203 protein-coding genes, 7 pseudogenes, 1 riboswitch and 2 other annotated features (2 of these 213 running past the window's edge) are annotated in these 230,686 nt (G+C 34.1%); of the genes and pseudogenes, 161 read left to right on the forward strand and 49 right to left on the reverse strand.

Going from position 1 to position 230,686, the window contains the following annotated elements:
- The 5 genes from ACUL40_RS03230 to ACUL40_RS03250 form a co-directional block, all read left to right on the forward strand.
- Window positions 1-834 carry the 3' portion of a basic amino acid/polyamine antiporter gene (locus ACUL40_RS03230; RefSeq protein WP_000129444.1) on the forward strand. 594 nt of this gene lie to the left of the window's left edge, so 834 of the gene's 1,428 nt are visible here — the last part of the coding sequence; the start codon falls outside the window, past its left edge; it ends in the stop codon at window positions 832-834.
- Window positions 835-911: 77 nt separating this feature from the next.
- Window positions 912-1,172 (forward strand): hypothetical protein, encoded by a 261-nt coding sequence (locus ACUL40_RS03235; RefSeq protein ID WP_000391445.1) that lies wholly within the window; start codon window positions 912-914, stop codon window positions 1,170-1,172.
- 105 nt (window positions 1,173-1,277) lie between these two features.
- Complete coding sequence (locus ACUL40_RS03240) at window positions 1,278-3,095, forward strand: AAA family ATPase (protein WP_000766187.1); 1,818 nt, start codon at window positions 1,278-1,280, stop codon at window positions 3,093-3,095.
- On the forward strand, window positions 3,085-4,935 hold the full coding sequence (locus ACUL40_RS03245) for a hypothetical protein (RefSeq protein ID WP_001178729.1): 1,851 nt from the start codon (window positions 3,085-3,087) through the stop codon (window positions 4,933-4,935). Before ACUL40_RS03240 ends, ACUL40_RS03245 begins: the two co-directional genes overlap by 11 nt.
- 277 nt (window positions 4,936-5,212) lie before the next feature.
- The gene (locus ACUL40_RS03250) at window positions 5,213-5,809 is read left to right on the forward strand and encodes a hypothetical protein (protein WP_000487796.1); all 597 of its coding nucleotides are present in this window, start codon (window positions 5,213-5,215) and stop codon (window positions 5,807-5,809) included.
- 96 nt (window positions 5,810-5,905) lie between these two features.
- On the opposite strand, the gene racA is transcribed toward ACUL40_RS03250, so the two are convergent.
- Window positions 5,906-6,448 (reverse strand): chromosome-anchoring protein RacA, encoded by a 543-nt coding sequence (racA, locus tag ACUL40_RS03255; protein ID WP_000456023.1) that lies wholly within the window; start codon window positions 6,446-6,448, stop codon window positions 5,906-5,908.
- A 354-nt stretch (window positions 6,449-6,802) separates the two neighbouring features.
- Between racA and ACUL40_RS03260 the strand changes: the two genes are divergently transcribed.
- Together ACUL40_RS03260 and ACUL40_RS03265 are read left to right on the forward strand one after the other, a co-directional pair.
- Entirely contained in the window at window positions 6,803-8,158 is a 1,356-nt protein-coding gene (locus ACUL40_RS03260; RefSeq protein ID WP_000356254.1) for a hemolysin family protein, read from the forward strand.
- Between the two features lie 132 nt (window positions 8,159-8,290).
- Window positions 8,291-9,715 (forward strand): aldehyde dehydrogenase family protein, encoded by a 1,425-nt coding sequence (locus ACUL40_RS03265; protein WP_048656783.1) that lies wholly within the window; start codon window positions 8,291-8,293, stop codon window positions 9,713-9,715.
- Window positions 9,716-9,817: 102 nt separating this feature from the next.
- Here the strand turns inward: ACUL40_RS03265 and ACUL40_RS03270 are convergent, their stop codons facing one another.
- Window positions 9,818-10,210, reverse strand: coding sequence for a YueI family protein (locus ACUL40_RS03270; RefSeq protein ID WP_000247558.1), 393 nt, complete (start codon window positions 10,208-10,210; stop codon window positions 9,818-9,820).
- A gap of 236 nt (window positions 10,211-10,446) precedes the next feature.
- Between ACUL40_RS03270 and ACUL40_RS03275 the strand changes: the two genes are divergently transcribed.
- A complete protein-coding gene (locus ACUL40_RS03275; RefSeq protein WP_000425086.1) occupies window positions 10,447-11,580 on the forward strand; it encodes a BA2291 family sporulation histidine kinase in 1,134 nt (377 codons plus the stop codon).
- A 33-nt stretch (window positions 11,581-11,613) separates the two neighbouring features.
- Here ACUL40_RS03275 and ACUL40_RS03280 read toward each other — a convergent pair whose 3' ends face one another.
- Window positions 11,614-12,363: a DUF4397 domain-containing protein gene (locus ACUL40_RS03280; protein WP_212105356.1), complete on the reverse strand. Its 750-nt coding sequence runs from the start codon at window positions 12,361-12,363 to the stop codon at window positions 11,614-11,616.
- Between the two features lie 949 nt (window positions 12,364-13,312).
- Between ACUL40_RS03280 and ACUL40_RS03285 the strand changes: the two genes are divergently transcribed.
- From ACUL40_RS03285 to ACUL40_RS03330, 10 genes are all read left to right on the forward strand, one after another.
- Window positions 13,313-14,623 carry an aspartate aminotransferase family protein gene (locus ACUL40_RS03285; protein ID WP_001205882.1) on the forward strand — a complete coding sequence of 437 codons (1,311 nt, stop codon included), beginning with the start codon at window positions 13,313-13,315 and terminating at the stop codon, window positions 14,621-14,623.
- Window positions 14,620-15,318, forward strand: coding sequence for an acetate CoA-transferase subunit alpha (gene atoD, locus ACUL40_RS03290; RefSeq protein ID WP_000208102.1), 699 nt, complete (start codon window positions 14,620-14,622; stop codon window positions 15,316-15,318). The genes ACUL40_RS03285 and atoD overlap by 4 nt, the downstream gene beginning before the upstream one ends.
- Complete coding sequence (locus ACUL40_RS03295) at window positions 15,303-15,965, forward strand: CoA transferase subunit B (RefSeq protein WP_000525293.1); 663 nt, start codon at window positions 15,303-15,305, stop codon at window positions 15,963-15,965. Before atoD ends, ACUL40_RS03295 begins: the two co-directional genes overlap by 16 nt.
- 15 nt (window positions 15,966-15,980) lie before the next feature.
- A complete protein-coding gene (locus ACUL40_RS03300; RefSeq protein WP_000436698.1) occupies window positions 15,981-17,249 on the forward strand; it encodes a peptidase in 1,269 nt (422 codons plus the stop codon).
- Entirely contained in the window at window positions 17,246-18,145 is a 900-nt protein-coding gene (gene ablB, locus ACUL40_RS03305) for a putative beta-lysine N-acetyltransferase (RefSeq protein WP_000878594.1), read from the forward strand. The genes ACUL40_RS03300 and ablB overlap by 4 nt, the downstream gene beginning before the upstream one ends.
- Window positions 18,146-18,309: 164 nt before the next feature.
- Window positions 18,310-19,695: an arginine utilization transcriptional regulator RocR gene (gene rocR / locus ACUL40_RS03310; protein ID WP_011110073.1), complete on the forward strand. Its 1,386-nt coding sequence runs from the start codon at window positions 18,310-18,312 to the stop codon at window positions 19,693-19,695.
- Between the two features lie 210 nt (window positions 19,696-19,905).
- Window positions 19,906-21,327 (forward strand): lysine 2,3-aminomutase, encoded by a 1,422-nt coding sequence (gene ablA, locus ACUL40_RS03315; protein ID WP_000902142.1) that lies wholly within the window; start codon window positions 19,906-19,908, stop codon window positions 21,325-21,327.
- Window positions 21,324-21,596, forward strand: coding sequence for a YokU family protein (locus ACUL40_RS03320; protein WP_000995763.1), 273 nt, complete (start codon window positions 21,324-21,326; stop codon window positions 21,594-21,596). The genes ablA and ACUL40_RS03320 overlap by 4 nt, the downstream gene beginning before the upstream one ends.
- Window positions 21,597-21,668: 72 nt before the next feature.
- On the forward strand, window positions 21,669-21,884 hold the full coding sequence (locus ACUL40_RS03325; RefSeq protein WP_000750717.1) for a YozE family protein: 216 nt from the start codon (window positions 21,669-21,671) through the stop codon (window positions 21,882-21,884).
- Between the two features lie 250 nt (window positions 21,885-22,134).
- The gene (locus ACUL40_RS03330) at window positions 22,135-22,797 is read left to right on the forward strand and encodes a hypothetical protein (RefSeq protein WP_000101499.1); all 663 of its coding nucleotides are present in this window, start codon (window positions 22,135-22,137) and stop codon (window positions 22,795-22,797) included.
- Window positions 22,798-22,801: 4 nt separating this feature from the next.
- Here the strand turns inward: ACUL40_RS03330 and ACUL40_RS03335 are convergent, their stop codons facing one another.
- Window positions 22,802-22,957 (reverse strand): DUF3930 family protein, encoded by a 156-nt coding sequence (locus tag ACUL40_RS03335; protein WP_000431486.1) that lies wholly within the window; start codon window positions 22,955-22,957, stop codon window positions 22,802-22,804.
- A gap of 149 nt (window positions 22,958-23,106) precedes the next feature.
- Here ACUL40_RS03335 and ACUL40_RS03340 point away from each other — a divergent pair, with 149 nt between their 5' ends.
- The 5 genes from ACUL40_RS03340 (at window position 23,107) to ACUL40_RS03360 (ending at window position 25,850) form a co-directional block, all read left to right on the forward strand.
- Window positions 23,107-23,286 carry a YozD family protein gene (locus ACUL40_RS03340; RefSeq protein WP_000658451.1) on the forward strand — a complete coding sequence of 60 codons (180 nt, stop codon included), beginning with the start codon at window positions 23,107-23,109 and terminating at the stop codon, window positions 23,284-23,286.
- Between the two features lie 110 nt (window positions 23,287-23,396).
- Window positions 23,397-23,579 (forward strand): hypothetical protein, encoded by a 183-nt coding sequence (locus ACUL40_RS03345; RefSeq protein ID WP_000473371.1) that lies wholly within the window; start codon window positions 23,397-23,399, stop codon window positions 23,577-23,579.
- Complete coding sequence (locus ACUL40_RS03350; RefSeq protein ID WP_000872063.1) at window positions 23,579-24,400, forward strand: serine/threonine protein kinase; 822 nt, start codon at window positions 23,579-23,581, stop codon at window positions 24,398-24,400. Before ACUL40_RS03345 ends, ACUL40_RS03350 begins: the two co-directional genes overlap by 1 nt.
- Window positions 24,382-25,137 carry a sporulation protein gene (locus ACUL40_RS03355; RefSeq protein ID WP_000486625.1) on the forward strand — a complete coding sequence of 252 codons (756 nt, stop codon included), beginning with the start codon at window positions 24,382-24,384 and terminating at the stop codon, window positions 25,135-25,137. The genes ACUL40_RS03350 and ACUL40_RS03355 overlap by 19 nt, the downstream gene beginning before the upstream one ends.
- A gap of 77 nt (window positions 25,138-25,214) precedes the next feature.
- Entirely contained in the window at window positions 25,215-25,850 is a 636-nt protein-coding gene (locus ACUL40_RS03360; RefSeq protein ID WP_000833370.1) for a phosphatase PAP2 family protein, read from the forward strand.
- On the opposite strand, the gene ACUL40_RS03365 is transcribed toward ACUL40_RS03360, so the two are convergent.
- Together ACUL40_RS03365 and ACUL40_RS03370 are read right to left on the reverse strand one after the other, a co-directional pair.
- Complete coding sequence (locus ACUL40_RS03365; protein ID WP_000380385.1) at window positions 25,840-26,721, reverse strand: cation diffusion facilitator family transporter; 882 nt, start codon at window positions 26,719-26,721, stop codon at window positions 25,840-25,842. The two genes, ACUL40_RS03360 and ACUL40_RS03365, sit on opposite strands and share 11 nt — an antisense overlap.
- Before the next feature lie 353 nt (window positions 26,722-27,074).
- Window positions 27,075-27,389, reverse strand: a complete 315-nt coding sequence (locus ACUL40_RS03370; protein ID WP_000658787.1) for a thioredoxin family protein — start codon at window positions 27,387-27,389, stop codon at window positions 27,075-27,077.
- A gap of 475 nt (window positions 27,390-27,864) precedes the next feature.
- Between ACUL40_RS03370 and ACUL40_RS03375 the strand changes: the two are divergent.
- From ACUL40_RS03375 to ACUL40_RS03400, 6 genes and pseudogenes are all read left to right on the forward strand, one after another.
- Window positions 27,865-27,969 (forward strand): annotated as a pseudogene (locus ACUL40_RS03375) (2TM domain-containing protein); the annotation flags it as partial.
- Window positions 27,970-28,200: 231 nt separating this feature from the next.
- Window positions 28,201-28,440 carry a hypothetical protein gene (locus tag ACUL40_RS03380; RefSeq protein WP_000960639.1) on the forward strand — a complete coding sequence of 80 codons (240 nt, stop codon included), beginning with the start codon at window positions 28,201-28,203 and terminating at the stop codon, window positions 28,438-28,440.
- A gap of 338 nt (window positions 28,441-28,778) precedes the next feature.
- Window positions 28,779-29,054: a hypothetical protein gene (locus ACUL40_RS03385; RefSeq protein ID WP_000355695.1), complete on the forward strand. Its 276-nt coding sequence runs from the start codon at window positions 28,779-28,781 to the stop codon at window positions 29,052-29,054.
- Window positions 29,055-29,198: 144 nt separating this feature from the next.
- Window positions 29,199-29,450 (forward strand): DUF3947 family protein, encoded by a 252-nt coding sequence (locus ACUL40_RS03390; RefSeq protein ID WP_000500099.1) that lies wholly within the window; start codon window positions 29,199-29,201, stop codon window positions 29,448-29,450.
- A gap of 137 nt (window positions 29,451-29,587) precedes the next feature.
- Window positions 29,588-30,124 carry a C1q-like domain-containing protein gene (locus tag ACUL40_RS03395; RefSeq protein WP_002183539.1) on the forward strand — a complete coding sequence of 179 codons (537 nt, stop codon included), beginning with the start codon at window positions 29,588-29,590 and terminating at the stop codon, window positions 30,122-30,124.
- A gap of 153 nt (window positions 30,125-30,277) precedes the next feature.
- Window positions 30,278-30,853, forward strand: a complete 576-nt coding sequence (locus tag ACUL40_RS03400; protein WP_000122943.1) for a hypothetical protein — start codon at window positions 30,278-30,280, stop codon at window positions 30,851-30,853.
- 687 nt (window positions 30,854-31,540) lie between these two features.
- On the opposite strand, the gene ACUL40_RS03405 is transcribed toward ACUL40_RS03400, so the two are convergent.
- Window positions 31,541-31,735 (reverse strand): hypothetical protein, encoded by a 195-nt coding sequence (locus tag ACUL40_RS03405; protein ID WP_000412555.1) that lies wholly within the window; start codon window positions 31,733-31,735, stop codon window positions 31,541-31,543.
- A 265-nt stretch (window positions 31,736-32,000) separates the two neighbouring features.
- Here ACUL40_RS03405 and ACUL40_RS03410 point away from each other — a divergent pair, with 265 nt between their 5' ends.
- The 6 genes from ACUL40_RS03410 to ACUL40_RS03435 all read left to right on the forward strand — a co-directional run bounded on the left by ACUL40_RS03410 (window position 32,001) and on the right by ACUL40_RS03435 (window position 37,056).
- Entirely contained in the window at window positions 32,001-32,591 is a 591-nt protein-coding gene (locus ACUL40_RS03410) for a hypothetical protein (RefSeq protein ID WP_000392281.1), read from the forward strand.
- Between the two features lie 478 nt (window positions 32,592-33,069).
- A complete protein-coding gene (locus tag ACUL40_RS03415; RefSeq protein ID WP_000540653.1) occupies window positions 33,070-34,068 on the forward strand; it encodes a glycoside hydrolase family 25 protein in 999 nt (332 codons plus the stop codon).
- Between the two features lie 202 nt (window positions 34,069-34,270).
- Window positions 34,271-35,122 (forward strand): peptidylprolyl isomerase PrsA, encoded by an 852-nt coding sequence (locus tag ACUL40_RS03420; RefSeq protein ID WP_000727348.1) that lies wholly within the window; start codon window positions 34,271-34,273, stop codon window positions 35,120-35,122.
- Window positions 35,123-35,524: 402 nt separating this feature from the next.
- Window positions 35,525-35,743, forward strand: coding sequence for a hypothetical protein (locus tag ACUL40_RS03425; protein ID WP_000864275.1), 219 nt, complete (start codon window positions 35,525-35,527; stop codon window positions 35,741-35,743).
- Between the two features lie 249 nt (window positions 35,744-35,992).
- A complete protein-coding gene (locus ACUL40_RS03430) occupies window positions 35,993-36,400 on the forward strand; it encodes a hypothetical protein (protein ID WP_086411576.1) in 408 nt (135 codons plus the stop codon).
- A gap of 320 nt (window positions 36,401-36,720) precedes the next feature.
- The gene (locus ACUL40_RS03435; protein ID WP_002025743.1) at window positions 36,721-37,056 is read left to right on the forward strand and encodes a YolD-like family protein; all 336 of its coding nucleotides are present in this window, start codon (window positions 36,721-36,723) and stop codon (window positions 37,054-37,056) included.
- Window positions 37,057-37,264: 208 nt separating this feature from the next.
- Here ACUL40_RS03435 and gerPF read toward each other — a convergent pair whose 3' ends face one another.
- The gene (gerPF, locus tag ACUL40_RS03440; protein ID WP_001141569.1) at window positions 37,265-37,480 is read right to left on the reverse strand and encodes a spore germination protein GerPF; all 216 of its coding nucleotides are present in this window, start codon (window positions 37,478-37,480) and stop codon (window positions 37,265-37,267) included.
- A 206-nt stretch (window positions 37,481-37,686) separates the two neighbouring features.
- Between gerPF and ACUL40_RS03445 the strand changes: the two genes are divergently transcribed.
- The 5 genes from ACUL40_RS03445 to ACUL40_RS03465 all read left to right on the forward strand — a co-directional run bounded on the left by ACUL40_RS03445 (window position 37,687) and on the right by ACUL40_RS03465 (window position 40,257).
- Window positions 37,687-38,022, forward strand: coding sequence for a hypothetical protein (locus ACUL40_RS03445; RefSeq protein WP_000651907.1), 336 nt, complete (start codon window positions 37,687-37,689; stop codon window positions 38,020-38,022).
- A gap of 44 nt (window positions 38,023-38,066) precedes the next feature.
- Window positions 38,067-38,267: a hypothetical protein gene (locus tag ACUL40_RS03450; RefSeq protein WP_000915143.1), complete on the forward strand. Its 201-nt coding sequence runs from the start codon at window positions 38,067-38,069 to the stop codon at window positions 38,265-38,267.
- Window positions 38,268-38,409: 142 nt separating this feature from the next.
- A complete protein-coding gene (locus ACUL40_RS03455) occupies window positions 38,410-39,117 on the forward strand; it encodes an SDR family oxidoreductase (protein ID WP_088054307.1) in 708 nt (235 codons plus the stop codon).
- A gap of 138 nt (window positions 39,118-39,255) precedes the next feature.
- Window positions 39,256-39,930, forward strand: coding sequence for a DUF6944 family repetitive protein (locus ACUL40_RS03460; RefSeq protein ID WP_001070036.1), 675 nt, complete (start codon window positions 39,256-39,258; stop codon window positions 39,928-39,930).
- 114 nt (window positions 39,931-40,044) lie between these two features.
- Entirely contained in the window at window positions 40,045-40,257 is a 213-nt protein-coding gene (locus ACUL40_RS03465; RefSeq protein ID WP_000990233.1) for a YqaE/Pmp3 family membrane protein, read from the forward strand.
- Between the two features lie 67 nt (window positions 40,258-40,324).
- On the opposite strand, the gene ACUL40_RS03470 is transcribed toward ACUL40_RS03465, so the two are convergent.
- On the reverse strand, window positions 40,325-40,534 hold the full coding sequence (locus tag ACUL40_RS03470) for a KTSC domain-containing protein (protein WP_000977081.1): 210 nt from the start codon (window positions 40,532-40,534) through the stop codon (window positions 40,325-40,327).
- A 466-nt stretch (window positions 40,535-41,000) separates the two neighbouring features.
- On the opposite strand from ACUL40_RS03470, the gene ACUL40_RS03475 reads away from it, so the two are divergent.
- On the forward strand, window positions 41,001-43,493 hold the full coding sequence (locus ACUL40_RS03475; RefSeq protein ID WP_001293963.1) for a PBP1A family penicillin-binding protein: 2,493 nt from the start codon (window positions 41,001-41,003) through the stop codon (window positions 43,491-43,493).
- Between the two features lie 101 nt (window positions 43,494-43,594).
- On the opposite strand, the gene ACUL40_RS03480 is transcribed toward ACUL40_RS03475, so the two are convergent.
- Complete coding sequence (locus ACUL40_RS03480; protein ID WP_000270101.1) at window positions 43,595-43,879, reverse strand: hypothetical protein; 285 nt, start codon at window positions 43,877-43,879, stop codon at window positions 43,595-43,597.
- 235 nt (window positions 43,880-44,114) lie between these two features.
- On the opposite strand from ACUL40_RS03480, the gene ACUL40_RS03485 reads away from it, so the two are divergent.
- The 8 genes from ACUL40_RS03485 (at window position 44,115) to ACUL40_RS03520 (ending at window position 53,798) form a co-directional block, all read left to right on the forward strand.
- On the forward strand, window positions 44,115-45,260 hold the full coding sequence (locus tag ACUL40_RS03485) for an MFS transporter (RefSeq protein WP_445422961.1): 1,146 nt from the start codon (window positions 44,115-44,117) through the stop codon (window positions 45,258-45,260).
- A gap of 15 nt (window positions 45,261-45,275) precedes the next feature.
- Complete coding sequence (locus tag ACUL40_RS03490; RefSeq protein WP_001222842.1) at window positions 45,276-45,566, forward strand: HesB/YadR/YfhF family protein; 291 nt, start codon at window positions 45,276-45,278, stop codon at window positions 45,564-45,566.
- 395 nt (window positions 45,567-45,961) lie between these two features.
- Window positions 45,962-47,083 carry a citrate synthase gene (gene mmgD / locus ACUL40_RS03495; protein ID WP_445422960.1) on the forward strand — a complete coding sequence of 374 codons (1,122 nt, stop codon included), beginning with the start codon at window positions 45,962-45,964 and terminating at the stop codon, window positions 47,081-47,083.
- Between the two features lie 98 nt (window positions 47,084-47,181).
- The gene (gene prpD, locus ACUL40_RS03500) at window positions 47,182-48,618 is read left to right on the forward strand and encodes a 2-methylcitrate dehydratase (protein WP_072770356.1); all 1,437 of its coding nucleotides are present in this window, start codon (window positions 47,182-47,184) and stop codon (window positions 48,616-48,618) included.
- A gap of 19 nt (window positions 48,619-48,637) precedes the next feature.
- Window positions 48,638-49,546: a methylisocitrate lyase gene (gene prpB / locus ACUL40_RS03505; protein ID WP_000312639.1), complete on the forward strand. Its 909-nt coding sequence runs from the start codon at window positions 48,638-48,640 to the stop codon at window positions 49,544-49,546.
- A gap of 152 nt (window positions 49,547-49,698) precedes the next feature.
- Window positions 49,699-51,408 carry an acyl-CoA dehydrogenase family protein gene (locus ACUL40_RS03510; protein WP_000415995.1) on the forward strand — a complete coding sequence of 570 codons (1,710 nt, stop codon included), beginning with the start codon at window positions 49,699-49,701 and terminating at the stop codon, window positions 51,406-51,408.
- Window positions 51,409-51,424: 16 nt separating this feature from the next.
- Window positions 51,425-52,315 (forward strand): NAD(P)-dependent oxidoreductase, encoded by an 891-nt coding sequence (locus ACUL40_RS03515; protein WP_000719409.1) that lies wholly within the window; start codon window positions 51,425-51,427, stop codon window positions 52,313-52,315.
- 22 nt (window positions 52,316-52,337) lie between these two features.
- Complete coding sequence (locus ACUL40_RS03520) at window positions 52,338-53,798, forward strand: CoA-acylating methylmalonate-semialdehyde dehydrogenase (protein WP_000633344.1); 1,461 nt, start codon at window positions 52,338-52,340, stop codon at window positions 53,796-53,798.
- 70 nt (window positions 53,799-53,868) lie between these two features.
- Here ACUL40_RS03520 and ACUL40_RS03525 read toward each other — a convergent pair whose 3' ends face one another.
- Both ACUL40_RS03525 and ACUL40_RS03530 read right to left on the reverse strand, forming a co-directional pair.
- The gene (locus ACUL40_RS03525; protein WP_000572360.1) at window positions 53,869-54,501 is read right to left on the reverse strand and encodes a LysE family translocator; all 633 of its coding nucleotides are present in this window, start codon (window positions 54,499-54,501) and stop codon (window positions 53,869-53,871) included.
- A gap of 252 nt (window positions 54,502-54,753) precedes the next feature.
- Window positions 54,754-55,809 (reverse strand): enoyl-CoA hydratase/isomerase family protein, encoded by a 1,056-nt coding sequence (locus ACUL40_RS03530; RefSeq protein WP_000139775.1) that lies wholly within the window; start codon window positions 55,807-55,809, stop codon window positions 54,754-54,756.
- 329 nt (window positions 55,810-56,138) lie between these two features.
- On the opposite strand from ACUL40_RS03530, the gene ACUL40_RS03535 reads away from it, so the two are divergent.
- The 4 genes from ACUL40_RS03535 (at window position 56,139) to ACUL40_RS03550 (ending at window position 61,079) form a co-directional block, all read left to right on the forward strand.
- Window positions 56,139-56,396: a hypothetical protein gene (locus tag ACUL40_RS03535; protein WP_001119404.1), complete on the forward strand. Its 258-nt coding sequence runs from the start codon at window positions 56,139-56,141 to the stop codon at window positions 56,394-56,396.
- Window positions 56,397-56,580: 184 nt separating this feature from the next.
- Window positions 56,581-56,820, forward strand: a complete 240-nt coding sequence (locus ACUL40_RS03540) for a DUF2584 family protein (RefSeq protein WP_000667342.1) — start codon at window positions 56,581-56,583, stop codon at window positions 56,818-56,820.
- 15 nt (window positions 56,821-56,835) lie between these two features.
- A complete protein-coding gene (locus ACUL40_RS03545; RefSeq protein ID WP_000765150.1) occupies window positions 56,836-57,993 on the forward strand; it encodes an exonuclease SbcCD subunit D in 1,158 nt (385 codons plus the stop codon).
- Window positions 57,990-61,079, forward strand: coding sequence for an AAA family ATPase (locus ACUL40_RS03550; RefSeq protein ID WP_001247465.1), 3,090 nt, complete (start codon window positions 57,990-57,992; stop codon window positions 61,077-61,079). Before ACUL40_RS03545 ends, ACUL40_RS03550 begins: the two co-directional genes overlap by 4 nt.
- 107 nt (window positions 61,080-61,186) lie before the next feature.
- Here the strand turns inward: ACUL40_RS03550 and ACUL40_RS03555 are convergent, their stop codons facing one another.
- A complete protein-coding gene (locus tag ACUL40_RS03555) occupies window positions 61,187-61,360 on the reverse strand; it encodes a hypothetical protein (RefSeq protein WP_001141668.1) in 174 nt (57 codons plus the stop codon).
- Between the two features lie 489 nt (window positions 61,361-61,849).
- Between ACUL40_RS03555 and ACUL40_RS03560 the strand changes: the two genes are divergently transcribed.
- Window positions 61,850-62,149 carry an ArsR/SmtB family transcription factor gene (locus ACUL40_RS03560; protein WP_000214801.1) on the forward strand — a complete coding sequence of 100 codons (300 nt, stop codon included), beginning with the start codon at window positions 61,850-61,852 and terminating at the stop codon, window positions 62,147-62,149.
- Window positions 62,150-62,207: 58 nt separating this feature from the next.
- Here the strand turns inward: ACUL40_RS03560 and ACUL40_RS03565 are convergent, their stop codons facing one another.
- Window positions 62,208-62,393: a YkvS family protein gene (locus ACUL40_RS03565; protein WP_000646793.1), complete on the reverse strand. Its 186-nt coding sequence runs from the start codon at window positions 62,391-62,393 to the stop codon at window positions 62,208-62,210.
- A 687-nt stretch (window positions 62,394-63,080) separates the two neighbouring features.
- Here ACUL40_RS03565 and ACUL40_RS03570 point away from each other — a divergent pair.
- The 11 genes from ACUL40_RS03570 (at window position 63,081) to ACUL40_RS03620 (ending at window position 80,353) form a co-directional block, all read left to right on the forward strand.
- Entirely contained in the window at window positions 63,081-63,398 is a 318-nt protein-coding gene (locus ACUL40_RS03570) for a hypothetical protein (RefSeq protein ID WP_000627302.1), read from the forward strand.
- 350 nt (window positions 63,399-63,748) lie between these two features.
- The gene (locus ACUL40_RS03575; RefSeq protein WP_000750111.1) at window positions 63,749-64,951 is read left to right on the forward strand and encodes an L-lactate MFS transporter; all 1,203 of its coding nucleotides are present in this window, start codon (window positions 63,749-63,751) and stop codon (window positions 64,949-64,951) included.
- 627 nt (window positions 64,952-65,578) lie between these two features.
- The gene (dhbA, locus tag ACUL40_RS03580) at window positions 65,579-66,364 is read left to right on the forward strand and encodes a 2,3-dihydro-2,3-dihydroxybenzoate dehydrogenase (RefSeq protein WP_445422959.1); all 786 of its coding nucleotides are present in this window, start codon (window positions 65,579-65,581) and stop codon (window positions 66,362-66,364) included.
- Between the two features lie 25 nt (window positions 66,365-66,389).
- Complete coding sequence (gene dhbC / locus ACUL40_RS03585; RefSeq protein ID WP_445422958.1) at window positions 66,390-67,589, forward strand: isochorismate synthase DhbC; 1,200 nt, start codon at window positions 66,390-66,392, stop codon at window positions 67,587-67,589.
- A 12-nt stretch (window positions 67,590-67,601) separates the two neighbouring features.
- Window positions 67,602-69,218: a (2,3-dihydroxybenzoyl)adenylate synthase gene (locus ACUL40_RS03590; RefSeq protein WP_167316330.1), complete on the forward strand. Its 1,617-nt coding sequence runs from the start codon at window positions 67,602-67,604 to the stop codon at window positions 69,216-69,218.
- A 24-nt stretch (window positions 69,219-69,242) separates the two neighbouring features.
- Window positions 69,243-70,136, forward strand: a complete 894-nt coding sequence (locus tag ACUL40_RS03595) for an isochorismatase family protein (RefSeq protein WP_001007284.1) — start codon at window positions 69,243-69,245, stop codon at window positions 70,134-70,136.
- A gap of 33 nt (window positions 70,137-70,169) precedes the next feature.
- Complete coding sequence (locus ACUL40_RS03600) at window positions 70,170-77,327, forward strand: amino acid adenylation domain-containing protein (RefSeq protein ID WP_445422957.1); 7,158 nt, start codon at window positions 70,170-70,172, stop codon at window positions 77,325-77,327.
- Window positions 77,324-77,548 carry an MbtH family protein gene (locus ACUL40_RS03605; RefSeq protein ID WP_000184055.1) on the forward strand — a complete coding sequence of 75 codons (225 nt, stop codon included), beginning with the start codon at window positions 77,324-77,326 and terminating at the stop codon, window positions 77,546-77,548. Before ACUL40_RS03600 ends, ACUL40_RS03605 begins: the two co-directional genes overlap by 4 nt.
- Window positions 77,548-78,978, forward strand: coding sequence for an MDR family MFS transporter (locus tag ACUL40_RS03610; RefSeq protein WP_445422956.1), 1,431 nt, complete (start codon window positions 77,548-77,550; stop codon window positions 78,976-78,978). The genes ACUL40_RS03605 and ACUL40_RS03610 overlap by 1 nt, the downstream gene beginning before the upstream one ends.
- A 57-nt stretch (window positions 78,979-79,035) precedes the next feature.
- A complete protein-coding gene (sfp, locus tag ACUL40_RS03615) occupies window positions 79,036-79,785 on the forward strand; it encodes a 4'-phosphopantetheinyl transferase Sfp (protein ID WP_000573004.1) in 750 nt (249 codons plus the stop codon).
- Between the two features lie 25 nt (window positions 79,786-79,810).
- The gene (locus ACUL40_RS03620) at window positions 79,811-80,353 is read left to right on the forward strand and encodes a hypothetical protein (RefSeq protein ID WP_000959125.1); all 543 of its coding nucleotides are present in this window, start codon (window positions 79,811-79,813) and stop codon (window positions 80,351-80,353) included.
- Between the two features lie 38 nt (window positions 80,354-80,391).
- Here the strand turns inward: ACUL40_RS03620 and ACUL40_RS03625 are convergent, their stop codons facing one another.
- On the reverse strand, window positions 80,392-80,664 hold the full coding sequence (locus ACUL40_RS03625) for an HU family DNA-binding protein (RefSeq protein ID WP_001043905.1): 273 nt from the start codon (window positions 80,662-80,664) through the stop codon (window positions 80,392-80,394).
- Window positions 80,665-80,868: 204 nt separating this feature from the next.
- On the opposite strand from ACUL40_RS03625, the gene ACUL40_RS03630 reads away from it, so the two are divergent.
- Both ACUL40_RS03630 and ACUL40_RS03635 read left to right on the forward strand, forming a co-directional pair.
- Entirely contained in the window at window positions 80,869-81,636 is a 768-nt protein-coding gene (locus ACUL40_RS03630) for a DUF3891 family protein (protein ID WP_000577295.1), read from the forward strand.
- Window positions 81,637-81,650: 14 nt separating this feature from the next.
- Window positions 81,651-82,175, forward strand: a complete 525-nt coding sequence (locus ACUL40_RS03635) for a DinB family protein (protein WP_000656267.1) — start codon at window positions 81,651-81,653, stop codon at window positions 82,173-82,175.
- A gap of 91 nt (window positions 82,176-82,266) precedes the next feature.
- Here ACUL40_RS03635 and ACUL40_RS03640 read toward each other — a convergent pair whose 3' ends face one another.
- The 3 genes from ACUL40_RS03640 to ACUL40_RS03650 form a co-directional block, all read right to left on the reverse strand.
- Entirely contained in the window at window positions 82,267-83,460 is a 1,194-nt protein-coding gene (locus ACUL40_RS03640; protein WP_048656798.1) for a S8 family peptidase, read from the reverse strand.
- Window positions 83,461-83,692: 232 nt separating this feature from the next.
- Entirely contained in the window at window positions 83,693-85,060 is a 1,368-nt protein-coding gene (locus tag ACUL40_RS03645; protein WP_000451037.1) for an alanine/glycine:cation symporter family protein, read from the reverse strand.
- A gap of 106 nt (window positions 85,061-85,166) precedes the next feature.
- Window positions 85,167-85,287, reverse strand: a riboswitch (glycine riboswitch).
- 208 nt (window positions 85,288-85,495) lie between these two features.
- Entirely contained in the window at window positions 85,496-86,071 is a 576-nt protein-coding gene (locus tag ACUL40_RS03650; protein WP_001170889.1) for a hypothetical protein, read from the reverse strand.
- A 133-nt stretch (window positions 86,072-86,204) separates the two neighbouring features.
- On the opposite strand from ACUL40_RS03650, the gene ACUL40_RS03655 reads away from it, so the two are divergent.
- The 12 genes and pseudogenes from ACUL40_RS03655 (at window position 86,205) to ACUL40_RS03710 (ending at window position 99,423) form a co-directional block, all read left to right on the forward strand.
- The gene (locus ACUL40_RS03655) at window positions 86,205-86,567 is read left to right on the forward strand and encodes a hypothetical protein (protein ID WP_002197739.1); all 363 of its coding nucleotides are present in this window, start codon (window positions 86,205-86,207) and stop codon (window positions 86,565-86,567) included.
- 203 nt (window positions 86,568-86,770) lie between these two features.
- Window positions 86,771-87,391 (forward strand): YdbC family protein, encoded by a 621-nt coding sequence (locus tag ACUL40_RS03660; protein ID WP_025687526.1) that lies wholly within the window; start codon window positions 86,771-86,773, stop codon window positions 87,389-87,391.
- A gap of 186 nt (window positions 87,392-87,577) precedes the next feature.
- A complete protein-coding gene (gene rluF, locus ACUL40_RS03665; protein WP_001222162.1) occupies window positions 87,578-88,285 on the forward strand; it encodes a 23S rRNA pseudouridine(2604) synthase RluF in 708 nt (235 codons plus the stop codon).
- Between the two features lie 121 nt (window positions 88,286-88,406).
- Window positions 88,407-88,630: a binding site (T-box leader), on the forward strand.
- Window positions 88,631-88,666: 36 nt separating this feature from the next.
- Window positions 88,667-88,888: a binding site (T-box leader), on the forward strand.
- A 44-nt stretch (window positions 88,889-88,932) separates the two neighbouring features.
- Entirely contained in the window at window positions 88,933-90,855 is a 1,923-nt protein-coding gene (gene thrS, locus ACUL40_RS03670) for a threonine--tRNA ligase (protein ID WP_048656799.1), read from the forward strand.
- Window positions 90,856-91,104: 249 nt separating this feature from the next.
- Window positions 91,105-91,872: an ABC transporter ATP-binding protein gene (locus tag ACUL40_RS03675; protein ID WP_000106426.1), complete on the forward strand. Its 768-nt coding sequence runs from the start codon at window positions 91,105-91,107 to the stop codon at window positions 91,870-91,872.
- Window positions 91,873-91,883: 11 nt separating this feature from the next.
- Entirely contained in the window at window positions 91,884-93,764 is a 1,881-nt protein-coding gene (locus ACUL40_RS03680; protein ID WP_063245809.1) for an FtsX-like permease family protein, read from the forward strand.
- A 272-nt stretch (window positions 93,765-94,036) separates the two neighbouring features.
- Window positions 94,037-95,068 carry an alpha/beta hydrolase gene (locus ACUL40_RS03685; protein ID WP_445422955.1) on the forward strand — a complete coding sequence of 344 codons (1,032 nt, stop codon included), beginning with the start codon at window positions 94,037-94,039 and terminating at the stop codon, window positions 95,066-95,068.
- A 237-nt stretch (window positions 95,069-95,305) separates the two neighbouring features.
- A pseudogene (locus ACUL40_RS03690) lies at window positions 95,306-95,394 on the forward strand (MFS transporter); the annotation flags it as partial.
- A 43-nt stretch (window positions 95,395-95,437) separates the two neighbouring features.
- Window positions 95,438-96,793: an RNA-guided endonuclease TnpB family protein gene (locus tag ACUL40_RS03695; RefSeq protein ID WP_048656802.1), complete on the forward strand. Its 1,356-nt coding sequence runs from the start codon at window positions 95,438-95,440 to the stop codon at window positions 96,791-96,793.
- A gap of 282 nt (window positions 96,794-97,075) precedes the next feature.
- Window positions 97,076-97,499: pseudogene (locus ACUL40_RS03700) on the forward strand (hypothetical protein); the annotation flags it as partial.
- A gap of 54 nt (window positions 97,500-97,553) precedes the next feature.
- Window positions 97,554-98,420, forward strand: a complete 867-nt coding sequence (locus tag ACUL40_RS03705) for an ABC transporter permease subunit (RefSeq protein WP_000929107.1) — start codon at window positions 97,554-97,556, stop codon at window positions 98,418-98,420.
- Between the two features lies 1 nt (window position 98,421).
- Window positions 98,422-99,423: an ABC transporter permease subunit gene (locus ACUL40_RS03710; protein ID WP_063245808.1), complete on the forward strand. Its 1,002-nt coding sequence runs from the start codon at window positions 98,422-98,424 to the stop codon at window positions 99,421-99,423.
- A 44-nt stretch (window positions 99,424-99,467) separates the two neighbouring features.
- Here the strand turns inward: ACUL40_RS03710 and ACUL40_RS03715 are convergent, their stop codons facing one another.
- The gene (locus ACUL40_RS03715; protein WP_000467242.1) at window positions 99,468-101,168 is read right to left on the reverse strand and encodes a pyruvate oxidase; all 1,701 of its coding nucleotides are present in this window, start codon (window positions 101,166-101,168) and stop codon (window positions 99,468-99,470) included.
- Window positions 101,169-101,304: 136 nt separating this feature from the next.
- The gene (locus ACUL40_RS03720) at window positions 101,305-102,042 is read right to left on the reverse strand and encodes a ZIP family metal transporter (protein WP_000440626.1); all 738 of its coding nucleotides are present in this window, start codon (window positions 102,040-102,042) and stop codon (window positions 101,305-101,307) included.
- Window positions 102,043-102,196: 154 nt separating this feature from the next.
- On the opposite strand from ACUL40_RS03720, the gene ACUL40_RS03725 reads away from it, so the two are divergent.
- Window positions 102,197-103,063, forward strand: coding sequence for an MBL fold metallo-hydrolase (locus tag ACUL40_RS03725; RefSeq protein WP_048656805.1), 867 nt, complete (start codon window positions 102,197-102,199; stop codon window positions 103,061-103,063).
- A gap of 67 nt (window positions 103,064-103,130) precedes the next feature.
- Here the strand turns inward: ACUL40_RS03725 and ACUL40_RS03730 are convergent.
- The 3 genes and pseudogenes from ACUL40_RS03730 to ACUL40_RS03740 all read right to left on the reverse strand — a co-directional run bounded on the left by ACUL40_RS03730 (window position 103,131) and on the right by ACUL40_RS03740 (window position 105,427).
- A pseudogene (locus ACUL40_RS03730) lies at window positions 103,131-103,780 on the reverse strand (SMI1/KNR4 family protein).
- Between the two features lie 69 nt (window positions 103,781-103,849).
- Window positions 103,850-104,803: a nucleoside hydrolase gene (locus ACUL40_RS03735; RefSeq protein ID WP_085964407.1), complete on the reverse strand. Its 954-nt coding sequence runs from the start codon at window positions 104,801-104,803 to the stop codon at window positions 103,850-103,852.
- A 21-nt stretch (window positions 104,804-104,824) separates the two neighbouring features.
- Window positions 104,825-105,427, reverse strand: a complete 603-nt coding sequence (locus ACUL40_RS03740) for a DUF2441 domain-containing protein (protein ID WP_416516124.1) — start codon at window positions 105,425-105,427, stop codon at window positions 104,825-104,827.
- A 203-nt stretch (window positions 105,428-105,630) separates the two neighbouring features.
- On the opposite strand from ACUL40_RS03740, the gene ACUL40_RS03745 reads away from it, so the two are divergent.
- The 4 genes from ACUL40_RS03745 (at window position 105,631) to ACUL40_RS03760 (ending at window position 107,923) form a co-directional block, all read left to right on the forward strand.
- Window positions 105,631-106,116: a hypothetical protein gene (locus tag ACUL40_RS03745; protein ID WP_001143427.1), complete on the forward strand. Its 486-nt coding sequence runs from the start codon at window positions 105,631-105,633 to the stop codon at window positions 106,114-106,116.
- Window positions 106,117-106,296: 180 nt separating this feature from the next.
- Window positions 106,297-106,722, forward strand: coding sequence for a DMT family transporter (locus ACUL40_RS03750; RefSeq protein WP_063245806.1), 426 nt, complete (start codon window positions 106,297-106,299; stop codon window positions 106,720-106,722).
- Between the two features lie 18 nt (window positions 106,723-106,740).
- Window positions 106,741-107,436 carry a Crp/Fnr family transcriptional regulator gene (locus tag ACUL40_RS03755; RefSeq protein ID WP_063245805.1) on the forward strand — a complete coding sequence of 232 codons (696 nt, stop codon included), beginning with the start codon at window positions 106,741-106,743 and terminating at the stop codon, window positions 107,434-107,436.
- Between the two features lie 16 nt (window positions 107,437-107,452).
- Window positions 107,453-107,923, forward strand: coding sequence for a DMT family transporter (locus tag ACUL40_RS03760; protein WP_063245804.1), 471 nt, complete (start codon window positions 107,453-107,455; stop codon window positions 107,921-107,923).
- A 410-nt stretch (window positions 107,924-108,333) separates the two neighbouring features.
- Here the strand turns inward: ACUL40_RS03760 and ACUL40_RS03765 are convergent, their stop codons facing one another.
- Both ACUL40_RS03765 and ACUL40_RS03770 read right to left on the reverse strand, forming a co-directional pair.
- A complete protein-coding gene (locus ACUL40_RS03765) occupies window positions 108,334-109,155 on the reverse strand; it encodes a class I SAM-dependent methyltransferase (RefSeq protein ID WP_063245803.1) in 822 nt (273 codons plus the stop codon).
- Window positions 109,156-109,188: 33 nt separating this feature from the next.
- On the reverse strand, window positions 109,189-109,629 hold the full coding sequence (locus tag ACUL40_RS03770) for a MarR family winged helix-turn-helix transcriptional regulator (protein ID WP_016081689.1): 441 nt from the start codon (window positions 109,627-109,629) through the stop codon (window positions 109,189-109,191).
- Window positions 109,630-110,175: 546 nt separating this feature from the next.
- On the opposite strand from ACUL40_RS03770, the gene ACUL40_RS03775 reads away from it, so the two are divergent.
- Complete coding sequence (locus ACUL40_RS03775; RefSeq protein ID WP_416516125.1) at window positions 110,176-110,583, forward strand: GNAT family N-acetyltransferase; 408 nt, start codon at window positions 110,176-110,178, stop codon at window positions 110,581-110,583.
- Between the two features lie 117 nt (window positions 110,584-110,700).
- Window positions 110,701-111,354, forward strand: coding sequence for an MBL fold metallo-hydrolase (locus ACUL40_RS03780; protein WP_000401476.1), 654 nt, complete (start codon window positions 110,701-110,703; stop codon window positions 111,352-111,354).
- Between the two features lie 98 nt (window positions 111,355-111,452).
- Here ACUL40_RS03780 and ACUL40_RS03785 read toward each other — a convergent pair whose 3' ends face one another.
- Window positions 111,453-112,082, reverse strand: coding sequence for a TetR/AcrR family transcriptional regulator (locus ACUL40_RS03785; RefSeq protein ID WP_080465821.1), 630 nt, complete (start codon window positions 112,080-112,082; stop codon window positions 111,453-111,455).
- Between the two features lie 115 nt (window positions 112,083-112,197).
- On the opposite strand from ACUL40_RS03785, the gene ACUL40_RS03790 reads away from it, so the two are divergent.
- Complete coding sequence (locus tag ACUL40_RS03790) at window positions 112,198-114,429, forward strand: MMPL family transporter (RefSeq protein WP_063245800.1); 2,232 nt, start codon at window positions 112,198-112,200, stop codon at window positions 114,427-114,429.
- A gap of 47 nt (window positions 114,430-114,476) precedes the next feature.
- Here the strand turns inward: ACUL40_RS03790 and ACUL40_RS03795 are convergent, their stop codons facing one another.
- Window positions 114,477-114,659 carry a DUF4021 domain-containing protein gene (locus ACUL40_RS03795; protein ID WP_001060658.1) on the reverse strand — a complete coding sequence of 61 codons (183 nt, stop codon included), beginning with the start codon at window positions 114,657-114,659 and terminating at the stop codon, window positions 114,477-114,479.
- Between the two features lie 200 nt (window positions 114,660-114,859).
- Between ACUL40_RS03795 and catA the strand changes: the two genes are divergently transcribed.
- From catA to ACUL40_RS03815, 4 genes are all read left to right on the forward strand, one after another.
- Entirely contained in the window at window positions 114,860-115,510 is a 651-nt protein-coding gene (gene catA, locus ACUL40_RS03800; protein WP_017674082.1) for a type A chloramphenicol O-acetyltransferase, read from the forward strand.
- A 330-nt stretch (window positions 115,511-115,840) separates the two neighbouring features.
- Window positions 115,841-116,365 (forward strand): GNAT family N-acetyltransferase, encoded by a 525-nt coding sequence (locus ACUL40_RS03805; RefSeq protein ID WP_048656919.1) that lies wholly within the window; start codon window positions 115,841-115,843, stop codon window positions 116,363-116,365.
- 37 nt (window positions 116,366-116,402) lie between these two features.
- Entirely contained in the window at window positions 116,403-117,347 is a 945-nt protein-coding gene (locus ACUL40_RS03810) for a GNAT family N-acetyltransferase (RefSeq protein WP_002025754.1), read from the forward strand.
- A gap of 161 nt (window positions 117,348-117,508) precedes the next feature.
- Window positions 117,509-118,021, forward strand: a complete 513-nt coding sequence (locus ACUL40_RS03815; protein ID WP_000512619.1) for a GNAT family N-acetyltransferase — start codon at window positions 117,509-117,511, stop codon at window positions 118,019-118,021.
- Between the two features lie 22 nt (window positions 118,022-118,043).
- On the opposite strand, the gene ACUL40_RS03820 is transcribed toward ACUL40_RS03815, so the two are convergent.
- Window positions 118,044-118,931: a DMT family transporter gene (locus ACUL40_RS03820; protein ID WP_048656918.1), complete on the reverse strand. Its 888-nt coding sequence runs from the start codon at window positions 118,929-118,931 to the stop codon at window positions 118,044-118,046.
- A 170-nt stretch (window positions 118,932-119,101) separates the two neighbouring features.
- On the opposite strand from ACUL40_RS03820, the gene ACUL40_RS03825 reads away from it, so the two are divergent.
- The 4 genes from ACUL40_RS03825 to ACUL40_RS03840 all read left to right on the forward strand — a co-directional run bounded on the left by ACUL40_RS03825 (window position 119,102) and on the right by ACUL40_RS03840 (window position 122,529).
- Window positions 119,102-119,662, forward strand: coding sequence for a helix-turn-helix domain-containing protein (locus ACUL40_RS03825; protein WP_000581031.1), 561 nt, complete (start codon window positions 119,102-119,104; stop codon window positions 119,660-119,662).
- 33 nt (window positions 119,663-119,695) lie between these two features.
- The gene (locus tag ACUL40_RS03830) at window positions 119,696-120,640 is read left to right on the forward strand and encodes a hypothetical protein (protein ID WP_000415694.1); all 945 of its coding nucleotides are present in this window, start codon (window positions 119,696-119,698) and stop codon (window positions 120,638-120,640) included.
- 170 nt (window positions 120,641-120,810) lie between these two features.
- Window positions 120,811-120,960: an aspartyl-phosphate phosphatase Spo0E family protein gene (locus ACUL40_RS03835; protein WP_000417698.1), complete on the forward strand. Its 150-nt coding sequence runs from the start codon at window positions 120,811-120,813 to the stop codon at window positions 120,958-120,960.
- A gap of 177 nt (window positions 120,961-121,137) precedes the next feature.
- Window positions 121,138-122,529 carry a protoporphyrinogen oxidase gene (locus ACUL40_RS03840; protein ID WP_048538736.1) on the forward strand — a complete coding sequence of 464 codons (1,392 nt, stop codon included), beginning with the start codon at window positions 121,138-121,140 and terminating at the stop codon, window positions 122,527-122,529.
- A gap of 55 nt (window positions 122,530-122,584) precedes the next feature.
- Here the strand turns inward: ACUL40_RS03840 and ACUL40_RS03845 are convergent, their stop codons facing one another.
- Window positions 122,585-123,133 (reverse strand): hypothetical protein, encoded by a 549-nt coding sequence (locus ACUL40_RS03845; protein WP_445422954.1) that lies wholly within the window; start codon window positions 123,131-123,133, stop codon window positions 122,585-122,587.
- A gap of 308 nt (window positions 123,134-123,441) precedes the next feature.
- On the opposite strand from ACUL40_RS03845, the gene ACUL40_RS03850 reads away from it, so the two are divergent.
- On the forward strand, window positions 123,442-123,993 hold the full coding sequence (locus tag ACUL40_RS03850; protein WP_000885397.1) for a GNAT family N-acetyltransferase: 552 nt from the start codon (window positions 123,442-123,444) through the stop codon (window positions 123,991-123,993).
- A gap of 43 nt (window positions 123,994-124,036) precedes the next feature.
- Here the strand turns inward: ACUL40_RS03850 and ACUL40_RS03855 are convergent, their stop codons facing one another.
- The gene (locus ACUL40_RS03855) at window positions 124,037-124,222 is read right to left on the reverse strand and encodes a cold-shock protein (RefSeq protein WP_000286203.1); all 186 of its coding nucleotides are present in this window, start codon (window positions 124,220-124,222) and stop codon (window positions 124,037-124,039) included.
- Window positions 124,223-124,308: 86 nt separating this feature from the next.
- Window positions 124,309-124,512 (reverse strand): cold-shock protein CspD, encoded by a 204-nt coding sequence (cspD, locus tag ACUL40_RS03860; protein WP_000176366.1) that lies wholly within the window; start codon window positions 124,510-124,512, stop codon window positions 124,309-124,311.
- A 383-nt stretch (window positions 124,513-124,895) separates the two neighbouring features.
- Here cspD and ACUL40_RS03865 point away from each other — a divergent pair, with 383 nt between their 5' ends.
- From ACUL40_RS03865 to ACUL40_RS03875, 3 genes are all read left to right on the forward strand, one after another.
- The gene (locus tag ACUL40_RS03865) at window positions 124,896-125,792 is read left to right on the forward strand and encodes a CPBP family intramembrane glutamic endopeptidase (RefSeq protein ID WP_445422953.1); all 897 of its coding nucleotides are present in this window, start codon (window positions 124,896-124,898) and stop codon (window positions 125,790-125,792) included.
- Window positions 125,792-126,451, forward strand: coding sequence for an AAA family ATPase (locus ACUL40_RS03870; RefSeq protein ID WP_119683340.1), 660 nt, complete (start codon window positions 125,792-125,794; stop codon window positions 126,449-126,451). The genes ACUL40_RS03865 and ACUL40_RS03870 overlap by 1 nt, the downstream gene beginning before the upstream one ends.
- 257 nt (window positions 126,452-126,708) lie before the next feature.
- Window positions 126,709-127,314, forward strand: coding sequence for a PRK06770 family protein (locus ACUL40_RS03875; protein WP_000846982.1), 606 nt, complete (start codon window positions 126,709-126,711; stop codon window positions 127,312-127,314).
- 70 nt (window positions 127,315-127,384) lie between these two features.
- Here ACUL40_RS03875 and ACUL40_RS03880 read toward each other — a convergent pair whose 3' ends face one another.
- Window positions 127,385-128,251 carry a LysR family transcriptional regulator gene (locus ACUL40_RS03880; RefSeq protein WP_088054570.1) on the reverse strand — a complete coding sequence of 289 codons (867 nt, stop codon included), beginning with the start codon at window positions 128,249-128,251 and terminating at the stop codon, window positions 127,385-127,387.
- Between the two features lie 129 nt (window positions 128,252-128,380).
- Here ACUL40_RS03880 and ACUL40_RS03885 point away from each other — a divergent pair, with 129 nt between their 5' ends.
- Complete coding sequence (locus ACUL40_RS03885; protein ID WP_000591709.1) at window positions 128,381-129,424, forward strand: aspartate-semialdehyde dehydrogenase; 1,044 nt, start codon at window positions 128,381-128,383, stop codon at window positions 129,422-129,424.
- A gap of 78 nt (window positions 129,425-129,502) precedes the next feature.
- On the opposite strand, the gene ACUL40_RS03890 is transcribed toward ACUL40_RS03885, so the two are convergent.
- Window positions 129,503-129,934, reverse strand: coding sequence for a hypothetical protein (locus ACUL40_RS03890; protein ID WP_445422952.1), 432 nt, complete (start codon window positions 129,932-129,934; stop codon window positions 129,503-129,505).
- Between the two features lie 286 nt (window positions 129,935-130,220).
- Here ACUL40_RS03890 and ACUL40_RS03895 point away from each other — a divergent pair, with 286 nt between their 5' ends.
- Window positions 130,221-131,345, forward strand: coding sequence for a C45 family autoproteolytic acyltransferase/hydolase (locus ACUL40_RS03895; protein ID WP_000285230.1), 1,125 nt, complete (start codon window positions 130,221-130,223; stop codon window positions 131,343-131,345).
- 147 nt (window positions 131,346-131,492) lie between these two features.
- Window positions 131,493-131,660 (forward strand): hypothetical protein, encoded by a 168-nt coding sequence (locus ACUL40_RS03900; RefSeq protein WP_011110086.1) that lies wholly within the window; start codon window positions 131,493-131,495, stop codon window positions 131,658-131,660.
- Window positions 131,661-131,756: 96 nt separating this feature from the next.
- Here ACUL40_RS03900 and ACUL40_RS03905 read toward each other — a convergent pair whose 3' ends face one another.
- The gene (locus ACUL40_RS03905) at window positions 131,757-132,659 is read right to left on the reverse strand and encodes a LysR family transcriptional regulator (protein WP_445422951.1); all 903 of its coding nucleotides are present in this window, start codon (window positions 132,657-132,659) and stop codon (window positions 131,757-131,759) included.
- Between the two features lie 156 nt (window positions 132,660-132,815).
- On the opposite strand from ACUL40_RS03905, the gene ACUL40_RS03910 reads away from it, so the two are divergent.
- From ACUL40_RS03910 to ACUL40_RS03930, 5 genes are all read left to right on the forward strand, one after another.
- Window positions 132,816-133,505: an MOSC domain-containing protein gene (locus ACUL40_RS03910; protein ID WP_229175421.1), complete on the forward strand. Its 690-nt coding sequence runs from the start codon at window positions 132,816-132,818 to the stop codon at window positions 133,503-133,505.
- A gap of 258 nt (window positions 133,506-133,763) precedes the next feature.
- A complete protein-coding gene (locus ACUL40_RS03915) occupies window positions 133,764-134,651 on the forward strand; it encodes a GNAT family N-acetyltransferase (protein WP_000528673.1) in 888 nt (295 codons plus the stop codon).
- 33 nt (window positions 134,652-134,684) lie between these two features.
- Window positions 134,685-135,281 carry a DUF1349 domain-containing protein gene (locus ACUL40_RS03920; RefSeq protein WP_445422950.1) on the forward strand — a complete coding sequence of 199 codons (597 nt, stop codon included), beginning with the start codon at window positions 134,685-134,687 and terminating at the stop codon, window positions 135,279-135,281.
- Between the two features lie 221 nt (window positions 135,282-135,502).
- Window positions 135,503-137,257, forward strand: coding sequence for an ABC transporter ATP-binding protein (locus tag ACUL40_RS03925; protein WP_000834774.1), 1,755 nt, complete (start codon window positions 135,503-135,505; stop codon window positions 137,255-137,257).
- Entirely contained in the window at window positions 137,250-139,046 is a 1,797-nt protein-coding gene (locus tag ACUL40_RS03930; protein WP_063220080.1) for an ABC transporter ATP-binding protein, read from the forward strand. Before ACUL40_RS03925 ends, ACUL40_RS03930 begins: the two co-directional genes overlap by 8 nt.
- A gap of 667 nt (window positions 139,047-139,713) precedes the next feature.
- On the opposite strand, the gene exsF is transcribed toward ACUL40_RS03930, so the two are convergent.
- The 4 genes from exsF to ACUL40_RS03950 all read right to left on the reverse strand — a co-directional run bounded on the left by exsF (window position 139,714) and on the right by ACUL40_RS03950 (window position 142,325).
- The gene (gene exsF, locus ACUL40_RS03935) at window positions 139,714-140,217 is read right to left on the reverse strand and encodes an exosporium protein ExsF (protein WP_001257871.1); all 504 of its coding nucleotides are present in this window, start codon (window positions 140,215-140,217) and stop codon (window positions 139,714-139,716) included.
- A 385-nt stretch (window positions 140,218-140,602) separates the two neighbouring features.
- The gene (locus ACUL40_RS03940) at window positions 140,603-140,887 is read right to left on the reverse strand and encodes a DUF4183 domain-containing protein (protein ID WP_001123247.1); all 285 of its coding nucleotides are present in this window, start codon (window positions 140,885-140,887) and stop codon (window positions 140,603-140,605) included.
- Between the two features lie 242 nt (window positions 140,888-141,129).
- Window positions 141,130-141,402: a hypothetical protein gene (locus ACUL40_RS03945; RefSeq protein WP_000774114.1), complete on the reverse strand. Its 273-nt coding sequence runs from the start codon at window positions 141,400-141,402 to the stop codon at window positions 141,130-141,132.
- A 338-nt stretch (window positions 141,403-141,740) separates the two neighbouring features.
- Window positions 141,741-142,325 (reverse strand): LysE family transporter, encoded by a 585-nt coding sequence (locus ACUL40_RS03950; RefSeq protein ID WP_063220079.1) that lies wholly within the window; start codon window positions 142,323-142,325, stop codon window positions 141,741-141,743.
- A 55-nt stretch (window positions 142,326-142,380) separates the two neighbouring features.
- Here ACUL40_RS03950 and ACUL40_RS03955 point away from each other — a divergent pair, with 55 nt between their 5' ends.
- Window positions 142,381-142,995 carry a helix-turn-helix domain-containing protein gene (locus ACUL40_RS03955; protein WP_113732221.1) on the forward strand — a complete coding sequence of 205 codons (615 nt, stop codon included), beginning with the start codon at window positions 142,381-142,383 and terminating at the stop codon, window positions 142,993-142,995.
- A gap of 358 nt (window positions 142,996-143,353) precedes the next feature.
- On the opposite strand, the pseudogene ACUL40_RS03960 reads toward ACUL40_RS03955, so the two are convergent.
- Window positions 143,354-143,968 (reverse strand): annotated as a pseudogene (locus tag ACUL40_RS03960) (BclA C-terminal domain-containing protein); the annotation flags it as partial.
- A 558-nt stretch (window positions 143,969-144,526) separates the two neighbouring features.
- Here ACUL40_RS03960 and ACUL40_RS03965 point away from each other — a divergent pair.
- Complete coding sequence (locus ACUL40_RS03965) at window positions 144,527-145,456, forward strand: DUF4183 domain-containing protein (RefSeq protein ID WP_326038272.1); 930 nt, start codon at window positions 144,527-144,529, stop codon at window positions 145,454-145,456.
- A 557-nt stretch (window positions 145,457-146,013) separates the two neighbouring features.
- Complete coding sequence (locus ACUL40_RS03970; protein WP_445423143.1) at window positions 146,014-147,288, forward strand: exosporium glycoprotein BclB-related protein; 1,275 nt, start codon at window positions 146,014-146,016, stop codon at window positions 147,286-147,288.
- Window positions 147,289-147,855: 567 nt separating this feature from the next.
- Here ACUL40_RS03970 and ACUL40_RS03975 read toward each other — a convergent pair.
- Window positions 147,856-148,488 carry a cupin domain-containing protein gene (locus ACUL40_RS03975; protein WP_000217700.1) on the reverse strand — a complete coding sequence of 211 codons (633 nt, stop codon included), beginning with the start codon at window positions 148,486-148,488 and terminating at the stop codon, window positions 147,856-147,858.
- A 229-nt stretch (window positions 148,489-148,717) separates the two neighbouring features.
- Between ACUL40_RS03975 and ACUL40_RS03980 the strand changes: the two genes are divergently transcribed.
- The 3 genes from ACUL40_RS03980 (at window position 148,718) to ACUL40_RS03990 (ending at window position 151,274) form a co-directional block, all read left to right on the forward strand.
- Window positions 148,718-149,023: a luciferase domain-containing protein gene (locus ACUL40_RS03980; RefSeq protein ID WP_048656582.1), complete on the forward strand. Its 306-nt coding sequence runs from the start codon at window positions 148,718-148,720 to the stop codon at window positions 149,021-149,023.
- A 93-nt stretch (window positions 149,024-149,116) separates the two neighbouring features.
- A complete protein-coding gene (locus ACUL40_RS03985) occupies window positions 149,117-150,427 on the forward strand; it encodes a phytoene desaturase family protein (protein WP_445423029.1) in 1,311 nt (436 codons plus the stop codon).
- Window positions 150,405-151,274, forward strand: a complete 870-nt coding sequence (locus ACUL40_RS03990; protein ID WP_000447161.1) for a sigma-70 family RNA polymerase sigma factor — start codon at window positions 150,405-150,407, stop codon at window positions 151,272-151,274. The genes ACUL40_RS03985 and ACUL40_RS03990 overlap by 23 nt, the downstream gene beginning before the upstream one ends.
- Before the next feature lie 32 nt (window positions 151,275-151,306).
- On the opposite strand, the gene ACUL40_RS03995 is transcribed toward ACUL40_RS03990, so the two are convergent.
- The gene (locus tag ACUL40_RS03995) at window positions 151,307-151,465 is read right to left on the reverse strand and encodes a hypothetical protein (RefSeq protein WP_001100984.1); all 159 of its coding nucleotides are present in this window, start codon (window positions 151,463-151,465) and stop codon (window positions 151,307-151,309) included.
- Window positions 151,466-151,768: 303 nt separating this feature from the next.
- Between ACUL40_RS03995 and ACUL40_RS04000 the strand changes: the two genes are divergently transcribed.
- The 3 genes from ACUL40_RS04000 to ACUL40_RS04010 all read left to right on the forward strand — a co-directional run bounded on the left by ACUL40_RS04000 (window position 151,769) and on the right by ACUL40_RS04010 (window position 154,647).
- Window positions 151,769-152,362 (forward strand): O-methyltransferase, encoded by a 594-nt coding sequence (locus ACUL40_RS04000; RefSeq protein WP_445423028.1) that lies wholly within the window; start codon window positions 151,769-151,771, stop codon window positions 152,360-152,362.
- 314 nt (window positions 152,363-152,676) lie between these two features.
- Window positions 152,677-153,789 carry a toxic anion resistance protein gene (locus ACUL40_RS04005; RefSeq protein ID WP_000137402.1) on the forward strand — a complete coding sequence of 371 codons (1,113 nt, stop codon included), beginning with the start codon at window positions 152,677-152,679 and terminating at the stop codon, window positions 153,787-153,789.
- 24 nt (window positions 153,790-153,813) lie between these two features.
- Entirely contained in the window at window positions 153,814-154,647 is an 834-nt protein-coding gene (locus ACUL40_RS04010) for a DUF3974 domain-containing protein (RefSeq protein ID WP_000008371.1), read from the forward strand.
- A gap of 57 nt (window positions 154,648-154,704) precedes the next feature.
- Here the strand turns inward: ACUL40_RS04010 and ACUL40_RS04015 are convergent, their stop codons facing one another.
- Window positions 154,705-156,264: a glycoside hydrolase family 10 protein gene (locus tag ACUL40_RS04015; protein ID WP_445423027.1), complete on the reverse strand. Its 1,560-nt coding sequence runs from the start codon at window positions 156,262-156,264 to the stop codon at window positions 154,705-154,707.
- A gap of 227 nt (window positions 156,265-156,491) precedes the next feature.
- Here ACUL40_RS04015 and ACUL40_RS04020 point away from each other — a divergent pair, with 227 nt between their 5' ends.
- From ACUL40_RS04020 to ACUL40_RS04065, 10 genes are all read left to right on the forward strand, one after another.
- Complete coding sequence (locus ACUL40_RS04020; protein ID WP_000865907.1) at window positions 156,492-156,797, forward strand: PTS sugar transporter subunit IIB; 306 nt, start codon at window positions 156,492-156,494, stop codon at window positions 156,795-156,797.
- A gap of 11 nt (window positions 156,798-156,808) precedes the next feature.
- Window positions 156,809-158,092, forward strand: coding sequence for a PTS sugar transporter subunit IIC (locus ACUL40_RS04025; protein ID WP_001032280.1), 1,284 nt, complete (start codon window positions 156,809-156,811; stop codon window positions 158,090-158,092).
- Between the two features lie 78 nt (window positions 158,093-158,170).
- Complete coding sequence (locus ACUL40_RS04030) at window positions 158,171-158,437, forward strand: hypothetical protein (protein ID WP_445423026.1); 267 nt, start codon at window positions 158,171-158,173, stop codon at window positions 158,435-158,437.
- 22 nt (window positions 158,438-158,459) lie between these two features.
- Complete coding sequence (gene anmK / locus ACUL40_RS04035) at window positions 158,460-159,632, forward strand: anhydro-N-acetylmuramic acid kinase AnmK (RefSeq protein ID WP_229171669.1); 1,173 nt, start codon at window positions 158,460-158,462, stop codon at window positions 159,630-159,632.
- The gene (locus tag ACUL40_RS04040; protein WP_048656577.1) at window positions 159,629-160,522 is read left to right on the forward strand and encodes a BadF/BadG/BcrA/BcrD ATPase family protein; all 894 of its coding nucleotides are present in this window, start codon (window positions 159,629-159,631) and stop codon (window positions 160,520-160,522) included. Before anmK ends, ACUL40_RS04040 begins: the two co-directional genes overlap by 4 nt.
- A 138-nt stretch (window positions 160,523-160,660) precedes the next feature.
- On the forward strand, window positions 160,661-161,209 hold the full coding sequence (plsY, locus tag ACUL40_RS04045; RefSeq protein ID WP_000610875.1) for a glycerol-3-phosphate 1-O-acyltransferase PlsY: 549 nt from the start codon (window positions 160,661-160,663) through the stop codon (window positions 161,207-161,209).
- A 70-nt stretch (window positions 161,210-161,279) separates the two neighbouring features.
- A complete protein-coding gene (locus ACUL40_RS04050) occupies window positions 161,280-162,863 on the forward strand; it encodes an aminotransferase class V-fold PLP-dependent enzyme (protein WP_063245733.1) in 1,584 nt (527 codons plus the stop codon).
- Between the two features lie 74 nt (window positions 162,864-162,937).
- Window positions 162,938-163,939 (forward strand): bifunctional threonine ammonia-lyase/L-serine ammonia-lyase TdcB, encoded by a 1,002-nt coding sequence (tdcB, locus tag ACUL40_RS04055; RefSeq protein WP_000632959.1) that lies wholly within the window; start codon window positions 162,938-162,940, stop codon window positions 163,937-163,939.
- 231 nt (window positions 163,940-164,170) lie between these two features.
- Window positions 164,171-164,641: a MarR family transcriptional regulator gene (locus ACUL40_RS04060; protein WP_001030904.1), complete on the forward strand. Its 471-nt coding sequence runs from the start codon at window positions 164,171-164,173 to the stop codon at window positions 164,639-164,641.
- A 204-nt stretch (window positions 164,642-164,845) separates the two neighbouring features.
- Window positions 164,846-166,081: an MFS transporter gene (locus ACUL40_RS04065; protein WP_063245734.1), complete on the forward strand. Its 1,236-nt coding sequence runs from the start codon at window positions 164,846-164,848 to the stop codon at window positions 166,079-166,081.
- 152 nt (window positions 166,082-166,233) lie between these two features.
- Here the strand turns inward: ACUL40_RS04065 and ACUL40_RS04070 are convergent, their stop codons facing one another.
- A complete protein-coding gene (locus ACUL40_RS04070) occupies window positions 166,234-166,563 on the reverse strand; it encodes a YkvA family protein (RefSeq protein WP_016081636.1) in 330 nt (109 codons plus the stop codon).
- 598 nt (window positions 166,564-167,161) lie between these two features.
- Here ACUL40_RS04070 and ACUL40_RS04075 point away from each other — a divergent pair.
- From ACUL40_RS04075 to ACUL40_RS04090, 4 genes are all read left to right on the forward strand, one after another.
- A complete protein-coding gene (locus ACUL40_RS04075; protein ID WP_063245735.1) occupies window positions 167,162-167,713 on the forward strand; it encodes a hypothetical protein in 552 nt (183 codons plus the stop codon).
- A 384-nt stretch (window positions 167,714-168,097) separates the two neighbouring features.
- Window positions 168,098-168,784: an MBL fold metallo-hydrolase gene (locus ACUL40_RS04080; RefSeq protein ID WP_098126148.1), complete on the forward strand. Its 687-nt coding sequence runs from the start codon at window positions 168,098-168,100 to the stop codon at window positions 168,782-168,784.
- Window positions 168,785-168,943: 159 nt separating this feature from the next.
- Window positions 168,944-169,213 (forward strand): hypothetical protein, encoded by a 270-nt coding sequence (locus ACUL40_RS04085; protein ID WP_063245736.1) that lies wholly within the window; start codon window positions 168,944-168,946, stop codon window positions 169,211-169,213.
- A 73-nt stretch (window positions 169,214-169,286) separates the two neighbouring features.
- Window positions 169,287-170,651, forward strand: a complete 1,365-nt coding sequence (locus ACUL40_RS04090; RefSeq protein ID WP_002182751.1) for a DEAD/DEAH box helicase — start codon at window positions 169,287-169,289, stop codon at window positions 170,649-170,651.
- Window positions 170,652-171,960: 1,309 nt separating this feature from the next.
- Here ACUL40_RS04090 and ACUL40_RS04095 read toward each other — a convergent pair.
- The gene (locus ACUL40_RS04095) at window positions 171,961-172,173 is read right to left on the reverse strand and encodes a hypothetical protein (RefSeq protein ID WP_048656585.1); all 213 of its coding nucleotides are present in this window, start codon (window positions 172,171-172,173) and stop codon (window positions 171,961-171,963) included.
- Between the two features lie 341 nt (window positions 172,174-172,514).
- Between ACUL40_RS04095 and ACUL40_RS04100 the strand changes: the two genes are divergently transcribed.
- On the forward strand, window positions 172,515-173,150 hold the full coding sequence (locus ACUL40_RS04100) for a TetR/AcrR family transcriptional regulator (RefSeq protein ID WP_001223578.1): 636 nt from the start codon (window positions 172,515-172,517) through the stop codon (window positions 173,148-173,150).
- Between the two features lie 64 nt (window positions 173,151-173,214).
- The gene (locus ACUL40_RS04105) at window positions 173,215-174,459 is read left to right on the forward strand and encodes an MFS transporter (RefSeq protein WP_017658000.1); all 1,245 of its coding nucleotides are present in this window, start codon (window positions 173,215-173,217) and stop codon (window positions 174,457-174,459) included.
- A gap of 18 nt (window positions 174,460-174,477) precedes the next feature.
- Here the strand turns inward: ACUL40_RS04105 and ACUL40_RS04110 are convergent, their stop codons facing one another.
- Window positions 174,478-174,918 (reverse strand): CDI toxin immunity protein, encoded by a 441-nt coding sequence (locus ACUL40_RS04110; RefSeq protein ID WP_445423025.1) that lies wholly within the window; start codon window positions 174,916-174,918, stop codon window positions 174,478-174,480.
- 491 nt (window positions 174,919-175,409) lie between these two features.
- On the opposite strand from ACUL40_RS04110, the pseudogene ACUL40_RS04115 reads away from it, so the two are divergent.
- From ACUL40_RS04115 to ACUL40_RS04130, 4 genes and pseudogenes are all read left to right on the forward strand, one after another.
- Window positions 175,410-175,550, forward strand: a pseudogene (locus ACUL40_RS04115) (ABC transporter ATP-binding protein); the annotation flags it as partial.
- Window positions 175,551-175,649: 99 nt separating this feature from the next.
- Window positions 175,650-176,344: pseudogene (locus tag ACUL40_RS04120) on the forward strand (class I SAM-dependent methyltransferase).
- Window positions 176,345-176,461: 117 nt separating this feature from the next.
- Complete coding sequence (locus ACUL40_RS04125) at window positions 176,462-176,872, forward strand: VOC family protein (RefSeq protein WP_445423024.1); 411 nt, start codon at window positions 176,462-176,464, stop codon at window positions 176,870-176,872.
- Window positions 176,873-177,142: 270 nt separating this feature from the next.
- Window positions 177,143-177,925: a class I SAM-dependent methyltransferase gene (locus ACUL40_RS04130; RefSeq protein ID WP_000355673.1), complete on the forward strand. Its 783-nt coding sequence runs from the start codon at window positions 177,143-177,145 to the stop codon at window positions 177,923-177,925.
- Between the two features lie 157 nt (window positions 177,926-178,082).
- Here the strand turns inward: ACUL40_RS04130 and ACUL40_RS04135 are convergent, their stop codons facing one another.
- On the reverse strand, window positions 178,083-179,762 hold the full coding sequence (locus ACUL40_RS04135) for an alpha-keto acid decarboxylase family protein (protein ID WP_445423023.1): 1,680 nt from the start codon (window positions 179,760-179,762) through the stop codon (window positions 178,083-178,085).
- A gap of 116 nt (window positions 179,763-179,878) precedes the next feature.
- Here ACUL40_RS04135 and ACUL40_RS04140 point away from each other — a divergent pair, with 116 nt between their 5' ends.
- The 5 genes from ACUL40_RS04140 (at window position 179,879) to spoIISB (ending at window position 182,731) form a co-directional block, all read left to right on the forward strand.
- Window positions 179,879-180,361, forward strand: a complete 483-nt coding sequence (locus ACUL40_RS04140) for a MarR family winged helix-turn-helix transcriptional regulator (RefSeq protein ID WP_000191888.1) — start codon at window positions 179,879-179,881, stop codon at window positions 180,359-180,361.
- Between the two features lie 166 nt (window positions 180,362-180,527).
- The gene (gene gpmA, locus ACUL40_RS04145; protein WP_000594152.1) at window positions 180,528-181,265 is read left to right on the forward strand and encodes a 2,3-diphosphoglycerate-dependent phosphoglycerate mutase; all 738 of its coding nucleotides are present in this window, start codon (window positions 180,528-180,530) and stop codon (window positions 181,263-181,265) included.
- Between the two features lie 238 nt (window positions 181,266-181,503).
- Window positions 181,504-182,241, forward strand: a complete 738-nt coding sequence (locus tag ACUL40_RS04150; protein WP_000624977.1) for a type II toxin-antitoxin system SpoIISA family toxin — start codon at window positions 181,504-181,506, stop codon at window positions 182,239-182,241.
- A gap of 112 nt (window positions 182,242-182,353) precedes the next feature.
- Window positions 182,354-182,482, forward strand: a complete 129-nt coding sequence (locus tag ACUL40_RS04155; protein ID WP_000237819.1) for a hypothetical protein — start codon at window positions 182,354-182,356, stop codon at window positions 182,480-182,482.
- A gap of 72 nt (window positions 182,483-182,554) precedes the next feature.
- Window positions 182,555-182,731: a stage II sporulation protein SB gene (gene spoIISB / locus ACUL40_RS04160; RefSeq protein ID WP_000852629.1), complete on the forward strand. Its 177-nt coding sequence runs from the start codon at window positions 182,555-182,557 to the stop codon at window positions 182,729-182,731.
- A gap of 19 nt (window positions 182,732-182,750) precedes the next feature.
- Here spoIISB and ACUL40_RS04165 read toward each other — a convergent pair whose 3' ends face one another.
- Window positions 182,751-183,140 carry a YxeA family protein gene (locus tag ACUL40_RS04165; RefSeq protein WP_445423022.1) on the reverse strand — a complete coding sequence of 130 codons (390 nt, stop codon included), beginning with the start codon at window positions 183,138-183,140 and terminating at the stop codon, window positions 182,751-182,753.
- Window positions 183,141-183,351: 211 nt separating this feature from the next.
- On the opposite strand from ACUL40_RS04165, the gene pepD reads away from it, so the two are divergent.
- The 4 genes from pepD (at window position 183,352) to ACUL40_RS04185 (ending at window position 187,972) form a co-directional block, all read left to right on the forward strand.
- Window positions 183,352-184,821: a beta-Ala-His dipeptidase gene (pepD, locus tag ACUL40_RS04170; RefSeq protein ID WP_000287556.1), complete on the forward strand. Its 1,470-nt coding sequence runs from the start codon at window positions 183,352-183,354 to the stop codon at window positions 184,819-184,821.
- A 245-nt stretch (window positions 184,822-185,066) separates the two neighbouring features.
- On the forward strand, window positions 185,067-185,876 hold the full coding sequence (locus ACUL40_RS04175; protein ID WP_445423021.1) for a papain-like cysteine protease family protein: 810 nt from the start codon (window positions 185,067-185,069) through the stop codon (window positions 185,874-185,876).
- 25 nt (window positions 185,877-185,901) lie between these two features.
- The gene (locus ACUL40_RS04180; protein ID WP_000517271.1) at window positions 185,902-186,504 is read left to right on the forward strand and encodes a hypothetical protein; all 603 of its coding nucleotides are present in this window, start codon (window positions 185,902-185,904) and stop codon (window positions 186,502-186,504) included.
- Between the two features lie 286 nt (window positions 186,505-186,790).
- On the forward strand, window positions 186,791-187,972 hold the full coding sequence (locus ACUL40_RS04185; protein WP_048538841.1) for an agmatine deiminase family protein: 1,182 nt from the start codon (window positions 186,791-186,793) through the stop codon (window positions 187,970-187,972).
- Between the two features lie 523 nt (window positions 187,973-188,495).
- Here the strand turns inward: ACUL40_RS04185 and ACUL40_RS04190 are convergent.
- Entirely contained in the window at window positions 188,496-188,747 is a 252-nt protein-coding gene (locus ACUL40_RS04190) for a response regulator transcription factor (protein WP_445423020.1), read from the reverse strand.
- 374 nt (window positions 188,748-189,121) lie between these two features.
- Here ACUL40_RS04190 and ACUL40_RS04195 point away from each other — a divergent pair, with 374 nt between their 5' ends.
- The 15 genes from ACUL40_RS04195 (at window position 189,122) to ACUL40_RS04265 (ending at window position 229,568) form a co-directional block, all read left to right on the forward strand.
- Window positions 189,122-190,000, forward strand: coding sequence for a helix-turn-helix domain-containing protein (locus ACUL40_RS04195; RefSeq protein ID WP_000397979.1), 879 nt, complete (start codon window positions 189,122-189,124; stop codon window positions 189,998-190,000).
- 140 nt (window positions 190,001-190,140) lie between these two features.
- Window positions 190,141-190,419, forward strand: a complete 279-nt coding sequence (locus ACUL40_RS04200; protein WP_000842216.1) for an AbrB/MazE/SpoVT family DNA-binding domain-containing protein — start codon at window positions 190,141-190,143, stop codon at window positions 190,417-190,419.
- A gap of 521 nt (window positions 190,420-190,940) precedes the next feature.
- Window positions 190,941-192,191, forward strand: a complete 1,251-nt coding sequence (locus ACUL40_RS04205) for a hypothetical protein (protein WP_074047925.1) — start codon at window positions 190,941-190,943, stop codon at window positions 192,189-192,191.
- 67 nt (window positions 192,192-192,258) lie between these two features.
- Window positions 192,259-193,017, forward strand: a complete 759-nt coding sequence (locus ACUL40_RS04210; RefSeq protein ID WP_000347994.1) for a TSUP family transporter — start codon at window positions 192,259-192,261, stop codon at window positions 193,015-193,017.
- Between the two features lie 253 nt (window positions 193,018-193,270).
- On the forward strand, window positions 193,271-193,930 hold the full coding sequence (locus ACUL40_RS04215; RefSeq protein ID WP_074047926.1) for a CatB-related O-acetyltransferase: 660 nt from the start codon (window positions 193,271-193,273) through the stop codon (window positions 193,928-193,930).
- Window positions 193,931-194,404: 474 nt separating this feature from the next.
- The gene (locus tag ACUL40_RS04220; RefSeq protein WP_445423019.1) at window positions 194,405-195,718 is read left to right on the forward strand and encodes a D-alanyl-D-alanine carboxypeptidase family protein; all 1,314 of its coding nucleotides are present in this window, start codon (window positions 194,405-194,407) and stop codon (window positions 195,716-195,718) included.
- A gap of 187 nt (window positions 195,719-195,905) precedes the next feature.
- Window positions 195,906-197,054, forward strand: a complete 1,149-nt coding sequence (locus ACUL40_RS04225; RefSeq protein WP_095690904.1) for an acyltransferase family protein — start codon at window positions 195,906-195,908, stop codon at window positions 197,052-197,054.
- Between the two features lie 202 nt (window positions 197,055-197,256).
- A complete protein-coding gene (locus tag ACUL40_RS04230) occupies window positions 197,257-197,847 on the forward strand; it encodes an SGNH/GDSL hydrolase family protein (protein ID WP_139245393.1) in 591 nt (196 codons plus the stop codon).
- A 1,058-nt stretch (window positions 197,848-198,905) separates the two neighbouring features.
- Window positions 198,906-200,159 (forward strand): MFS transporter, encoded by a 1,254-nt coding sequence (locus ACUL40_RS04235; RefSeq protein WP_086404172.1) that lies wholly within the window; start codon window positions 198,906-198,908, stop codon window positions 200,157-200,159.
- Between the two features lie 13 nt (window positions 200,160-200,172).
- Window positions 200,173-204,729: an amino acid adenylation domain-containing protein gene (locus tag ACUL40_RS04240; protein WP_445423018.1), complete on the forward strand. Its 4,557-nt coding sequence runs from the start codon at window positions 200,173-200,175 to the stop codon at window positions 204,727-204,729.
- A 2-nt stretch (window positions 204,730-204,731) separates the two neighbouring features.
- Entirely contained in the window at window positions 204,732-211,202 is a 6,471-nt protein-coding gene (locus ACUL40_RS04245; RefSeq protein WP_445423017.1) for an amino acid adenylation domain-containing protein, read from the forward strand.
- The gene (locus ACUL40_RS04250) at window positions 211,199-226,081 is read left to right on the forward strand and encodes a non-ribosomal peptide synthase/polyketide synthase (protein WP_445423016.1); all 14,883 of its coding nucleotides are present in this window, start codon (window positions 211,199-211,201) and stop codon (window positions 226,079-226,081) included. Before ACUL40_RS04245 ends, ACUL40_RS04250 begins: the two co-directional genes overlap by 4 nt.
- 321 nt (window positions 226,082-226,402) lie before the next feature.
- Entirely contained in the window at window positions 226,403-227,107 is a 705-nt protein-coding gene (locus ACUL40_RS04255) for a 4'-phosphopantetheinyl transferase family protein (protein WP_042883489.1), read from the forward strand.
- Entirely contained in the window at window positions 227,094-227,816 is a 723-nt protein-coding gene (locus ACUL40_RS04260; protein ID WP_445423015.1) for a thioesterase II family protein, read from the forward strand. Before ACUL40_RS04255 ends, ACUL40_RS04260 begins: the two co-directional genes overlap by 14 nt.
- Before the next feature lie 1,479 nt (window positions 227,817-229,295).
- Window positions 229,296-229,568, forward strand: a complete 273-nt coding sequence (locus tag ACUL40_RS04265) for a hypothetical protein (RefSeq protein ID WP_002164541.1) — start codon at window positions 229,296-229,298, stop codon at window positions 229,566-229,568.
- Here the strand turns inward: ACUL40_RS04265 and ACUL40_RS04270 are convergent.
- A complete protein-coding gene (locus ACUL40_RS04270) occupies window positions 229,521-230,111 on the reverse strand; it encodes an erythromycin esterase family protein (RefSeq protein WP_002183587.1) in 591 nt (196 codons plus the stop codon). The two genes, ACUL40_RS04265 and ACUL40_RS04270, sit on opposite strands and share 48 nt — an antisense overlap.
- A 496-nt stretch (window positions 230,112-230,607) precedes the next feature.
- Between ACUL40_RS04270 and ACUL40_RS04275 the strand changes: the two genes are divergently transcribed.
- Window positions 230,608-230,686, forward strand: partial view of a lysozyme family protein gene (locus ACUL40_RS04275; protein ID WP_000655735.1) — the start only. It continues 569 nt past the right edge of the window; the window shows 79 of its 648 coding nt (coding positions 1-79); it begins with the start codon at window positions 230,608-230,610; its stop codon lies off the right edge, out of view.

Raw genomic sequence — 230,686 nt, forward strand, 5'->3', positions numbered from 1 at the left:
GCTATACTTGGTCAAGTGAAAAATACAATGCTTGTAACACTTTGGGTTTTCATTGGAGTTGAAGGAGCGGTTGTATTATCTGGAAGAGCGAAGAATAGTCGAGATGTTGGTAAGGCAACAGTATTGGGACTTATTTTAGTAATGTCCATTTATATTTTAATTTCTGTCCTGTCAATGGGAGCTATGACAAGAGGCGAACTTTCTGTGTTAGAAACTCCGTCCATGGGACATGTATTAGAGCACGTTGTTGGTCCATGGGGTGCAGTTGCGATTAACATCGGATTAGTTGCTTCACTTGTCGGTACATTAATTGGCTGGTTTTTACTTGTTTCTGAAATTTCTCATGTAGCAGGAAAAGATGGCGTATTTCCGAAAGTCTTTACGAAAACAAATAAGAAGCAAACACCGCACATGGCATTATGGATTTCAAATGGTGTTGCCCAAATTATATTTATCATCGTTTTGTTTTCGGAATCAACATATCAAATTATGTATTTCATTGCATCAACATCAATTTTATTACCATATTTATTATCAGCGTTATTCCAATTTAAATTAGTCATTACAAACGAACTAAAAGACGCTAAATTAAAAAATGGAGCGTTAGCTTTAATTGCTTCTATTTACTCTGTATGGCTTCTTTATGCAGCTGGTTTAAAGAATTTACTACTCGTTTCAATTGTGTATGGAATTGGAATTATTGTTTACACGTTTGCAAGAAAAGAACAAGGGAACCGTTGCTTTGTAGGTGCAGAGAAGTATGTGATGTGGGCAATTATTGTTGCGGCTATCACATCAATATATATGTTATTAACTGGAAATATAAAAATGTAAAAAGTCCTTTTCATTTAAAGGGCTTTTTTCTTTGTTTAGAGAATATTTACTACATAAGATATTCAGGAGGGATGAGAATGGAAGAAAAAGAACAGTTGTCTAGAATAATTGATTTAGCTAGTGAGTTAAGGAAAGTATTAGTGCAAGAATCTTTTTTTAATCATCATCCTGAACTAAGAGGAGTCATTGAAAATTTAGCAAGTTCTGTTGAAAATTTGGCGGAATTACAAATAAGTAAAGATGAAAACGCTGAAGATCGATTACGTTACGTACTTGCGAAAATGAAAATTGCTCATAATGCAATTTTACAAGAGAAAAAAGCATTTCCTTCTCATTAATATAAGTTTTTATTTTGAACCTGGCGGATAACGTCAGGTTTTTTATTTCTAGTTTTTCGTTTCTTTCATACACTAAGAATAGTATGAAAAAAGAAGGTGACTAAGGTGAAATTACATAAAGCTCTTCAGCCAAGTTTTATAAAACGAATGTACTATATGAGATTTTTAGGGAAATTTACAAAAGCTGAGAAAGAGAAGAGTGGAGAGAATTTCTTTGTACACTGCTTATCGCCAATACCATTCACTTTACAGGAACAATTTACAAATGAACCATATGTATTTGAAGGGTTATGTAGCAATAAAAAGAATGAAAAAATCTTTTCGGAATTAAAGAAGAGGAAATTAGAAAAGCAATTAGTAATGTTTCGTCTTTATTATGAAAGAGGAAATGTATACGTGGAGTTAATATGTACAGAAGAACCGAAAGAAATAGCAAGCAGCTATAAAATGATTCCGGCACCTAAAGTTACAAATCATAAAAAAAGAGAATCTTTAGAGCGAAAACTTAGCAACGGTTATTTATCATTTCTTATGCCAAAATTTCCGAAAGACTTTGAGCCTCCCGAATTATTGTGGCACGATGGAAGACTGTACGGAAACATATCCCTAAAGTCATCAATTAGCTCAATCGCCTATTTTGAACAGAAACGTGAATGTAAATATATAAACTGCAGTGACTGGACGAAGTATGTAGAAATAGCGGTAGAAGATCAATTATATTTTGTAAGTGATTATGTATATGAGCAATTAAAAAAACGAATGCATGAAGAAGGTAAGCTAGTTGAAGTAGAGGATATAAAAATACAAAAAGATGAATGGGAATGGGATGAGCGTGAATCGTCCTTTTTACAGTATGTACAAAGTATGGTGCATAATAAAGGGTTATATTTGGATGAAACGGATATTTATAATTTCCATATAAGTGTAAAAACAAATATGTTAACGATTCTTGGTGGTATACCGGGCGTTGGGAAATCACGTTTTGTGCAAACTTATGCAGAAGCATTAGGGTTACAGTATGGGGAAGAGTTGGTTTGGATTCCAATTTCGCCATCGTATCAAGAACCACATGATTTACTTGGTTACCTTCATCCAAATGGTACTTTTATTGAATCTGAAGCGAAGTTAGTTAGGACGTTAATGAAGGCGAAAGAAAATCCAAATCAACTGTATATAATCGTTTTTGATGAAATGAACATGTCTCATATTGAGCATTGGTTTACTCCGTTTCTATCTGTTCTTGAACTTGAAACAAAAAATCGTATTTTAAACTTGTATGAGGGTGTACAGGACATAGAGAATTCAATTCCATCAACAATTGAAATTGGAGAAAATATTATATTTGTAGGTACTGTAAATTTTGATGAAACAACGAAAGAGCTCTCTGATCGATTATTAGACCGAACGAACCTAATAACGTTACAGAAAATTCCGTTTTGTGAGATGGGCATGGAACAGGGGAAAGTCGTATTACATCCACCTTTGAAAGTAACGGCTGGAGAATTTCGGATAAATTGGATGAGAAATAAAGCGATGATTGAAGTGTTTTCTGAAGAAGAATTAGAGCTATTAGATAAGTTGCATGTCGTATTGTCATCACATGACGCGTCTAAGGGAATTTCTTTCCGATGTGCAAATGCAATTGCGACTTATTTGCAAAACATACCGTTTCAAAATAACCATACCTATATGATTAGTAGAGAAGAGGGGTTTGATTTACAAATAAAGCAGCGTGTATTGACGAAAATCAGAGGGACCGAAATGATGGTTGGGCCTTTACTTTCTGAAGAAGCAAAAAGGGGGGCGACCTTAGTACCTCTTTTGCAATCTACACTTGCAAACAGAGTATCTACATTTGAACACTCTTTAGCATATATACGAGAAAAACGTAGAGAACTGGAGTTGTATGGATATGCAAAATGAAGGGCGTTATGAAACAAAAATCGTTGATACGAATGAAACGCTCCCTTTTGTATTAAAGTTAATCATTGGAAATGAGGGGAAAGGAGATTATATTTTATTAAATCGTCTTTGTACATCTACTACAGCATTAGTTCAATGTATTTATAAAGTACAAGAATTAAAACCAATAAGATTGCAGTACAATTATGAAATCCCAATGAATATTACTTTTATATGGAATAAAGTATATGAGGGACAGAAAAATATAAAAGAGGCTCAATATGAAATAAATGAAAAAAAACAAAGAGTATTAATATATGAACACGGGAAAACAGAATTCTTTTATCCATGGCGCTGTGGTCTATACCATTTTGAAGTGCGTATAGAAGATACAACGTATTATGGCGCATTTCAAATCGTACCGAAAAACTTTTTTGATGATCAATTTGAAATGATTCAAGACTATGTGAAGTCAATTTTAAATGAGTTGATTTTGGATAGAGGTTACTATAAAAAAACCTTCTCTGCACTTAGCGATATTGAGGATTCTTCTTATTTAGTGTTACTTAGAAAGTTACCGCAAAAAATGAAAATGATAAAGCAAATCTTTAAGAAAATAGAATCAAGCTCAAAATTTATAAATGAATATAAATGGGAAGGAAAAGAGCGAAAGCCAACAAGAAAAGGAACTATAGTGGCAGAACGAAAACCTTATGCCAAACATTATAATCGTAAGTTTATGGAACAAAAAAATAGTAAGGAAAATGCATTTCTTAAATATAAAGCGATGCAATTTTATCATTATTTAATTGAAGCTAAAAGTTTTTTACGTCAAACAATTGAAATATTAGAAAGAGAAAAAAAGAAAAAATCAGAAGAGTTTCAAGCTGTAAAAACGATTATACAAACAATTGAGCGTAATGGATCAGTAACCGATAGAGAGAAGCAAAAATATAAAAATATACATTTACTAAAAGAAGCCGATTTACGAAAGAGCTCAATGAAAATACAAGAATATAAAATATTGGCGCATATTGTGCATGAAAATGTACAATACTTTCAAATGTTAATGCACTCTTCATTTTGGAGGGAAGTTACTGAAACAAGTAACATGAACTTACATGATTTACCGATACCACATCAACAATTACTACATCATTTAGAAGTACTCCCGCAATATACGGATCAATCTCCATCATTATTATTTGTTTATAAGCCAACGTTTTTAGTGTATGAATATTACGCTTTTTTTATCGTTATTTCACTTTTAGAGCAAATTGGTTTTGAGGCTAGAAACTCCATCCGTGAACAAATACAAGAACATTTTTATGTAGATGGATTACAAGATGGAACGACAGTAGTTTTAGAACGAGATGATATAAAGGTGCATGTCGCATTTAATGACTTAATTGAAACACATCCTCTTATTGCATTAAGTAAAGGTAGTAATTTTTACAATGGTGAGGATACGAAGAAGCCAGATATTCGCTTAGACTGTTATGTAAAAGAAGATGGGAAATACGTATATAAATCTTCTATTATTATTGAAGTGAAGTATAGTCCAATGTACAATATTTTTCAGCACGTCGGAAATACGAAAGCAACTGAGCAAATGTATAAGTACTGGTCTATAAAGTATGTAGAAGAACAGGATGGAAAGCGAGTCTATTATCGAAGGTCAATTTATGAAGTCATTTGTGTATATCCAGGAAGCCATATGCATAGTAAAAAAATTGAGTCTGGATGCGGTGTTTTCTTGCAGTTATATCCATATAAGACGAAACAAGGGGAAGAGAAATTAGCTGGAAAACATGGGATGGTACAAATTTTTGAAAAATGGCTAAAAAGCATTAAGAAGTAAAAGAAATCCTTTTTCATAAAGGATTTCTTTAGATTAAGAAGAATTATATGCTGTATGGAAAGAAACGTAGTGTAATTTAGATTTGAAAAGTGCTACAAATGTGTTATTAAAAGGAATGTGAGCGCGGGATAAAAGTCGATTAAATTGGAATCTAATTCATTTTGCAGAATATAATAAGTCATAAATATTTTTAGTTGCATACGAAGATTTGTTCTTATATGATAGATAGTGAAAGCGTTATCAAAAAACAGAGCGGCGATGGGAAAGGCGGTTAAATATGTTCCAGCGTGTTCAAACAAAGGAAGAACATTTTGGGTTCGAGCAACTATGGGGAGATTTTTGTGAAGAAAGAAACTTAATGTTCGTAGAACGTAATTTAAATCCATCACGATTTTTATTAATAGAAGATGAACATCCTATTGGTACAGTAGAATGTATTAAGTATACGGTACCTGAACAATCGAATTCTGAGTTTTTCTATCCGTTTTCTAAAAATGATTTAGTAAAAGATTTGAAGAATGTATATGAAATAGGCAAGTTAAGTATTTCGAAAACGTCTCGTGGAAGAGGACATTTCAAAAGGCTAACAGCTATTTTATTTATACATGCGTTAGAAACAAAAGCTGAATGGTACATTGCAGCAGTAACAAAAAGAATGTATATGTATTTACTTACACTTGGTTTTCCAATTGAACCAATAGATAATCCTTTTCAGTTTCATGATACTTTACAAGGTGTACCAGTAAGAATTCATGCTCGAAAAGGGGTTACGCATTTGTATTCTTTAAAAGAATTTCGTGATGTGATTCAAGGGAATGCTCATGCACAGGCATTAATTACAGAATACAGTAAAAATATTATGTTAACGAAATAAAGCGAAGTGAATATGTATAATAAAGAGAATAATATTTGTATAGGATATAACTCTTCATTAAAAAAGACCCTTATTATTTTAATAAGGGTCTAAAAATTATAATCCAAATATACTAAAAATCATTTTGCGGCGCTTCGGTTTCTTTTCTCGTTCATATGTTGGTTTTGAATCCGGAGTAATATAAATGGGTTCTTCTTTCGTTAGGGCAGCTTCTAACTTTTGAATTCGCTCTAACATTTCCTCCATTTCACGACGGTGTTGTAAAAGTTGGTACGTGACGACATCATTTGCCTTATCTTGCATTTGTTCTTCCATTCGATCAAGTCTTCTCGTAATAGTGTTTAATTGATTAGCTAATTGCTCAAAATCATTCGATGATATGTTTTGAACAATTGTATTAACTTGAGTTTTTAATTCCTCAACTTCATTTGAGGAAGCCTTTTGAGTAGATTGAGAATTTTGAGATTGCTCTATTTGAAATCGATGGTGTTCTAACATTTGATCGACATCCTCTTGTGTGAAAATAAAGTGGCCATATTTGTTTTTCTCTATCGTAAGATTTAATTGTTGCGCGATCCGGACAACAGCCTTTGGGCTAACACCTAATTTCTTTGCGATAAATGGTGTTTTATATTCCAAAATAATCCCCCCTATATATATCCTGTTGAATGATTTCGAGCTATGAAGTAAGTTCCCTTCTAGTGCGACAAAAGAAGTGTGGAATCGGCAAAGAAAGTGTTTTTTCACGAAATTGAGTTGAGGAGAATAGTTCTTTTAAATAAAAATGTCTTATCGTAACATTTAGAATAATTTGACGAGTGTAAATGAATTAGATTATCATAATGATAAATATCTTTTTTATGTATGCATATAATATATAAAAAGGTGGTTGCTAATGTAGAATTTTGTTAGAGTATTAGAATGCTTACTTCACTTGAATAAAATTAAGTAGGAGGTGGCTTCCTTGCTTACAAAGTAAGTAAGGAAAAGTATTTGGACATATATAGTATAAGTATAGTGATTGTTTTAATTGCCTTAACGGCATTTTTCGTTGCAGCAGAATTTGCAATTGTTAAAGTGAGAAGTTCACGAATTGACTATTTAATTGCAGAAGGAAATAATCGTGCAACATCGGTCAAAACAGTCATTACAAACTTAGACGAATATTTATCTGCTTGTCAGTTAGGAATTACTGTTACAGCTTTAGGAATTGGGTGGTTTGGTAAACCTGCGTTAAAGCAAATGTTTGACACGCTTTTTGCAAATTGGAATATCTCTACTCAACTAGCAGACATTTTTGCTGTAACTTTAGTATTTTTGTTAATTACTTTTTTACATGTTGTAATAGGGGAATTGGCCCCAAAAACATTTGCAATTCAAAAATCTGAACAAGTGAGTTTGCTTGTTTCTAAGCCGTTAATTTTCTTTTATCGTATTGCATTCCCATTCATTTGGCTATTAAATGGTTCAGCTCGAATCATTACGAAGCTGCTAGGGCTGAAACCGCCGAAGGGGCATGATGAGGTTCATTCAGAAGAAGAATTACGGTTGTTAGTTTCAGAAAGTTATAAAAATGGTGAGATTAATCAATCTGAATATAAATATGTAAATAAAATTTTTGAATTTGATGATCGGATTGCAAAAGAAATAATGGTACCTCGAACTGAAATGAATATTATAAGTAAAGAAATGCCTGCTGAAGAAGCTTTGCAAAAAATGTCTCGCGAAAAATATACAAGGTATCCAGTTGTTGATGGCGACAAAGACCACGTAATAGGTTTTGTAAATTTTAAAGATATTTTTACTGAGTTTGTACAACATAAAGCTGTTAATAAGAAGACAGTAGAGCAATATGTGAGACCAATTATTTTAGTTATCGATTCTATTCCAATTCATGATTTGTTTTTAAAAATGCAAAAAGAAAGAACACATATTGCTATATTGATAGATGAATATGGTGGGACATCTGGACTTGTTACTGTTGAAGATATTTTGGAAGAAATTGTTGGAGATATTCAGGATGAGTTTGATACGGATGAGCAGCCAGAAATTCAAAAGGTTAGTGAAACGAAGACGATACTAGAGGGAAAAGTACTTGTTAGTGAAGTGAATACGTTATTTGGTTTAGGGATTGATGATGATGGTGTTGATACAATCGGTGGTTGGATTTTAACGAAGAATATAGAGATTGCTGAAGAGGATTCCATTGAAATTGAAAATTATAAGTTTTGTGTGAAAGAATTAGATGGACATTATATAAAAAGATTAGAAGTTACAAAGATAGTAGAATCGATTGTTATTTTAGAAGATGAAAAACAAATTTCGTTACAAGAGCAAATTAGCTCGTAAACTCTGCTATATAGCAGAGTTTTTTTGAGCATAATGTTTTTTGAGGGATAGGGGCTATGATACAATGACATAAGTTGAACCTTTCACTAGGTGAAGTATTGTTGTATACATATATTTGGAAGGAGAAGAAGTATGAAAAAGCATTTATATATAAACGGAAGTTGGAAATCTGTAAACACGTATAAACCATTATACGCACCATATTCTGAAGAAACATTAGCGGAAATTGCACAAGGAACGGAAGAAGATGTAAAAGAGGCTGTTACTGCTGCAAAAAATGCAATGATAAAAATGAATACATTATCTGCATATGATCGTGCGACTATTTTAGAGAAAGTTGCACAAAAAATGGATGAAAGAAGAGAAGAATTTGCAGAGATTATTGCAAAAGAAGCTGCAAAACCAATACGTGCTGCAAGGGGAGAAGTAGATCGTACTGTTCAAACGTACAAATTTGCAGCTGAAGAAGCGAAGCGTATATATGGTGAGACATTGCCATTAGACGCCGCACCTGGTGCAGATGGGCGTATTGCATATACAATCCGAAAGCCGATTGGGGTTATAGGGGCTATTACACCATTTAATTTCCCATTAAATTTAGTAGCGCATAAAGTTGGACCAGCAATCGCTGCCGGAAATACAGTTGTATTAAAGCCAGCTGATCAAACGCCATTATCATCTTATGCATTAGTTGAGTTATTTGAAGAGGCAGGATTGCCAAATGGAGCTTTAAATATCATTTCTGGCCCTGGCCCCACGGTTGGTGAGGCAATCGTCAAAAATGATTACGTTGCTTCTATTACTTTTACCGGAAGTCCAAAAGTTGGAATCGGAATAAAACAAAAGGCTGGGCTAAAACGAGTTACGTTAGAACTAGGCTCAAATGCTGCTGTTATTATTGATGAAGATGTAGAGTTAACAGATGAAATAATTGAACGTGTAAAATGGGGAGCATTTGTTAATAATGGGCAAGTTTGTATTTCAGTACAACGTGTTTTTGTACATGAAACGAAAATACATGAATTTCTCTCAAAGCTAAAGAAAGCGATGGAATCAGTTGTTGTTGGTGATCCATTGCTTGAGGAAACGGATGTATCAGCTTTAATTTCAAAAAAAGATGTAGAGCGAATTGATATGTGGGTTCAAGAAGCAATTAAGGAAGGAGCAACTGTTTTATGTGGTGGTAAGAAGCAGGATGCAAGAATTTTTGAACCGACTGTATTAACAAATGTTCCAGATCATGTATCTGTGCAGTGCCAAGAAGTATTCGGTCCACTCATGACAGTAAATACATTTAAGGAATTTGATGAAGCGATTGAGCAAGTAAATAATTCGCGTTACGGCTTACAGGCAGGAGTATTTACAAATAATTTATTTAAAGCAATGCGTGCAATCGATGAGTTAGAGGTTGGTGGTGTCATGATTAATGATATTCCAACGTTCAGAGTAGATCATATGCCTTATGGTGGTGTGAAAGAAAGTGGCACGGGACGCGAAGGAATTAAATATGCAATAGAAGAAATGACAGAAATGAAATTAGTATGTATTAAAAAATAAAGTGGAAAAACTTAAAACTTGCACTAAAAAACGAGTAGGAAATGTTTACGATTCCATACTCGTTTTTTACGCTTCTAGTAACTATTTAATTAAGTGTAACTTTTACTTCATTTCTTGTTTGAAAATAGTATCTTCTACATAAATTTGTTCTTTATCTATAGCAGTAGCATGAGTTAATACTAAACCGATTGGTGTTTTTGTATCTTTATTTTGAACAATTGTAAAAGGAACATTTTTTTCGTTTGCTAATTTAATGTATTTTGATAAATGTGGGTAAGCAATGCCACCATTTAGGAGGAGTTGTAATGATTGAGAAGAGCGCATGCTACCCGCCACTTCAGAGTATACATTACTTTGCATTACTTGACCGATTGTTAAAGCGATTTCCACACGCTCACGTAATGTAGTTAAATACATATTACGTTCTTCTGGTTTGTTTTGCTTTTGGCCGTAAATGCCTTCTTGGAGATAATCTTCCACATTTTTATTTACCATATTTTTCACACCTTTCATTTTCTATTGTACGCAAGAATTAAAAATGATGCAAAAAAAAGTCGTTTTGACTACGGAAATAATGAAAATATGTGAAGGAAAAAGGGGATTTGTATACAATTAGTTAAATAAGAAAGAAAAAATAATTTTATCAACAGAAATTAACAAAATGTGACAAAAATCTATTAACGAATCGTATTTTTTGTGTTAATATTCAAAATATAAAGGGTATTCGTCGTATGGAAATGGAGGGAATGGAGGTTTTTCCAATCGATAAGGATATTAAAGAAATATTTTGTTCACACTTGAAAAACAATAGGCACCAATTCGTAGAGAACTGGAAAAACAAAATGATAATTTCCGAAAAAGATCCATTTAAACTAGAAGTAGTTCAAAATGGAGAGGATTTACTAGAGTTAATTATCGAACTTACTATGGAAGATAAAGATATAAATTATCTTCAACCGTTATGTGAGAAAATTGCTATTGAACGTGCTGGAGCAGATGCGAATATTGGAGATTTTGTTTATAACGCAAACGTGGGAAGAAATGAACTTTTCGAAGCGATGTGTGAATTAGATGTTAGCGCTCGTGAATTGAAACCAATTATGGCAAAAATACATACTTGTTTTGACAAATTAATTTATTATACCGTTTTAAAATACTCGGAAATTATATCGAAGAATTTAGAGGAAAAACAGCAATATATTAACGAAACACATAAAGAAAGGCTGACGATTTTAGGGCAAATGTCAGCTAGTTTTGTACATGAATTTCGTAATCCGCTTACTTCCATTATGGGGTTTGTTAAATTATTAAAGGCGGATCATCCGAGTTTATCGTATTTAGATATTATTTCGCATGAATTAGATCAATTAAATTTTCGTATTTCGCAATTTTTACTCGTATCGAAAAAAGAAATGTGGAATGAATCGGAACGGTTTTGGCTTAATGACTTGTTTCAAGACATTATACAATTCTTATATCCGAGTTTGGTCAATGCGAATGTTTTGATTGAAAAGAATTTACCGTATCCAATTCCGCTTGTTGGTTATCGGAGTGAAGTGAGACAAGTATTTTTAAACATATTAATGAATTCAATTGATGCTCTTGAATCAATGAAAGAAGAACGAAAAATTATCATTGATGTATTTGAAGAAGATCAAGCTATTCGAATTGTGATAAAAAATAATGGACCAATGATTCCAGCTGAAAATGTAGAAACGATTTTTGAACCATTTGTAACTACTAAAAAGTTAGGAACTGGTATTGGATTATTTGTATGTAAACAAATTGTGGAAAAACATAATGGATCCATTATGTGTCGATCAGATAACGATTGGACAGAATTTCAAATTGCATTTCAAAAATAAACAGTCTACACCAAATGAATGGTGTAGACTGTTTTAATTTGTGAGTATAACGGCTTCTAATTTAGGATCTTTAGTTGAATAACCTACTATTGAAATTGTATAAATAACATTTGGTTCAACATTGAATTTTGGCATAGTCAATAAAACGTTTTTATTATCTGCGAGTGAAATTTCAATATCTGCTGTACCAGGGCTAACTTGCAAAAAATCTGTTATTTGTTTAAAGAGTACATTTTCAAATAAATGATCCCCATCTTTTAAATCTACGTTTACAACAGGGGTATCTGGAGAGAAATGTGCAAACCGTATTTTGGCTTGACCAGCTGGTAAATGTGTATTATCAAGTATAGGCTGTAATTGTAGGTGATTATCACTATTTATTGCAGCAAGAGTATAAGTATGATTTCCCATTATTGGTACCAACGCTGAAAAGATTGGAGTTTCATTTCCGACAGGAACAATATCTATACGGTATTTACCTTGCACTAATGATAAATAAGGGCTGAATTGCTTAAATGAAATATTTTTAATAACCTTTTGTCCGTTTACTAAAATGTCAACCGCTGGTATATTTGGATCGGCATGAAAAATTCTTATATGTGACGGTAAAGCAGCTTCTTGTGAGTCTCTTGTTTCATACGCCTGTACAAGTTTTGATAGTGCATCGTAATATTTCATATATAATTCTATATATTTTTTAGGATTACGAAACTGATAGTAACGTGCGAGTTGTTCGTATTGTGTAACTTCTTGTCCATATTTTTCGATTTCAGATTGAGACATGAACATTCCTCCTTTGTCATCATTAAAACTATATGCGAAGCAAGAAAGCGGTTATGCAAAAAAAATGATTTTATAAAGGGAAAATTAAAAATTGACAACAAATATGTTTTCATAAAGAGGTGCTGGTGCTTACGAGAATTTCGCAGAGTAAAGCAGTACATATGACTGTACGAAAGTAAAATAAATGCCAAATTGAAAGTGCATTTCAATTAACATATTGAATACATGTCCAAAAATCGCTAGAAAACTAGGGATTTTTTTAATTATAGGCAAATACACATACAAAGTGATAATTGTCCTACATAAATTATAAAGGAAAGATACTTTGAATCTGAGGAAAGGAGTGCCACTTCGGGATAGGGATATCCCGATAGTAATTGTGAATGAAGTTATGAAAAGGTTTTGTGTTATAGGCTGTAGGATGAATTTGTAAACTTCATTTTTCTATTTATTTTAGCAATTGACAGTATTAACCCATAAGAGAGCGTCATGACGAACTGATTAGTGTGGTTAATCGGTTCTTTTTTTATAGTTTAAAACTGAAAAGTTTACATAATGAATAGGAATCTGAATTGATTAGTAAGGTGGGTGTCGAAATTTGTTTTAAAATATGCAATTTAAAGTAGGATAATAGGAAGGAGTTTAACGGGAGTTCCGTCGAAGTGTACAGAATGTCGGCATTTAAGGACAGTTGGCATTATGCTATAAAAACATTTGGTGATGTAGTCATTTCATATAAAAAGGAGGGTTATTTGGGCGTATAGAAAAGGGTTGGTCTTCGGTTTTTTAGTTCTGAATTTTCTGTTTTATAAAAATTTTTAAGCACTCATTTGTATATTTTATAATAGTTTTTTGATAAATTCACTGCTTTTGCAGAGGATTCTTTTTTATGAAAGAAACGTCAATTTTCTTCATATATATATACAAATTGGAGAAATGGGGGAGCGCTATGCGCGATTACTTAATTAAACCACTTGTTGGTCAGCCGTATCCAATGATTTCACATGGAAAAGGTGTTTATTTGTATGATCAAAATGGCAATAAATATTTTGATGGTTCGTCAGGAGCAATTACGGCAGGTATTGGGCATGGCGTAAAGGAGATTGCAGACGTTATTAAAAAGCAAGCTGAGGAGATTGCTTTCGTTTATAGATCACAGTTTACGAGTGAACCAGCTGAAAAATTAGCGAAGAAGTTAAGTGATTTAAGTGTAGGAGATTTGAACTGGAGTTTTTTTGTAAATAGTGGCACGGAAGCGAATGAAACAGCTATGAAAATTGCAATTCAGCACTTTCAAGAGCGAGGTATTCAAGGGAAACATAAAATTTTATCAAGATGGATGAGTTATCACGGTATTACGATGGGTGCTTTATCGATGTCTGGGCATCCACTACGTAGACAACGTTTCGTATCTATTTTGGAAGATTATCCGACTATACCAGCTCCATATTGTTTCAGATGTCCTGTTCAAAAGGTATATCCAACTTGTCAGCTGGCATGTGCGACTGAACTAGAAAGATCAATTGAAAGAATTGGTGCAGAGCATATTGCTGCTTTTATTGCTGAGCCGATTATCGGAGCAGCTGGAGGCGCGGTTGTTCCGCCGAAAGACTATTATAAAGTCATTAAAGAGATTTGCGACCATTACGATATTTTATTTATTGCGGATGAAGTAATGACTGGGCTCGGTCGTACTGGAGCATGGTTTGCGATGGAGCATTGGGGCGTAGAGCCGGATATTATGACACTTGGTAAAGGGTTAGGAGCGGGATATACACCGATGGCAGCGACAGTTGTAAGTGATCGTGTTATGGAACCAATATTACGTGGATCACGTTCAGTAATGAGCGGTCATACGTTAAGTGCAAATCCATTGTCTGCAGCAACGGCTTTAGCTGTTATTGAATATATGGAGAAACATAATCTTCCTGAAAAAACAGCAGAAAAGGGAGAGTATTTAATAAAAGGCTTACAGAAAGTTCAACAACAATCGACAATCATTGCTGATGTGCGCGGAAAAGGGTTGCTAATCGGAGTAGAATTGCAACCGTTTACAAAAGCGTCAGAGCTTATTTCAGTTGCAGCTAAAAATGGTCTGCTTTTATACCAAGCAGTTTCAGGGCAAGCAGGAAAAGAAGATAGTGCACTGCTTGTAGCACCGCCAATGACAACTACATATTCCGAGTTAGATGAATTACTTTCAATTTTCTCTAAAAGTGTGGAAGAGATGATGCAAAAAGGAGGGCATAGTATCGCATGACAACTATTACAAATACATTCGGTAAATTAAAAGAAATTGAGGAAGTAATTTCTTTGTTCCATGATGATATGACATTGATGTTTGGGGGATTTGGAGGGATTGGATCCCCTCCATCTTTAATACAGGCAATTTTAGAAAAAGGCGTTACAAATTTAAATTTAATTGGAAATGACACTGGATTTCCTGATGTAGGTATCGGTCGTCTTGTTACAAATGAAAGAGTTAAATCAATAATTACTTCTCACATTGGCTCCAATCCAAATGCAGGAAGGCAATTAAACGAGGGAAGGTTACAAATTGAGTTTTCTCCGCAGGGAACATTAGCAGAGCGTATTCGCGCTGGTGGCGTTGGTCTTGGTGGTGTTTTAGTTGATGTTGGTGTTGATACGATTGTGGAAGAGGGAAAACGAACAGTTGAAATGAATGGTAAGACCTACTTAGTTGAAACAGCATTAACTGCTGAAGTTTCAATTGTATATGCGAAAAAGGCAGATCCGTTTGGTAACCTTGTATTTGACAAAAGTGCACGAAATATGAATCCCCATGTAGCTATGGCTGGGGATATAACAATTGTAGAAGCAGAAGAAATAGTCCCGCTTGGAAGTTTAGATCCAGAGGAAATTGTCGTTCCAGGTGTTTTCGTAAATTATATTGTACCGTCGGAAGGAGTGAACTGGAAATGGGTATGGGCGTAGAAGTGAGGGATAAGATTGCTAGGCGTGCGGCGAAAGAAATACAAAATGGTATGATTGTAAATTTAGGTATTGGCATACCATCGCTTGTACCAAATCATTTGCCTGAAGATATAAATGTTATGTTTCATGCGGAAAATGGAATCGTCGGCATGGGACCAACGCCAAGTAAAGGGAATGAAGATGAAAATTTGTGTAATGCAGCAGGTTTACCAACTTCTCTTATAACAGGAGCGAGTTATTTCGATAGCTGCACAGCGTTTGGGATGATTCGAAAAGGTTTGCTAGACATAACGATTCTTGGTTCATTACAAGTAAGTGAAAATGGTGATTTAGCAAACTGGATTGTACCTGGAAAACGTGTTCCAGGTATTGGTGGAGCAATGGATTTAGCACAAAAAGCGAAGCGGGTCGTTGTTGTGATGAATCATGTTGATAAGTACGGAAATGCAAAAATTGTTTCAGAGTGTACATTGCCATTAACTTCAAAGAAATGTGTAGATTTAATTATTACTGATATGGCAGTCATGGAGGTAACTCCGAGTGGACTTATATTACAAGAATTAATGAGCCCATACACAGTAGAAGATGTAAAACGACATACAGAAGCTGATTTTCAAATTAGTTCTAACTTACTAGTAATTGAATGAAGGGAGATGTAATATATGGAGCAATTAAAAAAGCAAGTTTGTGATTATATTGAGAGCCATGAAGAGGAAAGTGTGAAATTTTTAAAACGATTAATTCAAGAAAAGAGCGTATCTGGTGATGAAAGCGGTGCGCAGGCAATTGTGATTGAAAAATTACGTGAATTAGGTTTAGAGCTCGATATATGGGAGCCTTCTTTTTCTAAAATGAAAGATCATCCTTATTTTGTATCACCCCGTACAAGTTTTTCAGATAGCCCAAATATTGTAGCAACTTTAAAAGGAAGTGGCGACGGGAAATCTATGATATTGAATGGGCATATTGATGTAGTTCCAGAAGGGGATGTGAATCAGTGGGAACATCATCCTTATAGCGGTGAGAAAATCGGAAATCGTATATATGGCCGTGGAACGACGGATATGAAGGGCGGAAATGTCGCACTTATGCTTGCGATGGAAGCGATTATTGAATCTAACATTGAATTAAAAGGAGACATCTATTTTCAAAGTGTAATAGAAGAGGAAAGTGGCGGAGCAGGGACATTAGCAACTATATTACGAGGATATAAGGCAGATGGTGTCATTATTCCGGAGCCTACTAATATGAAGTTTTTCCCGAAACAACAAGGTTCCATGTGGTTTCGTCTACGTGTAAAAGGGAAAGCTGCACACGGTGGAACGCGCTATGAAGGGGTTAGTGCAATTGAAAAAAGTATGTTTGTTATAGAACATGTAAGAAAGCTAGAGGAGAAAAGAAATAGTCGAATTACAGATCCGTTATTTAAAGAAATTCCGATTCCAATTCCAATTAACATTGGGAAAATTGAAGGAGGGAGTTGGCCAAGTTCTGTTCCCGATGAATTAATTTTAGAAGGAAGATGCGGTGTTGCGCCGAATGAGACTATAGAGGCGGCAAAAGAAGAGTTTGAGAATTGGATTGCTGAATTAAATGATGTGGACAATTGGTTTGTTGAAAATCCAGTAGAAGTAGAATGGTTTGGAGCGAGATGGGTTCCTGGTGAACTAGAAGAGAATCATGAACTCATTACGACACTTCATCACAACTTTGTTGAAATCGAAGGGAACGAACCAATTATTGAAGCATCTCCGTGGGGGACTGATGGAGGTTTATTTACACAAATTGCAAACGTACCAACAATAGTATTTGGTCCAGGAGAGACGAAAGTAGCACACTATCCAAACGAATATATAGAAGTTGATAAAATGATAGCTGCCGCAAAAATTATTGCATGTACATTACTAGATTGGTGTGAGGTGAAAAAATGAAATACTATGAATCTTTTAGAGAACAGACGAATTGTTATACAGTAGAAGGTGTTTTAGATTATTTTAATAAGCGTATTCGGGTAGATCACTATACAGGAAATGTTGAAAGTATTATACAGACAATTGACGAACTAGCAGAGAAACATTCTTTCACTAAATGTATTATTAAAGGAAAGGGAGAGCATGTTTCAACATGGCTCTCTTTCGGTTTTTTGTTGGAAGCAACGATACCTCATTATTTTCAAGGACACGATGCATACTTTTTTGTGAAATATAATAATGATGAAAGACGAAATAGTATGCATTGGATTGAGGAAGATACTATATTAAGCGGTGTAAAAGGAAAAGAAATAAAAGAAAAAGTAGTTCCAGAGAAATTTTTGCTGAGAAAAGCGACTGAAGAAGATGCAGAAGAATTAGCAACTGTATTCGGAAAAGTATTTGAAGTGTATCCGACACCTTTAAATGAAGCGAGTTATGTATTACAGACGATGAAAGAAGACGATACAATTTACTACGTGTATGAATTTGAGGGGAAAATTATTAGTACAGCATCTGCAGAAATGAACATAAAGGAAGGGAATGCAGAATTAACGAATTGTGCTACTTTACCTGAATACCGTAAACATGGATTTATGAAAAGTTTACTAATTAAATTAGAGGAAGAACTTCAAGAAAGATCTATTTTCTGCTCCTATACAATTGCTCGATCGCTTTCTTTCGGAATGAATGCTGCCTTTCATCAATTAGGCTATACGTATACAGGAAGACTGGCGAATAATTGCTACATTTTCGATAAGTTGGAAGATATGAATATATGGGTGAAAGATCTTTCTAGCTATTCGAAAGCAGTAAAACTTCCGCCTCAAAATTTGGCTGTAAAGCAAAACAGTTAGGTGGAGCTGGGTGTTTGAAAAAGCCGTACTAATTAGAGTTTCGAGTTATCTAATGAAAATATAAAATTGATTAAAATTATAGAACGGAATCGTCATGCTTACAATCGCACATAGGTGTGCCGAAAATTCGGCATGTAATTGCTGGATTTTCGGCAAAAGGGGGGATGACATTGCTAGCAGTTTCGACACAAGAAGTCATTGAAGCGATTTTGGGCAGTATTGATGAGGCTATACACGCTGTAGATGAAAATGGAATTACAATATTTTATAATTCTGTAGCTGCAAAACACGATGGATCGAAGATTGAAAAAGTGTTAGGGAAACATCTGTTAGAAGCGTTCCCGTCTTTATCAAGGGAAACGAGTACATTGATGAAAGTACTAGATACAAAAAAACCTATCGTACATCAGGTACAACATTATCAAAATTTAAATGGTGAAGATGTTTGTACAGTAAATACGACGTTACCTATTTTTATAGATGGGAATATTGCTGGGGCTGTTGAAATTGCAAAGGATTACTCTACAATTCAAAAGCTTACTGACACAATTGTTGACTTACAGTCGAAAATAAAGCGATCATCTAGAAAAAAAGTGATTAAAAAGCACGCTGCATTTGAGACGATAGTGACAAATGATACGCGGTTTAAACAGACGAAAGAGTTAGCACAAAAAGTAGCACCAACAGACGCGAATGTTTTAATATATGGTGAAACAGGAACAGGAAAAGAACTGTTCGTACAAGCAATTCATGAAGCTTCTAAAAGAAAAAACAAGCCATTTATTGCACAAAACTGTGCAGCTTTACCAGAGTCGCTATTAGAAAGTTTATTGTTTGGAACGACAAAAGGAAGCTATACGGGAGCGATTGAAAGAGCTGGGCTATTTGAACTTGTTGATGGTGGGACATTATTTTTAGATGAACTGAATTCAATGCCTCTTGATTTGCAGGCAAAAATGTTACGAGTGTTAGAAGATGGAGTCATTAGAAGAATTGGTGATAATAAGACGAGAAAAGTAGATGTTCGTGTTATTACCGCGATGAACCAGCCTCCAGAAATATGTTTACGAGAGAATAAAATTCGCACTGATTTATATTATCGCTTAAACGTATTTTCATTATATATCCCACCGCTTCGTGAAAGAACTGAGGATGTACTATTATTAGCATCTTATTTTTTGAAAGAATATAATAAAAGTTATAAAAAAGGTGTACTTCAAATTGATGAGGAAGCGAAAGATAGACTGCAAGCTTATCAGTGGCCTGGAAATGTACGGGAGTTAAAACATACGATTGAACATGCTGTTATTATTGCAGAAGGGAATACATTAACAGCCAATTGTTTACCACGTACATTTCGGAAAGAGAAGTTTTCGAAGAAGAAGGGTATAATGCCACTTAGAGAAGCACTTCATCAAACAGAAAAAGAATTAATAGATCAAGCGTTGATTGAAACGGAAGGGAATATATTACAAGCCGCAAAAATGTTGGGTATCCCTCGTCAAACGCTTCAATATAAACTGAGCAAGTACGACAAAACCGCCGAATAATCGGCGGTTTTTGTGTGTTTGCACGAATAAAAGAGCGTTTACATATATAAAAAGTAATGAATATGATGTTAAGTATTGATTTCATACAACGCTTAAAAATATTTTTTCGCTTATGTAATAGGGTTCTCCGCACATTTACTTATCAACAATGTAAAGTTGGCATAACTATTGCTTATATAAAGGATGAGCGTATAAAAAGGGGGAATAGCAATGTTACATGATGTATACAAACCAAATCGTCACTGGAAGGATATCGAATTATGGAAAGATGTTACTGAAGAGCAATGGAATGATTGGGTTTGGCAATTAACGAATACGATCAAAACGTTAGATGACTTAAGAAAAGTGATTAACTTAACACCTGAAGAAGAAGAGGGCGTTAAAATTTCAACGAAAACGATCCCGTTAAATATTACACCGTACTATGCTTGGCTAATGAATCCTGATGATCCACGCTGTCCGATTCGGATGCAATCAGTACCGATTTCGGAAGAGTTATATAAAACAAAATATGATTTAGAAGACCCACTTCACGAAGACGAAGATTCACCAGTTCCAGGGCTAACACATCGTTATCCGGACCGTGTACTATTCTTAGTAACAAATCAATGTTCTATGTATTGTCGTTACTGTACACGTCGTCGTTTTAGTGGACAAATTGGAATGGGTGTACCGAAGAAACAATTAGATGATGCAATTGCTTATATTCGTGAAACGCCACAAGTACGAGATGTATTAATCTCCGGTGGTGACGGACTTCTAATTAACGATAAAATTTTAGAATATGTATTAAAAAATTTACGAGAGATTCCGCATGTTGAGATTATTCGTATCGGAACGAGAGCACCAGTAGTATTCCCACAACGTATTACAGAAAACTTATGTAACATTATTAAAAAATACCATCCAGTATGGTTAAATACACATTTCAATACATCTATTGAAATTACTGAAGAATCGAAAAAGGCATGTGAAATGTTAGCGAATGCTGGTGTTCCAGTCGGAAACCAAGCAGTAATTTTAGCTGGTATTAACGACAGCGTTCCAATTATGAAAAAACTTATGCATGACTTAGTAAAAATCCGTGTACGTCCATACTACATTTATCAATGTGACTTATCTGAAGGTATCGGTCACTTCCGTGCACCAGTATCTAAAGGTCTTGAAATTATTGAAGGTTTACGTGGACACACATCAGGTTATGCTGTTCCGACATTCGTTGTTGATGCGCCAGGTGGAGGCGGTAAAATTGCACTTCAGCCAAACTATTTAATCTCACAAAGTGCAGATAAAGTTGTACTTCGTAACTTTGAAGGTGTTATTACGACGTATCCAGAGCCAGAGAGCTATATTCCAGGAAGAGCGGAAGGATACTTTAAAGAGATTTATCCGAACTACGAAGAAAAACGTTCAGATGTTGGTATCGCAGGTCTTATGAGCGATAAGAAATTTAACCTCGTTCCAGACGACTTACAGCGTATGAACCGTCGTAAAGACTACGAAGATAATGATACTCATGCATCTTTAAAAGATAAACGTGATAAGCGCGATCAATTAAAAGATAAAAAATATCAAGCACAAATGGCTAAGTTAGAAGAAAACGACAAAAAAACTGAGGGTGATGCAGTATGAATTGTATGTGGTGTGACAGTACAGAAGCGAAAGAAAGCTTGAATACTGTATATTGGGAATTACCAGATGGTACGAAAGCCATTGAAATCCAAGAGACACCATGTATTTCTTGTTCCTCGTGCGGGATGGACTATCAATCAGACCATACAGTAAAAGAAATTGAAGATCAATTATTCTTAATTTACACGAAAGATTTACCAAAACAACTAACATATGAAGAATTAATGGGAAGACCGCGTCTATTAAAAAGAAATTATTTCGACTTTTAACCAGCTTTTATGCTGGTTTTTTTCTTTTTTGCCTTGTATAATGTACCCAAGTTAGAAAGGTAGGGAATATTTTTGAAAAAGACATTTTACCATTATATGATGAAGCATCGTGCAGCTTTATTTAGAAATGAAATTTCAGATTTAGCAGAGGCGATGTATGATGATTTAAGTTTTCCGAAGCAATCTGAAGACTATGATGAAATTAGTTCATACTTAGAGTTGAGCGGAATGCTAGAAAGTATGTCTATATTTGATGAAGCCTGGGATTTATACATACAAGATAGATAAAAACTATTTGAAAACATACAGAATACATTACTTTATTTAAAGTGAAGTATTCTGTATGTTTTTTTATTATGAAATTTGTTGATTTAAAGCTAGTCTAGTTACTAGCTTTTGTTTGAGTGTAATGTAAATTTTATAAGATTATATTTTTTATTGAAAAAATTTATGAATATAAGCTTCTGTGATAAGCGTTTTTATGTAGGTTGCATATACTGATATCAAAATCACGACGTCAAAAAAAGGAGAGATAGAGATGGCAAGAAAAAAACAACCTAAATACAACGTAGGGGACATAGTCGTGATTACGCTATATGGAACCGTTGGGAAAATCACAAATATGAAGGTTTTAGATGGAGTTTATGTATACGAAGTCAATAATCACGATGGATTTTACGTAGAGCAAACATTGCAGCACGTTACAGAGCAAGATATGAAAAAGGGCGATACGGAGTGGATTGAATTAAATTATAATTTCACGTTTGGTGATCTTGTGCAAGTAACTGGATATGATAAAGATGTTTTCCGTATTGTTGGTTTTCGTACAGAAGTATGGAGATATAAGAATGACGCATGGGAAGATACAATTTATGAATTGTCACGGATTACGGATGGTGAATGGTTAGAAGCGGATGAATCAGATTTAACGTTACTCGCCAATGCTCAAACGGCAAATGCAATTTTGAAGAAAATGAAACAAGATAAAGCAGGTATGAATAAATTAGATTTAGGAAAGTTAAAGTCAATTAACAACTCGAAAAAAGTGAGTGTTAAGACGAATCGTCAAGAAATCATTGATGGATTACTTGATATTTATAACGATTATCAATTATTGTTCGATACATTTAAAGATGAAGAATATAAAATTGTAATGGATGTTGTTCATAATTATTTAGTTAAATTGACAGAGAAAAAATAGTTAACTAGAAAGAGAGAATAAATTGAACAACAACATATGCAGTATAAGGTATGCCTACAACTATTAAAAAAATAAAAAGCCACTTTATAAGAGAGTCTGCCCATTGATCTTCATGCATGAACTCTTCTTTTGTTTGTCCTACTTCATATTGATTTTCCATTATTATTTCCCCCTTTGAATAGCTTGTACTACAATCGTATGCATCTCGTCCAAAGCTTATGACCTATAAAAAAATAAAATCTATTTTTCTAATCTCATATACATAATTTTGAGATTTTTTCATAAAACAGAAATAAAGGAGTGATGCTCATGAAGGAAATTGAAGTCGTGATTGATACGGAAGAGATTGCGGAGTTTTTTTATGAGCAACTAATTGAAAGAGGGTACGTTCCAAAACGAGAAGAAATTGAAGATCTCGCAGATATTACATTTGAGTATTTATTAGAGAAATGCATGATTGATGAAGTTTTTGATGAAGAGGATGAATGAAAGTAACGACGGGCATAACTCGTCGTTTTTTACTCTTTACAAACCTGTCACAAATATAGTCAATAATTATTGGTATAATGAAAAGGAAATTTTACTCAAGAGGTGAAGGAATGTTCAAAAAAATTATTGATTCTTTATTAGGAAAGAAAAAATATCGTTCGTATTCAAGTAGTGATTATCGTCGTAGAGGGCGCTCGTATTCAAGTAGCGATTATAAACGACGTTCATCTGGTTATGGACATCAACATTATAAAAGAAAACGTAAAAGCCGTAGCTTCTTTTCAAGTAGCTGATGAAATGGCGTCGTGTACTAGCATTATTTGATAGACCACTGCGAAAAAATACAATTGTTGCAGAGCGTTATAAAATTGAATCAGTAATTGGAATGGGCAGTTATGGGGTTACATATGTCGTTAATGATTTACAAATAAATAGATATAAAGTCTTAAAACAATTAAGACAAAGTAAACAAAGATATGAGTCTGGTAGAAAATCATTTGAACAAGAGAAAATGATTTTACAAACATTAAATCATCATGCAATTCCTAGTCTATATGATCATTTCTTATGGGAGAAAAAGAGCTTCTTTGTGATGGAGTACATGCCTGGTAAAAATTTTGAAGATTATATTTTCATAGATGGGTATGTATATACAGAACGTGAAGTTTTTGAGATTTTATATGAAATATTAGAAATTGTATCGGTGTTTCATAGTGAAGGCATTATTCATCGAGATTTACGCATTCCAAACATACTAATGAAAGAAAATCAAATTAGTATTATCGATTTTGGATTGGCTAAATGGAAAGGTGAAGATGATGAGCGAGCTACAACTTACGAAGGTGAACAAGCTTTGATGCGAGAAGTTCACTTTCGTAGCGACTTTTATGCGCTCGGTCATTTCTCATTATTTTTATTATATGCAGGATATGAATCTAATGAAAAACAGGAAAAACCATGGTACGAAGAATTAACTTTGGAACATTATAATCGTGAAATGCTTATGCGAATGTTACAAATAAAAACGCCGTACTATGAGAATGTACAAGATTTAAAACAAGATGTAGCTTCTGCTTTAGAAAGGATGGAGACTCCATGTTTCAAAAGTTTTTAGCAAGCGTTGGTATTGGAAGTGCAAAGGTAGATACTGTTCTTGAAAAAGATGAGTATATTGTTGGGGAAGAAATAGTTGGAAAGGTTCATATAACTGGAGGTTCAGTTAGCCAACAAATTGAAAGCATTTACTTAACATTATCGACGTCGTATGTACGAGAAGTGGATGATAAAAAAGTAACAGCAACATATGATTTAGAGCGAGTACGCTTAACAGAACCTTTTTCTGTAGAACCGAATGAAAAAGTTGAAATTCCATTTTCTTTTCCAATGCCAATTGAAGCACCACTTACACTTGGTATGAAAACGGTTTGGATTCATACAGGTCTTGATATTAAACGTAGTATAGACCCAAGTGACCGCGACTACGTTCAAGTGTTACCTAATGCATTATTAAGTAGTGTTTTAGATAGTGTAAATGAATTAGGGTTTAAAGCACGTCATATAGAATGTGAAGAATTACCGCATCGATTACGTAAGCAAGTTCCATTCGCACAAGAATTTGAGTTTATTCCGGTTTCTGGAGAGCATTATGGGAAATTAGATGAATTAGAATTATTAATCTTGCCACGTGCATACGACCGACTAGAAATTATTATGGAAGTAGATAGAAAATCACGTGGATTAGCTGGTTTATTCGCTGAGGCGCTTGATCTTGATGAGAAGGTGATTCGTTTTACCGTAACAAGAGAAGATATCCCTGAGATGAAGCAAAAAATTAATAATTATATTTTTTAATAAACTATGCATAAAAAAGAAATGGAGAGGAAAACTAAAACAACCGCTCCATTTTTTTGCATAGTGAGGTTATGTATGTGAAACGATATCGACATTTATACTTGCTAAGTTTTACGTTACTCATTTGTTTTGTCGTATTATCACTTTCGTATCATACCGCTTGTATTGAGAACTTTGACAATATAGTCGCACATTTTATTCAAAGCTTTCGAAACGATTATTTGACGACCTATTTTACTTGGGTGTCTTTTATCGGTTCCAAAAGAATATATTTTCCATTACTCATTATTCTTGTAATGTATTTTCTCGTTAGAAAAAAGTTACTTAGTGCGTTACTTCTAACAATTAATTACTACGGATCTCGTTATTTAAACAGTATGCTTAAACTATGGTACGAACGAGCAAGACCTGATGTCACGCAGCTTGTTACTGCAACTGGATATAGTTTTCCGAGCGGTCATACGATGAATGCTACTGCTTTTTTAGGATTTATTGCATACGTCACAATTACTGAAGAGCGTATTTCGTTGCATAAAAAATTGTTAATTATTCTTATAGCAAGCTTTGTTGTATTATCTATTTCAGTTAGCCGAATATATCTTGGCGTGCACTATCCATCTGACATATTAGCAGGATGGGCAGCTGGCGGTAGCTGGCTCGTTTTATGTGTTATATTCCATAAAACGTTCATAAAAAAAGAACCTATGTCATAATAGGTTCTTTTTTCATTGGCTCAACATGAATGTGTGCATGGTAAATTCCAAATTTTTTGCGCAGCATAGCTTCGATGTTGTCGGTAATACAGTGACTTTCTCCAACATCCATGCGAGCATCTACTTCAATTGTAATATCAACGTACGTTTGATTCCCATACATACGTGCTCGAATATCTACAATGTTTTCCACACCGCCAATATGCTCAATAGCATCAGCGTATTCTTCCATTTTATCAGGATCAATTCCATCTGTTAGCATATGAGAAGATTCTACGAAAATCTCCCATGCAGTTTTACAAATAATAAGACCGACAATTAAAGCGGCAATAGGGTCTAAAATAGGCATTTGGAACTGAGAACCGACAATACCTACTACGGTACCAATACTTACGAGTGCATCTGATAAATTATCCTTTGCAGCGGCTTCTAATGATTTACTTTTTGTTCGTGCTGCAATTTTTTTCGTATACAAATACACGCAGTACATAACGACAGCAGAAAATAAAGCAACCCATGCAGCGAGTACATTAGGCGCTGCTTGTTTCGGATTTAAGAAAGATTGAATGGCACTAATAACAACTTCTAATCCGACTGTTGCCATAATGAAGGACGCAACAAGTGATGCGATTTGTTCGGCACGCGAATGCCCATACGGATGATCTGGGTCACGAGGTTTACGAGATATTTTTAGACCAATTAATATCGCTAAAGAAGCACCGATATCCGTTAAGTTATTTAAACCGTCAGCGCGTAATGCGCTAGAGAGGGTAATATAACTGATGATGATTTTCATAGAGGATAAAAATATGTAGGCCATAATGCTGACAATAGCACCTTTATCAGCTTCTTTATGAGAAAGAGTATCCATTTTAATCACTCACCTTTCTTTAAAGGAATTTCTTTCTATAAATAGAGTATCAAACGAAAGTCGTGTGGGTCTATACAAACATTGTTGACGTTTTATAGCTTTTTAAGAAGGGGATAACAAAGTTTCGTAAAGGAAAAATATGTTGAAAAGTACAAAGTCAAGGTGTGAACCTAATTGGAGTTTATTTACTAAAGAGATAGGAGGGTAGATGGATGAGGAAACGAATACTTTTCTTACTACGTATTATTCTTATCATGACAAGGTGTAATTCATTAAACGATGAAAAACTTCAAAAGATAATTGTGAAAATAGATGAAAACCCTCTGAAAAATATTTTCCAGAGGGCTTTCATTTTAGTATGCTTCTAAAAACTCAGTAACTTGCTCTTCTGTTTTTGCATTAGCACTATGTAAGTGGCCTAGCTTCTCACCGTTTTGGTATACAAGTAAACTTGGAATACCCATTACTTGATACTCTTCAGCGATACTTGGAAACTCATCTTTATTGATAGAGTACCATTCAAATTTATTGAACTCTTCCATTACATCTCCGATAAAGTTGTCCATACGTACGCAATCTGGGCACCATGTAGTAAAGAACTTAACAACTACAGGCTCCTCGCTTGCGATGATGTCTTTGAATTCTTGTTCTGTTTTAATTTCTTTCATAAGTAAAACTCCTTTCAATATCACACGAATTTATATGCAAAATTCGTATTTGCAAACATGTTGCAAACTTATTATTTGTTTTTTAGTTTTGTAGTTCGTTCACACTTATAAAATTATATGTAACATGACTGCGCTACTAAGTGTGAAAATAATGGAACCTCACTTTTCTTTATAAGCTTTTTCCAGGATTGTGTCAAACTTTTGAATTTTATACAGAAATTAAAGAAGCCCACACTTTGATTGAGTATGGGCAGAGTGACTAAAATTAATCGCTTATTAATTTCGAATAGATATTTAAATCGATAAGCTTTCCAGCTGATTTTTCGCTCTTTCTCAGAATCCCTTCTAGATTAATTAACTTTTATTATACAAGAAAATAACTACATTGAACAAAAGCGTTAATTGGAGGTAACGAAATGACAAACTCATCAATTGAATATTGCGTTCAGTGTGATTAAGAAAGTGGTGTATAAAGATGGGACGAGATGAGAGTTACTTCCGAGCTAAAAAAAGAGTAGATAATTTAAACTCATTTTACATGCATTTAACCATCTACATACTAGTCAATCTGATGCTTTTTTACTTTTTAAGTAGTGAATTAGCTATTTTTTATTTTATAAAGAAATAACTCCGAAGCTCATATCCTTTCATGATAATATAAGGTGAAGAGGAGGGCCTTCCCTCTAATTATTAGTACACACTAATAAGGTTTTACGGGTAGTTAATTTTTTATCTAACTTCCTCGTATGTACTGAATTTTAATGTGAAAATGTTCGTTAATAGGAGATAAAAGAAAAAAGAGGATATATGAATGCTTGTATTAGGTTTTATATTAATTGGTTTAGGTGTTTTTATTGTTTGTCTGACTGTAATTGATGGAATCAGAGAGACAAAGGAACATAGTTTCGGTGGGTTTAAAGATTTTATTATTATTGTGCTGGTGCATATTATAGAAATAATCAGTGATTTATGGGGATTCCGATTGCTATTTATATTGATAGGATTGGTTTGCATCGGATTTGGCGTTGCTATTTTAATAGTGGAATTGTAGTGGAAGATAAGTAAAGGGCATCTAATTAAGATGCCTTTTTATATTAATTCCAAAAATTGAATAAGGTTAGAAATTATATGGTTGTAATGGGAATTGAGGGATATGAATAAAAAAATTTTATCCCGCTATTTGTCGGGCAGTAAATACCCCCACCTCAAAATTCAGCGGAAGCAAAGAAGTTAGGTGGGGTCGGGCTGCCAGTAAAAGCCCGATTGGTGAGAGCTGATTAAAGTTTCACTTTATTAGGGATTTGCCTTAAACATTTATTACAGTCAAGAATATTTATAATAATATGAACTAAAAAAGGTCCAATTTTTGTAATGTTGGAGGGGATTATTGTGGACATAACTCAAAGCGTATCAAGAATAGTGGTTAATGGGAAAGACCTTTCTTTCACTTCAGTTCAAACCTCTGCATGGAATCATGGACCTGTAAATGATTTAATCGTTACGACGAATCAGAGAGTGAATGAGCTTTATCAATTCATGTGGTCGCAAGTACCGGTTACGATTTCGGTATATTTCCTTCAAGGAGCGGATTTACTTAGGTTCGTTAGGGTTGCGGGAATTAATGAGCGTGTAACAGGAGAATATGTATATCATTTCATTTGGTGATAAGAAGGAGTCAAAGTAGTCTAGCAGCTACTTTTTTATTTTGTCATTTGAATATAAGCGAGCGGACTAGCTTTATAGTACCCACTGAAATAAAGAATCATAATATAATTTGTAATAAATTATACGGGAAGGGAGCTGAAAATCATGTTTTATTCATATTTTAATTCTGAAACTGGTATGCGACCAGCGTATGGTACATCTATAACGTATAGTGGAGCACAAAGTACAGTCCAAGCTATTCAACAAGCATTGCAAATGCAACAACAATTGCAAATGCAGCAGCAAGGTGTACAAACGTATTATTCATCCGTAGAGTATTTTTACCCAGTACATCAAGTTACACCGTACGGAAGTTCTTTTCTGGCTATTCCATATGGGACTGTATACAACTTATAACTAGTAAGGAATGAAGTGGTGTATATAAATAAGGGTGCAGGTTAATAGCGCCCTTATGAATAATAAAAATAGCTAGTCCAAACCTTATAAATCAATCTTACATAATATGTAGTAATAAGTTTGAAAGGGGAATTAGTATGTCTTGTTATTACTACTGTAAGTATTGTAAAGAGTATAAAAAGAAGCATCATGATTGTTGTAAGAACACTTGTAAGTGCCATGATAACAAGGACAATCTTGTTAGAGCATCGGCATTTAGAGCTAGAAATACTGTGAATCAAAATGTTCCTGCTAATACTTTTGTGAAAGTGTTATTTCAAAATGAACAATTTGATTTAGCGAATGAGTATAATCCAGCAACATCTATTTTTATGCCGAAGACTAAAGGTGTATATTCTATTATTGGAACGATTGGTTTCTTTCCAAACGATCCAACTTTAAATTATAGAGCGCGTGTAGAAATTCGTGTGAATGGAAACGCAGCGATAGCTATAGATAATGACTTTTTTGGTCCAATAAGTTTTGGAAATGTCGTAAGTGTTTCGACGATTGTTCAATTGAATGCAGGGGATGAAGTTGAGATTTATGCACAAAGTAGTATAGATGGAGTTTTAAGTCCTTTAGAAGATGGTGCACATTTTGAAGCAGCAAGATTTCCTTCTCCAATTAAATAAAGTCATTAAACAATGAGTTTGCAGAAGCTTAAAGGTAAACCCTCACCGAAATGGTGAGGGTTTTTTAATCTATTAAAAATAGTAACAGGTCGTCCAAGCTATTCTAATCTATATAGCATACTATGTAAAAATAAGTGTAAAGGGGGACTCACTATGTCTTATTATTACTGTAAGTATTGTAAAGATTACAAAAAGGAAAGTCATGATTGTTATAGGAAAAGTAGTAAATGTGATAGGAAGTATGTAAAGGTGAAGTGTTGTGATGATAAGAAAGAGGAGCTTGTAAGGGCATCGGCATTTAGAGCTGTGAATACAGTTAATCAACCTGTTCTAGCAAATACTCCTGTTAAAGTATTATTTCAAAATGAACAATTTGATCTAGCGAATGAATATAATCCAGTAACGTCGATTTTTACTCCGAAAACTAGAGGGGTATATAGTGTATTAGGAAATATAACATTTTCTCCAAATGATTTTAATGTAAATTACAGAGCTAGAGTAGAAATTCGTGTAAATGGCAATCCGGCAATAGCGATAGATAATGATTTCTTTGGAACAGGAGTATTTTTTAATAATGATGTTTCCGTAACTACTATTCTTCAATTAGAAGCAGGAGATTTAGTTGAAGTTTTTGCAGAAAGTAGTATTGCTGGCGTAATTGTACAAAATGTTAATGGTGTAAATACGGTTCACTTTGAAGCGGCAAGATTTCCTTCTCCAACTAAATAAAACTGATTATTAAATGTTTTTTAGTAGGTTTAGTTAATCCCCTTACCAAATGGTGGGGGATTATTATTGTTTTTCTAAAATATATAAGTAAATAGGTAAAGCGTAGTTTAATTTGTAAGGGCTTCAACCTTCTTCAGATAATAAACAGAATAATAAGTAACATGCTTGTAAAAACGCATTGTTAGTAAGTTTACTAGTTTTCTTATAGAACAAGAAAGACGGAATACATAAAAGATCGTATCATTATGTTTTTTCTTTACCATATAGAAATTATATATTGAACATAGATTTGTGTAGGGAATGCTAATACACTGAAAAGAATAGCATAAAGGCGATTACACTATATAAAAACAAAATCAATCCTAAGATGAGTAGTATTGGATGCAACTTGAACATATTTGACCTCCTTGAGTATATAAAGAATTTTAATATATTGTTGGTCAATTTAGAAGGGGGACGGTTACATAAAAAAAGAGCATACATAAAAAGTACGCTCCAAAGAAAGATAGGTTTTATGAGTGGATAATCTCCATACGATAATATATGTTCTTTTCATAAAAACGTGTAAAAAATCAATGAATTATCAATGGAATATCATAACATGAGTAATTTTAGTCTAGGAATGCAGTTATTTTCTTTCTCGGTTATTTTAGGTAATAAAGTTGTGAAAATCGTGCATTATGCGGACTAACAACGGGATAGCGATCGTACTTCCGTTACATATTTCTTAAAGTCTGGGTATTGCGTGATAGTTTGACATTTAGGGGTGCATAGTTGATTAATTATAGACACATTTGTAATTACTTCGTTACAAGGACCGAAAAATGTAATTTTTAGCTTTGAATTTGGTGGGATTTTGAACACGATAGGTTTTTTTTCCATGAAATCAGCTCCTAATATTGAGTATTATAATTTAATGGATATAGAGTCGTATTAGTATAATATGAAATTTCAGTGGATTTGCTTATAATAAAGAATTTTATAGTAGTAAAAGTGCTTAAAGATGTAAAGGGGAAATTGAGAATGGAAAATAAAATGTTTAATTAATATAATCAATAAATACGCAAATGGTTAATATAACTAATGCATTTTTTTGTTTGTTACATATTATGTTAGTAAGAATGGTATAAGGGGGTAGTATAAAATAGTGGAAGAAAATGTACAAGCTCAGCTTTCGCCACCGTGGATCACATATTTTAATGAATTAAAAAATTCAATAGGTGCTGATCCAACTGTTACAGTTGGGCCGCTTATTCCTGTTGGTGGTAATTATATTATTTTAGTGCATGCGTTAAGCAACGAAAAAGCGAGAGCGTTAGCAACGCTTTTAAAATCTTTTGTACAATTTGGGAATGTAAGTGTGACAGTTATTGTAACGAATAATGAGAATGAAATTGTAAATCCATTTCCTTGTCCACTAGATGCATTTGAAATAGCTCATTTATTTCAAGTAGCACTAGAAAATAATCCTTATTTTGAACAAGTTGTGGTACAGCCTCAGTTCCCTGGCGGACCGAATGTTGTTTTTCCGGTTTTCGCTGCGGAAGTCATTCAGTTTTTCAATGACGATATTTCTAACTTATGTCAAACGTTTACAGGTGTTGCGGCCAATGTGTTTCGTGATGTAATGAATGATGAGGTTTGTGGTATCCCAATTCTATTTTCCACAAGTTGTGTTATGAGCAGTGAAAACTCACAATTACAAAATACAGATTTAGCACCAAAGTTGTTTTATTAAACTGTAAAAAGACATTTTCAGTAATAGAAAATGTCTTTTTTATGCACCAATAGTGTTCAGGTTGGAAAATTGTAATTTAATAGGAGTAAACTTCAATTAATTAAAATTTTTCTAAATCTCAAATTTCATGTAGAGGTAGTAATTTTGACTTAAGAATATATAGAAAATGAGGGATGAAATTTTTTAGTTGAAAGGAAATCGATACTGAAAGTTATAATTTAATAATACAGGAGATTTTTTTTAATATCTGTAAAAATGATTGATAGGACGAGATTACATAATAAATGAATAGTAGGGTATATTTCGAATGTTTTATGTGGCATACATGTTAAAGTTGATAGAAATATTTCTGAAAGAGAATATATTTTGAAAAACAGTAAAGATTCTTTTTATTTATATTATAGATAGCTAGTTTTAGAGAGAGGAGGCTTACAATAAAACAAGCTATGAATAAGACATTCAAAAGGAGCTGGAATGTATGGGGTATATTGTAGATATTTCAAAATGGAATGGAACTATTAATTGGGATATTGCAGCATCTCAGCTAGATTTAGTGATTGCTAGAGTTCAAGATGGCTCTAATACGGTGGATTTTATGTATCAAAATTATGTTAGTGAAATGAAAAAGCATAGTATCCCATTCGGTAATTATGCTTTTTGCCGTTTTATATCTATTGCTGATGCAAAGAAAGAGGCACAAGATTTTTGGAATCGTGGTGATCAATCAGCTAAGTTTTGGGTGGCGGACGTAGAAGTTCAAACGATGGCAGATATGCAAGGCGGGATACAGGCATTTATTGATGAATTACGCCGTTTAGGTGCGGAAAAAGTAGGATTATACGTAGGGCATCACACGTATTTATCATTTGGAGCATGTAATATTGAAGCTGATTTTGTATGGATCCCTCGTTATGGAGGGAATAAGCCAGCATATCCATGCGATATGTGGCAATATACGGATTCAGGGAATGTTCCTGGGATTGGGAAATGTGATCTGAATCGATTAGTAGGAAATAAGTCACTTTCTTGGTTTATAGATTCCAACAAAGCAAATCAATCTAACATAGTGTATACACAGCAACCGAATGGCATTGGTATTGCAGTTTCGAAATATCCTGATGGATACGGAATAAATTTATATGAAACTCCCATGACCCCTCAATTTACAGGTGCACTCACTCAGAAAATTCCATATTTAATCTTAACAGGTTATTGGGGAGGCGGTGAGCAAGATATGATTTGTTTAGAGAACGATAAGCAGTGGGCATATTTAAAACATTTTAATGTGAAATGGTTTTATGCAACTTCGAAATATCCTGTCGGTTACGGAGTAAATTATTATGAAGAGCCTGAATGTATGAATTATAAAGGGAATATAGATGGATCGACATCTTTTCGAGTGTGGGGTAGAGTGGGAAATGCGGTAGATATCGGGCAGAATAGTTGGATACCTGAAAAACATGTAATTATTAAGTAACTATAGCGGCAGTATTGTTTTTAAGGAGTACGTAAAGAGTCTTCTTACTATACATAATAGTAAGAAGACTCTTTACGTTTAAAAATGAAAATACATGATACATAGTCTACTCATATGAAATGAATTACATGTAGAAAACACACTGTTTTCACAATGACTGTGTATAGTTAATTTGCATAATGATAAAAGTGAGGTATTTGAATTGAAAAAGAAAAAAATATTTATTGGAACAATTATTTCATGCGTGATGCTAGCATTATCTGCATGTGGTTCCTCAGACAACGTAGTAACATCAAAAGTAGGGAATGTTACAGAGAAAGAATTAAGTAAAGAATTACGACAACAATATGGAGAAAGTACTTTATATCAAATGATGTTAAGTAAGGCATTGTTAGATAAATATAAAGTTTCAGATGAGGAAGCAAAAAAGAAAGTAGAAGAAGCAAAAGATAAAATGGGTGAGAACTTTAAATCGACTTTAGAACAACTTGGATTGAAAAACGAAGATGAATTAAAAGAAAAAATGAAGCCAGAAATTGCATTTGAGAAAGCGATTAAAGCAACAGTTACAGATAAAGATGTGAAAAATAACTATAAACCAGAAATGAAAGTAAGTCACATTTTAGTGAAAGATGAAAAAACGGCTAAAGAAATAAAGGAGAAAGTAAATAATGGTGAAGATTTTGCTGCCTTAGCAAAACAGTATTCAGAGGATACTGGTTCAAAGGAACAGGGCGGGGAAATATCTGGTTTTGCTCCTGGGCAAACAGTGAAAGAATTTGAGGAAGCTGCGTATAAATTAGATGCAGGCCAAGTAAGTGATCCGGTTAAAACAACTTACGGTTACCATATTATTAAAGTGACGGATAAAAAAGAATTGAAGCCATTTGATGAAGTAAAGGATAAAATTCGTAAAGATATAGAACAACAAAGACTACAAGATACGACAGGTAAATGGAAACAACAAGTAGTCAATGATTTATTGAAAGATGCTGATATTAAAGTGAATAATAAAGAATTTAAAGATACATTTAAATTTCTAGAAAAGAAATAATGACTGTAATCATAATTAGAAAAGGGAACTCATATAGAGTTCCCTTTTCTAATTAGTGTGTGAGTTATAAATAGATAGTAAGACAATACAATATTACATTTAAATATTAAGAATTACAATGGGAAATTATGGTTTATAATTATTTCAACGAAAGTGGATATTTTACGGTTTTCATTATGCAAGTTTATTACATATATTTACTCTTTAATAATGAATATCGAACATAATTTAAAAAATAATACATATAATGTTTTTGAATAAATATTTAACATGGATAATTAGTAAAAAGCTGAGCATTCGATTGGAAAGGATGTTCTTTTTGTTGTGAAAATTTTAGGATAAAGAATGAATCGTTTTAAACGCATCATTTACCACATCAATAAATTAAGGTGGGGAGAATATATGAAAGTAATCTTTCAAGGAGAGGGCGGAGCGAAAATTTTTGAGTCATATGATGAAAATATAAGTGATTTATTAGTTATATTAAAAGAAACGAAAGGGATTAAAATTGGGATGGTTGAGTATAAAGTGTTAAAGTACGAACTTAATTATTTTCGTCATCCGAAAAAAGCGGATACAGAGAGAGAGTTACATATAATAGTACAACCTAAGTATATGTAATAAAATATAATAATAAAAATCACTGATTCAGTTTTGTAAAGTTCCATAGAGTATGTAAGAAAAGAGAGTGTTGTAAATGCTCTCTTTTCTTATGCTTTGTGAGTTCGTTCATCATAGTATATGTTTTCAGTTATAGATGGTTAATAAACGATAAAAATTTAAAACTTTTTCGTTTAGGCAGGGATTTTATATTTGAGTAAATAAATATACTATGAAGTATTTTTTATACGAATATTGAAGGAGTATAAAATGAGTTTAGCAAGTTACACAGGCTGTAATGTAGAAATTCCGTTAACGGATCCAGATTCTAATGATGTAATTGTTTTTGGACCGTGTTTTTCAGATGAAAGTATGCTTGAAATTGTACAAGATTATCAATTCCAAACAAATTACACATATGAGGTTTCAACTAATTGGGGAATTGAACTGGTCGAGTGGCAAAATGTAAAGGAAAAAAAAGAAGCGAAAGAAAAACTTTTAACTTTATGCAAGATTATGGAAAGTTATTTGGAAGATGGAGACTATTTCGAATTATTTAGTTGTTGGGTTGGTGATGAAGATAAGGAACGAGTAGGGGAATTGAACTTAAAAATAAATCATTTTAATATAGATGAATTATGTATTCCAGAAAGAACATTAGTTAGGATAGAAAAATAAGCTTTGAATATTTTTTAGAAAAAGGCGATTTCACTTTGTGTGAAGTCGCCTTTTAGTTTTTATATGCATTTTATATAAGAAATGAAAAGTTTATTTGATAAAGGAAAAAATATGGAGATAAATAAAATTATGTTTTTTGTTAAGAAATAATAAGTATAGCTCTTCTCAAAGGAACGTAAGTTCGTGTATAATAAGAACGAATGTTCTTTTGAGAGGTAACCTAATTATAGTTTAGAAGTAAATTCGAGTTTAGTAAGTATTAAAAATAACTAAGGGATAGCATGAATAAATAAATGTATAAATGATCAAGGAGATAAAAAATGAACGATGTAAAGATACAAAAAGAAGAAAGAGAGTGGGTTCCGTTTACAGTAATGTCCGAAAAACTTTTAAATATGAGAAAGATTATTGGAGAGAAATTAAAAGTACAAAAACCGCTTTTAACAAATGAAGCAAAAGAGAGGATTTCTGATAAATTATTAACGTCATTACTGTCTGAGAAAGAAATATTGGTAACATATTTTGAAGATGGTTACATATTAACAAGCTACATGACTGTTGTACATATCAATCCGGTAAAACAAATTGTAATTTGTACAGACGCCTTTTATAAAACTTACGTATTTAACGCTATGGATATTATTGAAATAATGTAAAAGAAGCTGAATATTAAATGGCAGCTTTTTTTATTTCTGATTTATGAGACAAATAATATAAGAAAAAGCAGCTAGCTTTGTGCTAGCTGCTGAGCCCCAGGGAAAGGGAGAAAAAGATAGGGTACTCCAAAATCGATAAGAGCTGTCAAACAGCCTGATTATAGTATAGACAAATTAAAATTTTCTATACAAAAAGTTGAACATAAGATTAGGCTGTACCCACTTGGTTTTGATCTGCAAGGTCAGAATCAAATGTATTGGTCGCGCTAACACCGCTAAAAGTATTAACAACAAAACCAACGTTTGATGCGCCGGAACCATTATAAGCTTTCGTATTTTCTTTCGGAGAAACGTTGTAGAAATCACCTAAGTTAAATGATCCATTACTATTTTGTACAACTAAATTTCCTACAACTGATGGCATAATTTTCACCTGCTTTATAAAAAGTTGTTAACATTACTATATGGAGTTATAGTCCAGATGGTTCATATAATAAAAATTGTGGAATAGTAAAACGTTTGGAGCATGGATTTCAATAAAAGTGTGTTAAAATTAATATAATAAAGTTGAGTAATTTTTTAAAAAATTTGTATAATCGATATATATGAAAATAAAGGAGGCAAAATGTAATGAAAGATATTATGAAAAAAGTTGATTTAACAGATGCCAAATCAAGTAATCTTGTTGCACTAATTTATAGTAATGAAGTTATATTAGTTGAAGACGCATTTTGTCCAAATGAAATAAAATTAAAGTTTAATGAAATTGCAATTTTATCTGCAATTAAAACAGCTCATATTGCGAAAGTGTCTATTAGGAAAGAACTTGAAGCGCTTTTTCATGATACGGGTGTTATATTAGTGAAACAAAATGTTGATTATGGTAGTAGCCAATCTATTACCATGCATTTTGAGCAATTTAAAAAGTTGCAAGATGAGATTGAACATTTAAATAAAAGTATGTAATAAAGCAGCTAAATAAAGGTTCTATCATAAAGGTGGAATGTGTTGTGTTGAAAAAGTGGTTTAAAAATTATTTGGGTGAATCGCATTGTAAACATAAATATATTTTTATTAAGATGCAGGATAATGAGGATTTTAAAAAAGGTACATTAGGTGTAGTTTATATTTACCAGTGTGAGAAATGTGGAAAAGAGAAGTTGAAATATAAAAACAATAATGAAATAAACAATGAATTTTTAGATATATAGCAAAAAGTAACCATGATGGTTACTTTTTTTGTTTATGTATACAATATCAAAACCATTACTAAAGTATGAGTTGAGTTAATACTATAGTAAATCGCTGAATAAAAATGAAGAGAGTAAGATATAGGGAAGGAGGATGAGAGAAATGAAGCGAAAAGAAATTAGTAAATCTGTAATTATTACAGGCGTGACACAAGGGTTAGGGCGTGCGATGGTTGATCGATTTCATGAATTAGGGTGGAACATATATGGTTGTGGACGTTCAAAAGATAAAATTGAAGAACTAAAAAAACAGTACAGTAAAATACATGATTTCCAAGTAATTGATGTTTCAGATTCTCAGCAAGTTAACAATTGGGCAAATTATATACTTAATACACATACAGCTCCCAATATGATAATAAATAATGCATCGATTGTAAATCAAAATGCACAACTTTGGAAAATTACGGCTCAAGAATTCGAAAATGTAATGAATGTAAACGTGAATGGTGTAGTAAATGTAATAAGAGCATTTGTTCCAGCGATGGTAGCTAGGAAAGAAGGAATTATCATTAATATGAGTTCTAGTTGGGGGAGAGAAGGTGAGGCTGAGCTTGCGCCATATTGTGCCTCGAAATTTGCTATTGAAGGTATCACTAAATCTATGGCCCTGGAATTACCCCATGGCATGGCTGTAGTTGCTTTAGATCCTGGAGGGAGTATTAGTACTCCAATGCTGAAGTCATGTGCGCCACAATATATAAATGAATCGCCTACACCTGAAACTTGGTCACATAAAGCAATTGAATATATATTGAATATAACAATAGATAAAAATGGAGATTCATTGACATGCCCAGCATGCATATAAAAAGCACCTTTAAGGTGCTTTTATATTAGTAGCACATTATATCATTCACAAAATTACATCTAAAAAATAAAATAAAAGATTAAGGGTGAGATTTGTTTGTTTTGAAAGCTTTAGAAAATATTTAAATAGGTGATAAAAATGAATCCAAGCAGTTTAAAAGTGACAGGGGCATGGTTTCAAGTGGGAGGGAATCTTACAGCTGCTATTGGAACGACAAGAGGATTTATTGGAGAAGAGAAAGTTGAATCGGATCTTGTTATTGTAGGAAGCTCATTACAAGCTCTCGGATATATATTACAAATCATTGCGAGCAATTATGATGATGGGGAAGAAAAAAGAGAAAATCAAAATATAGGCTTAGAGAATCAAAGTAAATTACTTGATCAAATAGGAATTGAGTTATTAGCATTAGGCAATATATCAAATGTAATAGGAACATATTTTAATATAAATGAACAATTGAAAGAAAATGATTATCTTATCATTACAGGGAACAGTTTACAATCGATCGGTGCTTTTTTAGGAGTAGAAGCAGCTTTGTTGGATATAAATGTATTACAGAAAATTATTATACTGGGTAACTCCATGCAAAGTTTAGGGGCTGGATTACAAGCGTATCAAGGTGTTTCAAATGTATTGAAAGATGAGGGAGAAAATGAAGATAGTATTTTTGATAAGAAGGATGAGAGAATCATTGCACTCATTGGTATTTGGATACAAGCGATAGGAACGTTAATTTCTGCAATTGGAGTAACTGCAATAGAGGAAGAAAATAGGCTAGAAAACAATAAAAAGTCTGAAATACTTATTTAAATAGAAGGAGATACATTGATTTTAGAGGTAGGTTAAGATTAAAATGGTAGTAGGTTTTTTTGCGTATATTTTGAAAAGTGATATATAAAATACAAAATAAGGAGTTTTCAAGGGATGATGTATTTATTAGCAATTCTTCTTCCACCTGTTGCTGTATTATTTTGTGGAAAACCAATTCAGGCAATCATAAATTTCATATTAACATTAATATTTTGGGTTCCAGGAGTTATACATGCAATTCTTGTAGTGCATGATAAAAAAGCTGATCGGCGTTTAAAAAAACAAATTCAAGCATATGATGAAATTAATAAGAGGAATCGAAGATAATTCATCTGCAAAATGTTTTTAAAAGAAAGGAGGATTAACCTCCTTTCTTTTTTAGTGGTTGTTAAGTTTAGATTTTTGTGTGGCGGAAAGAATTTTTAATGTAAGTATTATGATAATAACTTTTAGATTGTGCATGTAATAGGCCAGTATAAATACTTTCTGGTACATTAAAGAAATCGTACATACCATTCTTTAATTGGATTCGCAAAATCATAGAAAAAGGATTATAACCAACAGCAACTATATTTTTTGAAATTACGGGAGATAGCTTCATCATTACGCAACTCCTCACTTTTTATTTTTAATACTTTTTTGTAAATGTTGAGGTTGTGATGTTGAAATCCTTATAATTTAAGAGGTATTATACTTATATGCAATATATTAAATGTTTGTTATACGTAATTATAAGGAAGTTCACACGAAGTACATATCGTTGTGCTATTTTTATTTCACCTTTGATTTATAAATAAGAAAATATTGACCATTTGAAAAAAAGGTATATTATTTATACGAGGTATTAAAAATTCACTTTTTACATTCTATGCTTCAAGGGGCAGCGTTATTAGGAAAAATAGAAGTGAAAATAGTTTGTATAAGAAGTATTCTAAAATTTATAATCTGTGAATTGGGAAAATATTGAATGCTCCAGGTCAATATACTTTCTTAATCAAATTTATTTTAGAAAGTGACCTCAATATTTTTAAGTAAATCAACGGGAGAATTGAAAGGCAGGAGAAAGTAACATGTCAGAAAATTATCGTTCTCGAGAGGAACGACGACAAGTTAAAAAGAAAAAACAACCAGCTTCTAAAACACAAAAGCCAAAAGGTAAAACATCATTCTTTCGCAAGTTTTTAATTACTTGTTTATTACTTGGTATTGTTGGTTTAGTGGCGGGGGTTGCTACCTTTTTCGTAATGATTAAGGATGCACCAAAACTTGAGAAAGCAAAACTTGTTAATCCGTTATCCTCAAAAATTTATGATAAAAACGGGGATTTGGTATATGAATATGGAAAAGAAAAAAGGACGAATGTTACGTATGAGCAAATACCTAAATTAGTAGAAAATGCATTTTTAGCGACAGAAGATTCACGTTTTTATGAGCATAGCGGAGTAGATTTTAAAGGTACTGCCCGTGCTGTTCTAGTAAGTCTTAAAGGGGATTATGGTTCTCAAGGAGGAAGTACGATAACACAGCAAGTTATTAAAAACTACTTCTTATCAATGGACAAAACACCAAAGCGTAAAGCGCAAGAAATATATTTAGCTTATAAGCTAGAACAACAGTATTCAAAACATGAAATATTAGAGATGTACTTAAATAAAATTAACTTAGGAAACCGTTCATACGGAATCGCAACAGCAGCACAAAACTACTATGGTAAAGAATTGAAGGACTTAACATTACCAGAAGTTGCGATGCTTGCAGGTTTACCGAAAGCACCGAATAACTATGATCCAACGAAAAAAGAAAATGTTCAAAAAGCAACAGAAAGAAGAAATGTTGTTCTAAGTTTAATGAACCGACATGGATATATAACAAAACAGGAAATGGAAGAAGCATCAAAAGTTGACGTAGAAAAGGGGCTTAAGCCTGCAGCTCAACTACAAACAATGCCATACCCTGCATTTATGGATGCAGTTGTGAAAGAAGTAGAAAAAGAATTACCAGATGCTAATATCGGTTCTGACGGTTTAGAAATTTATACAACGTTAGATCCGAAAGCACAGAAACTTGCTGATAATATTTTAAATAATAATATCATTGATTATCCGAACGATAAATTCCAAGGTGCATTCACATTTATGGATACGAAAACAGGAGAAGTTCGTGCTATAGGTAGTGGCCGTGGAGAAAATAAAGCTGTATTTAAAGGGCATAATATGGCAATTGAATTAGATCGTGCAGCTGGTTCAACGATGAAGCCGATTTTCGACTACGCTCCTGCAATTGAATATTTAAAATGGGCTACGTACCATCAAATTGATGACTCTCCATTTAAGTATTCAACGGGACAAGAAGTACGAAATGCAGATAGAAGTCATATGGGTCCAATTACAATGCGTGAAGCATTAAAAATGTCGCGTAATATTCCTGCAATTAAAACTGCAAAAGAAGTAGGGATTAGTAAATCGAAAGAATTCTCTGAGAAACTAGGTATTACATTTAATACAGCACCGACAGAATCGACAGCGATTGGTACAAATGAAGTATCGCCAACTGAAATAGCGGGTGCTTATGCGGCATTTGGTAATGAAGGTAAATATACGAAACCGCATTTTGTTAAGAAAGTCGTTTATCCAGACGGTAAGTCACAAAGTTTTGGACAAAAACCAAAACAAGTTATGACAGATTCTACCGCATACATGATTACTGATATGCTTCGTTCTGTAGTTACATCAGGTACTGGTACATCGGCAAATGTAGGCTCTTTAGATGTAGCTGGTAAAACGGGTACGACAAACTATTCATCAAAGCAATTAGCTCAATATAAAATTCCAGAAAGTGCAACTCGTGATAGTTGGTTCGCTGGATATACACCGCAATATACGATGGCAGTATGGACTGGGTATATGAAAGATGGTAAAGACGAGTATATTAGTAGTAAAAATACGAAAATTGCACAGTTGATCTTTAAAGAAATGATGAGCGAAATGGCTACAGATAAATCACGCTTTAAAATGCCAAGTAGTGTTATTCAAGAAGGTAGTGAGCTACGTATAAAAGGTGAAAAACGTGATTCATCGCCAAATACTAGCGTACCGGATACAACGGAGCAACCAAAACAAGATCAACAGCAAAAAACTGAAGAAGAGAAAAAGCAAGAAGAATTAAAGAAACAAGAAGAACTGAAAAAACAAGAAGAACAAAAGAAACAAGAGGAACTTAAGAAGCAAGAAGAACAAAAGAAACTAGAAGAGCAAAAGAAACAAGAAGAACAAAATAATGGAAATGGCCAAGGAACGACACCTCCAGCAAATAACGGAGGAGGTCAAGGAAATACGACACCTCCAGCAAATAATGGAGGAGGTCAAGGAAATACGACACCTCCAGCAAATAATGGAGGAGGTCAAGGAAATACGACACCTCCAGCAAATAATGGAGGAGGTCAAGGAAATACGACACCTCCGGCAAATAATGGAGGAGGTCAAGGAAATACAACTCCACCAGCGACCACACAACCAGAGACTGGCGGTAATGCAGGAGAGACCCCTGCTAATAATGGGCAATAAGAAAAATTTATAAAAAATATTAAAAAGCACTTAAGATTTGTGAAAATTACAATCTTAAGTGCTTTTTTCGTTTAAATGTAGTAGCTATGAAATGATGTGTTTTAAATGTTAAACGTACCATAAAAATTTTGAAAATAAATTGATGGGAAATGATAAAAGACTTGAGCCTGAGGTAGTGGAGCGTGGCTAGGATGATAAAAGGTAGTGCTACTTGGATGGGCACCATGATGCCAAAATGAAGGGGTAGCTTGACCTGGTGATTGGTATTGTTGCCAAATTGCTGGAAGTTCAATGCCGACATCGGAACTTGCTGTATGAACGGCGGGGGCATGTATTTCGGGTATCGAAGGAACCGCGACAGTTACTCTTGATGATAATACCCACATAAAATAATCACTCCTAAGTTGTGATAATAAATTAGTATATTCTTTTCACACGTATAAAGGTACATATATAGGACTTTCGTTTAAAATATGCGTACAAAGTCTTAAGACTAATGTAAGCTGATGGTGGACTATTTAATATGAAAAGATACGTCTATTTACGGAGGGAAAAGAGATAAAAAAAATATACAATGAGGGTGTTAATCGTAATATTTTACGAGTGTATGGAGGTATTTTTATGGAAAGATTATGGACGAAATCATTTATTCAAATGACTTTCGCAATGTTATTTTTATTTACAGGATTTTATTTACTTGTTCCAACGCTCCCGCTCTTTATTAAAGAGATAGGTGGCAATGAATCGCAAGTTGGACTTATGATGGGGATGTTTACAATAGCTGCTGTTGTAATACGACCGATTATTGGAGGAATGTTAGATCAATATGGTAGAAGATCCTTTATTATTTTCGGACTCATCTTTTTTGGCTTAACGATGTATTCCTATAATATAGCATCGACTATTGTCCTTTTAGCTGTTTTACGTGTTATTCACGGAGTAACATGGGCTGTTTCTACAACAGCTGTTGGAACAGCAATAACGGATATTATTCCAGATTCACGCCGCGGTGAAGGTATGGGTTGGTACGGGATGGCGATGACAATTGCAATGGTGATCGGACCTATGATTGGATTATGGGTTGTGCAAAATTATTTATTTGATGGTCTATTTTTATTAGCGACGTTGTTATCTTTTATGGCAGTCGTATTATCATTAATAACGAAGATCCCATTTACGCCACAAAAAGAAAAAGGGAAAATTCAGCTATTTGAGAAATCCGTATTAACAATCACGATTGTAGTATTCTTTTTATCGTTTGCATATGGAGGAATAACAACCTTTTTACCGTTATTTGCATCATCAATTCATGTAAACCCGGGAACTTTCTTTCTTGTATATGCAATTGCATTAACAATTGTAAGACCAATTTCAGGGAAACTATTAGATAAGTATGGAGAAGTATTCATTATACTTCCAGCATTATGTATTACTATTTTAGCTATAGTTGTTTTAACTATTTCAAATGGTTTGATAGGTGTAATTATCGCAGCAACATTATACGGTATTGGATTTGGTTCAGCGCAGCCAGCTTTGCAAGCGGCAATGCTTACAATTGTCGATCCGAGTAAAAGAGGAGTTGCAAATGCTTCATTTTTTACAGCGTTTGATTTAGGAATCGGGTTAGGTGCTATTTTACTTGGAGTTGTTTCACAAATGTTTGGTTATCGTATTTTATTTTCAGGGAGTGCAATTTCAGCATTGATAGCCTTAATTATTTTCGTCTTCTTTGTAAAACAACGATTAGGAAAAAAAGAGTTTGCGTAAACTGGAGGAATAAAGATGAGAATTTCAATTGATCGTAAAGCTCTGCAATGGTTCCAGGAAGAATTACGTATAAAGCACGGTGAATCTGTACGTTTTACTGTAAGGTACGGAGGGGATAGTTCAATTCAGCCCGGATATTCTTTAGGGGTTGTTGCTGAGAAACCCGATGGCGAAATAGTGTCAGTTGAGAAGGAAGGTATTATATTTTTTGTAGATTCTGATGATCTTTGGTATTTTCAAAACTATGATTTATTTGTAAGTTATCATGAGGAAATGGAAGAAATTCAATTTAATTATGTAAAATAATAACTTTATTAAAAATGAATAAGTTTTATATAAAAATTATATTTAAGAGATAGTGAAATAAATATCATATAGTAACGAGCTGTATTTATGTACAGCTCGTTTTTTCTATTTCTCAAATAAAATTAGAATAATTGTATATTTGGCGGTGTTATATGAAAAATCTTTATATCTTGTTTTTGAAAATACGCAAAGAAGTCTATCCTTTCTTTATAAAATATAAGAATTATTTTTAAAAAATTGTATTGTTACAGTAAGAAAAGTGTAGGAAACTTATCATTATAAAATAAATTGAAATCTTCTAAAAACTCTGATACATTGAAATAGAAATGTAGTTTCGCAATATTGTAAAGGCTTACAGTTATGTGCACGAAGATCTATTAGGATTGGAGGAAATAATGATGAAAGCTGAAGAGAAATTTTCCCCGGGATTAGATGGTATAGTGGCAGCGGAGACGAAAATCTCGTTTCTTGACACAGTAAAAGGTGAAATTGTAATTCAAGGGTATGACTTAATCGAACTCTCAAAAACAAAAGAGTATTTAGACATTGTGCACCTTTTATTGGAGGAACACCTACCGAATGAAGATGAAAAAGTAACACTTGAAAAGAAATTAAAAGAAGAATATGCAGTACCAGAAGGTGTATTCAACGTACTAAAGGCATTGCCTAAAGAGACGCATCCCATGGATGGATTACGTACAGGTGTGTCAGTGTTAGCTGGTTACGATAATGATATCGAAAACCGCTCGTTAGAAGTGAATAAAAGCCGAGGGTACAAGCTGTTAAGTAAAGTGCCAAACATTGTAGCGAATAGCTATCATATTTTAAATAATGAGGAGCCAATTGAACCTCTTAAAGAATTATCTTATAGTGCGAATTTCTTCTATATGTTAACTGGTAAAAAACCAACTGAACTTGAGGAAAAGATCTTTGATCGTTCCCTTGTTTTATATAGTGAGCATGAAATGCCAAACTCTACATTTACAGCTCGCGTTATTGCATCAACACAATCAGATTTATACGGTGCTTTAACAGGTGCAGTTGCATCTTTAAAAGGAAGTTTACATGGCGGTGCAAATGAAGCGGTTATGTACATGCTTTTAGAAGCTGGTAATGTTGAGAAATTTGAAGAGTTATTACAGAAGAAACTATATAACAAAGAAAAAATTATGGGCTTTGGACACCGTGTTTATATGAAGAAGATGGATCCAAGAGCACTTATGATGAAGGAAGCTTTAAAACAGTTATGTGATGTAAAAGGTGATTATACACTATATGAAATGTGTGAAGCTGGAGAAAAGATTATGGAAAAAGAAAAAGGAATTTATCCAAATCTTGATTATTATGCAGCTCCAGTATATTGGATGCTAGGTATTCCAATTCAACTTTACACACCAATCTTCTTTAGCTCTAGAACAGTGGGGTTATGTGCGCACGTTATTGAGCAACATGCAAATAATCGTTTGTTCCGTCCACGTGTAAATTATATTGGCGAGCGACATGTACTTAGTAAATAAGAACAACTGGGGAGTTGTTAGCGCCGCCCGCCAGATGGGTGTTTGACCGACACCCATCATTAATAATAACGAATTTTCGACAGAAAGGGAAGAATAGCATGATTAAAACAAATGAAATTAAGCAAAAAGATGCATTATTAGAAGAGATTACCGATTATGTATTAAATAAAGAGGTTACTAGTGCAGAAGCATTCAGTACAGCTCGTTACGTATTACTTGATACACTTGGATGTGGAATTTTAGCACTGCAATATCCAGAATGTACGAAATTACTAGGACCAGTTGTGCCAGGAACAATCGTGCCAAATGGTACACGTGTACCAGGTACGTCTTATGTACTAGATCCAGTAAAAGGTGCATTTAATATCGGATGTATGATCCGTTGGTTAGACTATAACGATACTTGGCTTGCAGCAGAGTGGGGACATCCATCTGATAACCTAGGCGGAATTTTAGCAGTTGCAGATTATATTAGCCGTGTTCGTATTTCAGAAGGAAAAGAAGCTTTAAAAGTACGTGAAGTATTAGAAATGATGATTAAAGCACATGAAATTCAAGGCGTGCTTGCTTTAGAAAACAGCTTAAACAGAGTTGGTCTTGACCATGTATTATATGTAAAAGTAGCAACAACTGCAGTAGTTGCGAAAATGCTTGGCGGAACACGTGAAGAAATCTTTAATGCATTATCACATGCGTGGATTGATAATTCTAGTCTTCGTACATATCGTCATGCTCCAAATACGGGCTCACGTAAATCATGGGCTGCAGGTGACGCAACGAGCCGCGGTGTTCATCTTGCAATGACTGCTCTAAAAGGTGAAATGGGTTATCCAACAGCATTATCTGCGCCAGGATGGGGATTCCAAGATGTATTATTCAATAAACAAGAATTAAAATTAGCAAGACCACTAGAGTCATATGTAATGGAAAATGTATTATTTAAAGTGTCATATCCAGCAGAATTCCATGCACAAACGGCTGCAGAATGTGCAGTGAAGTTGCATCCGGAAATTAAAGAGAGATTAGATGAAATTGACCGTATTACAATTACAACTCATGAATCAGCAATTCGTATTATTGATAAAGAAGGTCCATTAAATAACCCAGCTGATCGTGATCATTGCTTACAATACATTACGGCAATTGGTTTATTAAAAGGAGATATCGTTGCAGACGATTATGAAGATGCAGTAGCAAACGATCCACGTGTAGATGAATTACGTAATAAGATGGTTGTTGTTGAAAACAAACAGTACAGTTTAGATTACCTTGACCCGAACAAGCGCTCAATCGCCAACGCTGTTCAAGTTCACTTTAAAGATGGCACAGTAACAGAAAATGTGGAATGTGAATATCCGCTTGGTCACCGCTTCCGTAGAGACGAAGCAATTCCAAAAGTTGTTCAAAAATTCACTGCAAATATGTCAGGTCATTATTCTAGTAAGCAACAAGAACAAATTCATGAAGTTTGTTTAAATGAAGAAAAACTAGAAAATATGAATGTAAACGAATTTGTAGATCTATTCTTAATTTAATAATAGGGGGGAATTTAGAATGGCTTGGGTTGTGAAAAAACAGTCAACACAAGAGGAGCTTGCGAATCGATTCCGAGCTTTAGTAGAAGCAAATGAAATTTTGCAAATTCCAGGTGCTCATGATGCAATGGCAGCTCTTGTTGCGAAAAATACAGGTTTTTCAGCTCTTTATTTATCAGGAGCTGCTTATACTGCAAGTAAAGGTTTACCAGATTTAGGTATCGTGACGTCTACTGAAGTGGCTGAGAGAGCAAGAGATTTAGTAAGAGCTACAGACTTACCTGTTCTTGTTGACATTGATACAGGATTTGGTGGTGTACTAAATGTGGCGAGAACAGCTGTAGAAATGGTGGAAGCGAAAGTAGCAGCTGTCCAAATTGAAGATCAGCAATTACCAAAAAAATGTGGACATTTAAATGGTAAGAAACTTGTTACTACAGAAGAATTGGTTCAAAAAATTAAAGCGATTAAAGAAGTTGCACCGAGCTTATACATTGTAGCACGTACTGATGCTCGTGGCGTTGAAGGATTAGATGAAGCAATTGAAAGAGCAAATGCATATGTAAAAGCAGGTGCAGACGCAATTTTCCCTGAAGCGCTTCAATCAGAGGAAGAATTCCGTCTATTTAATAGTAAGGTAAATGCACCTTTGCTTGCGAATATGACTGAATTCGGAAAAACTCCATATTATAGTGCAGAGGAATTTGCGAATATGGGTTTCCAAATGGTTATTTATCCTGTAACTTCACTTCGCGTTGCAGCGAAAGCGTATGAAAATGTGTTTGCTTTAATTAAAGAAACAGGTTCTCAAAAAGATGCACTTTCTAATATGCAAACGAGAAGTGAATTATACGAAACAATTTCATATCATGACTTTGAAGAGTTAGATACTGGTATTGCAAAAACAGTATTATCAGAAGATCAATAGATAAAGCAGCGAAGGCGATGAAAATACATCTTTGGCAAAATAAAATGCTTGATGTGAAAAATCATCGCCTTCTATTTTCAAAAAAGATATTCCACTCATCGTAGACGAGCATAAGCAAAAAGCTATGAAAGCCGAATGATAGGGGGATACATATGGAGAAAACGAAGTTACCATGGGATGAATTCTTTTCACTTAATAAAGATATAAATCATACTTACTTTACACCAGAAGATTTTTCAGGTGATGAAGATTTAATCGCAAAAACGACAGAACAATTCGTTAAACAAGAAATTGTTCCACAAATGGAGAATATTGAACAACATAACTATAAAGTTTCTCGTCAATTATTTGAGAAAGCTGGGGAACTTGGATTATTAGGCATTGAGGTACCAGAAGATTATGGCGGGTTCGAGTTAGGAAAGGCTGTCTCAGGTCTTGTAGCAGAGAAAATGGGTTACGCTGGTGCGTTTAGCGTTTCTTTTAATATACACGCTGGTGTCGGTACATTGCCTTACATATATTATGGAACGAAAGAGCAAAAAGAAAAATATTTACCGAAAATCGCATCGGGAGAATGGATTGGGGCTTATGCTTTAACAGAGCCAAATGCTGGTTCGGATGCATTAAGTGCAAAAACAAGCGCCGTATTGAATGAAGAGGGAACAGCTTGGAAGTTAAATGGTGAGAAGCAATGGATTACAAATGCTCATATGGCAGATGTATACGTTGTTTTTGCGAAGACAAATAAAGGAATGACAGCGTTTATTGTCGAAAGAACATGTGAAGGTGTATCTATTGGATTAGAAGAAAAGAAAATGGGGATTAAAGGTTCTTCAACAGCGACTCTTATTTTAGAAGATGTTGTCATCCCTGCTGAAAATGTTTTAGGGGAAGTTGGGAAAGGGCATCACGTAGCCCTTAATATTCTTAACTTTGCTAGACTTAAACTTGCTTTTGGAAATATTGGAACAGCAAAACAAGCAATTGGTTTGTCGGTTCAATATGGAAAAGAGCGAAAACAGTTCCAAACGGAATTAGTAGACTTTACGATGATTCAAGAGAAAATTGCAAATATGATCATTGCTACATATGGAGCCGAAAGTGCAGCTTATCGTACGGCAGGTGTAATCGATGAAGCAATTCATGAGAGCGATGAAGATCTTATGAAGAAAATGTCCCAATTTGCAATTGAATGTGCACTGAATAAAGTAAATGCTTCTGAAACACTTGCTTATATCGTAGATGAAGCTGTACAAATTCATGGTGGTTACGGTTATATGCAAGAGTATGAGGTAGAACGATTATATCGTGATGCTAGAATTAGTCGTATTTTTGAAGGAACGAACGAAATTAATAGATTAACAGTTGCCAAAATGTTAATGAAGCAAATCGAACAATTAGAAGATACTGAAGTAGAAAGTGATGTAGCAAATGTAGAAAGAAACCATCGTTACATTTTATTAGCGAAAAAATTGTTGAAACAATCTTTGAAAACGCTCTCTAAAACTCCAGGCCTAAAAATTGACCAAGAACAAGAATATTCACGTGTAATTTCAAATATGTTGACGGACGTGTACGTCATGGAATCAGCGTTTTTACGTACGAGAAAAGCGGTAAGTAAAAATGGTGAGGAAAAAGAACGTACGAAGCAATTAATAACGGATGTTATTTGTGAAGAAGGATACCGTAAAGTAGAAGAAGCGGCGATTTCTGTACTTTCAGCGGCTGTCACAGAAGAACAAGATAGACATGTGATTTTAGCTGAAATCCGTCAATTATTAGTGCCTTTATACACGAACGTATTTACGAAGAAGAGAGAAATTGCGAAAGCTATTATAAATCGCGGGAAATATATTGTGTAAATAGGAGGAAAGCGATATGAAAAAGATTGGTTTTATCGGTTTAGGTAACATGGGCCTTCCAATGTCAAAAAATCTAGTTAAATCAGGTTACACAGTATATGGCGTGGACTTAAATAAAGAGGCGGAAGCGTCCTTTGAAAAAGAAGGCGGAATTATCGGTCTATCAATCTCAAAACTAGCAGAAACATGTGATGTAGTTTTTACAAGTTTACCTTCACCTCGCGCTGTTGAAGCGGTATATTTTGGAGCAGAAGGATTATTTGAAAATGGTCACTCGAATGTAGTCTTCATTGATACAAGTACGGTATCGCCGCAGTTAAACAAACAGTTAGAGGAAGCTGCAAAGGAAAAGAAAGTAGACTTTTTAGCAGCACCTGTGAGCGGTGGTGTAATAGGAGCCGAAAACCGTACATTAACGTTTATGGTTGGTGGATCAAAAGACGTATATGAGAAAACGGAATCTATCATGGGCGTACTAGGCGCGAACATTTTCCACGTTAGTGAGCAGATTGATAGTGGTACAACTGTTAAGTTAATTAATAACTTATTAATTGGTTTTTATACAGCTGGTGTGAGTGAAGCTTTAACATTAGCGAAAAAGAATAATATGGATTTAGATAAAATGTTTGATATTTTAAATGTAAGTTACGGTCAAAGTAGAATTTATGAACGTAATTATAAAAGTTTTATAGCACCTGAAAACTACGAGCCAGGATTTACTGTGAACTTATTGAAGAAAGATTTAGGATTTGCAGTTGACTTAGCTAAGGAAAGCGAACTCCATTTACCGGTAAGCGAAATGTTATTAAACGTATATGACGAAGCGAGTCAAGCTGGATATGGTGAAAACGATATGGCTGCTTTATATAAGAAAGTTAGCGAGCAATTAATTTCTAATCAAAAATAAATTATACAAAGGAGAGAATACAATGATTACAACTGAAATTAAACGAGTAAAAAATCACATTAACGGTGAGTGGGTTGAATCGACAGGTACGGAAGTAGAAGCAGTTCCAAATCCAGCGACTGGAAAAATTATCGCTTACGTTCCACTATCTCCAAAAGAAGATGTTGAAAAAGCTGTTGAAGCGGCAAAAGCAGCATTCGAAACATGGTCTAAAGTACCAGTTCCAAATCGTTCAAGAAATTTATATAAATATTTACAGCTATTACAAGAAAACAAAGATGAGCTTGCAAAAATCATTACGCTAGAAAATGGTAAGACGCTAACGGATGCAACAGGTGAAGTACAGCGTGGTATTGAAGCGGTAGAACTTGCAACATCTACGCCAAATTTAATGATGGGTCAAGCACTTCCGAATATCGCTAGCGGAATTGATGGATCGATTTGGCGCTACCCAATCGGAGTTGTTGCTGGTATTACACCGTTTAACTTCCCGATGATGATTCCGTTATGGATGTTCCCACTTGCAATTGCTTGCGGTAATACATTCGTATTAAAAACATCTGAAAGAACGCCACTTTTAGCGGAGCGACTTGTAGAATTATTCTATGAAGCAGGTTTCCCAAAAGGCGTATTAAATTTAGTGCAAGGCGGAAAAGATGTTGTAAATAGCATTTTAGAAAATAAAGATATTCAGGCTGTTTCGTTCGTTGGCTCTGAGCCGGTAGCTCGTTACGTATATGAAACAGGTACGAAACACGGAAAACGTGTACAAGCATTAGCAGGTGCGAAAAACCATGCGATTGTAATGCCAGATTGCAATCTTGAGAAAACAGTACAAGGTGTAATTGGATCTGCATTTGCAAGTAGTGGAGAGCGCTGCATGGCATGCTCAGTAGTAGCAGTAGTGGATGAAATTGCTGATGAATTTATTGATGTATTAGTAGCAGAAACGAAAAAATTAAAAGTAGGCGATGGCTTTAACGAAGATAACTATGTTGGACCATTAATCCGTGAATCTCATAAAGAGCGCGTTTTAGGCTATATTAATAGCGGTGTAGCAGATGGGGCAACTTTATTAGTAGATGGCCGTAAAATTAATGAAGAAGTTGGAGAAGGTTACTTTGTAGGTGCGACAATCTTTGATGGCGTGAATCAAGAAATGAAAATTTGGCAAGATGAAATTTTTGCTCCAGTATTAAGTATTGTACGTGTTAAAGATTTAGAAGAAGGTATTAAACTAACAAATCAATCTAAATTTGCAAATGGTGCGGTTATTTATACGTCAAATGGTAAACATGCACAAACATTCCGTGATAATATCGATGCTGGTATGATTGGTGTAAACGTAAACGTTCCAGCACCAATGGCATTCTTCGCATTTGCAGGAAATAAAGCTTCATTCTTTGGTGATTTAGGTACAAATGGTACAGATGGCGTTCAATTCTATACACGTAAAAAAGTTGTAACTGAGCGCTGGTTTTAATATAGAGTAAACAACCAAATCAGTTATTAGATGAAAACCACCACTATTAATAGTGGTGGTTTTCGTCTTGTTAATTATTTTTTTCAAAAGCTAGTTTAATACCAAATCCAATTAGGACGACTCCTGTTAGCCCTTGAATATAACGTTGCGTCTTCGGTTTTTTCATAAAAGCACTAATTTTATCAATTAAAAATATATAAAATGCAAACCAAATGACTGTTAAAACGAGGTAAGTAAGGCCCATTACAAGAAGTTGAATAAATGTATTATGATTTGGATTTAAAAATTGTGGTAAAAAAGTTAAAAAGAAGACTGCTACTTTAGGGTTTAATAAATTTGTAAGAAATCCTTGGCGAAAGCAAGAAGTATGTTCGTTTTCATTATTCAAAGATAGATCATTTGTATCTAAGTTTTCTTTGTTTCTTACTGCTAAAAGGGCTTTAATACCGATATATATTAAATAGAGAGCCCCAACGTACTTGAAAATAGAAAATAAAAGAGCTGACTTTACAATAAGTGCAGAAAGACCAATTACAGCAGCTAAAGTATGAATTAATAGTGCAATACATGTACCAAACACTGTTTTCACTCCACCGACTTTACCAGCAACCAATGTATTTTTCGTAGCCATTGCTGTATCTGGACCAGGTAAAATGATAAGGCAAATAGACATAATGATGAAAAGAAGATAATTTTCTATCATAGCCGCCCCTCCTTTTTATTTTTAGAATATTTGATTAAAATCAGTGTAGCACAAAAATGGATTTAATAAAATTAAATTTTATTAAAAATAATTAAATAAAAAAGGCTATATAGTAGCTGTAATTACACTACTATATAGCCTCGATTTTATACCGCTATTTGCGGGTAGTAAGATTTTCACCACACAAGATTTAGCTGAAGCAAAGAAGTTAGGTGGGGGATGAACAAAATATCCCCTCATGACAATTTCATTTTATGCATTAAGTAAGTTAAAGAAACGATTCACATCTTCTTCTGAAACGTCACTTAACTGTTTATATTTATAATTCGGATTTTGATCTTTATCAACGACAACGGAGCGTACTCCTTCGAAGAAATCTTCATGTCTCATGAAGTTTTTAGCAAGTATAAGGTCCGTAGCGAAACATTCTTCAACGGATTTATCTTGTCCATCAATAAACTGTTTTAATGTTACTTTTAGTGAAATAGGGGATTTTGATAACAGTATTTCTTTCGTTTTTAGAGCAAAGGAGCTTTCATCTTTCTCCAATGAATGGATGATTTCTTCAATTGTATCGAAAGCAAAATGTGAATTGATTACTTCTAATGAAGGAGCGAGCTCGCTTTCTAAGTTTGGAGCAGTTGCAAATGTACGAATAACTTCTTTTAAATTAGTATGTACATCATCTTCTTTATGCCAATTTACACTTTCAAGTTCAGTAAGAAACTCTGGTAATGAATCAGATGTCATAAAGTAATCTGCAGCATTAATAAATAATACGTCAGAAGCTTTTAAAATAGATGCTGTTAAAGCAACGAATCGTCCTGTATATCCAGGCGCTTTATTTAAGAAATATGCAGCTCCGACGTCTGGGAAGAAGCCGATATTCATCTCTGGCATTGCCCATTTCGTACGCTCAGTTACAATGCGATACTTCGCACCATTTGTAAGACCGACACCACCGCCCATTACAATTCCATCTAAACAAGCAATAATCGGTTTTGTATATTGATAAATATATGTATCAATTTCATACTCTTCTTCAAAAAAACGTTCTGCATGTTGCAATGCCACTTCATTGGAACGCGCTTCATAAAGAGTTTTAATGTCGCCACCTGCACAAAAACCTTTTGTGCCAGCTCCTTTTAACACGATAAGTGCAATACGCTCATCGTGTTCCCACTCTTTAAGTTTTTGTCCGATAGGTTGTAACATGTCATAAGATAAAGAATTAAGTGCTTTTGGACGGTTTAAAGTAATTGTCGCAACGCCGTTTTCACTAACAGAAAATAAAACTTGTTCAGTCATAATGCATCCTCCCTTACATATCTTCTTATTCTTAATTCTTGATATGTACTGAAATGTCCTTTATAAATTTTGTCAAAAGTTGACGGTAAATATTAATTTGGTCACTGCATATTTTGACGAGTTATCTTTGCAGGATTTCAGAGACTGAGGGGGAATATTACAACATTACTGTAAGTGTAATTATTTGAAGTTATAATGATAAAAGCGCTATTATATAGGTGTGAAATGTTCATTATCAATTCTAAAAGTGTGTTTGAAGAAAAAATAAATCGTACAATTGTAATAAAAAATTTTACATTGAATTAGAAATAGAGAAAGGAGAAATCGGAATGCCAGGACCTTTACTATTGTCGGTTATTATTTTGTCTTTTTTAATGATAGGAATAACGCAGTATTTTCATCATACAGATACGACAGAAGAAGTGAAGGATAAAGTACGTCTCGTATTTCCGATTTTTATAATATCTATTTCATTCTGTATTTTATTAAATAAAGATGGCTACATTGTCGCAGTGTTCTCATTTTTCGTCGCAATCGTCTTAATTACCGTTTTATATTATGTAATGAAAGACTTTATACAAAAATAAAGATGTCACAATAGGCATTTTTATTTTGGGGGAAATGTAAAATTTCACATACCGTATTTTATATAAAATACATAAAGCATATAACAATAGAAAAGTGTGTACTTTGCTGTGTATGTACTTGTCAATCTTGCATAGCCACTATACTATTAAAATGTAGAGATTATAAAAAGGGGTTGTATCTATCATGAAATTTGAGATGCACACAAAAATTATTTCAAATGAAAAAGAAGTAAGATTACATATTGAAGAAAATATATTTCAATTAATATTGGATGGTTACCACTTATTTACAATTAAAGAAATATTGCCTTTATATAAATCAAATGAAGAAAGAATTGGAAGTGCAACGATATTGAAACTAGAGTGGGAGAACGGAAAAACTACAATAAACTATCAACTCGTTTCACTAAAATCAGTAAATTAAAAGGAGTAGAAAAATATGAAGTTATTTCATACAGCGGATTGGCATTTAGGAAAGCTTGTTCATGGCGTGTATATGACTGAAGACCAAAAGATTGTATTAGATCAGTTTGTACAGGCTGTTGAAGAAGAAAAACCAGATGCTGTAATTATTGCAGGGGATTTATATGACCGAGCAATTCCACCTACAGAAGCAGTAGACTTATTAAATGATGTGCTGCAAAAAATAGTTATTGATTTACAAACACCAGTTATTGCAGTAGCTGGTAATCATGATAGTCCGGATCGTATCCATTTTGGAAGTAGTTTAATGAAAAAACAAGGATTACATATTGCAGGTCAATTTCAATTCCCGTACGAACCTGTTGTACTAAATGATGAATATGGAGAGGTTCACTTCCATCTAATACCGTATGCAGACCCAAGCATAGTTAGACACGTGTTGAAAAATGAAGACGTACGTTCTCATGATGATGCGATGCGCATTTTTATGAATGAGCTCTCTGAAACGATGGATAAAGAAGCTAGACATGTATTTGTTGGACATGCATTTGTAACTTCTTCAGGAGAAGCGGAGGAGAATACAAGTGATGCAGAACGACCACTTTCAATTGGTGGTGCTGAATATGTAAATAGTCATTATTTTGATAAGTTTCATTACACAGCGCTTGGACATTTACATCAAGCGCATTTCGTACGTAATGAGACCATTAGATATTCAGGTTCACCACTTGCCTATTCAATTTCTGAAGAGAAACATAAAAAAGGTTATTACATTGTAGAACTGAATGAAACTGGTGAAGTAGCAATTGAAAAAAGGTTACTTTCACCACGTCGTAAAATGCGAACAGTAGAAGCGAAAATAGATGAATTATTACAGCACCCAGTAAGTGAAGATTACGTATTTGTAAAATTATTAGACGAAAACCCTGTCTTACAGCCAATGGAGAAAATACGATCTGTATATCCAAATGCAATGCACGTTGAAAGAGCGATGCAAAGGCGAGAACTCACAGATACAAATGAAGTAACGGTTTCAAGACATAAAACGGATGATTTATCTCTTTTAAAGGCTTTCTATAAAGAAATGAAAGGGTTAGATTTATCAGAAGAGAAAGAACGCCTATTTATAGATGTATTACAAACAGTGCAAGAACGGGAAGGTGAACGAGGATGAGACCGATTCAGCTTATTATGACAGCATTCGGGCCATATAAACAGAAAGAAGTAATCGATTTTGAAGATCTTGGAGAACATCGTATTTTCGCTATTTCTGGGAATACGGGAGCTGGAAAAACAACGATTTTTGATGCGATTTGTTATGTGTTATATGGTGAGGCTAGTGGAGAAGAACGTAGTGATACGAGCATGCTTCGAAGTCAATTTGCTGATGATAATGTTTATACAAGTGTTGAATTAACCTTTCAGTTAAAAGGGAAACGCTATGAAATAAAACGACAACTTGGACATAAAAAACAAGGGAATAAGACCATTACAGGACATGCAGTAGAATTATATGAAGTTATTGATGGAGAAAACGTTCCAGCCGTCGATCGTTTTCATGTAACAGACGTAAACAAAAAAGTGGAAGATTTAATTGGGTTAAGTAAACATCAATTTAGCCAAATTGTTATGTTACCCCAAGGGGAATTCCGAAAACTATTAACATCTGAGACGGAAAACAAAGAAGAGATTTTACGTCGTATTTTTAAAACGGATCGTTATAAATTAATGCGTGAGTTACTTGATCAAAAGAGAAAACAATGGAAAGATGTCTTGCAAGAAAAACAAAAAGAGAGAGAGCTCTATTTCCGTAATGTTTTTAAATTACCAATCCGTGATGGAGCATTATTAGAGACATTAGTGGCACAAGAACATGTAAATACGCATCAAGTAGTAGAAGCGTTAGAACAAGAAACAACCGTGTATAAGGCAGAGGTTGAGCAATTACAAGTAGAACAAGATGTTCAAACGAAGCAATTAAAGGATGCAGAAACACGTTTTCATGCAGCAAAATCTGTAAATGAGAAATTTATAGATTTACAACAAAAGAATGAGAAATATAACACTTTACAAGAGAACCGTGCAGCAATTGAAAGGAAAGAAAAATCCTTTAAACGTGCGGAACAAGCAAAGCGCTTATTACCATTTGAACAATGGTATGAAGAAGCGATGGAAAATGAGCAGAAAGCTGAAAGTTTGTTAAAACAGATAAGCGTCAAACAAGAACAGATAATGAATAGCTTTGAACTTGCTCAGGAGAAGTATGAAGTAGTAAAGAATAAAGAAGCTGAGCGAGAAGAGGCTAAAAAACTTGTTCAAAGATTAGAAGAGTTACAAGCGATTATTGAATCATTAGCTGAGAGAAAGCTGAATTTACAAAATACCGAAATCCAAATAGGGAAATTAAAAGAAAGTATGCAAAAGTTAGATCAACAACTAGAAGAGCATACAAACAAAAAACAGAGAATGTCTGATGAATTGCAGCAATTAGAACAAGCACTTGAGCAATATGTAGCTAAAGTAGAAGAACTAACGAATATGCGAGAAGATGCAAAAGTTTTAAAGCAAGCATATGATGTTTGGCAAGAAAAACAAAAATTCGAGCAAGAAAAAGAAGCGGCAAATAATAAAATGCAAGTGGCAGTTCGTGCATATGAAAACATGGAGCGCCGCTGGTTAAGTGAACAAGCTGGTATATTAGCTCTTCATTTACATGACGGTGAATCTTGTCCGGTATGTGGTAGTACGAATCATCCGCAAAAAGCTACAGAGCAAAGTAATGCGATCGATGAAAAAGAGTTAAACGATTTAAGAGATAAGAAGAACATTGCTGAAAAATTACATGTGCAAGTAGAGGAGAAATGGAATTTCTATCGACTACAATATGAACAAGTGATAGAAGAAGTTGTGAAGCGCGGCTACAACTCGGAAAAATTAGCTGAAACATATAGTGCACTTGTTCAAAAAGGAAAACAATTAGCTGCAGACGTTAATACGTTAAAAGCAAGTGAAGAAACACGTAAGCAGATTGCTGCGAACATGAAAAGCGTAGAAGAAAAAATAGAAGAACTTCAGAAACAAAAACGAGAAGTGGAAACAATGCAGCACCGTACAGAAATGGAGTGTATGCAACTTCGTACGTCATATGAACATGATAAACGAAATATTCCAGAAAACTTACAAACAGTACAAGCTTGGAAAGCACAGTTTGACCAAGCTATGCAGGAACTTAGGTTAATGGAGGACGAATGGAAGAAAGTGCAGGAAGCGTATCAGCATTGGCAAAATGAAAATATACGTATTCAAGCAGAACAAAAAGGTGCTTCTAATCAATTTGAAAGTGCAAAATTAAAGAAAGAAGAGACTTTCGCACGTTTTATGAAAGAGCTAGAACAAAGCGGGTTTACAGACGAATTCACGTATAAAGAAGCCAAATTAAGCGATCACGAGATGGAAATGTTACAAAAAGAAATTCAAGGTTATTATTCATCGCTTGAAGTGCTTGCAAAACAAATTGAAGAGTTACAAGCTGAATTAAAAGATAAAGAGTATATGGATATTACAGCGTTAGGTGAACACATAACAGAATTACAAATTAATCTCGATATCATTAAAGAAAAACGTCAACGTGCGCAAAATGCGGTAACATATATTTCTGATTTACATGAAAACATTAGACGTATTGATGAGCAAATTCATGAGGAAGAAAAAGCTTTCCAAGAACTTGTTGACTTATATGAAGTAATGAAAGGTGATAACGAGAGCCGTATATCATTTGAACGTTACATCTTAATTGAGTATTTAGAACAAATTGTTCAAATTGCAAACGAACGATTACGTAAATTATCAAACGGACAATTTTATTTAAAACGAAGTGAACGAGTTGAAAAGAGAAATCGTCAAAGTGGATTAGGCTTAGATGTGTACGATGCATATACTGGCCAAACACGCGATGTAAAAACACTATCCGGCGGAGAGAAATTTAATGCATCACTTTGCCTAGCGCTAGGAATGGCAGATGTCATTCAAGCATATGAAGGTGGTATTTCCATCGAAACGATGTTCATCGATGAAGGGTTCGGTTCATTAGATGAAGAATCATTAACGAAAGCAGTAGACGCCTTAATTGACTTACAAAAATCAGGCCGATTTATCGGTGTCATTTCACACGTACAAGAGCTGAAAAACGCAATGCCAGCTGTATTAGAAGTAACGAAGCAGAAGGATGGATGTAGTCAGACGCGGTTTGTGGTGAAGTAAGCTTAAAAAATGGAGTAGGGAATCTACCGATACTTTTAGTGTCATATGTATGAATAATAAAACGTCGTCTCTTCATATTGGAGGCGACGTTTTATTTTATAAAATATCTATGAATTATCTGTAGAAGGCGGCGTATTCTCCAAACGATTATAAGCTTTAAAAGCTGAAATTGCTGAGATAACCCCACCTACTAAAAATAAAGTCGATCCTCCAACTAAGATGATACGACTGACATATGTTTCCCGTGCTTCTTCGACTTCTTCTTGTAACGCTGTAGGCATATGAATCCTCCTTTATAAAAGTTGTTTTATCTCGCTATTTGCCGTGCAGTAAGACCCACATCTAAAAATTCAGGGGAAGCAAAGAATTTAGGTGGGGCCCTGCTGCCCGTAAAAGCCCGATTGGTGAGGGCTGATAATCAGTGGGGGATGAACAAAAGCCCCACTGATTAAAGTTTCACTTTATAAATAGTATATACAAACGCCTAAAATGTGTTAAAATAACTGATGATTTTACGCAGTGAGTAATTAGATGAGTAGGATGCGAGTGGCTAAGTAAATCTTCATCACAAATTTATGTGAACTTCACATAGAGCACATATTAACATTGTATTATGTATATGTACCAAATAAATAAATAAAGTGAATGTAAGTTCTGTTTTCAAAAATTTAAAATCCTTTTATTTCTATATGAAAGTTTTAATCAAGGGTTTTAAAAAATTTGGAAATAGATCTTATGAATATGGAATTCATATAAAAGGGGAATGTCTTATGACAACATATACGAGTGAAATGAGAAAAACTTTAGTTTCAGAAGAAGATGTAGATATTTTAAAAATTATGGCGCATCCAATCAGACTGCAAATTGTAAATGAATTAAGTACGAGAAAAACTTGTAATGTAACACAATTAACAGAGTTACTGAATATTCCGCAATCTACTGTTTCACAACATTTATCAAAAATGAAGGGTAAAGTGTTACGAGCAGAGAGAAGAGGTTTAGAAATTTATTATCATATTAACAATTTAAAAGCGAGTAAGATTGTTAATGTTTTAGGGTATATAAACTAGTGAAATATTTTTATATAAAATAGCCCCTGCTGTTGAGCAGGGGCTATTTTGTGTTGTTTTATGTATTTGTATTTAAAACTTTATAGTTTTTATGATTTACAATTGTTCGATCAAATTCAAAAGTACCACCGCTTACATTTGTAATTTCAACTAAGACCGATTCAGTATAAAGTTTTAATACAGATCCTGTAATCTTTAAATTATTTCGTTGAAAAAGTATAGTATCCCCTACGTTTGCTTTCATAGTACCTCCTCATTAAAGACAGAAATATTTTTTTATTATATATATTAAACCACGGATAGATATATTAGTGAATATTTAGTTTTATTTATTGGGAAAAAATTTGTTCTCTAATAGAAAAGTATAAAGTACTCTTATGTTAAAAGTTATATTTTATTTAAGTTTATCCCGCTATTTGCTGGGCAGTAAGACCCCCACCTCAAAATTCAGTGGAAGCAAAGAAGTTAGGTGGGGGCCCTGCTGCCCATAAAAGCCTGATTGGTGAGGGTTGATTAAAGTTTCACTTTATTATAAGCAAAGTAAATTGTTTTCAGCATTAGCGAAACAATATTTCTATGTAAATACTGCAGAGAAACAAATTATTCAAAAAACAGACACTATGTAGCACAAAACGTAAAGTAGATAAGTAAAGTTTTTTTCAGGAGTATAAGAAAAATATACGTTTATTAATAAGATCTCTAATTGGTAAAATTCCAATTAAAAACATAGAAAAACTTTAATATAAAAAGGTAATCAATTACAAATGGAGAAGTAATATATACGAAAGGAGAGATTTATATGAATAAAGGGAAAAAACAAGTTAGTCAACTTAGTTTTCTGGTGAATTTTATGAACGACAAGGGGAGTCTTGTGAAAATTTAATAGTATTATAGTATCCCCTTGTGAAAAAATGGTTGGGGGAATATATAAATGATAACAGAAATGAATATTAAAGTAGTTTGTGAAGAATCGTTTTCAAAAAGAGAAATAAAAATTTTAGAGACGTTTCTTTCAACTTTATCGGGGCATTCTAATGCTCTCGTTACAAAAGAGGGGATGTTTTTAAACCCATTAAGTAAAGAGAAGAGTGTGATTTATTATCACAACTTTGTATTTGTAAAATCACTTACAGAAGAAATGTGTGCAGAATTAAAAGAAGTTTTAACAAGACGTATTAAAAATGCTTTCATTATGATGGAATTTGTAGAGCCAATTGTTACATTTGAAGAAACAATTATAAACGTATAAAAAAAGTCAGGCTTATGAATTGACCTAATAAAACCGTCTCTTTAATAAATAGTAAAGAGACGGTTTTATTGTTTCACTTTTAAAAAAAGAGTTCAAAAATAAATGTAAATCGATCTTATACAAAAACTACTTATTAAATAAGTGTTACGTATTTAATAAGTAGTTTTTGTATTTCATCCTTCGTTTTTTGTAACTGATTCTACGTTTTTGACGCTCTGTCTTGTAAGTGCTTACATAAACGAAAACATCTTATACAATGAAGGTGTCAAATCAAAAGAGGTGACCAAAATGAACATAAAAAAAGTAAATTTAGCGAATAGCATTGAAATAGAAAGAGGAGGCGGAAAGGTATGAAAAAATCAACTGTTAATCCATGGTTTGTTGTCCTTGGCACAGTTATAGTACAAATGGGGCTTGGGACGATATATACATGGAGTTTATTCAATCAGCCTTTAGTTAGTAAATACGGTTGGAGTCTTAACGCTGTTGCGATAACTTTCTCAATTACTAGTCTTTCTTTAGCATTTTCAACTTTATTTGCGAGTAAATTGCAAGAAAAATGGGGACTTCGTAAACTTATTATGATAGCTGGATTAGCATTAGGACTAGGATTAATACTTAGCTCACAAGCGTCCTCATTAATATTACTTTATGTACTAGCGGGAGTTGTTGTAGGTTATGCAGATGGTACAGCATATATCACTTCACTATCAAATTTAATAAAGTGGTTTCCAGAGCGTAAAGGTTTAATTGCTGGTATTTCTGTCTCTGCATATGGTTCAGGTAGCTTAATCTTTAAATACGTTAACGCACAGTTGATTGAATCAGTTGGTGTATCGCAAGCATTTATATACTGGGGTTTAATTGTTACAGCTATGATTGTAATTGGTGCTTGTTTAATCCATCAAGCTGCAGATCAAGGAGCAGTTCATGAAACAAAAACTAAGGAATACACAACGAAAGAAATGTTAGGCACAAAACAAGTATACTTATTATTTATCATGTTATTTACATCATGTATGAGTGGCTTATACTTAATTGGTATGGTAAAAGACATTGGTGTTCAACTTGTAGGACTTAGCGCAGCAACAGCAGCTAATGCGGTGGCTATGGTTGCAATCTTCAATACATTAGGTCGTATCATTTTAGGACCGTTATCGGATAAAATTGGGCGTTTAAAAATCGTTACTGGTACTTTTGTTGTTATGGCGAGTTCAGTCTTAGTTCTAAGTTTTGTAGATTTAAATTATGGTATTTACTTCGTATGTGTAGCAAGTGTAGCGTTTTGCTTTGGTGGAAATATCACTATTTTCCCAGCTATTGTTGGTGATTTCTTCGGTATGAAAAACCATAGTAAGAACTACGGAATTGTGTATCAAGGATTTGGATTTGGGGCGCTTGCAGGTTCCTTTATCGGTGCACTTCTAGGTGGATTCAAACCAACGTTCATGGTGATCGGTGTATTATGTGTCGTGTCATTCATTATCGCAATTTTAATTCAAGCACCTAAACAGAAAAAAGAACAAGAAGAAGAGTATCGCAGCGTAGCATAAGTATACAAATCTTCTATAACACTATGATTACGAAAAAGCATCCTATTCTATTAATTAGGATGCTTTTTTATGAGTTATTTTAACAAGGTTAAATTACTTTTGTGATTTTTATAGATGTAAAAGTGAGTGGAATACCCATTTGGAATATAATAAATTGATACATCATATTCGAAATATATATTAAATCTTAAATGATAAAGAAGACATTCATTAGTATTTGTAAGATATATTTTCAGAAAAATATTGAGAAAATATATACTTGAGTTTTTCATAAAGCATTGTAAATGAACGTATCTCTAGTTTATCTTCTTCAATTTTAAAAAGAGGAGTTTGAATTTTATTTATAATATAAGTACATTTAATGCGTTTAGGTATGATTTTATTAAGAAGCATTAAAATACTTTATCTGAAAAATAAAAAAAGATTGACAAGTTTATTGAGAAACATTATCATTTCGGTGTAAGATAGTAAATGAAAAACATTATCAATAAAATGGATTTTAAAGTAATGCGCACTTGACCAATTAGTTTAGTAAGTGTATTATTTTTTACAACATGATTGATAATGAAAATCAATATCATTTATGTTACTTAATGAAATTAATGTTTATGTGAAAGGATAGAGAAAATGAACTTAGGGGAATTTGATGGGCAAACAGTTTTAGTAACAGGTGCAGCACAAGGCATAGGCAGTGTTGTTGCCAAAATGTTTTTAGAAAGAGGAGCCACAGTTATTGCGGTTGATCAAAATGAAGAGGGGTTAAATGTACTCTTAAATCAAAATGAATTAAATAATACACGTATGAAAACGTTTCGTTTAGATGTGAGTGATAGCGCTGCTGTTGAAGACATGGTAAATCATATTGCAAATGAAATAGCGCCAATAGATATTTTAGTAAACGTTGCAGGGATTTTGCGTATGGGACCAATTCATTCGTTAAGTGATGAAGATTGGAATAAAACATTCTCTGTAAATACTACAGGGGTTTTCAATATGTCCCGAGCGGTAAGTAAAAATATGATGTTAAGAAAATCAGGGGCAATTGTTACAGTCGGTTCAAATGCGGCAAATACGCCGAGAATGGAGATGGCTGCGTATGCTGCGTCAAAGGCTGCAACGACGATGTTTATGAAATGTTTAGGACTAGAGCTTGCGGCATACAATATACGCTGCAACTTAGTTTCTCCAGGTTCTACTGAAACTGAGATGCAAAGATTACTATGGGCTGATGAGAATGGAGCTAAAAATATAATTGCTGGTTCTCAAAATACATATAGACTCGGAATTCCATTACAAAAAATTGCACAACCTTCAGAAGTTGCTGAAGCAGTGTTATTTTTAGCCTCAGATAGAGCAAGTCATATTACAATGCACAATTTATGTGTCGATGGCGGTGCTACGTTAGGAGTTTAATAAAAATTCAGGAGGTTATTATATTATGAATGAACATATAGCTGTAAAGGAATTGTCAGAAAAACTTTTAGAAGATTATAAGACTGAATCTTCATTCTTTTTCGCTTCACCAACTCGAACTATATTAGCAGAAGGAGAGTTTACTACAGTAAAGCATCGTGAAATTGAAAAATTCCCAGAGCTTGTGCAAGCGACATTAAGTAATGCGAAACAAGCTGGAAATCCAAATCCTATCGTTGTGGGTGCTTTGCCATTTGATCGTAGAAAAGAAGTTCAACTTATGGTACCAGAATATAGTAGAATTTCTGAGCGTTTACAATTGGATACAACAAATCAGCTTGAAACAAATGAGAACGTAACATTTGAAATGACGCCAATGCCAGACCCTGAAGTTTATATGAATGGTGTGAAGCAAGGAATTAAAAAAATACAGGATGGTGATTTAAAGAAAATCGTTCTATCTAGATCGTTAGATGTTAGATCTTCCGAAAAGATTGATAAGCAAAAACTTCTGCGAGAATTAGCAGAACATAATAAGCATGGTTATACATTTGCTGTGAATTTACCGAAAGATGAAAAAGAGAACAGTAAGACGCTAATTGGAGCAAGTCCTGAATTACTTGTTTCACGTAATGGTATGCAAGTTATTTCTAACCCGTTAGCTGGTTCAAGGCCACGTAGTGAGGACCCAGTAGAAGATAAAAGAAGAGCAGAGGAATTACTTTCTTCTCCAAAAGATTTACATGAACATGCGGTAGTAGTGGAAGCGGTTGCCGCTGCACTTCGTCCGTATTGTCATACATTACATGTTCCAGAAAAGCCATCAGTTATTCATAGTGAAGCGATGTGGCATTTGTCTACAGAAGTGAAAGGTGAACTGAAGGATCCAAATACTTCTTCTTTACAATTAGCAATTGCCCTTCATCCTACGCCAGCAGTTTGCGGAACTCCGATGGAAAAAGCAAGAGAGGCTATACAGCATATTGAGCCATTTGACCGCGAGTTCTTTACAGGAATGCTAGGATGGAGCGATTTAAATGGAGATGGAGAATGGATTGTTACAATTCGTTGTGCTGAAGTACAAGAAAATACACTGCGTTTATATGCAGGAGCTGGAGTTGTTGCTGAGTCAAAACCAGAAGATGAGTTAGCAGAAACATCAGCTAAGTTCCAAACAATGCTAAAAGCTTTAGGGTTAAGAGATAGTTCACTTAATGAAAAATAGGGGGAAGAAAGAATGCTAGTAGGTTATACAGAATGGCCAAAAGAATTTGCCAATCGTTACCGAGAAGAAGGATGTTGGCTTGGTGAAACATTTGGAGGAGTGTTAAGAGAGCGGGCTGAGAAATATGGAGATCAAATCGCGGTTGTAAGTGGTAAGAAGCATATAACATATAGTGAACTTAATAAAAAGGTAGATCGTTTAGCAGCAGGTTTACTGAATTTAGGAATAAAGAAAGAGGACAGAGTTGTAATCCAGTTACCTAACATTATCGAGTTTTTCGAAATATGTTTTGCACTATTTCGAATTGGAGCGCTTCCTGTCTTTGCACTGCCGTCACATCGAAGCAGTGAAATTAGTTATTTTTGTGATTTTGGCGAGGCGAGCGCTTACGTTATTTCAGATAAGGCTCTCGGTTTTGATTATCGAAAACTAGCAAGAGAAGTGAAAGAGAAAGTGCCAAATTTACAACATGTAATTGTAGTGGGAGAAGAAGAAGAGTTTGTGAACATAAATGATCTGTATATGGATCCCGTCTCATTACCAGAAGTTCAGCCAAGTGATGTTGCGTTTCTCCAATTATCAGGAGGCACAACAGGTCTTTCTAAATTAATTCCTAGAACACATGATGACTATATTTATAGTTTGCGTGTTAGCGCTAAAATTTGTAATTTGAATGCAGAAAGCGTCTATATGGCAGTTCTTCCAGTAGCACACAATTACCCAATGAGTTCTCCAGGGACATTTGGAACTTTCTATGCGGGTGGAAAAGTGGTATTGGCAACTGGTGGTAGTCCAGATGAGGCATTTGCTCTTATCGAAAAAGAAAAAGTTACAATTACAGCGCTCGTTCCGCCATTAGCAATGATTTGGCTTGATGCTGCATCTTCTCGTAATACCGATTTATCGAGCCTAGAGGTTATTCAAGTAGGTGGTGCTAAGTTTAGTGCTGAGGTAGCAAGACGTATACGCCCTACATTTGGATGTACGTTACAGCAAGTATTCGGTATGGCGGAAGGATTAGTGAACTATACAAGATTAGACGATCCGGAAGAAATTATTATTCATACACAAGGTAGACCAATGTCTGCACTCGATGAAGTACGAGTTGTTGATGAAAATGACAACGATGTACAACCGGGCGAAGTAGGTAGTTTATTAACACGAGGTCCATATACAATTCGTGGTTACTATAAAGCCGAAGAGCATAATGCACGATCATTTACAAAGGATGGATTTTATCGCACAGGTGATCTTGTAAAAGTAAATGAACAAGGATACATCATTGTAGAAGGAAGAGATAAAGATCAAATTAACCGTGGTGGTGAGAAAGTTGCTGCAGAAGAAGTTGAAAATCATCTATTAGCACACGATGCGGTCCATGACGTAGCAATTGTATCTATGCCTGACGATTATTTAGGTGAACGCACCTGTGCTTTTGTTATAGCTCGCGGACAAGTTCCGGCAGTAAGTGAATTAAAAATGTTTTTAAGAGAACGTGGTATAGCGGCTTATAAAATTCCAGATCGAATTGAATTTATTGAATCATTTCCGCAAACAGGAGTCGGAAAAGTCAGCAAAAAAGAACTACGTAAAGTCATTGCTGAAAAACTTATTACAGTAAAACAATAATAAAAACCGGAAGGAAGTGATTAGATGGCTATTCCATCTATTTCAGTATATAAAATGCCAATTGAATCAGAACTACCGAAAAATAAAGTGAATTGGACACCAGATCCGAAACGTGCAGTACTTTTAATTCATGACATGCAAGAATATTTTCTTGATGCATATAGCGATAAAGAATCACCAAAAGTAGAACTTGTTTCAAATATTAAAATGATAAGAGAAAAATGTAAGGAACTTGGTATACCAGTTGTTTATACAGCACAACCTGGTGGGCAAACGTTAGAACAACGAGGTTTATTACAAGACTTTTGGGGTGACGGTATACCTGCTGGACCAGATAAAAAGAAAATTGTTGATGAACTTACTCCTGATGAAGATGATATATTCCTAACAAAATGGAGATATAGTGCATTTAAAAAGACAAATCTATTAGAAATTTTAAATGAACAAGGAAGAGATCAACTCATTATTTGCGGTATTTATGCGCATATTGGCTGTCTTTTAACAGCTTGTGAAGCATTTATGGATGGTATAGAGCCGTTCTTTGTAGCAGATGCAGTTGCTGATTTTTCACTAGAGCATCATAAACAAGCATTGGAGTATGCATCTAATAGATGTGCAGTAACGACATCAACAAACCTACTGTTAAAAGATTTACAAAGTGTAAAAGGTGATGAGGGTGAAGGAATCACTATACAGGAAGTGCATGAACTAGTTGCACAACTACTTCGTGAGCCAGTAGAGAGTATTGATATTGATGAGGACTTATTAAATAGAGGGCTTGATTCGGTCAGAATTATGAGTTTAGTAGAGAAGTGGCGTCGTGAAGGGAAAGAAATCACTTTTGCAGATTTAGCAGAACGTCCAACTGTTACAGGTTGGTACAGTTTACTATCTTCACAAACAGCACAGGTGCTGTAACAAATAGACTACATAATAAAGGGGTAGTAAAGAATGCCTAACAGTCAAAAGATTCGTCATTCGTTATCATCTGCGCAGTCTGGTATGTGGTTTGCGCAACAATTAGATCCGCTTAATCCAATTTATAATACTGGGGAATATGTAGAAATAAACGGAAATATTCATCAAGACATTTTTGAATTAGCTGTACGTAAAGTTGTAATGGAAGCAGAAGCACTTCATGTTCGCTTCGAAGAGGATGAAATTGGCCCATGGCAAGTTATTGAAGAATCACAGTTTCATATGCATTTTATTGACGTTCGTAAAGAAGAAAATCCTGAAGAAGCTGCTAAAGTATGGATGAAAAATGATTTATCTATGCCAGTCGATTTGAAAAAAGATACTTTATTTACTGAAGCACTTATTCAAGTTGAAAATAATCGTTTCTTTTGGTATCAGCGCATCCATCACATTGTGATGGATGGCTATGGATTTTCACTTCTTAGCCAAAAAGTAGCGAATGAGTATACATCACTTATAGAAGAAACAAACAAGAATGAAAAACCATTTGGTTCTCTTGCAAAAGTCGTGCAAGAAGATATTGAGTATCGTGAGTCTAAACAATTTCAGGAAGATCGTACTTTTTGGTTAGAAAAGTTTGCAGATGCCCCAGAAGTTGTAAGTTTGGCAGAACGAGCACCGAGAACATCAAATGGATTTTCACGAGAAACAGCTTATTTATCTAGTTCTAGCACGAAAACTTTACTAGAAGATATCAATATTTCGTTAACAAGTTGGCCGGAATTCATTGTGGCTGTAACAAGTATTTATATGCATAAATTAACAGGTGAAAATGATATTGTTTTAGGTTTACCGATGATGGGACGTCTAGGTTCTGTATCTATTCATACACCAAGTATGGTAATGAATTTAGTTCCACTTCGTATTACAGTAACTCCAAATATAACTCTTGCGGAATTATTGCAGCAAGTTTCTAAAGAAATCCGAGATGTACGTCGCCATTATAAATACCGTCATGAGGAATTAAGAAGAGATTTAAAGTTACTAGGTGAAAATCAAAGGTTGTTTGGACCGTTAGTGAATGTTATGCCTTTTGATTACGGGCTTAATTTTGCTGGAAATCGTGGTATTACGCATAACTTATCAGCAGGACCTGTCGATGATTTATCGATAAATGTATATAAACGTTTTGATCAAAATGAGATAATGATTCATTTTGATGCAAATCCTGAAGTATATAATAACGCGGAGCTAGCATTGCATAAAGAAAGATTTATGAATCTATTTGAATTAGTAATAAATAATTATGAGAAAAACGAGTCGATTGGAAAAATAAACATTACTCTGCCTGAAGAAAATCATAAAGTTTTATTGGAATGGAATGAAACGAAGGAAGACGATGAATTAATCAGTCTGCCTATATCATTTGAAAAACAAGTGAAAAAAAATCCCAATAAACTAGCGATTACTTGTGACGGTGTAATCCTTACGTATAAAGAGCTAAATGAACGAGCGAATGAACTAGCACATTATTTAGTAGAAGAAGGAATACGACCAAATCAGTTTGTAGCTTTAGTATTCCCTAGATCAATAGAAATGGTAGTTAGTATGCTAGCAGTCTTAAAGGCTGGTGCAGCGTATTTACCAATAGATCCAGAATACCCAGCAGATAGAGTTACTTATATAGTAAATGATGCAAAACCAGTTTGTATCATAACACATTCATCTGTTTCATCTAAGTTAGTTATAGAAAAGGATATGAAAAAAATTGTATTAGATGACGAAGAAACGAAACTAGCGTTACATACATATTCTCGTATGAATATAGCATGTAAGAATGATGTATCACTGTTAAACCCAGCCTATACAATATATACTTCAGGCTCAACAGGAAACCCAAAAGGTGTAATTGTTCCTATGAGAGGTTTAAGTAACTTTTTAATGGCTATGCAACAAAAGTTTTCATTAAATGAAAATGATCATTTATTAGCAGTTACAACGTTTGCATTTGATATTTCTGCACTAGAAATTTATTTACCTCTTATTAGTGGTGCAAGTTTAACAATTGCGCAAAAAGAAGACATACAAGAGCCTTCTGCATTAACGACACTTTTACATGAAGAAAGAGTGACCATTATGCAGGCTACACCGACGCTTTGGCAGGCGTTAGTAACTGATTATCCAGAGAAGCTACAAGGGCTAAGCATACTTGTTGGTGGTGAAGCTCTTCCAGCGCATTTAGCAAATAAATTACGAGAATTAGGTTGCTCAATAACTAATTTATATGGACCAACTGAAACGACGATTTGGTCTACTTTCATGAACATTGATGAAGGTGAAAAGGGCATACCTCCTATTGGAAAACCAATTTGCAATACAGAAGTGTATGTATTGGATGCAGGGTTACAACCAGTGCCACCTGGAGTTATTGGGGAATTATATATTGCAGGGGAAGGACTTGCAAGCGGATATTTAGGAAAACCTGAGTTAACAGCTGAACGGTTTGTTGCAAATCCTTATGGAGAATCAGGGAAGCGCATGTACCGTACAGGAGATCTTGTGAAATGGCGTAGTGATGGTGCGTTAGAGTACATTAGTCGCGCAGATCATCAAATTAAAATTCGTGGATTCCGAATTGAATTAGCTGAAATTGAAACGGTATTACAACGACATGAAAATATTCAACAAGCGGTAGTAATGGTACGAGAAGATCGTGCAAATGATAAACGCATCATTGCGTATATCGTTGCAGAAGAAAAGGAACCGATTAATCTTTCAGAAATTCGTTCTTATGTTTCAGAAAGTTTAGCGAATTATATGATACCATCGACATTTGTTGTGCTAGAAGTATTACCATTAACGCCAAATGGTAAGGTTGACAGAAAGAAATTACCTGCTCCTGATTTTAATGGAATGAACAATGAGAGAGTTGCTAGAAATCCGAAAGAAGAAATATTATGTGATTTATTTGCAGAAGTACTTGGTGTTTCTCGAATTGGCATTGATGATAATTTCTTTGAAATGGGTGGACATTCACTTCTCGCATCTCGTTTAATGGCAAGAATTCGTGAAACGTTAAGTGTGGAATTAGGAATTGGGAAACTATTTGAATCACCAACTGTTGCCGAACTGGCGAAACAATTAAACCATGCAAAAAGCGCAAGACCAGCTATTCAGAAAGCAAGTAGGCCAAATGAAGTTCCACTTTCATTTGCACAGCGCAGGTTATGGTTCTTAAATTGTTTAGAAGGTCCAAGTCCTACTTATAATATTCCGCTAGTCATTCGTATGAATGGAATATTGAATCGGGAAGCATTACAAGGTGCTTTTTATGATGTAGTTGAGAAACATGAAACACTTAGAACAATTTTCCCTAACGTATTAGGTAGTTCCTATCAGAAAATTTTAGATATGGAAAACTTAAATTTAGAAATGGTTATAACTAATACATGTAAAGATGAATTAGAAAGTGTACTTTCAGAGGCGGTAAGATATAGCTTTAACCTCGATTTTGAGCCGGCAGTTCGTTTGCAACTTTTTACAATGAGTGAAAACGAACATGTATTATTAATTCTATTACATCATATTGTAGGTGATGGCTGGTCATTACAGCCGTTAACGAGAGATTTTACAGCGGCGTATAAAGCGCGAAGTCAAGGTGACAGAGTTCAGCTGGAGACACTACCAGTTCAATACGCAGATTATGCACTTTGGCAACAGCAATTGCTAGGTGATGAAACGACACAAGAGAGTCTTATTTCAACACAATTAGATTTTTGGAAAGAAGAACTTAAAGGTTTACCAGACCAAATGGAGTTACCTACAGATTTCCAGCGTCCAATTGAGACGAGTTACCGCGGGGAAACAATTCATTTTCATATAGATGAAGGTATGCATAGTAGGTTAGTAGAGCTTGCACGTAAAAATGGAGTTAGTTTGTTTATGGTATTGCAAGCAGGGCTTAGTGCACTATTTACAAGATTAGGTGCAGGCACTGATATACCAATTGGAAGTCCGATTGCTGGAAGAAATGATGATGTACTTTCAGATATTGTTGGTTTATTTGTAAATACATTAGTGTTACGTACAAATACTTCAGGAGATCCAAGTTTTAAAGAATTATTAAATAGAGTGAAGCAGGTAAATCTTGCAGCTTATGAAAATCAAGATGTTCCATTTGAAAGGCTTGTTGAAGTATTAAATCCAGTACGTACTCGAAACAGCCATCCGTTGTTTCAAGTTATGTTAGCTTTTCAAAATACACCAGAAGCAACGTTTCATGTACCAGATTTAGAAGCGAGCCTTGAAATTCAAAGCGTTGGTTCTGCAAAATTTGATTTAACATTTGAAATTAGTGAGAGTAACGGGGTTGATGGTACTCCGAACGGTTTACATGGATTACTAGAGTTTAGTACCGATTTATATAAACGTGAAACGGTTCAAAAACTAATAGAACGATTCATTTTGTTATTAGATGATGCAACTACAAATCCAGATCAATCCATTGGCAGATTAGAAATATTAACTTTAGCAGAGAAAAATACAGTGTTAGAAAAGTGGAATGGTGGTTTTCAAATTGCACCAGAAATGACATTGCCACAATTGTTTGAAAAGCAGGCTCATATAAATCCAAATTCTATTGCTGTTGTCTTTGAAGATAAGAAATTAACTTATGAAGAGTTAAATAGAAAAGCAAATAAAATAGCTCGATTCCTAATAGCAAAAGGGATTGGTCCTGATCAACTCGTTGCTTTAGCGATGCCAAGATCATTAAACATGGTTGTAAGCTTATTAGCTGTTCTTAAAGCTGGTGCTGGATACCTTCCGTTAGATCCAGATTACCCAGCAGACCGTATTTCATTTATGCTACACGATGCGAAACCATCATGTGTTTTAACGAATTCAGAAGTGGAAATTGAATGTAATGAGGCACTAAAAGTTTTAGTTGATGATGTGAAAGTAATAGCAGAGGTTGAGAAATATAGTGAAGACAATATTGATGAAGTGGAACGAATTAAGCCATTATCTCCATCACATATTGCTTACGTTATTTATACGTCAGGGTCAACGGGCAGACCGAAAGGCGTTATGATACCTCATCAAAATGTAGTGAGACTTTTAGGAGCAACTGATCATTGGTTCCAGTTTGACGGAAACGATGTTTGGACGATGTTCCATTCATATGCTTTTGATTTCTCGGTTTGGGAAATTTGGGGACCTTTATTATACGGAGGGCGTTTAGTTGTAGTCCCACATACTGTAAGTCGCTCGCCGAAAGAATTTTTACAGCTTCTTGTTAAAGAAAAGGTTACGGTTTTAAACCAAACTCCATCAGCGTTCTACCAATTGATGCAAGCAGATCGTGAAAATGAAGAGATTGGCCAAAAATTATCTTTACGATATGTTGTTTTTGGAGGAGAAGCACTTGAGCTAAGTCGCTTAGAAGGTTGGTATAGTCGACATCCTCATAACGCACCAAAGCTTATTAATATGTATGGTATTACAGAGACGACAGTACATGTTAGTTATATTGAATTAGATGAAACTATCGTCTCTTTACGGGCAAATAGTTTAATTGGGTGCAGTATACCTGACCTTAAAGTGTATGTGTTAGACAACTATTTACAACCAGTCCCACCTGGAGTAGTTGGAGAAATGTATGTTGCAGGTGCAGGACTTGCGCGTGGATATTTAGGAAGAGCAGGATTAACGGCTGAACGCTTTATCGCAGATCCATTTGGCAAGCCAGGTACAAGAATGTATCGTACAGGAGACTTAGCTCGCTGGCGTAATGATGGGACGCTAGATTATATAGGACGTGCAGATCATCAAATCAAAATTCGTGGATTCCGAATTGAATTAGGAGAAATAGAAGCAGTCATAATGAAGCACCCTAAAGCTGAGCAAGTAGCCGTTATTGTACGTGAAGATCAACCAGGGGATAAACGGTTAGTTTCTTATATCGTTGCATCAAATAATGAAGCAATTGATACGAATGAAATGCGTCAGTTTGCTAGTGGTAGTTTACCAGATTATATGGTTCCATACGCTTTTGTAGTAGTAAATGAGTTACCTTTAACTCCAAACGGTAAATTAGATAGAAAGGCATTGCCAGCTCCAGCATTTATCGCATCATCTTCTAGTCGTGGTCCAAGAACACCGCAAGAAGAAATGTTATGTGACTTGTTTACAGAAGTGCTAAGTGTACCTCAAATTGGAATTGATGACGGATTCTTTGATCTTGGTGGTCATTCACTCCTTGCAGTACAGCTTATGAGCCGCATGAAAGAGGCGCTTGGAGTGGAACTAAACATTGGTACTTTATTTGCAGCACCAACTGTTGCAGGGTTAGCTGAAAGACTTGAGATGGGGAATGGTCAAAGTGCACTTGATGTGTTGCTTCCATTACGAGCAAGCGGGGATCAATTACCACTATTTTGTGTACATCCAGCAGGTGGATTAAGTTGGTGCTATGCAGGACTTATGAAATCTTTAGGAACAGATTATCCAATTTATGGTGTGCAAGCACGTGGTATTGCTAAAAATGAAGAACTTCCAAAAAGTTTAGAGGAGATGGCGGCGGATTACTTGAAACACGTTCGTGAAGTACAGCCTCATGGACCATATCGTTTATTAGGTTGGTCGCTTGGAGGAAATGTTGTGCATGCAATGGCGGCGCAATTACAAAATGAAGGGGAAGAAGTAGAATTACTCGTTATGCTTGACTCTTATCCTGGACACTTCTTACCGAATACGGAAGCGCCTACTGAAGAGGAAGCGTTAATCGCATTACTTGCTTTAGGCGGATATGACCCAGATAACATGGATGGTAAACCACTTACAATGGAAAGTGCAGTTGAAATCCTTCGTAAAGATGGAAGTGCATTAGCAAGTCTTGAAGAAGAGACTATATTGAACTTGAAAGAAACATATGTAAATTCAGTAGGGTTGTTAGGGAAATATGTACCGAAAGTTTATAACGGAGATATCCTGTTCTTTAGATCTACTGTTATACCAGACTGGTTTGATCCTATTTCTCCAAATACGTGGCTAAATTATTTAGACGGGCAAATTGTGCAGCACGATATTGATTGTAGACATAAAGATCTATGTCAGCCAGGTCCGCTTACGGAAATTGGACAAGTATTAGCGAAATATTTGCAGAATAAGAAAGGGGTAAGTAGAGTATGACGAATCCATTTGAAAATGATAATTACACATATAAAGTATTAATAAATGAGGAGGGCCAGTATTCTCTCTGGCCTGCTTTTCTCGATGTACCTATTGGCTGGAATATCGTATATGAAGAAGCTAGTAGGCAGAGCTGCTTAGAATATGTTGAATATAACTGGAAAGATTTGAATCCAAAAAGTAATCAAGTTCGCGAAAAAACATTAGCAGGAAAACGATAATGAAAGAAAAACTAAATCCAAAAGTAGTTGTAAGTATCGTTTATATAACTACGATGTTTATGGCTGCGATGGACGCAACGATTGTAAATGTAGCACTGCAAACGATAAGTAGAGAACTACAAGTACCTGCATCTGCAATGGGGACGGTTAATGTTGGGTATTTAGTTAGTTTAGCTGTTTTCCTTCCGATTTCTGGTTGGTTAGGAGATCGATTTGGTACGAAAAGAGTGTTTTTAATTGCTCTTTTCGTATTTACAATTGCCTCTGCTTTATGCGGAATGGCTAACGATATTACTTCATTGAATATTTTCCGTATTATTCAAGGTGCTGGTGGAGGGCTTTTAACACCAGTTGGAATGGCAATGTTATTTCGAACATTTTCACCAGAGGAAAGACCGAAGATTTCTCGGTTCATTATACTTCCAATTGCTGTAGCACCAGCAATTGGTCCTATCATCGGTGGTTTCTTTGTAGATCAAATGTCTTGGCGTTGGGCATTTTATATTAATCTACCGTTTGGAATCGTTGCATTGCTATTTGGACTTCTATTTTTAGCAGAGCATGTTGAAAAATCAGCTGGTCGCTTTGATTCGCTCGGCTTTATTTTATCAGCACCAGGATTTGCGATGCTCATATATGCGCTCAGCCAGGGACCATCAAAAGGGTGGATTTCTCCAGAAATTATGAGTACTGGGATAGCTGGGGGTGTATTCATTACATTGTTTATAATCGTAGAACTGAAAGTAAAGCAACCGATGTTAGATTTACGTTTATTAAAAGAACCAGTGTTTAGAAAGATGAGTCTTATATCATTATTTTCATCAGCTGGTTTACTAGGAATGTTATTTGTTTTTCCACTTATGTATCAAAATGTGATAGGAGTTTCCGCGCTGGAATCAGGACTTACGACATTTCCAGAGGCGATTGGATTAATGATTTCTTCACAAATTGTGCCATGGTCATATAAAAAATTAGGAGCGCGAAAGGTAATTTCTATTGGATTAATTTGTACCGTGGTTATCTTTGTTTTATTAAGTTTTGTAAATCACGATACGAATCCGTGGCAAATCCGCGCATTATTGTTTGGTATCGGTATTTTCTTAGGTCAATCTGTCGGTGCGGTTCAATTTTCTGCCTTTAACAATATCATGCCGCCTTCTATGGGGAGAGCTACTACTATATTCAATGTGCAAAATCGATTAGGTTCAGCAATAGGAGTAGCTGTTTTAGCTAGTATACTAGCTGGTTTTGGAAGTAATAACGCTCAATCCGATTTTTTACCATATAAAGCAGCATTAATTGGATCAGCAATATTTTTGCTCATAGCACTACTATTTTCTTTACGTATTTCCGATAAAGAGGTAATGTCAAAGAAGAAAGAAAAAACATTATCTGTATCAGAAAAAGAGAAAGTACTTGTCAATGAATAACAATATACGCATGCTTTCTTATGAAAATTGGTATTCGTTGAATAAAGGAGAGTTTACATGATAGAAAGTAAAGTTGTAGATTCTATTCCAACTTTGAATGAGAATGATTGTCAAATATGGTGGGCAAGAATTTCGGATTTACAATCATGGCATTACAATTTACTAAATGATATAGAGCGAGAGAAAGCAAATTCGTATCATCATTCGGCAGATCGAGCTCGTTTTATAATAGGTTGCGTAATAAGTAGATTAGTTCTCGGTAAGATACTTTCTATGTCACCAGTCCAAGTACCAATTGATCGAATGTGCTCAGTATGTAAAGTGCAGCATGGAAGACCACAATTACCAGAAGGTATGCCGCAATTATCCGTTTCGCATTCAGGTGAGTGGGTTGTCGTTGCTTTTACAAAATCTGCACCTGTTGGCATAGATGTAGAACAAATGAATCCAAATGTAGATGTTATGAAAATGGCAGAAGGTGTATTAACAGACATTGAAATAGCGCAAGTTATGAAACTGCCAAATGAACAGAAAATAGAAGGATTTTTAACATATTGGACTCGAAAAGAAGCGGTGCTGAAAGCGACAGGTGAAGGACTAATGATTCCGCCAGTACATATTACAGTATCAGCTCCAAACGATCCTCCAAACTTGTTGGTTTTTAAGGATAGACAAGAGTTATTAAATAATACAATGATGGAAGATGTAAAGCCTAGTTTAGATTATAGGGCCTCTGTTGCAATATTCAGTAAGGAAGTAACTGAAATTACGCAATTAGATGCGGCAGCACTTTTAAATCTTAAATAAAAAAATTATAGAAGAGGTGTTCCTCATGTTAGTAGCGGAAAATAGAAAGAATGAATTCACTTATAACGTACAAGCAATTAAAAATATTTTATTTTCTGGAGACACATCATCCATTCATGCTTTAGAAAAGCTTTTAAATGATACAGTTCAGTTTGATGTTCTTGAACAAGAGGCACTTGGTAGACAGTACATTCCGAAAGAAGCAAAGAATTTCTTTGATAAAGATGGAACATTTCTTTACCGTGTATCTAATGTTAGTTATAAAGGCAAGGTGTTATCTGAAAATCTAATTTTTGCAGACACTTCGTTTTTACCGGACGCAATAAAGAGTGAATTAGAGAGTGGAAATATTCCTGTTGAAAAGCTTATAGAAAAGATGGAAGTAAGAAGAAATGTATTATATGAAGGATATCAGCCATCTGGAAATATTATCGAATTGTTTGATGGATGTTCTGTTACAGCGAATGTGTATCCAACTAGAAAGTATCAAATTGTAAGTAAATGCAAATGTGTATTTTATATTTGTGAAGTGTATCATGCAGAGAATATAAAGCAATTGCTTAAATAAAAACAAGAAACCAGCCTATAAAATGGCTGGTTTCTTGTTTATTTAACAGCTTCTTTTAATTCTTTACCTGCTTTAAATGCAGGAACTTTACCAGCGGCGATTTGAATTTCTTCGCCAGTTTGCGGATTACGTCCTGTACGAGCAGATCTTTCGCGCACTTCAAAAGTTCCAAAACCGATTAGTTGAACTTTATCTCCAGATTGTAATGCATTAGCAATTGTGTCAAATACGGATTGTACAGCTGCAGAAGCGTCCTTTTGAGAAATATCAGCTGATTGAGCTACGTTTTTAATTAATTCTGTTTTGTTCATGTTTTCACCTCATAAAAAAATTTTTGGAATGAATGTTTTAGTATAATAGATAGTAAAGATAAAGCTATCACTATGATTAGATAGAATACTATATAATTATGTTAATTTCGTTGCAAGAGACTGAATCCCTTCTATTATTTAGGGATTAATTAAGAATCGATGCATATAAAAAGCTTTAGTATGAGGATGAGGGGGAGTATATGAATGATTTTTCGTGAAAAAAATGAGAAGGAAAGTATATTAATTCGTCAACATGACCATGGTTTTTTAGCTGGAGAGATTGCAAAACATATAAAAGAAGACTTTTTTGAAAGTAAAACATATTTAAAAGAAACAGTTGATGCAATATATGAGCATGACAGAGGATGGATAGAGCTTGATAAAGTACCAATTTTGAATGATGCTAAAAATATTCCATATACATTTATGGATTGTCCAAGCCCATTACGTTTTGTTTTTTATACGATTGGTTTGAATGAAATTGAAAATTCTAATCCATACGGGGCATTGCTTTGTAGTAAACATTTTTTATCATTTCCACTAAACGAGGAAGATGAAGAGATGATGTCATTTTATAAACATGAATTAGAACGACAAAAAAGAATCTTGAAAACGTTAACAAAAGAACAGTTTGCGATGTTCGATAAACATTATAAATTATTAAAGTTTTGTGATGAAATTTCTTTATACGTATGTATGAATAAGCCTGGTGTCAAAAAGAAAGATGAAATTGATTTATTTAAAGATGGTTTTGAAGGAACAGAAATGTTTAATAGTGAAGAGGAGAAACTTATTCAAGCTGAATGGGTGGACGAGGAAACAATTCGGATTACACCATTTCCATTTCAAACGGAATTTTATACGTATGTAAAATATAAAACGATAAATAAGCATGAAATGAAAGAAAAAGGGATTGCAAAGGCTGATAGAGAATCAGAAATGAAGAAACAAACCATTCGTTTCATACAATAAGGAGGTAATATAAATTGAAAGATTATATATTAAAACAGTGTGATTATCATGCTTGGGCCAATACAAGATTATTCAATCGATTAAAAGAGTTACCAAACTATGAGACGATTTTTAATGAGCAGATACAGAGTGTATTCCCATCCATTAAGGATACTTTTGTGCATATTTATATTACAGATCAAGTGTGGTTACATATATTGCATGGTAAAAGTATGAATGAAGCAATACAAGACCGAGAAGATTTACGAAAACAAATTGAAACTAAATCGTTACATGAATTAGAAAAAATGTTTGAAAACATGGCAAATCAATATAAAGATTTTTTAATTACAATACAAGATGTGAATGCTGTATTTGTTATTGAGAATCCATATGTAGGGAAATTAGAAACTTCGATTTTAGAATTAGTGCAACATGTCGTAAATCATGGTACATATCATAGAGGAAATATAACAGCAATGATCCGTCAACTTGGTCATTCGTCGACAATGATGGATTTTGTACTGTATTTACATATGGTTAAAAAGCAGGGAGAGTAATATAGTTTGTAAGAAGGAGAGGCTTTAATTATAGAAGTCTCTCCTTCTATTTTATTCCGCATTCATGGTAGATCGACTGATTAAAGTTTTCTTAAGAAGCTTTATTTTCTTGTAATTGCTTAGCGTATTGTACAGCCTTATATGCATTGACTCTACCGTTTTTCCAGTACGTACCTGTACCACTAATTTTATCAGAAGTTGACTCAATAATTTGGCGAATTTGTGTATTACTATATCCTTGATTTGCTAAAAGAGCAGCGACTCCTGCAACATGAGGTGTTGCCATAGATGTACCACTTAATGATTGATACGTGCTTCCTTTATATGTTGAATATATATTTGAACCTGGTGCTGCAACATCTACCCAGCTACCATAAGTAGAGAATGAAGATTTTCTATCTGATTGATCTGTAGAACCAACTGCAATTACTTCGCTGTAATAAGCAGGGTAATTAGCTTTTGTATTTCCAGCATTTCCAGCAGCTGCAACTATAACAGAGCCTTTATTCCATGCATATTGAACGGCTTGTTGTAATGCAGTACCACCATTTGGAGCTCCTAAACTTAAACTAATTACTTTTGCACCCGAATCAGCAGCTTCTCGAATACCTTGCGCTACAGCATCAAGAGTACCACTTCCTTGATTATCTAATACGCGGACAGCATAAATTGAAGTTTGTGGGGCAACACCAGCAATTCCGACGCTGTTATTCGTAAGTGCTCCAGTAATTCCAGCGCAATGTGTACCATGACCATTACCATCATCAGATGTATTGTCGTTATCAACATAATCATGCCCGTAAATTACTTTCGAAGCCAGATCAGGGTGTGAGCCTTGAACTCCTGTATCAATAATAGCTACTTTTACATCCGGATCACTTCGTTGGCTATCCCAAGCTTGTGGAGCTTGAATCTTTTGTAATCCATATTGATTATTAAAATATGGGTCGTTTGGAGTCCAAAAGGCGTGAACGTAATAATTTGGTTCTGCATATTCCACATCTGGATTATTTTTATAACTCTTTATTTTTTCTTTTACAGTACCTTTTGAAAATTGTACGACTTCAAAACCTAACTTATCATCTTTAGATAAGACATTAGCTCCGACAGATTTATGAAAAGATTGCACATTACTTAAAGATGCATTTTGTTTGAACTTAACGATTAATTGGTTAGGAACATAATCAGTAGATGATGTTTCAGCACTTGAAGTATTCGTGTTAAAGAAGAAACCACCAATAATAAATGATAAAACAGATAGGAAAACAATGATTTTGTTTTTCAAAAGATTTTTCCTCCCTTTTCTTGGATGAGTTTTTCAGCGACACTTTAATGTCGCATTCCTTTTCAACTATATAGTTAGACCATACGATTTATGACATTTATGTGAAAAACTTTTGGAGGAATAAAAAGGAGTAAATATTGATATAAATATATTTTTAATGATAGTAATTAAGTAAAAGAGGGGATGAAAAAAGGAATGCTCATCATGTATGAGTCATTCCTTTTTTCATAGATTAACTTGCCTGTTTTTTATTATTTTCTTTCAATTTCTCTGCTTGTAAAAAGCGATTCGTTTCAGCAACAACAATACTACTTAATCCAATCAAACCAATCAAGTTTGGAATTGCCATAAGTCCATTTGCAATATCAGCAAATGTCCATACAATTCCTAGCTTTAAATTAGCACCAATTGCAATCATGAAAATAAAGATTGCTTTATAATATTTAACTGCACTTTCTCCGAATAAATAAGCTACACATTTTTCTCCATAATACGACCAGCCTAAAATAGTAGAGTAGGCAAATAAAATAATTGCGATACCGAGAATCATACTACCAGCAGTACCGAATACAGATTGGAATGCAAGTGTTGTAGCTTCAACACCAGTTTTACCTGATTTCCAAGCGCCTGTAGTAATTAATACTAGTCCTGTAATTGTACATACAATAAACGTATCTAGAAAAGTACCAGTCATTGAAACTAAAGCTTGCTTTGCAGGCGAATCGGTTTTTGCCGCCGCCGCCGCAATTGGTGCACTCCCTAAACCAGCTTCGTTCGCAAATACACCACGCGCCATTCCGATTTGGATAGCTGATGCAACTGTTGCCCCAATAAAACCACCAGCAGCTGCTGTACCATTAAATGCACCAGAAAAAATAAGTGAAAATGCTTCTGGAATTTGGTCGTAGTGATAGAAAATAATTATAAGACCAGCAATTATATAAAAGAAAGCTTTAATAGGAACGACATATCCCGTCACTTTCCCGATTTTTTTTACACCGCCTAAAATAACAATTGCGATTAAAAATGACATTACTATACCAGTTAAAGCAGGAGGGAAAGAGAAATTAATTCGCATTGCCTCTGCAACTGAGTTAGATTGCACCATATTACCAATACCGAAAGAAGCAGTTGTACCAAATATAGCGAATAATATAGCAAGCCATTTCTTACCTAAACCACGCTCTAAATAATACATTGGTCCACCAGAATATTCACCATTTTCATTACTAACACGGTATTTCACTGCAAGTATTGCCTCTGCATACTTTGTTGCCATACCGAATAAAGCGGTAATCCACATCCAAAATATTGCACCAGGACCACCAATTGTAACCGCTGTTGCAACACCGGCTATATTACCCATACCAATCGTTGCGGCCATAGCTGTCATGAGTGCTTGGAAGTGACTAATATCTCCAGAAGAAGAAGTATCTTCTGATTTTTTAAACGCTAGTTTGTGAGCGTATAATAGTTTACTAAACTGTAAACCTTTCAAACGCACTGTGAGAATGATACCTGTTCCAACGAGTAGCAACAAAGTTGGTAATCCCCACACGTATTGATTTAGTTGTTCTAATACTTTACTTACTGTCTCCATCTTTATTCTCCTTTTTTAGAAAAAATAAAAACCACTTCAAGTAAATGAAATGGTCTCTGGAGAAACAAGGGATAGAAAAATAAACCGATACAATCGGCTTTTTCTTTCGCTTGTCTCTGTCCTTTTACCTGAGAGATTATCCGCTAAAGTAGCGGATTTGCTCCTTCGGTGCTCGTTTTCCTCCGCGCTCTATGAAAGCGAGAGGGAGTCTCTCCAGAGATTCGTCCCCATGCAGTTCTACTTGTAACCAAGACCTGAGAGTTTCAAAGCTGGTATAACAACTTTTTGCCCCGTCGGTAGATCAATAGACCTTCTCCTGAATGGTTCATCCGAATTATAAAATTTATAAACACATTGATTGTAAATCAATAAAAACATTATAGACATACAAATTGTGAATTGCAATCATTTTTTATTTTAAAATAGTAAATAGTTTTATTTTTTTGTAAGTCCTAATTTATCTTCAACTTCATTTAAAGTAGATAAAGCGATGACAATATGTTGATCCGCAAGTCCTAAAGCTTGTTTTGTTTTTTCAATAGTTTCATTGGTTGGAGTAGAGTTATTTGCTCCGTCTATAATCAAATTTGCTGCATTTTTCATGAAATTTGATGCGGATTTAAACTGAGTTGTGAATTGAAGTAGTTGTTTTTGTATATCTATATCTGTTATGTTTTCTTCAATTTTAAGCGTGTCTATTTCGTTCATAATTGTTTCGTACTGTTTGGAAACAGCACTCATTGTAACTAATAGTTTATTTCGATCTACTGAATCTCCATTCGTGTTAATCTCTTCCCAGGCAGGTAACCAATCTTTTTCGATGATGTCATTATAATGAGTAGTCAATTCATGAATTTTAGGTTGTAATTTCGTTTTGAAAGTTTTTGTCTCCGCTGTTTCTACAGTTGCTTTTTCGTTGTTATTTTTAACATTAGTAACATAGAAAATCGTACCGAAAATGATGAAAATAGAAATAACAACTGTCCATTTAGTAAAAAGTAATTTCTGCAATATGTAACGCCTCCAAAATTTAAAAACTTATAATTATAATATATAACAATAATGTTTTTTTAAAGTAGAGAAAATAGGTTAGAAATAATTTAAATTATGTCTTTTCTATACACGAATAATTAAATTTAGTAAAATGATGAAAGCTATATGCGAGAAAAGAGGGTTTTTAGTGAAAATGAATAGAAGAAAACTGGTTTTAAGTATTTCAATGGCTATGTTATTAGTTGGTTTATTTGCACTCATATATGTAGACAAAGAATCTAAAATTAAAGATTTTCCAGTGCCAATGTCAGCAATCCATATTAACGATGATAATGAAGAGGACTATCAATATATAAGTGTAATGCCTATTACAAAGGCAAATGGATGGGAGAACTTAGGGGAAAACGGGCATACTGTTAGTTTTAAAAAAGGGGAAAGGAAGGTAGCAGTAGTACATTATCCGGGAGAAATTACGTATTATTTATTTGAGAAAAAGATGAATAAGGGAGATTAGCTAAAGATGTAATTCATTAAGAGTTACATCTTTTTTTATTCTGAATCATTTGAAATTAAATTCGATAGATGTTTTGATAGATGTAGTGATAAATATGATTAGTTCTATATGCCTATAAAGAGTATTAGGATGATTATAAAAATATTATGTGAACTAATTATTGTGAGAAGAAGATAAATTATATGCTAAAGGGGGAATTAAAAATGTTACTAAAAACAATCTACTGTAAGGTGGAAGAAGAGAAAAAGAAATTGTTTTCAAATGCGCAAGAAAAATGGAGTGATATACGGCATCTAGATGGTTTTCATGGACAATTTGGTGGATGGTATGAAGATGAGGCATGTGTATTTACTTTATGGGAAGATAGAAGTACATATCAATCATTTATGAATGGTGCTCACGATACAATTTATTTAAATAGTAATCAAGAGGATACGTTTCTTTCGTGTGAAATTGAATTATTTCAAACGTTGTATGATATAACTGATACGCATTTGAAAGACGTTGTTACAGAAGGATCATTCGTAAGAGTTGCTATATGTGATGTAAAGGTGGAAAAGGAAAAGTATTTTTTACAGAAGCAAGAAACAATTTGGAATAAAGGAATGGAAAAAGCAAAAGGAATGTTAGGTGGAGTAGTTGGGAAGTCTTTAAAAAATGAAAATCGTTACATAGTGTTAACATATTGGAAAGATGAACAGACGCATCAAAATTATGTGGAAGAGATTTTCCCAGATTTATATAAATTAGCTAATATTCATGAAGATATAGAAGAGATAAAAGGAAAACAAGCTGTATGTAAGGAAGAATGGCTTGTATATTAAACGCTGAAAAAGTGTATAAATGAATGTATAATAAAGATATTTTCTTATAAACAAGTAATTAATAGAAGACGTTATATACCCTTTCATGTTAATATATTTAAGTTATAATAGGAGGCTTACCCTTTTGTATTGTACGGTAGAAGCAGTGTGAGCTTGAAATTTTTTTTAGAAAAGGATGTGCCTAATTTGCGTATCAATAAATTTATTAGTGAAGCTGGAAAAGCGTCTCGACGTGGAGCGGATAAACTAATTAATGAGAGAAGAGTAATTATTAACGGTAAGGTTGCAAAAATTGGTGACCAAGTGAACCCAGGTGATGATGTACGAGTAAATGGAGAGCAGCTTCGAATTGCTCGAGATCACGTATATATCGCTTTAAATAAACCAGTAGGTATTACATGTACGAGTGAAAAAGCTGTAAAAGGTAATATTATCGATTTAGTGAACCATCCTTTACGAATTAGTCACATTGGACGCCTTGATAAAGACTCAGACGGTTTAATTTTATTAACGAATGATGGTGATATTGTTAATGAGATTTTACGTGCTGAAAACAAACATGAGAAAGAATATATCGTTTCAGTAGATAAGCCAATTACACCTGATTTCTTAGAGAAAATGGCAGCGGGTGTTAAAATTTTAGGAACAAAAACGCTTCCTTGTGAGGTTACACAGTTATCAAAATATGAGTTCCAAATTATTTTAACACAAGGGCTAAATCGTCAAATTCGCCGTATGTGTGAAGCTTTAGGTTATCAAGTATACACGTTAAAACGTACGAGAATTATGAATATTGAATTGAATAATTTACCGGTTGGGCAGTGGAGAGATTTAACAAAGAAAGAGAAAAGACGTCTATTTGCAGACTTAAATTACGAACCACAAGATTGGTAAAATTGTGAAGTGAAACCAAAAAAATTTGGTTTCACTTTTTTAATTAAATAAATAATTTTTTTAAACACTTGCAAAAATAAAATGAATAAGATATATTAAATAACAATAAATGGATGTTTTACAAAAAGCAAAGAAAAGGACACGAGTTATTTTACCCGGTTATACAGAGAAGGAAGGAAAGCTGAGAACTTCCTAACGCAGAAAAATAACTTACCACCTTAGAGCTGCACTAGGGAAATTAAGTATCTAGTGCCGTGTATGCGACGTTATCGCAAAAGAAGCCATTATGTTTTTTGTGATGGGAATCTGGGTGGAACCACGGATATAAGCATATTCGTCCCTATATTTAGGGATGAATATGCTTTTTTGCATTCAATTTCATAATAAGCGAAGAAAAGGACACGAGTTATTTTACCCGGTTATACAGAGAAGGAAGGAAAGCTGAGAACTTCCTAACGCAGAAAAATAACTTACCACCTTAGAGCTGCACTGGGGAAATTAAGTATCTAGTGCCGTATAAACGACGTTACCGTAAAAGAAGCCATTGCATTTTGTGATGGGAATCTGGGTGGAACCACGGGTAAAAGCACGCTCGTCCCTATGTTAGGGATGAGTGTGCTTTTTATTATGAAATGGAGAGATGAAAAATGAAAGAACAAATGATTGAAATTAAATTTCCAGATGGTAGCGTGAAAGAATTTGTAAAAGGAATTACTTTAGAAGAAATTGCGGGATCCATTAGCAGTAGTTTGAAAAAGAAAGCAGTCGCGGGGAAAGTGAATGATGGGTTATATGATTTACGCCGAAAGATTGAAGAAAATGCGGAGGTAGAAATCATTACTATAGATTCAAATGAAGGTGTAGAAATTACAAGACACTCTGCGGCACATATTTTAGCGCAAGCTGTAAAAAGAATGTATGGTGATATAAATCTTGGGGTGGGGCCTGTTATTGAAAATGGATTTTATTATGATATGGATCTTCCAAGTAGTGTAAACGTAGAAGATTTACGAAAAATCGAAAAAGAAATGAAAAAGATTATAAATGAAAATATAAAGATAGAACGAGTTGAGGTTTCTCGAGAAGAAGCAGCAAAACTGTTTCAAGAAATGAACGATCGCTTGAAATTAGAACTTTTAGAAGCAATTCCTAGTGGGGAAAGTGTAACACTATATAAACAAGGTGAATTTGTAGATTTATGTAGAGGGCCACATTTACCATCAACAGGTTATTTGAAATCATTTCAATTAACTCACGTTTCCGGTGCATATTGGCGAGGTGATAGTAATAACCAAGTGCTTCAGCGCATATATGGTGTTGCATTCTCTTCTCAAAAAGAATTAGAAGAGTATTTACATTTCGTTGAAGAAGCAACAAAAAGAAATCATCGTAAGTTAGGCAATGAGCTTGAGTTATTTATGTTTTCTGAAGAGGCTCCGGGAATGCCGTTTTATTTACCGAAAGGACAAATGATTCGTAACGAATTGGAAGCATTTTTAAGAGAAATTCAAAAAGAGTACAATTATCAAGAAGTACGCACTCCGTTCATGATGAACCAAGAAGTATGGGAGAGATCAGGGCACTGGGGACATTATAAAGATAATATGTATTTCTCTGAAGTAGATAATAAAAGTTTTGCATTAAAACCGATGAACTGTCCAGGGCACATGCTTATGTTTAAAAATAAATTGCATTCTTATCGTGAATTACCGATTCGTATGTGTGAATTCGGTCAAGTACATCGCCATGAATTTAGTGGTGCGTTAAACGGATTATTAAGAGTACGTACTTTCTGCCAAGATGATGCACATTTATTTGTAACTCCAAAACAAATTGAAAATGAAATCAAATCCGTAATGGCGCAAATTGATTACGTATATAAAACTTTTGGATTCGAATATGAAGTAGAGCTTTCTACTCGTCCAGAAGACTCAATGGGTGATGATAAATTATGGGAGCAAGCAGAAGCAGCATTAGAAAATGTATTACAATCGCTAAATTATAAATATAGACTAAATGAAGGTGACGGTGCATTTTACGGGCCGAAAATTGATTTTCATATTAAAGATGCTTTAAATAGAAGTCACCAGTGCGGAACAATCCAGCTTGATTTCCAAATGCCAGAGAAATTTGATTTAAATTATATAGATGAAAATAATGAAAAGAAAAGACCAGTTGTTATTCACAGGGCAGTTTTAGGGTCATTAGATCGCTTCTTAGCAATATTAATTGAGCACTTTGGAGGTGCGTTCCCGGCATGGGTGGCACCAGTTCAAGTGAAAGTAATTCCAGTTTCAAATGCAGTACATGAACAATATGCCAATGAGATTGCACTTAAATTAGCACAAGCTGGAGTTCGTGTTGAACAAGATGCACGAGATGAAAAATTAGGATATAAAATAAGAGAAGCACAAATGCAAAAAGTACCGTATGTTCTTGTTATTGGAGATAAGGAAATGGAAAACGGAGCTGTAAATGTACGTAAATATGGGGAAGAGAAGTCAGAAGTTATTGCACTAGATGTATTTGTGGCAACTATTGAAGAAGAAATAAAGAATAGAAAATATTGATTGTAAAGAAAACACACTATTAGAAATTAGTGTGTTTTCTTTTTTATCTTACAAAAATGTAAGGTAAATGTAAGCGAAATCGAGGGAACGAGTTGTAGAAAAATGAGAATATGAAGTAGGAAATAGGTTCATGTTACAGGTGTAACTCTTATTGAATGAATAATTAAAAAAATCTTAAGGATTTACATGACAAAATAATAAGAAATATGTGAGAAATTAATTTTATACAAAAGGGATGGAGTGAAAGAGATGTCAACAAATGTAGTTACTGTGGAAAGTGTAGAAAAAACGTATGGAAAAAGAAATGAGAATCAGTCAAAAGCATTAAGGGGTGTATCGTTAAGTATTAAAGAAGGAGAATTTGTCGGGATTATGGGTCCTTCTGGGTCTGGAAAAACGACTTTACTTAATGTGATAAGTACACTTGACCAAGCGACAGGTGGTAGTGTGACGATAGCTGGTACAAATATTACTTCTATGAAGGGCAATGCGTTATCTGATTTTCGCTCTCAAAAATTAGGTTTCATTTTTCAAGATTTTAATCTACTAGAAAACTTATCAATTTATGAAAATATAGCTTTACCACTTTCTCTGCAAGGCGTACCATCAAGTGAGATTACTGGAAAGGTAAATGACGTTGCGAAGAAATTAGGAATTACTGAAATTTTAACAAAATATCCAACTGCTGTTTCTGGTGGACAAAAGCAAAGAACAGCGGCGGCAAGAGCTTTAGTACATAATCCAGCAATTGTATTAGCAGATGAACCGACAGGTGCGCTTGATAGTAAAAACGCAAAAAGTTTATTAGAAGCAATGCAAGATTTACATGAAAATCACAATGTAAGTATTTTGATGGTTACACATGATGCATTTAGTGCAAGTTATTGTGAGCGTATTTTATTTATTCAAGATGGTCTTCTTTATAAAGAATTAAATCGTCAAGGCACTAGAGAGAATTTCTATCAAGACATTTTAGGTGTGCTCGCTCATATGGGCTCAGCTGCTGAGTCTAAGTAGGGGGCGAAACTATGTTATTTAAATTATCACGTCATAGTATGAAAAAAATGTTAAAAGATTATATGGTTTTACTTATTGGCCTCGTTATTAGTATTAGTATTTTCTATATGTTCCAAACGATGGCGATGAATAGCGAATTTACGAAAGATAATAGCCTAATTAGTAGTATTAGACTCGTCTTTTGGGTAGGTGCAATACTATTATCTTTCATTACTGTATTTTATATTATATATGCCAACTCTTTCTTACTCACGTTAAGAAGAAAAGAACTCGGTATGTACATGATGCTTGGTGCAAAAAAGAAAAAAGTAGCACAGTTATTATTTATTGAAACATTCGGTATGGGTATTGTCAGTATTATTATCGGTATTTTAGTAGGGATGTTACTTGCAAGTGTAGCAGGAAACTTTTTAATGAATGGAATGGAAATTTCAGCAAAAGGTAGTTATGCATCTGTATACACACCAGCAATTTTAGTTACAGCTATTTTCTTCTTAATACTATTTTTCATTACTGGCTTAATGAACAGTGTCCGATTGTTACGTAAAACTGAACTAGAGTTAATTCGTGAAGATGAAACACTAGATGAAGTGAAGAAAAGTAAAACTCGCATTATTATAATGACAGTACTTGGTGTATTACTAGTAAGTATAGGGTACTATTTTATGATCAATGTAAAAATATATGCTGAATTAGGTTTTATTATAGCAACCATCGTTACAACACTTGGAACATATTTTATCTTTAGTTCATTACTCCCATTTTTTGTGATGAAAATTAAGGGGAATAAAAAACGAAATGAAACTGGTCTAAATAGTTTTACATATGCACAGCTACGCTTTCGAGTAAATAGTTTATCGAGAGTATTAGGTACTGTAGCGATGTTAATTGCATTAGGCGCAGGTGCGATGACGGCAGGTATGGCTTTCCAAAAAAATGTAGGTATTATGACAGACTTTTCTCGTGTATATGATGTTGTAATTCATGATCCGAATGATCAAGACAAAGCTGCCTTAAAAGAAATGGAAATTGTTGAAGAAAGCAAGTACAACTATAAAGTAGATGGAGAAGCGGTTTATTATTTACGTAACGACTTAACTGCGAAACCACCACTTGTTTCAGACCATTTTGATACAAAAACGTTAAAAGAGCCTGTTCGTAAACGTGTGACTGAACCTTTAACTGAACCTGTATATTCAGCTTTAGAGGCTCCTGAATTAGCAAAATTCCCTCGTATGCCAAAGGATTGGGAAGACGCAGTTGTAAGAGAGATACAAATTACGCATAATCAATTTAGCGGAAAACCAGTAAGAATTGCAGACGAAGAGCATTATAAAGGAATTCAAGGAACAGAACACACTGTAACATTAGCAAAAGTAGATGATATGAAAAAATATAAACCGTTATTGATCGAAATAGACAAGAGACAAAAAGCACAAATTGAAAAAGCAACAGGTGAAAAGGTAGACTTATTTACGAAAATGACAATTTATCAGTTTATGAACAGCTTCATGAGCGGAACAATGTTTATGGGATTTTTCCTCGGAATTGCCTTTTTAGCAATGATGGCGAGTTCCCTTATGTTCAAAATATTAACAGGTGCTTCTCGTGATGTACGCCGTTATGAAATGTTACGAAAAATCGGTGTGAGACGCAGTATGTTAACGAAAAGTATATATAAAGAAATTTCATATTTATTTATCTTCCCAGCAATTATTGGAATTTCCCACGTTTTAGTTGGGCTTAACTTATTCAGCTTTATATTAGTTGACCCGTTTGTAAAAGTATGGGTGCCAATAGGAATTTTCTTAGTCATTTATTTCATTTATTACTGGATAACTGTTCAACTTTATAAAGGTATGGTAATGCCGAAAGAAGAGGTAGCTAAATAGTTTATGAAAAGAGTCCTTGTTTAGAAAACAAGGGCTTTTTTCTATATTTGTAATACATTGTGATCGAGTCTTTCTATGAATCGTGTATTGAAAATTAAGAAAATATTAAGAGTTTATATAGCGGAAAGTTAAGAAGTGTATGGGATATTAAGAATGTGCAAAAGATCAAGGTGAAATTGAAGAGTGTAATTGTTATATATTCCTATTATTTTGAGGTAGTTGTGCAGAATTAAATTGATATTTTTATAAATTTAAAAGAAAGGAGACTACTTATGAAGAAGATAAAAAAATTAATAAAACTTATTGGTGCTACCATTACACTATTAGTAATCGTATCATTAGTATTTCCTACATGGACTGCGCAAATAAAGGGGAAAAACAGTATAAGTACATTAGAGCAAGTAGAGATCAATGGAAGTGGTCATGAAATTATGATACGTGGCAAAGATAAGAACAATCCGGTTATTATTTTTGTACATGGTGGACCAGGTACTTCAGAAATACCATATGCTCAAAAATACCAAAACTTATTGGAAGAGGAATTCACAGTTGTTAATTACGATCAAAGAGCGAGCGGGAAGTCGTATCATTTCTTTGAAGACTATTCGAATCTTACATCAGATCTTCTTGTAGAAGATTTATTAGCTATGACAGATTATGTTTCAAAACGTCTTGGTAAAGAAAAAGTAATATTGGTTGGTCATTCTTATGGTACATATATCGGAATGCAAGCTGCCAATAAAGCTCCTGAAAAATATGAAGCATATGTTGGCATAGGGCAGATGAGTGATACAGTAGAAAGTGAAATGGATAGTTTAAACTATGTAATTGAACAGGCACAAAATGCTGGGAATACAGATGAGGTTTCCTATTTAAATGGGTTGACTGAAAAAATTAAAAATGGTGATACATATACTCCGAGAAATTATGTTGCGAAATATGGTGGAACATCAAGACTTATTGAAAATCCAGATGATGATAATATCGGGATGTTACTTAGTAATGAATATAACTTGTTAGATGTAATTCGTTATAACGTTGGATTATCACATTCTCAAACTGTCTTATTAGAAAAGGATTTAAAGAATCCATTGCCTACTAAGGTGACTAAAATGAAATTACCGCTTTATTTTCTTATGGGGAAATATGACTATAACACTTCATATCATGCGGCAAAAACATATTTTGATACGATTGAAGCAGATCAAAAAGAATTTATTACTTTTGAGAAATCAGCTCATTATCCACAATTTGAAGAGAAAGAAAAATTTTATAAGTGGATGTGTGATACACTTTTAAAATAAATAAAGTGGATCCGAAATTTATAGAATTAAAAAAGTTAGCGAGACGTAAAAAAATCTTAGCTACATATCATTACGTAAAGCGAAGTTAAATAAAAAGACTCTTGTATAAATGACAAGAGTCTTTTTATAATGTTCTCTATGTAGAAGGAAAAGATTGGATAATAGTCGAAAAATATAATATAACTTCCGGGAAATGACTAGAATAATAAAATTTTGTCGAGAGAAAGGATATTAAGTATGAAAGAAATGCTACAGTTATTTCGCAACAAAGTGTACACACGCTTTTTCTAGCAAATATTTTAGAGCGACTCGGTTCTATGATTGCTGTCAGTCAATAGGCTGAACACTCTGAGAAAGGTGGTGAAAACAATGACTAGAAAGAAAGCAGTGAAAGTATTACGTAAACAAAAGAAAAGAGAAACCATGCAACGATTCACGCAGAAACAGAATATCGGACGAGCTTGCCTGACTGCAAAAGAATTCCGCTTACTGCAACGCATGTCACATAGTTCAAAAGCGTTGCGAAATGTTGGATTGTACACGATTAAACAAAGTTACTTGAATCATAACAAGATGGCTACTGTAAAAGAAGTGGATAATGCCATGCAAGCCGATATGAACTACTGGGGCATTCAATCAAACTCTGTCCAAGCGATTCGTAGAGCCTTATATGCAGACGTAAAAAGCTTTTTTAAAGCAATGGAACAGTGGAAGAAAAAACCTGAAACATTCACAGGTCGTCCTAAGTTTCCGAATTATTCTCGTTCAACGGACAAACGAATTATTGAAATCTATCAAGTTCCAAAAGTGGATGATAACGGGTATTGGATGATTCCGATGAATGTTGCATTCAGAAAAAAATTCGGTTCCATTAAAATATGTATGCCAAAAAACTTAAGACATAAAAAAATCTCCTACATTGAGATTGTACCGAAGCAAAAAGGTCGGTTCTTTGAGGTGCATTACACATATGAAATGTACGTTTCTCAAATGAAGAAACAACCCACGACTACGAGTAACGCTTTAAGTTGCGATTTAGGTGTAGATAGATTAGTAAGTTACGTGACAAATACAGGTGATGCTTTCTTAATTGATGGAAAAAAATTAAAATCCATAAACCAATACTTCAACAAAATGATACGTAATCTCCAGCAGAAAAATATTGAAAATGGACTTTCAAAACGCGTTGTAACGAACAAAATGGCTGCACTTTGGCATAAACGAGAAAGACAAATAAATGGTTACATTTCACAAACGGTAGGTCTGTTGTTCAAAAAAGTGAAAGCATTTGGCATAGATACGGTTGTCGTAGGGTATAACGCTGGTTGGAAACAAAAATCTGATATGGGAAAAAAGAATAATCAAACATTTGTTCAAATCCCATTGCATAAACTGCTTGCAGCAATTGAGAATAAATGTGTAAAAGAAGGCATCCGATTTTTAAAACAAGAAGAAAGCTATACTTCAAAAGCTAGTTTTCTTGATAAAGATCCGGTTCCAGTTTGGTCTAAGGATGATAGGATGCATTATCGCTTTAGTGGCAAACGAATCACTCGTGGTCTGTACCAAAGTAAAGCAGGAACATGTATCCATGCTGATATTAACGGTGCTCTGAATACATTGCAAAAATCAAAAGTTGTAGAATTGGATGACAATCTCAAAGTGAAAACGCCGATTCTATTTGAAGTGCAAAAACGTAAGGCTGTTGCTTCGCGCATAGCTTAGTGGGTGCGTCAACCATCCATGTGTACTCGACTTGTCGGGGCTTGTAGCACACGCCGGATTCATCTGAGTGGTGGCTTCTTCCACAAGGAGGAACTGCTCTTTTTCGAAAGGGTGGTGCAAGTGGGGAAACGATAGTTCGTTTCAAGTACCAACCAAAAACATACTTGGGGTGTTACCATAAGGTGGCATGAATGCTAGAGCGTCAACTGTCTAGCGATAGACGAAAAGACCTAGCGTTCTAACTCAAGCCTCCACTGAAACGTTTCAGTGGGGGTAGTTGACTACGGGATGATTATACTTATCTTTATATTATTATTTTGGGAAATGTATACAATTTTTCTCTCCATCAGAACAGTCGATGATACAGGGAGTAGTTGAATCCGACCAATACGGTGCAGCAGCGGGCATGAATCAAATGGTAAATAGTTTATATGCTTTGTTTGGTGTAGGAATTGCAACAATGGGTTGGATGTATCAAATTGTAGAAGAGTCATTCATGGGGCGCGTTCAAAGTTTACTTAGTCCATTAACGACAGGGTTTCAGCTATTATCTCTCGGTGCGATAGCGATGTTGTTCCCGAAATGGATTAGTGCAGATACGTTATATATTATTTTATTTGGTTTATTATTTTTCGTTACGTGTTTATATCAAGCTGTTTTACCTAGTGGAAAGAAGCAGGTGCAAGGTTTAGCTGAAGAGATGTAATATATTTGTCTTTTTGTTTCTGAATATTCTATTGGATTGTAAGGGGAAATCGTTATGTTGATGCGAACTGCTAAGTGGTGTGGGATTACTTGTTTACAATTATTCGCTACAATTCTATGTATAATCTGTTTAGGTGCGCTCCCTCGATTATTTAAGGGATTACAAATTGATTTAATTGGTTTTTGGAACACGATTGTGTTTATTGGAGGAAAGTTACTCCAACCTTGGGAAATTACATATGGATTTCGAGATTCGAGGAAATTATTTCCGCAAATATGGATTCATTATTTAGAGACAATGTTTGTATTTATTTCGGCATTTTTACTGTCATTACTTATTGCGTATGTTCTCGTTGTGTGGGTATTACAACGGTCTCAATCAAAGCAACGAATGTGGAATGGGATTTTTGTCGTACTTGAAAGCATCCCAGATATTTTAATAATTTTATTATCGCAACTTCTAGTCGTAATAATCTTTCAAAAGACAGGCTTTATGCCAGTAAAACTAGCGGGGATTGGGGAGGAAAGGGCTCGCCTATTGCCAATAATATGTCTAACTTTGCCTACAACACTATTATTTATTAAGCTACTACTATTACGTTTCAGAGAAGAATTAGAGAAAGATTATAGTATATTTGCTAAAAGTAAAGGGCTTAGTTTACGACATATTTTAACAAATCATATTTCAAGAAATGTTTTGTTAACAACAATCTATTATGCAAAAACAAATATTTTATTTATGTTATCAAATTTATATATTATTGAATGGATATTTAATACGTACGGTATGTTTGTTTTTGTAAAAGAAAATTCGAAATTAGAAATATTTACAGTAAGTTTAATTATATTATACGTACCGCTTTTTATACTATTTCGTTTATTACATACGTTTTTACAAAATGTAATAAAGGAGCGTGTTTAGCATGTGGCAAGTTGTAAAAAGAGATGTGAGATTTTGGTTTGGTGTTACTTTTTTAAGCGTACTTATGATTATTAGTATTGGAAATACTTTATTTTTCGATGGGAATATCCGTGAACTTACGATGATGTATAACGAAAAAGGAGAACTAGAGGCTGCTCCATTTTCACCGTCGAATAAGTTTTGGTTCGGTAGTGATGAGAAAGGACGCGATCTTTTCCAGCTAATAATAGAAGGAGCGAAATGGACAGTTGGTGCGAGCGTAATTATAGCGATTCTACGAGTTATAGTTGGAGGAGGTATTGGTTTGCTTCTTGGTATGTATAGCAAACGTTCTTTTCCAGTTATAGCATCTTTTTTTGATCCGTTCAGCATTGTACCTATGGTTATGATTTCTTTTTTTGTGTTAAAGGAAGTTTTAGTGTTTGAAAATGGGACAGTACCAGAGCCGTTTCATTTAAGGGTAATATTTCAAATGGTTATCCTTACATGTTTAGCGGTACCAACAATTATGTTATATACAGCGCAGGAAGTCCGTCGGATAAAAAGAGAAGAATTTATGATGGCAGCAACTGTGCTTGGGGGCAGTAAATGGCATAGAGTGAAAAATCACGTATGGCCACACGTATTACCATCATTTTTTTTACTTGTTGCTCAACAATTTGTGAGTACTTTATTACTTCTCTTGCATCTTGGCTTGTTAGAGTTATTTTTTGGTGGAACAATTATCTTTGGTACAGAGGCAGATAGTGTAACAAAAGAATGGACTGGCCTAATTGGTCAAAACTTCCGTCATTTAACTACTCATACATGGATTGTACTTATACCGATTGCTTTTTATAGTATGACAATTTTAGCTGGAAATCTAATTAGTAATAGCATGCAAGATGCGATTAAGTTAGGAAATGTGAGAAAGCTAGAGAGGGAAAGTAAAGAATTACAAGTAGAGAAACAAGTACAACCAACTATGAATGACTTTTCTTTTTATAGAGAGATACAAAAATAAAAAAGATAGCTGAAGACAAATTGTTTTCAGCTATCTTTTTTCGTTTAAAGTGGTGGTAAATCAATCTTACCTTCTTCAAATAATTCTTTTATCATATGTTTCGTATAACCAGCGGCTTGACCAAATGTGATTTTTGCTGGCATTGGTGCTTCGTTAGCATCTACAACTACATCAATAATACATGGTTTATTTTGTTTTACTGCATTTTGGAAAGCGGGAAGTAGTTCATCTAAATTCTCAACACGGTATCCAATACCTCCACACGCCTCTGCATATTTTGCAAAATCAGGGTTCGTTAAGTCTGTTTCGAATTCGATATTACCCATAACTTCTTGCTCGAATTTAATCATCGCAATTTTATTATTGTTTAATACGACGACAACGATTGGTAATTTATATTTTACAGCTGTTACGAAGTCATTCATCGTCATTCCAAATCCGCCATCACCACAAACTGCAAATACTTGTTTATCCGGGAATGCAATTTTTCCAGCAAGAGCACCAGGTAAACCGCAACCAAGTGTTGCGAGCCAGCTAGAAATGACAAATTGCTGGTTTGTCATACGGAAGTGTCTTGCGGTCCATACTGTTACATTTCCGACATCGACTGATAGAATTGCGTCATCATGTGCTACTTGCTGCAGAGCATGCATAACGCGTTGTGGTTTAATTGGAATGGAAGAGTCTTCTTCTTGATCGTGTAATTTTTCTTCCCACTTTTTCATCATTTCTTGGTGATGTTCTAAGAAGGAATGGTCTGTGTGTTCTTCAACATTTTCAATTAACCATCGTAATGTTTTATCAGCATCACCAGCTAAACCAATATCTGTCGCATAACGTTTCCCGATTTGGGCAGGATCTGTATCGATATGAATTGTTTTTGCTTTTTCAGGTAAGAAGCCGGTGAACGGATAAGAAGTACCGACCATAATTAAAGTATCTGCATGCTTCATTGCTTCATAAGAAGGTTTCGTGCCAATTAATCCTAATCCACCAATACAAAGAGGGTGTTCATCAGGAATAATTCCTTTAGCTGGCAATGTAAGTACGATTGGAGCACCAATATGTTCTGCCAATGCAAGTAAAGATTCTCTCGCATGTTTCGTACCTTTTCCAGCTAAAATAACAGGCTTTTTCGCTTCATTAATTGCGAGTTTTGCAGCATCTAAATCTTCTTCTTGAGGAAATAAATCAGGTAATGTAAAGGAAGTATTTGTAACTCGAGCACCACTTTTTACTTCAAATTTCGGAACATCATCAGGAATTGTAAGAACAGAGACCCCTTTTTTCGTATAAGCCATTCGAATCGCTTGATTCACGACAGCAGGTAGCTGTTCTGCTGACATAATACGCTGGTTATAAACCGCAACATCATCAAACATTCTTTCTAAATTTACTTCTTGGAAAAAATCCGTTCCAAGTAAATCGGTTTCTACTTGACCTGAAATTGCTAGAACAGGGGCTTTATCGAGTTTCGCATCATATAAACCATTTAATAAATGAATAGCACCAGGTCCTGCAATTGCCATACAAACGCCAAGTTTTCCTGTTAATTTTGCATAGGCAGCCGCTGCTAATGCACCAGCTTCTTCATGGCGAACTTGAATGAATTTAATTTTATCTTGTTTTTTTCTTAAAGCTTCAATGATAGAATTGATGGAATCTCCAGGCATACCGTATATGTGTTCTACTCCCCAGTCAATTAATAAATCAACTAATGCTTCACCGGCTGTTTTCCCAAACATAAGTGTTCCTCCTTATAATAGGTAGATAACATTATGTTTTGGATAAAAAGGAAAAATATACAAATAAGAAAATTTATCTGGTTATTTGTAATCTAAGAATCAGTGTGGGAGGAACAAAAGTTTTACTTTAGCAACTTTAATGATGACCAGCGAATAAAGTGAACACTGTTATTAGTAAAAAACCACTAGTTGCCCACATTAGAAATGTAAGGAAAGAGAGCTGTTTCTTAGCTTTCCAAAGCATTTCATGAATTGTGACATATCCAAGTGAACCAATAGCACTTCCCATAATGAGTCCTTGCAGGTGAAGAGCTTTTCCTTCCATCAAAATGCCAAAAACTGTGCCAGTACCGAGAATAAGAGAAAGTAATAAAGTCGTTAATAAAAAGGAAATATATTTATGTTTTGTAAAAAGAAATGGAATAATTAAAGCTAATCCTTCTGGAATATGGTGAACGACAATTGCTATTAAAAAGGGAATGGCAGAGTCATTATGATTTATAAAAGCTGTACCTAACGCAAATCCACTAGGTATATTATGAATAAATATAGCGAAAGAGAGAAAAAGGAAGGTTTGCCATGCTTGTTGATCTTTTTTATGTATCATTGGATGGTGACAATAGTTATCTAATAAGCTCATAACTAAAATACCGATGGCTATACCAAGTATAGGCCCAATCATTTCGTAGCTTGAAAATGTTTCAGGAATAATTTCAAGGGATAAAAGCCCAAGTAAAATACCGCCACATAATGCGTATAAACGATGCATCTTTTCTTCAATGAGTTGGCGTGTTGCTACTCCAACAGCACCGCCTAATAGTAATCCACCAAATGAAAAAAACGTAACAATCATTGGAATCCATAATCGTTCCATAGTATCACACTCCGATTCTTCCACTTATTTTTAGCTTACGAAAAGGAAAGTTAGAATAGTCCAAGTAATTGTGTTTGAGTATAGAGAAAAAAGTAGTGATTCGTTATAATCTATATATTAAACTTAAGTGAGGAAATGAAAAGGGGAATTGGTTATGCAACAAATTAAAAAAATAGGAAACTCATTTTGGTATATGACACCTGTTTCTGAAACAGATAGACCTATCTTAGGAATGGTTGTTGGACAAGAAAAAACGTTAATGATTGATGCAGGGAATTCAGAAGAACATGCACAATTATTTTTAGAAATGTTAAAAGAACAAAATGTATCGAATCCAGATTTCGTAGCACTAACCCATTGGCATTGGGATCATATTTTTGGATTGCCTGTACTACAAGATGCATTGTCTATTGCACATTCTGAAACGAAAAAAGAGATGCGTACACTTGTTTCTTATGAATGGACAGATGAAGCTTTGGACGCACGCGTAAAAGAGGGTACTGAAATTGCATTTTGTGCGGATTGCATAAAAAAAGAGTTTGAAGAAAAAGCGAGAAATATTAACATTATTCCTCCGACCTTAACGTTCCAGAATCAAATGGAATTAGATCTTGGTGAAGTGACATGCGTGTTAAAACATGTGGGCGGAGATCATGCACATGATTCAGTTGTTATTTACGTGAAAGAAGAAAAGATATTATTTTTAGGAGACTGTATATATGCAGATATTTTTTCTTCGAAGTGGAACTATACGACGAAAAGAACGTTTGCATTAATAGATGAATTAGAAAAATTTGATGCTGAGACATATATTCTTTCTCATGGAGAAGCGATAAATCGAGAGGAGTTTTTACAAGAGATTCGTATGTTAAAAACAGTAGGAACTTATACAGAAATGCATAAAGGCGATGAAGAGAAGATAAAGACAGCGTATAAACAAGAACTAGAAAGAGAATTAAATGAAGATGAGTTAGAAACAATAACTTATTTTGTCAATGGTTATGAAATGAATAATCAATAAGACACTACATTAATCCAATATAATTAAATTGCACAAAAAGAGTATTGAAATTTAATTCAATACTCTTTTAAATATTAAGTCCCAAGCAATTTCTAAATTTTTTGGCTGGTTCATCATCTGGATTTATACCACTTTCAAAACTAGTAGTGAAAGGTAACCACTGCCAATCTTCGCATCCTACAAAAGCTACTCTTGACCAATTCTCAATGAATTCAATGAAATTATTCGCAATCTTATACCCATGTCCTTCTCCATCGTCGTGGCTTAGGTAAATTATTGGAGCATCTATATCATCTTTCATATCAAATGCTAAATAATCTCCATTTCCCACTTCACAAAATGCTAATTTGTTGTGCCAAACTACATCATATTCATCATCTAGATTTGAAAAAACTCGTCAATCAAGTCTTTACGTTCTTTTTCGAATTCAGAAAGACTTTCTAAACTCCAGTGGGGTGTTCCGCAAAAAATATCAGTAAGTTCATTTGGTAGCTCTACATCGTCAGGTAAAAACCAGCGTAAGCTAAAATTTCCTGAGAACTCTAAAAGTACTTTTTTGAAGCTATTTGGTAGTTTAATACCCAGTTTTTCTTCTACTTGGATTATTTGTTCAAGGGAAGATGGTTTATCTATACAAACTTCTTGAACTTCACCACCTATGTATTTAATTCTAGAAGTTATAATTTCTATTCGTTCTTTTAGTAACTCATAATCCATCTTATCACCTCATGTTATATTAATTAAAGTATATCATTCTTAATAAATTTTTTTCGTGTTATTGAGGTTTCAAGTAGCAGCTTTTTTAGCTAATTTAGTAATATATTCAAAGAAAACATCGTGTTTTACATCGTAAACGACATTTACAGGTCGTCCATCAGCAGTTTCCTCTGTACGTCCTTGGCTTGGTCCGTATGTATGAACAATACTATTAATTGTTTCAGTTTTTGCAAGGTTAGTGTTTCCGACAAGCGCGGTAGTTAGTACATCCCATAAATAGTAGGTAGAGTTCGTTGAGAAGTGAACGAGAGGGGGAACCATTGCATAGCATTGACCAAGGAAATCCATACCAATATACTTTCGTTCTTTTGCCCATTGTTCACGTATGTTTATAGTTAACGGAACTTGGTTTGTACTTTCTAGTGTCACTAAGTCGATTTTAATTTTTGCATCCCATACACGAGCCACTGCTTCAGGGTCCCAAAACGAATTCCACTCAGCTGTTCCATCATGCTCTGGTTCATGTACATTGCCTGCTGTAAGAAATGTACCACCCATCCAAACGAGACGTTCAATTTTATCTTCTATGATGGGAGTTTCATATAATGCACGAGCAAGGTCAGTTAGGGGCCCGGTAAATAATAAAGTTGTTTTTCCTTCCGTTTGTAGAAGTGTTTCTATTAAATGGTGATGTGCAGGCTTTGCCACCACGGGTGTTACAACTTTTCCAGACTCATTTAAAATTGGTAAAGCATCTACATAAAATGCATGCATCCGCCAGTCTTTCGGAAACGGGTTTTGCCCGCGAGAGTTTGAAGCGGCTACGGCAATATTACCTTTGCCGAAACGATCGATAATTTTACGACTGGCAGACATTGCGGGTTCTAAATAGCAGTCTGCTGGGATAACAGATACACCGGTAAGTTCAACGTTTTCCATTTGAAGTAATAAAAATAATGAAATTAAATCATCTACGCCGCCATCATGATTGAAGTACACTTTTTTCTTCATTGTAATCTCCATCCTATATGATTTAGTTAGAAATTAAATATGAATTGAGGAGAAGTCATCAATAATTTCCACCACTTCAATTTCTCCATTAATCAGTAGCTCAGGAAGTTCATTTCTAATATTTCCTTTCCAATACTCTCTAGCTTGTTCGATTTTTTGAGAAAAAGGAATACCATCTTCTTTCGGTAAAAGATTACCGTCACCTTCAAAAGAACTTCCGATTACTCGTAGTTTAACAATCTGTAAAACTTCTCGATTGTAAGAATCAAATAATGCTTTCCATTTTAAAGCATCTTCATAGCTTTTAGCAGCATATAAACAAGACAATCTTGATGGATAATCAGGATATTCTTGCAGCCTAACCATTTCCATAATCGTTTCTCTAATGGCTCTAATTGTTTGATCCATGTAATTCATAACTACTGTAGCATTTTCATTCTTTATATGTAATTCTTCATTTGTATAATGTTCTTTTAAAATTTGTATAGAATCTTCACCACTAGAATTTAAATGTTTTCTTTCAAAAAAGAAGTGGAATAGCGTATTAGTTTGATTTTTATTAAATTGAATGCTTTGTCCGATCTTCATTTTTTTCCTTGTTACGATATGATATACGAAAAATCCTTGTTCATTCATGGTTCTCCTCCTAGTAGTAATGTTTAAATTTAGTAATTCAACATTGAAATATATAAAACCTTTATAAGTAAAAGTGAGAATTTGAGTTGAAAGTAAAGAAAATATATGAAAACGTTTTAAATTTGTTCACAAAATGTTCACTTACGAAGAGGTTTCCAATATCGATATAATGACAAAGACTCAAAGAGAAAGGATGATGAATTTTGCCAACAACAAGAAAGGAAAACCTCCAATTTGGTATGATGATGTGCCTTGGGATGGTTATCGTAATGACGTTTTACAATTTACTAACGAATGGATCAGGAGGGCCAATTCATATTAAGGAGATCGCATTAGAACTACTAATTGGATTTATTATTGCGCTATTAATTGAAATATGTATCGTTGGACCTAGTGCGAAAAAAATTGTATTCATGTTGCCATTTGATAAATCGAAAAAAGTAAATATTATTATTGCGATGGCGACAGCTATGGTTATTGGAATGGTTTTCTTCATGTCGTTTTATGGAATGGCAATGATGTATTTTCATAATGGATTACATGGTGAATCTTTTGTTTCAATGTATTTCTCGATTTTTATTAAAAACTTCATTATGGCGTATCCATTACAATTAATTATTATGGGGCCGCTTGTGCGTTTCTTATTTGGAAAGTTTGTTTTGAAGAATAAACCTATTAATGTAGCGTAATTATAATTATTAAAATTATATATAATAATAAAAAGATAAAAACACATCTCAATTATTTTGAGGTGTGTTTTTTTATGGTCATTCGCAGTTATTTTCATACTGATGTGACATTTGTCCTTTTGTTTATATAGGATTATAGCTTTTAATTAAGTCAGAAATAAAAGATGAGGAGATGATTTTTTGAAAGGCATTGTATTTGCTGTATTTGCTGGCATATTTATTACACTTCAAGGAACCTTTAATGCGAAACTTAGTTCACATATTGGTATATGGTCGACAAGTATTATTACGCATTTAATTGGATTCATTATTGCAACAACTGTATTTTTGTTAAAGAAAGAAGAGAAAGTAATAGATTTAAAGAGTGTGAAAAAAGTATATTTAGCAGCGGGTGCATTTGGTGGATTCATTATTTGCGCAGAAACTATGGCGATATATTCACTAGGAGTTACATTGACAGCTGGCACACTAATGGTTGCTCAATTGTTAACGGCAACAGTTATTGAAATGAAAGGACTGTTTCATATAAAAAAGATACAGATGGAGAGATATCATATTGTGGGAACAATAGTAATGATTATAGGTATTGTTGTATTTAATATGTAAATGAAAGGAGAAATGAATATGGCGGATAAATCAGGTTTAATTACGCATTATTTGAGAACCAATAAAACGCTCGAGATTTTTTCAGAAATAGATACAGCTTATTTTCAATTAAATCACTTTGAAAAAGGCGAGCTTATTTGCAATATAGATGACGAAATGGATCGTTTATATTTTGTTGTTAAAGGTAAAGTAAAAGTTTACACGATTACACCTGAAGGGAAGAAACTAATCCTTCGCTTTATCAATCCATTGGCCATTGTTGGTGATATTGAATTAATTCAAAATAGCAAAGCACATAATGTCGTTGAAGCTTGTTCAGATGTTGTAGCAATCTCTATTTCTAATACGGTTATTAGAAACAAGTTATTACATGATCCTATATTTATGAAGTTCTTGCTTGAAAATATTTCCAACACGTTAAAAATATCGACTCGTTTTACTGCTCTTAATTTACTTTATCCTGTAGAAGTACGTGTAGCTAGTTATTTGCTTTCAATTTCAACAGATAGTAACGGGAATATGTATAAAGGGGATTTGGATGCAACTTCAGTAACGAGTATTGCAGATTTTATAGGGGTAAGTTATAGGCACGTAATTCGGGTATTACAAAGATTTTATAATGAAAAACTAATTGAAAAGAGTAATGGAGTTATTGTAATTAAAGATTTTTCTAGAATGAAGGAAGTCGCTAAAAATAATATATATGAGCAATGAAAGGGAGAGGAAGATTTTGATTGGATTTAGTTTAGCTATATTAGCAGGAATATTAATTAGCGTACAATCTGTTTTTAATGCAAAAGTAAATGAAAATGTAGGACAGTGGTTAACAACTACATGTGTCCTTGGAATAGGTCTCATTAGTTCTATTCTATTTTATATCATTACAGAAAACAGTATTAACATTAAAGTGTATACTACAAATTATTTGTTTTATGTAAGTGGACTGTTTGGTATCGGGTTAATTATTTGTATAATGGGTGCAATAAAGAGCTTAGGCCCAGCATATACGGTGCTAATTAGTCTTATTACTCAATTGGTCGTTGCGTTATGCATTGATACATTCGGATTATTTGGAATGGAGAGTGTTCCATTACAAGTAAATAAATTAGTTGGTATAGGTTTATTAATTGTGGGAGTAGGGATTTTTAAAAATCTATTTTCGAATAAGAAAGCTATTCATATAAAAAAGGATAGGGTTTAAAGAATTTAAAGGTAAAAGCTATTGACGGTCAGAACATATACATTTAAAAAGTAGTAAGTGGGTTATAAGAAGAGAGGGTAAGTGATTCAACATATGTTGCAAGATGGTGTACATGATTTGGAAATCGATGAGATTCAACATTTTAGCTCCTACGTAAAGTGCATGCAAGATTTTATTCCGCTATTTGTCGGGCAGTAAGACCCCTACCTCAAAATTCAGCGAAAGCAAAGAAGTTAGGTGGGGAGCGGGCTGCCCGTAAAAGCCCGATTGGTGAGGGCTAATAATCAGTGGGGGATGAGCAAAGCCCCCATTGATTAAAGTTTCACTTCACAATTATGTTTCTGCCTTTGATTTTATTAAAATTAACATTTATGACCTAAGTATAAATGTATTGAGCTCTTCTTTACTTTTTATTTTTTGAACCGTAAATGAACAAACTTCAACATTTTTATTAAGTTTACAATTCTCATCATTATACGCGTACTACCGTCCCAATCTTTATTTGTAGCTATATCTTTAAAGAAAGGGGAGCAGCTCAATACTTTTATTGTAGAGGACCATTTTTCTATTGATTTTGGATTATTTACGTAAAAATACATCATAGCACCGTTATTACCAGATTTCTTTACAGTAGCATTCGAAAGATTCAGTGCGAACTTTGATTCAGCGTCAAAATATAATTCTCCTCCAGGGAAACGTTTTGACATAGCGACTACGATCTTTTTTAAATCTTCTTCTTTAAAGTAATAAAACACACCTGCTGATATAAAAAGAATACCGTCGTTTGGATTATATTTTATATCGTCAAACCAAGAAGTATCAAAAAATGATTTAGCAATGCTAATGTTTCTAGGGGTATCTTCAATTAAAGTTTTACGAAAAGAGATTGCATCGGGTAAATCAAGATTGTACCAATGTATTGTACCGTTATCGATTCTTGAAAAAGTAGTGTCTAGTCCGGAACCGATGTTTACAATAGTAGCATTCGGGTGTTTTATTATAAATTGTTTTATCGTATCGTCAATTTTTCGTGCACGGGTAATGTATGTGATACATCCGTATTCGCCAAATGTATTTGCTATTGTTGAGAAGTCAAAATCACATTCTTTAATTATTCGAATAGCTTCTATATCATCTAAAATATCCTTATTTTTCTCACTGCCATATGCTCTTCCCCATAGTGAAATAAGCATTGTACCTTGTACAGATTGCAAATCTAATTCTTTAACCATGAAACATCCTCCGTTTAATAATAAACAATATATTTAGTCGTTATTTAACATTTTTGAGAGCATTGTATTTGTTTTATATAGTCCATAAGTTAAATCCCGCCTATCTTCTTCAGATAACTTTTCGAGGTTTACTGTGAAATTATTATATATTTGTTTCCATCTCTCATAATGTACTTTTTCAGCTTTTTCTGTCAGAGAGATTAATATAGCTCTTTTGTCTACCATATCTTGCTTTTTTATGATGTATCCGTTTTGTTCTAAGTTACGCACTGTTACACTTAATTGTTGTTTAGGGATGTTTAAATAACTAGCAATCATTTTTAAGTTTACAGGCACCTTTTGCTGGGCGATATACTCTACTACGTGTTGTTCTAAATGTGTAAATTCTGAGGATTTCTCCGATAGTAATTTAAAAGTACCTGACATATTTAATAATAAATTCATGTATTCGTTTAATAATTCGTTTTGGTTCATTGTTTTTGACTCCTTTATGAATTTAGTTATTATTTTATTACTAAATTTACTATAAATCAATTGAAATTACTCTTTATAGTAAATGAACGTTTACTAATAACTGTTTTTTTGAATTTATGTGGACTGAATTATGAAGGTGCGAGAAGTGGTTTTAGGGAACGAGAATATCACCGAATATAAAATATTACTAAACATATATAACTAATGAATACAATGTCTTTTTCAGTTATTAAGTTGTAAATCATTTTATGATAAAATCTTTTACATAATTTAATAAAGGGGTAGTATTCAATGGGTTATTTCTCAAATGGTTTATTAGTTTTGTTTGTGCTAATCGTATGCAGTTGTATATTTTTTGGTTGATAATATAATGAGAGTCTTATATAAAAGAAGTTATCTTAAGTGAGATAACTTCTTTTTACTTTATATTGAGAAGGAATTCTATCTTTCTTATTGAAGTTTGTTCTAGTTATTTTTACATCAATCAGATTTGTGTAAAGGGAATTTTATGAAATATAAACAAGCCAGAGAATAGGGAGTATTGACATGGAAAATAGTATACGCTACATAAGTGAACATCCTACAGATTTTAATGGATTATTATCCTTATACGAATCTTTAGGATGGAATTCTTTTAAATTAACGGTTAACGAGTTAGAACGAATGTGTAAGCAAAGTTGGTATGCAATTTATGTTTTTGATGATAAGAGGTTAGTAGGGATGGGGCGTGTCATATCAGATGGAGTCATAACAGGCATTATTTGTGGAGTTGGTGTATTGCCAAAATATCAGTCTAGTGGCATCGGAAAAGAAATAGTGAAACGATTAATCCAACACTGTGAACAAAACAAGGTTATTCCACAACTTATGTGTGTAGAAAAATTGCAATCTTACTATGAATCTATAGGGTTTGAAGCATTCTCTATTGGGATGACAAAACCTATTATAAGATAGAGGTGCTTTATCCCGCTATTTGCCGAGTAGTAAAAGCCCCACGGATTAAAGTTTCACTTTATATTTTCAGTTTACTCGTACATATTTTCAAACTTCAACATAAAGGAGAATGGCTGTATGGAGATTGCTAAAGGGATAGAAATGTTACAACTTGAATTTCAAGAATTTGTTATTCATCCAATTCTTTTATGGGATGATGAAATGGCAGTATTAATAGATACGGGTTTCCCAGGACAAATTGAAGATATACAAGTAGAGATGGAAAAGGTTGGGGTATCATTTGATAAGTTAAAAGTCGTGATTTTGACGCATCAGGATATTGATCATATAGGTAGTCTTCCGGAGTTGTTGCAGCGCTGTCGAAGTAATATTAAAGTTTATGCGCACGAACTAGATAAGCCATATATCGAGGGGGATTTACCTTTATTGAAGGACGGAAATGTAGAGAACCGACCAAAAGGAAAAGTGAGTGATACTATGATTGACGGGCAAGAACTTCCGTATTGCGGTGGAATACTAATTCTTCATACTCCAGGGCATACCCCGGGTCATATTAGTTTATATTTGAAACAAAGTAAAATTCTTGTTGCAGGAGACTCTATGTATAGTGTGAATGGGATGTTAGGAGGAATTCACGCCCCAACAACTATAAATATTAAGGAAGCACAGCAGTCTTTGAAGAAGTATTTAAATCTAGATATTGAATCTGTAGTTTGTTACCATGGGGGATTAAGTAAGGGGAATATAAAGATTCAACTTCAAAATTTATAAAAGTCGAAGATAATAATTTTTAGATAATGGATGCTAAATTATAAAAAAACATGTTTGAAAAAAAATTCAAACATGCTTTTTTATTAAAGGAAATCTGTTTAATATGAATGACCTAATCCGTTCCAATAAAAAGAAACGATTTCTTGTGCTAATTCATCTATATTTGCAAGAATAGGATTGTGATTTTCATCTTTAAAATTCCCAATAGATAATAAAGATACGAAAGCATGAGCCGTAAATTTAGCGTTTCCTTTCGGAATTTCTCCGATGTGCATCGCATTATCGAGTGCTTTTTCTAGTACTTCATACATATTATCTTCAGCATTTTTTAATTGTTTCAATTGTTCTTCAGATAACGACAGTTTTGCATCTTTCATAAAATTTTTCATATCAATATCCATCGTTGCGTGTAAGTAAACTTTAGCGAAGTCTAATAATCTTTCTTCTAAAGTTTTGTTTGTAGAGAGTATTTGAGACATATTCTCACGTATACGTACCATCATTTCGATCATAGTAGCGGTAAATAAATCGGCTTTTGTTGAATAGTAATAGTAGACAGTTGCTTTCGTAACACCACAAACTTTTGCGACCTCATCCATAGAAACGACTTGATAATTTTGTGTAAGAAATAAGCGGGTTGCTACTTCTAAAATGGTTTCTTTTGTAGATTTTGTATTTTTATTTTGACGCGGCCTTCCGAGAGGACGTTGTTTTTGTTCCAAATCCATTCGCTCCTGACATTTATGATTGAGATAATTATAACATAATTTTCAATCATTCTTGATTAATTAACCGACCAGTATATATAATTAATAATGGAGGAAAAAAGGAAGGTGGGTTTTTATGAAAAAGCACCCGTTACATATGTTAGGGAGGCTTGTAGCAGGGAGAAATACGCAGTGGATCACTTTATCGGTGTGGGTTCTTATTACATTATTACTTTCATTTACGTTACCACAAGTAAACAGTACGAAAGAACCGAATCCGAAAAATTTACCTGAAACAGCTATGTCACAGCAAGCGGAAGCGCTTATGAAAAAAGAGTTTCCGAATAATGCAGGGAATCCTTTGTTAGTAGTATGGTATAGAGATGGTGGATTACAGTCACAGGATTATAAACTCATACAAGATGTCTATAAAGAGTTAAAATCTAGTCCTTTAAAAGAACAATCAACGTTACCACCATTTGATACAATTCCAGAGCAAGTATTATCAAAAAGTGCGTCAAAAGATGGTACATCATTTGTTACACCGGTATTTTTTAATAAATCTGCTGGTACGGATATATTAAAAGGAAATCTTGAAGAGTTTAGAAAAATAGTGAATAGTAAGGTGGATGAAGATCCATTTAAACAAAAAATAAGTGAATCTGGTTTACATGTTCGATTATCAGGACCTGTAGGTATTCAAACGGATGCAGTTAGTTTATTTAGTCAAGCAGATGTGAAATTGTTAGTGGCTACTGTACTACTAGTGTTAGTTTTGTTAATTTTACTGTATCGTTCACCAATTTTAGCGATTTTACCTATACTTGTTGTTGGCTTTGCATACGGTATTATTAGTCCTACACTCGGTTTTTTAGCTGATCACGGATGGATTAAAGTAGATGCCCAAGCGATATCAATTATGACAGTATTATTGTTTGGCGCTGGAACGGACTATTGTCTATTTTTAATTTCGAGATATAGAGAGTACTTGTTAGAAGAAGAAAGTAAATATAAAGCATTGCAACTTGCGATTAAAGCATCTGGCGGTGCAATAATAATGAGTGCGTTAACTGTTGTACTTGGATTAGGAACATTACTACTTGCTCATTATGGTGCCTTTCATCGATTTGCAGTACCATTTAGTGTTGCTGTATTTATAATGGGAATCGCGGCTTTAACGATTTTACCAGCACTATTATTAATTTTCGGTAGAATTGCATTTTTCCCGTTTATACCGAGAACAAATTCAATGAATGAGGAGTTTGCAAGAAAGAAAAAGAGGGCTGTAAAAGTTAAAAAATCAAAAGGCTCCTTTAGTAAAAAACTTGGAGATATTGTAGTACGAAGACCATGGACAATAATTATGCTAACTGTATTTGTATTAGGCGGATTGGCTTCATTCGTACCACGTATTCAATACACATATGACTTATTAGAGTCGTTTCCAAAGGATATGCCTTCTCGTGAAGGGTTTACGTTAATTAGTGATCATTTCTCAGCTGGTGAACTAGCACCAATAAAAGTTGTTGTTGATACGAAAGGAAAAGAGCTTCCTATTAAACAAGAACTAGAGAAATTTTCTTTCGTAAATACAGTAAAAGAGCCAAAAGAGGGAAAAGAAAATAAGCAAATACAAATGTATGAAGTTTCTTTAGCGGAAAATCCATACGCAATTGAAGCATTAGATCAAATTCCTAAATTGAAAAACAGTGTAGAAAAAGTATTAAAAGATGCTGGGATTAGTAATGCTGAAGAGCAATTGTGGATTGGTGGAGAAACAGCTTCATTATATGATACAAAGCAAATTACTGAACGTGATGAATCAGTAATTATTCCAGTAATGATTAGCATTATCGCTTTACTATTACTTGTCTATTTACGATCGGTTGTTGCAATGGTTTATTTAATTGTAACTGTTGTCTTATCATTCTTCTCAGCGTTAGGAGCAGGATGGATATTACTTCATTACGGTATGGGAGCGCCGGCCATTCAAGGTGCGATACCGTTGTACGCATTCGTATTTTTAGTTGCTTTAGGTGAAGATTATAATATCTTTATGGTTTCAGAAATATGGAAAAACAGAAAGACACAAAATCACTTGGATGCAGTAAAAAATGGTGTAATACAAACAGGTAGTGTTATTACATCGGCAGGTTTAATTTTAGCAGGAACTTTTGCAGTGTTAGGTACACTTCCAATTCAAGTATTAGTTCAATTTGGTATTGTAACTGCAATTGGCGTATTACTAGATACGTTTATTGTAAGACCGTTACTTGTACCCGCGATTACAGTAGTTTTAGGCCGATTTGCTTTTTGGCCAGGTAAACTTTCAAGAAAGAGTGAAGAAATACAAAAGGTGGATGCATAGTTAAAAAAGCCAAGGATATTTTCCTTGGCTTTTTTCAATGTAGTTAATTAATTTTTTGAAGTCAAACCATCAGCTGCAGCGTGATCAGCATCTTCAATTGTTGTTTCGGGCATCCCGTATAAGCCGTTCATTGCTTGTTCTTCGATAGTAAGATTTGCAGTATTATTATTTTGAATAGATGTAGTGTTTTCAGTAACATTTTCTTTTTTATTCATATTTTTGTTATTCATGTATGTATCCTCCAAATTTCATTTGATTTATCTATAGTATGTGGATGGATTTCCAGAAATATGTGAATTGATTCTTACATATGTTATATAATTAAATGAATAATTAGGGTGAGTTGTAAACTGTTAGGAGTGAACAAGTATGGTGAAAGCAAGGGAATTAGCCTTCTAAAATAAAAAGAAAATTTTAGGAGGCTATTAGAATGAAGTTCCATGTAATTGATAGAGAAGATTGGAATAGAGAGCAGTATTTTGAGCATTATTTAAAGTTGAAATGTACATTTAGTATGACTGTGAATGTTGATATCACGATGTTATTAGGGGAAGTATATCAAAAGGGAATAAAATTTTATCCCGTTTTTATATATTTAATTTCTAGAGTAGTAAATAATCATAAAAAATTTCGAACATGTTTTAACGATGAAGGAGTTTTAGGCTATTGGGAGGAAATGATACCGAGTTATACAATCTTTCATAAAGATGATAAGTCTTTTTCAAGTATATGGACGGATTATTCAAGTGATTTCCGCACTTTCTATAATAATTATGAAGACGATATGAGATGCTATGCTAATGTTCATGGTCTTTTCACGAAAGAAAATATTCCGCCTAATGTATTTCCTATTTCTAGCATACCTTGGACTAGTTTTACTGGATTTAATCTTAATATTAATAATGATGAAAATTTTCTATTGCCAATTATAACTTGTGGGAAATATTTTAACGAAGGAAACAAGGTTATGCTACCAGTTTCATTACAAGTACATCATTCGGTTTGTGATGGATATGATGCGAGTCAATTTATAGAAGATTTACAGCAGTTAAGTAATACTTGCAATGAGTGGCTTAAGTAATATCTAATTTTTAATTATATAAAGTGAAACTTTAATCAGTGGGGTGTCAGCCCCCGCTGATAATTAGCCCGACCCCCACCTAACTTCTTTGCTTTCGCTGAATTTTGAGGTGGGGGTCTTACTGCCCGGCAAATAGCGGGATAAAATTGAAAATGAATAAAAGAAGAGAACATGTTTATATTACATGGTCTCTTTTTATTATTCATTAATATTAAGTAATCGTGGAAAATATAGGGTGATTTGTAGTTTAATAGTAAAGAGAGTGATTAGTGTTAATTTTCTTTGTTTTTAAGAATTTAAGGATATAAATGTTTTAATAGGGGGAATAAAGTGAAATTCGTAAGCATTGAAAAAGATGAGATCCTAATTGGGAATATGGCAAATTTGTATTGTAAAGTATTTGAGAAAACAAATTTCAATGAAATGATCGAGCGAATGAATAGGCATATAGAATATACAGGTTTTAAAGGTATAGTAGCAATAAATGATGAAAATGAAGTAGTTGGTTTTACTTATGGTTATCGCTCAATCGAGGGACAGTACTATAATCAATTAATGAGAGAAGCGTTACATCTAGAGCAAGTAGACGAATGGTTACAAGATTGTTTTGAATTTGTAGAGTTAGCAGTCCACCCACAATATCAAAATGAAGGTCTTGGAACGAAATTACATAATGAATTACTAGAAGGGATTCCAAATAGAACGAGTGTTTTAACAACACAAATAAACAATGAAAAAGCACGTTCGTTATATAAAAGATTAAATTGGGTAAATGTATTAGAACCATTTCATCCAAGTAAAAATGATGTTCCATATGTAATAATGGGAAAAGCATTAAAAACAAAAGTGAATTGATAATTATGCCATTCACAAAAATGGTTGGTTTGTAATAATGAAGGGGAAAACGAAAATGACGAAAATATCTATAGAAAAAGCTACAATTTTAGATGCTGAGAAATTAACAGAAATAATGAAAAGAACATTTGATGCAGAAGCAAAACAATGGCTATACGGCCAAGATGATGTCATTGATTATAACATTCAACCGCCAGGATATTCTTCAGTTGAAATGATGGAATATTCCATTGAAGAATTGGATTCTTTCAAAGTTGTAATGGATAAAGAAATAATCGGAGGGATAATAGTTACGATTTCTGGTAAGTCGTACGGTCGAATTGATCGTATTTTTGTAGATCCTGTTTATCAAGGAAAAGGAATTGGATCACATGTTATGAAATTAATAGAAAAGGAATATCCGAACATAAAGATTTGGGATCTCGAAACATCTAGTAGACAAATTAACAATCATCACTTTTATAAAAAGATGGGTTACCAAATGATTTTTGAATCGGAAGATGAGTATTGTTACGTGAAAAGAATAAAAACAAGCTCAAACAAAGCGAGTGTAGTTACAAATAAAGATATGAAAAATAGTCAATACGAAAACTGTAATTTAGCAAATACAGAGTATTATCAAGTGAATTTAAAAAACAGTTCATTTGTTGGTAGCAATATAATGAATATGAATATGAGTAATTGTAATGTAAGTCAATCCAAGTTTAGAAATATAAATTTTAGAAGGTCATCATATGCAGATTTAAATCTTTCTGGCAGTAAATTTAATTTGGTGACTTTAGGTGGAGTGCAATTTAAAAATACAAGTCTCGGAGATGAGAAGGAACCTATTGTATTCGATAAATGTGATTTGGAATGTAGCACTATAAGTAATAGTAATCTGAAAAATATTGAAATAGAAAATTGTGATATAGTCGGCATGAAACTAAATGGTATTTTGATTGAAAATTTGCTTGATTTATATAACAAGGTGAAAAGTTAACCAAATCGATATCATATAGTCTTTATAATCTTTTTGGAAATTAAGTATTATATCGAAATAATTATGTAAAAATGACATAAAGAAATCCGGGCGAGAAGGTCATTCGTGAACGTTTCTAGAATACACACAAATATATTGTTATTTATATGGAGGAGAGAAAGATGGGAATCAACGTTAGAGCAGTAGAAATACAAGATGCTAGAGCAATTCATCGTATATGTATACAGGATGATGTTTTACCGTATATGGTTTTCTTACCTAGCATGCGTGTAGAGGCTATGGAAAATAGAATTCGAAATTTAGCACCAAATCAATTTGAATTTGTTGCAGAATATGATGGAGAAGTTGTTGGGTTTGTAGGTTTAACACAAAGTCCGGGCCGAAGATCTCATTCAGGCGATTTATTCATTGGGGTAGACAGTGAATATCATAATAAAGGAATTGGGAGAGCACTTCTTACGAAGATGCTTGATTTGGCTGATAATTGGTTAATGTTAGAGAGAGTAGAACTAGGTGTGTTAGAAACGAATCCAAAAGCAAAAGCTTTATATGAAAAATTTGGATTTGTAGAAGAGGGAGTAAAGATAGGGAATTTGAAAGCTCATGGAAAGTTTATTAATGAAATTATGATGAGTCGTTTTAGACCGAATGGTTTAATTGTACATAATGAATAGTTAAAAGCATGACAGTATACTGTCATGCTTTTTTATTAGAACTTGGCTGCAATAAAAATAATACTAAACCAATAAAAATAACGGTAATTCCTAGTCCTTGTTGTAAAGAAATGGTCTCATGTAATATAAAGTACGCTAGTATACAAGTGCCAATTGTTTCACCTAAAATACTCATTGAAATTACAGTAGCACTTATCCATTTTAATAACCAATTAAAAATGGTTTGTCCTAAAATTGTAGCAATGAAAGCTAATCCAATAAAGCACAACCAAGTTTGTGTAGAGTAATGGATGAAAGATTCTTGTTGCGTGAAAGCAAATATGCCAAGAAAGCCAGCACTACTTCCATAACTAATTACCGAATATGGTATAAGTGACAAATCTTTACGAACGTGTTGGCTAATGAAAAAATAAGCAGTAATGATACCGGCAGCGATAAGTGCTAAAATATCTCCATATAAAGCTTCTCCACTAATTTGGAAATCTTGCCAGCCAATGATGATACTACCTGAAATAGCGATGAGGCAACCAATAACTGCTCCTTTCGTAAATCTCTCCTTAAATAAAAAATAACCACCAATCATTGAGAACAAAGGTTGTAACGTTACGATAACTGTAGAGCTTGCTACAGAAGTATATTGTAATGATTCAAACCATAGTACATAATGTGCAGCTAAAAATAGCCCAGATATGAATCCAAGTGCCCATTGTTTTTTCGTTAAAGTTTTTAGCTCATTTCGACTATTTTTATTAAATAGTAATAACGGTAACAGGATCAGTGTGGCAAAGAATAATCGGTAAAAAGCAATGATTGTCGCAGGAGCATCTGCCAATTTTACAAAAATAGCTGAAGTTGATAAGGCGAATACACCAAAAAATAAGATGCAATATGAAAGAATAGGTGATTTCAAAGTTTGTCCCTCCGATAGAATGTTTATTATAATGAACTTAATACGATATAATGTACAAAGGTAAGTATATAAGTCCCGGAGATAATAGGAAAGGATTATTTGCCTTTGTTTAGTATGTCAGCACAAAGACAATGAAATATGCATTATGATGGATGAAAGGAAGTTTTACTATGATACATGATAGGCTTGGACAAACAGTATTAAGTTATCGTAAGAAAAATAATATGACAATTCGTGAATTCGCTGATTATGCAGGAATTAGTACATCACTAATTAGCCAAATTGAAAGAGGACATGCTAATCCTTCTTTAAATGTTTTGGAGTTAATTGCAAAAGCATTAAATGTACCGCTGTTTACACTTTTTATTAACGATATCGATACAGATTCGCTCATTTCTAAGAAAAAAGATCGAAAAAAAGTATATCGGGAAAACAATGATCACATTGTCTATGATGTATTAACACCTGATTTTATGAAAGCACGTATTGAAATGTTAATGATGGATTTAAATAAACGAGCAAACACAACAGAAAGCCATTATTCCCATGAAGATAAGGAAGAGATTGCTGTTATTATGAAAGGGGAAGTGTATGTGGAATTGGAGGGAAAAGAATATTTTTTAGAAGAAGGCGATGTTGTACGTATTCCACCGAATGTGAAGCATCGATTTTTGAATAAAAGTGATGAATCGAATCACATTTTATTTGTACTGACACCATCTTTAGGATGAAAATATAGTGATTTTTAATAGGGGAGAAAGAAAATGGAAAAAAGTATTTTGAAAGGCGGTCTTTCAATTATTTCTCAATGTAAAAAAGAAACAAATGATATTTGGCATGCACATTTTGGAGCAGCTGCAATTGCTAGTTATTTTTTTATGAAAGATAATAATATTGATGAAGAAACAGCTCGTAATATGTATTCGCAAACAAGGATGATGCTGAACAAGAAAAAAATTGGTGAGATGATTGATGATAAAAAAGAAATAGATTTTAAAATTGCGGAAAATATGATTATAAAATCTTTAGAACAAACGATTGATGAGCTTCATTGGGTGGGGCATAACGTCATTTATGCGTCATTAAGTTTATTAGCTATGAAAGAGCTACAAAAATGGGGTGATAATCAAGCAATTGAAGGGATTACTACTCTTATTTTATCATTTCGAAAAACAATTCCAGGTAGATCGTGGATTGGTTATACGACGAAAGAAGTAAAACAATTAAGTTTTGAAGAGGAGATACAAAGTGAATTGAGTAATCCAACACAAGTATCTCAGTTCATTTTAAATGAGTTATCGAAATTTAATAGTATTTATCGAGCGGAATCACATCATGATTTAATTGGGCATTTGCTTACATACTCCCACGCAATTAATATAATGTACGATTTAGGACATATAGATATATTTCAACGAGGGATACGTCCGCTGTTAAAACTAGTATACGTACTAAGAGCTAGCCAAAAGCTCAAGCTGAATACGGAAATAACTTTACACTCACCTATAGATCGATTACCTTTAATTCAATCTAAACGTGCAAATATTTTACCAACTGAAAATATATTTTGGATAAAAGACTATAGTGAATTCGATTGGGATTTTGGTCATGTATTTAAATTCTCATATAGTTATTTTAATCATATACAGAGAGCTCCAAATTATAAAGATATCACATTAGAAAAATTCCGTTATGTTATTCATTCTTAATGAACGTTAATGATCTGTAAAAGGATGTTTAATCTAGTTTCTTTTTTTGTTAGTAGTATATTATTTTTTCAAATATGTAAGATTTTACATGCGTATTTTACTTTTACTAATTATGTAAGTAGGCTATACTGAAATACATACATTTTATTTTTGGAGAGATGTAAAACGACATGGAACTAGCGAAATTGGAAAAAGTAATTGAAATAAAAAAAGAAGAACTTTTATATTTAGTATCGGATTATGGAATTCAACATGAAAAAGTATTGGCATTGAGTCAAGAACTAGACAAATTAATCAATTACTTTATGTTTTTAAAATAAAGAGAACTATGACGGGGTTTGTAAATGTTATAGTTCTTTTTTATTAGGTAATTTGAAAATATATTAAAATATATTGTCTAATTTCTTACAGAATGCGCAACTTGCTAGTCGAATATAAGGACTTTTGGTTATAATAAAAAGGAATTATTAATTGTATCGGTTAGGAGCGCAGCACATATGAAAACAGTTGTTGTTATCGGTGGAGGTATAACGGGACTTTCTACTATGTTTTATTTAGAAAAATTAAAAAAGGATTATAATATCGATTTAAATTTAATTCTTATTGAGAAAGAAGAGTATTTAGGTGGTAAAATCCATAGTGTGGAAGAAAAGGATTTCATTATGGAGTCAGGAGCGGATTCAATCGTTGCTCGTAATGAACACGTTATGCCACTTGTAAAAGATTTAAATTTAGAAAATGAAATGGTATATAATGAAACGGGTATTTCTTACATATATTCTGAAAACATGTTACATCCGATTCCTTCTGATACTATATTTGGGATACCGATGAGCGCCCAGTCGTTGTTTAGCAGTACGCTAGTCTCAACGAAGGGGAAAATCGTAGCTTTAAAAGATTTCATAACGAAAAATAAAGAGTTTACGAAAGATACATCACTTGCTTTATTTTTAGAAAGCTTTTTAGGGAAAGAGTTAGTGGAAAGACAAATTGCTCCTGTGCTTTCAGGTGTATATTCTGGTAAATTGAATGAGCTTACAATGGCATCTACATTACCGTATTTACTGGATTATAAAAATAAGTATGGAAGTATTATTAAAGGCTTTGAAGAGAATAAAAAACAATTTCAATCAGCAGGAAATAAAAAATTCGTATCATTTAAAGGTGGACTATCTACGATAATTAATCGCTTAGAAGAAGTGCTGACTGAAACTGTCGTAAAAAAAGGTGCTATAACGACGGCTGTAAGTAAACAAGAAGATCGATATGAGATTTCTTTTGCAAATCATGAAACAATACAAGCTGATTATGTTGTTTTAGCAGCTCCACATGATATTGCACAAACTTTATTACAGTCTAATGAGTTAAATGAGCAGTTTAATACATTTAAAAACTCATCTCTTATAAGTATTTATTTAGGATTTGACATACTAGATGAACAACTACCAGCTGATGGTACGGGGTTTATTGTAACGGAAAACAGTGATTTACATTGTGATGCTTGTACATGGACAAGTCGAAAGTGGAAACATACATCGGGTAAACAAAAATTATTAGTTAGAATGTTTTATAAGAGTACCAATCCGGTATATGAAACAATCAAGAATTACAGTGAAGAAGAATTAGTACGAGTCGCTTTATATGATATTGAAAAGAGTCTCGGAATTAAAGGTGAACCAGAAGTAGTTGAAGTTACAAATTGGAAAGATTTAATGCCGAAATATCATTTAGAACATAATCAAGCGGTTCAAGCATTACAAGAAAAAATGACGAATCTTTATCCAAATGTATATTTAGCTGGTGCCTCATATTATGGTGTTGGAATTGGTGCGTGTATTGGAAATGGAAAGAATATAGCCAATGAAATAATGGATACATTAAATAAATAATACTGTAGAATAAATAAAAACTGTCCCTTCAGCAAAATGGAGGAACAGTTTTTATTTATTTTATTTGAATGGAAATTGTATTGTTTTTTACATTGTTTTCTTTTATTGTTAATATTATTTCTCCAGACTCTTTAAATGAATACGGTGATAGTTGATAAATATCTTTTATATCAAGTTTTTCTTGTAATTTATTTACCGGTATTGATACGATATTTGGCTTCCATGTTTCTTGTTTTCCTGAAGGATATTCTATAAGTATTACCGGATTTTTTAACTTTATTGTTTCCCAAGAGACGAAATATAGTTGTACTTCTGTATCTTTTTTTAATAATTTTTCGGAGAAATAACCGAATTCGCCTACATTACCGAAAACAGTATAGTTTTGATTTTTTAATTTAATATCTAAATAACTAGGTTGATATGTTACTGCATGATAAGTTCCATATGAAAGTGAGAGTATGGCAGCGATTAAAATACCGATTGAAAATGCCTTAAAGCTATTGCCTTTAAAGCTAGTCATCATGAATGAGTTTGGTGTGAATTTTTTTGCGAATAAAAAAATAAGTAATATGAGTAAGAGGGATAAGCCGATGAATATATACATAGATTTTTACACCTCCATAGCGTAAAATGGATTAACTATATTTTACCATAAATGTATGGGTTAGGGTGGTTGTTTAGAAGGAAAAAATGAAGGAACAAATTCTTTACAGTTCTTGATAATTTAAAATTTGATTTATGAAAATTATAGCGTCATGTTTGAGTCGCAATCAGAAGGTATCCAATTCGTGTATATAGAATAAAGAGGGAATGCGCCATTAGAAATGTTTGACTTATGGAACAATAAGGACTTTACTAATTATACATATTTTTTCTGATATAATGAATGAGTAGAGAGAAAGGAGTGATCCTATGGCATTTCCTATATTAGAAACAGAACGCTTACGTTTAGTTGAAATAGAACAATCTTATTGTCAAAAAATATATGAAATCTTTTCATTGGATGAAGTGACGTGTTATTACGGTATGAATTCTTTTACGGAGTTTGGACAAGCTTCACGTATGATCGAATCTTTTTCAAAAAATTACTTTGAGAAAAAGGCAATACGATGGGGAATTGTGTTAAAAGAAACGAACGTTTTAATAGGAACAATTGGACTAAACAATTTACAATTATGGAGTAAACGATCTGAGATTGGATATGATCTGCATCCTCGTTATTGGGGAAATGGTTACGCTTCGGAAGCAGCTCGAGAAATTATTGATTATGGATTTAAAGATTTAGGTTTGTTTAGAATTGGAGCTATTACATATCCTGAAAATGATACTTCTTGTAGAATGTTATCTAAAATTGGCTTCCAAAAGGAAGGTCTATTGCGTGGATATATTCATCAAGGAAATAAGCAACACGATGCATTATTGTATTCTATAGTACGAACTGATATTGAGAACATAAATTTATAATAAAAAAAACCTCTTAATTAAAAGAGGTTTTTTTTATTATAAATTAACCTAATTTAGGTAATAAACGTTCTCCGCTTTTCATGCTACTTTTACATAAAGGGCATTTAGGCTCTTCTTCAAATGAAAAGTTCTTTCTCATCCATCCTAAACAATCCTCTGATTCACATTCCCAAACAGGGGTTTGTTCTGGTGGTACTTCTGCTACATCGTTCTTTCGATTGCGATACATGTAACCACTCCTTTTATGTAAAAAATTTTAGTTATATATTAAAAAGGTTGTTAACCTTGCTGGTAACAACCTTTTTATTGTTTGAATTATAGCTTTACAACGTTTTTAGCTTGAGGTCCGCGGTTACCTTCTTCAACTTCGAAACTAACTTCTTGACCTTCGTCAAGAGACTTGAAGCCGTCGCCAGTGATAGCTGAGAAGTGAACGAATACATCGTTACCGTCTGCAACTTCGATGAAACCGAAACCTTTTTCGCTGTTAAACCATTTTACTTTACCTGTTAATGTCATGGTAATGCCTCCTAAAAGTAGAAAAATTACAATATGATCGGCCTTATTTGAATGAAAATAAAAGTTCACATATTATCAAAAACCCATAAGGAGTACAAAATGTCCCTGATTGATACTTGATAATATGCAAAGAAAATATAGTGTTAAATTGACCTTAATTACTATCTTACAACAAATGGTTGGAAATAGCAAGTGCTGGTAATACCACTGAGTAATCTGGGTGATAATAGTAAAGGCACAAAGGCACCTCTTTTATTTATATATTATTCCTAATTTGGATTTATTCCAAACAAAAATCATTTATATGAAAAAATAAGTTTAAATAAAAGGCTAAATATTATTTTAATATTGCTGATGAGTACCATAATTAGGAGGATAAAATATTGCAAAATAAACAATTTAAAATAATTGAAGCAGCAAAAGAAGGAAGAAGAAAAGTTCATCCTGTTTTTGCTGTCATACTCGCGATTATATTTTTAACTTTAGGTGAATTATTTATGTTGTTTATGCTGATTTTACCGAAAGCAGAAACAACTTTTATGAAGGCGATTTATAGCGACATTGAGATGATATTAATGTTTGGCGGCGCAATATTTTTTGTGTTTTTATGGATTAGATTTGTAGAGAAAAGATCATTTTCATCCATTGGTTTTTGGAGAAATCAATGGATAAGAAAATATTTGAGAGGTACATTAATAGGATTTGTTTTCATTTCAATACCAGTCATGCTACTTTTATTAACTGGAAATGTACAACTACAAATGCAACACATTACACCAACCGCTATACTTGGAATTGTGGGATCTTTAGTTGCTTTTTTAATACAAGGTGCAACAGAAGAAATTGTTGTTCGGGGTTGGTTATTTCCAGTTCTTTCTGTTAGAAGCCGTATATGGATCGGTATTGTTGTAACTTCATTTTTATTTGGTTTTCTTCATTTACTAAATCCAGGTATTACAATTCTTTCAATATCGAATATAATATTAGTTGGTGTGTTTGCAGCTTTTTACGTTTTGAAAGATAGTAGTCTTTGGGGGATATGCGCATGGCATTCCATTTGGAATTGGGCACAATATAACGTATTTGGTTTTGCGGTTAGTGGAATGACAATGTATTCTACACCACTTTTTAAACCTGTAACAACTGGATCGGAATTCCTTCATGGAGGCTCGTTCGGAATTGAAGGTAGTATCATTACAACAATCATGCTCACTATCACTTCAATTGTTTTATGGAGAAAGTTATGGGGAAGAAAAGCGAAACAACGAAATTTTAGTTAATGAAAGAGGGGGAAACTATGGGGATAATAGCATTTGAGGGAGCAAGCGCTGTTGGTAAAAGTACCACGTGCCGTGAATTAGAAAAGAATTATGGTGCTTATATAATACCTGAAGTGAATTCTTTATTTGAAAGGCCAAAAAATGAACATAGAACATGGTATTTTGAAAAACAAGTTGAGCGCTGGAATATAGCTGTTCAGAAGTCAGAGCAATATGAATTAGTAATACTCGATGGGGATATATATCAACCACTTAGTTATAATTGGTGCTTTCATTTTGATATATTTAATCAGCCATTATCTTTAATAGAAAATTTTTATAAAGAAAAGATGATAAATAGGGAAATTGGTTTTCCGGATCAATATTTTTATTTATATACGAACGATGAAGAACTTAGAAAGCGGAAAGTATCTGATGAGACGAAAAGAAGAAGAAACTTTGAAAAACATTTACATATATCAAAATCGTTTCAGCGTTATTATGAAAATTTAAATACTGTTACAGATGGGTATTGTAAATTAATTGAGGCGAAAAGTGTAAGAAATAATGAATTAGAAATAGTGAGAAACTCAAAAAATTTGAATGTGTGTGAAGAAAGACGCTTTGATGTTTCGAGGTTAGATGCTATTACGAAGTGGTTAAAAGAAAATCGTGCATAAAGTAAAAACAACGAGTGTTGTAGAACGCGCTCGTTGTTTTTTTGTTTCTTTATAAATATAAAGGAAAAATTTGTAGAATATTTTCATTATTTAACAGAATAATCTTTCAATTTTAAAGAAAAAGAAATACAATATGAGGAAGTATATATAAATAATATGATAGGGGATGCGATGCGATATTTTGAATGAAGTAACAGTTTTTATATAAGAAATAATTAGGTAGTCAGAACAGAGATATTTGGGAGGAAACAAGCGAGATGAAAACATTTTTGAAAATAATAGGTGTTATAGCTGGTATGGCGGTAATCGGAGTAGGTTTAACATATGGTATGCTGCATTATTTAAATAATAGTAAACCAGCTGCGAAAAAGGCATCACCAGCTGCTCCAGCAGTAGAAGTATTAGCTGATAGTAACGTAAAAGCAGAAGATGCAAAGCTTTTAGAAAATGGCAATTATTCATTGCCAAATAGTGGTTTTAATAAAAATTTTAAATGGACAGATGAGAACATACAGACAGCATTACATGAAATGGCACATCAAAAAGCGAAAGCTGATCAAAAGTGGGGCTATATTTTTATTACACAAGAGCGGATTGAAAGCTTAATTGATATTGTAAAGAGTAATGATCTTGTGCAGGGAAGTACATATGTAGAAATTTTAGAACGATGGAAACAAGGAAAATATGAAAAGGTTGATGGGGATCACAATAAGATTTGGAAATTACAAAGTGGGAATTTAGGAGAAGGAAAAGGAGTAATGTCGGAAGCTGAGCAAAAAGAATTAATTAATCAAGTGTTTATGAACAAAGGTACATATTCAGGTAGTAAATTAATTGCAGGTGGCGGACAGACTAATAAATAATATACTAATTAATGTAAGAGAGTAATTGCTTATTAGGCAATTACTCTTTTTAAATGTACTTCTTAATATCTTAATCTCGTTCAAGTAAGGAAAGAAACGACTGTAACACCGGGGAAATCCATCTGGATTTATGATAGATTACATGACTTTGAATAACTGTTGGAGTTTCGATAGGCTGAAAACATAGTTGTTCTTTTTGACAACTTTCCTGTACAACGATATAAGGAAGAATTGAAATGCCTAACTCACACATGACGGATTGTTTAATGACTTCAACATTGGAAGTTTCAAATGTTTTAGCTGGAATATTTCCGCTTTGACGTAAAAAACGATCTACCATTGTCCTATAGCCGCAGCTTTGTTCTGTAAAAATGAACTGGGTTTCCTGTAATAACTGGAATGGATTTGTATGTGCAGCGGAATAAGCTGGTAAAATCCATCCAAATGTTTCATTACTAAAAGTACGCGTAATAAAATCATTATGTTCTATACTTTCTCCAATTATGAAGACAACGTCTGTTTCTCCTTCACGTAATTTTTGTAATGCTTGTTCATTTGTGTTCGTTTCAAGTACGATATTTACTTTCGGATTTTTCTGTTTGTAAGTACGTAATAATTGTGGTAATCGGTATACCGCTAATGATTCATTAGATGTAATACTTAATGTACCTTCTAAATAATCTGTATTTTGGGGGATTTCTTGCGCTTTTTCATATATTGAAAGTAATTCTAATGCATAAGGATGAAATTGATGACCGGCTTTTGTAAGTAGCACTTTTTTCCCTAACCGATCGAAAAGAGGGATATGTAAATCGTTCTCTAAAGCTTTCATATGTGCTGTAACAGTAGATTGCGCATAACCTAGCGCGTGCGCAGCTTTAGAAAAACTACCATACTTCACAATGGCGCAAAATGTTTTAACATGTCTCATTTCCATAAGCGATCCCTCTTTTATTATCATGATTTGTGAATGATTATATCATGTATTTTAATTTTCCAAATGATTAAATTCTGTATAAAATGAAATTGTAGAAATATTCATTCAGGTGATATTGGAGGAGAAAAGATGATCAAAAAGGGCTATCATGTAGCTGTTGTTGGGGCTACAGGTGCGGTAGGGCAAAAAATTATTGAACTGTTAGAGAATGAAATGAAGTTTAATATAGTTGAAGTTACATTGCTTTCGTCAAAACGATCCGCTGGTAAGAAAGTAAGATTCAAAGGACGAGAGATAATTATACAAGAGGCAAAAACAACTAGCTTTGAAGGTGTAGATATTGCCTTTTTTAGCGCTGGGGGAGAAGTATCTAGACAATTTGTAACTCATGCAGTTTCTAGTGGTGCGATTGTAATTGATAACACAAGTGAGTACCGAATGGCACAAGGTGTACCGCTCGTTGTTCCGGAAGTGAATGCGCACACTTTAAAACAGCATAAAGGTATCATTGCAGTTCCAAATTGTTCAGCACTACAGATGGTAACAGCACTTCAGCCGATTCGAAAATCATTCGGTTTAGAAAGAATTATCGTTTCAACATATCAAGCTGTATCGGGTTCTGGCATTCATGCGATTCATGAATTACGAGAGCAGGCTAAGTCTATACTTGCAGGTGAAGAAGTGAAGAGTGATATATTACCGGTGAAAAAAGATAAAAAACATTATCCAATAGCATTTAATGTACTGCCTCAAGTAGATATATTTACAGACAATGATTTTACTTTTGAAGAAGTCAAAATGATTCAAGAAACGAAGAAAATATTAGAAGATGAAAACTTGAAAATGGCAGCTACTTGTGTACGTGTTCCAGTTGTATCGGGGCATTCAGAATCGGTTTATATAGAACTGGAAAAAGAAGCAAGCGTTGCGGAAATCAAGGGAATACTAATGGATGCACCAGGTGTTATTTTGCAGGATAACCCTAGTGAACAGTTGTATCCAATGCCATTATATGCAGAAGGGAAAATAGATACATTTGTCGGAAGAATACGTAAAGATCCTGATACGCCAAACGGATTCCACCTCTGGATTGTTTCCGATAACCTATTAAAAGGTGCGGCTTGGAATTCAGTTCAAATCGCAGAGACTTTAGTGGAAAAGGGGATACTTTAATATAGTTTAAAAAACTGGGGAATCGTTAATGATTCCCCAGTTTGTATTTCATAATTGATTTCTTTATTTCGGCCGACTTTAATTAAAATTAGTCGTTATTGAATTTTTATAAATATCTACTTTATGTGCAGTGAAGCGTAAGGTTTTGGATTCTGCATGAATTGTAAGATTAATAATAATCGATAACGGCATTTCGACCGTTTTCACAATATCTTCTATAGCAATATACTCATTTTTTGCTTCCTTATAATAAACAACAGAACGAATTACGGCCTCGTCACCTTCAATATCAATTTCACACATCAGAGGGGATTTTTCACCATTATGTAAGAATAATTCGCCTAGTACGATTGAACCGTTTAATTCTTCTGTAAAATTAGTAGTTGCCGCTGGTTTTACCCATGTTTCGTCATGTTCTTCGTTTTCCTCTTCATCTATTGCCCATTCCCAAATGGGGTTTTGTTTTAGGTCCTCAATAGTTAATTTATCAATTGGTTTGCAACTACTCATACATAAATTCTCCTTTTATTTTGATAAATAAGTTTTTTGATTTCATGAATTAGATGATTGCTTATAAGTGGGTTTAACAAAGTATTTTGCTCATTTGATATCCAAACTACTGTATTTTGAAATAAAGCTATTACAGCAATATTAACAAAACTTTAATTGTCTAGTAAATAATTATTAGTGGAGATATTAAAATGGGATGGTGTTAAAGAAAGATAGTAAAAAACATCAAGGATGAATGAAATCCATTTGGTACGATATGGATATATCCAATGTGAGGGGGAGTTTGATGTATCAAGTAAAGGGGTATTTTTCATCATTAAAAGGAAGTTATTATGAGATTGGAAAGCAACAAGGGGAATTCGTGAAACAAAATCCGTATCTCATCCCGCAATTTATACACGAAGAAAATGTAATATCTAATAACCATTGGACAGAATCGAGAAATATACTAAACAAACATTGTCCAGGCATAAATGAAGAAATTGAGGGGTTTTGTGAAGTGTTAAAAATTCCTTCAAAAAATATGATGTATTACTATCAAACACTATTGAAAGCAGGTTGTAGTCATTGTGCAGTATTACCTAAAAAGACCGATTTAGAGCACACATATGTATTAAGGAATTATGATTTGTCACCAGTAATAGATGATATGCGTTTTTGTTCAACTCATGTTGAAGGTGCGTATGCACATAGTGGCTTTTCTACTCAATATTTTGGCCGAACGGAAGGGATAAACGAGCATGGATTAGCTGTTACATTTTCAGCATGTGGTCAACCAGTAGGAAATATTGCAGGTTTAAGAAAGCCAATGGTGAGTGGTTTACAATGTTTTGCGGTAATTCGATTGTTGTTGGAGAAATGTAAAAATGTGCAGGAAGCTAAGTTACTAATAGAAGAAATCCCAATTGCTAGTAATATTAATTTAATAATAGCTGATCCTTTAAATGCAGCATATATTGAAATATTTGACGGTCATAAATCCACAATAACGATTGATGGTGAAAAACAAGCTTTTATTGTATCAACAAACCATGCAGTTAGTTCATCAATTCAGAAATTAAATAATAGGAAATTAGAACAATCAACAAAGAGATATCACCTTTTACATGAGCATTTAAATAGATGTGAACAAGTAAGCATAGAGTCTTTAAAAAAGTTAGTAGAAGAAGAATATCCTGCTGGACTTACTGTGCATAACTATGAAGAATGGTTTGGAACTTTACATTCTGTATTATTCGATTTACATGATCGTACAATGAAGATTTGTTTCGGATCACCACTTTTAAACGACTGGTATTCATTGAAAGTTGGAGGAAGTATGCCGTTTTCTGAGGTGAACGTGAACTTTAAAAATAAAACTTATACTGACTTTTGGAAGGAAGATAAGAATGAATTGATACCTAAAAGATAAATGGGATAAGATGGTGATGTAAAGAGTGCATTTATACTGGAGGGATTATCAATACTAAAAGTTACGTTACCATTTGTTCTTATCTTTTTTCTTGTCATTGCGATGTATATTGCTTATTAAAAGAGAAAAAAGTCTGGGATAAAAGGATTGAAAAGTGCGGTAACTTCTATTTGTTTCTTTTCACTTGCAATCTTAAATATGTTTGCATATTGGTTTCATTTTGGCGGTGCTTTTACTTTGTTATTTTCAATTGTATTATTGCTAGTTGGTGCATATTTTACTAAATATATTCCAATATCTAAAAAGGTACATTAAAGTTTATAAGAGTTAAATATAATGTTTACTTTGTTTTGAAAAGAGATTATTCTACTAAATTGTTGTGAAACGGTTTCATAGGATAATCTCTTTTGTTTAGTTTTGGAAAGAACGTACTGTGATTTTTAGTTGCTCAATAAATTCTCGAGTTGCAGCACACATATATTTATCTTTTCTATAAATTAGCCCTATTTCAATTATTGGAGTAGGGTTTTCTATTTTAATAGCTTGAATGTTTTTATTTTGTAAAAAGTCTATATATGGTTTGGGTAACACTGTAATTCCCATTCCTTTGGAAACCATTTGGATTAAAGATTCCATCGTACTAATTTCTAAAATTGGCCTTGGTGTAAAGTTTAACTTTTGACAATGAGATGTAATTAGTTCGGTTAAAAAGAAATTTTTAGGTAAAAGAATTAAAGGGTAGTTCTGTAATTCAGCAATAGATACATGATTACATTCAGCTAATCGATGACCAGTGGGCACGACCAATGTAAGATTGCTTTTGTATAGAGGGATGGAGATAATCTCTTTATCTTGCACCGGGAGAAATGTAATTCCAATATCTAGTTCGTTTTGTAATAATTTTTCACGAATATCTCCTGTACGAAGCCCTAATACAGAAAGCTCTATATTAGGATATAAATTATTAAAATTTAAAATAGCTGTTGGTAGTAAATAATTTACGACGGTTAACAAAGCCCCTATTGTTAAGGAACCTTGCTGTAATCCGTTTAGGTCTTGAATAGCTGAACGAGCTTGTTCGACTTCATGAAAAATGGTTTTACTATGTGATAATAAAATCTTCCCTGCTTCAGTTAATGATATTTTTTTACCAATTCGATCGAAAAGTGGCATTCCTACTTCATGCTCTAATGCACGTATTTGTTGACTTAGTGAAGGCTGTGAAATATTTAATTTTTCAGCTGCTTTTGTGAAATGTAATTCTTTTGAAACAGCTAAAAAGTATTCAAGTTGTCGTAATTCGATTGGAATCACCTCAAGTATAATGATAGGTTATACCTATCATTATTATATAAATAATTGAATTGAACAATGATTTTAGAGGTTTTATAATCATCTTTATGTAACAGAGAGGGTTGTAAAAATTAATCGAGAGAAAATACATGTAACACCTTTAAAGGAGGAAATAGAATGGCTAATGAATATCAATTATTATCTTTAAATATAGGATTACCAAAAGAGGTTATATACGGCGGAAAAGTAATTCATACAGGCATAAATAAGAAACAAGTAAGGGAACCGGTATATTTATCCTTTGTAAAATTTAATGGAGATGGACAGGCGGACTTAGTTCATCATGGAGGAGTAGATAAAGCAGTTTGTGTTTATACTGGTGATCACTATCCATACTGGGAAAAAGAATTGAATCAAGATCTTGTATATGGGGCTTTCGGAGAAAATATAACAGTTAGTGGTATGCGCGAAGAGGATGTTTGTATTGGTGATACGTTTGAGCTCGGAGAGGCAATCGTACAGGTAACACAACCAAGGCAACCTTGTTTTAAATTAGCAAAAAAATATAATATTCCAAAGTTACCACTATATTTTCAAGAAACAGGATATACAGGATTTTATTTTCGTGTATTAAAAGAAGGATGGGTATCATCAGTCGATACCTTAAAAAAACTACAGTCTGATCCAAAAGGTGTTTCAGTAGCGTTTGCTAATCGTATCATGCATAAGGAAAAACAAAATATTGAAGGGGTAAAAAGGATATTAGAAGTAAATGCACTTTCATGTAGTTGGAGAAAGTCTTTTGAAAAGCGTATAAGTGGAGAAGAAATTAATACGAAGGAAAGACTTGAAGGAATAAAAGACTAAAAATATTTTATTATAAATAGTGTATTTCTATTAGTAAAAGCTAATTAGAAAGCGCTATTTTTGTATAATAAACTAATTAATATCCAGAAATCTTAATATCGTTTTATTCGACTTATTTTCAAATAGTCAAAACATAAAATTAATTAGACTTTTTTTTTATGTTTTGTGATAGTATATTGATTGGTAAGACCTCTATTTTTAAGAGTAGGTCATATAAGTATATCTAATTTAATGGAATTTAACATTTGGAGGTACAACATGGGGAATGTTGAAAAATTGGCAAGTCTTCTAATAGAAGAACCGAAAAGAGAGCAGTTATTTCCTTTATTTGAAGAAGTGTTTGGAATTACAACTCAAACATTGAATGATTTTTCGGATAAAGGATATTGGGATGATACATATAAAGCTTTATCATTTTTACAAGAAGATAAAGTGATTGCAAATGTTGCGGCATTTTCACTCCCATTATTAATTAATGGTGAAAAAATAAATGCAGCGGGTATTCAATCAGTAATGACACACCCTAATTTTCGTAGACAAGGGTTAATGACACAATTAATGGGTAAAATGATAGAAGAAATCGATAAGAAATGTGAATGTGCATTATTGTTTACGGAAAACCCTGAACTATATACAGCATTTGGATTTAAAGTTGTGCAGGAATATTTGATGACTATACCATATGATAAAAATATTAATAATAACGATTCACTACTTAAAAAGTTAGATTACTATAATATAGAGAATAGACAGTTAATACATGAAACTATTGATAGTAGCCAAAGACTTTCAAATAGTTTTTCAACTTTAAACTTCCATCCTTCATTTTATTTGAATATGTATGATTCGGAATGGAATGAGAAATTGTATTATTCAGAGAAACTAGATGCTCTAATCGTTTATGAAGTAGAAAATGAAAAGTTGAAATTATTTGGAGTATTTGCGCCAGTACTTCCGGTTTTAGATGAATTATGTGGAGAAATCAATGAAAGGTTTACGGAAATCGAATTTTATTTTTCTCCGGATCAATTAGGGGTTGAGGATGTACAGTTTACAGAAGTACAGTCTAGCAAGTATTTAATGGTTCGAAGTGATAAAGAGTTAGATTTTAAAGGTTATAAATTCCCAGTATTAGCGGAGTTTTAAATGTCTATATAAATGCTTTATTATGGAGGAGCTATGAATATATCGTATATACCAGAACATATTGAGCAACTCACTATAATGAATGTACCTGAATACTATAAAATTAATGATAATCATGCGTTTATTGTCCGTTCGAAAGCAGAAACTGATTTTTGGCTTAAAACACATTATGGTTTTGAAGTAATGAATGGTCATGTATTTTATAATGAGATGATGACAGACTTTCAAGCTGAAGTTCAGTTACGTATGAATCCAAATTCAAAATTCGATCAAGCAGGTCTTTTTGTTATGATTTCGGAGAACTGTTGGCTAAAAACATCTTTAGAATATATCCCTGAAGGGCCATCTCACTTAGGTGCTGTCGTAACGAATAATGGATATTCTGACTGGTCAACGCAAGATTATCCAACTGAAGCAGCTAAGCAACAACTTCGTTTTCGAATTATTCGAAAAAGCGGTGATTATACAATATATGTGAAAAAGGGTCATCAATGGGAACAAATAAGAATCGCTCATTTAATGGAGGATATAGGGAAAGAGCCTGTTAAAATAGGTTTTTACACGTGTAGTCCTTCTAAAAATAAGGGATTTGAGACTGAGTTTTTACATTTTAAAATTGAAGAAATATAGATGAAAAACCGTATTCTTTTCATTAAGAATGCGGTTTTTGTATTTATATAATATAAAGCACATTTATTGACTAGAAAGTCATTAATACTTATCATTTAATAATGTTAAATATTAATTTACATAATATAATAGAAGTAATAAAGAAATTACAAAATATATAGCTTAAATAAGGAAGGATATGAATTATTCAGTGGTAATTTCATGGGAAAAGGAGATTATGTATGAAATCATTTCGTAAGTTATTACAGTATTTAAAACCATACATGTTCTTCGCTATTATTGGGCCGCTATTTATGGTACTTGAGGTTGCGATGGACTTAATTCAACCGACTATTATGCAACATATCATTGATGTTGGGATTGCAAATCGGGATTTAAATTATGTAATAAAAATGGGGCTTCTTATGATAGGAGCAGCAGCACTCGGTTTAGTTGGAGGGCTTGGGTGTATGATGTATTCTACAAAAGCAGCTGTTAATTTCGCTACAGACATACGAAAAGATGTGTTTGCGAAAATAGAAACATTTTCTAGTAATAATCGGGACTCATTTGGAACAGGTAAATTATTAACGATCGTGACAAATGATATCACTTCCATTCAATCGGCAATGACGATGACATTACGTGTTCTCGTTCGTGGTCCACTGTTATTTATCGGAAGTATAATTATTGTTTTTGTAACAGCGCGAGAGTTATTTCCAATATTACTTGTAGTTGTTCCGATTTTATTACTTGCGATTATTTTAATTGCAAGTAAAGCAAGTGGTACATTTAAAAAGGTGCAAGAGGCATTAGACAAAGTGAATACAAAGCTACAAGAAAATTTATCTGGTGTGCGTGTTATAAAAGCGTATGTAAGACAAAAATACGAAATCGCTCAATTTGGAAATGTAAATACAAATTTAACGAAGATAAATATTCGAGCTGTGCAACTTATTTCTTTAATGATGCCAATCATTATGCTAGTTGTAAGTGGCGGGATTGTCGCAACATTATGGATTGGTGGAGAAAAAGTATTCGATGGAACGCTTCAAGTAGGAGCGATTTTGGCATTTATTAATTACTTGAATATCATTTTAATGTCACTTATGTCGATTAGCATGGTATTTATTCAAATTGCGCGAGCTTTTCCATCTGCGGATCGTGTACAGCAAGTGTTAAATACCGAGGTTGATATTATAAGCGAAGCGAATGCGATCGAACCTGAGAAAATTGAAGGAAATATCGAATTTAAAAATGTTAGTTATAGCTATACGAAAAATAATGAATACGTTTTAAAAGATATTTCGTTTAGCATACAAAAAGGTGAAAAAGTAGGGATTATTGGATCAACTGGAAGTGGTAAATCTACCTTAGCGAAACTGTTACCACGTCTATATGATGTGGATCATGGTGAAATATGTATAGATGGAATAGATGTTAAAAAATATGATTTGCAAAAACTCCGTGCTTCAATAGGGTTTGTACCTCAGAAGGCGTTGTTGTTCTCAGGCAGTATAGAAGAAAATTTACGTTATGGTAAAGAAGATGCAACACATGACGAGCTGGAAGTAGCAGCTGCATCAGCTTGTGCGACTGAGTTTATCAATAAGCTCGAAGAATCTTATCAATATAATTTAACACAAGGCGCGACAAATCTATCAGGTGGACAAAAACAACGTGTATCAATTGCAAGGGCACTTGTGAGAAAGCCACCGATTCTCATATTAGATGATTCTACATCAGCAGTTGATGCAAAATCAGAGGCTACTATTCAAATAGCTTTAAAAACAAAATATAAAGGCACAACAACTTTATTAATTGCGTCTAAAATTTCTTCCATAATGGATGCGGATAAAATACTTGTATTAGATAATGGTGAATTAGTTGGCAATGGTACACATGAACAATTGTTAGAACAAAGTGAGGTTTATCAGGAAATTTATCTTTCCCAAGGTGGTAATTTAGATAAAGAAGGTGGGGAAGAACATGCGTAATTTTCAAGGGCAATTTGCTAATAAAGGTGGACGAAACACCCCAAAGATGGGAAAAGCTAAAAATGCTCAAGGAACTGTAATGCGGGTATGGAACTATATGGGCTATCAAAAAGCTGCTCTTATGTTTGTTATATTTCTAGTCGTTGTTACTACATTACTTGGATTATTAGGTCCCTATTTTATGGGAGTCATTATAGATCAATATATTGTACCGAAAGATTTAAGTGGTACAGCAAGAATGTGTATGTTACTTATCGCGATTTATGGTGTAACTGTACTTTTAACATGGTTACAAACGTTTGTCATGATTAACGTTGCATTAAAAACAATTCAAAAAATACGACAAGATATTTTTGAGAAAATCCAAACGCTTTCTTTACGGTTCTTTGATGTGCGTTCTCAAGGTGATTTAATGAGCCGTGTGACAAATGATATAGATAATTTGAATCAAGCCTTGACACAAAGCGTTGTACAAATTATTTCATCAGCATTAACTTTTATAGGTGTAACGATTGCAATGTTCGCCTTAAATTGGATTTTAGCAATTGTAACTTTAATTACAGTACCTATTATGTTTTACGTTACAAAAAAACTAGTTGCATATAGTGGTAAAAACTTTGCGAAGCGTCAAAAAGATTTAGGTGAATTAAATGGATTTATTGAGGAAGCAATTACAGGTGCGGATGTTACAACGTTGTACGGAAAAGAAAAAGAAACTGTACAAAATTTCAATAAAATTAATGAACAGCTAAGAGTTTCAGCTACGAAGGCTGATACATTTTCAGCTTTTATTTTTCCAAGTATGAACTTTATTAATAATTTAGGTATGGGCCTTGTCATTGGGACTGGATCAGTTATGGTCTTAAACGGAATGACAACAGTAGGAGTTATTGCGGCTTTTATTAATTATTCTCGTCAATTCTCAAGACCGCTAAGTCAATTTGCGACTTTAATGAATACAATTCAAGCGGCAGTTGCTGGTGGAGAACGTGTTTTTGAAATTATGGATGAGGTACCAGAAATTCAAAATAAAAAAGACGCATTCGTTGTACAAAATTTACAAGGGCATGTTGCACTTGAGAATGTTTCATTTGGCTACGCAGAAAATAAAACGATTTTAAAAGAAGTGAGTCTTAAAGCGCAGCCAGGAGAGACAATTGCTTTAGTTGGTCCGACTGGATCAGGGAAAACAACAATCATTAATTTGTTAACTCGCTTTTACGATATACAGCAAGGACAAATTCATATTGATGGAAAAGATATAAAAGATTATGATATTAATTCTTTACGAAGTAAAATAGGAGTAGTTTTACAGGATACGTATTTATTTGCTGGTTCGATTATGGATAATATCCGTTATGGACGCTTAGATGCTACTGATGAAGAAGTTATCACTGCAGCTAAGGCAGCATCTGCACATTCTTTTATTAAGCATTTGCCAAATCAATATGAAACAGAAATTACTTCAGAAGGATCGAATTTAAGTCAAGGACAAAAACAACTTCTAGCGATTGCACGAGCAATTTTAGCAGATGCAGATATATTAATTCTCGATGAAGCGACATCAAATATTGATACAAGAACAGAATTACAAATACAAGCAGGACTAAATAATTTAATGAGGGGTCGCACAAGTTTTGTGATCGCTCATCGACTTAAAACAATTGAAAAAGCAGATCAAATTCTTGTTATAAAAGATGGAAATATTTTAGAAAGAGGGAATCATGAATCTCTCATGGAAGATAGAGGGTTTTATTTTGATTTGTATACGAGTCAGTTTAAAATATAGTAAAAGCATTGATATGTTGCGGTTTCTCTTGAGAGGAGAAACCGCATTTTTTATATTTGCAAATATTACTATCCAAATGGTCTTTCACTACATATTTTAACAGCATCCACCTGCATTCCAGGCAAAACATGTGAATAGCGATTTAATGTTATGAACATATCTTTATAACTGAAGTGTTCACTTAGAGTCTTTGGATGTATACCTTGTTTCAAAAGTAGCGTAGCATGTGTATAATAACGTAAATCATAAAATCGAACTTTAAAAATCGGAGTTTAAATAAAAAGAGCGCTGTTAAAAGCGCTCTGAGACAAACCATACATTTAGAGAGGAATCAAGATAATATATGGATATTGTGTGAGGATGTTGTAGGTTTTAATTAAAAATAAAGCACACATATAAGTGTGCTTTTATGAACGCTTTAGATTTGTATGACTATATAGTCATACAATAAAATATGCTTGTTTAATATAAATGTGTGTCAAATCTATAAAAAGATATTGTGTATAAGGAACAATAAATATTAATTAGCTAAGTCTTTTGTTTTTATCCTGCTATTTGCCGGACAGTAAGACCCCCACCTTAAAATTTAGCGGAAGCAAAGAAGTTAGGTGGGGGCTGGACTGCCCATAAAAGCCCATTGGTGAGGGCTGATTAAAGTTTCACTTTATTAACGAATTTGCACAACTGTTAACGCTGCAGAACGAATATCTACTGTACCTATTACTTCAACGGGGACAATTTGAATTAAATCACCAGGGTTTAAGTTAATTAGAATGACCCCACTTGATACATCGACTTCACCAGTTCCGATAATATTAGAACGGACTGCGGATCCGGATCCTGCAATAATATTAGTCGATGAATTTAATGTCAAGAAAAAGCGAGCTGCTTCCGGGGCTAATGGGACGTTATCAAGGCTAATCGTTAATGTATAGCTAATTTGATAAATACCAGCTACCTGAATTTTAATACCAGTTCCAGTACTAATTGTATCATTAATTACAGGGACAGTAATGTTAGGATTTGGGCCTGTACTAGGTAATAGTAGTGGTGTAAATAATGTTGCAAATTGAGGTGAAGTAGCATTGAAGGCAAAACCTAGGGCAGGTAGTGAACTAGGTGCTTGTGCTTCACAATTAAAATTAGCGAATTTACGAATGGATGAGCGCATATTTTCACTCCTTTCTTGTATTTAGATTTCGTGAGTATTAACTTCACATTTTGGACAAGCATAATACAATATATGAAAATTTATAGTAGATAGTGCACAAGCATTACTATTACGGATAAAGCTATGAATAATAATAAATACTATATGGAAAAAGCAGTTAGCTAATTTAACTAACTGCTTAGTCGGTTCTCCAAGAGCAAATAGGCGAAAAATTATTGCGCTATATAAAAGATCGCTATAGATAAGTGCTCTTTTTGAGAGTGAGTATAAAATTCTATCATTCTATCTAGTATGTGCACTGTATTATGTAGTTGCTACTAAAATTGATGTGAATTTTTAAAATTAGAGGTTTCTTTCAATGAAACCTCTAAAAAGACAACTAAATTTACGTTATAGTAAATTCAATTGCGATAGGAGTGCCTCCATCTAGGACTGCTCCTCCTACAATAGTAGCAGCTGTAGTAGTCACACCAGTAATAGTATCACCTGTTTGAATAACACCATTAATATAAAGTGTTAAAAAGGCATAAGAAGCAGGGAATGTTGTTACAGCACCAGTGTCATCAGTGAAGTCTGTGTTAGCAAAAGTTAAATCTGCACCAGCAGCAGTTCCTGTTGCGGCCGTACTTACAAATCGTCTTCCGGCTATAAAAGGTTTAACGATAGGCATTTATATTCACCCCTTTTTGAGAATTAACTTAGACAAGTTTTTTGAAAGTTTTGTCCTGTATCGTATATTATGCTGTGCTTCTACTAAGAGATACGGCTTGTATACTAGTAAATAAGTATAATTATTATGCGTTTTATAAGTTAGGTTCTTATAAGTAATTAAGTGGTTAAGGGTGGATTTTGTATATGGTATGTTTATGTTAAAAAAGAGAGCTCTTTTAGAAAGAGCTCTTAATCAAATTATTATTTTAGTGTTGGAGGGAAACTGGCGGCCTCAGTGACAGATGGTAGAAATAATTTACGTGGTATTGTAATAAATTCAAGCGCAATTTGCTTTGGATAAAAAAGTATTTGAGTTAAATCTAGAGCATGTATTAATAGTATCATGAAGCTTGTAAGAATGATAAAACTACCCCAAAAGAAACTTTTTGAAGTGTTGCGAAAATCTTTTATTAAAGAAAAGAATGAAAAAAATGCGGTAACAATGAGAATAAAAAATTTATACTTATCAGCCATTGTGATCCTCCTAAAGAACAGTAATTTATATTATACCGTATTTTTTCTCTATAATTATAAAAAGATTTTTAAATGCCTATGTTGTAGACGTATTGTTTTCATTTTGCATACAATCATATAATAGTAAATCGAATAATATTGAAGAGATTTATTAAGCTAGCGTCACACAACAAAATTAATATTATATAGTGAGAAACATTTTAGTTTATTTCGTAGTCCCAATCCATAAATTAGAACTACGAAATAGATTACTAATAAAAACATTTTAAGATGATTATAATAATGATGTGGTGTATACAGAAAAGAGGATGAAAAAAGCATCCAGAATGAGTTAATAGCTAGTGGATAACGATTGAAACGGCACTGAAAACTAATAAAACAGCCATAATGATGTTGAATAATTGGTTATGTTTTACTAGTAATTTTTGGAATATTGAACCAAATAAACTCCAACTAAATGTACTCAGTAAACCGACTATACCTAGAAATAATGAGAGAAGTAGAAAACTTGAATATGAATTGTAGTAGGGGAGTATAAAAGTAGAGACTACTGTGAGTCCGAATAATATTCCTTTTGGATTAACAAATTGAATGAAAATACCCACTGTAAATAAGTTTTTATTATTTTTTTCATTGTGATCTGCACGGCCTTTACTAGTAATTATTTTAAAGGCTAAATATAGCATATACGCGACACCTAAAATTTTTAAAGGAATTTCAATTATAGGGATAATATTAATTAATACAATATTAAAGAAACTGCATAAAGAAGTGAGGATGAAAAAACCGAATGCTACTCCAAAGCAAAAGTTTATGCTTCTCTTTAATCCATGTTGATTTGCGTATGTCATAGCTAAGAAATTGTTGGGACCAGGTGTGAAGCTACTTATAAATACAAATAACAAAAAAGAAAATATAGGCATTTCAAAACCCCCTATTTTTTGTGTGTTATAATGACCGAAAAGAACAATATAACGTGTGCTTTTTATTATACATAACGGTCGTTATATTGTATACAGTGTAGGAGTGTTTTTTATGGAAGAAATTCAACTTATTCTGGCAAAAAATTTAAAATCAATACGTGAAAAAGAAAAATTAAGTTTAGAAAAGGTCTCTCAATTAACAGGTGTAAGTAAAACAATGATTGGACAGATAGAAAGAGGAGATTCAAGCCCGACACTAACAACAATATGGAAAATTGCTAATGGTTTGAAAGTATCATTTACCTCTTTAATTAATAATCCACAGCCTGATACGAAAGTAGTTTTACGAAATGATGTTCAAGTATTGTCTGAAGACAATGGGAGATATAAGGTGTATCCCTCATTTCCTTTCCAAGATAATAGGAATTTTGAAATCTATATGGTTGAAATTGATACAGAAGGGAAATTAAGTTCAGAAGCGCATAAAGAAGGAACAGAAGAGTTTATAACGGTATTTGAAGGGAAATTGACAATTGACATAAACGATTGTCAATATACGTTAAATAATGGAGACTCAATTCGCTTTAAGGCGGATAGACCGCATACTTATACTAATTCAGGAAGAACATTAACGCGGTTAAGTATGACTATTTATTATCCAGCTTTATAAGCTGGCAATAATATAAAGAGTAAAAGGTATTGTTAAAACCATCTATAAGAGATGGTTTTATTTTTTGAATATAAAAAAAGACACTCAATAGAGTGTCAATATAGTATTGCTCTCGCGTATAGGATTGGAGATGTTCCTCAAATACATATTGAGATGGTCTGTAAAAAAGAAACAATCTTCATCTTTAATGTAACATCGACATGGGGGAAGTGTAAATTGATAATATATATACGGAAAATTTAGTATAGATGTTTTCTACTATGGATATAGTACAATTTATTTTTATTACGTCATCACTCTCGTAATATTTACCAATGGAGTATTTAGGTTGTTTATTATAAAAAGAATGAATCATTTTTTAATCAATTCGTATAATTGTAAGAGAGGCACCTGTTGATCCACCTCCAACTAAATTCACGACAGATAATATACCAAATAATTGTAGTGAAATTGTATTACCAGCATTTAAATTAGTAATTAAATTATTACTATAATTTGAAGTTGATAAAGCGGGAGAAAAAATAGAGCCAGAAATTGGCGTAGAAGCGTTTAATAGTAGTCTAGTTCCAGCAAGTAGAGCGGTTGTCGTATTAACTTGATAGGTTAAATGATATCTTCCAGTTACAGGAATTGTAAATATGTCATTTGAAGCGTTGACTGTAAAATTACCGAGACTTTGGTTATTTGAAAGTGGAATGTTTGTTCCTCCTAATACGACTGAAACAGGGCCACCTGATGTATTATTAGCGAACATAGAGTTTGTTGTAACGATTGAACCAGTACTCCCGGTAGGCCCAGTACTCCCGGTAGGCCCAGTACTCCCGGTAGGCCCAGTACTCCCGGTAGGCCCAGTACTCCCGGTAGGCCCAGTACTCCCGGTAGGCCCAGTACTCCCGGTAGGCCCAGTACTCCCGGTAGGCCCAGTACTCCCGGTAGGCCCAGTACTCCCGGTAGGCCCAGTACTCCCGGTAGGCCCAGTACTCCCGGTAGGCCCAGTACTCCCGGTAGGCCCAGTACTCCCGGTAGGCCCAGTACTCCCGGTAGGCCCAGTACTCCCGGTAGGCCCAGTACTCCCGGTAGGCCCAGTACTCCCGGTAGGCCCAGTACTCCCGGTAGGCCCAGTACTCCCGGTAGGCCCAGTACTCCCGGTAGGCCCAGTACTCCCGGTAGGCCCAGTACTTCCGGTAGGCCCAGTACTTCCGGTAGGCCCAGTACTTCCAGTAGGTCCAGTAAGCCTGTAAGGGAAAATAATGTCAAGGGCCATTGACATTATTTCTTTTTTTCTAATTTCATTATTATCTTGAATATAAATCACCTCATCTTTTTAAATAAGAATGTAATAGATTTAGTACTTTTTAAATAGAATGATTAATTTATTATATTAATTAAAGCGGTTATAGCAACGGTAAAATGTTTAATATATGTAATAATTCTTTGAGAAGAAAAAAGAGAATAGTTATAAAGTTATTCTTTAATAATAGGGTCATAATGATGTGTATGAATTAAAAAACATGTGGAATGAGGTATTAAATTGAAACGCAATGACAATTTACCATTGAATAAGGGGATGATAGGCCCAGAAAATATTGGACCTACATTTCCGATTCTTCCACCAATTTATATTCCAACCGGAGCAACAGGCCCAACCGGAATAACGGGCCCAACCGGAGCAACAGGTCCAACTGGAGAAACGGGCCCAACCGGAGCAACAGGCCCAACCGGAATAACGGGCCCGACCGGAGCAACAGGTCCAACTGGAGAAACGGGCCCGACTGGAATAACGGGCCCAACCGGAGAAACCGGGCTAACCGGAGAAACGGGACCAATTGGAATAACGGGCCCAACCGGAGAAACGGGCCCGACTGGAATAACGGGCCCAACCGGAGAAACCGGGCTAACCGGAGCAACAGGCCCGACCGGAGCAACAGGTCCAACTGGAGAAACGGGCCCGACTGGAATAACAGGACTAACCGGAGAAACGGGGCCGACCGGAATAACAGGTCCGACCGGAGCAACAGGTCCAACTGGAGTAACAGGCCCGACTGGAATAACGGGCCCAACCGGAGAAACGGGGCCGACCGGAATAACAGGTCCGACCGGAGCAACAGGTCCAACTGGAGTAACAGGCCCGACTGGAATAACGGGCCCAACCGGAGAAACGGGCCCAACCGGAGCAACAGGTCCTACTGGGGGCATTGGTCCTATAACCACAACCAATTTGTTATATTACACTTTTGCAGATGGAGAGAAACTTATATATACAGATGCTGACGGGATACCTCAATATGGTACAACGAATATTTTGTCTCCTAGTGAAGTTTCTTATATTAATTTGTTTGTTAACGGAATACTGCAACCACAACCATTATATGAAGTGAGTGCTGGTAAATTAACTTTATTGGATACGCAACCACCATCGCAAGGATCTTCAATTATATTACAATTTATCATTATTAATTAAAAGGACAGTTCCTTAATGAAAAGGAATCTGTCCTTTTCGTTTTATATTTGAATAGTTAAAATTAAGTGAGGGTACATTCAATTTCTAGCTGTTATAAATGGTTGAATGATAGGAATTTTAACTTCAATCCTTTTCATAGTGTATTGGAATAAAATATAAAATGAATTTTTCAATATAGTATATGAGAGTTCTCTATAATACAAACGGCTTCATGTTTAAAAAAGAGAACACAATCTTAGTAAAGAAATAAGGTATATTTATATGAAAAAAATGGCACTGTTAATTGTTGAGTATATTCAAATTAATATGTGTATTTAAACCTAAGAGATAAACGTGGAAAAATAAAATAAACTCTTAAGTTTAGGTATTTAATCTAAGCAGTCAATTATTAAAAACATATAATTAATATGTGAGTCATGAACATAATTAAATAGCGTTTTCAAGTTTAATTATATTTCATGTTTCCTATTTTAAGTAAATATATAACATATTTTTTACAACTTTATGATCCTTATAATAGGAAAAACTCAAATATAAAACAAGTAAGGAGGACATAAATGACAAACAATAATTGTTTCGGTCATAACCACTGCAATAATCCGATTGTTTTCACTCCAGATTGCTGTAACAATCCACAAACAGTTCCAATTACTAGTGAGCAATTAGGTAGATTAATTACTTTACTAAACTCTTTAATAGCGGCTATTGCAGCGTTTTTTGCAAATCCAAGTGATGCAAACAGATTAGCTTTACTCAATTTGTTTACTCAACTATTGAACTTACTAAATGAATTAGCACCTTCTCCAGAAGGGAATTTCTTAAAACAATTAATTCAAAGTATTATTAATTTACTACAATCTCCTAACCCAAATCTAAGTCAATTACTTTCTTTATTACAACAATTCTACAGTGCTCTTGCACCATTCTTCTTCTCTTTAATTATTGACCCTGCAAGCTTACAACTTTTATTAAACTTATTAACTCAATTAATTGGTGCTACTCCAGGAGGCGGCCCAACAGGTCCAACAGGTCCAACAGGAGCGACTGGTGGCGGAGCAACGGGAGCAACGGGAGCAACGGGAGCAACGGGAGCAACGGGAGCAACGGGAGCAACGGGAGCAACGGGAGCAACGGGAGCAACGGGAGCAACAGGAGCAACAGGTCCAACAGGTCCAACAGGAGCAACAGGAGCAGGAGCAACAGGCCCAACAGGAGCAACAGGCTTAACAGGAGCAACAGGTTTAACAGGAGCAACAGGAGCAACAGGTCCAACAGGTCCAACGGGAGCAACAGGTTTAACTGGTGCAACAGGCTTAACTGGTGCAACAGGAGCAACTGGTGGCGGAGCTATTATTCCATTTGCTTCAGGTACAACACCATCTGCGTTAGTTAACGCGTTAGTAGCTAATACAGGAACTCTTCTTGGATTTGGATTTAGTCAGCCTGGTGTAGCATTAACGGGTGGAACAAGTATCACATTAGCATTAGGTGTAGGTGATTATGCATTTGTAGCACCACGCGCAGGGGTTATTACGTCATTAGCTGGTTTCTTTAGTGCAACAGCTGCATTAGCTCCATTATCACCTGTTCAAGTGCAAATACAAATATTAACTGCACCTGCAGCAAGCAATACGTTTACAGTACAAGGCGCACCTCTTTTATTAACACCAGCATTCGCCGCAATAGCGATTGGTTCTACAGCATCAGGAATCATTGCTGAAGCTATTCCAGTAGCGGCTGGAGATAAAATACTACTGTATGTTTCATTAACAGCAGCAAGTCCAATAGCTGCAGTTGCTGGATTTGTAAGTGCAGGTATTAATATCGTTTAATTTGTTACAATGTTTAGTAGGAAATTAAACAGGGGTTTGTATATAGTCCTTCCTAATAAATTTAGGAAGGACTATATTTTTTGAGGAAATAAGTAATAAATCAATTGAACAATTACTCTTTATTAAGTTCGTATAAAAAAGTATAAGTTACCCTTTCTCATTTAAGGCATAAGTTATGTAACTTTAAAAATTTCCGATCAGCAAAAAAAAGATGAATTCTTTTAAAAAAGAATTCATCCATAAAATAAACTATTTATTTTTATTACAGTTACATCCTTTTTTCTTTACATAGCCTTGCTCGGCTAAGTCTCTTTGCGATTGGGAATTGGAAGATTGAGAATTGGAAGATTGAGAGGATGCTGAAGAGCTACTATTTTTATTATAAGAGTAGTTTTTTCGATAGTTATAATTACTCATAGTACTATCACCTCCAATTTAATATATAAATATTATATGTATGTACACTATCAATTGTTACTATTATTAATAGGAAGAGAACATACAATAAAAAAATCTCCTCGGTATTTTCCTAGGAGATAAATGATGATTCTTTTAAAAATTTACAAATTAATAGCCCCAGTAAAGAGGAAAGTAATAAGAATCTTGGTGATACGGATTATGTTGTTGAGGGAGGGGCTGGGTTGGGTAATTTTTCATTCCACGGTTTTGATTGCAGTTTGCCGGAGGGCCAATAACAGTAGTTGATTGAATAGGAGAAACCGCTTGTTTCCATTGTTGTTCATTGAGGCAGTAAGTATGGGCCATCATATGAGCCGGAGTTAATCTTAAAATATCAGAACCGAAAATAACTTCTGGCGCTGGGGCATTGAAAATGGCTAATAAATGAGTATTATCAGCTGTAGCAATTTCATAATGCCACCACGCTTGTGGAATGTTAGCAACTTGCCCCGGTTTTATCGGTAAGTTTAATATTTGATTCGTAAATGGATTAAGTAAAGAAACAACAGCAGACCCTGAAATACAATAAACAAGTTCAGCTGCATTTTGATGAATATGTGGTTCTACAACATTTCCTGTACTTAAATAAATATCTAATAAAGAAGTATTTTCTAAAGTATTTAATTGTTTAATGCCAAGTACATTTATATAATTTTGGGCATCTTTTTGAAAAAAATTACTTTTATTTACATCAAAAGTAAAATTGGTTGAGGGAGAGGTATAGTCGATGTTGACAGTCAATTGTATTACCCGCCTTTCTATAGGTAAGTTAGGTTACAAAATTAGGATATGTGTCTAGTCTTTGTTTTGTGCTGTTATCGGTAGCTTAATAAATTCACTTATTCCATAAAGAATAAGGTGTTAAGACCAAACTATATTCGTATTTCCATTCATACTTTGGATTGATGGAAAAAAGTAATGAAAATGTTAATTTAAAATTACATCAATCATTTATAAGGAGTGAATGTTCATGTCATTTAGTGAAATGATTAGAAATGAAGTACTCAGCTGGGCGGGTGTTTCTGAAAAACCGCATCGATTTGGTGGTATTGAAATAAATTATGGTAAGAAAGAACTTGGCCATCTTCATGGTGATAAATTAGCTGATTTACCATTTCCGAAGTTAAAGCGAGATGAATTAGTGAACCGAGGATTGGTAAAACCACATCACATATTACCTGAATCAGGATGGATCAGTTATTATATAAAGAGTGAAGAGGATATTCCATTTGCAATTGAGTTATTTCGTATGCAATATGACCGAATTAAAAAGTAATGAAATATAGTAGGGTAATAAAAATTTATTTTTATGTCACATCCCTCCTTAATCGTTCGTCTTGTATGTAGAACGATGAGGAGGGATTTTATTATGAAGAAATTTGATGTAGCAATTGTTGGCGGTGGGCTTGCTGGATTAACAGCATCTATATATTTAGCGAAAGCTGGAAAGAAAGTGATTGTATTAGAAAAGTCCAGTCAATTCGGTGGCCGAGGGATGACTATAAATAAAAATGGAATCTGCATGAATCTTGGTGCACATGCTTTATATAGAGGCGGGGCAGCGTTTATAACTTTTAATGAGCTCGGTATGACTCTTCCAGGTGGAATACCATCTACAAAAGCACATGGAATATGGAAAGGGGATATATTCACCATCCCAACAGATTTTCGCTCAATTTTATCAACACCACTACTTTCTTGGTCTGCAAAAGTACAATTCTCACGTCTTATGATTCGTTTAGGAAATTTAGATGTAGGAGAAGTTCCGAAAATGAGTCTAACTACATGGGCAGAAAATGAAATAAAAGATCCAATGATTCGCAATATATTTTATGCGCTATGCCGGACAACAACATATACGTTTGCTCCTACAATACAATTAGCATCATCTGTACTAAAGCAAATACAGCTTTCTATAAAAAAAGGAGTGCTTTATGTAGATGGTGGTTGGAAGACGATAATAACAAAATTAAGAGCTAAAGCAAATGATATCGGGGTGCAGTTTTTGGCTAAAAAGCATGTTGTGGAAATTGAGCATTCCGAAGGTAAACAAAGAATACATTGTGTTGATGATGAGGTTTTTGAAGTAGGTACAGTCATCGTGACGACTCCGCCGAAAGAGGCTTGTAAAATAATAAAAGGTGCAGAAGGAACAAGTTTGCATAAATGGGGTGAACAATCGGTACCGGTTACTGTTGGTGCATTAGATATTGGCTTGAGACAATTACCCAATCCTACACATCAATTTGTATTAGGATTAGATCAACCTATATTTTTCACAAATCAATCGAGAGCAGCTAAATTAAGTGAAGACGGATCAATTGCAGTGAGTCTAATTAAGTACCATAATCCTGTGCTAGAGATGAATCATATTCATGAAGATAAAGAACAGTTGGAAAGTACGATGGAGTTGTTACACCCAAATTGGAAAAGAGAAGTTGTTGCACAGCAATATTTACCGAAAATAACAGTAGTACATGATTTTCCTCATATTGACCGTGTTGAAAAGCCGGGTCCTAATATACCTGAAATGCCAGGTGTTTATGTTGCAGGAGATTGGGCAGGGCATGATGAAATATTAGCTGATGCTGCGGTAGCAAGCGGGAAACGTGCAGCGTTACACATTTTAAAGCAATATGAAAGTGAGGCAGTTCATCATGGAAACGGAGCAGTTATATGAAGCGTATCAACCATTATTATTTTCGTTATCATACAGAATTCTTGGGAGTGTTATGGATGCTGAGGATATCGTTCAGGATGTATTTATCTCGCTAAATAATATAGAAGATCCACAATCTATAGAAAATATGAAAGCATATTTATGTAAGATGGCGACAAATCGTTCAATTGATAAATTACGATCGGCAGCGCATAAACGTAACGTGTATGTAGGGATGTGGTTACCAGAGCCACTTGTAGAAGAGAGTGATGAGCCATCAAAGTCATTTATAATGAAAGAATCCCTTTCCACCGCATATTTATTACTTTTACAACAACTATCTGAGATAGAAAGGATTGTTTTCATATTAAGAGAGGTTTTCAGTTATGAATACGAAGAAATAGCTTCAATTGTTAATAAGAGTAGTGTGAACTGCAGGAAGATCTTTCAACGTGCACGAAAAAGTATGTTGGAGAAACCGAAGCAATCAAAATTAAGCACGGAGAAAATGGCTTCTTATGTTGAAAAGTTTGTATCATCATTACAGTGTGGGGATGCGGAAGGTATGTTAGAAGTATTAAAAACAGATGCTATACTCAAAGCTGATGGTGGCGGTAAAGTTACGACTGCGATCAATCCGATTTATTCTGCAGATCGAATTATACGTTTGTTCTTTGGGATTGCACAACGATTGACAGAAGAGTACACTGTTGATTTCAAAATGGTAAATGGTATACCAGGAGTTATAGTTACAATAAATAATAAAGTAACTTATGTTCTTTCGTTTGCATTTGAGGATGAGAAGATTTCAAATATTTATATGATGGTTAATCCTGAAAAACTTATGCATTTAAATGTAAAAATATAAAAAAGCGCATTTCTTCAGAAATGCGCTTTTTATTATTTTTCTAACATTTCAAGAGGTACATCTTTTTCGCCAGCTACCTCAAATTTAATTTCCCCGTCTTCTTCATAAATACGTGTAATAATCGGTATAGTAATCATTAATTTTTTATGCTGCTTTCGTTTTCGAGCAGCATCTAAGCTAATCACGTTCATTTGTAAGCATCCTTTCTTCTGGAAATATATAAACAAAGAAAATGCGTCCGAAAAGGGCGCTTAATTGAATTTGAAATACCGATTCATTTAAATGGGGTTTATATAATTTAATAACTGCAATTTTAATATGAAATAATATGAATGGAATAATTGCACGTAGAAATTAACTTTACCAAAAAACGAAACAATATGCTATAAAAAATTATAAATCTTTGTCATATAACAGGAAAAAGGATTTCGTTTCGCATATAATAAAAGTAGACGGGCAGCAAGAGCTTTTTCATCATATTGCTTGGAAAGGCGATGAAAAGAATGGATACGTTAGATTCATTATTACTTCAACTTGAACAATATGGAGAAGAGCATGATCGGAATAAAAAAATACGGGAAGAAAAATTACGGAATGTTTCTCGTGAGATGGGGCAATTTTTATCAATTTTAGTAAAAGGGTGTAATGCAAAAAACATTTTAGAAATCGGAACTTCTAATGGTTATTCTACATTGTGGTTAGCTAATGCGGTAGAAGAAACAAATGGAAATGTAACAACTGTAGAGCTTTCTTCAGAACGAGTTGGAGAGGCACTTGTCAATTTTGAAAAGGCAAACCTGTTACAAAGAATTGATGTTCACAATCAAGAAGCAGGGGCATTTTTAGATTCCCAATTAGATCATTCATTTGATTTTATTTTCCTAGATTCAGAGCGCACGCAATACATGTGGTGGTTTGAGCATATAAAACGTATGTTACAGCCAAAAGGTTTTCTTGTTGTTGATAATGCAACTTCTCATGCAAGTGAATTAGATGAGTTTATAAAAATGATTGAAGAAGATGATACGTTTGAAACAGTGTTATTAGCGTTTCAAAAGGGAGCATTTGTAGCTCGCAAAAATAAATAGAAGTGAGTGTAATAGAATTATCACATTGAAAACGGGTGAATGTCAAAAGATTGAGTGTAGCACGATTAAAAGAACGTAAATTATTTAGGAAATATATGAAGAATCCGCCTTCAGCATGTAGTTCTCTAGGTCTTAAGTCTGAGGAAAATTATGTTGATTACAGGTATACTTATAGTAAGAAACAGGGAATGACTGCATAAACAGACATTTCTAAAAAAATCGATTTCAAGCAATCAGAATGTGTATGAAATACGATATAATTGATGAAATATAGTGCATATAAATTCGCACATATAAATAAAGGAGCGATTTTGTTGACTGAACTCGAGAAAAAAGAACCTGTATCCATTGTGAAAGATAATAATGTAGAAGTAGTGGTTGATACAGTTATAAAAGATGAAGAACTTGATGAATTAAATAAAGAAGCCGATCTTTATGTACAAAAGTTAAATAGCGAGCAAAATACAGATTTATCAAAAGTATTGTCGCAGCTAGGAGATTTAGGGGATAAAGAACAACAAGCAGCAGGACAAACGTTATCAGCATTAAAACGTCCTGTCACAGCGATGATGAATGGAAAGAATGAAGAAATTCCAAATACATTGTTAGAATTACGCAAAGTAGTATCAGAGCTTGATCCGAATTCATTAAAAGCAAGTGGTATGAAGAAAATTATGTTTAAAGTATTTAAGAAAAATCCACTTGAAACATACGTGCATAAATACCAATCTATAGATAAGCAAATTGAGGAAATTATTAGATCCCTTCTAATTGGTCGTGATAATTTACAAGAGGATACAGTTGGTCTTGAAATGTTAAAAGAACAATCGCACGATAAAATTCATGCGCTTGATAAACAAGTATACTTAGGGAAAAAGCTTGCTGGCATGCTTGAAGCTGAGAAACAAAACCCAGAGCGTCAAAGGGATATTCCGTTAATTAACGATGCATTAGAAAAGATACTTGTACGTACACGTAATATGCAGCAAGCGAAAAGTGTATTATTACAATCTATAGCTTCTGTAGACATCATTAAGAAAAATAATGAAAAATTAACAGAGGCAATACGTAATGCAATTACGATGACGCAAAACGTTGTAACAGTTTCAGCTGCTATTCAGCTTGCATTAACGAATCAACGTAAAACAATTGATGCGGTAAATGCAACGAATGAAGCAATTGAATCGATGGTATTAAGTAATTCTCAAGCGTTAAAACAAAATACAGAAGAAACGACGAAATTGCTTGAAAACCCTGCTATTAGCATGGATAAATTACGTGAATCATTCCAAAATGTGTTCGCTGCAATTGAAGCATCTGAAAAATCGTCAGAACGTATTATTGAGTCAAGCAAGAAGTTCGTTATTGAACTAGACACATTTAATGATGAGATGAAGCAGAAACTCATTCAGCGTCCAAGGAAATAACGGATTATTAGAGGAGGTGAACAAATGAGTTTCATTCAAACAGTACTATTACTACTCGGTACATTGCTTTTAATAGCATTTACTGTCGTTGTTTTAGTCGTATACTTCGGGCGGAAACTGTATTTTTCATGGACGAAGCCATATAAAAGAGCGCAAGATTCTTTAGATAAGATATCAAACAAATCAATACCGTTTCTACAAGAATTTACACAACATCCACTGTTTTATCGCTGGATTCGCACCGAAGGAAAGAAAGAACAAAATACATTAAATACTCTATTTTGTGCATCAGGTCAACGTACGAGAGAGCAAGTCTTCTCGATGTTACCGAAAGAAAAGCAGAAAAAAGTGCATGTAATGGCAAAAACTACGAAAAAGCTTACGAATGAAGATATTGATGTGGCTGCGATGAAAGTGAAAGATTTCTTAAGACAAGAAGCGCAGCAAACTGTAAAACCGACAGACTTATCATTTTACAAATTGTATTTTTATGACCGTTATCCAGACGCATTAAATACAATTCAAGCGTATAAACGCTCAATAAATCCTTCATTACAAAGAACGGTTGATGATATTACAATTTCAGTATTAAATGCACTTCCGTACTATCAAGAGCAACGCATGTTTGAACAACAACATAAACTTGAAACATTCTTAATGAAAGATTTAACGGCCATGTTATCGTTGGTAGTACAATTACCACCTTCACAAAGACCAGAGAAGGAAGAAGAACTGAAAATCTACTTGGAAAATTTCCAAAAAGAAATGGAAGTAGTAGAGCGAGATATTCGCGACTCAATTGATCACGATTTAAATGTGAAGATGAGAGCAGCGACTGAGAAGTTTAAGAATAAATAACAAAAAGCGCCTTAAAAGCTAAGTATCACGGCTTTAAGGCGCTTTTTTTATGAGGTTTTATTTTGCTCTAACGGTAGTATGACTAGAAGCCACACTTTCATTATGCAATCGATCAACTGCAGTTACGACATACGTATACGTTTCTCCGGAAATAGCGGTTTTATCTACATAAATTTCTCCAAGTTTTGTTTTTCTTACAGTAGTAAGTAAATTTTTTGGGTTTTGTATATCCACTTCATTTTTCCCATTCACGCGGTAAATAGCGTAATAAGCAGAATCATTATCTCTATTGTCAATGATACCGATTGCAATACCTTCATCTCTTGGAATGGCGCCTTTTAAAGTCGGTTGTTTTGGTGGATCATGATCAAGCCAAGGCATAGGCGGGATTAATGCAGGATGTTTATATATGTTTTTTGAAAGTCTATCTTTAACTCCGAGTGGATTGTTATTAATATCTTTTAAGCTAAAATGCATACTACCTTTTATATCAGGATATAGCCGGTTTAATGCAATTTGTTTTGGATATTCTTCTGGATCAGACCAAGCAGGGACGGAGTTATTATTAATTTTATAGGCCGCTTGACCGATGTATAGGTGAAGCGGTTTGTTATTTGTTTCTTTAACCCACCAATCTACTAATATGTCATATGCAGCTGGGGTGAAACCTATATTCCAATATATTTGCGGTGTAATGTAGTCAATATATCCTTTTTGTATCCACTCACGTGTGTCAGCATAAAGGTCATCATAGTTTCTTTGGCCTGCGGTTGTGTTAGAGCCAGTGGGATCGTCAGCTATATTTCGCCATACGCCGAACGGACTAATGCCAAACTTTACATATGATTTTTCTTGTTTTATAGCAGTATTTAAATCTTTTACAAGTTCATTTACATTATTACGTCGCCAAACTTCTATATTTGTAAATCTACCATTATTATATGTTTCGTATGTTTTCTGATCTGGAAATTCTTCACCGGCTACTTTATATGGGTAAAAATAATCATCCATATGCAGCGCATCAATATCGTAATTTTGTACGATTTCTAAAGCGCCTTCTGTTATAAATTTTTTTACTTCCGGAATACCGGGATTGTAATATAACTTTCCGCCATAAATGACAACCCAATCGGGATGTTGCCTTGCAGGGTGATTATTTGATAATCGATTTATATCGGTGTGATTCATCGTTATTCGGTATGGGTTAATCCAAGCGTGGAATTCTATATTTCTTTTATGAGTTTCTTCAATCATAAATGCGAGCGGGTCATAACCAGGATCTTTTCCTTGTGTTCCTGTAATGTATTCAGACCAAGGACCGTAATTTGAAGGATAGAAAGCATCAGCGGTTGGTTTAATTTGTACAACAACTGCATTCATACCAGTGCTTTTTACATTGTCTAATAATCTTATAAATTCTTGTTTCTGTTTTTCAATGGGTAAGCCAGTTTTTGAGGGCCAATCAATATTCAGAACAGATGCAATCCATACAGCACGTAATTCATGTTTTTTGTACGTAGTATTTACTTCAGCATAAGTAAAGTGAGGGGGAATGAAAGAGAAAGGGATGAACAAGATGACGATACAACATATCATTAATAAACGTTTAACGATCATTTATACGCCTCCCTATCATATGATTATTTAAAATAATATATGAGGCGAGGTTGACTTTGCAATAGAGAAAATTGCATATTGAAACATTAATTTAATAGGAAAAATATTTTTAATGAAATTTACTTTCATTATAACTAAATTCATTTACTACTTCATATGCTTGTTAGTAAAGTGAAACTTCCTTTCATTTGAAGGGTAATAAATTATAAGTATAGGAGGATTAATAAATGAAAGTTTTGTTCGTCTGTTCTGGAGGAATGTCCAGTGCAATTGTTGTAAACGCTTTAAAAAAAGAAGCGGAGAAAAATGGTGTGAACATGGAAGTGCATGCAATTGGAACGAATGAGGTAGAGGAAGAAGTAAAGAATGGCTGGGATGTCGTAATGGTGGCACCTCAAATAAGACACCGATTTGACTCTGTAAAAAAATTTGCAGAGGAGGAATCTATTCCGTGTGGCATCATACCGCCGCAAGCATACACACCGCTTGGTGGCCCGACTTTATTAAAAACTGTAAATGAATTAATAAGTTAGGGGGAAACGTTATGAATAAGTTTGTCACGTTTCTTGATAAAAACTTATCTGGACCGATGGCAAGGCTTTCTGAGCAGAGACATTTACAAGCAATCCGTGATGGAGTTATTTCGGCGTTACCATTTATTATAGTAGGAAGCTTCTTTTTAATAGTAGCATTTCCACCACTGCCGAAAGATAGTTTCATATCAGTTTGGGCATTAAAGAATCAAACAAGTATATTGATACCATATCGTTTAACCATGTTTATTATGTCTTTATATATCGCATTTGGAATAGGATATAATTTAGCGAAAAGTTATAAATTAGATGCTTTATCAGGAGCACAGCTCGCGGTATGTTCACTACTTTTAACATTAACGCCTGAGTTAATTGATAAAAAAGGATTCATGCTTCCGATGACAAATCTCGGAGGTCATGGATTATTTGTGACGATGATTGTTTCTATTTTATCCGTAGAGATTTTAAGATTTTGTAAGAAGAAAAATGTAATGATTAAAATGCCAGAACAAGTACCGCCATCTGTATCGCGTTCATTTGAAGCACTTATACCTGCAGCATTCGTTATTATTATAATGAGTCTAGTAACTGTCGTTTTTAGCATTGATTTACACCATGTTGTTGATAAATTAGCAGCACCATTAGTAAAAGCTGGGGATAGTTACTTCGGTGTAATGATTCCAGTGTTTTTAATTACGTTTTTTTGGTCATTCGGCATCCATGGTGTGTCGGTTGTTGGAACTGTTGCTCGGCCATTATGGGAAGTATATCTAGGGAAAAATGGTGAAGCAGTTGCTAGTGGAGCAGATCAGTTGCCATTTATTTCACCAGAGCCGTTATATCAATGGTTTATATGGATTGGCGGTTCTGGTGCGACGTTAGGGCTTGTATTAGCTATGATTGTATTTGGTCGATCGAAATATTCGAAAGCATTATCAAGAACTTGTATTGTTCCGGGTATTTTTAATATTAATGAACCAGTCATATTCGGATTACCGATTGTACTAAATCCAATTTTAATTATCCCATTTATCATTACACCACTTGTAACAGCAACTGTTGCATATTCAGCAACTGCGATGGGATTTGTAACACCAACGCATATTATGCCGCCATGGACACTACCTGCTCCAATTGGTGCATATTTAGCAACAGGTGGGGATTGGCGTGCGATTGTATTAGTTTTTATAAATATAGCAATATCGTTCCTTATTTATTTACCATTCTTTAAAATGTACGACAAAAATATGCTTGAAATTGAAAAAAATGGTGACGGGGAATCTGTTAATCCTTAATCTGCACGCTGTTATTTTGAGTGATAGACTTTTTGTCTATCACTTCTTTCACATTAAAACTAGAAAGGGGGAAATAGAATGAATATAAAATTTAGTTATAAAGGCGTATTTTTATTATTATTTGGAGTGATTTGTGCAAATTTACTTTTTGTCCCTTTATTAGGCATGCTAAATCTATCACAAATGCATAGTATCTGGCTTGTTACAAGTATTGCGGCAAGCGTTTTGCTTACGGTAGTTGTTTCTTTCATTGATGGATCGTTTGCATCGAAAGCTCAGTTGTTTTTTAGATTTATATTGTTTTCGATTGGTTGTACGTTCGTTAATTACATGCTTGTTTTTTAGTAAATAGGAGGTCATGCACGTTATGTATATTGCAGGGGTAATGTCTGGTACTTCATTAGATGGAATAGATGTAGCGCTCGTTCATATAGAAGGAAGTGGTGTAGATTCTAAAATCGAACTCATCCATTTTACTACTGTTCCATTTTGTAATGATATGAAAAATGAGATCCAACAAGCGTTATCAATTGAAACTTCGAATGTCCAACTTATATGTAGTTTAAATTTTAAACTTGGTTTATGCTTCGCCAATGCTGTAAAGGAAGTTTGTAAAGAGGCCAATTTTCCTTTGAGACAATTAGATTTAATAGGCTCTCACGGACAAACGATTTATCATCAGCCAAAGCAAGAAGGGAATATTATTTCTTCAACATTGCAAATTGGGGAACCAGCAGTAATAGCATATGAAACGAACACGACGGTTATCTCGAATTTCCGAACGATGGACATGGCGGCAGGGGGACAAGGTGCACCACTTGTACCATATTCAGAGATTATTTTATATCGACATCAAACTAAAAATAGACTACTACAAAATATTGGTGGGATTAGTAATGTTACAGTGGTTCCAAGTAAACGAAGTAAAGAGAGTGTTATTGCTTTCGATACTGGACCAGGCAACATGGTAATCGATGAAGTATGTCAAAGATTATTTCATGTACCATATGATCAAAATGGTTGGATTGCAAAGCAGGGGGTAGTTGTAGATGAAATTTTAACATACTGTATGAAGCATCCATTTTTGAACATGAAACCACCAAAATCAACAGGTAGAGAACAGTTTGGAGAAGCGTTTGTGACTGAATTATTGAATCGATTTGAAAAGCATAGTAAAGGAAATATATTGGCAACTGTCACGATGTTTACAGCATGTTCAATTGTTCATCATTATAAGGCGTTTATTTTGCCGTATTATGAAATTGATGAGGTGATTTTAGGTGGTGGTGGAAGTTATAATAATACACTTGTTGAAATGTTACGGAATGGATTAAGAGAAGAGAAATGTAGCATATGTATACAAGAAGATATTGGTCATTCTTCAGCAGCGAAAGAAGCAATTGCATTTGCTATTTTAGCAAACGAAACGTATCATCGTAATCCGAGTAATGTGCCGAGCGCAACAGGTGCTAAGAATTCCGTAATTTTAGGGAATATAACATTCCCTCCATACGCAGATGAAAATGAGGCGAACATATGAAGTATATGATTGGAGTAGATGGCGGGGGAACAAAGACCGAGGCAATTGCATTTGATAAAGACGGAAATGAACTTGTAAGAGCTACCGGTGGTTTTGGAAACATATTAATAGATTTTGAAGAAGCTCTTGTGCATATTATGGAAGCAATTAATCAATGCCAGAAGAGTTTAATAAATGGGCATTGTGTTTGTGTTTGTTTAGGATTAGCTGGTATAAGCGGAGCGAATACAAATGAATTAACATTACGTTTAAAAAAGAAATACGGAACAAAAATTGAAATTCTTAATGATGCAATGATCGCACATGCAGCTGCTTTAAAAGGTAAGGATGGAATATTAACTATAGGTGGTACAGGTGCAATTTGTATAGGAAAAAAAGGAGAAGTATATCAGTATAGCGGTGGATGGGGACATATTTTAGGAGATGAGGGGAGCGGATATTGGATTGCATTACAAGCTTTAAAGAAAATGGCAATTCAGTTCGATCAAGGAATCAGTCTTTGTCCATTGAGTTTGAATATTCAAAGGCAGTTTCAACTTTTGACACCGTCTCATATAAAAAGCTTAGTATATACTTCTTCTAAAGATAAAATTGCAGCAATCGCCCCATTAGTTATTCAGGAAGCGAGAGATGGCAATAATGATGCGCATGAAATTATGATGCAAGCTGGAAAGGAATTAGCAAGGATTACAGTAAATGTTTATAACAAGTTGAACTTTAAGCACTCAACGCCAATTGCAGTAAGTGGCAGTATATTGCGTTTAGTTCCTGAAATATTTGCTGTATTTAAGAAATGCTGTGAAGAAAGTATGAAAGAAATTACATTCGTATCACAAGCAGAAATGGCAGTGAAAGGAACATACCATTTAATGAGGGATATATATTTTTAAAATTAGCGCATGAGAATTTTTGTATGATTTGTAAAAATATGATGTTAAAATGTATAAAGGGATGTATGTTAAAAACGTACAATATACGTAGTAATTGAATATTGTATATGTATTCCCATGTAGAAAGTGAATGATTACATGATTAATAGTATGCAGTTTTTATATTTGGTGGCTTCTTATTTAATTGGAAACATATTGACCGCTTATATAGTAACAAAATTGAGACATAACGTTGATATTAGGGATGAAGGAAGCGGAAATCCTGGCGCAAGAAATATGGGGCGCGTATATGGAAAAGGGTATTTCATCGCTACATTTTTAGGGGATGCGATTAAAGGGGCAATCGTTGTTACTGTTGCAAAATATCTGTTTGAAGACCCTACATTCGTAATGTTAACATTATTGGCCGTTATTATTGGACATATTTACCCAGTTTTATTTAAAGGTAAGGGCGGTAAAGGTATTTCAACATTTATTGGAGGATTAATTGCATTTGATTATTTGATAGCGCTTACCCTCATAGGCATTTTTATTGTATTTTATTTAATATTCAAAGGGTTTACGAAGCCAGGACTAATTACGATTGCTTGTTTACCAATTTGTATGATTCTTTATTCTTATTCTGTTGTTACGACTATTTTAAGTGGAATGATTATTGTACTTATTCTATATGTAAATCGAGAATAAAATGAATGTTTAATAAGTGGGGATAATCTCCACTTATCATTTTTTATTAAATAGATAAAGGAGATAAGGCATGGGGTTAATTTATAAAGTTGCTGATCAAGATTGGGAATTTGAAAGTATACATAAATTAAATTATAAAACTTTTGTAGAAGAGATTCCGCAACATGAAGAAACGAAAGACCGGTTTCGTATAGATCGGTTTCATGAAGAAAATACATATTTAATTTGTTTAGATGAGGATAGATTAGTAGGTATGGTCGCGGTGCGGGGAAAACGACCATTCTCGTTAGATTATAAAATTTCAAATTTAGATGTTTATTTGCAAGAGCATGGAGAAAAAGTGTATGAAATTCGTTTACTTTCAGTAGAACGTGAATATAGGAATGGAAGAGCGTTGTTAGGATTAATCCGTTTTCTACATCGTTATTTGCTTCTAAATGGATATGAATTAGCACTCATTTCTGCAACAACACGTGAACTAGCTTTATATGAGCAAATGGGATTCAAAGTTTTCCATACGTTAGTTGGTACAGAAGAAGCGGCCTTTCAGCCAATGTATGTTACCCCTGCTATGTTTGAAGAGTCGAGTGTTGGGGGGATTATGACGAAAGAATATACGTTTTTACCTGGTCCAGTAGATATTGAAGAGAACGTTCGAAAGGCATTTTCTACGCGACCTATTTCCCATCGCACTAAGTCATTTCAAGTGATGATGGACAATGTGAAAAAACGGTTACTTCACATGACAAAAGCAAAACATGTACAGCTTATGTTAGGAACAGGGACGTTAGCAAATGATGCGATTGCTTTACAGTTACGTTCTTTAAAAGGGAAAGGACTAGTATTAACAAATGGGGAATTTGGTAATAGATTAGTTGGACATGCAAAACGAGCACGGTTACATTTTGATACGTATAAAAAGGAAATGGGAGATCCATTTATTTATACCGAATTAGAAGAAATTATGACAACTGGAAATTATGAATGGATTTGGTTTGTTCATCATGAAACATCTACTGGAATGTTAAACGATTTAAACGAGCTAAATACTCTTTGTAACGAGAATCAAATGAAACTGTGTGTAGATTGCATAAGCTCAATTGGAGCAATACCATTAGACTTGAAGGATGTGTATTTTGCAAGTGGTGTTAGCGGTAAAGCGATTAAATCATATACAGGAATTTCTTTCGTTTTTCATAACCACATTGTAAAAATAAACGAGGCTGTGCCGGCCTATATGGACATTGGCATGTATGAAGAAAATGAAAGTATTCCATACTCACAATCATGGAATTTAATTTATGCATTGCAAGAAGCGTTGAAGAGATTTGAAGATGAAAAGGCATTTGTAAAAATTAAAGAGACATATGATTATGTTGAAGAAGTTATTACTGCTATGGGTTTAAAGCTTGTTTCACCTAAAGAACATGCCGCGCCAATTATACTTACTATTGTATTGAGCGAAGATTATTCTTCTAAAGTAGTAGGCGATACATTAGCATTACAAGGATACATCGTTCATTATGAGTCATCTTATTTACAAAAGAATAATTGGATCCAAATTGCATGTTTAAATCATTATAAAGAACGCGATATGAAGAGGATGTTAAATTGTTTGCAAATGTGTTTATTTCAGAGTGGGGTACATATATAAAGACTTTTTCTTTTCGTATAAAGGAGCTACGACTTACGAAAACTTAGGAATAGAACATTGGAAGAGGTGTCAGTATGATAACTAGAAAACTACCATTACATATAGACGATATTAAAAAAGCTCACAAAATTCTAGATAGAAATGCTCGTAAAACGCCATTAGTAAAATCTTTTTACTTAACTAGTAAAACGGGTGGAGAAATTCATTTGAAATTAGAAAATATGCAATTAACGGGTTCTTTTAAATTTCGTGGCGCATTTAATAAAATGTCGCGGCTCACGGATCAAGAAAAAGAAAGAGGTGTAATTGCATGTTCAGCAGGTAATCATGCACAAGGAGTTGCATTATCTGCTCATTTACTCGGTATTAAGAGTAAAATTGTTATGCCAATTTCTGCACCTCAGGCAAAAGTTGAAGCAACAAAAGGATATGGATCTGAAGTGATTTTACATGGTGAAACCTTTGATGATGCAAAGGTAAAATGTGAAGAAATTATAAGGGAAACAGGTGAAACATACTTACATCCATATGATGATGTAGAGGTAATGGCTGGTCAAGGTACAATTGGATTAGACATTCTTGATGATATGTGGGATGTAGATACTGTCATTGTACCAATAGGTGGAGGCGGAATTATTTCTGGTATTTCTGTAGCATTGAAATCTTTTAATCCATCCATTAATATAATTGGTGTCCAAGCAGATAATGTTCATGGAATGAAGGCATCTTACGATAAAGGAGCAATCGTAGAACACTATGAGGCGCCTACTATTGCAGATGGTTGCGCAGTTAAAATACCAGGTGAATTAACATTTGAAATTGTAAAAGAATTAGTAGATGATATTGTAACTGTATCAGAAAAAGAGCTGGAAGTAGCGATGAAAGATTTATTACAACGTGGGAAAGCTGTTGTAGAAGGTGCAGGTGCATTAGCAACTGCTGCACTTCTTGCAGGAAAAGTTGATAGTTATATAAAAGGGAAAAAAGTAGTGGCTGTTATATCTGGTGGGAACGTGGACTTACAGCGCATATCAAGTGTATGTGAGCACTTTTTTGTCGCTAATGAAGTGAAATAGTTTTATGAAAGAAGAGCTAAGAGAAATGATTTTAGCTCTTACTTTTTGTCTACCGTTTACTGTAAGTAGAAATAAACTTGCAAAATTTGCTGTTTAAAAATTATTTTATTTAAGCGCCTATTTTTACACATATCTTTAATGTTATAATAATTATTTCAATATTGTCGAAACGTAAGCAGAAATTTAATATAATAGTTTTAATGTGCTAATGAGCGGTGAGGAGGGCAGGGCATGAATAAAGAAGAACAGGTCATGAACGGTTTCAGGGAATTATATAATAAGCTGGTTTGGCTTAATAAAGATAAGATGGAAGAGGGTCTTAAAGGTTTTAAGTCTTCTGAAGTCCACTGCATTGAATATATTGAAAACAATGCAGATTCTAACGTGACACAACTCGCAGAGGCTTTTTATGTGACTCGCGGTGCTATAAGTAGAATGACTAAGAAGCTCATACAAAAAGGCCTTGTTGAAAGCTACCAAAAGTCAGAAAATAAGAAAGAAATTTATTTTAGGCTTACCGAACAAGGGAAAGAAATTTATAAAATCCATGAAAATCTGCACAAAGAGTTTCAAGAGCGAGATAAAGCTGTATTTGAACAAGTAACTGAAGAAGAATTCAACAGTATAATTAGCTTTGTGGAAAAGTATAGTAGACATTTGGATGCAGAAATAAAGAAACAAGGTATACATATTAAATCGTAATATATTTTAATAATAAAGTGAAACTTTAATCAGTGGGGGGTCTTCATCTCCACTGATTATCAGCCCTCACCAATCGGGCTTTTACGGGCAGCCTTACTCTAATGAGAATAGGCTGCTTTTTTATTATTTTATTTTTGTTGACTAATCAACAAAAAAGAGTTATTATTTTGTTGACAAAGCAACATTTTTTAGGAGAGAAGTTAAATGTCTATATTTAGATCACAAAATGAAAGGAAAACTGAAAAAAACATAGATAAACATGCTTTACTATTCGGACTTATTTCTGTATTTCTTTGTGGTATAGGTTTCAGTATCATCATGCCTGTAGTCCCATTCTTAGTACAGCCATATACAAGTAATCCGGAAGAACAAGCATTGGTTGTTACACTACTAACTTCCGTATATGCGGCCTGCATGTTTTTAGCTGCACCAGTACTCGGAGCTTTAAGCGATAAGTATGGCCGTCGTCCACTACTTTTAATATGCTTATTTGGTTCTGCAATTGGGTACTTAGTTTTTGGAATAGGAGGAGCTTTATGGGTACTATTTGCTGGACGCATAATAGAAGGAATAACAGGCGGGAGCATAAGTACTATCTTCGCATATTTTGCAGACATCATTCCAAAAGAACAGAGAACGAAATATTTTGGATGGGTGAGTGCAGTTGTAGGTGCGGGAACTATCATTGGCCCAACCATTGGGGGGATACTTGCCAAGTTTGGTGATACTGTACCTATATATTTTGGTGCAATCATAACGTTAATAAATGTTGTATATGGGATCAAATATATGCCTGAGAGCCTTGAAAAAAATAATAGGTTGAAAGAGATTACTTTTGTAAGGTTAAATCCTTTTGTACAGCTAGCAAACATACTTTCCATGAAAAATTTAAAGTGGTTACTTGTCTCAGCGTTTTTACTTTGGATACCTAACGGATCTTTACAAGCAATTTTCACGCAATTTACAATGGATACTTTCAGTTGGAAACCTGCATTAATCGGACTTATGTTTTCAATTTTGGGCTTTCAAGACATTGTTTCACAAAGTTTTATCATGCCAAAGCTTTTGATCAAGCTTAGTGATAAACAAATAGCAATTCTTGGGATGGTTTCGGAGATTATAGGATACAGTTTTATTGCGGCATCAGCTTTGTTTTCACTCTATCCACTACTTATCGCTGGGATGCTGATGTATGGTTTTGGGGATTCAATTTTCGGACCTTCATTCAACGGGATGCTTTCAAAGTCTGTCAGTTCTAGTGAACAAGGAAGGATTCAAGGTGGAAGCCAATCTATTCAAGCTTTAGCAAGAATGATTGGTCCTATTCTTGGAGGACAAATCTATGTATCACTTGGTCATGCCGCACCTGCTTTTATGGGTGTGATCCTTATAGTCGCGGCAATAGCAGTTTTGTATAAGGGGACACATGCAACTGTATAACAGATAGAAATAAGAACAAATAAAAGGGTGCCAGAACTTAGGAACAAGTGCTGACACCCTATTTGTTTACGGTTTGAGGACTAAGAGAAATTCTTTTACTGTTTAGGAATTTATTCTGCAATGCTCTCATGGTAAATGACTAGATAGTTTCATTATGCTTGTGCTGAAGTAAATAATGACTCCATCTTTACTTTGCTCTTCTCTCGAATTTCAGCATCTGCGTGTCTCATAACGTATTTATGCGCTACAGCGATTGCTAAAACATCATCTAATAAGCCGATCCCAATAATAGCAGCTATATCTGGAATGAAATCAATTGCTAATACGTAATAAGATAAAGCGGCTAATATTATGAATTTCGCTTTAGTAGGTAATTCTTTCTTTTTCATTGTGTAGAATAAAATAATACTTTCATATACGCTGGATTTACCGAGGTTTACAGAGCTTTTTTTGAACTTTTTCCAAAGTGTCTGTTTCTCCATATAAACACTCCTTTTACAAAAACATAGATTTTTTAAAAGGATGGACAAAGAAGTGAGAGATTAATCAATTTTATTGTTTTTCTTAATTATATATTTCCATAAAAATAGGGGAATACCTGTTCAAAATAATATAATGTGGATTATGCAACGATTCACAGTGCTTCATTACATAGTATGCAAGTAGTATTTGTTAAATTAAACAATTTGCAAATGGTATCTATCTAAAGAAGATTTCACCAAAGGTTTTAATTACTTCTAAAAGGATAGGGATTGTACGTCTTATTAGTAAATCGCTGCAATATAAGATACATAATAGTAAAGATATATTACTGTAAATGAAGCTTATTTATGTAACACTCCATATTTTTACGATTAATGAACTAGCAACCTTATTCTGTCTATATTCTTCATTTGTAAAATTTTCACTACTGTATTATTGACGTACAATAAGGGTTAAATGTTTCTAAAAGGTTTTCTAAACACATAAAATTCCCAAATTGATACGGTGAGACTATAAAAAATAATAAATATATCTAATGCACTATTAAAATTTTTCCATATTATAGTATTAAGAATTGTATAAGGAGGTGGAAAAAGAATGGACGAGCGTGTACAACCACAACTTTCACCGCCATGGATCACATATTTTAACGAACTCAGAAATTCGGTAGGGGCTGATCCAACTGTAACAGTAGGTCCGCTAATACCGACTGATGGAAATTTTATTATTTTAGTACAAACTACGGATTTTGAAAAAGCGATTGCATTAGCTACACTTCTTAAACCTACAGTGCAATTTGGCAATGTAAATGTAACTATTGTTGTTAGTGTTATTGGGGATGGAATTGTAAACTCAATTCCTTGTCCTTTAGATGCTTTTGAAATTGCACACCTTTTTCAAGTAGCTTTAGAAAGCAACTTGTATTTTGAGCAAGTTGTTGTGCAGCCGCAGTTCCCAGGTGGAGCGAATGTTGTTTTTCCGGTTTTTGCTGCAAAAGTGATTCAGTTTTTTAATGATGATATTTCTAATCTATGCCAAACTTTCACAGAAGTCGCTGCAAAAGTTTTTCGTAATGTAATGAATGATGCTATATGCGGTATACCTATTTTATACTCTACAAGTTGTAGTACAAGCACTGAAAATGTATAATTTATTGATGAAGAAACTTTTCAAAAAAAAAGAAATACAACTAAATTTGTTTTATTAATTTAAAAGAGACATTTCTAATTTAAGGAGATGTCTCTTTTATTACATATGAAAATTACGAAACGGATACTTGTCCAATAAGGGTTAAATTCATTTATAAAAAGGAATAGCTTAGGTTAAGAGTGAAAACCCTGTATATGATTTTACAGACGAACTTGCTAACACATATATATAATATCTTTGGTATACCACATTTAAAAATAGAATTAACCAATAAAAAACGTTAAAACAAAATACTGATAAAAATTTTAAAAATATGTATAGTGAAATGTATATGGACGAAGTGGTTATTATTAAATATTGAATAGGTGGTATGGGGGAAGGAAAATGAAAATAATAGAACTACCAATTGAATTCGAATTTAATGGGCAAAAACAATGTATTTATCCAAGTTTAATTATAGTACATAATGAATTAACGTTAGTCGATACAGGATATCCAAGTTTTTTACCTTTAATTGAAAATGCAATATTAAAACATGGATATGAGATGAAAAACTTAAAGAATATAATTATTACCCATTATGATGATGATCATCTAGGGACTTTATATGATTTCAAATTGAAATATCCTCAAATTAATATTATTGCTAGTGAAATTGAATCTAACTATATTAGTGGTGATATAAAATCAGAGAGGTTAGTTCAAGCTGAAGAAATGTTAGAACGTATGCCAAATGAAGAAAAAGAATTTGGTAAATGGTTTATACAACAGTTAAAAAATATAAAACATATTTCCGTCGATGAAAAAGTGCATGATGGTCAAATGATTTTGAATAATGAATGTCAAATAGTAGCGACGCCAGGACATACTTCGGGGCATATTTCATTATATTTTCCGAATTTAGATTGTGTAATTACGGGAGATGCGGCTGTTCAAGAGAATCGTGAGTTAGTAATAGCTAATCCGAATTTTTGTTTGGATATAGAAAAAGCGAAACAGTCTTTAAATAGGATTAAAAGTTTTAAAGCAGCACAGTATTATTGCTATCATGGAGGAAAGCTTACTGTATAAATTAATGAAAACCGGTCTTTCCTAAATCGAAAAGATCGGTTTTTTAGTTCATATATTTTACGATTTCAACCAAATCAGTAACATTATATTTCGGTAAAATTGAAATATATATGTAAAGAAGAATATATATAATTTGAGCAAGGGTATAGGGGGGAGAAGATGGGTTCGTTATTTGATGTAATAGCAGATATCATTTTATTTTATCCTCGAAATGACATGAAATTGAAACACCATATCGCAAAATTAAGTGAATTAGAGTGGTTTCGAAATCTACATGAAGATCCGAAGTATACAAGTTTAATTTGGAGTAATAGAAAAATTAAGAAGTTCATTTTGTCTTCTACTAACATGGAAGCATTAATAAAATCTGAGAAAAAGCAAAAAGATTTTGTTCATCTAGTACAGGATGAATATAAAAAAAGAAGATAAGAATTTTTTTATTTTTCATATTTGGCGAAACAAATGGTACAATGAAAGCTAATGTGAAAAATAAGGAAAAGAAGTGGTCTATTTGAAAAACTTTTTAGAATTAGGAATTAGTGAAACTTTTAATCATACATTACGTGAAAATGGAATTACAGAAGCAACACCAATTCAAGAGAAGGCAATTCCTGTTATTCTGTCAGGTAAAGATATTATTGGGCAGGCGAAAACAGGAACGGGTAAAACGTTAGCATTCGTGTTACCGATTTTAGAAAAAATCGATCCAGAGTGTAGTGATGTTCAGGCCTTAATTGTTGCACCAACAAGGGAACTAGCTCTGCAAATTACAACTGAAATTAAAAAAATGCTTGTTCAAAGAGAAGATATTAATGTACTAGCGATTTATGGTGGGCAAGATGTAGCACAACAATTGAGAAAATTAAAAGGTAATACACATATTGTTGTTGCAACACCAGGACGATTATTAGATCATATACGACGTGAAACAATTGATTTAAGTAATCTTTCAACGATTGTACTAGATGAAGCGGATCAAATGCTTTATTTTGGTTTCTTATATGATATTGAAGATATTTTAGATGAGACACCAGGTAGTAAACAAACGATGTTATTCTCAGCAACGATGCCAAAAGATATTAAAAAATTGGCGAAGCGTTATATGGATGAACCGCAAATGATTCAAGTACAAAGTGAAGAAGTAACGGTTGATACAATTGAGCAGCGTGTCATTGAGACGACAGATCGTGCAAAGCCAGATGCACTTCGTTTTGTTATGGATCGTGATCAGCCATTTTTAGCTGTTATTTTCTGTCGTACAAAGGTTAGAGCAAGTAAGCTTTATGATAATTTAAAAGGACTAGGTTATAATTGTGCTGAACTTCATGGTGATATACCTCAAGCGAAACGTGAAAGAGTTATGAAGAGTTTCCGCGAAGCTAAAATTCAGTACTTAATCGCAACGGATGTAGCAGCTCGTGGACTTGATGTAGATGGTGTAACGCACGTATTTAATTTTGATATCCCTGAAGATGTAGAAAGTTACATTCACCGCATTGGCCGAACAGGACGTGCAGGTGGATCAGGTCTTGCAATTACGTTCGTTGCAGCGAAAGATGAAAAACATTTAGAAGAAATTGAAAAAACGCTTGGTGCACCAATACAAAGAGAAATAATCGAACAACCGAAGATAAAACGTGTAGATGAAAATGGAAAACCGGTACCAAAGCCGGCTCCAAAGAAGTCAGGTCAAAATCGTCAAAGAGATAGCCGCGAAGGTTCAAGAAGTGAATCAAGACGTGATTCGAGAAATAGCTCGAGAAGTGATTCAAGAAATAGTTCGAGAAATGAAAATAACCGATCATTTAATAAGCCAAGTAATAAAAAAGGTAGTACAAAGCAAGGTCAGCAAAGACGTGGTCGTTAAATAGTTATAATTGTAAAAGAGTCCCGAAATATTGTGGCTCTTTTTTTTGTTTGTATACAACAAGGATGATGGCAAGAAAAAATTTCATTCACCGTATTTGAAATTTATAAAGGGAATTTTATAGTTCAAAACCAGTAGAGAAAGGGTATTACTGTCATTCAGCAGAACACTTTGGTTAAAAGAAAAGGTATTGAAGCGAGCGAGTATTTTCATTATACATTCCGCAATTATCGAAATAGAACAAGAGAAGTTTATGAAGGATTAAACTCGTATTGGTGTACGATCGTTGGAAACTGGAAAACTAATTTGTTAGTTTTTATCGATGAGGAACTCGAGAAGCACCACTGCCATCCTTATGGGGAAATTGCTTACGACGACGATGAAGGTAATGTAGTGATAATATGCGAAATAAGAAAAAAGGACTAGCAGTCGTACCTGCCGTCCTTTAATAGGAGAAAAAGTAATCTTGTTTAGAACTACGCATAAACAGAAAATCTGCTTGTAATTAGTTTTACCCTAAATATACGTGTCTATACAAAAAAGGGATAAGTAAAAAATACTTATCCCCGGAAGGGAAATCCCAAGTACCAAAATGGCTCGTATTGGTCTGCAGGTTCAAAAGTAGTATATGTAAAACGAAAAATCTCATACAAAAAGCAGACAACGATTTTGGTTGTCTGCCAGTGAGTTCAATGAGTTAGCTAATTGTGATAATTTGCATCCCCATTGCGAGAAGAGTGAAGCTGCTAGTTCAAACAGCTTGTTGGTATTATTTTCGATTTCTTAAAAAATATACATCAAAAGAAAGAGGTATTAGCCATGGACACGGCAGCTTGAAAGTAGTATGTATTTTTATTTGAAAAATATTCAAGGGGTGAAGAAACATGGAATGTTTAATAAAGGTGTTTGTTTTATTAATCAGTTAATTAATAAAACAAAATAGTTATTTGGGAGAAAGGGAAAATGAATATGAGATGAATTGAAGCTGTTGAAAAATTACTTGAAGTGATGAAAGAATGCTTTTGGAACGGAACATCTTTAAAGGGTGAAGCTAATGATTTTAATATTGTATCTTGGCTGATTGAAGAAGCGACGCGTAAAACAAAATAAAAATTTCATTTTGTAGCAAAGGGGAATAGATATGTGTACTTATTGGGGAAAAGTAGATAAAGAGTTCTTTAAGAGGCAAGAACCGGAACAAAATAAAAGAGCAGCTAGCAAAAGCTAACTGCTCAATACAAGGAGATACAGAGAAGACTACTTTAAATGAATGTTGGCATACAGCCCACATTCAGTATTGACCGAATATTTATTTTAAATTCAATTTATTTAAAGTAAACATCCCAACAGATAAAATGGTTGCGCCTGCTACAGAACCTAGCCAGTCTCTCCAGCCTAATGTATTTAAAGATACATATGTTAAATCCGTAATTAAGAAGATAGTAAACATTAATACACCAAATGCTAAGCATCCCCAAAATGTTTGCAAATATTTAATCATCTTCTTTCGGAACTTGCTCATATAAATCACCCTTATTAATAATTTATATTTTTATAAATAAATTATTATATATAAAAAAATAAAAGTACGAAATATGCAATATTACATATTGGAACTCAACAAAATACTCCATTGATAAGTACATAGATCGAACGGAGGCATCGTTCTTTTCCTAAAATGAAAGGTGACGATAAGAAACATGAGATACGTTTTAAACAAATTGAGCGGACGTTAAAAAATAAAAATTTATAAAGGAAATAGAAAGTATGGTGTTGTATATGTACGATAATAGGAAACTTTTTGCAAACTAAACATATAATTTTAATAGACCGACAGTCGGTCTGGTAGGAAGGAGAACTTGAATGCGAATTGTAAAGGAGTATGAGGAGCGTAGAAAGGAAATTTTAGAAACAGCTGAGCGTTTGTTTCTTACGAAAGGTTATACGAAAACAACCGTGAATGATATTTTAAAAGAAATTGGTATAGCAAAGGGGACGTTTTATCATTATTTTAAGTCGAAGGAGGAAGTAATGGATGAAATCATTATGAGGATTATTAAAGAGGATGTCACTAAGGCGAAAAGGATTGTCTCCAATCCCGATATCCACGTTTTAGATAAGTTATTTAAAATTTTAATGGAACAATCACCAAAATCAGGAGATGTCAAAGAAAAAATGATTGAACAATTCCATCAACCAAATAATGCAGAAATGCATCAGAAAAGTTTAGTGCAATCCATTATACATTTATCTCCTGTATTAACGGAAGTTTTAGAGCAAGGAATAGAAGAAGGCATATTTTATACTCCATACCCACAAGAAACAATTGAATTATTACTCTCTTCAGCACAAGTCATATTTGATGATGGTTTATTTCAGTGGAAACCGGAAGAAATGATGAGAAGAGCTAAGGCTTATATTAAAATGATGGAAGTATCTGTTGGAGCGAAAGAAGGGTCCTTTGATTATATGATCGAGGTTTTAATGAAACAGAAATAGCTTTTTTCTGTTTGGGTGTTATAGACCGGCAGTCGGTCTAGACTAAATGAAGGATGTGATGAGGATGCCAGCAAGTATTCAATCTTCCTTGAAAGATTTTCACTTAATGGTAAGTGGTCAAATTATTACTATTTTAGGTTCAACACTATTACGTTTTGCACTGTCTTTATATGTGCTAGATATAACAGGACGTGCCGATATATTTGCAGGGTTATATGCCATAACGAGTATCCCGTTTTTGTTAGCTCCTCTTGGCGGAGCGATAGCAGATCGTTTCAACCGCCGTAATGTAATGGTCATTTTGGATTTTATAAACGCTGCTATTGTATTAAGCTTTATAGTTTTGTTATTAACTGAATCGGTATCTATTTTATTGATTGGAACAATTATGTTTTTACTAGCAGTCGTTAGTGCAATGTACGCACCAGTTGTTATGGCAAGTATTCCGCAATTAGTTCCAGAGAAAAAGTTAGAACAAGCAAACGGTATCATAAATGGTGTGCAAGCATTATCTAATATAGTTGCACCTGTACTAGGAGGAATATTATATGGCATAATTGGTTTGAAAATGCTCGTCATAATAAGTTGTCTTGCTTTCTTTTTATCTGCAATTTTAGAAATGTTTATTACAATACCTTTTATAAAAAGAGCGCAAGAAAGCCATATCATACCGACAATTATAAAAGATATGAAAGAAGGTTTTCTTTATGTTTTAAAGCAACCTTTTATTTTGAAGGCTATGTTACTTGCAGCTTTACTAAACTTAATTTTGACACCGTTATTTGTTGTTGGAGGACCTATTATATTACGAGTAACTATGCAGAGTAGCGATACGATGTATGGAATTGGAATGGGATTAATTGATTTTGCAACCATATTAGGGGCATTGTCAATCGGTTTCTTTGCTAAAAAGTTACAGATGAAAACATTATATAATTGGATGCTTATCATAGCTTTATTAGTTATACCAGTGGCACTATCAGTTACACCGTTTACTCTTAATTTAGGATACTATCCACCATTTATCCTCTTTATACTTTCTTCTCTTCTAATCGCAATGATTATGACAATTGTATCCATCTATGTGATTACTGTAGTCCAAAAGAAAACACCAAATGAAAATCTAGGAAAAGTAATGGCAATTATAACAGCGGTATCTCAATGTATGGCACCAATTGGGCAAGTCGTATATGGTTTTATGTTTGAAGGATTCAGTACGAAAATTTATTTACCTATATTAGCTATAAGTTTCATAATGATAATAATAGCGGTGGTGACGAAGAAAATATTAAGAAATGAAGGGAACTAGCTTCATATGCTTAGAGTATTAGCGAAACCCAATCCTAATCAATTCTTTGTCTAATATCCAGTAATAAAAACTGGCTGCATCAACGTCAACTAATGATTGGAATACTTTATCAAGATTTGTACTTACTACAGGGATTTCATAGTTATCCCATATTATAAAAATCTGTTCGTCAAAATCTAGTTGGTTTGCTCTAATAAGGGAAATTAGTTGTTCTTTGTTCGAAGCTATGAATTGGTTATCTATCTGTTCCCAATCTATTCTTCCCGAGACAGTTATAGGAAATGAATTCATTAAAATAATAGCAATCTGCTGGCTTTTTTCTTGGGAGAAAATGAGAGTTTCGTTTCCTAGGGATTCAAGGCGTTCACTAAACAAAGGGTTTGTGTCATTGTTGTTTTTGGTTTTCAGTGCTCTTAACTTTTGTCGCAATTTCCATTGTCTTGACGATCTATCATCCATTTTTAACATTCCTTATACAATTATTTAATAATGAGTATAGCATATAAGGGAAGTCTTTATGAAAAGGAACTTTTTAAATATAAATTAAATAAAAGCGTTATTTGAAAAAAAGCCTTTTAAGGAAAGATAAGAGGCCATCAAAAAATATAACAACATGAAAATTTTATATTATGTATATACAATTTAAAGAGTTAGTGGAAATAATAAAATGTATAAAATTCTTATAAAAAAGCCCTAGGATTAGGGGATCTAGGGCTTCCTCTGTTGGTATATCTCACACGACATTATAAAAAGAAAAGAACTTAATGAAGGTAACACATGAATGTTTCGTAAATGTATCAAAAAAGTGAACAAAAGCGTTATTTTATTAGAAAAGTATGATTGTATGAAATAACATGTATGAAAGAAGAGGCGTTAGCAAAAATATCCCTTAACGAAATCGGCTTTATTTTTCAGCAAAGTAACCTTCTTAAGTGACTCATGTTGTATAGGTAGCAGAGAAAACAGAAAGAGTTCTTTTTATGGAGGACGGAGAAGTTGTTAGTGAAATACAACTAGGCAAGTTTAGGAATGATGATTTAAAAGCGCGAGAAGAGAAATTGTTAAAATGGTTAGCTGTACTCGGATTTTAAAGACAAAAACTCCTATTGAATATAGGAGTTTTTTCTTTGTTTGAAAGTTCGAAAAGATATATAATAATTTTCTGACTATTAATTTATGGAGGGGTATTAATGAAAACTGAAACGTTACACACACAAGAAGACATTTTAAAAATGCTTGATTCATTATTAAGACCTGCAGAACCATTTTGGAATGATTTTTATGAGAATAGAGAAAAGGATGTTCCGTTTTTTGAAAATGTTCCAGATGAGAATCTAGTTTCGTATATACAAAAAGAGAGAGTTTCAAAAGGGAAGGTATTAGAACTTGGATGTGGTCCAGGTAGAAATGCCATTTATTTAGCGACTCAAAGATTTGATGTAACAGCAGTGGATTTATCTGTAGAAGGCATTAATTGGGCTAAAGAAAGGGCATTGGCAAAAGGGGTAGTGATTCAATTTTTAATTTAGAGGTTCAAAACGAATTTGATTTTGTATACGATTCGGGCTGTTTGCATCACATTCCACCGCATAGAAGAATAAATTATGTGGATTTAATTAAAAACTCATTAAAATCGGGTGGTTATTTCGGATTAACATGTTTTGCGGCAGGCGATTTAGATGAGCGAAATGGATCGGAAATAACAGATTGGGATGTATATAGAGGATGGAGTCTACAAGGTGGTCTTGCATACTCGGAAGAAAAGTTAAGAGAGATATTTAAAGAATTTGAGGTAATTGAGATTAGAAGGATGAAACAAATGAAACAACCGAAAGAAATGTTTGGAGAATCATTTCTTTGGACAGCATTATTTAAGAAGAAATAATAAAGTAGATAATTGACAAACTCATCGTTTTTATAGACAATACACTTATAGGAATGTACGTTCGGTTTTTTGCCGACTTATGTTTTACATAAATATATAACAAGGGGCTGTCTCCATATGAGTAACACAAATCAAAAAATTACTACGTTTTTAATGTTTGAAGGCAAAGCTGAGGAAGCAATGAATTTTTATACGTCGCTATTTGATCAATCGGAAATTGTAAGTATTTCTCGCTACGATGAAAATGGAGGACCTGGTAAAGAGGGAACTGTAATTCATGCAACTTTTACGCTAAATGGCCAAGAGTTTATGTGTATTGATAGTTATGTAAATCATAATTTTACATTCACTCCAGCTATGTCTCTTTATGTAACTTGTGAGACAGAAGAAGAAATTGAAACGGTCTTTCATAAACTAGCGCAGGATGGAGCAATTCTCATGCCTTTAGGTTCTTATCCGTTTAGTAAAAAGTTTGGCTGGTTAAATGATAAGTATGGTGTATCTTGGCAGTTAACTCTTGCTGAATAAAAAAGAAAAAGCATAGCTTATTTGTTTAATGGATTTAGTTAAAAGCTTGAAAAATGAAATAACATAAAAAAGCGTTCCAACTGTCAACAGATTTGGAATGCTTTTTTTGTGTCTTTTTAGAATTTTTAGTAATTATTAGTGTTTATCTGTTAATATAAATATGGACAACTATGTATGAACTATCAGGCCGGTTAATAGAAAAAGGAAAGCATAAATAGTTAATAAGTTTACACTTAAAATCCAACTAGATCGTTAGGAGGACTAATCGCAATGGATATTACACAACAAAACAGTAATGCATGGGATAAGAAGGTTGAAGAAGGTTCTAGATACACGCAGCCTGTAAGTAGCGAGGTTATTGAGAAAAGCAAATCAGGTGAATGGGAGATTACAGTCACTACGGAAAAATCAGTTCCTAGAAAGTGGTTTCCAAAGTCATTAGATGGATTAAAGATACTTTGCTTAGCATCAGGTGGCGGACAACAAGCACCTGTTCTAGCTGCTGCTGGAGCAGATGTAACAGTTACTGATATATCTAAGAAGCAATTGGAACAAGATGAAAAGGTAGCAAAACGGGATGGTTTGACTTTGAAAACAGTACAAGGAGATATGTCAGACCTTGGTGATTTTGAGGATGAATATTTTGATATTGTTATAAATCCTGTTTCTAATTTGTTTGTAAAAGATGTTCATCTTGTATGGAATGAAGTTTCTAGGGTTTTAAAGAATAAAGGTATTCTTATTGCTGGATTTACAAATCCGTTACTATGGATTTTTGATGATAACCAAGAGCAAAAAGGTATTCTTGATGTTAAACATTCAATTCCTTCATCAACATTGGATTATTTACCAGAGGATGAAGTTCAAGATTACATCGATTCAAATCAAACAATAGAATATGCGCATACTTTAGAAGACCAAATCCAAGGCCAAATTGAAGCTGGTTTTGCTATAACAGGTTTTTATGAGGATGATTTTGGTGGAACAAGGATATTAGATAAGCATATTAAAACATTTATTGCGACAAAAGCTATAAAGTTAAAGATGGATTAAGAATTTTTGCTTGTCGCACGGGGCGTTAGTCGAAGAACGCTCTTAAAATAGAAAAGGATGGTGCTTTCCATCCTTTTCCTTATGTATTTTGAGTGTCGAAACTATTCTCAAAACAAGTTTTACACTACCAATTGTATAATTAGGTTATGCTTTTATATTAAGAATTTTGCTGACCAAATCTTTTTCCAAGTTTAGCTAACAATTCAGGTTGATCGCTTTGGCTCATTATAACTTCAATGAAGATAAGTTGATTCTTATTAAAAGTTATATTTGTAAAGACTGCTGCTAATTCTGCTTCATTTTCTACTTTAAATGTTAGACTTTTTTCTTCTGCCCCAAATACCATTGATAGTTTATTGTAATCCCACATTTGTATATCATTATAAAGTTGGTTTTGGCCGTGAATGGCACGTTCAACAGTGTATCCGTTGTTATTGATTAAAAATATAATTGGTTTTAAATTTTGACGTAATATAGTTGATAACTCTTGGGCAGTTACTTGGAAAGAACCATCACCAATAATTAAAATGTTGCGCCGTGATAAATTGGCGAGCTGTGTACCAAGTAGAGCGGGCAGTGTATATCCAATAGATCCCCATAACGGTTGTCCTACATATGCAGTGTTATTAGGTAGAGGGATAGCAGCACTACCAAAGAAAGGTGTTCCTTGCTCTACAATTAAGACGTCGTTTTCTTGTAAGAAATGGTACATTTGCTGCCAAAAACGTTTTTGTGTGACCATTTGTGCTTTTGGATTGAACTCTTCAGTAAAAGGTGATGGTGCTGAAATAAATGGCTTAATTTCAAGAGTATCTTTATTACGATGCGCAATTGAATCACTTAAATGTTGTAAAACATCCTGCATTACAACTGGACCGTATTTTTTATCTATAATTTTCACAGTGTAGGGATGGATTTCTATAACTTGTTCTTTTGTAAAACCTTGTGTGAAGCCGCCTGTAATAGTATCAGTTAACTTCACACCAATACTAATAATACAATCAGATTCATCAATTCTTTTTCTCAAGTACGGAGAACTTACATCACCAGTATAAATCCCTATAAATTGAGGGTGTTTTTCTGGGAATATTCCTTTTCCCATACTTAACGTCGCGATGGGAAACCCAGTTTTTTCTACAAATTGATGTAAATTTTCTTTAGCGTGAAATCGATCTACTTCAAAATCAGCTAAAATTACAGGTTTTTTGGCGTTATTTATTATTGAAGTGGCATGTAGTAGCATTATTTTATCCAACGCTTCTTTATTACTTAAAATCGGTTTATATAAAATTGGTTCTGTAGGTTTATTAATTGGTTTATTATATACATCAATCGGCAAATTAATATGAACCGGGCGTTTTTCATTCCAACATGCGCGTAAAACACGGTCAATTTCCTCAGCAGCATGCTCAGGTGTTACATTTGTTTGTGCCACAGTGATTTCTCGATACATATTGGAAAAGTGATCGAACTTTCCATCGCCTAACGTATGATGAACGATTGCTCCATTTTCCATTACTTTTGTTGGTGGCGTACCCGTGATTTTTATAACTGGCACGTTTTCCGCATATGAGCCAGCAATACCGTTAATAGCGCTTAATTCTCCAACTCCGAAAGTAGTAATAAGAGCAGCGATTCCTTTTATGCGAGCGTACCCATCTGCTGCATATGCAGCATTTAATTCGTTACAATTGCCAATCCACTTTAAATTTTCATGTGCTACCACATCATCTAAAAAGGCAAGATTATAATCACCAGGAACCCCAAATATATGTTCAATTCCTAATTCATGTAGTCTATCCAATAAATATGTACTTACAGTATATTGTTTTTTCAAATGAATCATCTCCTAATTATGCAATGAATGTTTCAATAGACTAAATAAGTTCTAATGCGTTGATTAAAATATTCATTACTAGATTGTGGTATAATTTACATACAGGGGGAAAGTAGATGACACAACATAAAGAAGAACAGATGAATGAGGCATTAGCATTATTTTATTTTGCATATAAAACATTTACTGAAAAGCCAGATGAAATTATAAAAGAATATGGCATTCAACGAGTACATCATCGAATTTTATTTTTTATCGCACGTTTTCCAGGGATAAGTGTAAATGAGTTATTATCACTATTAGAAATAAGTAAACAAGCTCTCCACGGACCGCTACGTCAACTTGTGGAAAAGGGCTTAATTGAGAGTAATGAAGCTATGCATGATCGACGTGTGAAACAGTTGTCTTTAACAGAAAAAGGTACAGATTTAGAGAAAAAACTGAGTGATGTACAAAGACAACAAATGGGTGCTATTTTTTCAAAATTTGGTGAATCATGTGAGGACAATTGGCACCAAGTTATGAATGAAATGGCAAATAGCCGATCAGGTTTTGATGCTTGGATATCCAAACGTGAAATACCAGTCGATCAAAAATAATGAAAAAACTTCTGTTTTTATCGTTTGAAAAAGAACAAATTTTATCCATACATTTGGCAACTATGATTTGGTCATAGAGTGAATGGATAAAAAGATACATTACTAGATACTTTATACGTGTACGCAATGGAACAATAAAATTCACATTTCCGAAAGGGGAATTATAATGATAAAACTTGTACTTATTCGTCACGGACAAAGCTTATGGAATCTTGAAAATCGCTTTACGGGATGGACAGATGTTGATCTATCAGAGAATGGATTAAGTGAAGCGAGAGAAGCAGGAGCAATATTAAAGAAAAACGGATATACTTTTGATGTGGCTTATACATCAGTATTAAAACGCGCAATTCGGACGTTATGGATTGTACTTCATGAGATGGATCTTACTTGGGTTCCAATACATAAATCTTGGAAGCTAAATGAAAGACATTATGGTGCATTGCAAGGGCTGAATAAAGATGAAACTGCACAAAAATATGGTGAGGAGCAAGTTCATATTTGGAGAAGAAGTGTTGATGTAAGACCACCGGCTCTTACTGAAGACGATCCTCGATATGAAGCGACCGATCCAAGATATAAAACACTCAAAAAAGGTGAATTTCCATTAACTGAATGTTTAGAGGATACGGAGAAGAGAGTACTTGCTTATTGGCATTCAGAAATTGCGCCGACATTAAAAAGTGGTAATAAAGTAATTATTTCATCACACGGTAACACAATTCGCTCGCTAGTAAAATATTTAGACAACCTTTCAAGTGATGGTGTAGTTTCATTAAATATTCCCACTAGCATTCCGCTTGTTTATGAATTAGACGAAAACTTACGTCCGATTCGTCATTATTATTTAAGTATGGATGGAGAAGTACCTGAAGGGGAAATTCCGAAACATATTTCTTTTTAATACGAAAATTTGAAATGAATGCTTGTCTACATATACAATATAGACTCATGGTAAAGTGAAATTTTAATCAGTAGGGGTCTTATTTCCCACAAATAACAGGATAAAAGACGTGGTACTTTCTAATATATATGCGATGTAGCTAATTTTAGAAGCTTGTCCACGTCTTTTGTCATAAAGAGAGCAGCTTGCGCATGTAATGATATCGTGAGTAGTTTTTGAATGGAGGGTGATGTGATTAATGATCTCTAACATTCGAATTGGCTTATTTGTTTTAGCGATTGTCTTTGTAGTCCTTGTTTTCTTTTATTGGAAAAATGAGGAGTTGTACGAGGAGAAAAAGCAACGTATTAGAAAGACTTGGTATGGTTTGTTTATCATATCTGTCACCGTGTATTTCATGATAAAAGGAATTGATTTAACCCTCTGGAAAAATCTTTTAATGTTTACTGCAATGGTTATTTTTGTTGATATTGCGTTCATTTTAACGCCTAATATTTCAGAAATATGGGGTGCGAAATTTAGCGATATTGGCAAGACAGTTCAATCAATAAAACGATCATTAATTGCATCTAAAGCGAGAGGGGAAATATACACGACAATTATTCAAAATGTTAATCCAGCAGTATTCGGTACGATGGAATGGCATACGGAAGAGGAATATACAAAGAGCTTAAATGCATTTTTAGATTCATATGGGGAAAAGATTGGCGCGAAAATTGTTGTTTTTGAAGCGGCGAAGGAATTAAATACAAACTTTCGTGGTATTCGCTCGCAATTTAGTATTATCGTTCCGTTAGAACATATCGAGCAATTGAATGAGCAGAAAGCGGTGCAAGTAGAAAATGTCGGGATTATACCAGCAAAAATAGTAAGTGACGTTTTCATTGTTATTGATGGAAAGAAAAATAACCTGCAAGATCGGGATTTTGAAAATGTATATAATTTAACAATACATCATAGTTATTTTAGTAAATAAGGACAGAATCTTTTTCTGTCCTTTTCTTCTATACATAAATTAAAAACAAAATCCGACAAATTTGAATAAAATTGGACAATCATTCCTACACTAGCATGTAGAGGTGATTGTAGTGGTAAAAGATTATGACAATGATTTTTTTAAAGAAGGTAACGAAGATACAACAGATTTCTCTTTAATAAAAGGGGATACGTTGCAGCAAGTAGAAGAATTAGAAGAAGAATTAAAAAGAAAATCATAAGTGTACACTCTTTCTACATTTGCTATATAATATAAATAAAAGGTTGTATCTTTTTGAAAAGGGGGAGAAGAGATGGCTGAAGTCAATGTGCAAAAGTCTTCGTTTTTTAAAGAAAAAAAAGAAGAATCCAATACAGATTTCTCTCTTGTGAAAGGTGCATTAACGGAGAATATAAATCGGTTAGAGAAACTAATGAATAATAGTAGTTCAAAATATATACAGGTGAAAAGAACAAAAGAAAATGCATAGAGCATTTTCTTTTGTTTTTTTATTTAATAGTAAACTTATCTTTTACTTTTTCAGGTAAATCTGCTTTCTGAATCTCTTCATAGGACTTTACTTCAATTGATGATATTTCATTTTTGCTATTATCATCTTGATCTACATAAAGGCGTAAAAACGCGTATTTATTTAATTTATGGTCGTTTTCTTTTTTTGTACTTCTAAATGTAATTTGTTTTTTGACACCATCTTCATCATATGCGGGCAGCGTATAGTTTCGTAAGTTTCTACCATCTACTTTTTCGATAGTTCCGTCGCCTTTTATCTGCATGTAATATACATCTTTACCAATTCTATTTAGTGACGCTCTCTCACAGCCAATAGTAAAACTAAAAAATAATAAACATAGTGTAATAATTGCTAAAAACTTTTTCATTTTCTTTATCTCCTTTAATGTGTTTCTTTAAAAAGTATACGATTATTATTAAATGAGAAAAATCGATATAGATTACAACGCCCTTACAATATTGTAAGATTGTTGTACATAAAATGAACAATAAAAGTTAAAACAAAGGTAAAATAATGAATCATGGTATAATGATATGAGACTTACATATTATTTTGTCATTTGGAGAGGAGCTTGAAAAATGTATTCTACCTTAGAACAATTAACAAAGCACCCTGTATTTTATCATTTTGCAGAAATTTCAAAGATTCCTAGAGGATCAGGTAATGAAAAGGAAATTAGTGATTATTTAGTGGGCTTTGCAAAAGAGCGTAACTTAGAAGTCATTCAAGATGAAGCATTAAATGTCATTATTAAAAAAGAAGCAACAACTGGTTATGAAAATGTACCAGCTATTATTATTCAAGGTCATATGGATATGGTTTGCGAAAAAAATCAAGCAACAGTACATGATTTTGAAAAAGATCCAATTGAATTACGAATCATTGGGGACATGTTATATGCAAATCAAACAACTTTAGGTGCTGATAATGGTATTGCAGTTGCGTATGCATTAGCTTTATTAGATTCGAAAGAAATTCCGCATCCAGCACTTGAAGTCGTTATCACTACTGAAGAAGAAACGACAATGGGCGGGGCTTTTGCTATTGATCCAAATCATTTTGAAGGAAAGATATTTATAAATATTGATTCTGAAGAAGATCATAAATTACTTGTAAGTAGTGCAGGTGGTGCGAAAGCTGTTGAAACAATTCCCGTAATTTGGGATGAAACGCCAGCGAATATGGATGCATACCGTCTATATGTTGGTGGTCTAAAAGGCGGACATTCTGGTATGGAAATTGATAAACAACGCGGTAATGCGAACAAAGTATTAGGACGAGTATTACGTGATTTATCGGCACATACGGAGTTTAACATAAGTGAAGTTCACGGCGGATTAAAAACGAATGCAATTCCGCGTGAAAGTGTAGCTACACTTTTAATTCGTACAGAAGATGTAGGACAAGTAGAAGAAAAACTAGAATCATGGACACGTGTATTACAAGAAGAAATGCGTGCTGTTGATCCAGATGTTCATGTTACACTGACAAAATTGGATGAAACAGTTGAAAAAGTATTTGCTCAAGAGACACAAAAGCAGCTTATTTCATCATTATTCTTAATTCCAAATGGCATTCAAAGTATGAGCATGGATATTAAAGGTCTTGTAGAAAGCTCAACAAATTTAGGCGTTATTGAAACGTTGCAAGATGAAATTAAATTACGTAACGAAGTGCGAAGTTCTGTAAGTAGTTTAAAACAACATGTTGCAGAAGAAATCAAATATATTGCTGAATTAGTTGGTGCTACATTTGAAATAGAGTCAGAGTATCCAGAATGGCCATACAATCCAAACTCACAAATTCGTAATTTATTTGAAAAAGTGCATCAAGAAAAATACAATAAAGAAATTGAAATCTTCGCTGTGCATGCGGGGATTGAGTGTAGCGCATTCGTTCAAAAAATGCCTGAATTAGATGCAATTTCATTCGGACCAGACATTTTTAACGTCCACACTCCAGATGAACATATCAGTATCTCTTCTGTAGTGAATAACTGGGGATTCTTCATTGATGTAATGAAGGGTACAAAAGAATTAGCTAAGTAATAACGACGAAATAAAAAGGAGCCTATAAAAATTTATAGGCTCCTTTTTTGTATTGGAATTTATCCCGCTATTTGCCGAGCAGCCCGATTGGTTTAACTAACAATCAGTGGGGGATGAATAAAACCACTACTGATCAAAGTTTCACTTTATGAGAAGTCATTTTTCGTTAGTATGTAATATTAAGCTTGAACAATTAATAAGGATGAATTGTTGATGTTTTTTAGTACTGATGAAGGGGTGGAGAAATGAAGGGAAGAAAGCATTTTATTGTTTGTATGTTTTTATTGTTCTTCACATTTAGTTTTATTGGTGTTCAGAAAATAATAGCAGAGGAAGTTGAATTTACAGGAACAACAGCTCCATTGAATGTTAATGTTAGAGAGACAAAAAGTTTGAATGCAAATATTGTAGATGTGATTCCCGGAAATACAACAGTATCTTTTAAAGGATGGGAGTATGGTGAAGCGGTTAAAGATTACTGGACAGGAAATTTAGATAATCGTTGGTTTTATTATTTTAAAGATGGAAAAAAAGTATATGTAACGTCAGCGTATATTAATGGAAATCCTCCAAATACATCAATAGATCGTAAATTATCTGTACCTAACATATTACAAGAAAGATCAAATTGGTGTTGGGCAGGCACTTCGGTTTCAGTTTTAAATTATTTTGGGAAAACTCCTTCACAAGATCAGTACGTTAGGTATGTTAAGGGTGGATCATATAATAATCCTGCAACTTCACGTGAAATACAATATGGATTATCAGGATATGGTGTTAGCTCAGCTATAAGTTCTGGAGCAAAATCATATGATTGGTTCAAAAGTCAAATTAATAGTAATCAGCCGATGATTGCACTCATTATGTGGCAAAATGGAGCTAACATCGGACACTTTCTAGTACTTGATGGATTTTATAAAGGGACAAATGGAACAGATTATATAACGTACATGGACCCTTGGTATGGTGATCATTATAATCATAATTTCAGTACGTTCCATAACAATAATAATTTTTGGTGGAGTGAAACTGTTTATAATATCCATGCAAACTAATAATATTAAAAGCGGGGGTTCATAAATGGGAAAACTACTTAAGCTTGTGATACCGTGCATGTGCTTAATGACCGTTATTATTTTCGCTAGTAAAATTAGTTATGCATCAAAAAATAAAAGTGAATCAGTACAATCGATCGCATTAAAAGATTATCAATATAGTAAGGGAAGTTCTTCTGAAAATTTAAGTTTTGAAAAAATAACAACATCTCCATTTTCGTTACCAATCTATGCAACAATTCCAGCACAGCAAATTTTAAATAGCTCTGAATTTAAGAATTTACTATTACCAACAAATGAAAAGCTGTGGTTTATTATGAAGGGTGAGCAGCCAGAAGGACTAATTGTTGCGAATGATATTGAACCGATTCGAACGGGCGGAGAAAATAGAAGTAAAGATTTATATGGATTATATACAGCAATAAAGAATAATACAAATGAAACAAAAGATATTAGTTATTTCGAATTTGAAGGGCAAGGAATATTGGTAGTAAATCAAAATAATGATCAAGAAATATACCTTAGTAAAGGTGCCGCTGCCATATTAAAACTTCCTACTGGTCAAAAAGTATTGAGCAGTGAAGTATTACAGAAAATGAAAGAGAGAATTGTAACTGGTTTTGAATAGTTAAATATAAACTGAAGAAATATATATGTATTTAATATGAAATTTCATGTACTGTATTATTTTCGAAAATAATACAGTACATGGTATAAAAAGGATAACAAAAAAAGAGTGTAAGATATTATGAAAAAATAATGATTATAGTAGGAATAGTTGATTCTTACTTGTTTTGTATAGAGTTCGATTCAAATTGCACTTCACATTTAAAATATTTGAATAATTCAAACGGAAAAGCTTGACCTTCACACTATGTAAAGGTTTACAGTAAGACAGAAAAGGAGGTTAAGAAATGAAAAAAATAACGAATTTGTGTATGAGTGCTATACTAACCACATCTATTTTCAGTGGCTATGCTCTAGGGAAAGGGATTGAACAAGTTCAGGCGAAGGAAATTGAAAAAACGCAAAGAAAAGATATAAAGAAAGTAGAGGTGCGAAAACAAGTAGGAAAGTATACAATGCCAGATGAAAAAAGCAAACATGAAGGAACATGGCTACAATGGCCTCATGAATTTACATATGGGCAAAAATATCAGCAAGAAGTAGAGCCAATTTGGATTCAAATGACAAATGCTTTAAGCAAAGGCGAAAAAGTTCATATTGTTGCATATGATCAAGAAGAAAAAGAAAGAATTAATGAGGTTTTAATAGATCACGGGGTAAATATGGGGAAAATTGATTTCTTTATCGCACCTACTGACGATGTATGGACAAGAGATACTGGACCAATTTTTGTTTATGATAATGACAAAAATCTAAAGATATTAGACCCAGGATTTAACGGATGGGGAAAGAAAACACCATATAAGAAAGATGCTCGTCTTCGTGAGAATCTTAGTAAACAGTTAGGAATTGAAAGAATTGATTGGAATAAATTTGTTCTTGAAGGTGGCGCATTTGAATTAGATGGTAATGGAACTGTTTTACTAACTAGAAGTGCTGTGACGAATAAAAATAGAAATGCAAAATTGTCAGAAAAAGATATTGAAAAATATATTAGTGACCTTGGGGTAACAAATTTTATTTGGTTAGATGGAGTACCTAACTTAGATATTACTGATTTTCATATTGATGGATTTGCAAAATTCCACGATAAATCTACTATTATAACGTTAAACAAAAAAGATTTAGCTGAATGGGGAACGTCTGATAAAGATATTAACAAGTTGTTGCAGGCAAAAGATGCTGAGGGTAATAAGTACAAGTATGTATATCTGCCGTTAAGCAAGCATAATGTTACATTAAAAAACGGAAAGGAACTTGATTATAAAGGTTCATATATTAATTATTATATAGCGAATCAAGTTATCTTAGTTCCTAACTATAATGACCCTAATGATAAAATAGCAAATGAGATGATTCAAAAACTTTATCCTGATCGTAAAGTCGTGGGGGTTGATGTAAGAGAGCTTTATAAAAATGGTGGTATGATCCATTGTATTACTCAACAACAACCAATTAATTTAAAATAATATATTTATAGTGTTTAGGGAAGTTTTCTATTTCTTATGAGAACCTGTTTATCCATAGGATAGGTAAAGATGCGATGGCGTTTTTACCTATTTTATTGTATTTTTTATCCTGCATTAACGGGCAGCTTGAATGATTAAAGTTTCACTTTATAAGTTAAGTATACCTTTCCTATAAACTGAAGAAACCCACCCTTTTTGAAAAAAGCTTAATCAAAATGGATGGATTTTCTACATTAAAAGCTATACTTGCTGTTACGGAAGAAACATTGTCTAAGGTATGTTTTTACCTTTTAAAAGTCGTTTGAAGCCCTTCAATAAACCGTCTAAAGAGTCCTCTATTATTGGAATTTTAAAAGTTTCTGGTACAATTAGTCTTACTAAAATATCTAAATACAATCTATATTTTTTCTTTTGGCAAGTCATACATGCCCATTACCTTCAGAATACAGAATTACCTTGAATAATAAAAGTTCAGCGACTTTTCTGTTTTTATTTGTAAATGAAACACATTATACTTGGCCAATTATTGTGCAACCTTTTCGAATAAATGATTTTCTTTATTTGAAAATAAGGGTGCATCTATAAAACCATAATGATACACTAAAATACCTAATTCCACTCTAGAATTAATATGCCATTTTTCTTTAATATGATTAATTATCGTTGAAATTCTTCGAGGGGTAACATATGTTTTTTTGGAAATTTCTGCATCTGTATATCCTTTTGCTACATAAATAGCTACTTCTAACTCTCTTTCGGTCAACATTCTTTTCATAAAATACGCTCCTTCGAAATTATTTATATAAAAATCAAAAAAAACTATTAAAAGAAATAAAGGTGAAAAATCATATTTATTTTAATCAGGCTATTTGCGGATAGTAAGACTCCCACCTCAAAATTTAGATGTGGCAAAGAAGTCGAACTCCCTGTAAAAGCCTGCCTGGAGTGGACTAATAATCAGTGGGGGGATAAAACTCCCATTAATTATTAGTGAACCATATTTTAATAATTTCTCGTATTGTAATACAAGTTTGTAAAAGAAACTATAAATCCATATAATTAGTAATTGTAACTATATTAATTTTACATTACATTAAAAGTTGGGAAATATTCTTATACTCATAAAGTGTTACATTTGAGGGAGGAAAGATGGAATTCTACAATCTTGGTATTATTATTAAAGAACTTAGAAAGAAAAAAAACATGTCACAATCTGAATTATGTCATGGAATATGTTCACAAAGTCAAATTAGTAAGATAGAAAAAGGTATTATTTATCCATCTAGCATATTGTTGTATCAATTATCTGAAAGACTTGGTATTGATCCAAATTATATATTCGCACTAACCAAAAATAAAAAAATAAAATATATTGAAAATGTAAAATGTGTAATGAGAGATTGTGTGAAACAAAAACAATATAATGAGCTTTACGAAATAGTAAAAAAAGAGAAAGATGAGAATAATTTTCAATCAAAAGAAGATAAACAATTTCTATTATGGCATGAAGCGATTGCTATATATTATGTAAATGGAGCAACAAGTAATGCCTTTGACATTTTAAATAGAGCACTAAAACAAACCTTAAGTAGTAGTAACTTTTTATCAGAAAAAGAAATAAGCATAATGAATTCAATTGCTATAATACATGCAGAAAATGAAGAGTATGAGAAAAGTATAAATATATTAAAACAAAGTTTAATTAATTTTAATAAGATAGAATTTCCTAGAGAAAAAGAAATCAAATTAAGACTCATTCATACGTTAACAAAATGTTTACACCTTGCAAATCAATATGAAGAAGCAATAAAGTATAGTGAAATAGGTATAAAATTAGCGATAAATATGAATACTTTATACTTATTAGGTGAATTATTTTTTGAAAAAGGTGCAATTTTATTGAAAGTTCAGCACTCTAATGAAGTTGGTTTAACAGACATAAAAAAAGCATTATTTATATTTGAACTAACTGAAAGAAAACAATATATAAAAATGATCAAGGAAAAATATATTAAAAATCAAGAATAAACAAGAAAGAATTCTAACATAAACTATTCCTAATTGTTATTTTTTTCTAAAAAAAGTACTGTAATACGAACTATTCCTAATTGTTGTTTATTGCTAAAATAAATACCGTAATATTAGATAAATATAAAGGGTGGCATTTTATGAAATCAAGAGGAATTACTCGTAAAGCAGATAGCATGGGGCGTATTGTTATTCCAATGGAAATAAGACGGAGTTTAGGAATTGTAGAAAAAGATTCTCTTGAAATGTTTATAGAAGAGGACCAGATTATTTTACGAAAATATCAATCTCCAAGAGCTTGTGCACTTACAGGGGATATTTCAGACAGCAATATTTCGTTAGCGAATGGGAAGATTATTGTAAGTCCAAACGGGATGGAACTGTTAATAAAGAAGTTACAGCAATATCTTTTAAAGTAAAAGGTAAGTAAGAACTTTAAAATAGAATATACTTGGAAAAAGTCCTCTATCAATTTAGGGGGCTTTTTTATTGTTATCAATAAAATTGAGGGGCCGTAGTTGGTTCAATGGAATACGGATTACCTTGTGAAAAGTCTGACTATTTTTTATAAAAAAACTATTCATTTACATTTTTTGGTTTCGTGTTATATTTTTAGTGTTAACATAGTTGTGTTGAAAATTCTGATTTTAAAATTAGGAAAACTTTAGAAAATGAAATACTCTTACTTGAATTGAAAATCATATAAACATAATTTGAAAGTAAAGTATGAAAATGAATCAGATTTTTAAATTAAATTTGTCAATTCAATAGAGGTTTGTGGGGGAAATGTAACTAAGAAGAAATCTCTTATACTCCATGTTTTTTATTTGTAAATCGGTAATTCTAATAGCTCTGACGAAAAGTAAAGGAGTAAAAAAGAAGTGGATAGTTTGTTTAATAGAAGATAGGGTGTAAAAAATAAAACAACGGAGGTTTTATAATGAATAAAGGAATACTGCAGATTACAGAAATTGAAGAAATTAGCATTCCTAATGTATTGAAGGATAAAATGAAGAATCTGATAGAAAATGAATTGAAAACTCATAATCCTTATACTTGTGATCAAGGAATAGCAGCATATTTTTCAAAAGAGTGGCTTAATTGTTTGATTGACTATTCAAAGAAAAATCCGAATTCAGATATGAAAAACCTACTACATATGATAAAAATAGCGAATTGTGGCGGGAACGTACCACCTACTCTTATTAAAAATACTCCATGTGATCCTATGGAAACATTATTACCTGGGGAAAATCGCAGAGGTTTTAATTATGGCGAAGACGAACACGATAGAATGAAAAAATATTTTTATGCAGAATGGGTCACATGGCTTTTTGCCACACTTTTTAATTATGATGCTTTAATTCACCCATCCGAACATGCAGGGAAAAATAGATTTCATCTTATTTCACCTTTAAACAACGATGAAGTTTTGCGAAATGTCGGTGCAAGCACCGGTGGCGGGAACTTTTATCAACATAACGATGCCACAGTGTATACAGATATGAAAGACCAATCAGATATTGAAGCAAGATTGAAAACATTCAATACGAATTTAGAAATTGTATCAAATAGACTTAATAAATCCGTGGAACGAATAGTGTCTGAAATTACTTGTGGAAAATTTACTAGAGTTGATGCTCTTTTATTAAAAGGAGTGTTAAATTTAAAAACTCAAACTCATATTGGAACGCCAAAATTACTGCAAAAGCATCTTGAAGAAAATCACTTCAGTAAAGATGACATATTGGCGGTAAGTAAAATGCCTATTGCTCATATCGCAGGAATGGCTGATGGTGAAATATCGGGATTTGTAGGAGAAATAAACCAAATTATATTTTTAGATGATAATGGTGATATTATTGCAACTTGTTTGAATGGAGCGGAAAATAGATTAATTTATGTGGGAGAAAGTGAAGAAGAAAAATTGAAATTTGACATGTTTTTAGAACTCTTACGAACAACGCCTACTTATAAGGTTCCACTTACATCTGAAGATTTATTACTTATACCAAATTCATACTATGGTAAACAAACAAATGTAACTCATGGTAGGGAAAGGTTATCTGAGGAAGAATATAAAATCCCGATTGGAAACAATAAATATGGAAGAAGAATTGTTTGCAGACAATACGTTTCCAGTCGATTACGTGATCAAAAAGAAAGTTACTTTACAGATTTAATTAACTAGTTTAAAGAGAGGAGGGACGATGGGGAGGTTTGGGTTATAATAGCTCAAGCCTCCCCATATTCTTTGTATGGATTTTACTATTGAATTACTTATACTACTATTTTTAGTAGCTGTATTAGCAGGATGGATAGATACGATTGCTGGGGGCGGTGGTATGATAACTATCCCGATAATGTTATTAGTAGGTATGTCTCCTTCTGTAGCGATAGCGACTAATAAACTACAAGGGAGTAGCGGAACCCTCATGGCAACAGTGTTTTTTATTAAGAAGAAAGAAATTAATCTTAAAGAAATGCGTTTGTCCATCTTAATGACCTTTTTGGGATCAGTTTTGGGTGGATGGCTTGTTTTACAGATACGAGCAGAATATTTAATCATGATATTACCTTTTTTACTTATTATTATTGGTCTTTATTTTCTATTATCTCCAAATATAGCAAACGAAGATCGACCGAGAAAAATAAGTATGTTGTTGTTTGCGTTAACAGTGGCTCCATTCCTTGGATTTTATGATGGTTTCTTCGGCCCAGGAACAGGTAGTTTAATTGCTTTAGCATTCATTCTTTTATGTGGATATAGTGCTACGAGAGCAACTGCAAATGCTAAAATCTTGAATTTTACAAGTAATTTCGCTGCTTTGTTATATTTTATTATTTTTGGCCAAATCGATTGGACAATTGGGTTGATTATGATGCTTGGTCAAATTATAGGATCGTATATTGGAGCGAAGATGGTGCTTACAAAAGGGACGTCATTAATACGACCAATAGTGGTTATTGTTTGCTTTGTCATGGCAATTAAAATTTTTTTACAAAATATAAACTAAATGTAATCAATATATTATTTGGATCAAAGTTAGAGTGTTTTCATGTTCTTATTGCAGTATTACGCTGTTTAAGATGTGTTCAAAATTACACAATTTGACTAGTGTAATATATTGCGTTATGCTTTTTTATAGTATAAAAGAAAGGCTTGAAGATAATGATTCGTCGTTTGAGAAAGCTAAAAAATGTAGCAGTCGTAGTAAGCTTCTAAGTAAATAGCAAAATATATAATACTTAGAAGCGAGGAATAAAGTTATGAAGTATCCATTATTTAATCATTGGTCAGAAACAAAGTATATAAAAGATATAGTAACAAATCCACTCATTGAAGTGGGAGAGTACTCCTATTATTCAGGCTATTATAGTCATCAAAATTTTGAAGATGGCTGTGTAAGGTATTTGTGGGGGGATGCTAAGTCTCAAGCACTTTTCAATCCAATTGAACAGATGGGATGGCATCTTGATAAACTCATTATTGGGAATTATGTTTGCATTGCAAGTGGAGTAGTCATTTTAATGGGTGGTAACCATAATCATCACTCAGAATGGATTACAGTATATCCATTCGCTGAGAAAATTGAACAATCATATGAACCTAAGGGTGATACAGTCATAAAAAGTGATGCTTGGATTGGAATGAATGCTATAATAATGCCTGGCGTTACTATTGGTGAAGGGGCAATTGTTGCTGCAGGATCTGTCGTAAGTAAAGATGTTCCGCCGTATACAATAGTTGGTGGAAATCCTGCTAAGGAAATAAAGAAACGATTCACTGATACAGAAATAAACATGTTAATGGAAATGCGTTGGTTTGATTGGGATAGGAAATTGATTGAGAAGGCAATTCCGCTGTTATCCAGTCCATCCATCGAACCATTATTTGCTTTTTATAAAAATGAAGTGAAAAATAAATAAATCAGTTAGAAAAACTACATCCAGTATAGGGTGTAGTTTTTTTATTACAAAAAACTAATAGTTTAGACTAAAGAAAATTCATCTCTAATATAAGTCTAGCAAATAGCTGAATTGAGTAATTAAAATCCTTGATAGCTAATAAAGCATTAACGGGCAGTAAGACCCCAACTGATTAAAGTTTCACTTTATTTTTTGTAAATGTGGAACAAATGTATTATTTAGATTGTCTATTAATTGTAATCCTAAAAAATATGAAAGTGCGAATCATTTTGAAAAATATAAGGGGATTAAAAATAGTGATATGTGTGGGAATACAAAGTAGTAGGGCACCTAAAAGTGTCGGATGAGATGGTCTATATGAAAGCGATCCTAACGTCTAATATGTATATACAATTTGAGAACACTGTCTGTTTTTTTTGAGATTATATTAGAATAACGCTTTTTTTGAGTATAAAAATATTGGAGGTAACAGAAGTGAAAGGTATGTTTTGCAAGAGATTTATTGCAATAGTAACAGTGCTTACACTATTTTTTAGCATGTTCGTTACATTTGGAAGAGCAGCAGCGGAAACAGTTTCTGCTATAGAGGTTGAAGCAGGATCAGCAATTTTAATAGAAGCAAATTCCGGGAAAATTTTATATGAAAAAAATGCAGATGAATCATTGGCAATTGCTAGTATGACAAAAATGATGAGCGAATACTTAGTTCATGAAGCGGTGGATAAAGGAAAACTTAAATGGGATCAAAAAGTTAAAATCTCTGAATATGCACATAAGATTTCGCAAGATCGTTCATTATCAAACGTTCCATTAGAAAATGGTGGCTCTTATACGGTAAAAGAGTTATATGAGGCAATGGCAATTTACTCTGCAAACGGTGCAACAATTGCTTTAGTTGAAGAGATTGCTGGTAAAGAAGTCAACTTTGTAAAAATGATGAACGATAAGTCGAAAGAGTTTGGAATGAAAGATTATAAATTTGTAAACTCTACAGGCTTAACAAATCACGATTTAAAAGGATATCATCCAGAAGGGACAACTCTAGACGAGAAAAATAAAATGTCTGCAAGGGATTGTGCAATTTTAGCACAACGTCTTATTCAAGATTTCCCCCAAATATTAAATACAGCAAAAATTCCTAAAAAAACATTCCAAGAGGGTGGTAAATATCCAATTGATATGGCGAACTTTAACTGGATGTTAAAAGGTTTAATTAAGCAATATGAAGGTGTAGATGGTTTGAAAACAGGAACGACTCCAGAAGCGGGAGATTGTTTCACTGGTACAGTAGAAAGAAATGGTATGCGCCTAATTTCTGTAGTGATAAAAGCAAAATCTCATACGACACGTTTTGATGAAACAAAGAAATTATACGATTATGGATTTGCGAATTTTGAAGTGAAGAATGTCTACAGAAAAGATTCAGTAGTAAAAGGGCATGAAACAGTGCGAGTAGCAAATGCAAAAGACAAAGATGTAGTAGTTCAAACGAAGCAAGCTGTTTCACTTCCAATGCCGAAGGGCAATAAAGACATTTATAAAAAAGAATTTAAAGTATTGAATAAAAAACAAGAAGTGCCTATTAAAAAAGGTGTAACAATTAGTAAAATGATTATCTCGCCTAAAGATAATACAGATCCTGGGTTCTTATCAGGTAAATCATTACAAATAGACCTTGTAACAAAATCTGATGTGGAACAAGCAAATTGGTTTACACGTTTTATACGTAAAACAGGATCTTTTTTTAGTGGTATGTGGGATAGTGCGATTGATATAGTAAAAAGCTAATTTTATAGGATACAACTAAATGTTTCACTTTATAAAAATTTAATAAAATCTTTTCTTTGTATTAAATATTTTGTTTTAAATTATGTATATAAAGAAATGGAGGTCAAATTAACTTTGTACTGCTTATATTAGGAATTTAAAGAAAGAATATGTACAATTCTCCCACTACATTCTTATAGTGGCCTTTATGAACAGCAAAATTTACAATTTACAAGGAGAACATTTTATGAGTAAGAGAATAAAAGAATTAGATTCCATACGAGGGTTAGCGGCACTTACTGTGGTATTTGGACATTTTTGTTTAATGCTACCATCGTTGCCTAATTCTATTAAATTTTCCCCGCTTAGGTTTTTATGGGCGGGTGGGGAAGCTGTTATCGTTTTTTATGTACTAAGTGGTTTTGTGTTATCTATGGCACTTTATCATTCAAAAACAAATTATTGGGGATATTTAATTAAGAGATTTGTAAGAATCTATATTCCTTATTATTTTTGGATAATCGTTACCTTTGTTTTATTTATTTTATTTTCGTCGTATGAAGTGGTAGGATTACGGGATTGGTTCTATGATAGGTGGCAAGGGTCTATAACAAAATTAGATATTCTAAACCACTTTGTGCTTCTTAATAACTTTTTTACGGAAAATTATAATCCAGTTATTTGGTCATTGGCTCAAGAAATGCGTATATCTATTGTGTTTCCTTTGTTATTCCTTCTTTTTTATAAACTGAATTGGAAGAAAACGATACTATTTGCTTTGAGCTTTTCATTAATTAGTGTTGTTCTTAATATGTTGCATATTGGGAAAGCTGAAGGATTTTATAATGGTTATGCTGATACACTGCATTTTACATCTATGTTTATTGTTGGAATGTTACTTTTTAAGTATCAGGAAAAACTTATCTACTCATATAGGAATATGAAAAAATTTAAAAAAGGATTTCTTATTGCATTAGGGGTTATCCTATATTTATATTCCATTTTAATTTATGGTTTTTCCCGTAATGATACAACTTTCTTATTAAAAGATTGGGGTGTCGTAATGGGGGTTAGTATTTTTATTATAATGGCTATGAGTAACCTAAAAGTAAAAGCATTTCTAAATAAGAGTGTATTTGTATATTTAGGAGAAATTTCATACAGTATCTATTTGTGTCATTTTCCAATCATGATGGTACTATTTAAACTATTGTATACAAAGATACCTATCTTTTTCCTTCTTACTTTGTGCATTGCAATGACACTACTTTTTTCTATAGTTTCATATCATTTAATCGAAAAGAAATGTATCAACTGGGCAAAACAAAGAACAATAATTTTTTTGAAAAAAGTATAATTTCTAGATAAATTTTATCTCTTTAGTAAATATATGAATATGACCGATTCTTAAGTATACTTAGGAATCGGTCAATTTTGGATTCTAAATATAAATATAGTAAAGTGGAATATAATTGAAATCGAAAACCACTTAGAAATAACAATTACGGTTTGAGCTATTGTATAGTATAGATATGGTTAATAATAAAGGGGGAATACATATGTGGAAGCGATTTGTAGCAATTGGCGATAGTTTTACAGAGGGGATAGGGGATGAAGTTGAGGGAATTGCATTAAAAAGCTGGGTAGATTATTTTGTTCAACTGTGTGAAAACGATATAGAATATGCCAATTTTGCAAAGCGTGGGTTAGTAACTAAAGAAATTCGCTCGCAGCAATTGGAAAAAGCGCTAACTTTTAATCCAGATTTGGTTAGTCTCATTGCAGGGGCAAACGATGTTCTAAAAGGACGTTGGAATTACGATGCATATAAGAACGATATGGAATTTATGATAGATACATTAAGTAAAGCAGGGGCTGATATTATTATAGCAAACCTTCCAGATTTTACAGTTAGGCTTCCTTTTGCTTCTGAAAAAAAACAAGTAATAAAAGAACAATTATTAGAGGCAAATGAAGTTATACATTCACTGAGCAGAGAGTATAAGCTTCATCATGTTGATTTTTGGAATCATCATTTAGTTAATGATAATACGCTTTGGTCTAAGGATTTAATTCATCCAAACTCAAAAGGATATGTAAAAGTTGCTGAATTAATTTTTAGTAGTTTGCCTGTACAGAAGACAAAATAATAGTTTGCAATTTAACGAATATGATATTAATTGTATGAAGCTATGTTTTTTAGTAAATAGAAAGAACTAAACATTTAGCAAACAAAGCGTTTCTACGATATATTTCTACAGTAGTGCACAAATACAGAATCACAAAGAAAGATCACTTATGGAAATAGGTGGTCTTTAAATGTTTTTATAACTAAATTAGTATATACTGTATTACTAACAGTTTCGTACTACATAAAAATTAAGTTCTCTTATAGAAAAACTGATTTTATATTATCTTAAAATATAATAAAACGTTCAAATCATATTTTGGGTATGTATCTTAATTGTGAATGATGTGTAATTTTTTTTGAAGTATAAATATCCAATAGATAAAATAGGTAGTAGCTGCAGAAGTATTAATACTATATTATTCAATTCTTGTTATGAGTACATTAGTGATTGGTAATATTATATTTTTATTATCAACTTTAGTTATTGGAATTAATTTGCATAGAAAATATGTAGGATTAGAAAAAATATACTTTATTGTATATTTTTTTGTTTAGTTGGATTTACGGTCTCTTTAAACTATTATGTTAATAAAATTAAAAAACTTAATTCTTAATACCCTTATGGTTAAAGCTATCTATAAAATGAAAATATAACTAAATAATAGTTTGTTATGATTTGTGGATTTGGTTTTTTATCCGAATTTTCTGATTCAAATATTTCAACTTTATGAATATAGTAGGTGAAATATTTGTGTGATAGTATTTGAGATAGAAAAAAGCCAACTTTAAAAAGGATGTGAATTGAATGTGTAAACGACTGTAAAGGGTTATATTAAGGCAACGTTTAGCTGTTATTAGTGTAAGGTAAAGATATATTTTGTAACAGTTGATATAAAAATGAAGGAATGGGTACGCTTTCGTTTGTCTGACTATTTTAAATATACGAAAAATAAGATCGATTTGAGTTTTGACGAAGTTAAATTCTAGGTGAGATGTCAATAATGATTAATTAGGTTTAATAAAGAGATACCTTATACGCAAAAGCGTTTATATTAGTAACCTAAGGAGCTTGCTTTTATGAAAACTACTGATTCAAAAGGCCTATTAGGAAATAGGGTTTATTTACAAGTTTTCTCTGCCTATTCATTGCTTATGCTTGGTGTTTTTATTGATATGTTAGCGATTATGACTATAGTTGGGTTTGAATGGGAAGTAGATCCTACTATGATTGGATTGATTCCTGTTGCATATGCACTTCCTGGAATTATTTTTGGCTCATGGGCAGGTGTTATTGCGGATCGTTTTAGAAAAATTCCAATTATGATGTTCTGTAATCTAATGGTTGGTCTAATAACAATTGCTCTTTTATTTGTACAAGATATCCACTGGCTCTTAGTGGCATTAATGATTCGTTCCATTTTTATTGTTTTCTATTATCCTGCACAGCAAACACTAACAAGACAGATTGTATCCCCGGACTTGCTTACTAAAGCAGTAAGTATCAACGGAATAGTAGAGCAGGGTACAAAGATAGTAGGCCCACTTATAGGGGGCATGTTGCTGAGCTGGTTTCAACCAGAGTTCTGCCTCATTATAAGAGCTATAAGTTGTTTATTAGCTACCTTAGTTCTGATACCCACAATAAAATTTAAAGAAACTATATCGAAAGAATTTATTGAAAAGCAAAAACAAAGTACTTGGACCGCTTGGGTACAAGGGTGGGGTTATGTGTTATCTAATCGGATAATATTATCAACCATGATTTTCGTTACAATAGCCATGGCAGTATTACAATTAGTAGACTCACAATTCCCAACTTTATTTAAGAGCTTATTCCCACATGATAAAAGTAAAATGGGATATATCATTTCTATTATTGGTCTTGGCGGAATACTTGGTGCATTACTAACTCAGAAATTAAAACAATTTCAATATGGCTGGGTAGTATGTGGAGGTATGGTTTTAATGGGAATTGGTTTTGGGGGGATTGGTTTGATAACGCCCGGTACGGTCTTCGTTTTAGCTTATTTAATTAGTTTTATCGCTGGTATCGGAAGTGGGCTGATGCTTGTATCTAATCAAGTCATTTTACAAATAGAATCCGATCAAGATCAAGTAGGAAGAGTATTTGGTATACAAAGCAGTTTAACAAACGCAGTTCTAATTATTTCTCCTGCTATGAGTGGTCCATTAGTGCATTTGTTTGGAGTAACTCAACTCTATGTTTATGGAGGGATTGGGCTTGTTATTATTGGAGTAATTGGAGTTTCACTGCAGAAATATTTATGGGCTAAACATAAACACGAACCTATAAGAGCAAATAATTTTTGAAGGGAAGATTTTTATGACCAATGAGGAATGCTATCCATTAAGCCATCCGCAGCGAAGAATATGGTATACAGAAGTCGTTCATTCTGATAAAGGAATATGTAATTTAAGATTTTTATTTAAACTTCATCGAAAAATGAATTATTCAAAATTAAACCAAGTTGTGAATCGCGTTATCAGTGAAAATGACGGTCTGTGCATTAGGTTAAAAGAAAATGGGCATCAGGAACCGAAACAATATTTTACTAAACATGAAGAACAAGAATTTGAGTTTTTTGATTTCAGTAATGTGGAGAATACAAATTTGCTTGAGGAATGGATTGAGCAGAAAACAAAAGAAACGTTTACATTATTTAATTCAAATTTATACTATTTCGCTTTAATAAAATTAAACGATAATGAATGTGCAGTCTTTGGAAATGTTCATCATATTATTATGGATGGTTTATCAATTCAAATATTTACTGAGCAGATTGCAAAATATTATTATGACATGCATAACGAGAATGAGGAAGGCGAAATTAAAAATTCATATGTTCAATTTCTGACCAACGAACAAACATACTTGAATAGTAGTCGCTTTCAAAAAGATCAAAAATTTTGGTTAGAGGAATTTAAAACACTGCCATCTGTGACTGGATTGAAGCCTTATAATACGTACCAAGTTAGTACCAAAGCATCACGTGAGACGTTTATATTAACGGAACATTTGAAGAGAAAGATAGAAAAAATTTCTGAAGATTACAAAATTAGTTTATATACTCTTTTTGTTGCTGCTTTCTCGTTGTCCATGTATCGGTGGACCTCATCGCTTGATATTGGTTTAGGAATGGCTTACGGCAATCGTATGACTAAAATGGAACGAAAATTGATTGGAATGATGGTGAGTACAGTTCCTTTAAGGATGGATATTGATCCAGAAGAAGAAGTACTTTCATTTATTAGTAGGGTGTCCAGAAAACAAAGTAAATCATTGAGACACCAGAAATATCCATTTGATTTGTTATTAAAGCAGATTAATAAAGAGAATAACAGTAATGTGAGACTTTTCGGAACTACGATTGATTATAGGGATCGTGATGAAAGTGGTGACTCACTATGGATTCCAAACCGTGAAGAAGTACAAGATTTTGCAGTGCATATTGAAAATCTAATTGATATAGACTCTTTACATGTACATATTGATTATCGTGAGGAGCTATTTTCTAAGGAAGAGATAGAACGATTTTTTAACGTTATGCTAGTGATACTAGAAAATACTTTTGAAAACCCAAAGCAGAAGGTGGCTGAAATAGAAATCATTTCTGAGGAAGATAAAAGAAAAAGTTTAGTTGAGTTCAACAATCCTAAACTGGATGTCCCACCTCAAGTAACTATTCATGAAATGTTCGAACGGCAAGCGATGATTTATCCAAATGCTATTGCAGTTACGTATGAAAAAGAAAAAATTACTTATAAGGAGCTTAATGAACGTGCAAACCAGTTAGCTCATTATCTGCAGAAAAAGGGAGTAGGACCTGATACTTTAGTTGGACTGTGCGTTGAACGTTCCCTCGAAATGATTGTAGGTATTTTAGGGATTTTGAAGGCTGGTGGGGCTTATGTCCCACTTGATCCAACATATCCAGAGCAACGACTTCAATATATTTTAGAAGATGCTAGCATTCAGTTATTCGTAACGCAAGAAAGTTTAAAAGAATTGAACTGGTTACCAGAAAATGTTGAGTCGATTTGCCTGGATCGTGATCAAGATGAGATTGGGAAAGAAAATAAGACTTTGCCGGTTTCTAGTGTCGGTCCCCAAAATCTGGCATATGTAATCTATACTTCGGGATCAACGGGAAATCCAAAGGGCGTTATGATAGAACATCACAATGTCATTCGGTTATTTAAATCGACGGATTGTTGGTATCAGTTTAATGAAAAAGATACTTGGACGCTTTTTCATTCGTATGCATTTGATTTCTCAGTATGGGAAATTTGGGGAGCGTTATTATATGGTGGAAAATTAGTTGTTGTTCCGTACTGGATTAGTCGATCACCTAAGGATTTTTATCAATTATTGGTGGAGGAAGAAGTCACAGTTCTAAATCAGACACCTTCCGCATTCCGCCAATTAATACAAGTGTGTGAACAAGAAGATAAGAATAAAAATTTGCAGCTGCGTTATGTCATATTTGGCGGAGAAGCGTTAGAACCTACTAGCTTGTTACCGTGGTTTCAAAGGTATGGGGAGAAAAAACCACAGTTAATTAATATGTATGGAATTACAGAAACTACAGTTCATGTTACATATTATCCAATTACTTTAGATGATGTGCAGCATGTTTCAAGAAGTAATATTGGAAATCGGATTCCCGATTTAGAAGTGTATATACTAGACGCTTATCAACAACCTGTTCCTATAGGTGTTGATGGTGAACTTTATATTGGCGGGGCAGGGCTTGCACGTGGGTATTTAAATAGGCCTGAATTAACAGCAGAGCGTTTTATATCTCATCCATTTAGTAGTGATCTGAAAGCAAGATTATACCGGACAGGAGACTTAGCGAGGTATTTGCCAGATGGGAATCTAGATTATCGTGGAAGAATTGATCATCAGGTTAAAATACGTGGTTTCCGAATTGAGATTGGGGAAATTGAGTCTACTTTACATACATATGCATATGTAAAAGAGGTAGTTGTAATTGTAAGAGAAGATCAGCCAGGCGATAAACGATTAGTAGCATATGTTGTAGGAGATGGAAATGTAGATGCGTGGAGAGAGTATCTTAAAGCGAAACTACCAAGTTATATGGTTCCTTCGGGATTTGTGGCGATGGAAGCTATTCCACTTACAGCTAACGGTAAAGTTGATCGTGAGGCCTTACCTATGCCGGAGGAAAAGCAGATTAATAGTGAATGTGTTGGCCCTCGGAATAGTAACGAACAGATACTAACTACCATTTGGAAGAGAGTATTAGGTGTTAAAAAGGTGGGAATCTATGATAATTTCTTTGAAATTGGTGGCGACTCAATTCTCAGTATTCAAATTATATCTCAAGCAAGTCAAGTGGGGTTAAAACTTACTCCAAAGCAAATGTTTGAATGCCCAACTATCGCTGAGCTGGCACAAGTGGCTATAGAAACGCAGGGAGTACAAGCGGAGCAGGGAATTGTGATAGGTGATGTGCCTCTTACTCCAATTCAGTGCTGGTTCTTCGAGCAAGAACATCCACATACAGAGCATTGGAATCAATCAATGCTTTTAAGAGTAAAAGAAAGATTGGATGTGAAATTACTAGAGGGAGCGATATTAAATTTACTGAAACATCATGATGCTTTACGTTTCCGGTACGAACAGTTACCAAACGGAACGTGGAGGCAGAGAAATGAAGGGACTGATGAGCTGTCAGTACTCCATGTTGTAAAACGGAATCAAGTTAATGAAAAAGAGTGGAATAAAATAATACAAGAAGAGATGAATATTCATCAAGCTAGTTTCAATTTAATTACTGGTCCGTTAATGAAAGTAGTGTACTTTGAAGATAACTTGACTGAAAATGATCGAATATTCTGGGTGATACATCATTTAGTAGTAGATGGAGTGTCATGGAGGATTCTATTGGAAGATTTACAGGTGGTATATAACCAGATGAAACAAGGTCAAGAAATTCGCTTACCTGCGAAAAGTACATCTTTTAAAGAATGGTCTGAACGACTTCAGACATACAGTGATTCGGGTATTTCAAAAGAAGTAAAGGATTATTGGAATGAACAAGTAGAAAAAGAAACGATGAAAATTCCAATGGACTATCCAATACAAGAAACGACAGAAGAATCGATTGATCAAGTGACGAGGACTTTAGGAATAGAAGAAACACAAGCATTGTTATACGAAGTTCTAGTCACTCATAAGACAAGGATTGATGAGGTACTATTAACGGCATTAGGACAAGCTATCGTCGATTGTACAAATCAGCAAACCGTTTCTATTCATCTAGAAGGACACGGAAGAGAAGAGATGATTGAAGGTATTGATTTATCAAGGACAGTGGGCTGGTTCACGAGTATTTATCCCGTTCATCTCAATTTTCAAGGAACTCAGACACCTATTGAAGGGTTAAAGGCAGTCAAAGAACAATTGCGTCGAATCCCAAATCGCGGAGTAGACTATGGTATTTTACGTTACTTGAATAAAGGATTACTTCCGTTTTATCAGCAAAAGCCTTCAATAAGCTTTAACTATTTGGGCCAATTTGATCAGGTGTTTTCAAGGGACTCTTTGTTTATGCAAGAGACAGGATTTACATTTTTAGATCATGCTCCAGATTCCAAACCATCTCATCTAATTGATGTTATCGGAATGTTGAAGGATGAAAAGTTACATTTTATTTGGCTGTATAGTAGGGAACAGTTTTCTAAATTAAAAATTCAAGTGATAGCAGATGGTATGTTGAGGCATCTTCGTCAACTTATAAATAAACCAACAACAGAGTCTGCTTTTACGGTATCAGATTTTGCTGATGCAGAGGATCTTACGGAAGAAAGCTTGAGCAAAGTATTACTTAAATTAACAAAGAAGAGGGTGTAAAAATGGGAGACGTTATTGATATATATGGTTTATCACCTTTGCAAAAAGGAATACTGTTTCATACTTTATACGATCAAGATGATGAATATTCTTTTTCCTATATTGTACAAGTAGGTTTCTTGCTCGGGGGGCAATTGGATGTTGCTACTTTTGAAAAAGCTTGGGAATATGTTATTCAACGACATGAGGTTCTGCGCTCAGTATTTGTTTGGGAGGAAGTAGAAAAACCTCTACAAGCAGTTTACGAACGTCTTCCTTTTACTATTCATCAAGAGGATTGGAGTACCCATTCGCATGAGGAGAAGGAGAAGAAATTACACCAGTTTTTGACTGCAGATCGTAGGAAAGGATTTTTATTGGATGAAGCACCATTGATGAGAGTCACTGCGATTAAAGAAGCAGAAGGGGAAACGAGAATTATTTGGACACATCATCATATTTTACTAGATGGATGGAGTGTGTCATTGGTCTTTAGTGAAGTGATGGAAGTTTATCTCAAGATGATAAAGGGAGAATTGTTGAATCTTCCTAAATCTCTTCCTTATAAAAAATATATCCAATGGATAAATAAACAAGATCAAAGTCAAGCAGAGGAATTTTGGAAAGAAGAATTAAAAGGGTTCTATGCACCTACTCCATTAGCAATGGAAAGAAAGGATCAAGGACAAGAGAAGGGTTATGGAGAGTTTGCTTATCAAGTATCTGAGGAACTTACTGAGAATTTACAAGAGTGGGTACGAAATAGTCGATTAACGTTGAATACGTTAGTACAAGGTGCATGGGCTTATTTGATGAGTAGGTATAGCGGTGACAGTGACGTCGTATTTGGCGTAACTAGCGCTGGACGTCCTACTGATTTAATAGGAGCAGAGAATATGGTGGGGCTATTTATTAACACATTGCCTACCAGAATTCGATTAGCGGATAATACATCAGTAGTAGATTGGCTTCGTAAAATACAAATGAAAGAAATGGAACGAAGACAGTATGAGTATAATTCGTTGATAGATATTCAAGGCTGGAGTGAGGTTCCGCGAAATAGCTCCTTATTTCATACCTTGTATGTGTTTGAAAATTATCCAATTCAAGGTGAGAGAAATGATGATTTAAGATTACTAGATGTTACAAGCACGGAACAAACAAATTATCCTTTAACACTCATTGTAATGCCCGGTAAGAAAATTACTTTAAAGTTGATGTATGATCGAAGCTATTTTAATGAAGAAGCAATAAATCGGATTCAGAATCACTTATTGCAAATATTAATTCAGATGACGAAGAGCCTAGATTCAAAACTATTTGAAATTACTCATTTAACAGAAGAAGAACAGATACAGTTACTAGAGGAATGGAATCATACTCAAGTTAATTATTCGGCTGAAGGCATGATTCATACGATGTTTGAGGAGCAAGTTAAAAAAACACCGGAAGCAATCGCGGCTAGTTACGAAAATGAACAAATTACCTATAAAGAGTTGGAGAAGCGTGCAAATCAGCTAGCTCATTATTTACAAAAGCATGGTGTAGGCCCAGAGTCTCTAGTTGGGGTATATATGGAACGTTCATTACAAATGATGATAGCGTTATTAGGTATTCTAAAATCAGGAGCAGCGTATGTTCCACTTGACCCTACTTATCCAGAGAGTCGACTTCGATATATATTAGAGGATGCTGGAATCGAAGTACTAGTGACGGAAGAGAATTCTAAAAATTTGTTTGTATCTGAAAATATTGAAACGATTTGTATGAATAAAGATTATACTGCAATTGAAAAAGAAGAAACAACCCCATGTATAAGTGGTGTAACAGGAGAAAATTTAGCGTATGTTATGTATACTTCAGGATCTACAGGGAATCCAAAGGGAGTAATGATTGAGCATCATTCAGTAATTAATTATCTAGAATGGATGCAACATAAATATCCGCTCTCTGAAAAGGATGTGGTCTTGCAGAAAACGCCATTCTCATTTGATGTCTCTGTTTGGGAATTGTTTTGGGGCATTCACGTTGGTGCAAGTGTATCTTTCCTACCTCCAGGTGGAGAAAAAGATCCTTCTATTATAGCTGAAGTGATTAAACAACATCAGGTTACTATAGTTCAATTTGTACCTTCGATGTTATCTGTTTTCTTAGATCACTTCAATCATATTGAAATGAACATGAATTGTTCGTCCGTACGCCATGTATTTTCTGGTGGAGAAGAACTAAGTTCAGGGTTAGTTAGACGATTTCAACAGAAATGGGATTATAGTGGACAAGTGAAATTAACCAACTTTTATGGGCCAACTGAAGCCACTATTTATGTCAATGCATTTGATATTCAGTCTAATCAAGAATTTGTTTCTATTGGGCGGCCAATACAGAACACGCAATTATATGTATTAGACCAAAATCAACGCTTGCAATCAATAGGAATTGAGGGTGAGTTATATATTGGTGGTGCTGGTTTAGCACGTGGATACTTAAATCGTCCGAATCTTACTGCTGAAAAATTCGTTTCGCACCCATTTCGATTGGGGGAACGACTATATCGAACAGGAGATTCAGTAAGATATCTAACTGATGGAAATATAGAATTTATAGGTAGAATGGATCATCAAGTCAAAATGCGTGGTTTTAGGATTGAATTAGGTGAAATTGAAGCCACTTTAGAAAAATGTTCGTTTATTAAAGAGGCTGTCGTATTAGTTAGAGAAGATCGTCCAGATGATCAACGATTGGTTGCATATGTAATAAGCGATGGAAATACCCAAGAGTGGAGAGAGTATTTACAAAACCAATTACCGAATCATATGATTCCAGCGCACTTTATAGAGTTAGAACATTTCCCGCTTACTCCAAATGGGAAAATTGACCGAAAGGCCTTGCCAGCACCTGATGAGCAAGCTATTGAAGATTTAAATGTGCTACCCCGGACGCCATCGGAAGAGCTTATTGCCTCGGTTTGGAGTCAAGTGTTAGGAACAGAAAATATTGGTATTCAGGATTCCTTCTTTGAACGTGGTGGGCACTCACTACTTGCTACTCAAATCGTCTCTAGATTGCAAGAACTGTTCCAAATTAAAATTCCATTACGTGAACTTTTCAAGCACGATACAGTGGAAGCATTGGCGAAACGAGTGAATCAGTTACGAAAAGAAGATAAAAAACGAGAGGTTGCTCCTCTTGTACCTATGAAACGAGAAGGAGTTATCCCACTTTCCTATGCGCAGAAACGTCTATGGTTTATTGATCAATTAATGCCAAATAGTGCTATGTACAATATTCATGCAGCGTGTCGCTTAACAGGTAAATGGTCAATTGAAGCATTGGAGGTCGGATGGAATCAATTGTTGGAGCGTCATGAATCATTAAGGACGACAATTCTAGAACAAGAGGGTGAACCTTTTCAACAGGTTCAATCTCATGTGTTCAGACATATTCCTCAAACGAATCTAACAGATCTTTCTTTGGAAGATAGGGAAAGAGAAATGAAACGCCTTATTCAAAACGAGGCGGAGGAACCATTTCATTTTGGACAAGGTCCTCTTATTCGAACACGAATATTGAAAGTGGACAGGGAAGAATGGGTTCTCATTTGTACGATGCATCATATTATTTCAGATGGATGGTCAATGGGAATCTTACTTGAAGAATGGATGGCTTTTTATGAAGGAGCACTAACCGGAAAACCAGTGGAATTGAAGGAGTTATCTATCCAATATGCAGATTTTGTCATGTGGCAGAAGGAATGGCAAAAAGAGGAGAATTTGAATCAGCACCTTCAATATTGGAAGGAAGAATTATCTGGGGAACTACCGGTTTTACAATTACCGATGGATCGTCCTCGACCTGCAGTTCAAACCCATCGTGGTGCAAGTCAGTCCTTAATAGTGGCGAATTCCCTACAGGAAAAGCTCAAAGATTTAAGTTTGCAAGAAGGATGCACTTTATTTATGACATTGATGGCAGCGTATCAAAGCTTCCTTTCTCGTTATACAGGACAGGACGACATTATAGTTGGAAGCCCAATCGCTAATCGAAATGTGAAAGAGATTGAGGGATTAATAGGATTCTTTGCAAACACGTTGGTTTATCGAGCTGATTTCAGTGGAAATCCGACGTTCCAAGAATTATTGTTGCAGGTAAGAAAAAAAGCGCTAAAAGCATACGAGTATCAGGACATCCCATTTGAGAAAGTGGTAGAATTCGTAAGACCTGAACGGAATACAAGTCATTCACCAATATTCCAAACTATGTTTACTTTACAGAATACGAAACAAGAATTTCTTCAGCTATCTGAAAGACAAATGGAACTCATGGAAAGCCATGCTTCTGTTGCCAAATTTGATTTGAGTTTATTTGCTTCTGAGACGGAAGAAGGATTATCACTAACCTTTGAATATAATACTGATTTGTTTAATGATACAACCATTGAACGTATGGCAAGTCATTTTAAACATTGGTTAAATCAAATTGTCTCTCATCCAAAATGTGTATTATCAGAACTGAATATGTTATCGAAAGTAGAATATAAGCAACTACTAGAGGGATGGAATAAATCGCGTTTTATAGATATGGAAGAAAGTACGATTCATACAATGTTTGAAGAACAGGTGAAAAAAACACCAGAAGCAATTGCAGTAGTGTGCGAAGATGAAGAACTAACATATCGAGAGTTGGACGAACGCTCGAATCAGTTGGCACATTATTTACAAAAAAATGGTGTAACATGCGAATCATTAGTTGGGATTTGCGTTACACGTTCATCTGAGATGATTGTCGGTCTCTTAGGAATTATGAAGGCGGGAGGAGCATATGTCCCAATTGATCCAGCGTATCCGGAAAGTCGACTGCAGTACATTTTAGAAGATGCTCAAATAAAGGTACTGGTGACACAGGAAAAGTTACAACAAAAAATGGTTATACCAAAATTCGTCAACGTGATTTGTATTGATCGTAATCGAGCAGAAATAGAACAAGAAGTAACTACAGTATGTACGAGTGAAGTGACGGGCGATAACTTAGCCTATATTATCTATACTTCAGGTTCCACTGGAAATCCAAAGGGAGTAATGATTGAGCACAGGAATACAGTAACAATGATTCATTGGGCGCATCATACGTATTCCCGAAAGGAATTAGCGGGAGTGTTAGCTTCAACTTCGCTATCTTTTGATTTATCCGTTTTTGAAGTATTTGTTCCCTTAACGATGGGTGGTAAGGTGATTGTCACTGAAAATGCTCTACATCTAGAGAAGTTGTCTACCAAAGGTGTAACTTTGGTTAATACTGTACCATCGGCAGCGAAGGAACTGGTTCGAGCAAAAACAATCCCTTCTTCGGTAAAGGTGATGAATTTGGCTGGAGAACCATTGCCATATTCGCTTGTTCAAGATTTATACGAGAGAAGTACGATCGAAAAGGTGTACAACCTATATGGACCGTCCGAAGATACTACGTATTCCACGTATATGGAACTAGAAAAGTGTGACATGCATAGGGTACCACCAATTGGTAAACCAATATTCAATACAGAAGTATATGTACTGAGTGCCGAACAAAAAATGGTTCCAATTGGTGTAGTTGGTGAGCTATACATTGGTGGATCAGGGTTAGCGCGTGGATATTTAAACCGCCCTGACTTAACGCAAAATCTTTTTATACCGCATCCGTTTAAAGAAGGAGAGCGAGTATACCGGACTGGAGATCTAGTAAGGTATTTACCAGATGGAAATTTGGAGTATGTTGGACGAATCGATCAACAAGTGAAAATTCGTGGGTTCCGGATTGAACTAGGAGAAATTGAAGCGACATTACAAAGGCATACACTGGTTAACGAAGTTATTGTGATGGTGCAGGAAGATTATCCTGGCGATCCGCGTTTGATCGCCTATGTTGTAGGAGACGGGGATGCTCAAAAGTGGCGTGATTATCTCAAGGATCAACTACCAAATTATATGATTCCAGCCTATTTTGTTGGATTAAATGCATTTCCACTCACTCCTAATGGGAAAATTGATAGGAAGGCCTTACCAGCACCAGAGAGACAGGAGATAGCAAGTGGTTATATTGCTCCTCGTACGTCTACGGAAAAAACAATCGTTTCGATATGGCATGAAGTTTTAGGTATGGAAAACATCGGAATTCAAGATTCATTTTTTGAAATTGGTGGCCATTCACTACTCGCTACGCAAGCTGTTTCCAATCTTAAAGAGGGTTTTGGAATCGAGATACCATTGCATGATTTATTTATGTTTCATACGGTGCAGCAATTGGCAGAACAGATTGATCAATTGCTCGATAACAAAAATCAAGAAATGCAGAATGATAGTAAGGAGAATGTAAGTCTTCAAGACTATGTTCAAAAAGAAGCAGAAGTCAGTAATGATGAAGAATTATTGGAACTACTTAAGCAATTAGAGGAGCTATCAGAGGAAGAAGCACAAGGGATATTCGAGAGTAATTTGATTGAGGAAGGGGTAAAAAAATGAGAAGTGATTTACTTGCAAAGCTGAGTTCACTTTCTCCTGAGAAGAGAGCATGGCTTCAGAAGCAAATGCAAAAAAAGGAGAATAAAGAAGCACTCCCGTTGTCTTATGCACAACAACGCTTGTGGTTTATGGACAGATTTAATCCAAACAGTTCTTTATATAATATTCCAACAGTATGGCATCTAAAAGGAAATTGGATACCTGAAGCATTAGAAAAGGGATTCAATCGACTCATTGAACGCCATGAATCATTACGAACTGTTTTTAAAGAAGTAGGAGAACAACCTGTGCAACAAATTGTCGAATTCCTTCCTAGAGCATTACCTGTAAGATATTACTCTCAACTTCCTCTAGAAGTAAAAGAAAAAGAGGTAGATAGTTTAATTGCGAGAGAAGCGCAAGAACCATTTGATTTAATGAATGGTCCTTTAATTCGTAATCAGCTTGTTCAATTAGAGAAGGATGAATGGTTATTACTGTGTACGATGCATCATATTATTTCTGATGCTTGGTCCATTGGTATATTCATGAATGAATTACTTGCTTTCTATGAAGAAGAAACGGGCGGAAATCATGCTAAATTAAGTTCACTATCCATTCAATATGCAGACTTTGCGAAGTGGCAAAAGGAGTGGTTGCAAGGTGATGTGCTAAATCGTCAGCTTACGTATTGGCAGGAAGAATTGTCTGGTGAACTTCCTATCTTACAACTGCCAGTGGATCGACCTCGACCGGTTAAACAGACTTACTCTGGGGCTACGCATCATGTGATTTTTCCTTATAAATTGCTCAGTCAATTGAAGGATATAAGTCGACAAGAAGGATCTACTTTATTTATGACTTTAATGGCCGCATACCAGAGCTTTCTTGCTCGTTATACGGGACAAAAAGATATTCTAGTTGGTAGTCCGATTGCAAATCGAAACCATAAGGGAGTAGAAGGATTAATTGGTTTCTTTGTTAATACATTGGTTTATCGATCAGATTTGAGTGGCACCCCTACTTTTCGGGAGATTTTGAACCAAACAAAGAAAAAGGCGTTAAAAGCTTACGAATATCAAGATATACCATTTGAAAAAATGGTAGAAGCTGTGCAACCTGAACGAAGCATGAGTCATTCCCCTATATTTCAGACCATGTTTACGCTACAGAATATAAAACAAGAACGACTAGATTTGCCTGATAGAAGTATTGAAATGGTAGAAAGTAATATGTCTATTGCTAAATTTGATTTGAGCTTAACTGCCTATGAAGTGGAAGAAGGTCTATTCGTCTCATTTGAATACAACACGGATTTATTTGATAGTAGTACCATTGCACGTATGGCAGGACATTTTGAGAACTGGCTAAATGAAATCACGTATCATCCAGATGAATCATATACAAAGCTGTCAATGTTATCGGATACTGAGCAAAAACAACTCTTAGAAGAATGGAATGATACGGACGTAGTTTATGGTCATGATTGTATGATTCATGAGCTATTTGAGCAACAAGTTGCACGGACACCTGATGCAGTGGCGGTAGTTTATGAGGGTGGAAAGCTAACGTATCAAGAACTAAATGAAAAATCGAATCAATTGGCACATTTTCTACAAAAACGAGGTATCGGACCTGAATCATTGGTTGGTATATGTATTGAACGTTCTCCTGATATGATTATCGGTCTCTTTGGGATTTTGAAGGCAGGTGGGGCTTATGTCCCACTGGACCCAAGTTATCCCGAAAACCGCCTGAGATATATTTTGGAGAATTCACAAATTCAAGTGCTGTTAACAAAAGAGGCACTACAGGACTGGTTACCTAAAGATATTCAAGCAATTTGTTTAGATCGGGATCAAGTGATGATTTCTAAAGAGAGTAATTTAGCTCCGGTAAGTGGAGTAACAGCAAATAACTTAGCCTATATTATATACACTTCGGGTTCGACGGGAAATCCAAAGGGGGTAATGATTGAACATCATTCCGTTATCAACCGCCTACAGTGGATGCAGAAAAAATACCCATTGTCCGGGGAGGATACAATCCTACAAAAGACACCGTTTTCATTTGATGTTTCTGTATGGGAATTATTTTGGTGGTCATTTGTAGGAGCACGTGTTTGTTTACTTCCACCAGGAGGAGAGAAAGATCCTGCGGTGATTGAAGAGTATATTGAACGATATCGCGTGTCCACCATGCACTTTGTTCCGTCGATGTTATCTACTTTCTTAGATTATATGGAACTATATAATTCGAAAAGGGATGTATCGTCTTTAATTCAAGTTTTTACTAGTGGAGAAGCGTTAAACACTGAGCAGGTTCGCCGGTTTAAGGGGATCTTTTACAATGTTCAGCAAACAAAGTTAATTAACTTGTATGGTCCTACTGAAGCAACTGTGGATGTGACTTATTACGATTGTGATTTAGAAAAAGAACCAATGCTTATTCCGATTGGTCGTCCGATTGATAATACAGAGTTGTATGTGTTAGATCAATATCAACAAGTCGTCCCGATTGGTGTGGCAGGGGAACTTTACCTTGGAGGAGTAGGATTAGCACGTGGCTACTTCAATCGACCGGATTTAACTACTGAACGTTTTATTCCGCATCCCTTTAAGAATGGGGAACGATTATATCGAACGGGTGACTTGGTGAGATATATGAATGATCGTAACTTAGAATATATTGGAAGAATAGATAACCAAGTTAAAATTAGAGGATTCCGAATTGAATTGGGAGAAATTGAAGCAGCTTTACATGATCACTCATCTGTAAAAGAGGCAGTCGTGTTGGTGAAGGAAGATCGACCAGGAGATAAGCAGTTAATAGCTTATGTAGTGGGTGAAGGCGATACTGGGGAGTGGCGTGAATATCTCAAGAAGCAACTGCCACATTATATGGTTCCGGCATACTTTTTCAAAATTGAAGGTATGCCACTCACTCCAAATGGTAAGGTGAATCGGAAAGCCTTACTGGAATTAGAAGAACAGTTCATAAGTGAAGATATTACTTCATCACGAACACCAGTGGAGGAGCTTATCGTTTCCGTTTGGAGCCAAGTGTTAGGAATAAAAAATATTAATGTTCAGGATTCCTTTTTTGAAATCGGTGGTCATTCACTACTAGCTACTCAAGTAGTTTCACGTTTACAGGGAATTTTTCAAATTGAATTACCAGTACGTGAACTATTTGAATATACAACGGTGGAGTCACTGGCAAAGCGATTAGATCAGTTACGTAAAGGAGATAAAAAACGAGAGATTCCTCCGCTGATACCAATGAAACGAGGAGAAGCTATCCCACTATCTTATGCCCAACAACGCTTATGGTTCATTGATCAATTTACACCTAATAGTGCCCTTTACAATATACCAATGGTATGCCGCCTTACAGGGAATTGGCTACTTGAAGCATTGGAAACGGGATGGAATCAACTAATAGAACGTCATGAATCACTGCGGACGGTCTTTCACGAAGTGAACGGTCAACCCGTACAGCAAATTGAACCGTATGCTTTTCAATCAATTCCGAAAACGGATTTAACTATGCTTTCTTCTGAAGATCAAGAAGAAGAAGTTAAACGTTTAATTCAACAAGAAACAGAAGTGCCATTTGATTTAACAGAGGGTCCATTAATCAGGGCAAGTATTTTGCACGTGGGAGAGGAAGAATGGATACTCCTTTGTACTCTACATCATATCATTTCAGATGGATGGTCAATGGGAATCCTACTTGAAGAATGGATGGCATTTTATGAGAAAGCAACGGATGGAAAGGTAGCGGAACTTGAACCATTGCCGGTTCAATATGCCGACTTTGCTCAGTGGCAAAAAGGATGGCTAAAGGAGGATGTGCTTGATCAACAACTCCAATATTGGAGGGAAGAATTGTCTGGGGAGCTTCCTGTACTCCAACTTCCTATGGATCGCCCGCGTCCCGCGATACAAACTCATCACGGGTCGATATACACTCTGGTTCTGCCAAGCACGCTACATGATAAATTGAATGAACTTAGTCGAAAAGAAGGGGCTACACTCTTCATGACGCTTTTAGCTGCATATCAAAGTTTTCTATCTCGTTATACGGGACAAGAAGATATTCTGGTCGGAAGCCCAATTGCGAATCGGAATTATAGAGAAATTGAAGGACTAATTGGTTTCTTCGTTAACACGCTGGTTTATCGAGCTAATTTGAGTGGTAGACCGACATTTCAAGATGTACTGTATCAGGTTCGTCAAAAGGCATTGAAGGCGTATGAATATCAAGATATTCCATTTGAAAAAATTGTAGAAGTTGTGCAACCGGAGCGAAGTACAAGTCATTCGCCAATCTTCCAGACTATGTTCATTTTGCAAAATATGAAACAAGAGTTTCCGGTGTTATCTAGTAGAAGTATTGAAATGATAGAAAGCCATAGTCCAATTGCAAAGTTTGATTTAAGTGTAATGGCAGCTGAGACGGAAGAGGGGTTACTTTTTACTTTTGAGTATAATAAGGATTTATTCAATGCTACTACTATTGAACGGATGGCAGGACACTTTGAGAAATGGCTACATGAAGTTTCTCATCGTCCACAAAATCCGTTGCATGACCTGAGTATGCTATCAGAACCCGAGCGTACTTTGTTATTAGAAACATGGAATGACACTGTAATGGAAATGTCTCATCAGGGTCTTGTTTGCGACAGATTTGAGGAGCAAGTAGCAAGGCGTCCTGATGCGATTGCGGTAGTTGACCAAACAAAACAGTGGACTTATGGTGAACTGGATACACAAGCAAATCAGTTGGCAAATGTTTTACAACGAAAGGGAGTAGCCCCAGAGTCAGTGGTAGGAGTTTATCTTCCGAGGTCAGCTGAGCTGATGGCAAGTTTACTGGGCATTTTAAAAGCTGGTGGAGCTTATGTCGTTTTAGATCCGTTGTATCCAAAATCAAGGTTAGAATACATGATTGAAGATGCAGGAATTCAATTTGTAGTGACGGCGGAAGGACAAGAAGGACATTTCGCACACGTCGAAATGGTGAGGTTAGAAGAATTAACGGTGGAAAGCGTAATCGCACCTACACGTCAAATAAATCCAGAGAACTTAGCCTATATTGTCTATACCTCTGGTTCTACAGGAAAACCGAAGGGTGTCATGGTTGAATATCGCTCATTAATGAATATGGTTTCTTGGCATCAGGAAGTTTATCATATTTCAGCAGAGGATCGTGCGACTCAGATTGCAGGGGTTGCTTTTGATTCGGCTGTCCAGGAGATTTGGCCGTATCTAACTGCTGGCGCAGCACTCTACTTGTCAACAGAGGAACTGAGAATTAATCCAGAAGCACTAAGGGACTGGCTCATTGATTCACGAATAACAGCTAGCTTTGCACCTACGCCTATTCTGGAAAGGCTCTTGAAATTATCTTGGCCAGATAAAACGGATCTTCGTTTTATCATTACTGGTGGGGATCAATTAACGCAGTATCCATCTAACGATATTCCTTTTGCGGTAATTAATCAGTATGGGCCATCGGAAAATACCGTTGTTACCACAGATTGTTATGTACCTGTAGGAGTGACAACAGGTACGCCATCGATTGGTCGACCGATTGCGAATACAGAAGTTTATGTGTTAGATTCTCATCTTCAGCTAGTACCAATTGGTGTAATTGGAGATCTCTATATTGGAGGGAAGAATCTTGCACGTGGATATGCTAATCGTCCGGATCTTACAAAGGAAAAATTTATTCCACATCCTTTCAAGTCAGGAGAACGTCTCTATTATACAGGAGACAAAGCAAGTTATCTTTCTGATGGTAATCTCCAGTTCCATGGCCGTATAGATGACCAAGTGAAAATTCGTGGTTTCCGGATTGAATTGGGAGAAATAGAAGCTGTTTTGCAGGCACATTCTTCTGTGAAAGAAGCAGTTGTATTGGTACGAGAGGATAATCAAGGTGACAAGAGATTAGTAGCTTATGTAGTTGGTGAAGGAAGTGTACATGAATGGCGAGAACATCTACAAACACATTTACCAAATTACATGGTTCCAACAAACTTTATTGAGATGGAAGTTTTACCACTTACACCGAATGGAAAACTTGATTTGAAGGCATTGCCTATACTTAGTGAACAATCCGCCGGAAATACTGTATACCCACGAACTCCGCTGGAAGAACTTATCGCTTCAGTGTGGAGGCAAGTGCTAGGAATAAAAGAAATTGGTGTTCAGGATTCTTTCTTTGAGCTTGGTGGTCACTCTCTACTTGCTACACAAGTGGTCTCACGTTTACAGGAAGTCTTTCAAATCAAATTGCCAGTACGTGAACTGTTCGAATATTCAACGGTCGAGGCATTATCAAAACGAATAGATCAGTTACGTAAGGGGAGCGAAAAACGAGAAATTCCACCATTGGTGCCGATGGAACGCGGAAATAATATTCCACTATCTTATGCCCAACAGCGCTTATGGTTTATTGATCAATTTGCACCTAATAGTGCACTTTATAATATGCCAATGGCATGCCGCCTTACAGGGAATTGGTTACCTGAGGGATTGGAGTTGGGATGGAATCAGTTAATAGAGCGTCATGAATCTTTGCGGACGGTATTTCATGAAGAAGAAGGTCATCCTGTGCAGCAGATTCAACCTTATATTTTCCGTCCTCTTCCGCAAATGGACCTAACTAAGCTTTCATTAGAGGAGAGAGAAAGAAAATTGGAGCAATGGATTCAAACTGAAGTCGAATCTCCATTTGATTTAGAACAAGGGCCATTGTTCCGTGGGAAACTCATAAGAATTTCAGAAGAAGAATGGGTTCTTCTGTGTAATATGCATCATATTATCTCAGATGGATGGTCGATGGAAATCTTACTTCAAGAATGGATGGCATTTTATGAGAATGCGATTGGTGAAAAACAAGCAGAGCTGGAACCACTACCAGTTCAATATGCAGATTTTGCTCAGTGGCAAAGAGAATGGTTGAAAGATGAAGTACTAAATCAACAGCTTGCATATTGGAAGGAAGAATTATCTGGTGAGTTACCAGTCTTAATGTTGCCAATGGATCGTCCGCGTCCGCCAGTGCAAACCCACCATGGATTAACTCATAATGTGCTGTTGTCACGCTCATTACTGGATAAATTAAACGAACTAAGTCGTCAAGAAGGGGCAACGCTTTTCATGACCTTATTGGCATCGTATCAAAGTTTCCTTGCTCGTTATACGGGACAAACGGATATTATTGTTGGCAGCCCAATTGCAAATCGAAATTATCGAGAAATTGAAGGGCTGATTGGTTTCTTTGTCAATACATTGGTTTATCGAGCTGATTTAAGTAATGCACCGGCATTTCAAGAGTTGTTGTCTCAAGTGAGGATAAAAGCATTGAAGGCGTATGAGTATCAAGATGTTCCGTTTGAGAAAATTGTAGAGGTTATCCAACCTGAACGAAATACAAGCCATTCTCCGATTTTCCAAACCATGTTTACTTTGCAAAATACGGGACAGAAGCTACCAGAACTACATGGAAGAAATATAGAAGTAATAGAAAGTAATGCTCCTATCGCTAAGTTTGATTTAAGTTTAACTGCTGCAGAAGTGGAAGAGGGTTTATTACTTACTTTTGTTTATAGAACTGATTTATTTGACAGCTTAACTATTGAATCCATGGCTGAACATTTTGGGAACTGGTTGAATGTAATCGTGGAGAATCCTGATAAATCATTAGCTAAGTTGCCTATATTGTCAGGATTACAGCAAAAACAGTTGGAGGAGTGGAATAATGATGCTGTAGCATATCCACAGGAAAGTACGATTCATCAGCTGTTTAAAGAGCAAGTAAATCGTACACCTGATGCGGTAGCAGTGGTAGATGAAAAACAGAAGTTAACGTATCGAGAGCTGAATGAAAAAGCTAATCAATTGGCCCACTATCTTCAGCAATGCGGGATTGGGAATGAATCATTGGTTGGACTTTGCTTTGAGCGTTCAGTTGAGATGATTGTTAGTATTATGGGGATTTGGAAGGCTGGAGCAGCCTATGTTCCATTAGACCCATCATATCCAGAGAGTCGTCTACGATATATTTTGGAGGACACTGGAATTCAAGTATTAGTTACGAACGAGTCATTGGAAGACTGGATACCTAAAGAAATCAAGATAGTTTGTCTAGATAGGGATCAAGCAATGATTTCACAAGAAAGCATTCTTTCACCAAAATGTGAAGTAACAGGAGAAAACTTAGCGTATGTTATCTATACTTCAGGATCAACGGGGAATCCAAAGGGTGTCTTGATACAGCATCATTCTGTACTAAACTTGTCGCATGGTTTACAAAAAGAGGTTTTCGAACATGAGATACCATCTAACATGCATGTCGGTTTAAATGCGTCAATTGCCTTTGATGCATCTATCCAGCAATTACAAATGCTGCTTTATGGTTCAAGTTTGTATATTATTCCGAATGAAGTACGAAGTGATCCGGAGCAGTTTGTAGCTTATATTAGGGAGAACAAGTTAGAAATCTTTGATATAACACCTTCATTGCTTCAATTACTTATAGATGCCGGATTGTTAGAAACGTGCGATGGCGTTCATGCTCCAAGTAAGGTACTGGTTGGTGGTGAAGCAATTATGCCGTCATTATGGGAACAGCTAGTAGAGACTGATAAAATACAGTTTTATAATGTATATGGTCCTACAGAATGTACGGTTGATGCAACATGCTATCATATCAAAAAAGATAGTAAGAGAGTAACAATTGGACGTCCATTGCCTAACGTCCAAACTTATGTATTAGATAGTAATAGGTTGCTAGTTCCAGTTGGTGTGATGGGGGAACTTTATATCGGAGGAGTAGGTCTAGCAAAGGGGTACTTGAATCGTCCAGAGTTAACATCCGAACGATTTATTTCTCATCCATTCAAAGAAGGCGAGAGGTTATATAGAACAGGCGATCTTGTGAGATATCTTCCTGATGGTAATATAGACTACTTAGGAAGAATGGATAATCAAGTGAAGATTAGAGGATTTCGAATCGAACTTGGGGAGATTGAGTCGACTTTACAAGAGCATGACTTGGTAAAAGAGGTAGTTGTAATAGTTAGGGAAAATCAGTCGGGAGATAAGAGGTTAGTAGCTTATGTAGTGGGCGAAGGTAGTGTAGAAGAATGGCGAGAGTATCTTAAAACAAAACTGCCAATCCATATGATACCTTCCTACTTTGTCGAAATGAAAGAATTACCGCTAACCATAAATGGAAAGGTTGATCGGAAATCGTTACCTATACCAGATTATCAAGGAATACAAGAAGGCTACGCAGCCCCAAGAAATGAACGTGAACATAAGCTTTCTATCATTTGGGAACGTGTGCTAGGTTCAAAACGTATTGGTATTTATGATAACTTTTTTGAAATTGGTGGAGATTCAATTCTTAGCATTCAGATTGTCTCTCGCGCAAAGCAAGCTGGTTTACAGTTGACACCAAAACAACTATTTGAACACCAAACGATTGCTGAGTTAGCGCAAGTAGTCAAAGAAGAACAAGGTGTACAAGCTGAACAAGGAATTATAACTGGAGAGACGATACTTACACCTATTCAGCAAAGGTTTTTTGCGCAAAATCATCCTAATCCACATCATTGGAATCAATCCATGTTCTTTAGAACGAAAGAAAAATTGGACATAGGATCACTGGAAAAGGCAGCGCGTAACCTTCTACTTCATCATGATGCCCTGCGTTTAAGATATGAACGTTTACCTAATGGGACTTGGGAACAGTGGAATGAAGGAATTGAAGAACAATTGATGCTGACTGTCATTTCATTAGACGAAGTGCCGGAAGCGGATTGGCATGAAGTTATTCAAAAAGAGATTAATGTTGCACAAGAAAGATTGAATTTACATGATGGTCCTTTAATGAGAATGGTGTATTTTGATGAAGGTGAGGAGACTGGTCGATTATTTTGGACAATTCATCACTTAGCCGTGGATGGTGTTTCTTGGCGGATTTTATTGGAAGATTTGCAAACAGCATATACGCAAGCGGTCCAAGGGCAAAAAATTCAATTACCTATGAAGAGTACATCTTTTAAAGAATGGTCGGAGAAATTACAACATTACGCTCAAACTGGAATATCAAAAGAAGTGCTACATTACTGGGAGCAGCAGGTTGAACAAGACGTAGTTATACTGCCAGTAGATGGTACTATAAGTAATCCAGTAAGCGCAGTAACTGAGGAAATTACTGTGGTGTTAAACGAGAATGAGACCCGTATGTTATTGCAAGAGACTTTAAGCACTCACCGTGTCCAAATCAATGAAGTATTATTAGCAGCATTGGTACAAGCTACAGCAGCATGTACGGGGCAGCCGATATTAAGCGTAGATTTAGAGGGACATGGTCGAGAAGAGATTATTGAAGATGTTGATTTATCGAGAACCGTGGGATGGTTTACAAGTATTTACCCAGTTCATTTAAATATTACTAATGCTAATACGCCAATTGCAGCATTAAAAGCAGTTAAAGAACAAGTTCGCAAAATTCCTAATAAGGGTGTTGATTATGGGGTGTTGCGTTACATGAACACAACAATGTGTGAGCCATTAAGCTCCCAATATACACCGTCTATTAGTTTTAACTATCTTGGACAATTTGACCAAATGTTTTCTAGCGATGCAATGTTTATTCCAGAGAACGAATTTAAGCGTTTAGATCATGCTGCCGGTTCCAAGCGATCGCATGTAATTGATGTAATTGGGGTTGTAACGGATGGAAAACTTCAGTTCACTTGGGTATACAATGTTGGACAATTTGCCAAATCAACGATTCAAAGTATTGCACAGAATATGCTATACCAACTGAGTAGATTGATTCAATCTTCAGATAGAGAATCTGCACTGACCATTTCGGATTTTGCAATGGCTAATCTTAGCCAAGAAGGTTTGACAAATGTACTAAATAAAATGCATCGTGGAAAGAAAAATCAGATTACTGATTTATATCCACTATCACCTTTGCAAGAAGGTATGATCTTCCACACATTGCATGATCAAGGGGATGAACATGTTGCACCGTATATAGTGCAATTGAGTTTTATGATTCAAGGGGAAATGGATATTCCTACTTTTGAGCAGGCGTGGAAATCTGTAATTCAACGGCATGAAATTTTTCGTACAGCATTTGTATGGGACGAAATTGAAGAACCTGTACAAGTGGTGTATGAAAATATCCCATTTAAAGTGAACAAAGAAGACTGGCGTACAATGACAAGTGAAGAGATAGAGGAAAAAAGAAAAGTCTTTTTGGCATTAGATCGAAAACAAGCCTTCCAATTTGATGAAGCACCATTGATGCGGGTAACAGTCATTCAAGAAGGTGAGGAAGAATATCGGATTGTTTGGACCCATCACCATATTTTACTGGATGGATGGAGTTTACCATTAGTATTTAATGAATTACTTACAGTCTATCAGAAGAGAATGAATGGAGAAGCTGTGAAGTTACCTAAGTCCTCACCATATAAGAAATATATCCAATGGCTAAGAGAGCAAGATAAGGAGCAGGCGGAACAATTCTGGAGAGAGAAGCTAAAAGGTTTTACTGCGCCAACTTTGCTGGGCTTAGAAAGTAAAGAGGAAGAAAAAGGTTACACAGAGAAGGTTACGTATTTATCAGAAGAGCAGACTCAAGCGTTACAAGGATGGGCGAAACGCAATAAACTTACTTTGAGTACAGTAATTCAAGGTGCATGGGCATATCTCATGAGCCGATATAGTGGAGAAAATGACATTGTTTTTGGTGTAACAAGCTCAGGGCGTTCTACGGAGATTATTGATGTTGAAAACATCGTAGGTCCTTTCATTACAACGTCACCGACGCGAATTCAATTGATGGATGATATAAAATTAATAGATTGGTTGCAGAAGATACAAGAGGAAGAGATAGAAAGAAGACAATATGAGTATGCTTCTTTGACAGAGATTCAGGGGTGGAGTGAAGTTCCTAGAGGAATACCGCTGTTCAATAGTTTATATGTGTTTGAAAATTATCCAGTGAAAGAGGAGTCTTCAGAAAATCTGGAAATTGGTGAATTGGAAGGGGTAGAACAAACCCACTACCCATTAGGGTTAGCTGTAGTTCCAGGAATCCAGTTATCGTTAAAGTTAATGTATGACCGTAGTAAGTTTAATAGAGTAACCATTGAACGAATGCTGGGTCATTTACACCAAGTGTTAATGCAAATGCTCAAAAACATTGATCAAAATCTATCGGAGCTAGTATATATTACGGAAGCTGAACAAAGAAAGCTATTGGAAGAATGGAATAATAATACTATATCCTATCCACGTGAGAATGCGATCCATCAACTATTCGAAGAGCAAGTACATCGTACGCCTGACGCGTTGGCAGTGGTAGATGAAAAACAGCAACTAACATATCGAGAGCTGAATGAAAGAGCTAATCAATTAGCTCATCATTTACAGAAATGTGGAATTGGGACAGAGTCATTAGTTGGCCTTTGCTTTGAGCGTTCAGTTGAGATGGTTGTTGGTCTCATGGGAATTTGGAAGGCTGGAGCAGCCTATGTTCCATTAGATCCATCGAATCCGGAAAGCCGCCTGCAATATATTTTAGAAGACACGGGAATTAGAGTGTTAGTTACAAATGAGGTATTACTAGGATGGATACCTAAAGACATCAAGACAGTTTGCCTAGATAGGGACCAAGCAATGCTTTCTCAAGAAAGCAAACTTTCACCAATATGTGAGGTAACAGGGGAAAACTTAGCGTATGTTATCTATACTTCTGGTTCGACAGGGAATCCAAAGGGGGCTTTAGTACAGCACCATTCTGTAATAAACCTATCCTATGGTTTACAAAAAGAAGTTTTCTCACATGAGATACCTAGTAATATGCGCGTCGGTTTGAATGCGTCAATTGCCTTTGATGTATCTATTCAGCAATTACAAATGCTGCTGTATGGTTCAAGTTTATATATTATCCCAAGTGAAGTTCGCACTAATCCGGAACGATTTGTGTCTTATATTAGGGAGAATAAATTGGAAATGTTTGATATGACACCTTCATTACTTCAATTACTTATAGATGGAGGATTACTAGAAACAAGTGCTGATGTTCATGTGCCAAGCAAGATATTGGTCGGTGGTGAAGCAATCATGCCGTCATTATGGAAACAGCTAGTAGAGACTGAAAAAATTGATTTTTATAACGTATACGGTCCTACAGAATGTACGGTTGATGCAACGTGTTATCATATCGAAACAGATAGTAAGAGAGTTACAATTGGACGTCCGTTGCCGAACGTTCAAACTTATGTATTAGATAAAAATTTGTTACCTGTTCCAGTTGGTGTAACAGGTGAGCTATATATTGGTGGTGCAGGTATAGCGCGAGGATACTTGAATCGTCCAGAATTAACAACAGAGCGATTCATCCGTCATCCATTTAATGAAGAAGAGCGTTTATATCGTACGGGAGATTTGGTTCGTTATTTACCTGATGGTAATTTAGATTACTTGAGAAGAATTGATAATCAAGTGAAAATTAGGGGCTTTCGTATTGAACTTGAAGAGATTGAAGCGAGTATAGAGAGGCATCCATTGGTAAAAGAAGCAGTAGTTTTGGTGACAGAGGATAAGCTAGGAGAGCAGAGATTGGTTGCTTATGTAGTTGGAGATGGAAGTATGCATGACTGGCGTGAATATCTCAAGACACAAGTACCGAATTATATGGTTCCCGCACACTTTATAAAGGTAGACAAGATTCCTCTTACACCGAATGGAAAAGTTGATCGAAAGGCATTGAACAGTTTAACAATTCAAAGAGAAAATAATTTGTCTACACCAATCATTCCAAGGGATGAAATTGAATATCAGTTGATTAAAATCTGGCAGGATGTGTTACAGATAGAAGATGTCTATGTAAATGATGATTTCTTTAATAGAGGGGGACATTCTCTCCTTGTAATTAAATTGATTTCAAAAATTAAGGAGAAGTTTGGAAAAGAGATTAAGGTGTCTACATTGATTAAGAATCCAACATTGGAAGGAATCGCATGCCTTATTCGCGATAAGCATGATATGACAAAATCTGTATCAGCGCTGGTTCCACTACAAGAATCAGAGAAAAGACCTTTCTTCTGTGTTCATCCGTTTATGGGAAATGTATTCTGTTACATTCAACTAGCAAGATTACTTAAGAACCATTGTTCATTTTATGGTTTACAGAATCCTCTTATAGAAAAGGGAGAAATTGATGAATTGACCTTGCCGGAAGTAATTCAACTTTACATTGAAGAAATCAAACGTGTTCAGCCAGAAGGTCCATATCGTCTTGGAGGATGGTCTTTAGGCGGTGCGATTGCTTATGAAATCGCAACTGTACTAAAGAATCAAGGTGAGGAAGTTGAGTTGTTGATACTAATGGATACTAAAGTACCTTCAGAGCAGGACTATAAAACAACGGAGGATATGCTCTCATATATATATGAGCATTTCATTTCTAGAGATTTTACTGAGCGGGGGAAAGGCCTCTTCCATGAACAAGATATGCTTGTAGAGCGATTACTTATGGAAGGAGTACTCCCGCCTGATGCAGATCTTATGAATTTGAAGCAAGTTATCAATGCTCATAGGAAATGCCTGAACATAATGGCAGATCATGATTTAATACCATACTCTGGAGAAGTTCTCTACTTTAGTGCTGAGGAAGGAAAAGAGTTGTTTACAGATTGGGGACCTTTATTAAAAGGAAGAGTAAATAAGTATTCTGTCCCTGGATCACATGAGGAAATAGTAGACTTCCCCGCAGTTGAAAAGATAGCTAAGTACCTATTAAATGAATTTGAAGGGATAAAAGAAACATCCCTTTCATTAACTGAAAAGTAAAGAGTGCAAAAGATGCAACGCTATGAACGAAAAGGGGAGACCAATACCTGCATATCAAGTGTAGGGAATAATGAATATATTAAGAGCATTACTTTTTAAGGGGATAATGTAAAAAGTAATTGGTAGAGACATAGAAATCTTTGTAATAGAAGCGAATGCCTGATGATATTACTGAGGGAAGGTGCATATTTTCATTGATATGTAAATATGCACCTTTTCTATTGTATATGCAATTTAATAAAGTTAATTTGAGTTTCTGTAACGTTCATATATGAAGCCATTCTTTAAAAAAGGACGTGATTTACCATACAAATTCACGCTGTGAAAATACCAAAGAATATTGAAAGTCATTTGTTTAAGAAACTTAGTAACTTGGTTTCAAATGGAAAGAAAGAGCGAATGAAGCGATTATTAAATTCATGCGACATTAATAGGACCCTGATAGGGGATTTACTAATCCGATCTCTAATCTGCCAAAAGTATAAAATTAATAATGAAGAAATTAGATTTATATATAATGAGTATGGAAAACCTTTTGTTGAAAACTTTTCTGACTTTCATTTTAATCTGTCACATTCAGGAGAATGGGTGGTTTGTACCACTGCTAATTTTAATGTGGGTATTGATATAGAAAAAGTTTCAGAAATAGAGGCTTTTAAATTAGCAAAAGAATTTTTTTCAGCGGAAGAATTTTATGATATATCTAATATGAATTCTGATGAACAAATTAATTATTTTTATGATTTATGGACATTAAAAGAAAGCTATATAAAAACGATTGGAAAAGGGCTTTATACCCCATTAAATTCATTCTCTATAAAAAAAGAATCACGAACTTTAATTTCATACAAGCATATACCTAAAAACTTTTACTTTAAACAATATAACATTGATCCAAATTATAAGTTATCTGCTTGTGCAACAAGAGATGAATTTCCTCAAGAGATAATAATTAAAGACATTTATACAATTTGCCAAAATATATACAAATTTGAAAGTAAGGAGAAAATCAATGCAGAAGACTAAACTTTTTTGCTTTCCACATGCTGGGGGATCTGCGTTTAGTTACGCAAAATGGAAAAATTACTTTAATCCATATATTGAGATAGTCCCGGTAGAGTTAGCTGGTAGAGGATATAGAATTGAAGAAAACTTGTACCAAAGTATGGAAGAGGCAGTAAATGATGTCTACAATAAAATAGTTATGCAGATAGATGATTCGCCCTACATTCTATTCGGGCATAGCATGGGAAGTTTGATCGCCTATGAAGTAGCCAGAAAAATAAAAGATTCTAAAAACGTATCGCCTGAATTTCTTGTTTTGTCCGGTAGAAATCATCCAAATAGTAAAATAAAAAATATCCGACATAATCTTTCTAATGAGCAATTTAAAAGAGAAGTTATTGCAATGGGAGGTACACCATCTGGGGTACTGCAATCAGAAGAATTAATGGAGATCTTTCTCCCTATTCTAAGAGCAGATTTTAAAATCGTTGAGACGTATATTCATGACAAAAATACACAACCATGTGATATTGATTTTCTTATATTTAATGGGGAAAATGATGAATTTACTACATATGATCAAGTAATAAAATGGGAACGATACACAAGTAAAACGTGTACTTTTCATTCTTTTGAAGGTAATCATTTCTTTCTAAATGAAAATATTGAAGAAATAGCAAATAGTATTAAAAGAAAGTTAGATTCTAAAAGATTATCAAATAGTTTTTAGAGTTTTATAAGTATGCTCATAGCTAAAAATATTAAAGGGTTTGAAGTATACACTTCTTGTGCAGATATGCATGGCAAAAAGACAATCGAGTACATTCGGTGGTCTTTTTCTATTTTTATGGAGTTTGTGGCGAAATGCTAGACTTGCTAGATTGTGGATCTGCGGGTTCAAGTCCTGTCATTCCGACCACGAGGGGGTATAATTTAAGGGTAAAACAGGGGCCTCCAGAACCTCTGATGTGGGTTCAATTCCCGCCATCCACTTATACTTGTTCATTAAAAGGTTTCACAAACAATATGTAATACGTTATGGGTACTTACATAAATTTATTGATTTTCAGTTAAAAAGTATTGTGCGATTATACACGTTATGTTACAGTTATGTTACTGAGTTGTTACAAGATATCATAAATGTTTCGATATTATTTCTTCTTATTTCTGTAATGTTACAAAAAGCTATAAATATTGTTATGTGTATAGGAGTGTGTGTAGTAAAAAGTCTGAGTTGAAAGTACGTGCACACTTTAAATTTCCTTTTTGTCTGAATGAAGAAGACTACCAACTAATTAAGGGCTTTAAAGTAACCACTTTAAATAAAATGTGCTTCCTTTCCCACACACAATTGAGTACATATTTAAAGTACAGTCTAATTGCTACACAGACTCTTGTACATATAAACATTAAGGTGAAATAGAGATAAGAATTCATTACATAAAAAGCATTACCAAGCTAAACGTACAAAATATCATCTGTGCATTTTGATGAAATGTTAAAATGCCTAGATGATATTTTTTTGAAGAATTCTTGGATATGTTTATGAATAACAATTCCTAATACTTAATGATTCTCTACTACTAAAACATCCGATAATTTATGTAATTAGATTTATAGGGTGTATGTACATTCACTTATATAGGGAAAATGAGGTTTTTCATATGAAGTATAGTTATAAAGTGTTTATATTTATTTGGACAATTATTTTATTGTTTTTTCTACTTTATTTTGGTTACAGTGAAATTTCCGAAAACGAGCAAATGCCAGTCATAACAATCAAACAATAAAAATAAGAAATACTACAAAAGCAAAACATAATAAAAATAGATACCCGAAAATGTTTAAGAACAGGAACAATTACATGCATAAACAACCTTACGATTTCCATGCATACCCCACGTCATTTGGGCAATAGGGGAAAAGTATTATTATTTGGCGTGCGCAATCTTCCATCACTAGTAGAAACGGAAAGTTCCGTATACCTGCTGAAGGAGGAAGATGTCTACCTGCCAGGGGGCGGATCTATTCAGCATCTAGAAATATTGGAATTAAAAGTGTAGAAAACAAATAGTGAAAAGGGAACATATCTTGTGATTCCTTTTTTATTCTTGTAGATAAGTCTGGGGAGAAAACGGGGATTTCTGCACGTAACATAGATCTCATCGGTATACTAATTGTGTTTTACGTATAGCTGGGAGTTGGTGTGATGGTATTTGCAATGGATGTGAGATTCCGTCATTCTTTTCATGAAATTGAATCATTAGACATTCCAAATATATTGTTTCCGAGTCAGTGCAGGAAATTGTATCAAGTGATTGGAATCGGCATTCAAGAAGAATTCCGCAATCCCTATGTCATTATAAAAGAGCAACATGGTTCCGTTACATTCCGATTACCAGAAGAATTATCAACATGGGTGCAGAACAAATTATTACTTGTTAAAGGGGGCCAGTTTGTTTCCATACTGCATTTCAGTTAGCCATGCGAAGTTTTGTGCCATTTTTTGATCTCGGATATAAAAAGAATAGTCTGTCAGGTTAGGTGAGGAGATGCCACCTCTGACTTTCACATCATACGTAGGATGTGGTGTAACTTGAATCAATTCAGATTTATGATTCTGAATAAACATTCTAACCTTTTCAAACTTGTTAATTACAGGCTGTATCTCCATTTTAAACCGATCATAGGGATATGTTTTATTTTTATTGTAATACCTATCCAGTTCAATTAACTCTGACACTGCTGTATCAAATTCACTCTTTACTTCAGGATTTACTTTTTGCAACCATTCTTTTGCATAAGAGCGGAATGAAGATTTATAAAACAAATTCATATCAAAACCAGCTAATGTGAGTGGCTTTCCTTTTTCTTTTTGTTCTTTCATATAGGTAAATAATTGTTCAAGTTCTTCAGTTTTCCATACAGAGTATAAGGATTGTTTCATCGCTTCTGTAGCGGTTGAGTTATCAAAATTTTGCTGAACAGCTGCTGCTTCCCAAAGCCCTGTTTCAAATGCAATCACATCATATTCCAGGTGTAACAGCTTGAGAGGAAGTGCTGGAAGACGGGATCCCTAAGAAAGCAAAAAAACTAGGTGTGAAATAATCAGTTATTTGTGATGGTGGATTCTCCTAGGTGGAGGGTTCGCCGTTTTTTATTATATGTTATGTTGTGGTTTTTATATAAAGCATATTGAAAAGATGGATTAAATCTTCTGGAATGATGTCTCCATAATTAATAACTTGTACAATAACCTTTCAATTATCACTAAATCCATTCATATCAACAAGTTGTCCCATATATCCCTTTGTAGCAATATCTTTTAAAGTACGCTAAAAAATACCCTTTATTTTATCTTTATCTTATCTTTACCTTATCTTTAAATTTTTATATTAAACTTAAAACCTTAAAGTATTGATGTTTGAGTCTAAAAAGGGCGGGAGATAGATGTTCATTACATAGTTTGTAAATAACCAATTACCTTTGAAAAATTAATTTTTTTATACGAGGAGGAATATATGAAGGATACAAGTAAAAAACAAATTATAAAAGTGTTCCTTATTAGTATTTTAGGCTTAGTAATAATACTTGGAATGC

The organism is Bacillus sp. KNSH39 (assembly GCF_052656585.1).

Excerpts from the sequence above, each read along its gene's own strand:
- ACUL40_RS03235 (WP_000391445.1), top strand. The coding sequence starts at position 912 with ATGGAAGAAAAAGAACAGTTGTCTAGAATAATTGATTTAGCTAGTGAG.
- ACUL40_RS03245 (WP_001178729.1), top strand. The coding sequence starts at position 3,085 with ATGCAAAATGAAGGGCGTTATGAAACAAAAATCGTTGATACGAATGAA.
- ACUL40_RS03250 (WP_000487796.1), top strand. The coding sequence starts at position 5,213 with ATGTTCCAGCGTGTTCAAACAAAGGAAGAACATTTTGGGTTCGAGCAA.
- ACUL40_RS03265 (WP_048656783.1), top strand. The coding sequence starts at position 8,291 with ATGAAAAAGCATTTATATATAAACGGAAGTTGGAAATCTGTAAACACG.
- ACUL40_RS03270 (WP_000247558.1), bottom strand. The coding sequence starts at position 10,210 with ATGGTAAATAAAAATGTGGAAGATTATCTCCAAGAAGGCATTTACGGC.
- ACUL40_RS03275 (WP_000425086.1), top strand. The coding sequence starts at position 10,447 with ATGGAAATGGAGGGAATGGAGGTTTTTCCAATCGATAAGGATATTAAA.
- ACUL40_RS03280 (WP_212105356.1), bottom strand. The coding sequence starts at position 12,363 with ATGTCTCAATCTGAAATCGAAAAATATGGACAAGAAGTTACACAATAC.
- ACUL40_RS03285 (WP_001205882.1), top strand. The coding sequence starts at position 13,313 with ATGCGCGATTACTTAATTAAACCACTTGTTGGTCAGCCGTATCCAATG.
- atoD (WP_000208102.1), top strand. The coding sequence starts at position 14,620 with ATGACAACTATTACAAATACATTCGGTAAATTAAAAGAAATTGAGGAA.
- ACUL40_RS03295 (WP_000525293.1), top strand. The coding sequence starts at position 15,303 with ATGGGTATGGGCGTAGAAGTGAGGGATAAGATTGCTAGGCGTGCGGCG.
- ACUL40_RS03300 (WP_000436698.1), top strand. The coding sequence starts at position 15,981 with ATGGAGCAATTAAAAAAGCAAGTTTGTGATTATATTGAGAGCCATGAA.
- ablB (WP_000878594.1), top strand. The coding sequence starts at position 17,246 with ATGAAATACTATGAATCTTTTAGAGAACAGACGAATTGTTATACAGTA.
- rocR (WP_011110073.1), top strand. The coding sequence starts at position 18,310 with ATGACATTGCTAGCAGTTTCGACACAAGAAGTCATTGAAGCGATTTTG.
- ablA (WP_000902142.1), top strand. The coding sequence starts at position 19,906 with ATGTTACATGATGTATACAAACCAAATCGTCACTGGAAGGATATCGAA.
- ACUL40_RS03320 (WP_000995763.1), top strand. The coding sequence starts at position 21,324 with ATGAATTGTATGTGGTGTGACAGTACAGAAGCGAAAGAAAGCTTGAAT.
- ACUL40_RS03330 (WP_000101499.1), top strand. The coding sequence starts at position 22,135 with ATGGCAAGAAAAAAACAACCTAAATACAACGTAGGGGACATAGTCGTG.
- ACUL40_RS03335 (WP_000431486.1), bottom strand. The coding sequence starts at position 22,957 with ATGGAAAATCAATATGAAGTAGGACAAACAAAAGAAGAGTTCATGCAT.
- ACUL40_RS03340 (WP_000658451.1), top strand. The coding sequence starts at position 23,107 with ATGAAGGAAATTGAAGTCGTGATTGATACGGAAGAGATTGCGGAGTTT.
- ACUL40_RS03345 (WP_000473371.1), top strand. The coding sequence starts at position 23,397 with ATGTTCAAAAAAATTATTGATTCTTTATTAGGAAAGAAAAAATATCGT.
- ACUL40_RS03350 (WP_000872063.1), top strand. The coding sequence starts at position 23,579 with ATGAAATGGCGTCGTGTACTAGCATTATTTGATAGACCACTGCGAAAA.
- ACUL40_RS03355 (WP_000486625.1), top strand. The coding sequence starts at position 24,382 with ATGTTTCAAAAGTTTTTAGCAAGCGTTGGTATTGGAAGTGCAAAGGTA.
- ACUL40_RS03365 (WP_000380385.1), bottom strand. The coding sequence starts at position 26,721 with ATGGATACTCTTTCTCATAAAGAAGCTGATAAAGGTGCTATTGTCAGC.
- ACUL40_RS03370 (WP_000658787.1), bottom strand. The coding sequence starts at position 27,389 with ATGAAAGAAATTAAAACAGAACAAGAATTCAAAGACATCATCGCAAGC.
- ACUL40_RS03380 (WP_000960639.1), top strand. The coding sequence starts at position 28,201 with ATGCTTGTATTAGGTTTTATATTAATTGGTTTAGGTGTTTTTATTGTT.
- ACUL40_RS03390 (WP_000500099.1), top strand. The coding sequence starts at position 29,199 with ATGTTTTATTCATATTTTAATTCTGAAACTGGTATGCGACCAGCGTAT.
- ACUL40_RS03395 (WP_002183539.1), top strand. The coding sequence starts at position 29,588 with ATGTCTTGTTATTACTACTGTAAGTATTGTAAAGAGTATAAAAAGAAG.
- ACUL40_RS03400 (WP_000122943.1), top strand. The coding sequence starts at position 30,278 with ATGTCTTATTATTACTGTAAGTATTGTAAAGATTACAAAAAGGAAAGT.
- ACUL40_RS03405 (WP_000412555.1), bottom strand. The coding sequence starts at position 31,735 with ATGGAAAAAAAACCTATCGTGTTCAAAATCCCACCAAATTCAAAGCTA.
- ACUL40_RS03415 (WP_000540653.1), top strand. The coding sequence starts at position 33,070 with ATGGGGTATATTGTAGATATTTCAAAATGGAATGGAACTATTAATTGG.
- ACUL40_RS03425 (WP_000864275.1), top strand. The coding sequence starts at position 35,525 with ATGAAAGTAATCTTTCAAGGAGAGGGCGGAGCGAAAATTTTTGAGTCA.
- ACUL40_RS03430 (WP_086411576.1), top strand. The coding sequence starts at position 35,993 with ATGAGTTTAGCAAGTTACACAGGCTGTAATGTAGAAATTCCGTTAACG.
- ACUL40_RS03435 (WP_002025743.1), top strand. The coding sequence starts at position 36,721 with ATGAACGATGTAAAGATACAAAAAGAAGAAAGAGAGTGGGTTCCGTTT.
- gerPF (WP_001141569.1), bottom strand. The coding sequence starts at position 37,480 with ATGCCATCAGTTGTAGGAAATTTAGTTGTACAAAATAGTAATGGATCA.
- ACUL40_RS03445 (WP_000651907.1), top strand. The coding sequence starts at position 37,687 with ATGAAAGATATTATGAAAAAAGTTGATTTAACAGATGCCAAATCAAGT.
- ACUL40_RS03455 (WP_088054307.1), top strand. The coding sequence starts at position 38,410 with ATGAAGCGAAAAGAAATTAGTAAATCTGTAATTATTACAGGCGTGACA.
- ACUL40_RS03460 (WP_001070036.1), top strand. The coding sequence starts at position 39,256 with ATGAATCCAAGCAGTTTAAAAGTGACAGGGGCATGGTTTCAAGTGGGA.
- ACUL40_RS03465 (WP_000990233.1), top strand. The coding sequence starts at position 40,045 with ATGATGTATTTATTAGCAATTCTTCTTCCACCTGTTGCTGTATTATTT.
- ACUL40_RS03470 (WP_000977081.1), bottom strand. The coding sequence starts at position 40,534 with ATGATGAAGCTATCTCCCGTAATTTCAAAAAATATAGTTGCTGTTGGT.
- ACUL40_RS03475 (WP_001293963.1), top strand. The coding sequence starts at position 41,001 with ATGTCAGAAAATTATCGTTCTCGAGAGGAACGACGACAAGTTAAAAAG.
- ACUL40_RS03480 (WP_000270101.1), bottom strand. The coding sequence starts at position 43,879 with ATGTGGGTATTATCATCAAGAGTAACTGTCGCGGTTCCTTCGATACCC.
- ACUL40_RS03485 (WP_445422961.1), top strand. The coding sequence starts at position 44,115 with ATGGAAAGATTATGGACGAAATCATTTATTCAAATGACTTTCGCAATG.
- ACUL40_RS03490 (WP_001222842.1), top strand. The coding sequence starts at position 45,276 with ATGAGAATTTCAATTGATCGTAAAGCTCTGCAATGGTTCCAGGAAGAA.
- mmgD (WP_445422960.1), top strand. The coding sequence starts at position 45,962 with ATGATGAAAGCTGAAGAGAAATTTTCCCCGGGATTAGATGGTATAGTG.
- prpD (WP_072770356.1), top strand. The coding sequence starts at position 47,182 with ATGATTAAAACAAATGAAATTAAGCAAAAAGATGCATTATTAGAAGAG.
- prpB (WP_000312639.1), top strand. The coding sequence starts at position 48,638 with ATGGCTTGGGTTGTGAAAAAACAGTCAACACAAGAGGAGCTTGCGAAT.
- ACUL40_RS03510 (WP_000415995.1), top strand. The coding sequence starts at position 49,699 with ATGGAGAAAACGAAGTTACCATGGGATGAATTCTTTTCACTTAATAAA.
- ACUL40_RS03515 (WP_000719409.1), top strand. The coding sequence starts at position 51,425 with ATGAAAAAGATTGGTTTTATCGGTTTAGGTAACATGGGCCTTCCAATG.
- ACUL40_RS03520 (WP_000633344.1), top strand. The coding sequence starts at position 52,338 with ATGATTACAACTGAAATTAAACGAGTAAAAAATCACATTAACGGTGAG.
- ACUL40_RS03525 (WP_000572360.1), bottom strand. The coding sequence starts at position 54,501 with ATGATAGAAAATTATCTTCTTTTCATCATTATGTCTATTTGCCTTATC.
- ACUL40_RS03530 (WP_000139775.1), bottom strand. The coding sequence starts at position 55,809 with ATGACTGAACAAGTTTTATTTTCTGTTAGTGAAAACGGCGTTGCGACA.
- ACUL40_RS03535 (WP_001119404.1), top strand. The coding sequence starts at position 56,139 with ATGCCAGGACCTTTACTATTGTCGGTTATTATTTTGTCTTTTTTAATG.
- ACUL40_RS03540 (WP_000667342.1), top strand. The coding sequence starts at position 56,581 with ATGAAATTTGAGATGCACACAAAAATTATTTCAAATGAAAAAGAAGTA.
- ACUL40_RS03545 (WP_000765150.1), top strand. The coding sequence starts at position 56,836 with ATGAAGTTATTTCATACAGCGGATTGGCATTTAGGAAAGCTTGTTCAT.
- ACUL40_RS03550 (WP_001247465.1), top strand. The coding sequence starts at position 57,990 with ATGAGACCGATTCAGCTTATTATGACAGCATTCGGGCCATATAAACAG.
- ACUL40_RS03555 (WP_001141668.1), bottom strand. The coding sequence starts at position 61,360 with ATGCCTACAGCGTTACAAGAAGAAGTCGAAGAAGCACGGGAAACATAT.
- ACUL40_RS03560 (WP_000214801.1), top strand. The coding sequence starts at position 61,850 with ATGACAACATATACGAGTGAAATGAGAAAAACTTTAGTTTCAGAAGAA.
- ACUL40_RS03565 (WP_000646793.1), bottom strand. The coding sequence starts at position 62,393 with ATGAAAGCAAACGTAGGGGATACTATACTTTTTCAACGAAATAATTTA.
- ACUL40_RS03570 (WP_000627302.1), top strand. The coding sequence starts at position 63,081 with ATGATAACAGAAATGAATATTAAAGTAGTTTGTGAAGAATCGTTTTCA.
- ACUL40_RS03575 (WP_000750111.1), top strand. The coding sequence starts at position 63,749 with ATGAAAAAATCAACTGTTAATCCATGGTTTGTTGTCCTTGGCACAGTT.
- dhbA (WP_445422959.1), top strand. The coding sequence starts at position 65,579 with ATGAACTTAGGGGAATTTGATGGGCAAACAGTTTTAGTAACAGGTGCA.
- dhbC (WP_445422958.1), top strand. The coding sequence starts at position 66,390 with ATGAATGAACATATAGCTGTAAAGGAATTGTCAGAAAAACTTTTAGAA.
- ACUL40_RS03590 (WP_167316330.1), top strand. The coding sequence starts at position 67,602 with ATGCTAGTAGGTTATACAGAATGGCCAAAAGAATTTGCCAATCGTTAC.
- ACUL40_RS03595 (WP_001007284.1), top strand. The coding sequence starts at position 69,243 with ATGGCTATTCCATCTATTTCAGTATATAAAATGCCAATTGAATCAGAA.
- ACUL40_RS03600 (WP_445422957.1), top strand. The coding sequence starts at position 70,170 with ATGCCTAACAGTCAAAAGATTCGTCATTCGTTATCATCTGCGCAGTCT.
- ACUL40_RS03605 (WP_000184055.1), top strand. The coding sequence starts at position 77,324 with ATGACGAATCCATTTGAAAATGATAATTACACATATAAAGTATTAATA.
- ACUL40_RS03610 (WP_445422956.1), top strand. The coding sequence starts at position 77,548 with ATGAAAGAAAAACTAAATCCAAAAGTAGTTGTAAGTATCGTTTATATA.
- sfp (WP_000573004.1), top strand. The coding sequence starts at position 79,036 with ATGATAGAAAGTAAAGTTGTAGATTCTATTCCAACTTTGAATGAGAAT.
- ACUL40_RS03620 (WP_000959125.1), top strand. The coding sequence starts at position 79,811 with ATGTTAGTAGCGGAAAATAGAAAGAATGAATTCACTTATAACGTACAA.
- ACUL40_RS03625 (WP_001043905.1), bottom strand. The coding sequence starts at position 80,664 with ATGAACAAAACAGAATTAATTAAAAACGTAGCTCAATCAGCTGATATT.
- ACUL40_RS03630 (WP_000577295.1), top strand. The coding sequence starts at position 80,869 with ATGATTTTTCGTGAAAAAAATGAGAAGGAAAGTATATTAATTCGTCAA.
- ACUL40_RS03645 (WP_000451037.1), bottom strand. The coding sequence starts at position 85,060 with ATGGAGACAGTAAGTAAAGTATTAGAACAACTAAATCAATACGTGTGG.
- ACUL40_RS03655 (WP_002197739.1), top strand. The coding sequence starts at position 86,205 with ATGATGAAAGCTATATGCGAGAAAAGAGGGTTTTTAGTGAAAATGAAT.
- ACUL40_RS03660 (WP_025687526.1), top strand. The coding sequence starts at position 86,771 with ATGTTACTAAAAACAATCTACTGTAAGGTGGAAGAAGAGAAAAAGAAA.
- thrS (WP_048656799.1), top strand. The coding sequence starts at position 88,933 with ATGAAAGAACAAATGATTGAAATTAAATTTCCAGATGGTAGCGTGAAA.
- ACUL40_RS03675 (WP_000106426.1), top strand. The coding sequence starts at position 91,105 with ATGTCAACAAATGTAGTTACTGTGGAAAGTGTAGAAAAAACGTATGGA.
- ACUL40_RS03680 (WP_063245809.1), top strand. The coding sequence starts at position 91,884 with ATGTTATTTAAATTATCACGTCATAGTATGAAAAAAATGTTAAAAGAT.
- ACUL40_RS03685 (WP_445422955.1), top strand. The coding sequence starts at position 94,037 with ATGAAGAAGATAAAAAAATTAATAAAACTTATTGGTGCTACCATTACA.
- ACUL40_RS03695 (WP_048656802.1), top strand. The coding sequence starts at position 95,438 with ATGACTAGAAAGAAAGCAGTGAAAGTATTACGTAAACAAAAGAAAAGA.
- ACUL40_RS03705 (WP_000929107.1), top strand. The coding sequence starts at position 97,554 with ATGTTGATGCGAACTGCTAAGTGGTGTGGGATTACTTGTTTACAATTA.
- ACUL40_RS03710 (WP_063245808.1), top strand. The coding sequence starts at position 98,422 with ATGTGGCAAGTTGTAAAAAGAGATGTGAGATTTTGGTTTGGTGTTACT.
- ACUL40_RS03715 (WP_000467242.1), bottom strand. The coding sequence starts at position 101,168 with ATGTTTGGGAAAACAGCCGGTGAAGCATTAGTTGATTTATTAATTGAC.
- ACUL40_RS03720 (WP_000440626.1), bottom strand. The coding sequence starts at position 102,042 with ATGGAACGATTATGGATTCCAATGATTGTTACGTTTTTTTCATTTGGT.
- ACUL40_RS03725 (WP_048656805.1), top strand. The coding sequence starts at position 102,197 with ATGCAACAAATTAAAAAAATAGGAAACTCATTTTGGTATATGACACCT.
- ACUL40_RS03735 (WP_085964407.1), bottom strand. The coding sequence starts at position 104,803 with ATGGAGATTACAATGAAGAAAAAAGTGTACTTCAATCATGATGGCGGC.
- ACUL40_RS03740 (WP_416516124.1), bottom strand. The coding sequence starts at position 105,427 with ATGAATGAACAAGGATTTTTCGTATATCATATCGTAACAAGGAAAAAA.
- ACUL40_RS03755 (WP_063245805.1), top strand. The coding sequence starts at position 106,741 with ATGGCGGATAAATCAGGTTTAATTACGCATTATTTGAGAACCAATAAA.
- ACUL40_RS03765 (WP_063245803.1), bottom strand. The coding sequence starts at position 109,155 with ATGGTTAAAGAATTAGATTTGCAATCTGTACAAGGTACAATGCTTATT.
- ACUL40_RS03770 (WP_016081689.1), bottom strand. The coding sequence starts at position 109,629 with ATGAACCAAAACGAATTATTAAACGAATACATGAATTTATTATTAAAT.
- ACUL40_RS03775 (WP_416516125.1), top strand. The coding sequence starts at position 110,176 with ATGGAAAATAGTATACGCTACATAAGTGAACATCCTACAGATTTTAAT.
- ACUL40_RS03780 (WP_000401476.1), top strand. The coding sequence starts at position 110,701 with ATGGAGATTGCTAAAGGGATAGAAATGTTACAACTTGAATTTCAAGAA.
- ACUL40_RS03785 (WP_080465821.1), bottom strand. The coding sequence starts at position 112,082 with ATGGATTTGGAACAAAAACAACGTCCTCTCGGAAGGCCGCGTCAAAAT.
- ACUL40_RS03790 (WP_063245800.1), top strand. The coding sequence starts at position 112,198 with ATGAAAAAGCACCCGTTACATATGTTAGGGAGGCTTGTAGCAGGGAGA.
- ACUL40_RS03795 (WP_001060658.1), bottom strand. The coding sequence starts at position 114,659 with ATGAATAACAAAAATATGAATAAAAAAGAAAATGTTACTGAAAACACT.
- catA (WP_017674082.1), top strand. The coding sequence starts at position 114,860 with ATGAAGTTCCATGTAATTGATAGAGAAGATTGGAATAGAGAGCAGTAT.
- ACUL40_RS03810 (WP_002025754.1), top strand. The coding sequence starts at position 116,403 with ATGAAGGGGAAAACGAAAATGACGAAAATATCTATAGAAAAAGCTACA.
- ACUL40_RS03815 (WP_000512619.1), top strand. The coding sequence starts at position 117,509 with ATGGGAATCAACGTTAGAGCAGTAGAAATACAAGATGCTAGAGCAATT.
- ACUL40_RS03825 (WP_000581031.1), top strand. The coding sequence starts at position 119,102 with ATGATACATGATAGGCTTGGACAAACAGTATTAAGTTATCGTAAGAAA.
- ACUL40_RS03830 (WP_000415694.1), top strand. The coding sequence starts at position 119,696 with ATGGAAAAAAGTATTTTGAAAGGCGGTCTTTCAATTATTTCTCAATGT.
- ACUL40_RS03835 (WP_000417698.1), top strand. The coding sequence starts at position 120,811 with ATGGAACTAGCGAAATTGGAAAAAGTAATTGAAATAAAAAAAGAAGAA.
- ACUL40_RS03840 (WP_048538736.1), top strand. The coding sequence starts at position 121,138 with ATGAAAACAGTTGTTGTTATCGGTGGAGGTATAACGGGACTTTCTACT.
- ACUL40_RS03845 (WP_445422954.1), bottom strand. The coding sequence starts at position 123,133 with ATGTATATATTCATCGGCTTATCCCTCTTACTCATATTACTTATTTTT.
- ACUL40_RS03850 (WP_000885397.1), top strand. The coding sequence starts at position 123,442 with ATGGCATTTCCTATATTAGAAACAGAACGCTTACGTTTAGTTGAAATA.
- ACUL40_RS03855 (WP_000286203.1), bottom strand. The coding sequence starts at position 124,222 with ATGTATCGCAATCGAAAGAACGATGTAGCAGAAGTACCACCAGAACAA.
- cspD (WP_000176366.1), bottom strand. The coding sequence starts at position 124,512 with ATGACATTAACAGGTAAAGTAAAATGGTTTAACAGCGAAAAAGGTTTC.
- ACUL40_RS03870 (WP_119683340.1), top strand. The coding sequence starts at position 125,792 with ATGAAAGAGGGGGAAACTATGGGGATAATAGCATTTGAGGGAGCAAGC.
- ACUL40_RS03875 (WP_000846982.1), top strand. The coding sequence starts at position 126,709 with ATGAAAACATTTTTGAAAATAATAGGTGTTATAGCTGGTATGGCGGTA.
- ACUL40_RS03880 (WP_088054570.1), bottom strand. The coding sequence starts at position 128,251 with ATGGAAATGAGACATGTTAAAACATTTTGCGCCATTGTGAAGTATGGT.
- ACUL40_RS03885 (WP_000591709.1), top strand. The coding sequence starts at position 128,381 with ATGATCAAAAAGGGCTATCATGTAGCTGTTGTTGGGGCTACAGGTGCG.
- ACUL40_RS03890 (WP_445422952.1), bottom strand. The coding sequence starts at position 129,934 with ATGAGTAGTTGCAAACCAATTGATAAATTAACTATTGAGGACCTAAAA.
- ACUL40_RS03895 (WP_000285230.1), top strand. The coding sequence starts at position 130,221 with ATGTATCAAGTAAAGGGGTATTTTTCATCATTAAAAGGAAGTTATTAT.
- ACUL40_RS03910 (WP_229175421.1), top strand. The coding sequence starts at position 132,816 with ATGGCTAATGAATATCAATTATTATCTTTAAATATAGGATTACCAAAA.
- ACUL40_RS03915 (WP_000528673.1), top strand. The coding sequence starts at position 133,764 with ATGGGGAATGTTGAAAAATTGGCAAGTCTTCTAATAGAAGAACCGAAA.
- ACUL40_RS03920 (WP_445422950.1), top strand. The coding sequence starts at position 134,685 with ATGAATATATCGTATATACCAGAACATATTGAGCAACTCACTATAATG.
- ACUL40_RS03925 (WP_000834774.1), top strand. The coding sequence starts at position 135,503 with ATGAAATCATTTCGTAAGTTATTACAGTATTTAAAACCATACATGTTC.
- ACUL40_RS03930 (WP_063220080.1), top strand. The coding sequence starts at position 137,250 with ATGCGTAATTTTCAAGGGCAATTTGCTAATAAAGGTGGACGAAACACC.
- exsF (WP_001257871.1), bottom strand. The coding sequence starts at position 140,217 with ATGCGCTCATCCATTCGTAAATTCGCTAATTTTAATTGTGAAGCACAA.
- ACUL40_RS03940 (WP_001123247.1), bottom strand. The coding sequence starts at position 140,887 with ATGCCTATCGTTAAACCTTTTATAGCCGGAAGACGATTTGTAAGTACG.
- ACUL40_RS03945 (WP_000774114.1), bottom strand. The coding sequence starts at position 141,402 with ATGGCTGATAAGTATAAATTTTTTATTCTCATTGTTACCGCATTTTTT.
- ACUL40_RS03950 (WP_063220079.1), bottom strand. The coding sequence starts at position 142,325 with ATGCCTATATTTTCTTTTTTGTTATTTGTATTTATAAGTAGCTTCACA.
- ACUL40_RS03970 (WP_445423143.1), top strand. The coding sequence starts at position 146,014 with ATGACAAACAATAATTGTTTCGGTCATAACCACTGCAATAATCCGATT.
- ACUL40_RS03980 (WP_048656582.1), top strand. The coding sequence starts at position 148,718 with ATGTCATTTAGTGAAATGATTAGAAATGAAGTACTCAGCTGGGCGGGT.
- ACUL40_RS03985 (WP_445423029.1), top strand. The coding sequence starts at position 149,117 with ATGAAGAAATTTGATGTAGCAATTGTTGGCGGTGGGCTTGCTGGATTA.
- ACUL40_RS03990 (WP_000447161.1), top strand. The coding sequence starts at position 150,405 with ATGGAAACGGAGCAGTTATATGAAGCGTATCAACCATTATTATTTTCG.
- ACUL40_RS03995 (WP_001100984.1), bottom strand. The coding sequence starts at position 151,465 with ATGAACGTGATTAGCTTAGATGCTGCTCGAAAACGAAAGCAGCATAAA.
- ACUL40_RS04000 (WP_445423028.1), top strand. The coding sequence starts at position 151,769 with ATGAAAAGAATGGATACGTTAGATTCATTATTACTTCAACTTGAACAA.
- ACUL40_RS04010 (WP_000008371.1), top strand. The coding sequence starts at position 153,814 with ATGAGTTTCATTCAAACAGTACTATTACTACTCGGTACATTGCTTTTA.
- ACUL40_RS04015 (WP_445423027.1), bottom strand. The coding sequence starts at position 156,264 with ATGATCGTTAAACGTTTATTAATGATATGTTGTATCGTCATCTTGTTC.
- ACUL40_RS04020 (WP_000865907.1), top strand. The coding sequence starts at position 156,492 with ATGAAAGTTTTGTTCGTCTGTTCTGGAGGAATGTCCAGTGCAATTGTT.
- ACUL40_RS04025 (WP_001032280.1), top strand. The coding sequence starts at position 156,809 with ATGAATAAGTTTGTCACGTTTCTTGATAAAAACTTATCTGGACCGATG.
- ACUL40_RS04030 (WP_445423026.1), top strand. The coding sequence starts at position 158,171 with ATGAATATAAAATTTAGTTATAAAGGCGTATTTTTATTATTATTTGGA.
- anmK (WP_229171669.1), top strand. The coding sequence starts at position 158,460 with ATGTATATTGCAGGGGTAATGTCTGGTACTTCATTAGATGGAATAGAT.
- ACUL40_RS04040 (WP_048656577.1), top strand. The coding sequence starts at position 159,629 with ATGAAGTATATGATTGGAGTAGATGGCGGGGGAACAAAGACCGAGGCA.
- plsY (WP_000610875.1), top strand. The coding sequence starts at position 160,661 with ATGATTAATAGTATGCAGTTTTTATATTTGGTGGCTTCTTATTTAATT.
- ACUL40_RS04050 (WP_063245733.1), top strand. The coding sequence starts at position 161,280 with ATGGGGTTAATTTATAAAGTTGCTGATCAAGATTGGGAATTTGAAAGT.
- tdcB (WP_000632959.1), top strand. The coding sequence starts at position 162,938 with ATGATAACTAGAAAACTACCATTACATATAGACGATATTAAAAAAGCT.
- ACUL40_RS04060 (WP_001030904.1), top strand. The coding sequence starts at position 164,171 with ATGAATAAAGAAGAACAGGTCATGAACGGTTTCAGGGAATTATATAAT.
- ACUL40_RS04065 (WP_063245734.1), top strand. The coding sequence starts at position 164,846 with ATGTCTATATTTAGATCACAAAATGAAAGGAAAACTGAAAAAAACATA.
- ACUL40_RS04070 (WP_016081636.1), bottom strand. The coding sequence starts at position 166,563 with ATGGAGAAACAGACACTTTGGAAAAAGTTCAAAAAAAGCTCTGTAAAC.
- ACUL40_RS04075 (WP_063245735.1), top strand. The coding sequence starts at position 167,162 with ATGGACGAGCGTGTACAACCACAACTTTCACCGCCATGGATCACATAT.
- ACUL40_RS04080 (WP_098126148.1), top strand. The coding sequence starts at position 168,098 with ATGAAAATAATAGAACTACCAATTGAATTCGAATTTAATGGGCAAAAA.
- ACUL40_RS04085 (WP_063245736.1), top strand. The coding sequence starts at position 168,944 with ATGGGTTCGTTATTTGATGTAATAGCAGATATCATTTTATTTTATCCT.
- ACUL40_RS04095 (WP_048656585.1), bottom strand. The coding sequence starts at position 172,173 with ATGAGCAAGTTCCGAAAGAAGATGATTAAATATTTGCAAACATTTTGG.
- ACUL40_RS04100 (WP_001223578.1), top strand. The coding sequence starts at position 172,515 with ATGCGAATTGTAAAGGAGTATGAGGAGCGTAGAAAGGAAATTTTAGAA.
- ACUL40_RS04105 (WP_017658000.1), top strand. The coding sequence starts at position 173,215 with ATGCCAGCAAGTATTCAATCTTCCTTGAAAGATTTTCACTTAATGGTA.
- ACUL40_RS04110 (WP_445423025.1), bottom strand. The coding sequence starts at position 174,918 with ATGGATGATAGATCGTCAAGACAATGGAAATTGCGACAAAAGTTAAGA.
- ACUL40_RS04125 (WP_445423024.1), top strand. The coding sequence starts at position 176,462 with ATGAGTAACACAAATCAAAAAATTACTACGTTTTTAATGTTTGAAGGC.
- ACUL40_RS04130 (WP_000355673.1), top strand. The coding sequence starts at position 177,143 with ATGGATATTACACAACAAAACAGTAATGCATGGGATAAGAAGGTTGAA.
- ACUL40_RS04140 (WP_000191888.1), top strand. The coding sequence starts at position 179,879 with ATGACACAACATAAAGAAGAACAGATGAATGAGGCATTAGCATTATTT.
- gpmA (WP_000594152.1), top strand. The coding sequence starts at position 180,528 with ATGATAAAACTTGTACTTATTCGTCACGGACAAAGCTTATGGAATCTT.
- ACUL40_RS04150 (WP_000624977.1), top strand. The coding sequence starts at position 181,504 with ATGATCTCTAACATTCGAATTGGCTTATTTGTTTTAGCGATTGTCTTT.
- spoIISB (WP_000852629.1), top strand. The coding sequence starts at position 182,555 with ATGGCTGAAGTCAATGTGCAAAAGTCTTCGTTTTTTAAAGAAAAAAAA.
- ACUL40_RS04165 (WP_445423022.1), bottom strand. The coding sequence starts at position 183,140 with ATGAAAAAGTTTTTAGCAATTATTACACTATGTTTATTATTTTTTAGT.
- pepD (WP_000287556.1), top strand. The coding sequence starts at position 183,352 with ATGTATTCTACCTTAGAACAATTAACAAAGCACCCTGTATTTTATCAT.
- ACUL40_RS04175 (WP_445423021.1), top strand. The coding sequence starts at position 185,067 with ATGAAGGGAAGAAAGCATTTTATTGTTTGTATGTTTTTATTGTTCTTC.
- ACUL40_RS04180 (WP_000517271.1), top strand. The coding sequence starts at position 185,902 with ATGGGAAAACTACTTAAGCTTGTGATACCGTGCATGTGCTTAATGACC.
- ACUL40_RS04185 (WP_048538841.1), top strand. The coding sequence starts at position 186,791 with ATGAAAAAAATAACGAATTTGTGTATGAGTGCTATACTAACCACATCT.
- ACUL40_RS04190 (WP_445423020.1), bottom strand. The coding sequence starts at position 188,747 with ATGAAAAGAATGTTGACCGAAAGAGAGTTAGAAGTAGCTATTTATGTA.
- ACUL40_RS04195 (WP_000397979.1), top strand. The coding sequence starts at position 189,122 with ATGGAATTCTACAATCTTGGTATTATTATTAAAGAACTTAGAAAGAAA.
- ACUL40_RS04200 (WP_000842216.1), top strand. The coding sequence starts at position 190,141 with ATGAAATCAAGAGGAATTACTCGTAAAGCAGATAGCATGGGGCGTATT.
- ACUL40_RS04205 (WP_074047925.1), top strand. The coding sequence starts at position 190,941 with ATGAATAAAGGAATACTGCAGATTACAGAAATTGAAGAAATTAGCATT.
- ACUL40_RS04210 (WP_000347994.1), top strand. The coding sequence starts at position 192,259 with ATGGATTTTACTATTGAATTACTTATACTACTATTTTTAGTAGCTGTA.
- ACUL40_RS04215 (WP_074047926.1), top strand. The coding sequence starts at position 193,271 with ATGAAGTATCCATTATTTAATCATTGGTCAGAAACAAAGTATATAAAA.
- ACUL40_RS04225 (WP_095690904.1), top strand. The coding sequence starts at position 195,906 with ATGAACAGCAAAATTTACAATTTACAAGGAGAACATTTTATGAGTAAG.
- ACUL40_RS04230 (WP_139245393.1), top strand. The coding sequence starts at position 197,257 with ATGTGGAAGCGATTTGTAGCAATTGGCGATAGTTTTACAGAGGGGATA.
- ACUL40_RS04235 (WP_086404172.1), top strand. The coding sequence starts at position 198,906 with ATGAAAACTACTGATTCAAAAGGCCTATTAGGAAATAGGGTTTATTTA.
- ACUL40_RS04240 (WP_445423018.1), top strand. The coding sequence starts at position 200,173 with ATGACCAATGAGGAATGCTATCCATTAAGCCATCCGCAGCGAAGAATA.
- ACUL40_RS04245 (WP_445423017.1), top strand. The coding sequence starts at position 204,732 with ATGGGAGACGTTATTGATATATATGGTTTATCACCTTTGCAAAAAGGA.
- ACUL40_RS04250 (WP_445423016.1), top strand. The coding sequence starts at position 211,199 with ATGAGAAGTGATTTACTTGCAAAGCTGAGTTCACTTTCTCCTGAGAAG.
- ACUL40_RS04260 (WP_445423015.1), top strand. The coding sequence starts at position 227,094 with ATGCAGAAGACTAAACTTTTTTGCTTTCCACATGCTGGGGGATCTGCG.
- ACUL40_RS04265 (WP_002164541.1), top strand. The coding sequence starts at position 229,296 with ATGGTATTTGCAATGGATGTGAGATTCCGTCATTCTTTTCATGAAATT.